Below are 230686 nucleotides of genomic sequence, written 5' to 3' on the forward strand. Positions count from 1 at the left end.
TACCGCCGACCAGCAGCTTGGCAATCGGCTCATTGCCCAATTGGACGAGAGCGGCTTGCTGACCAGCGGCAGCCATACCGTCCAAGTGAACGGGGAGCGTTTTTTGGTCAATATTGTCCGTTCAGAAACGATAGGCTGGGATTTGATTGATTATATCCCGTTATCGGATGTGCTTCAGCCCATCAACCAAACGAACCGTTTATTTTATTATTCGGTTGGTTTGCTGCTATTGATGAGCTGTTTAATCGCCTATATGCTTTATGCGCAGGTGCAGGTTCCCATAAAGCAGCTCGTAATCAGCTTTCAGAAGCTGAAAAACGGCGATTACGGCGTCCGGCTTACGCCGAAGGGGCGCGGCAACAATGAATTTAAGTTCGTGTTTATCCGTTTCAACCGGATGGTTCAGCAAATTCAAGAGCTGTTTGAAAATGTTTATTTGGAAAAAATCCATGTGCGAGAAGCGAAGCTCAAGCAGCTGCAATCGCAAATCAATCCGCATTTTTTCTATAACTGCTTTTCCTTTATATCGAGCATGGCGAAGCTGGAAAACTATCAGTCGGTCATTGCGATGAGCCAGAACCTGTCAAACTACTACCGCTATACGACACGGCAGGAGCGGGATTTGGTCGATGCGCGGGAGGAAATTGAATTTGTTCGCAACTACTTGGATATTCAACAGATGCGGATGAGCCGGCTGTCCTATGAGCTGGACATCCCGGAGCATCTGCTGCGTTTTCAAATACCGCCGCTCGTTATTCAGCCGTTGGTGGAAAATGCGGTCATCCATGGCATTGAGCAATCTCCGAATGCAGGACGCATTCGCATATCGGGTGAATTTGACGGCGAGTTTGCTTCTATTACGGTGGAGGATGATGGCGTTGGGCTCGATCCAGAGCGGCTTTTTGCATTGCAATACCAATTGACGCGTCCTATGGAGCAGGAGATGGGCTGCGGTCTTTGGAACGTTCATCAGCGCTTGCATTTGCGTTTTGGGGCATGCTCAGGCATCGTGCTGTCGCCATCGCCGCTAGGCGGCTTAAAGGTGCAAATTCGCTGGCATGTGACCCGCGAGAAACAGATCGAACAGACAACGACAGGAAAGGGGCATCCTAATGATTGAACTGCTGCTTGTAGATGATGAGGCCTATGTGACGCTGAGCTTGGAGAAGACCATTCCGTGGGATGAGCTTGGCGTCAGCAAAGTATACCGGGCCGAGTCCGCTGCCGAGGCGCTCGCTATTATGGAGGCGGGCGACATTGATATTTTGGTCACCGACATTCGTATGCCGGGGATGGACGGCTTGCAGCTGATCGAGCAGGCGAAGAAGCTCTGGCCGGATTTGCGCTGCATTTTAATGACTGGCTACTCCGATTTCCAATATGCGAAAAAAGCGCTGCAATTGCAGGCGTCCGATTATATTTTGAAGCCGGTGGACGATAAGGAATTTGTGCGCAGCCTGATGAATACGATCGAGGAGCTGAAGGTGGAGTGGGAGCAGGCGGAGCAATACCATCAGCTCGTTTACAATATGAAGTCGGAATATGGGCTGCTGCGGCGCAATCTGCTGCATGATCTGCTGCTCGGCCGCCAGCTGTCGGACACGACGATTGGCGCCAAGCTGGTGCAATATGAAATTCCGCTGCGGCTTGATGCTCCTTCCGTCATTTTGCTGATTCAATACAGCAATCCTTATGACGAGAGCAACCGCAGCAGCATGGAGCTGATGGAATATGCGGTCGGCAATATAGGCGAGGAAGTGTTCGCCGAGCATATGAACGTATGGTATGGCAAAGCGCCGCATAATTGCCTCATCTTCGTTGCGCAGCCAAATGAGGAGCGGCAGCGGCAGCTGGAGTTTTCGCCGGATTACAAAGGACAGCGGCGGGCGATGCTGGAGCAGGCGGTGGACGTCTTTAGACGGCAAATCTCCCATTTTCTCCGTTCGGAAATATCGCTTATCATTTCCGACTGGTTCTCCTTCCCGAGCGGCATGGCGAATGCATACCGCACGGGAATGAGCGTCTATTTGTCGAGCGCGATTCATGAATCGGGCATTGCGGTCTATTTGGAAAGTCACCAGGCGGAGCCGGAGACGCGAGTGAATCTAATGGAGGCCTTGTATAAGCCGCCTACGCTTATTCATTTGCTAGAGTCCAAGCAGTGGGACACAGCGCTGCTCAAAATCGATGAGGTGTTCGGCAATTTGGAGCAGGTGAAGTTTTCGCGGGAGCATCTGTATGAGGTTTTTCTCTCGATTACGAATGCCTTTATGTATACGGCCCATAAACAGGGACAATTTATTTATGAAATTGATCATGCGGGCTTCGACATGCTGCTCGACCACACCGTTATTCATTCGCTGGACAAGCTGCGGAATTGGTCGACGGATATGCTGGAGCGGCTGCGCACGGAGCTGTCGAGTACGGAGGAATACGCCAAGAGCAGTCTGGTCAAGCAGGTGCAGGAGCTTGTGTCTGCAAGTCTTGGCCATGATACGTCGGTGAAGACGATTGCGGACAAGGTATTTTTGCATCCCGTCTATTTGTCCAAAATTTACAAAGCCCAGACTGGCGAGAGCATCAGTGACTATATTACCCGGATGCGAATGGAGCGGGCGCATTATTTGCTGAAGCAGACCAATAAGAAAATTTATGAAATTACCTCGGAGCTGGGCTATCAGAATCCGCAATATTTCAGCAAAATCTTCCGCAAGCATTACGGGATGACGCCGCAGGAGTTCCGCGACCAATAGCAAAAAGCGAACAGGTTGCCAAAGGTGCAGAAATGTTCGGTTATTGTCATATGACTTCCCCAGCAATGCTCCTATAATAAAGTCATAAACAATTGCAACACACAGTTGGAGGGGGAAAAACAAAAATGATTAGCGCTTACAAAAAGCAGCTGCTGCTCGTACTAAGCCTCATTCTCGTTGTCGGCCTGCTCGCAGCATGCGGCAAGGATAACACAGGAACGGGCGAAAGCACGAACACAGGAGCTTCAACAGGAAATGAATATAAAGAGAAATATGATCCGCCTGTCACATTGACGACCGTATGGGGTGTAGCTCCTGAGGTGAAATATAAAAATGGTGAAACGATTGAGAACAACGTAGCGACAAAATGGGCCAAGGAGCAGCTCGGCATCGAGATTAAATCGCTCTGGTCTGTGACCGATACGAATAATGCTTTAGCTACAAAGCTGCGCCTGGCCATGTCCTCGGGACAGGATATGCCTGACGTGCTGGTTGTCGGCAATAATGATCCGCAGCTGGTTGCTGATCTGGTCGATTCCGGCTATTTCCGTGAAGCTGGCGACCTGTTTGATCAATACGCAAATGACACATGGAAAAAAGCGATGGAGCTTGATCCTAACGTATGGAATCCCTATATTCGCGACGGCAAAAAAATGGGTATTCCCGTACTGGATTATGCTTATAACAATGACTACTTGCTTTGGATCCGTCAGGATTGGCTGGACAAGCTGAATATGAAGGCCCCAACTACGATTGCCGAGCTGGAAACCGTGATGGAAGCTTTCAAAAACAACAACCCGGACGGTTTGACTCCGGATAAAGTAACGCCGCTTAGCATTGGCTTCAAAACGAAGCTGAGCAGTTGGATGGGTGACCCATCATGGATTTTTGGAGCTTATGGCGCGATGCCAGAGCAATGGAATGTTGGAACGGACGGAAATCTTGAATATGGCTCTATTAATACAGGCATGAAGCAGGGTCTGGAGAAGCTTTCGGAATGGAGCAAAAAAGGCTTTATCCCTAAAGAAGCGGCTCTATGGGATGAGAACAAGACGGCTGAGCCAGCAGTTGCAGGAACAGCGGGCATTATTCCTGGACCGTACTGGATGAGTGGCTGGCCGCTTGTCGATACGGCGAAAAACGTGCCAACCGCAAAATGGACGCCGATTGCACTGCCAAAAGGTCCTGACGGCAAAGCGACAAGCCATGGTACGCCATTTTCCAGCGCTGTTATTTTGATCAACAAAGATATTAAACATCCTGAGGCTTTGTTCACTTATGAGAACTGGATGTTTGACAACTTCGCAAACCCTGCGAAGGGCAGTCCGCTTGAGGTTGGTATGTTCAAGGGCTATGACTATGATGTTGATGCCAATGGCAACACGCTTTATCAGGATGATATCCCTGGAGGCTATATCAACATTGTTCGTTATTTCCTCGTTCGCGATGGCGCTCGTATTCCAGACGCGCAAATGACAGCTCTGCTGGCTTTGGCAGATGGCAAGGAGCCAGAGACGAAGCTGGAAAAAGATATTGCCAACAGCTTCGGCAAGCAAACGCCAGAGGCGGCGAAGGTGCTCATGTCCCAGAAGGATGTTGCGCTTATGAATATGTTTACGGGCCCTACAACGCCGACGATGAAGTCGAAAATGGATTATCTGAAAAAAATCGAGCTTCAAACGTTTAACGAAATTATTTACGGCACGAAGCCGATTGATGCCTTCGATACATTCGTTGCCAGCTGGAATAAATCCGGCGGCGAGCAAATTACGAAGGAAGTAAATGAATGGTATGCATCTGTAAAATAGTGCAAGTCAGCAAAGCAGTCTGCCCTCGGCAGGCTGCTTTTGTTTTTATGAGAGTCTCCTGTGAAAAGTAGTTGCAATAGTGCCATCAATGTTGGTTCCGTCATGTGTTCAGGCGGTTTGGGGCGTTGCTATAATTGAGGTAATTCATACAAATGCGTTCAGGAGGATACTACAATATGAGGCAGCTAAAGCGCCACTGGCCGTTCCATCTCATGATTTTGCCATCCCTTGTTTTTCTGATTTTGTTCAGCTATTTGCCAATGGCGGGCATTGTTATGGCCTTCCAGGACTTTAAGCCCCGGCTGGGCATTACAGGCTCGGAATGGATCGGTCTCGATAATTTTCGCTATATGTTTGAGCGGGAGGACAGCCTGGAGGTTATTTGGAACACGCTGGTTATTGCGGTTTTGAAAATTATTTTCAACCTAGCAGCTCCATTCATCTTTGCTCTTTTCTTAAATGAGGTGCGCAAGGAGCTTTTCAAGCGTTATGTGCAAACGATGGTTTATTTGCCCCATTTCCTGTCATGGGTCATTTTGGGTGGTATTTTGATCGACATATTGTCCAGCGATGGCGGTTTTGTAAACCGGATTCTGGGCATGGTCGGGATCGGGCCGATCTTCTTCCTTGGAGAGGGCAACTGGTTCCGCTTTACGGTTATTGTTTCCGAGGTGTGGAAGGAGTTCGGATACGGAACGATCGTCTTTCTGGCAGCTCTCTCGAACATTAACCCCTCGCTGTACGAGGCAGCCGAAGTGGATGGCGCAAGCCGCTGGAAGCAGACGCTTCACATTACGATGCCTTCGATGGTACCGATGGCGATTGTCGTAGGTACGCTGGCACTCGGCAACATTTTGAATGCGGGCTTTGACCAAATTTTCAACCTGTATAATCCGCTAGTCTACGATAAAGGCGACATTATTGATACGTTCGTTTATCGCACAGCGATAATAAGCGGGGAAATGGGCTTTGGAACAGCGGTCGGATTATTCAAATCCATTATCAGCATGATCTTGATTTTCGTCTCATACCGCATGGCCTATAAATGGGCAAACTATCGAATTTTCTAAGAATGGAGCGAGCCTAGAATGTACCACAAAACACTGTCATACCGCCTATTTTCTATACTCAATAATACAGGGCTGCTGTTTATCTCGCTCCTGTGCATTATCCCGCTTGTTCATGTGCTGGCGATTTCGTTCAGCGCGAAGTCGGCAGCCGATGCCAATATCGTTAATTTGTGGCCGGTAGATTTCACTTTGGAGGCTTATCGCAAAACGATCGACAACCCGATCTTTCTAAACTCGATCTGGATATCGATCATGCGGACGTCCATTGGCACAGCCCTTACGCTGCTGCTGGCGTTTATGGCAGCTTACCCGCTTTCCAGAGAAAGCACGAGCTTCAAGGCACGTTCTTACTACTCCTGGATTTTCGTTTTCGCGATGGTCTTTAACGGCGGGCTTGTTCCCTTCTATATGATGATCCAGAATTTGAACCTGATGGGCTCTTTCTGGGCACTGGTGCTTCCCGGGGCGGTTAATATTTATTTAACGATTCTGATGATGAACTTCTTCCGGGGCATTCCGAAGGAGCTGGAGGAGGCAGCGATGATTGATGGAGCGGGCCACTTCCGGGTGCTGTTCACGATCTTCCTGCCCGTATCGAAGCCAGCGATTGCAACGCTCAGCCTGTTCAGCATCGTGTTCCATTGGAATTCGTGGTTTGACGGCCTGCTGTATACAGAAGGCGTTCACCAATATCCGCTGGCGACCTTTCTGCAAACGGTCATTATTTCGCGCGACATGAGCTCCATGAGCCTTGATCCCGTATCGCTTGCCTTGATCTCGCAGAAGACGGTTAGTGCGGCGCAAATTTTTATCGGTGCCCTTCCTGTCCTCATTATTTATCCGTTTTTGCAAAAGTTTTTCGTAAAAGGCCTCGTTGTAGGCTCGGTTAAAGAATAGCGTGACAAAGGTAAACGCGTGGGTTTTAGAGGATGTACAGAAGGCTGTTTTCCGGAAACGGAGAGCAGCCTTTTTTTTGCGGCAACGCGGAATTTCTTCGTTTCGGATTAAGAACTTTCGTCAGGCCAAGCAGGCCGGGTTAGCGACTTAATTCTAATAATGACGCATTCCCGTCCATTCGCCTCTATTTTTACTGGGCTGTTAAAATTAGCGGTCCGTCCGAGGTGACTGCAATCGTATGCTCATATTGCGCCGACAACTTGCCGTCGGCCGTTCTCGCCGTCCACCGATCGTCGTCGATCTTGATACGGAACGTACCTTCGTTGATCATCGGTTCAATCGTAAACACCATGCCTTCCTTTAACCGAATGCCTTTGCCGGCTACGCCGATATGCTCGTAGCTCGGCTCCTCGTGCAGGCTCCGTCCGATCCCGTGCGCCAGCAGATCGCGTACGACCGAAAACCCGTTTGCTTCCGCATGCTGTTGAATCGCCGACGTGATGTCGCCGAGCCGCCCCCCGGGGATTGCCCTGGCGATTCCCAGGTCCAAGCATTCCTTTGTCACCTTCATTAATTTTTGCGCCTCCGGCCGGATATTGCCCACCGCATAGCACCAGCACGAATCGCCGAACCATCCGCCGTATTCCACGACGATGTCGAGCTTCAGCAAGTCGCCGTCCATAATCACCTGATTCGAAGGAATGCCGTGGGCGACCACATCGTTGACCGAAATGCAGGTTTCGGCGGGGTAACCGTTGTACCCTTTCGTAAATTGATTGCCGCCCAGCCTGATGATGTGTCTGGCAACAAAGTCATTGATTTCCTGAGTGGTGATCCCAGGCTCAATCAGTTTGGACACCTCGCGATAGCAGTCCACAACGATTTGGCTCGCCGGCTTCATCTCTTCTATTTCTCTAGGTGATTTTAGTATGATCATCTGTCATTACTCGCTCCTTATCCATTCTATAATTTTAAAAACCGGGCGATATCGCCGGCCTCCTCGTGCAGCTTTCCGCGGCGAAGCGAAATCGAGGCGCAGCCGACCAAGGCGGCCAGCAGCATTTCCGCGCGCTGCAGCTGATACGGCGGCTCCGCCGCGTTTCCGCAGGAAGCGGCAGCCCCGTCCACGGCACGCTCGGTATCCAGCAGCGAGGCAAGCGGAGCCAGCACCTCACGACGAAAGGAGGCTGAAAGCGTGACCGAGCGCGCTTCTGGCAGCGAGGCAAAGTCCTCTCCGGCCATCTTAAACAACAGGTAAAGGGCGTGGTCCTCCGCCCATAGCTGCAGCAGCCGGAAGCCTGCGGCGCCGACAGGGCCAAGCTCTGCGGCAGCGGCGGCTTCGCTGCTTCCGTTTCGGGAATCCACGGAAGCTGAGTTCCCGGTGTCCGCCGCAGCAGCCAAGCCAAAATGCTCATCCGCCGCCGGTGCCTTCCCCGAGGCCGAAGCGCCGGAGACCTCCAGCGGAGCCTCTAGCGTTGCCTCTAGCGTTGCCTCTAGCGGGGCTGCCAGCCATTCCCCGGCCCGCTCGAACGCGTCCCATAGCAGATCTTGAAGCAAATCGCCCTTATTGCTGTAATAATGGTATACCGTGCCATAGCCGAGACCTGCTTGCGCGGCCACATCGCGGATTTCCAGTAAAGGCCCTTTATTCAAAAAAACATCGGCAGCGGCTTTTCGGATTTGTGCCAGACGCCGCAGCCGGATCTCATCGTTTTGTTCCTTCGTGCGTGGAGTCATCTCGTCCGTTCCCCTCTTTATTTTTGACCTACTATTATGTCAATATAAAACATCGGCTTGCGAATAACAAGAGAATATCTGAAATTCCCGTTAATCCCCGGGCTGGGGCTTAAGCACATTATTTCAGGATCTTTCAACCAGGTAGTTTTTAAGGCGTCTGTTTGCGCAGGTTTTGCTTATGAAAACCCTATGAATGATAGCGCTACCAATATTCGGAATGTGCGGCGTCAAACAGGTTGCATAAAATGCTGGAATGTTGCTTTTGGTATGTATATCGCTTTTCATAAAATCGCTTACAATTAGATGAAGCATGGAGAAACAATATAATCAAGGGAGAGGTTTACATGAAAAAGGGGAAAGGGTACATCAGCCTTGTGCTGGTCGTAGCGTTATTTATGACACAGATGGCCTGGCCGCAAGCGGCGGTAAAAGCAGCTGCAGCAAATTTGGCGCTTGGCAAAATCGTTTCAGCAAGCCAAGAATATATAGATCCGCAGTGGGGCCAGCCGAAGGAATACGCGGTCGATGGCAATCCGGATACGGCATGGAGCGCAGCAAGCGCTGTAAGTCCGACTCACTGGCTTAAAGTGGATTTGGGCAGCGAATATGATCTTTCTGGTGTGGAAATCACTTGGAAGGAAGATGAAATCGTCAAGTATATCGTAGAGGTGTCGCCGGACGATGTGAACTGGACGGTCGCTGCCGATAAATCGGCTAATGCGGCAAAGCAGCAGACGGCAAGCCTTGCATTCGAGGCGGACAGCATGCGTTATGTGCGCGTCACGATCTCTTTTTATGCGGGCGGCGGCTGGTGGCCGGGCATTAAAGAATTAAAGGTAATAGAAAAGGAAATTGTGAAAAGTCCAGCGGACATTACCGGCTATGACGCGGTGAATATAGAAACCTACAGCGGCACGGCTCCGAGCCTTCCGGCACAGGTGAATGCCGCATATGCGGACGGCAGCTTTGGGCTCGTCAATGTAGCATGGGACGCTGTTGATCCACAGAAATATACAGGTGGGGGCAGCTTTGAAGTAGCGGGAACGGTAACGGGAGCGAGCGTGCAGCCGAAAGCGTCGGTCACGGTGCTTGGCTATCGCGACGATTTTATTCGCGGGGTGGATATTTCGACACTGACCGCAATTGAGGACAACGGCGGAAAATATTATGACAGCAATGGCGTGGAGCGCGATTTGCTGGACATTTTGAAGGACCGGGGCGTGAACTACGTCCGGCTGCGGGTGTGGAATGATCCGCAAAACTCGGGCGGCTACAATGATAAGGAAGATGTACTTAGACTCGCTAAGCGAGTGAAGGCGAAGGGGCTCAAGCTGCTCGTCGATTTCCACTATTCGGATGACTGGGCGCATCCAGGCCAGCAGGTTCGACCTGCGGCGTGGAAAAACCTGACGATGCCTGAGCTGGGCCAAGCGGTATACGACTACACGTACGAGGTTATTTCTGAATTGCAGGCAGTAAATGCAATGCCTGACATGGTGCAGATCGGCAATGAAATCAACAGCGGCGTGCTCACGGGCAAAGGCGGCTCGGTTAACTTTGACGATCAAGCGCTGCTGCTGAACAGCGGCTCGTCGGCGGTTCGCGCCCTGCCTGGCGGCGATGAGGTTCAAATTATGATTCATCTTGCAGAAGGCGGCAAAAATGCGACCTTCCGTTATTTCTTTGACGGCATCAATGGCAGAGTCGATTACGATATTATCGGATTATCTTATTATCCGTTCTGGCACGGTACGCTGGAAGCGGTGAAAATCAATATGGACGATATGGCGCTGCGTTACGGCAAGGAAGTGGTCATTGCTGAGACGTCGTATCCTTTTTCGTACAAAAATGGCGATGCCCATGAAAATATTATTAACTCCGACCAAAAGCTGAAAACGGGCGGAGCGAAATGGGACGCGACCGTTCAAGGCCAATACGACGCAATTCAAACGATTATGGATTTGATCTCCAATGTGGAAAATAACAAGGGAGCCGGATTTTTCTATTGGGAGCCGGCATGGATTCCATCGAATGTAGGCTGGATTGCGTCTGAGGGCGACGCATGGGAAAATCATGCGATGTTTGATTATGATGAATATCCGGCAAACGGCGGATACGCCTATAAGGGCTATGCGCTGGATTCCTTGAACGTCTATAAGCATGGATTGACGGCAGTACCGGCAGATCGCCAGCATTTGGCGGCCGCGATTGCTGAAGCGAAGTCGCTCATCGAGGCAGATTTTACGCCGCAGAGCTGGCCGCAGCTTGCACCTGCTATCGCTCAGGCGCAGCTCGTTCACGATCAGGCGTATACGCCTCAAGGGGTAACGCAAGCTGAAGTGGATACGGCACAGGCACAGCTTGCCTCCGTTGTAGCTGGGCTTGAAGTGGTGCCGGCGGACAAGGCGGTGCTGACGGGACTCATTACCGATGCAGAAGCAAAGCAAGAGGCGGACTGGTCGGCCAAAAGCTGGCAGGCGCTGCAAAGTGCGCTTGCTGTTGCACGAACGGCTTATGGTGATGCAAGAGCTACGCAAACGGTCGTCAATCATGCGGTTGCCGGATTGCAGGCCGCGCTGAATGGTTTGTCGAACGTGGATAAAGGCACGCTTGTGACCACTATTGTATCGGCAGAGCAGCTCGACGGTGCGGAATATTATGCGGCCGGATGGGCTGTACTGCAAGCTGCATTAGCGAATGCGAAGACGGTCAACAATGATGGTCAGGCTGTTCAAACGGCGGTTGTGGCTGCGACGGAAGCACTTGCCTCCGCGATTCAAGCGCTTAAGCCTTTGCAGGATATTGCAGCGTTTAAAGCAGCAACTTCTTCCAGCAACGCTGGCAGCGGCGGCGGCAAGACCAACGCTCCAGAAGGGGCAGTCGATCAAAATGATGGCACTTCATGGGGAACAGATAAAGGGGCTGGCAGCTGGTGGATGGTCGATCTGGGCCAAGCTTCGCTAGTGAAAAAAGTGGTGCTCAACAAATGGGCGGGAGTCGTCCATTACAAGGTGGAAATTTCCGATGATGGCGCAATATTCCGTACAGCAGCGGATACGCAAACGCTGGCGATGCCTTCGGACAGCCATAAGCTGACGGACAATAATACGGGCCGTTATCTCAAGGTGACGATTACCGAAGGCCAAGGCTGGGTCGGCATGATGGACTTCAAGGCATTCGGGCTGGCTCTGGCTGACAAGGCCGAGCTGAATGCCGCAATGGCTGAAGCAGCTGGCTTGACGCAAAGCCAGTACACGGCAGCAAGCTGGTCCGTGCTTGCCGAAGCGCTGGCTGCAGCGCAGCGGGCAAGCGCTGATCAGGAGGCTGATCAGGCGCAGGTAGCTGCGAGCGCAGCAGCAGTGACAGCTGCGATTGCAGGGCTAGAGGAGGCGACGGAGCCAGAGGGGCCGACGCCAACGCCAACACCGACGCCAACACCAGAGGAGCCGACACCGACAGTGCCTCCGGTGACACCAACGCCAGAGGTACCGACACCGACAGTATCTCCGGCGACGCCATCACCAGCAACGCCAGCGCCGGGAACGTCGACGCCGGCTACTCCGACGGCGAGCCCGCAGCCAACAGCAGCGCCATCGGCTGCTGCTGTGATTACAATCGCGAACGGCGTGCCGGATGCTTCCGGCAAGCTGGTCGCGACAGTCGCTGCCAGCGAGCTGAGCAAGGCGGCGACGCAGGCAAGCGGGAACGACGTCACGATTCGCGTCGTTCCAGCAGCTGCACCGCAGCAGGCAGTCGTACAGCTGCCCGCGGCTGCTATTAAAGCGCTCACCGATCACAACGTTCCGGTGCTGCATGTATGGCTGGACGGCGTACGAATTAGCGTCGCCGTCGAAGCCCTTGCCAGCGCAGCGGCGCAAAACACCGCCGCAATGCTGGCCTTCACCGCCGAGAAAGTAGACTCGGCTGCCCTTACAGCGGAGGATCGCGCGAAGGTTGGCGCGCATCAAGTTTATGATTTGTTGCTTGTCCATGATGGCAAGCAAATAACATGGAACGAAGGGCAAGTGGAAGTAGCCTTGCCGTACACGCTGAAAGCAGGCGAGCAGCCGCATCAGGCGGTCGTTTATTATTTGAATAGCAATGGCGGTTTGGAAGCTGTCCATAGCAGTGTGTATCGCGAAAAGGATCAAGTAATCGTATTCCAGGCGGCGCATTTCAGCCGTTATGCAGCGGCTTACGCAGACGTTTCGTTTGATGATATCGCGCAGTATCCATGGGCAAAGATCGCAATTGAAGGTCTTGCTGCCAAAGGCATCGTTCAAGGCACGGCAGCAGGCAAATTCCAACCAGCGGGCAGCGTTACCCGTGCACAGTTTGTGCACATGCTCGTTCAGGCGTTCGGTCTTGCGAGCAAAGACGGCGCTTCAACGAAGCTGAGCGACATCAAGGCTGGAAGCTGGTATGAGCAGTCTGTTCTTGCCGCAGAGCAGAATGGCATTATTAAAGGCAGAGCGGATGGCTCCTTCGGCATCAACGCTTCCATTACAAGAGAAGAGATGGCGGTTATGCTGTACCGCGCTGCGAAGCAAAGCGGATTCGCAGCAGATGCAGGGGCGGCGCAACCTACGGGCGCAGCAGCTTCCTTCACGGATGCCGGGCAAATCTCGGATTATGCGCAGGAAGCAGTAGCTGCCATCAAGCAGCTGGGGCTGATTTCCGGCATGGGCAATGGCGCTTTCGCGCCGCAGGCAACGGCAACCCGGGCTCAATCCGCAGTCGTTATTGCTAAAGTACTTTCAGTATTATACGAATAGTAACAATGGTTGCCAGGCGGTAAAAATGAAGACGGTGTTCCAGGTCGATAGCGACTGGAACATCGTCTTTTAGCATCCGAACGCAAACGAAGTCCGTTCGAACAATCTTTTTCCCTCCCAAGGACAAGCCGGCCTTTAAAAAAGGGAACAGCTTTATTGCAATTGAATCCTATTCTGCGGGAAGCGGTTAGAAAGGTACTTAGAAAGGCAATTGCTGCCGCTGGGCAAAGAAGCCTGACCTATCGCACATACCAAAAAGACCGAGCCGCTTGCGAAACAAGCGGCTCGGTCTTTAAGCTTTTACAAAAGAAAGCTATTTTGCAGTTGCCATTCGATTAGTCAAGAACCGCTGTAATATGCTCGGACGTGATTGCCCAGTGCGTAGCGCTCCAAACCTTCTCTTGATTTTGGATAAAAATAATTTGTGGCGACTCGTGCTTAACCGACGTATCTTCAGCGATTTTGTTCGAAACCGGACGGGATTCGATAACCTTAACAAGGACATAATCAGTATCCTGACGCGGGTTAGCGTCCAGGTAGGCTGTGAACTCGCGGTGCGCATTCGCGCTCACCGGGCAAGTTGTACTATGCTTGAAAACAACCAGGGCACGGTCTTTCGAGCCTTCCAAAGCGGCGTCCCATTGCTCAGCTGAATCTATTTCACGATATTGTGTCATTTGTAACACTCCTTTTGTCTGTTAATCAATAATAGATATTAGCTTACTTCCCTTTATTGTACCCTTCTCCGAGCAAAAAGTCATCTTGCCATTTAATTGGGCAGGGCGCAAAGAGAAGGATTGACGAGGCTGAGGGGTTAAGCTATATTATAAGCATTAAATGATGTATACAACATTTATCATTAAAGGTTATCAAGCGTTAAACGGCAAAACCACCAAACAGAAAAAAAGAATGACCGAATGCAAATCGGTATTAAATGGAGCCGCCATTTGCGGTGATTTTAGCGATGAGGCGATTTTTAGAATCCTCCAGATGCTCACGAATGACCGCGCGCATTTGTTTTGCATCGCCAAGCTTTAGGACGGCAATGATGTTTTGATGCTGCTTAATGGCGGCAGCTACCATTTCTTTGCTGATGAGCGAGCTGCTTGCAGCGATGAAACGATAGTTCATCAGGCTTTTATAGATGGCTGCATTATGGCTGTTCCCGCCAAGCTGCATGAATTCCAAATGGAACAGCAGATTATAGTCTTTCTGTAAATACTGATCGAGCGGAAGGGCTTCAAGCTCGCTTAGTGACAGCTCGACAATGCTTTCCAGCCTGCTGATTTCTTCATGAAGCTGTTGTTTCGTGCAGGAGCTGAGCTTGTCTACCACCCAAAATTCCAGCATCATCCGCGTATCGGTTACATTCATTACGTCTTGTATTTCAATGGCATTGACGAAGGTGCCGACCTTGGATACCGTCTTCACAAGGCCGTCCATTTCCAGACGATTCAAGGCGTCGCGAATCGGCGTTCGGCTAACGCCAAGCTGGGCAGCCAGCTCAGGAATGAGCAGCTTCTGATTGCCGAGAAATTCACGGCGGATGATTTTTTCCTTTAATAGATTGTAGGTTTTGTCCCACAGGTTAGAATTATCAATTTTCGGCAAATCCATTTTTCAGCACCACGCTTTCAACAGTTTCTTCTTAAATCTTATATACATTATATTTGAGGGGGTGTCCAGCTTGGCATCGTAGTGTAGGCGAGAAAGCGGCATATGGCGCGTAATGAAATGTAAGGGCTTACTTTGAAGAGGAGGACTAGCGATGGAATTGGCGAAAGGTATTATTCCGGCAATGGTTACACCGTTCAATGAGCAGGAGGTGCTGAACGAGCAGGCGCTTTGTCTAATGGTGGAGCGGTTCATCTCTGCTGGCGTTCATGGCTTGTTCTGTCTGGGCACGAATGGCGAGTTTTTCTCGCTTTCCTTCGAGGAGAAGGTGCGGATAGCAGAAATCATTGTACGGGAAGCGAAGGGGCGCGTGCCGGTCTATGCTGGAGCAGGCTGTGCAAGCACGCTGGAAACGGTTCGGCTGGCTAAGCGGCTGCAGGAAGTTGGCGTCGATGCGCTCTCGGTCATTACTCCCTATTTCCTTGCGTTTACCCAGCAGGAGCTGATTTATCATTTTGAGCAGGTAGCAGCAGCGGTTGCGATTCCCGTCGTATTGTACAACATTCCCGCCCGTACAGGGAATGCGCTGCAGCCCAAAACGGTAGCCGAGCTTGCGAAAATCCCGAATATTGTCGGCATTAAGGACAGCAGCGGCAGCTTTGATACGATTTTGCAATATATCGACCAGACGCCGGATTCCTTCTCGGTGATGGCGGGTACGGACTCGCTTATCTTGCCGACACTTATGGCGGGCGGCAGCGGAGCGATTGCGGCAACGGCTAATGTGTTCCCGGCGCAGGTGGCGGCAATTTATGAGCATTTTCAGGCGGAGCGTTATAGGGAGGCAGAGGAGGCGCAGCGGGTGCTGCGGGATTTGCGGAGTGCCTTTTCCTTGGGCACGCTGCCTTCCGTGCTGAAGGCGGTGCTGAATGAGATCGGCGTGCCCGCCGGTCCATCGCGCCGTCCGGTAGCGCCGTTGACACCGGCAGCGTATGGCGAATTGAAGAAAATGGTTGAGAAGTACCGGCAGCAGGGACTTTTATGAAAAAATAAGCCTTGCTTGGTTGCTCGTTTGCACGCTTGCAGGCCGCTTTACTTATGCTTACCGCGAAACGGGCCTTTGCCTTCGCTTCACCGCAAATAGCGCGTTTACGCCAGCTCAAGGGGGATGACGAGATGAGTCGATACATGAAGCCAGTGAAACCACAGCAGCTGCAGCATATTGAAATTTACCGCAGAGACAATGAGTTTTGCTCTTGGCCTTTTAATGGTGGTTTGTGGAAAATAAGTGAAGGGAACATTTTGCTCGCGTTTATGAACATTGACTGTGACTATCAGATTCCTGGAAACCTGAATCATGACCGGGTCGAAACCTTCGGGCGCATCGCTGCTGTCCGTACGCTTGATGGCGGCCGCAGCTGGCAGGAGGCTGCGCAAATCGCCGACAATTACAAGCTGCTGGATCAGCTCCCGTATGGCAAGCCGCATACGTTCGAGGAGGGCTTCGACTTCTCCGACCCCAATACGCTGCTCGAATGCTGGTGTACACCGAACTCCGCGGTTGATCACGCCCAGGCTTGGGTGAAAATGTCGCGTGACGCAGGAGCGACCTGGAGCGAGCCAGTGATGCTTCCAGACTGTGGCATTCCCCGCTATCAAGGAAGGCCGTCGTATATTGTACGGCCAGACGGCGTTGTGCTGCTGTTTCTGACGGCAAGGCCGCGGAATAATCCGCATGACCGCCCCGTCGTCTTCGCTTCCTTCGATGATGGCTGCAATTGGTCGCTTGTGTCGTTAATGCCACATAGCGAGGAGTATCGGATGATTTGCCCATCCCCCGTTCTGATGAAGGATGGCGTCATTATGGTTGCAGTCAGATGCAAGCCAGCGATGGTGGCGGCATGGTGCGAGCTTTACGCCTCGGACGATGGCGGGCTGACGTGGCGCTTCGTCTCGCGGATCAACGACCATGGCGATACGGTGCATTTGACGCTGATGGAGGATGGCAGGCTGTTTGCCGTCTATGGCTTCAGGAGGCCGCCATTTGGCATTCGGGGAAGGGTCAGCGAGGATAACGGGCTGAGCTGGGGGCCTGAGCTGATTTTGCGTGACGATGGCGGCAGCAATGATCTTGGCTATCCGCGTGCTGTCGAGACGACCGCCGGAGAAATTTTGGCGACTTATTATTTCAATGATGCGAAGGATACGATTCAGCAAAGAGGCGGCGTCCGCTATATTGGCGGCACGATACTCAGACCGTAACATGGGATGAATTCGTTTATAAAGGAGCGGACTAGGATGATCATTAGCGATTTGCGCAGCTGGGAGCAGGAGCCGGGCTGGCTTCCGCCATTTCGGCAGGCACTTGCTTGGCTGGAGCGGGAAGTAACGGAGGATACACCGGCTGGGAAATACGAAATCGATGGCGAGCGCTTATTTGTGCTCGTCCAGCATGTGGAGACCCGTCCGGCGGAAGAGCAGCTGGCGGAGTCTCACAAGCAATATATCGACATTCAGCTGCTGCTGAAAGGTCGGGAGCTCATTCGCGTCGCTCGCGATAATGGGGAGGCAGTCGTTACAGCAGACGAACTGGACAGCCGCGACCGCTTGTCTTATAAGGAAGTAAGCGATGAATCGGACATTGTGCTTACGCCCGGGATGTTTGCCGTCTTTTTCCCGCATGATATCCACCGTCCATGCTGCAGCGTTGAAGCAGAAATGACAATACGCAAGGCGGTCGTGAAGCTGCATGTTTCGCTGTTCGAGAATTCGGCAGTTTCTTAACGAAGAAGAGAGTAGGAAATAAACAGCATCATAAGTAGTGTGATAAGCACCATCATCAGCGGCACCTACGATCCGAACGCTCAGATCACAGGTGCCTTTTTGCATTTTGCATGAAAATAAAAAGGCTGATTCCTGCAGCATGCAGGAATCAGCCTTTATTTGTTACCTAAAATAGGAATGTCTCGTAGCAATTAATGCCCCATCATCATCGCAGGGTCTGGTGCATTTTCCTCCTGCTCGTGATCATCCTCTAGCTTCGGCTTGCGCAGGATGATGCTTAATAATACTCCTGCTACTGCAATGCCTGCTGATAGGAAGAAGGTATCGCCAAAGGCGAGTGACATATTTTCCAACATGTTGCTGCTAGCGCCTGTCTCGGTCATATGGACCGTGATCTGTGATGAGAAATAGCCCGTCAGACCAGCAATAGCAAAGGATGTAACAACCTGCTGGCTAGCTGATGTCAAAGGCGTCACACGGCTGACGAGTCTGCGCGGTGCAGAGTTCAGCACATGGGTGTTAAGAGGCATCATGGATAAGCCCATTCCCGCTCCCATCATGCCAATCGGGATCATGACGAGACCGATCGGGGTGTTCGCCCCTATCTGGGACAGGGAGAACAAAGCGATTGTAATGATGGATAGTCCCGTTAAAGCTAACGGGCGAGCACCCAATTTGTCGAACAGCTTACCGCTAATCGGCATAAAGATCATCGAGCAGATGGCCATCGGCAAGGTGGTCAGTCCGCTTTCAAGCGCAGTGAACCCGCGAACATTTTGCAGGTACAAAGGAATCATCAGCATCGATCCGAACAAGGCAATTTGAGAGATCCATGATAAAATAATACTGCGAGTAAAATCGGAGGAGCGGAATACCCGCAGCTCCAGCAGCGGTTGTTTTTGTAATAGCTCAACGATAATAAACAAAATGAGAGCGACTCCGCCTACGATTAATCCGGTTAAAGTTCGAGTGGAGCTCCAGTCTGTTCCCCCCTCGCTGACGCCGAATGCCAGCATAGCGAATGCGATAGGAGCAAGAATCATCCCCAAAATATCGAGTGCAGGCGCTTTTTGACGTTCAAGATTCGGTAGAAATTTATTACCGACAATCAAGGCGGCAATACCGATTGGTAGATTGATTAGAAAAATCCAGTGCCAGGAAGCAAATCCGATTAGCCAACCGGATAAAATCGGGCCAATGGCCGGGGCGAGCAGCATTGGAATGCCGAGCATGCCCATAACAGCGCCGCGTTTGTTGGGCGGCGCCATTTTAAAGATCATGGCCATACCGATAGGGGAGACCATGCCGCCGCCAACGCCTTGAATGATTCGAAACAAAACAAGCTGCTCAGGCGTTTGTGCCAATGCGCATAGGATGGAGCCTAGTGTAAACAGGGCGATGGTAATTAGAAAAATTCGCTTGGCGCCAAATTTATCGGTCATCCACCCGGCAAGCGGGATAACAGCGGATAGAGCCAGCGTATAGCCCGTGATCGTCCACTGGATCGTTTTGAGTGAGCTGTCGAAATACTCTTGCAGGTTAGGAACGGCAACATTGACGACGGTACTGTCCAAAATGACCATCATCATCCCAATAATGACGGCCAGCAGCGGCGCCAATATCGATTTGATGGAAAATTCCGGATCTGAGGCTAACTGTGAAGCGTTTGGTGTAGACATGTGTAGGCTCCTCGCCCTCTCTTGGGTTTTGTATGCCGATCTGAGCTCAAAGAAATATGTAGCCTAGTCAGCCGCTCCTTGACGAAGAAGGAGTAGATTTTGTAAACTTGACTCATAGTTTCTTTGTAAAACTGATCGGTCACGCTAGGCTCTATTTTATCGATTTTTTGTTGAAAGTCAAATGATTTTGAGAGAAGGGATTTTATTGGGCCTGATTAGAGACAGAATTATTGAGTCTGCCATCCGCCATTTTATGGAGAAGGGCTATGCGGCAACATCGATTCAGGATATTTCCGATGATTGCGGAATCGCCAAAGGCTCCTTATATAAATATTTTCCGTCGAAGGAAGAACTATTCAAGGAAGTTCATAAAAGTCGGCAGCAGCTGCTGGATGATCAGCTTGCAGGGATTCTTAAGGAAGAGGGGCTCACGCCTCGTGAAGTTTTTGTGCGGGAAACGGAAGTGACGCTGGAGTTTTTTATGATCAATAAGTTTATTATGCAGGAAATTAAGGAATTAATTAAAACGAAAAAGGAGCTGGCCCCCTTTTTCATCCAAATGAGAACGATGATGTACGACCTTCATAAAAACAGCCTGATTCGTCTGCTTGGTGAACAAATAACGCCTCATATTTGGGACATGGTAACGGTATATGGCGGGATCATTAAAGAGTTTAACTTCCTGATGATTTTTGAAAATAGACCGATCCGCATCCGGGATATCACCCTTTTTGTTTTAGAGCGGATGGAGGAAATGGCTGCAAATATTTTGGCCAAGCAGGAGAAACCGATTTTAACGGACGTATTGATGTTCGATATGATCAGCCAAAAAATGAAGAGCAAACAGATATCGATGGAAGAGAAGCGCAGCCAATTGCTGTGCGCCTTGCTCGCTGTTATTAAGGAGCTGGCCATTACGGGCTCCAGACGAACCCAACTCATCGATGCGACCGAGGCGCTTGCTGAGGAATTTGCACGTGAACATCCAAAAGCGGTCATTATTCAAGCGCTGCTTGGATTGCTCCAGCAGGAGCATGAGCTTAGGAGCTTCACCTTCCAGCTGGAGAAATATGTGATGAAGCTTAAGAAGGATCATATGGACCCTGGGCCATGCTAATTCCGATGTTGCCATACTGCTCACCGCGTTTCATACGTTCAAAGGCTTCTTTGATCTGAGGAAGCTTGTACATGCGGTCAATGACAGGGCGCAGTCTCCCTGCTGCCGAAATCCGCAATCGCCAAGGCGGCAAAGGAAGGGATAGTCTCCTTTCATCAACTGCCGGAAGCGTATAGGGACCTGCCTGTCGAATTTATTTTTCGCTCAGACATGTTGGGTTCAAGCGCCTTATTAAGCCTGCTGACGATGATTGGAGATAGGGGAAGCGAGTTATGGAGCTAAGAGAAATAGAGGAGCGGGACAATGCTCAGGTGGAGTTGTTGATTCGGACCTGCTTGATTGATTGAGTTTGGATCGAACAAGCCCGGTACAGCCTGTGCAGACCCCACGCTCGGCGACTTTTACCATCTGTATCAGCAGGAAGGCGTGAAATATTGAGTTGTGGAGGAAAATAACAAGATTACTGCCGGCTGCGGCATCGGCCCGGTTAAGGGTTACCCAGCCATCTGCGAACTGTAAAAAATGTATGCTCTGCCAGAGTCGTGTAGCACAGGTGCCGCTCTTCAGCTGCTGGACGTAACATTCAAGCCTAGTGTGCAGATGATTTTCACCTGAGACAGATGCACGAATAAGCCTCCCTCGTTTGAGTGGAGGCTTATTCGTGTGAAGTTTGTCAAGACAAGGAAGAATCAATTTTTCCATTATTTTAATTAATTAGTCAGTATATTTCCTTGTATCCTATTTAGGAAAATACTATAAAATTAGTATTTACAATATTATGCATTTATCCTTATGATAGAAAATGTAAGTGTTTCAAGGTGCTTTTTAGCTCCGTTGATAAGCTGACCAGCTATCATAGAAAACAAACTTTTAGGGGGATTTTGACGTGAAAAAGTTACTTCTTTCGACTATGGTTGCTGTAAGTGCTTTATCAGGATTTGCATCTAATGCATTTGCATTTGAGAAGGCTTACGACAATGTTACTGCAGGAAAGACTTTTTCTCAGTCATGGCAATTGGGTGACCAGCAAGTCGGTGTGTGGGAAGTCAAATATGGTTTTAACACAAGCTGGATTAATGAAGATTATACACATGCTTATCATAACTCATTGTCAGTAACAGCTATTGTAAGAAATGATACTAACACATTTCAAAATGAGACAAGCGCTCAAAATTGGGCTAAAATTGAAGTAGTTCATAATGGTGCTAAAGTATTCTAAAAAATTAAATTCTAAATTTTAAAATTGATAGGGCTGCCGTTCAACTTCCTTGTTGGGGGCTGAACGGTGGCAATAACAGCACGGAGGTTAGTGGCTTGAAGACGATCAAGTATGTTATCAGCTTTTGTATTTTGTTTGTCGGAATGCTTATTATAGGAGAAAGCCACAACTTTCGACTCAATAACTTTTATACCCCCTTTATAAATACAACTTTATACATTCAAGAAAATACTACAGAAAATGAAATGATTCGTGATATTTTGGACTCTGCAACACGTAATGAGGTCGAAGTATTTGCTTTTACCAAATCGTTTAGTAGTATGCAGTCAACTGATATTGAAATCTACGGCACATCGGGTGTCGAACAATATATAAATGAACAATTGGATATTTTTGCACAGGAGTATCCAAGTCTCTTTCTGGAGGACTTTCGATTTACATTTAAAGGGATGGAAAGTCTGCAAAATATTAAAGATATCAATGACTACTATGTCATTGGAAACAGCGATAAAGCTAAGCAGTTTAAAATAGGATTAATTGACAAATACGCTGGTAATCATCCTAAAGAGGGCTATAACAGTAGTGAATTAAAAAACAATATTATTATGATCTGGGCTTTGATGGTGTTTGTCATTTTGCTCTTCACTTATTATGATGCTATTTATCAAAAAAAGGAAAGCTTGATCCGAGTTTCACTGGGAGAGCCAATAAGCAGAATTATTCTGAAAAATATAGCCATAGATACATTCGTATTTTCATTGTTATTCGTAATCATCATTTATATTTTAGCTCCATATACTTACGTTTATTTCGAATTTAAGCTTTCACTCATCTGCTTAATTGTTATGATTGCTTTAAACGCCTCTCTTTACTTGAGTCTGTTTTTTTATAATTTGAAGGAAGCTTTTTCAAATGCCAAGGGTAGCTCTATCAAATTGTTATCCATCAATTACAGCTTAAAACTGGTGACAGTAGTCATTACAATAGTTGTGATCTCAAGCAACATTATTCTTATTTCCGAATCGTATCAGCTATACAAGCAGAAGCCATTTTTCGAGAAGCATAAGGAATATTCCTATGTGAAAATGGAGTATAACATTAAATTTTATAGTGATGGAACCTATGATGATCGTAGCAAGGAATCGGAGCTTGTTCAGTCTGCGTTTTATAAGCAATTTTTTGGGAAAACAAATGCCAGTATGCTTGTGACGACGCATGGACTATTGTATGAAAAAGGAATATACACAAATCGGAATGTCCTTAATTATTTGACTGAGCACATCAAGGAGTTACAAGGACTGAAGCTTGATAAGGATATTTACTTTTTAATGCCACAAACGATGAAAGGTAAGCCGGAAGTCATTGAAGACTTCAAGGATACGGTTAACCAATTTGAAGAGGAAGGTTTCCAATACTCTTATGAAGCCATTTATTATGAGGGGCCAATTGAATTGCTGCGTATTGATGAGGATTCAGTTTATGGGAGTGAACTGGTAAGTAACCCGTTAGTTATTTTCAATAGGATGGATGCTGGCCAATTTGAAATTAAGCCGCGTAATACTGGTCATCCTGCTGAAGTAATGTATAACATTACAGATGAACAATTTAACTCCTTTATACAAGATAACCAATTGATCGGTCATATTTCCACAAAAACGAATGTTTTTGATAAATTTACACAAAGCTGGAATATTGCGAAGCGAATTTTAATCATGAATTTTATTTTTAGTATGTTGGTTTTGTTTTTGGAATTTATTATAATTAGTTCAATTATTAAATTGGAGTATGATGTGAATGCGGTTGAGCTTTCTGTTAAGAAGGTGCTGGGGCATAGTATCTGGGAGAAAAACAGGAAAATTATGCTTATGACCTTGATAACAACGGTAGTTAGCATAGCTTTGGCAGCGGCAACGGCGATTCTAATTGGTGTAGAGAAGGTTTATTATTTAACCTTCGGAGGGGTTGCCATTCTCGCCTTAGAATTGATTGTAATCTTTTTATTTATACGTCGCTTAGAAAATGCTAAAATTCAAAAAATACTAAGAGGCGGAAGCTTATGATCGAACTGAAAGGGTTGACCAAAAGGTTTGAAGAGAAGGTTTTGTTTTCCGATTTTAATTTAGTTATTCAAGATGGAGAATTTGTCATTTTCTCGGGGCCTAGCGGTTGTGGCAAAACGACACTGCTTAACATGATTGGAGCAATTGAAAAGATAGAACAGGGAAGCATTGTTGTTGATGGAATGGACATTAAGGTTAAAAAGAACCATCTGAACTATTTTAGGACAAAAATCGGATTTTTATTTCAAAACTTTGCTCTGGTAGATAATAAAACGGTCAAAGAAAATTTGAAAATGATTCGTAAAGACTGTCAAACGAATCTTACTATGGAGCAAGCATTGGAAACAGTAGGTTTGCAGGATAAACTAAACAAGAAAGTTTATACGCTGTCAGGCGGGGAGCAGCAGAGGGTTGCTTTGGCAAGACTAATACTGAAGAAATGCGACATTATTTTGGCGGATGAGCCAACAGGCTCACTCGATAAACAGAATGCTGAAATGGTTCTACGTATCCTCAAGCAACTTAATAAAGAAGGGAAAACGATTGTGCTCGTTACTCATGATGAGGAAATTAAGAAACAAGGAAGCAAGGTGGTCAACTTATGCGAAAATTGTTGAAAAATAAACCCCTGGTGTTGGTTCTACTGGCACTCCTGCTATTTGGGATTTATAATTTGATATGGCTGTTGCTCATACAAATTCGTTACCATGATTTTATCGAGGCAACTCCTAAATCCATAGCAGGTTCGTATATTACGACCAAGGACGGGGATGTATACAATCTGAAAATTCCGGATTATTTGCATTTTACAGGGAACTTAGGGATTGTTAGTGAAGGTAGAGAAGAGTCTTTGATTGTTTGGCCTAAAATTTTTGGCGGTTATGATTATGGAATTATTTTAAATAAAGATGGACAAACCTATGAAATTTATGTGAATGAAAAAATGGAGTTGATTGATAAAGAAGATGAAAATTCACAAAAACTTTTAAAGGATAACAAGGCCGCAGTTGATGAGTTAATATCCAAGGCAGATGATATGTGGAACATAAAATAATTCATTTTTTGCGGAAATATTATATTTGATATTTGTAATCCTAACCAGGATCAGGCGAGTCGTAGCAAAAAGAAACCGTCTCTTAGTAAAATGGAGGTACCACCCAACCATTTAATAGGAGACGGTTTATTTGTACATTTAATTAAGTCATAGCATATTCAATAGGAATTTTTTCTGTATTAAGCCTAAGGCTGTGTTTCCAAGTGGCCCTTACTTCGGCGTTTATTCCATCGGGAAGTTGTCCCAGGGCCATTTATTTTTGTGGGCACCCCGTACCCAGTCCTCGGAGAAGCTGACATATTTAATATGCGTTCGGTTCCCGTATGCAAAGCAGGCATGGATCATGCCGTCCTTTGATTGAATGAGAGACGGGTATTCATAACGCCGATTGTATTGGGTGTTCAGTTCCCCGCAATAATGATCGCCCGTTTCGATATGCCGCATATAGGGCCAAGTAACGCCTTCATCCTCGGAAATCGCAATCGTTACAGGCACGCGCTCATAAGGCCAGACAACGACATCCGGATCTTCGTTAGCACGGCAATGGTTGAAAATAATCGCGATGCCGCCGCTTTGCAGCCGGATGGCACGAATTGACGCGTTATTGTTCGGCAGAATAGTACGCTCTGGCACGGACCAGCTTTCTCCGCTATCCTCGGAGCGGCTCATATAGATATAATCGGCATTGCGGCTGCGGAAAAAAACGACAAGCCGACCCTCATCCAATTCTACGATGGACGGATGAACGCGGCCCTTACTGCCTGGTATTTCAACCTCGCGCCAGCTCTCGCCCTGATCGTCCGAAACATGCACAGAACTGTAGTCATAGCCGAACTGCCTCGTCTCATCCAGGCTGCTGTACCAGACAGGATACAGCCAGCGGCCGCTCGCGAGCACTGTAACAGGATGACGGCTGAATGTACCTGGCCTCTCGAATAAGGGAGCACCCTCGCCCCAAGTGTAGCCGTTATCAAAGGAAATACGGCGCTGTACGGTAGATGTATGCTGCATGGCAAAAGGGCCGGTCACTTCCCCGCTCCGCAGCTTGGCCTGCCACTCCTCAAGCGCACAGCCGCGCGTATCCATTGAAGTATGAATGGCCCATAACCCTCCATTAGGCGCTTGGAAAAGCGAAGGGTTCTGATCCGATTTATTGAAGTCCTCCGATAGCCGCAGCGGCACGCTCCACTTCGATTCCTTCGCATTCAAGCGTGAGAGGAACACCTTAATATCTCCAGCCCCTTCATCCGATCCGCCGAACCAAATGCACAGCAAATCGCCATTAGCCAGCTCAATTAAAGCGGGAGCATGATTGGAAGGCTGATCAGTGGGCAGCATTGCCTCAATCATATCCGATTCATGATGCAAATAACATTGTCCCTCGCCCAGTTGTTTTTTGAGGTTAACAATTTGTGTGTGGTCCATCCTAAAAAACCTTCTTTCGTTCATAATGGCAATACTGTTGCTAAATGAAACGAAACAACGGAGAATCTATGCGGAATTACTAATTGAGTGCTTTAATTTCATGCTACAGCCTTTATTTTTTAAAGTCAATGCTCTAATTTTATTATAAAATGGGGTATTGGAAGCGATGAAGCTTCAACTAAAGGAAAGGAAATCGCAACCGATTGTTGCAAATGCCAAAAGGTAAACTTCACCATAAGGGTATGTTCAGAAAAAATGATTGCAATTTGCTCTATTTTGCGATAATTTAGATACAAGAAAGCGATTACATTTCTTGAAAGGTCAATTCGTTCGTTGATTGGTGTTGTAATAAGCAACATTTAGTGAAGTGGAGATGTTCGAATTGTTAGTGCTTACTTTTGCAAGCCAAATGACAATTGGGGGAGAATGCTCAAATGAACAACAAATGGAATTGGAAATCCGTTACAACGATGTCGATGGTACTGCTTCTTGCATTGACTGCTTGCTCCAATGGTGGGAATAAGGCGGCTCCTTCAGCTCCAACGGGTACAGATGAAGGATCGGCCGGAGGAACGACAACCTTTTCCTATATGATGGCGGGAAAATATACGAATTGGCTTCAGGATTTGAATTGGTACCCTGTGCTTGAGGAAAAGACGAATACGAAGGTTGAACTGGTTAATGGCGGTGAAGATGATGATGCTTACAAGAAAAATTTGGAGCTCAAAATCGGCTCCGGCCAGTTCCCGGATTCCGGCATCGTCTCGCTGGCCCAATCTGAGGTATACGGCGGACAGGGGCTGTTCATTGATCTAAAGCCTTATATCGATAAATTCGCGCCAAACATTAAGGCTTATCTGGATGCGAATCCGGATTACGCCAAGCTGATGACGACAAAGGATGGCGAAATTTTTGGCTTGGCGCAGGAATATCCGACGATATCGAATGTAACCTTTTACCGCGCGGATATGTTTGAGAAGGCAGGCATTACGTCGAATCCAACGACGATTCAGGAGTTTACAGATGTACTGAAAAAGCTGAAGGAAGCGTACAAGGGCGCAGCCAATTTTTACCCATTCACAGGGCGGGACGGCTTTTTGAAGTTCCAGGAAGCTTTTGCGGCTAATGACAAAATCGTCGATGGCAAAGTGCAAGGCATTTATGAGAATGGCAAAGGATCTGATATTTATTCGCCAGGCTTTAAATCGCTCATCGAGTGGTATGCGCAAATGTACCAAGATAAGCTCATTGATCCAGAATGGGTAGCAGGTACCGCGACCGAGGAATCGTGGCAGACGAAAATGCTAACGGGCCAAGGCGCAATCAGCAGCGACTTTTTCACACGTCCATCGTGGTTCATGAACAACGGCGGACCGGAAAATGATCCGAAATACAGCATTAAAGTAATGGAACCGTTCAAGGACGCTGACGGCAATCAGACGATGCTGCCTCCTACGGAGGAGAAATACAGAATGGACCGGGTTTTTGTCATTAATGAGAAGGCGGAGGGCAAAGCGGAAGGCATTATCAAATTTATGGATTACATGTTCTCGGATGAGGGCAGAACGCTGATGGACTACGGTGTAGAAGGCAAGTCCTACAAGGAGGAAGGCGGCAAGAAGGCATTTACCGTCAAATTCGAGGAGCAGGGCAATAAGCCCATTGGCACCCCGGTATGGAACTTCCTTCAGGATCGCCTGACGTTCCCGGTACCTGTCAACAATGAAGCGTATTACCAGTGGATGGATGATTTGACGAAGTCCTTTGCAACAACGTTTTTCGATAAATACACATCCAAGGAATTCAGCTCGCTGAAATATTCAACGGATCAATTGAAAGAAAGAACGACGCTTCTCGCGAATGTGAAGCAGGCGCTGAATGCGGCGCTTGTGAAATTCATCAGCGGCCAGCGCAGCCTGTCGGAGTGGGATGCTTTCCTCGGCGAAATGGAGCAGGCAGGCTACAAAAAGCTGACCGAAATCGACCAGGCCGCCTACGACGCAATGTCTAAATAAGCTTTAGGCGGCTTCTTTCGCTCCGGCGTACGGGGAGGAGGGGCTGCCCTTCAATTTGAATCCAGAGGTGGGCTGAGATGAGCTCAATCGTAAAACGGGCAACATCCAAAAACAGCGGACTGCTTAAACGGATGTGGGACGCCAAAATTTTATATTTGATTTTGCTGCCGGGCTTGATTCATTTAATTCTATTCAAGCTGCTGCCGCTGTTCGGGCTGGTCATTGCGTTTCAGGACTACAGCATATTCAAAGGTATAATGGGCAGCAAATGGATTGGCTTCGAGCATTTCAGCAAGTTCATGAGCGACCCTTATTTCTGGAAGCTGGTCAGAAATACATTGCTGCTTGCTTTTTTCAATCTGCTGTTTGTGTTTCCGATTCCGATTATTTTCGCCTTGTTCGTTAACGAGGTGCGGCTGTCGGCGGTGAAGCGTTTCGTGCAGACGCTCAGCTTCTTCCCTTATTTTATATCATCAGCGGTTATCGTTTCGATTTTGTACAAAGTGCTGTCGCCGCAGGGTGGACTGGTGAACCAAATGCTGAATTTCGCAGGCTTTGAAAGCATATTCTTTATGGCTGATCCCGGCTGGTTCCGCCCGCTGTATGTCATGCTTAACGTATGGCAGCTATTCGGCTACAGCGCCATTATTTATATGGCGGCGATGACGAGCATCGACCCGCATTTGTATGAAGCAGCGGACATTGATGGCGCGAACCGATTTAAGAAAATTATTAATGTGACGCTGCCGTCGATTTCCAGCACGATTGTCGTCATGTTCATTTTGGCTATCGGCCAAATTTTGACCGTCGATTTGGATAAAATTTTGCTTATGTACAATCCGAGCATTTACGATACGGCGGATGTCATTCAAAGCTACGTGTATCGCCAAGCGTTCGCAAGCGACGGCTTCCCGAATTACAGCTTCGGCGCAGCGGTTGGCCTGATGCAGTCTGTTATCGCTTTCGTGCTCGTGATGATGGCGAATAAAGTATCGAAAAAATATTCCGAGTCCCGGTTGTTCTAGGAGGCGGCAAGATGAAGAAGTTTAGCTGGTTTGATCTGATCAACAACACTTTGCTTGTCCTTGTCGCCTTGCTGTGCGTCTACCCGTTCGTGCTCATTATGGCGACTTCCTTAAGCGACGGCAAAGCGGTCGTGGCGGGCTCGGTGTATTTGCTGCCGAAGGGCATCAATCTCGAAGCATACAAATATATTCTCGGCAATGAACGGCTTGGGGTGACGGCGGGGCTGCTGAATTCTTTCTTTTATACGGTCGTTGGCGGCTTTGTAGCGGTGCTCGTGACGTTCATGACGGCCTACCCGCTGTCGCGCAAAAGACTGGTTGGGCGCTACACGATTATGCTCCTGTTTCTATTCACCTGGGTGTTCGAGGCGGGGATCATTCCGAACTATATCGTCTATAACGGGCTGGGGCTGGTCAATTCCTGGCTGGTCATGATTTTGCCGATGGCGGTCAACACCTTCCTGCTCATTATTACAAAATCCTTCCTCGATGAGCTGCCGTATGAGCTGGAGGAGGCGGCCGTTATCGATGGCGCGAACGATTGGCAAATCATGTGGCGGGTGTTTTTCCCGCTCAGCAAGCCGATTATTGCAACGATCAGCGTATTTAATGCGGTCTACATTTGGAACCAGTTCCTCATTCCGATGATTTATTTGCAGGACCGCAGCATGCAGCCGATTACGGTCATCCTTTACAATATGATTATTAACTCAAGCAAGGGCGGTACTTCGCTTGAAAATATTACCGTTAACGGCGTGCAGCTGCTGCCGCAAAACCTGCAAGCGGCTTCGATTTTTCTTGCGGTTGTGCCGATTTTGCTTATCTATCCGTTTACGCAAAGGTTTTTCACGAAAGGGATGCTGCTTGGTTCGGTCAAAGGCTGATCTTGAACGCGGGGTGATGACTTGAAAATTGCAATAATCGCAGATGATTTTACAGGCGCTAACGACTCTGGCGTTCAGTTCGCAAGAAGCGGCCTCAAAGCTTCGGTCCTGCTTAATTTTGCGGAAGATGCGCCTGCCGCCTTCGATGACGACGTCGTCATTATAGATACGGATAGCCGCTCGCTTGGCGCTCAAGAGGCTTATGACCGCGTGCGGACGGCGGCCGAATTTGTGAAGGCGAAGCCATTTGATGTGATTTTCAAAAAGGTGGATTCGACGCTCAGAGGCAACTTTGGCGCAGAATTCGATGCGCTGCAGGACGTGCTTCAGCCGGATTTTATCGTTTGTACGCCTGCTTATCCGGAATACAATCGTACGGTGAGGGACGGTTCCTTATATTTAAATGGACAATTGCTGCATGAGACGGAATTTGCGCTTGATCCGAAGACGCCGATTACCGTCTCCAGCATCCCAGAGCTCATTCACAGGCAATCCAAGCGTGCATCGGCTCTGATTTCGAGCGCTGATATGGCGCTTGGTCACGCGCATTTGAAGCAAAGGCTTGCTGAACTGGCTGCTGAAAAATGCCATTACCTCGTATTTGATGCGCAAAGCGAGCAGGAGCTGCGCGGCATCGTTGCGCTTTTCGAAGGGCTTGAATATCGCATCGTATGGGCAGGCTCGGCTGGATTGGCAGGGTGTCTGACAGAAGCTGGCGAAGCGGTTCAGGAAAATGTGCTCGAGCTGGCGACGAGCGCTGCTCCAGTGCTGGCAGTTATCGGGAGTGTCAACTTCAAGACGCGTCAGCAGCTTGCTTTGCTGCTCGCTGAGCCACAGATTGCTGGCGTCCGGCTGAAGGCGCATGTAATGGTTGCACCTGATGCGGCTTGCAACACGGAGCTGAAGCGCGTATACGCTGCGGCTGCACTTGCCCTGGAGCAGGGGAGGCCAGTCGTGCTCTATTCCTCCGGCGAACCAGAAGAGATCAGGCTTGCAATGGAAGCCGGAAGCAGGCTGGGCATGGGTCAGACGGAAGTCAGCGACCGGATTGCTGAAGCGCTTGGCTGCACGGCCGCAACGCTGGTCGAGGCGTATGGATTGAATCGCCTCATCTTGACGGGAGGCGATACGGCGAAGCAATTTTGCAGCTTCGCCGGAATGGAGAAGTTCCGCCTACTGGGCGAAGTGGAGACGGGCGTGCCGATTGGGTTATTTTCAGGAGCAAAAGAAGTTTATGGGGTAACCAAGGCGGGTGGCTTCGGCTCCGAGGATGTATTCGTCCGCACGCTGCACCTGCTGCAAGGAGGAGGGGGTGGCAGCACGCCTTACCCTGCCGGACACAATACTGTTCATTCGGATCGTGTTTAGCTATAATGAGTGTATTAAACTGCAACGGTGATGATGAGGATGAAAATAAAAATAGTCGTAGTTGCCCCTTACCCGGGGCTCGTGGAGCTGACAACAAGCCTGCGGGAAGAGCTGAAGGAATTCGAAATCAAGGTGCTGCAGGGCGATTTGTCAGAAGTGCTGCCGCTTATGAACCGCATCCATCTGGACGGATACGATGTCATTATTAGCCGAGGCGGAACGGCTCGCCTGCTGCGCAAACATTCGTATTTGCCCGTCATTGACATTCAGGTGTCCGGCTTTGATATTATGCGGATTTTAATGGTTGTGAAGGGCTATCAGGCGAAGATCAAGATGATCGGCTTTCCTAATATTATAGAGGGTTTTATTTCGGTATCCGGTTTAATGGAGGTTGATATTCCTTATGCCTCGGTTCAGCAGGAGAGCGAGGTGGACGAGGCGCTGCGGCTTGCGAAGGCTGAGGGCGTCAAAGTCATAGTAGGCGATAACATTACGGTGCGAAAAGCGAATGAGCATGGCATGCAGGGCGTGCTTATTACGTCGGGGCGCGAGTCGGTGCTTGAAGCATTCGCTCAGGCGAAGCAAATTTATAAAGTATCGGAAAGCTACAAGCAGAAGAAGCTCGCTTTCGAGCGGCTGCTGGACACGATGGATACCGGCTATGCTATTGTGAATGACAAAGGCATTATCCAATTTTCTAACGAGGCTTTTAATGCGTGGTTCCATTTGCCTGAAAATCAAACCGGGCTGTACACCGATTATCCCGTATTCAGCCGTTATATGGCTGATTTGGACAAGGGCGCTGCTTTGGAGCTGCTCGTGCAGCTGGATGGGCAGCGCCAGGTCGCAGTATCTGGCGGCAAAATGAATGATGATGCTGGCGAGGGCATGTTTTATTTGAAGGTTCGCCCTGTAGAGCAGCCGGGCTCTGGCATAACGATGATGTACACAAGCAAGCAGGATATTGCCTTCCCGCCACTCGTAATGACCGATCATGAATTTGCTGGGCAGTCTCCTTCCGAGCGTGCTTATCCGCTTGCTGTGTTTGGCGAGACGGGAGCAGGCAAGCGGCTGTTTGCGATTAAGCGCTGGAGCTCCATGCCGCAAAGCGGCAGTGGAATGATTGAACTGTCCATCACGAAGCGTTATGATGCAGCTGCGCTCGCTGCGTTAAGGAAGCTGCTGTCAACGGACGATGAGGAGCTGATTATTTATATTCGCGGTGTCGACCAGCTGTCGCTGGCCGATCAGCGTGAGCTGGTGCCTGTGCTTGCCGCAGCGCCGGGCAAAATCATATTATCGTTTGACCACAGCCCGCTTGAGCTGAAAAGCAGCAATGCACTTGACGGCAAGCTCTATGATACGTTTGCCGGGCGAATTGTCAGCATGCCTCCACTGCGGGAGCGGCTGGATGATCTGGACGAATACATCCGTACGTTCCTCATTATGTACAACGAGCGATATGGCAAGCAAATTGTCGGTCTGCGCCCGGAAGTAATGAAGGCGCTGCGCTCGCATGAGTGGCGCGGCAATTTGTTCGAGCTGCGCAACGTTATTGATCAATTCGTCAGAAGCTCCGACGGCGAATATGTGGAAGCAGAGCGAGTGGAGCTGCTGAAGCAGGCAGGCTCCGGCTTTGGTCCCGGGGGGCATGATGGCTCCGAGCATTCTTCTGTCGCAGGCGGGCTTGATCTGAGCAAGACGCTTGATGAGATTGAATATGATATTATTCGCACAGTGCTGGAGCAGGAGGATATGAACCAATCCGCTGCTGCCAAGCGTCTCGGAATTAACCGCTCGACACTGTGGCGCAAAATGAAGCCTTCCGGCTCATAAATGCTTGAAGCCTCCGGCTCAGCGTGGGCTGGGTACATTGGATATTTCATGTAAGTTGCATGCAAGCAAGAATAAGAATAAGCCTTTCCCTACCGTATGAATAACGGCAGGGAAAGGCTTATTCCATATGCGAGCAGCATCGCTAGGTATGATACAAATACGTCGTTGCTTATTTATTTAACGCGTTAGACCACTTAGTAGGTTGCCGATAGCCTATTCGCTAGCTGGCTTTCTTATGAATAACTAAGCGATATAAGGCTGTACAATAGCCTTCACCCGCTCTAACCCCTCCCACATATCTCCCGGACCATCATAGACGAGCACGTATGCGCCATCAAAACCGGAAGCTTGTACCTGATCAAGGCAGCGGCGAAGCTCGTCCTGATCGGGATACCCATGTTCATTATTTATCGCTTTCACATGAATGGACACGCTGCGCACAGCTGTGCGGCCAATATCCTCATATTTGGCTGGTCCGCTGAAATTGCCGAAATCCGTAATGAGATCAAGCGAATCCCCCGCCTGTTCCAGCAGCTCCATACAGCTGTCGCCGATACTCGTTAGCCTTTTAAAGTTTTCGGTTACGATCTTCACCCCGCGCGCGGCGCCGTAATCCACCAGCTTGACCAAAGCTTCGGCTGACTGGCGAATGGCCGCGTGATCAGTTGGCTCCGCTTCGCCGGCAATAATTCGGACCTGCTTGGCCCCACAAGCCGCCGCTACGTCGATCCATTGCTGCATGAGCTGATAGTCAGCTTCTCGGCGTGCCGCCTCGGGTGAGGTGAGATCGCCATAATCGACGAGCAGTGTGTCAAAGGATAGACATGCAGCCGAAAAAGAATCCCTTAGCTGCTGCAAATAAGCGGCTTCCGTAGATGGGAAATGGAAATGGCATACCTCGATGGCTTGATAGCCTTTGGCTGCTGCGACGGCCGGCAGCTCCAGCAGTGTCAGCTCCAAGGGCTGCTCATGATCAGTCGTTTGGTGGGTTTGCGTTTCGGCATCCCAGGACGTCCAATGAAGCGGGCCAAGCAGTCTATGCAGGCTCCAACTGTTCAGCGATAAATATGACATACAACATCCCGCCTTATCTTTTCATGTGGATTAGGAGCTGCGAGGAAATTAGCGGTACATTATTTCGTCGCAGTCACTTACATTATAAGGTTATTGTACCATGTGCAAAATTTGCCGCAAGAGACTTTCCTTTTTTCACAAAGCCTTGCTGTGGGCTGAAAGGAGCTAGGACAATGGGGGCCAAATGCAATAGGTGGCAAGAATAATGTCGAATTCGATCGAATGGGGGCTGAATGCGGACAAAACCCGATTTTGAATATAAGAGTCGAGGCCCTTGCTGCTGCTTCTCATTTAAGCGATGATTTTAGGAAAAGCACGGTTTCCATTTTGCTTGCTGCTGGCTAAGCCATCTGGGAGCAGGGGAGCCGGGCGAGGAATGGAGTGGACGACTATCCAATGAAAACAATTAAAATTAAATCCGTTATGTTTATCGGCCTTATGCTTTGCATGCTTCTGCCTTATGCGGCCTCAGCGCAAGGCGATTCCAGTTCCAATAAAGCGATTGTTGCAAAGCCGCTGCCCGTCAGCCTGGCCTTTGATGGACAGAAGCTGGAATTGCCAAGCGGTCAATACGTATTTGAATATCAGAGCCGGACCTATGTTCCGGTTAGATTCGTCTCTTATGCGCTTCAAAAGACGGTAAAATGGAACAGCGAGACGGCGACGGTAACGGTAGCTGAGCCAACGGCGGAAGAAGCGGCGGCATTGAAAGAGCAGCTTGCTGGCGCGATTGCGGTTGAAGAGGATGCCGCTGCGGCGACTGCTTCAATTAGACTGACAGAGGTGCAGGCTTCCTTCGTGTTTGAAGGAAAGGAGCAGGCTTTGCCTGCAAATCAGTCCGCTTTTTATTACAAAGGGTCGATTTATGTGCCGATCCGCTTTATGGCGGAAGCATCCGGCGCTGCAATTAAATGGGATAGCAAGACGGGCGCTGTAACTGGCGAAACGGCCGCTTATCAACAGGAGCAGGCTGAAGCAGGCGGCAGTGGAGGGAGCGGCCAAGGCTCGGCGGGCAGCGGCGGCACGCAGCCTGGAACCGGGGGAGCCAGCCAGCCAGGTACCGGAGGAGGCAGCCAGCCGGGTACCGGAGGAAGCGGCCAGCCTGGCACAGGCGGCGGAGCAGTCGACAATACGCCGAAGGTGGCGTATGAGGTTATTACAAGCGAGGCGGAGGGCAAGCTTGATACACTCAAAACCGAAGCGACCTCGACGCTGACGAATTTGTATATGTCGTTTGTGGCAGCGAGAGATGAAGCTACGAAGGAGCAGCTCAAGCTGCAGGCCCAGACGGAGGTTGCCCGGACCAAAAGCGATTTCGAAGCGATATTAGCGGATACGGCAGCCAAGCTGACGGCTAACGGCCACAGCACAGCTGTTATTGCGGAGTACCGCACCGCATTTGAGAAGGATTTGGCGACTGTGCTTTCCTATGCTGAATCGCTGGCGTAATGCCCTGATTGCCAAAAGAAGCTCCTTCTATAGCGGGCAGGTCGCTTAGACCGATTTATAGCCAGTCGATGAAAGGTCCCCGGGTCCAAAGTCGGGGGCTTTTCGTTTATTTTTGACAGGTAATGCGTGCGCAAGTTGGAGGTTGGAAAGAAAATTTGATACAATTAGGATCAATGATGAAACGATTTGTTTCAAACGAGCGGAATGAAGGGATAGGAGCTGATTTAGGTGGAAACTAGGAGCAACCGTTATATAATAAGGATATGGCTTGTTATTTTGGCAGCTTGGATTTTGTTTGTGTTTCATCTCTCCTCGCAGTCCTTCGACCAGCAGACGATTAGGCCAAAGCTGCAAGCATGGATCGGGCAGGAGCAGCTAATCCGGCTGCTGCCTGATTTGTCGATCACGTATTTAGGCAAGACGATTGAGGCCAAAACGAATCCGTATCATTTTGTCGAATTTGTTTTTCGCAAGAGCGCCCATCTGTTCGTTTATGCTATGCTGGGAGCAATCTGGTTTATGCTGCTGCGCGTCGTCATGAAGGGACGTATGCTTGCGCCAGCGATGCTGTCGCTTCTAGCGGCGGTGACCTTGGCAGCGCTCGATGAGCGAAACCAATTAACCAGCCTGAACCGGACGGGCAATCGTATGGATGTGGTCGTTGATTTTACAGGAGCGTGCATTGGAATTGCGGTGTGCCTGCTTCTGCTGGCAATGGTAAAGCTGTTATACAGAAAAGGAAGGTCGCGTTAATTTGAAATATAGGGAAAGGATATGATCTTCCCATCCTTTCCCTATATTTCTCGGACTGTAACGCGCTGCGCCGCCTGAGAACGGCTACAGCCGTTTCACCTTGGAAGCGCCGCCGTTCATCAGGCATGGACAATCCTTCTCCGCAGCCCCTGTCAGACATCATTTAGAACGGAGTGACTTGTGTCTGTGAATAGCGCAAACTTAACGCTGCATACGGATAAATACCAAATCAACATGATGTATGCGCACTGGAAAAATGGAACGGCAGATACGCCAGCGGTATTCGAGGCGTATTTCCGCAAGCTGCCTTTTGGCAATGGATATGCTGTATTTGCGGGACTTGAACGCATTGTAAATTATATAGAAGAGCTGTGCTTCGGGGAAGAGGAGCTCGCGTATTTGGCTGAGCAGGAGGAGCAGTACGAGCCCGCTTTTCTCGAACGGCTGCGGCAGTTCCGCTTCAAGGGCAGCATGTACGCGATGGAGGAAGGCACGGTCGTTTTTGCGGGTGTGCCGCTCATTCGCGTGGAGGGCACCATATTTGAATCGCAGCTTATTGAGACGGCGCTGCTGAACTTCATGAATTACCAGACGCTGATTGCGACGAAAGCGTCGCGTATTGTGCAGGTTGCGGACGGCGATACGCTGCTGGAGTTTGGGACAAGACGGGCGCAGGAGGCGGATGCTGCCGTATGGGGCGCGCGTGCTGCTTATATTGCCGGCTTTCACGCTTCGTCCAATATGCGGGCGGGGATGCTGTTCGGCATCCCGGCTAAAGGGACGCATGCCCACTCCTGGGTGCAGGGACATGATACGGAGGAAGAGGCTTTCATGAAATATGCCGAGGCGCTGCCGGATCAAGTGACGCTGCTCGTCGATACGTACGATACGCTTGAAAGCGGCGTGCCGAATGCGATTAAGACGGCTCGCTGGCTGGAGAGCCAAGGCAAGCAGCTCAGCGCGATTCGCCTCGATAGCGGCGACCTTGCGCTATTGTCCAAGAAGGCGCGCAAGCAGCTGGATGCTGCGGGGCTGCCGCATGTGAAGATCGTCGCATCGAATGATCTCGATGAGACGCTGATCTTTAACCTCAAGGCGCAAGGGGCGCGCATTGATACATGGGGTGTAGGCACGCAGCTGATTACCGCTGCGGACCAGCCTTCGCTTGGCGGCGTGTACAAGCTGACCGCACGCTGGAAGGACGGGCGTTACGTGCCCGTCATCAAGCTGTCTGCGAATCCCGAGAAGGTGACGACGCCAGGCCGCAAGGATGTGTTCCGTATCCGCGACCTGAATACGGGACTGGCGCGGGCTGATTATATTTCGTTATGCGGCGAGGAAGAGAAGCCGGACGGCAGCAGGCTTAAGCTATTTGATCCGCTGCACCCGTATATATACAAATACGTGAACAACTACGAAGCAGTCCCGCTGCTGAAATGTATTTTTAACAAGGGCAGTCTCGTTTATGTGCTGCCGTCCCTTTCGCAGGTTAGGCAGTTCCATCAGGAGCAGCTAAGCAGCTTCCTGCCGGAAGTGAAGCGCAAGCTGAATCCGGAATTTTATCCGATTCATTTAAGCGAGAAAACGTGGCAGATGAAGATGGATCTGATTCAGCAGCATCAAGAGTAGCTGCGCGATTAGCTGGGTAATGAGAATAGAACAGGCAGCAGAAAGAAGGTTGTTACGATGCTGATGAATGAGAAAATCAAAGCTTCTGAGGTGGAGCTGACGGGCTTGAACGGCGAACCGCTTGGTGTCGTATCCCGTGCAGAGGCGCTCGCGCTGGCGAAGCAGCACAAGGCTGATCTCGTATGCCTGTCCATTATGAGCAGTCCGCCGCCCTGCAAGCTGATGGGGCGCGGTACCGCGAAGCAGGAGGCCAGCCAGGCCAAGCGGCAGGAGAAGGCACAAGGCCAGCCAGTGAAGGTAAAGGAGCTGCGTCTCGGAATTGACATTGAGCAGCATGATTATGACACCAAGCAGCGCCAGGCTGCGAAGCTGCTGGAGTCGGGCCATGCGGTGCAACTCGTTGTGCGCGTTCAAGGAGGCAAACAGGGGGCTGCTGGCAAGTCATTGTTAGAGCGCCTGCTCGCCGATCTGGCAGAGCAAGGCAAGCCGCAGACAGGCATTCAAGTAAGCGGCAAGCAGGTAATGGTACAGGTCAATCCGTCTTGAATAGGCGCATTATTGCCGATTTAGTATATTTTGGGATGCCCGAAGCATAAAAATCGGTTATAGTAAATATACAGAGGTAAATACTAACGCTGAGGTGAAGCTAATGCCATTTAAAACACGCATTCAAGAGCTTAAAGCTCAACTTCCGAAGGAACATCAGGAATTATCTCATTATGTAGAGCATGCCCTGCAAGCGTTGGAAAACTTTGAGTCGGAGCATCGCCGTTTCGCTGCCGCACAGGCAGTAGCCGGAGTGAAAATTTCGGGCGCGGAGGAAGTTGTCTTTTACGAAACGATTTCCAAAATCAAGGAAGAGCTTGTGAACACCTTGCATAAGACAGTGGAGGATTACGTTCACAAAGGCGATAAAAATTGGAACAAAAACTTTAAAGACGGCATCGACTAGGGCGCCAAGCTAAATGACCAAGCTATAAAAAAAGCAAGCCTGCCTTGACCCGCGAATAAAACATTCGTCGGCTGAGGCAGGCTTGTTAAATTTTTAGGCTGCAAAGGCAGACCCGTCGTTTAATTGGAAACGTCCGGCTCTTTGATGGGTGCTTTGTCTTTAGACTTCTTGTGGTCAAAGCGGAATACTTTGTTCATGCCGTTGTAAATGAGCTTGGATTCCTTGGTGAGCAATGGCCCCAAAATCGCAAGCAGCAGCACATACAAGGCAGCAAATGGCTGAAGCAATTCCATTAATCCTCCGGCTTTGCCGAGATTCGCCATAATAATTGAAAACTCGCCACGCGAAACGATCGTCAGACCGATATTCGCGGACGCTTTAGGCGGAAGCCCTGCGCTTTTCCCTGCCAGCATGCCTGCAAGCACGTTACCGAACAGCGTAATGGCAACAGCGCCTAGCGATAGCCACACTGCGCCTCCAAGCGCCGTCGGATCAATCGTCAGACCGAAGCTGAAGAAGAAAATCGCCCCAAAGAAATCACGGAAAGGTAAAATCAGATGCTCAATCCGTTTCATATGAGCGGTTTCAGCAAGCACTAGTCCAACTAGAAGGGCGCCGATCGCCTCAGCGACGTGAATCGTTTCGGAGAAGCCAGCGACGAGGAATAAGGCACCGAAGATCAGCAGAAGAAACAATTCGTTCGAGCGGATGTTTAATATTTTGTTCAACAGAGGAACAGCCTTGCGTCCAACTACGAGTACAAGGAGCATAAATCCAAGCGCATAGGATGCGGAGAGGAGTACGCCGCCAAGCGAGCTGGAGCCGCTGAGTACAAGCCCGGAGAGGATGGAAATATACACAGCGAGGAAAACATCCTCGAACATAATAATGCCGAGAATCATCTCGGTTTCCCGATTCGCGGTTCGCTTCAAGTCCACGAGTACCTTCGCAACGATGGCGCTTGAAGATATCGTTGTAATACCAGCCATAATGAGCGTTTCCTCAAGCGGGAAGCCTAGGGAGAAGCCATAGACAAGTCCAAGCGTGAAATTGATAATAATATAAATCGTACCGCCGACGGCGATGTTTTTTCCCGATTTCATCAGGCGTCCGACCGAAAATTCCAGACCGAGATAAAAGAGCAGGAACAGCACGCCTAATCGGCCGAGAAATTCAATGAAGGGGGCGCTTTCGATAAAACGGAAATCGAAAACGCCGAATTTGGGCGCATGCGGCCCCACAGCCATCCCGATCAAAATATAAAACGGAATGACTGAAAATTTTACTTTATTTGCTATTAAGCCGACTAGGGCAATCAAAGTGACGGCGAGACCAATCTCCAGCACCAGATGATCCATAATTAACGGCTCCCATTCACGAGCAACTGCTTAAGCGTCTTAAGATGTGGGCGTTCACCTGCAACTATTAGTGTAGAGTCGGCTTTGAAAATATAATCCGGACCCGGATTAATATGCTTGCCATCTTTGTCAATCGCGGCGATAATCGTCGTCCCCGTCCGCTTGCGGATATCCGAATCTCCGATCGTTTTGCCTACGCAGCTTGCACCGGCTTCGACTTTATACCATTCAATGGTCAAATCGTCGAGCGCGACTTCAATCGTCTCAAGCGCCTTCGGCGTATAGGTCATTCCTCCAATAATGGCAGCAACCTGACGGGCCTCCTCGTCGTCCATGGAAACCATGGAAATGCTGTCATCTGGATCATCATATTCAAAATGGTACATTTCTCTTCTTCCGTCATCATGGATGACGACAACGAGCTTGTCGCCGCCTCTCGTCTCCATTTGATACTTACGTCCAATGCCTGGTAAATCCGATTCTCTAATATTCATATTCGCCAGCTCCTATATCGTGAGTTTGTGTGGGCATCGTGATAGGACGGATACGTATAATGCTGGCGATAGATTATATAAAGCTTCCGGTGAATTTAACAGGCATCAAAAATAAATCCTTTATTTGCTGCGGTATAAAGGCACGGCGAATGGATAGTGGAATCAGCCGCTGCTTTCGGCAGACGAGCATCCCTAAAACGATGGTGATGCCTATAAGCGTCATCTGGAAAAGCTGCTTCAAAATGCCGGATTGATATCGGATCGCCACACCATGATGGTCCCCTGCTGCAATCGTCAGTTGATCGGAGGGGGATTTCAGCTCGGGCAAGTCCTCCGCTTGGTAGGCAAAAAGTATGGCTGTACACAGCAATGCTAATATGATCAGGCCTTTCACTAACCGGCTTTGCCTTGCCAGCTGCTGCAAAACGTTGTTGTTCATCTATTCACCCCCTGTCTCTTATTACTATTATAAAGGATTGTAGGCCCGATGTCACAAGGCTGCTGCGAAAGGTATTGACGTTGCCCCAAGGGTTGGATACACTGGGGGAATTAAATGAAATAAGCATTTTTTCCAGCTGGAAGGAGATCGAATGATGAGTGAAGTGAATAAGGCGATTTCGCCGTTAGTTGAAGCATTGGGCTTAAAACCGCATGTAGAGGGCGGTTGGTATAAAGAATTGTGGAAGGCTTCCTTCCAAATTCCGCAGGAGCTGCTAGGTGAGGCTTATTCCGGACCACGTGCCGCTGCGTCCTCGATTTATTTTTTATTGCATCCGCATGAGCTGTCGGATTGGCATAAAGTACTATCTGATGAGCTGTGGATTTGGCACTCAGGCGGCCCAATTACCCTTTCCCTGGGCGGCACTGCAGACGATCCAACACTCAGAAAGGAAATTATTGTTGGAGGCGATGTGCTGAACGGCCAGCAGCCGCAAGCGGTAGTGCCAGCAGGCGAATGGCAAATGTCACAGCCGATTGGCGATGAGCCATCGCTGTTTTCCTGTATTGTTTCCCCGGGCTTCCATTATGATGATTTCCAATTAATTAAACGTTAATCTAAACATTCAAACGATTTTATAGAAAAATCCGCCTGCTTAAGGCGGGTTTTTCTATTATAAGATGTCTAAGCTGGATGCCCTGCATCGAGCTGTCCAACGCTTATCATTTGTTTCATAGACAGGCTCATCACTTCGAGTGGAAAATGAATTTTCTGAAGACAACCTCTTCTAGTTATCACACTTGCCGAAGACCGCAATAGAAAATTGAAGCCTGTCGTTTTCATCGTAGACAGGGTAATCAAACTGCTATATGATGAACGAATCGTAAGGGGATCGGAACGTCTCATACATAGAATGAAATCATAAAGGAGTGAGAAAAATGCGCGAGGCGCTGTGGTCGAAAAATTTCATTTTATTAATGGGCTCTAATCTGCTGCTGTTTATGGCGCTTGAGATGCTGCTGCCGACACTTCCCGTGTTTGCCGCGGAGCAGGGAGGCAGCCAAACACAAATTGGCCTGATTATGGGCTTATTTACGTTTACGGCCGTCATTTCCCGGCTTGGAACAGGCTATGGCATTAAGCGGCTGGGCCAGAAGAAGCTGCTGCTTCTCGGAGTAGCCATCAGTCTTATCGCGCTTACTGGCTATTATTTAGCTGCGACCCTTGCCATACTGCTGGTGCTGCGCGTCGTGCACGGCGTTGGCTTCGGTATTGCAACGACACTGTTCGGTACAGCGGCATCCGATTTAGTGCCAGCCTCTCGAAGAGGGGAAGGCATGGGCTTTTTTGCCACAGGGAATTCGATCTCATTCGCTCTAGGTCCCTTTTTTGGCATTTGGATCATGACGGAATATGGCTTTAAGGCGCTGTTTTTAATTGGGGCAGTTGTTATGCTCCTTAGCTTGATCAGTACCTGCTTTGTGCGTTTTCCGCGTGTGGAGAAAAAGGAGAATAAGGTGCCAGCGGCAGCTCCTGTTATAGAAACGGGGAACTGGATGGACAGCATCGTGGAGCGCAAGGCGTTTATGCCTTCGCTGCTTGGCCTGCTTATCGGCATCCCCTTCGGCACGGTGCTCAGCTTTATCGCTTTGTTTGGCAAAGAGCAGGGCCTAGGCAGTGTCGGCATTTTCTTCCTTGTCGTGGCCATCAGCGAGTTTCTGATCCGCTTTATTAGCGGCCCATTATTTGATCGCAAAGGGCGCATGTGGGTGCTGCTGCCTGCTGCTATTTTATGCATTATCGCTAGCGTCATGCTTTATTTTACGCATTCTACCGCGATGCTGCTGCTGTCGGGCCTGTTTTATGGATTTGGCTTTGGCGCCCTGTTCCCAGCGCTTCAGGCTTGGGTTATCGATCTCGTAGAGCCAGAGCGCAGAGGTGTAGCGACGGCGACCTATTACAATGCTTTTGACATCGGCATCGGAAGCGGTTCGATATTGCTCGGAGCAGTAGCGGCTGTGACTGATTATTCGACAATGTATTTGCTGTCAGGCGGATTTTTCGTTCTGTACATTGTGCTGTATGTAGGCTTTGAACGCAGGCTGCGCCGCAAGGCCAGCAGAAAGTCGATACAGACCTAGCGAGGATATTTTGAGAGATATAATAGAAACAGCCCCTCACCATTTAAAAATGGCGGAGGGGCTGTTATGCTGCTATACCGGAATTTTAAGCTGCTGTCCGATGTAAATGCGATCGGGATTTTTAATTTGGTTTACGTCGCGAATCGCTTGCCACGTCGTATTATAGCGTTTCGCAATCGACCAGAGCGTATCGCCTTTTTTCACCGTGTAGTTGGCATAGTAGGCAGCCTTCGCTGGCTCCGCCTGAGTGGTGCCTGCCGGAGACGACGGGACAGGCTGTATAACTTCCGGCTTAGGCTTCGTTCCGGTAGACGGGGAAGGTGAAGCGGAGCTAGGTGTTGCTCCCTCCGTAATACGTCCCTCAACAGCTGGATTTGCCGCTGTCCCAAGCTCCCGCAAATAGCTCGTGAGCGCTTCGTCCAGTGCGCCAAACATGCCGGCCTGCGGATAGCTGGCGAACATCGTATATTCATCGCCGCCGGCTGCTATAAAATCATTCGTCGCGAGCGAATATTGTTTTTTCGCATCGAGCGCTGCGCCGCCTACCGTTACGGAATGGACACGCGAGCCTTTTGCCTTGGCGGTATCGATCTTGAAGGCGATGCCGGATACTTGCGGAAAAGCGCCCTTCGGATTCGGATAATCCGAAACGCCATTTTCCAAAGCGGCTTTAATATCGGCGCCTGTGACGTTAAGCGTCACGATTTGATTGCCGAAAGGCAGCACCGTAATGATCTCGCCCTGCGTAATGATTCCTTTATCAATTGAAGCACGAATACCGCCGCCATTCGTTAGGGCGATGTCGGCCTTCGTAATAGAACGCAGGCTGTCGGCAATCAGATTGCCTAAATTCGTTTCTCCCGCGCGAACCTGCTCGCGCTCGCCATCAAGCTTCACAGCCGTTTCGCCAATCTCGTTTGAGAGAATTTCCTGCTGCTCCGCGACGATGGAATCGACTAGCTCAGCCACTTTCTGATCAGGGGCAATTGCCGCAGCAGCTTTATAATCAATCAGCTTTGCTTCTTTGCTGATTACTTTGCCTTGATCGATCCATAAATCGACAACGCCAAGGTATTTGGTATATTCGCCAGCGCTTGCAATAAGTGTGCCATGGCCTGCTTCAAGCCCTTTTTGCAGCACCGTATGGCTGTGCCCATCAATAAAAACATCAATGCCGGCGACTTCCTTGGCAATGCCAATACTTGTATCGGTGCTGGATTCATCCTGTCCGATATGGCCGAGTGCCACAATGACGTCTACCTGATCCTTGAGCTCGGCAACAATAGCTTTGGCTTCCTCGGCTGGGTTGGTGAACACAAGCCCATCGACATTTTTTGGATGCGTCTTGTAGGCGGTTTCCGGTGTGGTCAGGCCAAAGATACCGATTTTTACGCCGTCCACCTCTTTAATAACATAAGGATGAAACAACGGCGAATCGTCATTCTTTACTCTAATGTTGGCGCTCAGAAGCGGATATTCCATTTGGGGTTCCAACTCGACGAGGCGGTTGTAGCCATAATTAAATTCATGATTTCCGGGGACGGCCGCATCGTAGCCCATTGCGTTCATGACGCGCACGACGCTTTCGCCTTCTGCAAGGGTTGCGAAGGTAGTGCCGTGAATGGCATCGCCGCCATCAAGCAGGAGCGTATTCGGATTGCTGGCCCTGTAGCTGTCGATGATTCCGGCCAGCCATGCAAAGCCGAGTTCACCATTGCTTTCGGATCGGGCTGCTCTGGCATGCATATCATTCGTATGCAGCAGCGTAATATGCTTGCCGGCCTTCTCTGGGGTGGATGCAGCCGCCGAGACGCTTGCAGCGCTTATAAGCAGGGCCGCGGTCAGAAGAATAGATGTGAACCACTTAAACTTGTTCAACATAGCAGGTGATACCTCCCATCAGAATGTCGTTTATGGTCGCGCCTTATACGTATTCCACATGCTGCGTTGAAAATCCTGTCCAAAAGCTGTAGTTGTTGTTTTGCTTTTTTCCTTATATAATGAAACTGAAATATTGCTTACAATTCTTTGAACATATTCTCAAGATAGATAAATGTGGAAGAGCGACTCACCAAAGGAGATGCCCGATGGAGGAACTCAGCGACAAAAAGATGAAAATGATTGAAGCAGCGCGCATGTACTATGAGCTTGATTACAATCAGCAGGAAATAGCCAAGAAGCTCGGCGTGTCACGTCCAACGGTTTCGCGTTTTTTGCAGCAGGCGAAGGTTGACGGTATCGTACAGATCAAGATTATGGACCCGGCAGCAGACAATGCGGATCGCGAGCGGCAATTGCAGGAGCGCTTCGGCTTGAAACGTGCAATTGTAGCCACGGTACCTAAGTATGAGGATGCGATGGCCAAGCGGGTAATTGGTGAAGCTGCTGCTGCGTTTCTCAATGAAACGGTGCAGGATGGCGATACGATAGCCGTTACCTGGGGCACGACGCTGTATGAAGTAGCGACCCGTCTGCCGAACAAGCATGCGAAGAAGGTCAAGGTGGTGCAGCTCAACGGAGGTGTCAGCCATTCCGAGACCGATACGTATGCCCACGAGATTGCGCAGCTGTTCGCTAAAGCTTATCAAACGTCGCCTTATTTGATTCCGCTTCCAGCTATTGTTGACCATGCAGTTGTGAAGCATGCGATTGAAGCGGATCGTCATATACGCAAAATTCTTGATATGGGCAAAAAAGCGAATATCGCTGTTGTAACCGTAGGAGCGCCAACCGAGGATTCGGTGCTGATGCGGGCGAATTATTTTTCCGATGAGGATTTGGGCATTATTTTCTCGCGCGGCGTAGGGGATATTTGCTCAAGATTCATAGATATCAACGGGCAGTTGGTTAGCGAAGAGCTGGACCTGCGCACGATTGGCATTGATTTGGGCGAGCTGAAACGCAAGGAATGGTCAGTACTAGTGGCTGGCGGCCCAAGCAAGGTCGAAGCGGTGTATGGCGCGCTTGCTGGACAATATGCGAATACGTTGATTACCGATCATATTACGGCGAAGCATCTGCTGGATTACAAGCCGGAAGCGTGAACGGGATAGGCTAGAGAGATGATAGGTGGAGGGATTTGTTAATGGGCAGTACGAATGCAGCGAATGTAGCTGGAGTTATTGATCACACAATGCTAAAGGCTGACGCAACAAAAGAGGAAATCATTCAGCTTTGTGCCGAGGCGAAAACGTATCATTTTGCCACCGTTTGCGTGAATGCAGGCTGGGTTGCGCTTGCGGCTGCTCAGCTGGCAGGCTCTGGCGTAGGCATTACGACGGTAGCGGGGTTCCCGCTTGGCGCAACGACTTCAAAGGCGAAGGCAGCGGAAGCGGAAGATGCGATTGCCTGCGGCGCCACTGAGGTGGATATGGTGCTGAACATCGGGCTGCTGAAATCAGGGGACGAAGCAGGCGTGAAGCGCGATGTTGAAGCGGTTGTGGCTGCTTGCAAGGGCAAGGCGATCGTTAAGGTTATTTTGGAAACCGGCTTGCTGACGGATGCGGAAAAGGTGCGGGCTTGCGAAATTTGCCAGGAGTCTGGCGCAGATTTCGTCAAAACGTCAACGGGCTTTGGCAAGGGCGGCGCCACGGAGGAAGATATCGCGCTAATGCGCCGTACAGTTGGTCCGGACATGGGTGTCAAAGCTTCCGGAGGCGTTCGTGATTTGGAAACTGCACTCAAAATGCTAGCTGCTGGTGCCACTCGCATCGGTGCAAGTGCAAGCGTCGCCATCGCGAATGGCGGCAAGGGTGAAGGGTATTAAAGGTGTATTGACCGTATAACAGGTACAGGTTATGATGAACAGAAGTAGCAGCCGGCTTGGTGAGCCGGCTTATTTTTATTTGAAAATGGAGGTGAAAGTTATATGAGCGGTTTATCTTGGAAACGGCAGTGGATGACGGATGTGCGGGTGAATGTGCTGGCGGGCATGACCGCTACGCTCGCACTGGTGCCGGATTCGCTTGCATTTTCTTTTATGGCGGGGGTGCCGCCAGTCGTCGGGATTTATGCTTCAATCTGTATTTTGCTCGTTACGACGTTTCTTGGCGGACGTCCCGGCATGATTTCCGCAGCAGCGGGCTCCATGGCAGTGCTGATGCTGACGCTCGTCAAGGAGCATGGCATTGAGTATTTATTTGCAGCAACGATTTTGACGGGGATTTTGCAATATTTAATGGGCGTTTTTAAGCTGGGCAAGCTGATGAGATATGTTCCACAGGGCGTATTGACTGGTTTTATTAATGCGCTGGCGATACTCATCCTTATTTCGCAGCTGCGGTATTTTCAGGGAGAGTCGTGGATGATGTATGCGTTAGTGGCTGCGACGCTGGCGATTATTTATTTTCTTCCGCGTTATTTCAAGGCGATTCCTTCGCCGCTTGTAGCAGTCGTTGTGCTTACGTTCGCCGTATGGGTATTCGGTCTGGACGGGGTCACGAGGGTTGGAGCAATTGACGCTTCGTTGCCCGCGTTTCTACTGCCGAATATTCCGCTTAATTGGGAGACCTTAGCGATCATATTCCCTTACTCCTTGTCGCTGGCGGTCGTTGGATATACGGAGACGATGCTGACGCATAATTTGCTCGATGAAATGACCGGGGAGCGTACGGACAAAAATAAGGAAATGCGCGGACAAGGTGTTGCGAATGTCGTCGCGGGATTTTTCGGCGGCATGGCGGGCTGTGCGCTCGTAGCGGAATCGGTGCTTAATGTGAAAATGGGCGGGAAGCATCGGCTGTCTACGCTCGTTTCTGCCGTATTCCTCTTGCTGCTCGCCGTATTGTTCGGCGATGTGCTGGCTCAGGTGCCGATGGCGGCGCTGGTGGGCATTATGATCATGGTCTGTATCGCTATTTTTGATTGGCGCTCCGTGTTCAAGCCGCGCAGCGTGCCGCTTGCCGAAACGGTCGTGATGGTAGCGACAGTAGCTGCCGTATTATTCACGCATGATTTGGCTGCTGGCGTGCTGGTTGGCGTGCTGATCAGCTTTGTATGGTTCGTTGTGTCGGTGTCGCGCAAGCTGCACATTCATAGCGAATGGGAAGGCAGCAAGCGGACTTATCGGGTGTATGGACAGTTGTTTTTTGCTTCGTCCTCTGGACTTGAAGAACTAATCGAGCTGGACTGCAAAGCTGCCGAAATTCATATCGACCTTAGCCAGTCGCGCATTTGGGATCATACGGCGCAGCTGGCACTCAATAAAGTGGTAGAGCGGCTGAAGGCTAGCGGCAAAGAAGTGACTGTCAGCAAAGGGGCTGCTTTGCAAAGCTAGGCTATTCCTGACGCTATCCCTTAGTGAGTAGAGCGTACTAAATTAATAAACTTTCTAAGTCCTTCCGAGATTTGTTCTTCATTAGCATAGGAAAAGCTTAACCTAAGCCATGAGGATGGCTCATTTAAGGGGTCACATATTTGGCCGGGAACAAAGGAAATTGATTGTTCCAGACTCTTGAACAATAAGTCTTCTGTTAACAGGCTGCCTGGGAGCTGCACCCATAAATTCAAGCCGCCATTTGGGCTGGTCCATTGCCAATCGGTTACGGACAGTTCTTTCTCCATGATTTCCTTTCGTATTTGCAGCGCAATTCGCAGTTTCTCAACATGTTGCTGTAGCCTTGGAGATGAAAGGTAATGCAGGAAAATCTTTTGATTTAAAAGCGGTGATCCATTATCGGCCAATGATTTTACTGACAGCAGTGATTTCACCATGTAAGACTGACAGTTCATCATGACAGCTATTCGCAACCCCGGTGATACATATTTGGAAAAGCTTTTAATATAAATCACCATGCCGGAGGTATCATAGGTATACATGGGCGGCGGAGGTTCTTGATCAAAAAAAATATCGTTGTAAACATCGTCTTCTATTAACAGACAACGGTAGTCCTCGGCTAACTGGACTAATTGTTTTCTTTGAGCCGATGGGACCGTGTATCCGGTTGGATTATGGAAGGTTGGATTCAGATAAAACAGACGAGGCTTGTGTTTTTTCATGATGAGTTCAATCTGCTCTATATCAAATCCGTAAGGATGAATATCGACGGTTACAATATTGGCTCCTTGTGCTCGAAAAATATCAATGGCAGAACTATAGCACGGCCGCTCCAAAAGGATAGTGTCTTTTGATTTTACAAATGCCTGGGCAATCAGATGAATGGCTTGCTGGGAACCGGTCGTAATTAATAGCTGATCTGGATGTGTGATTGTTTTATATTGTTGGTTAAAATAGTCAGAAAGTGATTGACGCAGTTCATAATCGCCTTGTACGGTCGAGTATGTGGAGAGAACCTTTGGGTAGAGATCAAAAACTTTTTTTACATAGTCCGATATGAAGCGATTTGGCAAAAGATTAGGGTCAATTATTGCCTGCGAAAATTGATAGGAAACAGGTGCCTGATGGATTTCCGATAAATGATTTTTTTGTACATATGCAGAAACGATCGGATTTTCCAGGCTTTCAAATTTATTAATTTCACGGGATTGGACATAATAGCCAGATTTATCTTTGACATAGACTTTATTTTCCTGTTTAAGTAGCTGGTAAGCCTTTAATGCGGTTAAGCGATGAACCTTCATCTTAGCAGCTAAATTTCTAATTGAAGGGAGCTTTTCATTCTCCTTCCATTCATTGAGCTCGATTCGATGTAATACATAATCGTATACTTGTTTAAATAAGTAATCTCCATTCATTTTTTTCCCTCCCAACCCTTTTGATTTTAGCATATTCCTTCTTAATCTGGTCTATTGGCTTTCATCTGTTCTATTACTCTTCGCCTATAATAGAGCAAAAGGGAGGAATTGATATGGATTTTTATATCGTAGATGTCTTTGCTGAAGAAAAATATCAGGGAAATCAGCTTGCTGTTCTAGTGCCAGACAGTAATCTCACAACGAAGGAGATGCTGCAGATTGCCAAAGAAATTCATTTTTCGGAAACGAGCTTCATCATGTCCAATAAACAGGAAAATGGCGGGTATGATGTTCGAATCTTCACCCCAGATGAGGAGTTGCCCTTCGCGGGTCACCCTACCTTGGGCACAGCGTATATCATCAACCGGATTATTGAAAACGGAAAGGCCTCCAAAGTCGTCTTGAACCTGCCTGTTGGACAGATTCCAGTTGTGTTCAACGGTGAGACTCTCACCATGAGCCAAAACGAGCCTTCCTTCGGCATGAAGATAGACCAGCTCGAATTTGTCGCAAGCGTGCTCAATATCCAAGTGGAGGACATACGGACTGATTTTCCAATCCAGCTGGTTTCCACAGGACTGCCCTGCATCATTGTCCCACTGAAAGCGCTCGACGTGGTACAACGATGCAGCATCGACCATGTACAGTTCAAACGCTTTCTGGAAACTTATTATAACTGTAACCTGCTTGTTTTTTCTGAGGAGGACAGCAAGGACCCAAACTGCCTTCGTGTGCGGGTATTCATGAACAACACAGGCTTTTATGAGGATCCTGCGACAGGTAGCGCAAATGGCAATTTGGCGGGCTACCTTCTGAAATATCGGTTCTTCGATAAAGAAAAGATCGATGTTCGTGTCAATCAGGGCTACGAGATGGGACGTCCCTCAAATGTGAATATTGCCGCCAAATTAAAAAATGGAACATATGATATCCAAATTGCCGGGAAGGTGCAAATGGTTGCAAAGGGAGACTGGTTAATTGTTCACTCAAGTGAAGTCCATTTTTAGAATCCCTGTTGCTTACGAAAGATGAGAAACGCAAGCCAATCCGGAGCAGTCGGCACAATGCCAGCTGCTGTCAAAAAAAATCGCTGCCGCCAAAGGCTATTATGCCTGGCGGACAGCGATTTTTTGTTATTGTTATTCGGCTGGGCTTATTGTGCTGCGCTTGCTTCTGGAGAAGCAGCTGCATCCGGATTAGCGCTTGCATTTGTATCCGTTTCTTCTGCTGCTTTCTCTTCAAGCGTGTTGGTAATTGTTGCTTTGTCGCGAATTTCTTGAATCCAAGTAGCGGATTTCTCTTGAATTTGCTGATTCAAAAGCTGCTTGCGAATTTCTTCCTTCTTCTCTTCAAAAGTAGGGGAAGTTGCCGCTTTAAAGCCGGTTTTCTTAATAATATGGAAACCGAAGCTCGATTTGACGACGTCGCTGATTTGATCAACTTCCAGTGCGAAGGCTGCTTCCTCGAAAGCAGGGTCCATGACGCCTTTGCCGAAGAAGCCAAGATCGCCGCCATTGTCTTTCGTGCCTGTATCGGTTGATTTCTCTTTCGCCAACGTTGCGAAGTCAGCGCCATCTTTCAATTCTTTCAAAATAGCGTCTGCTTCCTCTTGCGTAGCTACCAGAATATGCGAAGCTTTAATTTCTTCGCCTGTGCCATAGGAAGCTTTGTTTTGCTCATAAGTTTCTTTAATTTGTTCATCGGTAATGGTAATGGATGGCTCAAGCAGCTTGCGGATTTTCACTTGCGTCTCGGCATCTTTACGCAGGCTTTCCAGCGTTACACCGTATTGTGCCAGTGCGGCGTTGAATTGCTCGTCCGTGCCGAAGCTTGCTTTCAGCGTATTAATTTCTTCATCGATATCAGCTTCTGTAACCGTAACATTGGAAGCTTTAGCTTCTTGCGTAATCAACTGCTGCGTAATCAGATTGTCGAGCGTCGTTTTGCCGCCTGATTTCAGCATTTCTTCGTAAAGGTCCTCTTTCGTAATGTCGACTTTGTTAACCGTTGCAACGGCTGCGTTGTTGCCACCGCCGAATACCGGTTTTATAGCGACGATGACTAGCAAAATAGCTAAAACTGCCGAAAGCGCAATCCATGCTGTGCTGCCGCTTTTACGAGCTGGCGGGGGAGTGGATCCACCCGAAGTTGCTCCTGCTGCATAGGATGAAGCTGGTGTTGATTCAGTCGTATGTTGATTGTCCTCGTGTGTGTTGGTTTCTTGCTCCGCAGCATTTTTTAACTCTTCTTCTTTACGCTGCGATTCTTGGTTATCCATTCTTCAAACTCCCTTCATTATCTTACACGCTTTTTATAATGGTTTCGCGAAACGTTGCGGTGATCAAGGCCAAGTCACCGTAACCGTTTACGCTTGTCTAACCTACTATAACAAAACTTAGGTTAAAAAACCTTAATCTTAAATAAAAATAAAGGGATTTCAGCAGGAGCAGCTTTTTTGCGCCATGCGTCTTAGCGGTGTACAATGAAGGAGGCAAGCGCTTTATATGGGGTCTGAAATATAAAATGAAGGTTTCCAACTTTTAATTTTAATAGTAGAGAGGATGTTAATCGATGACGTATTTGCCTGCAAATTCCCGCTATGACGGGATGAAATACAATCGTACTGGCCGCAGCGGACTGCTACTTCCAGCAGTATCACTAGGCCTCTGGCACAACTTTGGCGGTATGGATCGTCTGGAAAATGGACGGGCAATGGTTCGCCGCGCTTTCGATTTGGGCATTACCCATTTTGACCTTGCTAACAATTACGGACCACCTGCTGGCTCCGCTGAAGAGACATTCGGCCAACTGCTCAAGCAGGATTTGGCTGCTTACCGCGATGAGCTTATTATTTCCACAAAAGCCGGATATTATATGTGGAAAGGCCCTTATGGCGAGTGGGGCTCGCGCAAATATTTGGTGGCGAGCCTCGATCAGAGTCTTAAGCGTATGGGTCTGGAATACGTAGATATTTTTTATCATCATCGTCCAGATCCGAACACGCCGCTTGAAGAAACGATGGCTGCGCTAGACCATATCGTTCGACAAGGCAAAGCGCTCTATGTGGGCTTGTCCAACTACAGTGCGGAGCAGACGGCTGAAGCTTCCCTTATTTTGCAGCGGCTTGGCACGCCTTGCCTCATTCACCAGCCTTCTTATTCGATGTTCAATCGCTGGATTGAAGATGGCCTGCAGGATGTTCTTGATACGGAAGGCATCGGCTCCATCGTGTTCTCGCCGCTCGCTGGCGGCCTCTTGACGAACCGTTATTTGAACGGCATCCCGCAGGATTCCCGCGCGGCAGGGCCAAGCGTATTTCTGCAATCCGATCAAATTACGGAAGGGAAGCTTGAGAAAATCAAGCTGCTTAACGCTCATGCTTCCGAGCGCGGGCAGACGCTTGCACAGATGGCGCTCGCATGGGTATTGCGCGGCGGCCGTGTAACATCGGCGCTGATCGGCGCAAGCCGCGTGGAGCAAATCGATGATAACGTTGCGGCACTCAGCTCTCTTGACTTCTCTAGCGATGAGCTGGCACGTATTGAATCGATTTTAAAGGATTAAGACTAGCGAATTCAGTGATGATGAATCATCTAAAATAACAATTGTCTTTTTTGAACGCCAAGGCCCCTCCGCCTTGGCGTTTTTGCTTCTCCCGCTTTAGCAAAGGCTGTATAATAAACGGGACAACTGACAAACTTTGTCGGATAGGAAGTGAGCCGCTTGAGCAACATGTCTCTAAGGGTCAAGGGACTTCTGGTTATTGTATTAATTACCTTCATTCCACTGCTGTTTGCCGGCATTATAAACTATATGGGTTTAAGACAGGGAATGATTGATTCCGCAACAGAGAAAACATTAAGCCAATTAAACAGCAGTGCGAATAACCTGGCTGCATGGCTTGCAATCAGGCGGGCGGAAGTATTGGTCATTAGCCGAACCGATGTCGTACGTTATGGAAAAGACGAAGAGAAGCTCAGCTATTTCAACCGCGAGCTAGTGCGGGCTGGCTTTGCTTTTCGCTCCCTTGGCTTTGTGGGCAAGGACGGCATGGCCATACGTACGGATGGCACACCGTTTGATTTAAGCCAGCAGCCCTTCTTCCAGACGTCAATTAAGGGGAAGGTGCTGATTAGCGATCCTTTCAAAACCAGCTTTTCGCCTGAAGAACAATTTGTCATAGCCGTTCCGGTTTACAATGAGGAAAATCAAATTACAGGAATCGTGTATGCGGCCATTGATATGGATATGATTATTCCTTATTTGCAAATGGACAAGCCGGATGCAGCCACCTTCTGGCTGTATAACGAGGAAGGCGTTGTATTGTTCTGTTCGGATGATGGGGTATTGCCGCAGACTGCCATGATGAACGGGAATTTACAGGAAATTCAGGTAAATGAAAAGCTGCTGTCCAAAAAGGATGGCATGGAGATCATTTCCTCAAATATGAATGAATATGCCGTATTTCACTCCAAGGTGGATGGTGTAGCTGCCTGGCATTTTATGCTTGAAATGCCGATGTCGGATTTGGAGATCGGGACGCTGCCCGTTCTGCTGAGCATTCTGCTGACGCTTGTTGGCTCAGAGCTTGTCATTGTGCTGCTGTGCTATCTCTTTTTTGCCAATATGGTAAACCGGTTGAAAAATATATTGATCGTCACCGAGCAGGCTGCCGCTGGCCAGTTTAATGCTGAGCATCTGTCAGAAATGCCAGGAGACGAGGTAGGCAAGCTGTCGCGATCTGTGAACGGCATGGTCGTGCGTTTAAGAGGAATGTTTGAGCGGCTGGAGGCGGTTATTAATCAAAATCAATATTCCTTTGTCGTCCTCGACGAGCATTACCGTATTTCCTATCTCAATAAGAAGGCCGAGGAAATGATCGGCTATAAGACAGAAGAAGTATCGGGGCATGCGACGCCGCTGCTGTTCATGGACATGGAGGAAATCCGCATAGCGGCAGAAGAGCTTGGGGAGAAATTGGGCCGTGAGGTGATACCGGGGCTGGACGTGCTCAAGGAGCTTCGCAATGACCAGTTTTCCTTCGAGCGGGAATGGACCTTTATTTCGAAAAATGGCAAACGCATTCCCGTCCTGCTCAGCACGAATGGCCTGCGGGATGCAAATGGCAAATTTACCGGAGCTGTCGGCATGGTTTTGGATATAACCGATAAGCTGCAAGTGGAGAAATCGCGCAATCGGCTGCTTGATATCGTTGGTTCTGCGAAGGATTTAATCGCTTCGGTCGATTCCCAGGGCGAAATGATCTACATTAATCAAGCGGGCAAGGAGATGCTTGGAATCCATGAGGAGGAAATGGATCTTTCTTCGCTGAGCGGGCATCTGAGCAGTGAAATGTTCTTTTATCTCATGAATGGCTCAGAGCTGGCTAAGCAGTACGGGTATTGGGAGGGCAATGTCGAAATTTTGACGAAGAAAAAGCAATTGAAGCATGTATCGCTCGTGCTCGTATCCCATCATAATCGCAGAACAGGAGAGGATTATTTCTCCTGTATTGCGCGGGACATATCGGAGCAAAAAATCATTCAAGAGGAGCTGCTTCAGGCGTCGCAGGATGCGGCGGAGGCGAATGCGGCCAAAGGCAGATTCCTTGCTCTCATGAGCCATGAAATTCGGACGCCGCTCAACGGCATCATCGGGCTGACCCAGCTGCTCAAGCGCACGGGATTATCCTATTCGCAGAAAGACTATGTGGACAAAATCAGCACGTCATCCGAGTCACTGCTGCGCATCATTAATGATATTCTCGATTTCTCCAAAGTAGAGGCGGAGAAAATCGAGGTTGAACTGCTAGCTTTCCATCCGGAGGAGCTGCTTGGCCGGGTAGCGGATCAGCTCAGCGTCTTTATGGGCGGCAAGGAGCAGTTCGAATTTTTGATCCATACGGCTTATAATCTGCCCAGCACGCTGCTTGGAGATTTGCTGCGGCTGGAGCAGGTGCTGTTGAATCTATGCATTAATGCGATTAAATTTACGAAGAAAGGCCATGTCAGCCTTCGACTAGAAGTAGTAGAGCTTCGTGAAGCGGAAGTACAGCTGCGTTTTGTCGTTGAAGATACAGGCATCGGCATGAGCGAGGAGCAGTTGGGTAGGCTGTTCCAGCCCTTCAGCCAAGCGGATGGATCTACGACGAGGAAATATGGGGGCACAGGGCTTGGTCTTGTTATTTCCCAAAAGCTCGTCACGTTGATGGGCGGCAATCTCGTCGCGGAAAGCAAGGTTGGCCGCGGCAGTAAATTCAGCTTCGTCATTACGTTCCCTATGCTTGAAGAAGAGCCGCCCTACAGCATGGAGCTAGGCGAGGAGATGATTGGACAGCCGGTGTGGATCGTCGAGGATAGCCAAATGATGCGCCACCATTGGTGCGAAAGGCTGGAATCGTTCGAAATGGCCCCGGTTCCCTTCGCTTCATGGAAGACGGCACGGGAGCGGCTGCGCCGAATCGGTGCCGGAGCGATGCCGAAGCTGATTTTGCTCGATATGGAAATGCCTGATATGTACGGAGCGGAAACTTGGCTCGAATTCCATCAGGAGGCCGAGGCGGCTGGCGTGAAGACAGCTGTGCTGACTACTTCATTCGGGCGGGACGAAATGCTGCAAATGCCAGAAAAGGATCGTCCGCTTGCCTTGCTTACTAAGCCGATAACCCGTTTAGCTATGCTTAACGGGTTGAGAGGAGTTTTGACGGAACGTACCTTTATTCCGCCTTGGAATCGGGCAATGAGCGAAGTGGCAGTTGAACAGCGGGAAGAGCGCAATGCCAAAATTTTGCTTGCCGAAGATAATAAAATTAATCAAATCGTCGCTTTGGAAATGTTAAAGGAACGGGGCTACGAGGTTGGTCTGGCTGAAAATGGGCATGAGGTGCTAGAAATGCTGGAGCAGGAGAAATGGCATCTCGTACTTATGGATATTCATATGCCGGAAATGGATGGCATGGAAGCGACGCGGTTTATTCGGGCCGATCCCAAATATGACGGGCTTCCGATTATTGCGGTTACCGCCAATGTGCTGCGTGCCGATCATGAGCAGTACAGGCAGCTTGGCATGGATGATATCATAACGAAGCCAATCAGCGCTGGCTTCCTCTATTCCGTACTCTCGCACTGGTTGAATCAGACGGGTATACTGCCTGTACCAACGTTATGGGAGGATGAGCCCCATGTGCAGCCGCAATATGAACAGGCTGCGTATTCCTCGCTGCCGGTCATTCCGGGCGTAGATTTGCCGGAGGCGCTCGCCAGAGTGAATGGCAAGCTTCCGATATTGATGCACATGTTAGAACAATTTCAGGCCGATTATCCTTCATTTATCGACAGATTAATCGCTTCAATGACAGAGAGGGATCTCGTTACCGCCAAGCGTCTCGTGCATACCCTTAGGGGAGCAGCGAGTCATTTATCCGCTTATCAATTGGCGAATGCGGCGACAGAGCTGGAACTGCTGTTCAATCAGGAGGAGATAGACGAAGAGGAATGGAATCAGAAGCTTACAAAATTGGAAGAAGAATTAATACATTTGCTCAAATGTTTGCAAAAAGACAAGTGACAAAAGTTCGACAAAAACCCCTAACAATTCTCTAACAAATTATTGTAGTCTGTCACAGCTATATTGTATAGTAAGGAGACAGACTAAATTCGACAGAAATCTTCAATCCCAATAAGGGGTGACGCCAATGTATAAAGTTATAGTTATAGAAGATGACGTCATGATGAGTGATATGCTGTCTATGTATTTGTCAGAGGAAGGCTATTCTGTCAAACAAGCGGGATTGGCAAATGACGGCTTGCGTATTATTTCAGAATTCGAACCTGATTTGGTTTTGCTGGATCTTATGCTCCCGGATATGGATGGGATGGAGATATGTGCATTGATTCGCGAGCGTTCGAATGTGCCTATTATGATTTTATCCATGAAAAATGAAGTGTCAGAGCGAGTGCTGGCGTTGAAGTCTGGTGCAGACGATTATATGTGCAAGCCATTTAGCATGCACGAGATGACGGCGAGAGTTGAGGCATTGATTCGCAGAGCTAACATTAAGCCGGTCGGAGCAGAGGTCGAGCAAGAGTCAGGCGAAGAGGAGCGGGATCCGATCCAGCTTGATTTTGAACGGAGATTGCTGCTTGTCAGAGGCATGCTGGTAGAAACAACATTTTCGGAATATGAAATTATGAAGCTATTTTTGGCGTATCCTGGCAAGGTATTCAGCAGGGAAGAGCTAATCAATGCCATTCGCGGCTTTGATTCCTTTGTCACCGACCGTGCTATTGATGTACACATTGTGAATCTGCGGAAAAAAATCGAGCAAAATCCAAAGGAGCCTCGTTTGATTCGAACCGTTTGGGGCTTCGGCTACAAGTACACAGCCCAGAATACCTCAGTCAGCCAGGAGAAATAATAGCATGCATTTTTAGGGACCGTCTGGCTTATTCAGACGGTTTTTTGTATGGAAAAAGACATTCTAACAACTATCTAAAGGTAATTGCTGAAATTTCCTAATTATTGTATGAGAACATAGATTTAACTTACTATTGGATCGAAGGATGGGAAATATGAAGGAACAAGTCATCGCATTATGGCCTGCAAAGCTGAATGCCTGCCGTGAGCTAGGCCATATGCTGCTGCGAGTGCAAAATGCAAACCATAAGCTTGCTGCGGTGCTGGTGCAGCTTGACCATTTTTACCGCATCATCGGAGCTCGCGGAATGGACTATGGCAGCGAGGTGATGCAGCAGATTGAAGAGCGGCTGGTGGCGGCTGGAGCGGACCGGGCTGCAATTTGGCAAATGAGCGACAGAACTTTTCTGGTTGCTGTGGTGCTGGATGCTAGTCAAGCGGATGGATACAGCCTCCTAGAGCGTTTCAAACGAACGGTGCAGCAGCCCGTAGGCTTTGGCTCCGATTGCTATCATTTAACTGCCAGCATTGGCGTGAGCCTGTTCCCGCAGGATGGTACGTCAAGCGAGCAGCTCATTTGCCATGCGGAAACAGCGCTGTATAGCGGCGTTTTAAAGGAAGAAGGCCAGATTTCCTATTATTCGCGGGCGGAAACAGAGCAAATTAATCGGCATTTTGAGATGGAGGCTGCCATTCGAACGGCACTGTACAAAGGGCAGTTCCACTTGAACTACCAGCCCATCTATCATGTGGAAACGGGCAAGCTGCGAGGCTTCGAGGTGCTGCTGCGCTGGCATCATCCGGAGCTTGGCAACATTCGACCAGCTGAATTTATCCCATTTGCAGAAAAAAACGGCATGATATTGCCAATTGGCGCCTGGGTGATCAAGCAAGCTTGCCGCATGCTGGCCAGCCTGCCGGATCAAGCTGCACTGATCATGTCCGTCAATATTTCGCCGACAGAGCTGGCAGACTGCGCCTATGCTGACATGGTGCTAAATACGCTGGAGGAAACCGGAATACCGCCACATGGCTTACAGCTGGAAATTAAAGAGGGCTATAATTATGCAAATTGCGAGCGATCCATTAAAGCCTTGACTAGATTGCATGCAAGCGGTGTGCTGATTGCGCTGGATGATTTCGGTTCCATGCACTCGTCGCTGGCCAATTTGCAGTTGCTGCCGATCCATGCCTTGAAGCTGGATCGCTCCTTTGTTCGAGAGATCGATAAGGAGGGCGCCGAGCATCATATCGTGGAGGCGATGATTGGGCTGTTGCATAAGCTGGGCATTAGCGTTATAGCTGAAGGAGTGGAATATGTGAAGCAGTATGAGCTGCTGCGAGGCTGGGGCTGTGATTACATGCAGGGATATTTGCTGGGCCAGCCCGCACAGCCAGATATGCTGGATTTATCCATGATTCGCAAGCCTGAACGAACAGGCGGCGCAACAAAGCCTCCGAATCCACTATCGCAGCGGTAGGAGGCTTTTCTAAACGATTGGAATATATGAGTGATGTAATCCGTATATGCTTCGGTTCCATCGCGTACCGTTTTCATCGATAAAAAGCGAAAAAATCGTTTACGCTTGTTTAGGTTGGGGATGATGTTCCTTTTAGTCCAGTGGGGGCTAGAGGGTGTTTAGCTAACTTCCAGATAAAGTTTAGTACCATCGCTGTATTGAAAAATAGCAACCTCACGTACGACTTCAACTTTAGAGATCCGTTTCCATTTTTTTCGAAAGTCGAAATTGAGTTCCATTTCACGCAGTTTATGATGAAGCTGCTCAACTGACGCGGCTTGTTCGTTAGTATAATAAACAGGTACAGAACGACTTTTGAAGGTAATGATTTTCATCATGACCTTGTCCACCTCCGATCGTTTTTTCCTATTCTATCCTAAACGTTTTAGCCGCTTATGAAACAGCCGTAAGAATATTGTTTAATTTGCTTATATATTTCTAACACATTGTGTCAGCTGGAAAACACTACTTTCCAGCTAGGATTACATATTGTAGTGCTGCAATAATGGCAAGATGCAACGGGTAAAAACTGCGCCAAAGGCTGCGAGGAATTTTAATTGCATCGGCTGCTTGCAGCATGCTTGGCGAGTAGGCAAGCAGCAAGGTTGCGACAACGCTGAACATCTGAATGCTCCAGCCCATATAGAATAAATAAAAGATGTTGAGCAGCAGGTGGGCCGGAGCCATACCGTGTTTTGGGACATAGCGGTAGATGAGGACGAGCACTAGCAAATAAGCGCCGTAGCTGCATGGAATGACTTCAAGAAGCAGCAGCAGGAAGGCAGCCAGTGACACTTGAAGGGCAGGACTCGACCTCAATTGGTCCAGCAGCTTGAGGGAGACGAGACAGACGAGCAGAGTACCTACCGTGTTAATTTCCCAAGTGCCGAAGGCCAGTGAATATGGGATTTGCGACAAAGCCGCAATGGCGGTCATACGCCATAAGTATTGGTTTATGTTTTTGGTACGGAAATATCCAATGACAAGCGCATAAGCATAAAGCGGCATAGCAAGCCTGCCAATAATTCGCCATGTATCATCTTCGGGAAACCAAATCAATCCAATATGATCAAGCAGCATCGTAACCATTGCGATAATTTGCATATTCATCCCCCTAAGCTGTGATTATTATAGCATGGGGGTATGAACGGGAGAAGAACAGCGTTTTAGGTGTAAAGCAGGGTAATGACAAGCAGCTCGTAGAGAACGAGTGGAAGAATGGCATTTTGTGGAGGAATGAAGGCGCGCGGGTCCTGCACGGTACAATGCAAATACAGCAGGCAGCGGTCCACATGTGCAATATAGCCCTCGTATACATGGCCATCCATCGTATGCACGCGCACAGGCCTATGCATATGTCCGTGGCACAGACGATGAATCTGCTCTTGCACCTGTTGCACCATAGCTGTATGTGCAGGCTCTGCCTGGTACAGCACAGCTGCTGCTTGCTCCGCTGCCTTTGATTGCTCTGACATATGAACATCGCTCCTTTGCCCCGCAGCATGCCAGCAGGGAGTCTCATCCTAAATTAAGCTATATGCAAAAGGCGCGGGGATAATGCTGAAAATAATGATGCCTTCCACAATGGAATATAAGTCCTGAAAAAAATTCCGTGGCCTAGGTCGCGTTTAATACGATGAAAAGCTAATATAACTTTAACTAAATTGGAGTGTATTCAGTTTAGCGGAAATAAAAAGGCGCGGTGCTCCGAAAACCCAAAGCCCGCGCTTTTTTCATATGGTTAGAGCATCCTTTTATCGCTATTTAATTACACCACATGCGATGCGAGCGCCGGAATTACCGGATGGATCAGTAACGTAATCATCCGCTTTCTCGTGAATAACCAGAGCAGCGCCGCCTGATTTTATAAGCGAGTTAGGTACGCCCTTGGCGAGTGTCACATTTTTCGAAATGATTTCGGCTTCTACTTTTCCAGACGCGTCAACTTGAATATTCGGCAAATCGCCAGAATGGAAGCCTTTGGGGTTGCTGAACCCGTGCTGCTTGCTTAGCGGATTGAAATGCGCCCCAGCGGTCGTAAATTCGGGAGCCTCGCATTTCCCCGTTTCGTGAAAATGAATGCCGTGCATGCCCGGTGCGAGCTGCTCCACCGCAAGACGGATATGTACTCCGTCAGCTTGCTCCTGCAGGCTTGCTTTGCCGATGACGGCTCCTTTGCTATTAATGAGGTCGAGCTTGATTTCCTCAGAGGGTGCCGTATTTCCAGCGGCATGGGATACAGGAAGGGATGCGCCCCCTAGCGCCAGGCAGAGCGTCGTGATGCAGATCGTTTTTTGAATAAACACAAGTTTTCCTCCATTTCCAGTGATGCATTTAATATGTCCCGCTTATCGCCGGCCTATACGGAAAATAAGGAATAGCAGTTGTGTGTTTATCAGGGAATACATGTCCATACCTCTCTACTCTATTTGAATATGATATAGCAGAAACCATGAGAGAGGTGGCATTTAATATGTCAGTTAAATCGAAACTCCAAGTGAAAAACATTAAATCAGCATCGCGCCAATCGAAACGGGCTCGCACTTCTTCTTGTTCCTGTCAACGCCAAGAGTCGGCAAATGATAACAGAAGCAATGGTTGTCATCGAAGAGATCCAGCAGTTGAAGGAATTCAGGATGCAGGAAAAGAACTAAGCAAAATTTTCAAAAGACTGGAAAATGAAGAGGTTGCTGAGAAGCTGGTTAGAGCAATCCGCTGCCATGATGCGCGGGCGGTTCAGAACATTATCGGCTGCGATTGCCGAGTCGTTCACTTCTTCTGCACAGATCGTTCCGATTGCGTTAGAATCTGCTGTTCGTTTGGTAGAGACCACGCGGTAACAATCTCGTTTGACATTTGTATCAGAAGAGAAAACCGCAACCGCTACTAGCCACAGGCAGATGCTAAAAATAGGTAAAAACCGCCAAGCACCGGAGGGGGCTTGGCGGTTTTTGCTATGCTCTATGGCTCAAACGTGTATCCATTGCCTTATAATCTGTCACCGCGCTTCGCGAATCGGCATACGATAGGACAGCAAGGTCAGGCCGACAAAACAAGTATGGACAACGACTATCTATGGAGGGGACGAACGATGCCGCTAATTCCGAATTTCCCCGCACCGCTGCTTCAGGAGCATGCCGTCTGGCATCATACGCATCATGTAATACCCGGCACCATCCCACCTCGCGGGTTCGGTGATCAATTTATGCGTTTTCACCGTGACTACATTAACCGTGTGTACAGCTGGTATAACAGTCAAGGCTATGACACCAGGCTAATTGCGGCATGGCCGGAAATTCCGGAAGCTATACGCCGCGCTCCTTGCTATAATCCGGCTGCGGAAAATCGCATTCGAAATAATCCGCGCTCCTTTGCTACGCTGGATGAGCTGGGCAGCTATATCGAATCCAGCGGCATTCATGGCTGTATGCATATGATTTCAGCCCAGCTGATGAACGAGCCGGAAATCAATGACTTTGACTTGGCGCCGCGCCATACGACATTTTATCAAATTCACGGGCTAATCGATCAGTGGTATCGCAATTGGGAAAATGCCTGGGGCCAACGCGCTGACGCAAAAGGCCACAGGCAAAGTCAAGTCCAGAGCCAGATTCAAAGCCGCTCTGTGCGGCAGCAGCGCTCCACGGGCGTAGCTGCTTCAGCGGCTACGTGCAATCGCGCAAGGCGCGCATTACGCTTGCGTAATATTCCGCTTTGCGCGGAACGAACTGCTCCACCCGCACGCTCCTTACGGAAGGCAGCTGCCCGCCGTCCTGGCTTACAGCTACCCCTGATACCACCAGCTCCGACCGCTCATGCTCGAACAGCTGGAGCAGCTCCTCCAGGTCGGCCTCGTACACGCCGGCCACCTCTTCGGCTTGCAGCTGTAATTCCATCAGCGGCAAGGAGCAGACGAAGCCGAACACATCGCTGACCTCACGGTCGATGAAACTGGCGCCGCCAGCCGTTCCTACGGTATCCTCACGCAGCTGCCCAAGCGGGATCAGGTCGTCGAAGCTGGCGGTTACGCCAATCTCCTCCTGCAGCTCGCGTGCGGCGTCGCGCATCGTCTCGCCTGCCGATAGATGCCCGGCGACGGTAATGTCATAGCAGCCTGGACAAGTATCCTTGCTGGACTGCCGCAGCTGAAACCGGACATAGCGGCGGTCTTCTTCCCTGCGTGTGAGCCAGCAATGAAAGGAGCGGTGCCAATATCCCTTGGCATGCGTCTCCGAGCGTGTGGCTGTACCGATTGGATTCATCTGCTCGTCATAAATATCAAAATATTCTTCTGCCATTGCACGAACTCCTTTGTACTAATTTCCTCGCAGCTCCTTAGTGAGAGCGTCCCGTATCGACAGCTTCAAGCTGGGACGTGCAGTGCTTGCAGCGAGTAGCTTTCAGCGGAATGCTGGACAAGCAATAAGGGCAGTCCTTTTCCGTAGGAGCAGCTTCGGCAGGAGCCTCCTCGGTTTTGCTGCGGCGCAGCATATTAATGCCTTTAACGAGGAAGAAAATACAGACGGCTACGATAAAGAAATCCAGCATCACATTAATAAACTGACCATAGGCGATAACGGCAATGCCATTTTTAGCTGCATCGTCGAGGGAGCGGATTATTGTCCCCTTTGCAGCTAAATCATCGGTAAGGGTAGGATTAAGGTTAATGAATAAGTCCTTGAAATTGGCACCGCCCAAAACCCGTCCAATCGGCGGCATAATAATGTCGTTCACAAGCGAGGTTACAATTTTGCCGAAAGCTCCACCAATAATGACACCGACCGCCAGGTCGATGACGTTGCCTTTAATCGCAAATTCCTTAAATTCCTGTACAATTTTCATCCTAAATCTCTCCTTTATAAAATAAGCTTGCCCGGAAAAATCGCATTAGCGAGCGCAGCAAAACGCAGCCATGCAAAAGCTCTGATTGCTCTTTATTGTATATAAAACAAGCCAGAAACACCATTCCTAAAGCAGCGGCATAAAAAGATAATACTAAAATTACATAAAATAACAATTTTCCTAACCATTCCGAATACAGGTATTGCCGTAGGCGAGACGTGCTTTTTTGAAAAAGGTCATGACTTCCCAGTCTGGGAGCGACTCTTATTCGTCATTTTGCATCATTTTCTGCTTTTTTTGTGAAAAAAGATATGTAAAAAGAGAGGATTTTATTGGATATTGTCGAATTTCAGTATTGTGAGTAAATTAATGGATATTTGAGGAGTTTTATGAATCACCAATTCGTTATAGGGAATCCCTTTTTTACACTGTTTTCATTTATGATTGTTTGCTTTGCCTGTTTTACGCTGTTCAGCATGATTGGCTACCCGCCGTCAGGCAAAAAAATAATAGCGTTTAGCCGCAAGTTTGGCAGCTCTTTCGTATTTGGGCTGGGGGTTTGGGCCATGCACGTGCTAGCTATATTCGGTTCGACTTATCCATTAGTTTTGGACTGGACTATGCTTTATGCTTTATTGTGCTGCATGGCTCTTACCTATGCTTCGATATCGGTATACGAATCTGTCTGGCCCGGGCCGGTTAGAAGGGCGTTAAGCAGTCTGCTGCTTGCTGTTGGCTCAGCGATGCTGCATTATTTGAGCCTGCTGGGGAGTCAGGTGAAAAGCTATGAGCTGGATCGCTATTTGTTCATGGTGTCGATCATGGTTGCTTTTTTCGGAGCGCTGGTCGCCTTTAATTTGTATGAAAGCAGGGGCAAGGATGGCAAGCTGATCAGCAGCCTCATTCTCGGGCTGTCGATGATCATTATGCACACGATTGGCATGCAGGCGATGAAGGTGGAGTATTTGAACATCTATACGACCGATAGCATGAACGACTCGATGATGCTCATGTCGTTTCTGCTCGGCATTGCAACGATGCTCATATTGAGCTTCTGCTTATCCACCTGGATGATCAGCCGCAAATACAGTATGGTCGATTCGAATTACAAGCTGCTGGTTGAAAACTCCCTGGATACAATTGCGATTATTAAAGCGGGGAAGTGGCAATATTTCAATCCTTCCGGACTGCGGATGTTTGAGGCAGATAGCGAGCATGAAATAATTGGCGAGTCGATCTACGAATTTCTTCATGAGAAGCATCATGAGGAAATTCGCCAGTTGCTTGGCGAGGAGGAAAATGAGGATTTGCTGCGCCAAAAGCCGGTCGAGCTGGACTGGAGAACGGTGCGTGGCAAGCTGCTGCATACGGAATTGGTTCGAACAAGCACAAGCCATACGGGCAGCCTTGCTTATCAAGTCATCATCCGCGATATTTCGGAGCGAAAAAAAAACGAGGAGATGCTGATCAATTCTGAGAAGCTGTATATTGCAGGCCAGCTGGCTGCGGGAATTGCCCATGAAATTCGCAATCCGCTCACCTCGCTGAAAGGTTTTCTTCAGCTCATTGCCTCTGGGCGCAGCAATCATAATTATTATGACATTATGAAATCCGAGCTGGTACGGATTGAATCCATCGTAAGTGAGCTGCTGATGCTGTCCAAGCCGCAGGTTTATCAGCTGTGTTACCGGGATGTGCGCCAGATTATGGCGGAATCGGTGACGCTGCTGGAGACGCAGGCCATTATGCACAATATTGAAATTCGGGTGAATATGGCTGCGGAGCCGCTTTACGTCTTCGGTGTAGAAAATCAAATCAAGCAGGTGTTTATCAATGTCATCAAAAATGCAATCGAGGCGATGGCAGGCGGCGGCCTCATTCGCATTACGCTTGAGCTTGCGCAGAAGGCGCGAATCATTATCCGCATTCAAGATGAGGGCCCTGGCATTGCGAAGGAGCAGCTGTCCAAGATTGGCCAGCCATTTTATACGACGAAGGACAGAGGGACGGGGCTTGGCCTGATGGTCACCTACAAAATCGTCGACAACCATCTAGGCAGCATCAAGGCGGACAGTATTATGGGGCAAGGCACGACCTTTATTATTCAGCTTCCCTATCGCAAAGACCCGGAAGAAAATACAGTCATATGAAACCGCACATTTTTTGCAACGCAAGGAGACGGCTCGACGTACAACCGAATAGCTACAAAAAAATGATTCGGTGAGGTGTCCTTATGTTTAATCGATTATTAGCAAGCATTGGCATTGGCTCAGCAAAAATTGATACATTGCTTGAAAAATCCCGCTATTCGCCAGGTGAAGAAGTACGAGGCGTCGTACAAATTCGCGGTGGAAGCGTGGAGCAGCGCATTGAGAAGATCGAGCTGTCCGTAATGACCGAATACATCCGCGAGAGCAATGACCAGAAGCACAGACATCACTGCGTTATTGGAAAATATCCGGTCAGCCAGCCGTTTGAGCTGAAAGCCGGAGAAAACCGTGAAGTGGCATTTTCCTTTCAGCTGCCATTTCAAACTCCGCTCACACTGGGGAAAACGCCAATATGGGTGAAAACCGAGCTGGACATTCGCGGCGCCATCGATCCCGGCGATAACGATCGCATAGAGGTCGTGCCGAATGCAGCAATGGGCAACGTACTGGAAGCGGTCCAGCAGCTAGGCTTCCGTCTGCGTGAAGCAGATTGCGAGTACGCTTCGCGTCTGGGACGCTCGCTGCCTTTCGTGCAGGAGCTGGAATTTGTCCCAACCGCAGGACAGTTTCGCGGCAAGCTTGATGAGCTTGAGGTTATTCTTTATCCGCAGGCTCAGCAAATAGAGCTGCTGCTGCAAATCGACCGCAAAGCGCGTGGCCTGGGCGGCTTCTTCGCTGAAGCGATGAATACGGATGAAACGTTCGTCCGCGTCGCTTTTACGCAGGAGCATCTGCAAGCTGGGACGCAAGCGATTGCGAGCCAGCTCGAAAAAATAATCGCCCGGCACGCTTAACCGACAAGCGCCGAACTGGAAGGCCGAAACAAATGTGCCGAAGTAAAGGTGCCAAGCCCAGAGGCGCCATAGCAAATGGCAGCAGCCTGTCCGCCGCGAGATAATGATGCGGCGGGCAGGCTTTTTTTTATAGATAGACAGGCAAGGCGGTTTGATTTGTTGCTATTACTTCCGGTTGCGGGTTATGGCATAATAGATGGAGCATGAATGATTATACTGGAGGAGCTTACGATGGCAGAACCGCTAAAAGCCTTATACGATGGCTTATTCATAGAAGATTTTGGAGTGCTGGTGCGTTCGGTTTTACCGACTTTTGATTTGGCAGGTTTTACGGCGGCAGTAAGGGCTGGAGAATGGGAGGAGCTGGCGCTCAAGGCGCGCTCACGGCGGATTACCGAAGCCCTTGGCGATTTCTTGCCGAGCGGTTACGAGGCCGCGCTTGATGTGCTGATGCAGATCGACTCGCAGTGCCGCGGCCTGCCCTATATTTTCTTCCCGGATTTTGTGGAAGTGTACGGAATGTCACCGGCGCATTTTGACCGGTCGATGCAGGCGCTGGCGCGGTTCACCCGTTATTCGACGGGGGAGTTTGCCGTGCGCCCATTTCTGCTTGCTGAGCCAGAGCGCATGATGCAGCAAATGCTGATATGGGCGGACGATGAGGATGAGCATGTACGCCGGCTGGCTAGCGAGGGAACACGCCCGCGTCTGCCTTGGGCACAGGCGCTGCCGATGTTCAAGCGCGATCCACAGCCGATTCTTCCGCTGCTGGACAAGCTGAAAGCCGATCCTTCGCTGTACGTCCGCAAAAGCGTGGCCAACAATCTCAATGATATCGCTAAAGACCATCCCGATGTGGTCGTTGAGCTGGCCCAGCGGTGGTCTGGCCATAATCCGCTGACAGACTGGATTATTAGGCGTGGCTGCCGCACGTTGGTGAAGCAGGCTAATCCGGCGCTGATGGAGCTGTTCGGCTATGCAGCCGGAGTGGGCGAAGAGGGCGGGGAGCACGCGTCATTGACGGTGCATGCCGAGCTTCGGGCATGGCCTGCGGTCGTCCATATTGGCGACGAGGCACGGATTAGCTGCGAGATGAAGCTGCGGGATGGAGACGCACTCAAGCTGCGGATCGAATACGGCATTGATTTTATTAAAGCTTCAGGCAAGCCTTCCCAGAAGCGTTTCCTGCTGTCTGACCGCGAGTATGGGGGTGGAGCGAAAGTTGCGCTGTCGCGTGTGCACCGCTTCGCCGACTTGACGACGCGCAAGCATTACCCTGGACTTCACCGCATTACGCTATGGGTGAATGGCGTGCAGGCAGCGGAGACGGAGCTGCAACTGGAGGAGGCGGACAGCAAATGAATATTGGAGCTCGCGTGCTGAAGACCGGATTGTCCGTTACGCTGGCGATTTTTCTGAGCCAGTTTTTCGGCTTTCCGTCCAGCCTCATTACGGCAGTGGCCGCTATATTAACGATTCAGCCTTCCATCTACCGTTCCTGGCAGCAAATTCTGGATCAGGTTCAGACCAACCTGCTTGGTGCAGGAATTGCGCTTGCTGCGATGAAAGTATTCGGCCATACGCCGATTGCGGTGGGGCTCGTCTGTATCGCCGTTATCCTCATTTGTATCCGGCTGAAAATGGAAGCGACCATCGGAGTGACCCTCGTCATGGTCATCGCTATTATGGAAGCCCACGGACAAGGATTAGACGTGGCGCTGCAGCGATTTTTAATGGTCCTTACCGGTATGGGGGCCGCTTTTACGATTAATGTGCTCGTATTTCCCCCGCGCCCGCGCAAGCAATTTACCGAGCAGGTGCATCTTGCTTATGGGCAAATGTCTTTACTGCTGCGAACCGCCGTTTCGAATGAAATGAAGGAAAGCGTGTTCCGGCAGGAGAAGGAAACGCTGCATGTGTCGGTGCGCAAGCTGGAGGATCGCTACACCTTGTTTGAGGAAGAGCGCAAGGTGCTCGCCCATGCCAAAAAAAGCCATGCCAGACAGCTGCTCGTCTCCAAGCAGACGATCAAGGCGCTGCAAAAGGGCGTTGATCTGCTTGAGGTTGTAGAGGAGCATTATTTTGCCGCCGCCGGTGCAGGGAAATGGGCGCAGCGCTTCGATAACCAGATTGAGGAGCTGACGAAATACCACGAATCGATTTTGCTGAAAATCGAAGGCAAGATGAAGCCGAATCTGAGCTTCGAGCCGGAGGAAGAACGTGAAGCGCGCCTGATTACTGACCTGACGGATTATTTCCGTGAGGGGCGGGACGAGCATAAGCGCCTTGTGTTCGTCGCGTCGGCTATTTTCGAATATGCCTACCATCTGCGGAGGCTGGAGAAGCTCGTGGATCAGGTCCAGCAGCGCGGCATGTCGCCCGAGGAATGGACGGCAGAAACGAATGCCAGCGGCAGAGAGGCTAAGGTTAGCACTCAGGAGTAACAAAAAAACCGTCTCTTTTTCAAATGATCGATCATTTGACGAAGAGGCGGTTTCTTGTGCATGGTTATTTTTCACAGAGCAGTTGTAAGTCAATCCATGGGCTATTGGGTCTTATTGCTGCCCTCATGGCGTCTTGGATGCTGCATATGAGCTTCGGGATCATTGTCATCGTCTTTGGGGATGAGCCGCGGATCGGTCCGTCCTTCATGATGGTTGTCGAAGTCCAGTTCCACCAGCCGCCAAGTTGCCGTCCCCATCTGGGGATCGGCTGGGAACACCTCGCCGCGCTCCAGTTTCTCTTCACGATTCCAATCGTTGCGGTATACTCCCGCCACTTCAACAGGCTCGCCCGACATCGGCTTCATCTCATTGTATTGATGCTGCTGCTCTTGGTCCAATTGCTGTTCGTTCATCGTATCTCCCTTTCCAGCCCTGCATAGTCCGTCCAACATGACGGCGGGTCATTCTGCTATAGCATGCCTCAAAAGGGAATATGTATGAGTGCTAATGAATATAACGTTTTTCCAGCCGCTTGCCGCCGAACCACATCAGCACAATGACGATGCAGGCAACAACGATGCGCCAAGGCTCATGGGCGAAGTTTCCAATATCAAAGCTGAGCAGCGATACGCATAAAATCATGACCGCCTTGCCGAGAAGGGTTGCGATGATGAACGTGCGGAAGGGCACGGCGCTTAAGCCCGACACAATGTTAATGAGCGAGGACGGCGAAAATGGAAAGCAGGCGAGCAGGAACAGCGGCGTAAAGCCGCGATGCTCGATCCATTCGAAGAACCGCCCGGATTTCGGAAAACGCCGCTCGACTTTTGCTTTGACATTTTTTCCGAGCTTGCGCACGACCCAGAAGACGCCGATGGCTCCAGCAGAAACGCCAATCCAGGAAAATAAGAAGCCGAACCATAAGCCGAAAATATTGGCATTGGCCGCGACAATCGCCAGCAAAGGCAGAAAGGGCAGGAAGGCTTCCAGCAAGGGTAAAAGGATGCCAAGCAGCGGTCCGAATTCCCGATAGCTTTCCAGCGTGCGCTGCAGATGCTCTAAATCCATATGCTTTATTTGTTCAATCCAATTTTGCAGCAACGCCATACGTCAACACCCTCACTCATTTGATCAAAATATCAGCCGTTATAAAAAGACGTCGTATGGCTTAAACAATACCAGAAAATAGTGGTAGATGCCAAGCTCTCGCATATGGAGCTAGCCGGTCCTGTCAGCTTGTTACCCCTGCTCTAAAATAGACGCCTCGCGGTTGCGGATAAACTGCCGCAGCTTATTGGCAAGGTCCCGATTGATTTCGCCGCGTTCATACAAGCTTTGCACCTCGACCCGCTCTGCCTGAATGGCAATCCAATGCAAATCGCGCTGTACGTCGGCGTCGCCTCCGTTCATTTTCGCCGATATCGGCTTTTGAAGCTTTTCCTTTATAAAATGGTAATGGCTGATCAGCTCGCTCCGCTCCTCCGAGCCGGGCTCGTCCAGCTCTTTATCGAAGGTGTCGATAACCGCATCGCAGGCTCGCAGCTTCATCCTTCTCAGCGCCTCGCGATCGGCGTGCCCTATCTTGGCGGGGGCTGGCGATTTCGTTTTTTTGAGGGAGAGCATCTCAAGCAGTAGCCTCATCAGCTTTCTCATAATAATCGGCCAAAAGCTTCGGCGTCCCGCCAGCATCTGCTCAAGCCGCTCCAGGCTTCGCTCGAACAGTTCAAACTGCTGCTCGCTGATTTCCCCTTGTGCCAGCATACGCCTCGCAGCTTCCCGCTCCATGCGGAACGCCTCAAAGCGCAGATCGATGATTCCCTCAGCCGCTTGCTTGGTTGTTAGCTTGGGCTTCTGAAGCTCCAGCATGCGGAACCAACGCTCATATTCGGCAAGGACGGCTGCCGTTTCCGCCTCATTTTCCTTGCGCGCCGTTTGGTGTATAGCCTCAATGGCGGCATTCATCATTTTGAGCTGCCCTTGGCGCTCTTTTTCTGTCCGTTTTGATTCATTGCCCATATCGCTGCTGGTTGCAAGCAGCGGAAGCACAGTGCTCGCAGCCAGCAATGACAACAGAATAACCGCAGTTGCGAGAAAAATAATGATATTCCGCTCAGGAAACGGATTTCCGTCGTTTAGAAACAGCGGTATGGAGAACGCCCCGGCAAGAGTGATGGCACCGCGCACGCCAGAAAGCGAGGTCATGACTAATATTTTGAATGACAGCTTCTCGCGCTGCTGCTCAGAGCCAAATAAGCGGCTCCCTCTTGAAAAGGCGTATGTCCACAAAAACCGTAGAAGCAGTAGCAGAACGAAAATGATGCACGCATAGCCTATCATCTGAAGCGAGTTAATCGCAGGATTATCGAATACGGTGCTGAAGACAAGAGGTATTTGCAGTCCCAATATGACAAAAACGAGTCCGTTCAGTATGTACAAAATAACCGGCCATGTATGGTCAGGCACCTCATCGTTCCGGGCCCGAGCCTTCTCGTATTCATCACGTTCAACGGCATGGATGACGCCTCCGGCTACAGCGGCCAAAATACCGGATACGCCAAGATGCTCGCCAGTCAAATAAAGAGCAAATGGCGTGAGTATATGGATAAGCATATGCAGCGTTGGATCTTCCAGACCAGACCGACGCAAAGCAGCGCGAAGTCCTGTAATTAGGAAGGCCAGCACGCACCCGACCGCAAGGCCGCCCGACGCAATAACGACAAAGCTGATGCTTGCTTTCGGAAAGGAAAACGTGCCGGTTAGCGCAGCGGCCATCGCAAATTTAAAGGCGACGAGCCCGGAGGCGTCGTTCATCAGCGCTTCCCCTTCCAGCAAATGCCGCAGGCTCTTGGGCAGATGAACCCGCCCCGCTAATGCATTGACCGCAACAGCATCCGTCGGAGACAGCAGGGCAGCTAGTCCAAACGCTGCGGGCTGCGGAATGGAGGGAAGCATAAAGTGGATCGCATAGCCGATAAGAAATACGGTGACGAACACAAGGCCGACCGCAAGCAGGAAAATGGGGGCGCGAAGCCTCCATAATTCATTGCGCGGTGTATGCTTGCCATCGTTATACAGCAGCGGAGCTACGAACAATATAAAAAATAGCTCAGGCTCCAGCGTCATATGAACGCCGGATGGTATAAGCGTAATCCCAATGCCAAGTGCAATTTGGATAAGTGGAACCGGAACAACCGGAAGATGCCGATTAATAATATTGGACAACCCAATCAGAGCAAGCAAAATTAATATGGAAGAAAATACGGCCATTCCATCACCCTCTCTTGTAAACGCTGCTTCAGCTGTTGTCGCTCATGACGGGCTTATTTTCGCCAGTGCAACTAAATTTTACCCATAATCAGCCTGATTGCTTTCTACGAGGAACAGCGGGTTATGCATGCCCTTGCAGGTTGGTTCTGGACTATCGGTAATGTATAATAGGAAGGGAATGGCAATCAAAAAAATATTGAAGGAGTGACTTTCTTTTATGCAGTACACTTATTTGGGTCAGTCAGGTTTGCGCGTTAGCCGCTTATGCCTCGGTACCATGAATTTTGGTGTGGATACAGATGAGAAGGAAGCGTTCCGGATTTTGGATGCCGCTTTAGATGCGGGCATTAATTTTATTGATACGGCAAATATTTATGGCTGGGGTGAAAACGCCGGACGTACAGAGGAAATTATCGGAAAATGGTTCAGTCAAGGTGGCGGACGCCGTGAGCGTACCATACTTGCGACCAAAGTATATGGCGATATGTTTGATGAACATGACGGCCCGAACCGGGAAGCCGGCTTGTCCGCTTATAAAATTCGCCGCCATCTGGTAGGCTCGCTGCGCCGTCTGCAGACGGATCATATTGAGCTGTATCAAATGCACCATGTGGATCGCAACGTCCATTGGAATGAATTGTGGAGCGCATTTGAGACGGCTGTCTCGCAAGGGAAAATCGGGTATGTAGGCTCAAGCAACTTTGCGGGCTGGGATATTGCTGTGGCGCAGGGCGAAGCAAAAGCGAGAGGGATTTTGGGGCTCGTATCCGAGCAGCACAAATATAATTTGCTGTGCCGTCTGCCGGAGCTGGAGGTGCTTCCTGCATCGAAGGCGCTCGGTCTAGGCGTTATTCCGTGGAGTCCGCTGGATGGCGGGCTGCTTGCAGGCAATCATCGCCGGGATAGTGGCGGACGCCGCAGTGGCGACACCAAGCGTCTGGACAAGCATCGCGCGCAGCTAGACGAATATGGCAAGCTTTGCGATGAGCTGGGTGAGCCTGAGGATCTGGTATCGCTCGCATGGCTGCTGGCGAATCCGGCGGTTACGGCCCCGATTATTGGGGTGCGCACGCTGGAGCAATTCGAGCGCTCGCTTCGTGCGGTAGAGCTGGAGCTGGATAGCGCGACGCTCGCCCTTATCGATGAGATTTTCCCAGGACCGGGCGGCGATGCGCCTAAAGCATACGCTTGGTAAACGGTGATAGAAAGCCGTTCGTCAAATTAATAAATTGAACAGTACAGGGTCTTTGTTCAGTTCTATGAAAGAATAGCCTTTCAGCTGCATGCGGCTGATCAAGGGCTCATAGTCCTCGCGGTGCTTCAGCTCAATGCCGACGAGTGACGGGCCATTGTCCTTATTGTGCTTTTTCGTATACTCGAAGCGGGTGATGTCATCGGTCGGACCGAGCACATCATCGAGAAATTCTCGCAGCGCACCCGCGCGCTGCGGGAAATTTAACATGAAATAATGCTTGTATCCTTCATAAATGAGCGAACGCTCTTTAATTTCCTGCATGCGGTCAATATCGTTATTTCCTCCGCTAATGACGCATACGACTGTTTTTCCGGCGATTTGATCCCTGAACATATCAAGCGCAGCAATGGGCAGCGCGCCTGCTGGCTCCGCTACAATCGCATTTTCATTGTAGAGATCGAGCATGGTCGTACAAATTTTCCCCTCGGGAACAGGCACCGTATCATCGAGCAATTCGCGGCAGATCGCGAACGTAAGCTTGCCGATCCGCTTCACAGCAGCACCATCGACGAATTTGTCGATATGCTCAAGCGTAACGACTTCCCCGGCATCGAGCGATTCGCGCAGCGACTGTGCGCCTTCCGGCTCAACGCCAATCACTTTCGTTTCCGGCGAAATGGCTTTTACATAAGAAGCTACGCCAGCCGCCAGGCCGCCGCCTCCAACGGTCACAAACACAAAATCCGGTACCGTATCCGACGCTTCCATCAGCTCTTGTCCAACGGTGCCATTGCCGGCAATGATTTTCAAATCATCAAAAGGATGAACGAAAGCAGTACCGCTGCGCTCGCTCTCCTTGATGGCCTCTGCGTAAGCATCATCAAAGGTGTCGCCGGTTAGAATAACTTCAACACTATCCCCGCCGAAGAAGGACACTTGGTTCACTTTCTGGCGCGGCGTTGTGCTAGGCATATAGATTTTGCCCGGGATGCCGAGCGCATGGCAGGAATAGGCAACACCCTGCGCATGATTACCCGCGCTTGCGCAGACGACGCCAGCGGCAAGCCGCTCTGGCGGCAGCGAACGCATAAGATGGTAGGCTCCGCGAATTTTAAAGGAGCGCACAATTTGCAGGTCCTCGCGTTTCAGCAGGACGTTGCAGCCGTAGCGCTCGGAGAGCACGCGGTTATATTGCAGGGGCGTGCGGAGAATGACGTCTTTCAAATGCATTTGGGCGTGAACAATGTCTTCAAGCCCAACTCTAGGCGAATGTGATGATAAATATTCCATGTGCAGCCACCTTCCGGGATTAACATTTTGCGAAAGCTTCCAAACGCGCTTTCATGCGTATTCTTGAAATATAGGAAAGGTTATGATGGTTCAATCCTTTCATTATATTTCTCGGACTGAAACGCGCTGCGCGGCCAAAGGATGGCGAAAGCCGTTTCACCTTGAAATATAGGAAAGGTTATGATGGTTCAATCCTTTCACTATATTTCTCGGACTGAAACGCGCTGCGCCGCCAAAGGATGGCGGCAGCCGTTTCACCTTGCTTGTTGTTGCTCATTATAGCATTATCACAAGCATTGCATAACCATGGAATTACAGGGGGAGGGCCAGGCAGTATGGCAAAAGAATGAACAACGGGCATAAGCTGCCCACGGCTAGGCCCATTTTCCAATTCCGATAGATAATGATTGACATTAGGTATGAGAGTAGTTATCATAAACTACGAAAGTGATAATCATTATCAGTTTGTCTACCTAACAATGATGAAAAATAATATACGATAGTATATATTGATGGAGCTGGTTTAATCGTGGCAGAGTTTAATCGCAAGGAGCATCAACTAAATGATGCTCCAGCCGAAACGGGCAGGCCGTGGAATTGGCAGCTGTTCCCGTTCTCATCAGTGAAGGCGGGCGAGGATGCGCTGTACGTGGCATCGGTAGGTTATGGCGTCTATCAGATTAATGGCGAAGAGCAATGGATGAAGCTTAGTGCAGGGATGCCGCAATCGGCAATGGTTAATCGACTGCAGCTGCAAAGCAGCGTGCTTCATGCCTGCACGAGTGAAGGACTTTATCAATATACAAACGGGCAATGGGTGAATGATGGTCTCGCCATTTCTTGCTATCAATACCGGATGCTTGGCGGCACGGGCTATGCGGCAACCGATTATGGGCTGTGGTCAAATTCGGGAAGCCGCTGGGAAAAGTCAGCCTGCGCCGACAAGCGGGTCTACGATTTTATGAACCTGCCGCAATATCTCGTAGTTGGCCATGAAAGCGGAGTCGCGCTGTACGACCGTTTTATGGATGAATGGGCCGAGTTTGAGCTGGACCGTGGGGTTACAAGCCTTGCTGTATACCGGGGACATCTTATTGGCGTCAGTGATCGCGGCGAGCTGATGATTGGCGACAAGAAGGGGCGGTTCGACCGCATCCGCTTTAGCAAGCAGTTTATTTTCTCCATTGTTGCGAAGGGGAAAGATATTTATGTATGTACGGATAAAGGCCTGTTCCAGCTTGCTTATATCCGTAATCAAGTCACGCTGCTGTCTGTGAAGCTGGGTATTCCGGTGACGGATGTGGATCTGCAGGGAGACAGTTTGTATATGGCAACGTTGTTTCAAGGTATTCAAATGATGGATGCCTAGTTCATAAAATCAGCCATCGGCACACGGAGGAGAGGCTGCTCTCCTCCAACTGGTGGGAAACAAAGCAGCCGATTGTCCAAAATGGCGACGGCTATTTACACTTGGGAGGAATGTAATGGTGTCAAAGGTAATTGTGGTATACGCGAGCATGACGGGAAATACAGAGGAAATGGCTGAGGCGATTGTTGCTGGAGCACAGGAAGCGGGCGTTGAAGTGGTATCGAAGGAAGCCTTCGATGCAAATGCAGCTGATTTGCTGGAGTACGATGGCATCATTATCGGCGCATATACTTGGGGAGACGGCGAGCTTCCAGACGAAATTCTTGATTTTTACGAAGAGCTTGAAGGACTTGACCTCAGCGGCCGCAAAGCAGCCGTATTCGGATCGGGCGATTCCTCCTATCCCGTATTTTGCGGGGCAGTCGATACCATCGAAGCGAAGCTGCGCGAGCTGGGGGCAGAAATTGTCTCCGAAAGCCTGAAGGTTGAATACAACCCTTCCGATGACGAGAAGGAACAATGCAAAAACCTAGGCAAGCAAGTAGCTGGCCTTGTAACTGTAGCGGGCTAATAAGCAGGGCGGCTGTTGCTGCTATATTTCTAAGCGATCCGCATGAAAGATGAGGTGGCCGATTATGGAGCAATCCGCAGCAGTTAAGCTGATTGAGGATTACAAGTTGGAAGAGCTGCTGCGCTGCCCCTATCGGTTCATTAAACGGCAGACGGCGAAGAAGCGGGCAGGCGAAGTGAATGGTCGCCAGCTTATGCAATTCGCCGTCAGCCATATTGTAAATGATTTTTATGAGCAGCCGCCCTATGCCCGTACAGCTGATTTAGTGAAGCAGCTGGCAGAGCGCTGGTGGACAGCGCGAGTAGCTAAATTCAATAATGCCGAGCATTATTGGGATTCGAAGCTTCAAGCGGTTGCACATTTGACAGCATTTTTAATGGAGGAGCAAGAGGCGGCGCCGATTATCCGTTTCGAGCAGCATCGCACCTTTGTGGAGCCGCTCGATATGGAGCTGACGCAAATTTTTCAAATTGTCGCCGAAGATCCGGACGGGACGAGTACCGACTATATTGTGCAAAAGTTTGTCGTGGACGAGGATGAGGATGTCATCCTGACGTTCCAGCATATGACCGCCGTCTTTTGTAATAGTGCCTTCGGCAAGCTGCCGAGCCGGATCGACGTCTTGTCGGTGATGAGCGGCCAGCGGATTTCTTATTATCCAAGCGATACGGATATACCGCAGTCTTTGGATTTTATGAGGCTTGTGCAGACTATGCTGCCCGAAGCCGAGTGGCTGCGCAAAAGCAACAATGCGGCGGAATGCCGGAGCTGCCCGCTGCACAGCGAATGCTTCAGCAAGAAGGCGGAAGCAACGGCCGAGGCCGTTCTGCAAAAGTCTGCCAGCCTTACTATATAAGCAAGAGCATCATTTGATAGAGCATCATTCGATGGTTCATCGAACGGTGCTCTTTTTCATGCCGCAATTGATACGACGCATCCGGCGGCAAAGGTAGACAAACGATTATTAGTTATGTAACATGGGGCAATACATAAATACTATCTTACATCGTTGCACAAGGAGAGATTGTCGTGTCAGAGGAACTGCTGCTAACGTTTCGTTCGCCGCCGCTGCCCTTTTTTATAGAATCAAACCGTAGGACGTATCAAGCGGGTGAGGAACATCCGAACCGGACCAATATTGGCGTATTCGATATGCTGTTCGTGCATGAAGGCGCTTTGCATCTTTCGGAAGGGGAGTATAAATGGCTGCTTGGCCCAGGGGATGTGCTTATTTTACGGCCGGACAGCTATCATTATTCGTATCAGCCCTGTCAGGAGACGACCGTGTTTGACTGGGTGCATTTTCAAACGGTGGGTGCGTGGGAAGAAACAGAGGGGAGTCAATCGGGCTCCTTGAGGGGCGACTATTATACATATGCCATTCGGCTGCCGAAAAAAATTCATCTCTCCTATCCAGACGAAGCGAAGCTCATCTTCGGACAACTGCATGATGCAGCGCAAAGCTCATCGCATGGTGCATTTTGGGAGCGCCAGCAGCGTTTTCTGCATTTGCTGCAAATGCTCGATGAAGGCTGGCGTTCGGATGCTGCAAGGGCAGGCGTGTCAGTGGCGGAACGTGCTGCTGCCTACTTGAAAATGAATTATCGCAGCCCGATCAGCAATGGCATGCTCAGCGAAGTGCTGCAGCTGCATACCAATTATATTACGCGCTGTATGACCGAGGTGTTTGGCTGTACGCCGCAGCAATATTTGCTCTACTATAGGTTGGATCAGGCGAAGCTGCTGCTTATTAAGACAGATTGGACGATAGCCCGAATCGCGGAGGAAACGGGCTTCCGTCAAACACCGCATTTCTCGCGGCTGTTTGCCTCACATACCGGAATGCCGCCGCTTAAATTCCGCAAGCGTTTTACGACAAATTAAGTCAAGAAGCGAATAAAAAACCTCCTCTTATGCAAATAATGGGCAAGACGATATTTTGAGCGTTGCGGAATGCTTGCCCGCACAGCTTCGAGGGGGATACACAGATGATTGAACGTTATTCGGTAAAGGCAAATGTCGATGATTTGGTTCGCTCGTTTCAGGTTGGAAATGTAATTGATTGCGATGTGACAAGGTTTAACATAGCGCCGACCCAATCGGTGTCGATTGTGATGAATGACCGCCTAGGCGAGCGTACGCTTCAGGATGCCAGATGGGGCTTGTTTCCGTTTTGGGCGAAGGATTCCGTAAATGCGGATTGCGAGCGGCTGTCGGAAAAGCCGTTTTTCGAGCGGATGCTGCGCAGGCAGCGCTGTGTTGTACCATGCAGCGGCTTCTTTGGCTGGCAGCAATATGGCCAGGAGCGCGAGCCGCGGGCGATGCATATTGTTGTGCCGAGCCAGCGATTATTTGGAGTAGCGGGCTTCTTTGATGCCTGGAAAAATTATCAGGGGCAGGAAGTGCGCGCTTTTACGATGATTACGGCTAGTTCTTCAGGGACTTTATCCGGCTGGCAGCCGCGTGTGCCTATCGTGCTCGACGAGGAAGGGCTGGAGGATTGGCTCAATCCGCGTATTCATGATTTCCGTTCGCTGCGCAAGCACCTCGACCCGCTGGAATCGTATCAGCTCAGAGCTTATCCGGTAACGAATGCGGTAGGTAATGAAGCCTATGAGTCGCCGGATTGCATTCAAGAGATTATGCCGGATTTTGCATAGCTGCGGCAAATAAGCTTCGGCAGCTGCTTAAGTCCTATAGGTTGCTTGAGGCCGAGCCTTCATTCCAAGGAAAGTGTGGAAGCGGAGGTCTTTTCGGTCAAACAAAAGAAAGGGCTTACATTATGGTTTGGCTTGGCAATCTCGTTCCTAGGACAGTTGTAGCTGGGCTGGATATTCGATATAATGTAACCTATATTTGGAAATATCTGCAGCTTGAAAATAAGCCGCTTTTTGCCGATATTTAAGAATATAAGATTGTATAAGTTTCACCTTGAAATATAGGAAAGGATATCCCTAACGCGATCCTTTCTCTATATTTCTCGGACTGAAACGCGCCGCGCGGCCATAGGCAAGCGAAAGCCGTTTCACCTTGAAATATAGGAAAGGATATCCTAACGTAATCCTTTCTCTATATTTCTCGGACTGAAACGCGCCGCGCGGCCATAGGCAAGCGAAAGCCGTTTCACCTTGAAATATAGGAAAGGATATCCCTAACGCGATCCTTTCTCTATATTTCTCGGACTGAAACGCGCCGCGCAGCCATAGGCAAGCGAAAGCCGTTTCACCTTGTCAGAGAGGAGTGGGGATAATGGTTCAGGGCTGGGTCACTGCGCTGGTGCTGTCATTCGGTATTGCGGTCGCTATTTTCGGAGTTGTCGCCTATTTACGAATGTTTCATAAAGACCGGAGCGCAGCTTCTGTCCGTTCATCCATAGAGCGTCATGCTAGTGCTGACGAGGCTTCCGCTGGTGAGGAGGAGCGTGATTCACGTCTGGACAGGATGCCGGACTAGCGCGGATTTCGCATAGATTATACGCTTGGTGGACGAGACCGTCAAATGCATGCTTTCCCAAGTGTGGCATAAATGTTATAATAGTAAGAAAAGTTCAAACATTTTGAATCATCAAACCATGGTGACGCTTGACCGATGGGAGTCCGGCGGTGTTTTAGCCGAATGTGTTCTCGGAATTTGTTGTTTAGGACGACCATCCAACGTTAAGGGAGGAGATTTCATGGCGAAGCACAGCCAGAATGAAGTCAAGGAAAGCCTGAAAGAACTAACGAGAATTTTCCAACCCAAGGATTCACGCAAATTTGTTAGGGATTACATTCGAAAGTACCGGATTACCGGCGGCTACGAGGAAGAATTAACATTGCTGGTGGAAGATGAAATGGGCAAGCTCAACTCCTCAGTCGGCTAATCGCATGGTTATACGGGCTCTATTCCCTTCGAAGGGGAATGGAGCCCTTTTGTTTTGAAGGGAAAGCGAGAAAACACCATAATACAACAATTGTTCACATTCGTGAGAATGTCCGCTTTGCTTCTCGAATATGGTGAATAGAGGAGGGAGGTTTGGATATGCTGACGAAGCTTGCGCTTGGCATGGAAGAGCAGTATGTACAGCATGCAGGGAGCATTATAGCTGCATGCCACAAGGAGCTGTCAAAGCGAATTACCTGCGGGGTAACGACGCTTGAGATCGAGCGTTTTACGGAGCGATTCATGCTGGAAAGAGGGGCGTTTCCCGCCTACAAGGGGCGCAAAGGTTATCCGTTCGCCATTTATGCCTCGGTAAACGGGATGCTGCGCGGCGGGTTTCCCGGCACGGCTCCGCTGTCGAGCGGTGATATAGTCAAAATCGAGATGATTGCCGGGGTGGACGGAGGAGCAGCCGAATTCGCCTGGACGTATGCGATAGGTGAGCCGTCCCCGCTTGCCCGCAGGCTGCTGCGTACGGCGCAGCACACGCTGAATCGCGGCATTGCCGAGGCGAGAGTAGGCAAAAGCGCCGGAGATATTATCGTGGCTATCCATACTTCAGCGGCCAAGTCGGGCTGTCTGGTCATGAACAGCATGCCGGATATTGCGGTGCAAGGCATTCTCCAGCGGCTTCAGCAAGGAGAGATGCGCCCCGTGGAGCAGCCGGAGGAGCTATTGGCAGAAGGCATGATTTTGACGATTGATTTGATTGTGGGATCAGGTGCGCTGGCGGGTGACGATGCCCGTGTCGAGCCGGATCTTGCGACAGCGCATGTCAAGCATACCGTTGCGGTTACTCGCTCAGGCCCGATAGTACTGACAAAATGAAGCGGATGACGCTGTACGCTTAATGCTTAAGCAGACGAAAAGAAGATCACACCTCACGGAAGGCGAGGGTGATCTTTTTTGCTTTTTCATCGCCTTTATCTCAGCCCATCCTCCTGAAAAATGGAGTGCTGCCGGATACTATATGATAGTATCATTGAGCAAGCCGGCAAGATATTTCAACAGTTCACCAAAGTTAAAATAGTTCAGTCTTAAAACGCCATATTGTTCACTAGGCTTGTAATGTTGCTCTTTCGGGCTGTGCGAGCATTGGGCTAAGTTCAATACAGACCGGATGGATACTGTGATGTGCTTAGGAACGAAAAATCTTTTCAGTCATTAAATGTAAGCGCTTACCAATCATCTGGGCTGTAGAGTCAATGCGAAATAAATGTGGGGAGGGTTGCAATTGAAAAAATCCATAGCTGCACTATCCAAGCTTATGCTGGCACTGCTGATCGTTTTGCCAGGAATTATGCCTGTCTATACGGCAACGGCATCAGCAGAATCTGCGCTGGTCTCAGAGGAAACGGGAACTACAGCAGAGGAAGATCAGCAAACGCAGCAGCAAAATGTAACAGGGGAGTCGCAAGAGGGACAAGGAGGAGCGGAAGAGCAGCAATTGCTCGTCGCTCAGGAGGCGGCAGCTGTTGCGAATGAACCGCTGTTTAAGGATGATTTTCAGGATGGCGATTTGCAAGGATGGACGGTCAATAACAGCAATATTATCAAAGCAGCAGTTGATCCAGCTTCGGCTAGCAATCAGGTGCTTTATGTAAGCGCTGGGGATGAGGCTATTGCCTCGGTCAATCAGGATATCGGCAGCGATTACGTGTATGAGGCCAAGGTGAAAAAAGTGGCTGCGGGAGCATTTCCCGGCATTTTGGCGCGCTATAGCGATGTGAACCATTTTTATTTGTTCCAGCTGGGGGATAATCGGTTCTCCCTATCCAAACGAGTAGGCGGTACTACAACAACACTCGGGGAATATCCGATTACAATTAATGTGAACCAATGGTACACGATGCGTATCATCGTCGAAGGCAGTAAAATAAAAGGCTATGTGGATGACAAGCTTATTTTTAATGTGACAGATACTTCCCTTGTGTCAGGGAAAGCGGGCTTTCGCTCCCGCTGGGAAAAAAGCTCGCTAGATGATGTTGGCATCTGGCAAATTCCAAATCCGAAGCCGGAGGCTCCGGGTGATTTGCAGGCAACAGGCATCACTTCGTCTACAGCTACGATTAGCTGGGACAGCACCGTAACGGGAGCTACCTACCGCGTATATCGTTCAACCGATGCTGCCGCGGGCTTCTCTCCGGTGTATGTCGGAACAGACAAGCACTATGAGGACACGGGACTGGCTTCCGGTGTGACTTATTACTATCAGGTTGCAGCGGAGGTCAACAAATATGAGGTTGTTTCTTCCTCTATCTCGCTGACGACGGTGCTGGTGCTGCCGGAATCGCCGGATTTGCTGCCGGGCATTGTAGCGGCCTACCCGTTTAATGAAACGTCAGGGACGCAGGTGTCACCGCTTGGCGCCAGCAGCAACCAAGGCAAAGCCACGCTTACCGGCGGGGCATCATGGACAGCCGGCCGATCAGGCGGGGCAGTCGATCTCAATGGATCAAATGGCTATGTCTCGCTTCCAGCAGGCATGCTGAAGGATTTGAATGAGGTCAGCTTTGCCTTCTGGGCGAAGCAGGATACGCTCAAGCAGTGGACCCGTGTGTTCGATATTGGGCTCGGCACGAACAATTATATTTTCTTTACGCCAGCCACGGGAGCTAATGAGTCGCGCTTCGTCTTGAAAAATGGCGGCAGCGAGCAAGTGGTCGGCGTTAGTCCTGCGCAGCAGGCAACCGATCGCTGGGTTCATTATGCGATGACGCTTTCGGGCTCTACAGGCGTGCTTTATGTGGATGGCGTAGAGGTGGGGCGCAATGCCAATATGACGCTGAAGCCTAAGGATTTGGGCCAAACGACGCTGAACTATATCGGCCGCTCGATGTTTAGCGCCGATCCGTATTATGACGGCAAAATTGATGATTTTTATGTGTTCAATCGGGCGTTAGGTCCGAAGGAGGTGGCCTTGTTCACCTATCCGGAGGATCAGGCTAAAGTGGCGGCAGATAAGGCGGCTGTGACGCTGCCTGGCGATTTGTCCAAGGTGATGGCTAATATTTCACTTCCAGCGAAAGGTGCTAACGGCTCGACCTTGACATGGGAATCCGACCAGCCGGCTGTTGTTGATAGCGCAGGCAAGGTCACGCGTCCTGCCTTTGGACAGCCGGATGTGGACGTAACGTTGACCGTGACGATCAAACGCGGCAATGCGGTGGACACGAAGCTGTTCCAGCTCAAGGTGCTGGCAGATTTGTCAGACGAGGCAGCGGTCGACAACGACAAGGACGCGCTTGCGGTCGCGCATGCCGATGGGGCGACAGCGAAGCTCAGCCTGCCGGATGCAGGGGCGAACCGCACGAAAATTTCGTGGCAGTCGGACCATCCGGTTAACCTGCGCCCAGACGGCATGGTTAGCCGTCCTGCTATTGGCGAAGGAGATTTGCGCGTTTTGCTAACGGCGACCATTACGCGCGGCAGCGTATCGAAAACGCGAGTGTTCGATGTGCTGATTTTGGAGCAGGATGCAAATACCGCTTATTTATTTGCTTATAACAAGCTGGTCAGCGGCACGGAAACGCTGCATTATGCGGTGAGCCGCAACGGGAAAAGCTGGACGGAGCTGGGCACGAACGCCGCATTCGTCTCGCCTATCGCGGATGGAGCCGATACGTTCAAGCTGAATTCCGAGGATAAATGGCTGAAATATACGTATGCAGGCGGCGCATGGACGCTTGCCAGCGCTACAGACGTTGCGGGTGTGTGGACACAGGAGGCAGCCAGCTCCTTTACGCTCCCAACCGGGGCGCTGGCAGGCAGCTTCAAACGCATCAATGAAGCGGATTGGAGCCGGCTTGTACATGGCCTTTCCGTACCAAGAACACTTGATCCGATCATGACGATCTATACGGAAAAGGGCATCGCGCCAAGGCTCCCGGATCGGGTGAAAATCGATTATACGAACAATCAGTATACGACTATTCCTGTACAGTGGGATGCCTTAGCTCCTTCTGCTTATGCATCTGTGGGCAGTTTCAAAGCCGAGGGAACGGTAACGGGCACGTCTACCCGCATCAAGGCAGAGATTAAGGTGCAGGACAATACGGGCAAAGCGGACGTGATTCGCAATGGCGAATACTGGTTCGATGACGAAGGCGGCATGATTCAGGCTCATGGCGGCTATATCCTCAAAGTAGCGGACACGTATTATTGGTTCGGCGAGGATAAAGGGCATAATTCGGCGGTGCTCAAAGGCGTCTCCGTGTATGCATCGAAGGATCTCAAGCACTGGCAGTTCCGCAACAATGTGCTGACGACAGCCTCCCATCCGGAGCTGGCATCAGCGAAGATCGAGCGGCCTAAAGTGCTGTACAACGAAAAAACGGGCAAATATGTGCTATGGGGCCATTGGGAGGAAGCGGGCAACTACAATCAGGCGAATATGATCGTTGCCGTATCCGATACGGTAGACGGCGATTACACCTACGTGAATCGTTTCCAGCCAGGGGCGATGCAGGCTCGTGACTTTACGTTGTTCCAGGATGACGATGGCAGCGCCTATTTATTCGCATCCTCCAACAATAACGCCGACCTGAACGTGTTCAGACTGACGGACGATTATTTGTACACCGAGCAGTATATGTATACGCTGTTCCCGGGTGTTAGAAGGGAAGCGCCAGCGGTTGTGAAGAAGGACGGCTATTACTACTTGTTCACATCGGGACAGTCCGGCTGGTATCCGAATCAAGGCTACTATTCAAGTGCCAAGTCGATAAAAAGCCTTAGCGATTGGTCCGAGCTCAAACGGTTCGGCGATCCGGCGACGTATTACACGCAGCCGTCTTTTATTCTCAGCGTCTACGGCAGCGAAACGACCTCCTATGTATATGTAGGCGACCGCTGGAATCCGTCGGCACTGATGAACTCGCAATATATTTGGCTGCCGCTTGAGATGGATAAAGGTGTGGCATCCATTACGAACAGTGGAGATTTGGATTTGAATGCGGCGACGGGGCATTTTGAAACGGCGACCGATTTGCTTGTATCACAGGGCAAGCCTGTAGTGGCGAGCTCGCAGGCGCAGAGCAATCCGGCATCGATGGCGAATGACGGGATGTATTTTCAGGATACGAACAATGATGGCGGCAATGACAATTTCTTCGATTCGGGCAGCACCTCGTTTCCGACAACGCTGCGCTTCGATTTGGAACGGGAATATGATTTGAGCCGCATTGATCTGAGCTGGCGAGAGTGGAACGGCTCGGAGGTTTATTACACGTATAAGGTGGAAGGCAGCGTCGATGACCAGCAGTATGATCTGCTTATCGACCAAAGCGGCAATAAGACGCCTTCCTTCAACAGCGACAAGCTTGCAGGGAAATACAGATATGTAAAGCTGACGATTTTGGGGCAGTATGGACATACAAACAATGCCGATAGACCGGTCACCTGGTACAGAGGCCTGCATGAGGTGAAAATTTATTCGTCCGACATGCAGCTGGATGTGCCGCAAGGCTTACTGGCGACTGCTGTGAAAACATCGTCTGCTGCCGAGGTCACGACCATCAGTCTTAACTGGCAAAGCGTGCCGGGTGCAACGGCATACACGCTTTACCGTTCGGAAAGCGAGAATGGCACGTATGAGCAGGTGTATAACGGAAGAGCGATGGCGTATGACGACAACGGTCTTGCGGTCAACAAAACGTATTATTACAAGGTGAAGGCGACCCATCCGGGTGGCGGCTCGGAGCTTTCGCAGTCCGCACATGCGAGAACGTTCATCGCATCGTCTGATCTGGCTGTGTACGACAATACGAGGGAAAACGTGTGGCTTGATGATGCGGGCAATGTGACGCATACGCCAACGATTACGCATGACGGCTTTTTGAAGCTTGGGAATCTGTATTACTATTATGAATATGTGTCGGATTCAGAGGGTTTTAAGCAGGTGAACTTGCACCAATCGGCAGACGGGATCAACTGGACGTTTGTGGATACGGTGCTGACCCGCGATTCACACTCAGAGCTTGCGGCTAGCAAATTCGAGGCGTGGAATTTCACGTACAACGAATCCACGGGCAAAATCGTCATTTGGCTGCACTATGAAAATAACAAGGATTACTCGCTCGGCAGAGCGGCGGTGCTGTCAGGCGATCCGGGCGGGGCGCTGACGTTCCATGGCAGTGTTCGTCCAGCAGGCAACGATTCAAGGGATATCACCTTCTTCAAGGATGATGACGGCAAAGGGTATATCGTTTCGTCGGGCAATACGAATGCAGACTTGTTTATTTATGAGCTGTCTGCGGACTATTTGACGGTGGAGCGCGTTGTGCTCAAGGTGTATGAGGGCAAGCATCGGGAGGCGCCTTCGCTTATTAAGAAAGACGGCTACTATTACCTGTTCACCTCTGAGGCGGCAGGCTGGTACCCGAGCAAGGGCATGTATTCTTCCGCCACTTCGCTTGCAGGGCCCTGGACGGACCTGCGCAGAATCGGCAATAATTCAAACTTCTCGGCGCAATCGGGTTTTGTTTGGAAAATGGAAGGCTCCGCGGGCATCAGCTTTGTGAATATGGCGAACCGCTGGGTAGCAGGGGAGGGTGAGGCGAAGCAGCACTGGCTGCCAATTACACTGGGAAATGGCTATGCGAAATATGATTATTATGAAAAAGTGTACTATAACCAAGCAACGGGCGAAGTCGTTCCCGAGCAAAACGGCGAGCTGCTGTCGCAGGGCAAGCCAGCCATAGCGAAAAGCGAGCTGGAAAACAGTCCGGCCACCTACGCCAACGATGGCGATTACACGACAAGCTGGATCGCAGCGAATAACAGCTGGCCATCATGGTGGCAGGTTGATCTTGGCGATGTGTACAGCCTGACGAACATTCAGCTTGCGTGGTATTTGCATAATGGCTCGGAGGGCTATCACAGATACAAAATCGAAACGAGCTTGGACGGCGTTGCCTTTACGACGGCGCTGGATAAGACGGACAATAAAACCTATGGCTTTACCTCTGATAAGCTGAGCGGCAAAGCAAGGTACGTAAGGGTACAAATGGTTGATGCCGTTCTGCGCAACAATCCAGGCAACTGGTATACGCCGCAGTTTGGCGAGGTGAAGGTGTACGGGACAACGGTTCAGGTGGAACCGGCGAAGGAGACGCCGGTTGGCCTGAAAGTGAACGCGGCAACGGGCACAACGATTGAGCTGGCATGGACAGCGCTGGCTGGCGTGAGCGGCTACAACGTTTATCGTGCGACAGATGAAAATGGGCCCTACGTGCTGGCAAATGTCCAGCCAATCAGCACAGCAACGTATACGGACAGCGGCCTGAGCACCAATACGGAATATTTTTATCAGGTATCCGCCGTTTATGCGGCGGGCGAATCGGATAGATCGGCCGTACTGGCGGCGAAGACGCTGAATGAACCGGGTACACCGGGTGGCGGAGATCCAGGTCCGGGTACGCCGGGCGGCGGAGATCCAGGTCCGGGTACGCCGGGCGGTGGAACAGATCCGGGAACACCGGGTGGAGGAACAGACCCGGGAACGCCGGGTGGCGGAACGGGTGGCAGCACGGGCGGCGGTACGTCGAGCGGATCAGGTGCAGGATCGACGGGCAGCGGCACGAGCGTTGAAGCTGGCGCAAACGGGCTAACCGTGAAGGTGACAGCAGATGCGAGCGGCATGCTGCAAGCGCAACTGAGCGCAAGCGATATGGAAAAAGCGCTTGCTAGCCTGCAATCGGCTAATGCGCTGCATATTCAGCTTGAGCCAAGCAAGGCGGGAGCCGTGGCAGGAGCGAAAGTGGAGATTCCAATGGAATTGCTGCTGGCAGGGGATCAGCCAAAAGTACGGTTCATCGTCGTACAGGCGGGGGCTGTGCAAATTACAGTGGATATTACGAAGGCCGGAGGAATTGTGGCGGCAGGCGCCAAGAAATTAACGCTGGAAGCCGTTCAAGTGGCAGCTTCGGAGCTACCTGCTGATGTGCAGACGAAATTAGGCGATCACCCCGTTTATGATTTCAAGCTGAGTGTAGACGGCAAGGAAATTCATGCCTTTGGACAGAAGCAAAATGCGCCAGTAACGGTGGAGCTTGCATATACGCTAAAAGCAGGCGAAAAAGCGCATAAAGTAGTCGTCTATTATGTAGGAGAGGGCGGCGCACTGGAAGTCGTGCGCAGCGTGAAGGTTGATGAGGTGGCTGGAGTCGTTCGCTTCCAGCCGGAGCATTTCAGCCGCTATGCGATCGCTTATGCGGATGTAGCTTTTGCAGATTTGGGCCAAGCGAAGTGGGCCCAAACGATGATTGAAGCGCTGGCAGCGCGCGAAATCGTGAGCGGAACGGGCGGCGGCAGCTTTGAGCCGGCGCGGGCCGTTACGCGAGCGGAGTTCGTTCAGCTGCTGCTAGGCGCACTTGGGTTGATTGACGAGCAGGCGACCAGCAGCCTGCGGGATGTAAAGCAGGGCGCTTGGTATGAAGCGGCCGTTGCTTCGGCAGAGAAGCTGGGCCTTGTGAAAGGGCGCCAAGATGGGACGTTTGGCATTCATGACGCGATTACGCGCGAGGAAATGGCTGTTATTTTGGCTCGCGCGACAGCGCAAATCGCATGGGAAAGCACAGCAAGCACAAAGCCTTTCCCTTCCTTTGCAGATAAGCAGTCGATTAGCGGATTCGCACAGGAGGCCGTCAGCGCAATGCAGCAGGCGGGCCTAGTAAACGGATTCGAAGACGGCAGCTACCGTCCGCAAGGGCAGACGACTAGGGCGCAGGCAGCAGCTGTGATTTTCAAGCTGCTGAAGCTCTAGGAGCAGGAGAATGCGGCGATAGACGGCATGCTTGGAACAGAACTAGGCAAGAATGCGGTGATAGGCCGCATGCTTGGAACAGAACTAGGCAAGCATGAGCCCATAGGCTGCATGCTTCAAGGATAATCGGCAAAGCAGGTCATTCTCGCAGCCAATAGGCTCGAAAATCCCGCTCGCTTCCTCGCATGATGGGGAGCGCGCGGGATTTATTTTTTCCCAGCAGAGGTCGTTGGTTAACTTCAATAGGTTCGCCAATATTCGAGGGCAATCTCTTCCTCCGATTCAAGGCTGGTGAACCGTAACTTGTGATTGTTTTGTTGTTGCTGTTGCTGTTGCTGATTCCCGGCAGCTCGAGACACTTAATGCTTTGGCGGACTGAGGTTCCGCTATTCTGGCTTTTGAACCGATTTCTGGCCGTAAGCGGACAGGAGATCCGTTATTGCCCTCATTATCCCAGCAAAATGGGCATTTGCAGCGAAATAGCTGCTCCTGAGTCCGCGGAATGTGGTTTGACCCTGTTTCTGTTGAAATAGCGGCTGCTGTGTCCGCCAAATTAATATTTGTGCAAGCAGCAATATAAAACCCTTGAAACGAAGAATATAATGCTGTCTCTTGGTACGTAAATCTACAAATATGAGGTGTGACATTCCCAGTAGAGGCGTGGTAGAGAGGCGGTACGTTTGACGCCGGCTTCTATTAGTTAGGATATACATACGTTTTCATGCATGCGCTAGCTTGAGCGGCTTTTTCCTGAAGCGGATAAAAAGATATAATAGGCTTAAAGAGAATGAGGCGGAGGTGAGCAGGCTGCAGTTGTTTGTGATGCAAGCGGATGTAGGCGGAATAAGCCGGAGCAAGGCGTTTTTGGAGGATAACTTCGTTTGCTTGTATGGCCCGGGGCTTGGAAATTTGGAGCCATTCGACGAGGAAGCGTGCAAGGCAAAATTAATTGAGGTTTATAATTTGGAGGGTGCGGCGCTTGCTAGCCGTATCGAGGAGCTTCGTTTGTTCGTAGAAGTGATGGCTGACGGCGATTATGTGCTTTTAGTGGATGGGGACAAGGTGCATTTTGGCGATTTGGGCGACTATTATTATGTGCTTGCTGCGGATAACGGGGAGGACGGCAGCTGCCATCGGCGCGGTGTGACTTGGCTCAAAAGCTTGCCGCAGGCCATGGCCGCCCCGGAGCTAGAGTCATTTTTAGCCGAAGGACAAATTCCTGCTATGTACGAGCATCCCGTAACCACTTGGCAGATGGAGCTCTGGTTGAGCGGGGCTGCGGAAAGCGGTGGACAGGGTGAGCAGCTATTTGCCATAGATCATACGACAATCAGGGAAGCGGTGGACATTTTAAGACTGGCGATGCAAAGCGATGATGTAGAGCGCCGCGAACGGGCAGCCGCCGCTATTTTGCAATATGCGTCCCGTTCGCGCTCTTTGTGAGCTGTAAAGGTGCTGAATGAGGAACTCTTTTGTTTGCCTAAAAGTTGCATGTCGTCTTTTCATAGAATGCCCGGAGACCAATAAAAGTCCCACTAAAAGTTCCTTTAAAAGCCCTTTTAACAAAAGCAAGGTACAGCTCTTCTCCATTTCTTGAGGGGGCTGTACCTTGCTTCTATATAATGAAGGGTATTTTATTTCCCTAAATAATCATCCATAAAGCGATCTACCCTTTGAAAATATTCAGTGGGGTAATGGTTAATGGCATCGATGTGCTCCGTATTTTGCGGGTACCATACTTCTGCACTTGGATTATTTTTTAGGGACTCGAAAATCACTTCCGTATTTTTATAACTAATTTGCTGATCTCCTGTACCATGAATGAGCATAACGGGCTTGTTTTGCATCTTTTTTACCGCATCCATCGGAGATATGGAGTCTAGATCAACGTTAAAGGCCCAATTTGCCATCCATGTCGATGTATAACTGAATGGAAACGCAGGCAAGCCTGAAAAGAAGGGCAAACCCTCTCTCAAAAATAGACCAGCATTACGAAAAGGGCTATCGGCAATGACGGCTTTAATGTCATCACTTTCACTTGCGGCCAGCAAGGAAGTTGCAGCACCCATTGAGAAGCCGATAACGCCAATGCTGTCACCGGCATGGTCTCTGGATTTTAAATAGCTTACAGCTCCTAGCAAATCGTATTTCTCATTGAGGCCCAGTGTAATCAAATCACCATCGGAATTGCCTTGCGAGCTGAGGTCAAATGCCAATACATTGTAGCCTTTCGGAACGAAATGCTCCACTAGCTTTGGAGTCCGTCCTTTAACTAAACGGTTGCTCGTATAGCCATGGACGACAATAATCGTCTTATTGCTTGCTTCACCAGAAAGATTATTTGCAGGAAAAAAGGAGCCTCTAATCGTATTATCATTTTTCAAGCTTGGGAACTCGACCTCTTCGAAGGGAGTTTTCTCGATATTCAATTCGTAGCTGACATTAGTGTCTCTAGGATGGTGCAGCAAAGTGTCTACTACTTTATAAGAGATAAAAAATACAAGAGCCGCCACAAGCAAAAGCGCAATGCCCAGGCTCCATAAAATTTTCTTCCGTTTTTTCACACGCACGTTCAATGTCTGCTCCGGTTGTAAGGATAGTTGGCTCATTCAGACTCCTCCAGTTATTCTCTAGGTTGTATGGGGGCGAACAAATAATAGGCATGCCCCTTCAGATTTTCCCACTCGGGATGATGGATAATACTTTCTCCAAGAGTTAAGCCCACGCCATTTAAGAAAGAGATGTAGCTGCGAGAGATCATGGCTGGAGAAAAGCTTTTGTCGAACTCTCCCATTAGCTGCCCTTTGGCATAGACGGATTCGATCGCATCGGTCATGACCTTTATGCTTTCAAGGACCTTCTGCGTAAGTTCAGGGAATCTTGTTCGTTGTCCTAAAACAGATTGGGCAAGCCGCAATTCATTGGTATAGAAGTAGATATCGTTGAATTGTTCTTTCACCATGTTCTTAATCAATGCGCCCGGTGTCCCCTCTTGTTGCAGACATGCAAGCGACTTCATTTGAATATCAGCAAGCGGCTCAAGGACGGCAGCGTAATATAAAGCTTCTTTGCTAGGGAAATATTGAAAAATAGTTCCAGGAGTCACGCCCACCTTCTCCGCAATGATGGCCGTTGTGGTATTAGAATAGCCGCCTTCTGCAAACAGGATAACCGCTTCTTTTAGGATGTGTTTGCGCCGCTCGAGTCTTTTTTCTTCATTGACAGGCCTAGCCAAATGGATTCCCCTCTCTTTAAACGAAACTTTTATTAATTAAATAACTGATCAATTAATTAATAATGTATCTTAAATTGCGGCATATAGCAAGAGGGAATTTATTTTATTTAAGAACAGGCTCAAGCTAAAAACAGCGGTTGATATTTTTGTAAGCACTTCGTTGCTGGCTGTTTAGCGCTGTTTGCTATGCTTGGCCCATCGTTTCGTAATGTTGTGCGTCAGGCGTTATAATAGAATTAAGAAGGCTGGGACGACCGAGAATGAGAATGGGAATGGGAATGAAAAACCGCACATTTTAGTTATAGATATGTGCTTAGGAAGGGGACGTTTCAAAAATGAGTTCATTCATTGAGCGTTTGCGCAAGGGCTATGGGAAAAAGCTGATATCGCTTCATGCGTGGAATGGCTGGATCGTTGTCATTTTGGCTTTGACGGGACTGATGCTGCTGGGCGGTTTTTGGCGCGGTTTTCTGGGCGAAGGCCGTGTCTGGCTAAAAGGGCTCCACATCGTCGTTGGCATCGCTTCGCTGCTGCCCGTCGTTTATTACTTATTTCTTGCCGCGAAGCACTGGAAGCAAATAAAGGAAAAGCCGTGGCAGAAATTCAATGTAATTGTCGTGCTGGCGCTGCTCGCGGGATGGTTTTTGTCTGGTGTATTGCTGTGGCAGTTTAGACTAGTGGGGCCCGGAATATCGAACGCAGCGCTTCTCGTGCATGATTTGCTCACCTGGATCGGTCTGCCTTATATTATTTACCATTCCATTACGCGGACAAAATGGCTCAAGCAGCCCCATCGTCGTACGATAAAGCCGGTTCATGAGGAAGTAATTCACCCCGCGGCAGGGCCGCAGGCCGTATATTCACGGCGACAGGTAATAAAATGGACGCTGGGCGCGGGGATCGCGATTGCGATAGGGCCTTCTTTTCTCAAGTGGCTTGGCGGGGCGCTTGGGACAGGCTTTGGCGGAACGAAGTCGCTGGACGAAATCGTTGCGGAGGATGACAATCAGCTGCTGCCTGCGCCGCAGCCGCTTCCGGCGTCTCTGCCACCAACGGGCGGCGGGGCAAAAGGGAATTTCCGCGTATACACGGTGACGCCGATTCCGAAATTCGACAATAGCAACTGGTCGTTTACGATTGATGGCTTGGTCGATCAGCGCCTGCAGTGGAATTGGGAGCAATTTGTCGCTTTGAAGCGGACGGTGCAGGTGAGCGATTTTCATTGTGTGACGGGCTGGTCCGTGTACAACAATACGTGGGAAGGCATTCCGCTTAAGGAATTGCTAAAAGCCGCAGGCGTTCAGACGAAAGCGCGGACGGTGAAGTTTTATTCCGGCGACGGCGTGTACACCGATACGCTGACGCTGGAGCAGGCGGATATGGACGATGTGATGATCGCGGTCATGCACGACGGCAAGCCGATTCCAAGCGATCTCGGCGGCCCGGTTAAGCTCATTGTGCCGAAAATGTACGCCTACAAGTCGGTCAAATGGCTGAACCGCATTGAGCTGATCGAAGGGGAGCATGTCGGGTATTGGGAGCAGCGCGGATATGCGAATGATGCGTGGGTTTGAGGGATGAAGAACGACTGAATAGATAGAGTGAATGGGCGTCTCATGGAGCGGATAAGCGTTATGCGCCGTGGCAGGCGCTCAGGGTTATTTTCAGCTTGAAAATTATACTAAATCCTCAAAATGGTCGCTATCTACCTATCGTTGCAGTCCAAAGCTTGCAGCTCCGCCATTTCTCATACCGGAAGGGGAAAATCATGAAAATCAAAGAGAACCACAAGCTCAGAAAACCTAGCGGCGCTTATGCCGTAGGCTGTTCTAGCTTTTATTATGAGTATGAACGGGATGAACAACAGGATGAAAAACGTTTGATTCCTTGTCTATGCTTCTATCCGGCAGCAGAGGCTCGGGGAGGGCGTTTGAAAAAATATATAAGCAAAGAAATTCTGCCCGGCACGAGCGGCATTGAAACGAATTCCTATATGAATGTGCCCGTTGCTGACGGCAAGCATCCGCTGCTTCTTTTTAGCCATGGCTACTGCCTTTCTTGTGAAGCTAACACCGTTCAGTTCGAGGAACTTGCGTCCCACGGTTATATTGTGCTCAGCATCGGGCATTTGGGGGATGGGTCTTATGAGCTGCCTGATGGGAGCATATCGAAGTTTGATGTGAGCGGGCTGCCGGAGGCTGTGGTCGCGGACGCGACAAAAGGCGTGGAGATATTCCGGACATACGCAGCATGGCTCGGTGGAGAAGGGAAAGAAGCGAGCATCGAGGAGCATCATGACTACTATGAGCGAATCATCGATAGCCAGCCCAATATGATCGCTCGCAATGATCTGTGGGTGACGGATAGCCTTACGGCTCTTGAGCATTTTTTGGCGGATGCCGAGCGGGAGAATGATGCGTTTTACAGCCATATTGATGCTGAAAGGATTGGCGCCGTCGGCATGTCCTTCGGAGGAAGCGCGGCTTTAAATTTAGCGTTCGTATCTGAGCGGGTCAAAGCCATTGCGAATTTGGATGGTTTTTGCTATAGCTCCATGTGGCATAGGCCGATGAATAAGCCCGTGCTTTTGCTGCAAAATGACAGCCCGCTAGCAGGGCATTATCTCCGCTTTCCTTTTCAAAATGCGGCCAGCGAAGCGTATTTGGCAACGATTTTAAACAGCACTCACAGCAATTTTACCGATTACAGCGAGATTATGGCGGAAAACCTGATTTCGAAAAGCGAAATTGGCGATGAAGAGGTCGAGATTGCACTGCTGGGCACCATTAATCCGGAGCGGATGGAGAGCGTGATGAATGCGCTGCTGGTTGATTTTTTCGATAAATATCTTAAAGGCAAGGCTGCCAGGGTAATAGACATAGAGGGCTCGCTGGAAGATGTGATTTTGCAAAGGAAATAGTGGGCAAATGGTTGCTCCTCATGGGATTTATCGGGTACGATGGCGGTATATAGCTGGGATAAGCCAGACAATAGGTTGGAGGAGCTGAGCGGAATGACATATTTTAAAAAGGTAGATTGGCTGCTTGAGCGTTTGGGTGCTGAAAATACAGTAATTGTCGATACACGTTATTTGCTCACTGAGCCTGAAACAGGTCGAAAATCGTATGAGGAGGCTCACATTCCGGGTGCCTATTATGCCGATCTAAGCCATGATCTGTCGGGGCCGAAGCGCCCGGACGGAGAAGGCGGACGCCATCCTTTGCCAGAGCCGGAAGTATTGGCCGCTTTTCTGGGGCGGATTGGAATCGGCAATCATACGACAGTAATCGCTTACGATAACCAAGGTGGAGCCATGGCCTCGCGCCTTCGCTGGCTGCTTGAGTGGATGGGGCATGAGGGGCAAGTGTATGTGCTGGAAGGCGGATTCACTGCTTGGCAAGCAGTAGATTATCCCGTTAGCTCAGAGGAGCCGGTTGCGGTGGAAGGAGTTATTTTTGAACCAGCTTTGCGGGATGAGATTCTAGTAAGCCGCTCTTATGTGAAGGAGAGCATTGGCAAGGACGGAATTGTCATTATTGATTCGCGCGAAGCGCCTCGCTACCTTGGGGAAGTTGAGCCGATGGACCCGGCGGCCGGACATATTCCGGGGGCGATTAATCATTTTTGGGTGGAAAGCCGCCATGTGGATGGCGTGTGGAAGTCGCCTGAGGAGCAGGCGGAGCGCTTTGCCGCGCTTTCGAAGGACGATGAGATTATCGTGTACTGCGGATCAGGTGTGACCGCTACGCCTAACTTTTTTGCGCTGCAGGAGGCAGGGTTTAAGAATGTGAAGCTGTATGCGGGGAGCTGGAGCGATTGGAGCTCGGATAGCGGGAATCCGGTTGCGGTGGGGGAAGAGTAAGGGCGGAGAGGCCGCGTCGAACACGGGTTTGAGGGCTGTGGCAGGTCAGGAGCAAGTGACCTATTGCAGCCCTTTTTTGCTTTTTGTTCAACAGCTTGCAAATAAGAACTCAAGGTAAACAGTTGTAGGTAAAGTTTAAAATTCGACATGCATTATAGTACATAAGTGGTATTGTATATAAGTCCTAAAAAGGAAATATTTTAATTGAATTATCTTTTGGATTGAATCATTTTATTGGAAATGTTGAAAATGATAAAATTATTATTATTTGAAATAAATAACAGTTCTATTTTTAAAAAAGTCTAAATAATCATAGTTGGCAGGACGTGCAAGCTCCTGAGCTTCTTTCAATGAAGAAACTAAATAATTCCATTCAATAACCGATTCTAAAACCTCAAAAACGTCTAATTTTTCCTGTTTTGCTTTGATAAAAGCTTGTCCGATGTGCGTATAACCTTCTCATTCAGCTTTTTACCGTTTTGTTTCTGAATGTCCTTATGAGCTTTACGGCCTTTTGATAGCAGACTGAGTATTTGTCTGTCATGAATTTCAAACGCTTTATCCGTTAACTCTTGAGTAAGATGTAATAAATAGATGGTTAATATTGAATATCATTTATTTTCTCGAAAGTCACGGAACGCATAAGGCTCATATCTTGAACCTAGGCGATAGTTTACAAAATGTTGAATATGTTAAAAAATCAATATTCAAACTTAATAGCTAACCCCCTTACCATCAAGGGGTTAGCTATTTTTAGTGTACCCGACATGGGCTGGCTATACCTTGGTGGTGAAAATCGACTTGCATTATCCACTTTCATTTTTAATTAATAATATATCAATTAAATTAAAAATGATGTCACAAACCAGCTCTTTGAACTGTTATAAGGGTACAGTCGACTGATAAATAAAAGGAGGTGAGCTTATGGAGGGAATAGACATTGGAAAAAGGTTTGTTAATGGCGGAGAAGATGAACTGGAAGAGATAATCAATTTCTATGGTGAAAAACTCCTTCGCTATGCAACGGCGATTCTATGTGATTATCATGAAGCAGAAAATATTGTTCAAGAAGTCTTTCTTTCAGCCTATCAAAATCGGAATATTTTTGATGGCAATAACCTATCTGCATGGTTGTACAAAATTACATATAATCGCTGTTTAAATCAACTAAAAAAGCGTAAGCTCCATTATTTTCATGATATTCGTAGTGAAGTAGTTTTACCAGAGAAAGATAAAGGTTTGAGTGATGAGATGCTCCGTGCGTTACAGAAGCTTAAACCTATGGAACGTGCCTTGTTATATGGGCGAATTATGGATGGGCAGAGTTACGAGGAACTATCTCAGCTTACAGGAGGTTCTCCAACTGCATCACGCAAACAATATCAACGGGCCAAAGATAAAATAGTTAAATATCTTAATATTGCATATGGCAGAAAGGAGTCTAACTATGGGCAAATTTAATATGGACGAAAAACATATACATGAAATGTTCTCCCAAATTACGGTTGATTCAAGAAAACTTGCAGAACAGGTTAAAAGCCGATTGAATGAAGGTAGTGCTGACATGCCTGCTAGACACCGCAAACGGTGGACAAGGTCAACAATTGCAGCTATTGCGATATCGCTCGTATTAGTTACTAGTGCAGCTGCTTCATCTTTAGGGAGTTTTGATTGGTTCATAGAGAAATTTAATCCTGATTTTGGTAAGATTGTTGAACCAGTAGGAGTCTATAGTGAGGACGAAGGAATTCGCATGGAGGTGATCGGTGCACAGAAATATGATAATAGGGCGATTATATACCTATCTCTTCAGGATAGAACAGGTCAAAACCGATTGACGGAACAAACTGATTTTAAAGGCGGATTCAGTGTAAAAATGCATTCAGCAACAAACGAGGGAGGCAAAAGTGGAGACCCAGTTGTATCATCCAGCATGTCATGGAAGCAAAAAATGATTAATTTTAATAAAGATACGAATACCATTTATTATGAGTTTAATATAACGGCTGATCCTAACACACCATTAACAGATCCGTTGGAGCTTGGCAGTTTCCTTATTTATTTTAACGAAAAAGCTTATAAAGACGAACCCATTTCCGTATCCCTTACAGGAATTGCAGATGTAGAAACGATTCCTATTAAAAAAGCACAGATTTGGGGGGGCAGTAATGTACCAAGTGACCTCAGTTCATTAACAGAGGCACTTATGCCAGGGGATTATGCTTCCATGCCCCATGGTGAAAAGGATCAATGGGTTTCAAATATCGGTATTATAGATGGAAAATTGCATGTGCAGATAGGAAACATTTTTAATAAAGAGTTTGGTTCTAGTGATGCCATGCTTTCTCTAAAGGGTCCAGACGGTAATTTAATCTCCAAAGATTATAGTTTGGTATTTCTCAGTGATAAGAAAAATAACCTTCTTGATCTTGAAAATAACGATTATGATGACGCTAAATATAAATATGAAGAATTTGTATTTCCTGTAGGTAGCGAAAATATTAGTAAATATACTCTTTATTATACTGGTTCCGTTTATTCTGGGGTTGAAGGTAACTGGAAAGTTGTGGTAAATTCAAGTGATACAACTGCCAATTTACGTACTTGGAAAAATGATATTTCAGTTGAAGGTCATCTTTTTGAATATATAACCCTCAGTCCTTTAGGATTACAAGTAATCGGTACCTATAAAGGTGAGAATTTGATGGTCAGTGATATGCTACTTGAAATTGAAACAGTAGACGGTATTATCCCATTGGAAGGTGGTGGAGGAAGCCAAAACCCTGATAAACATACCTTCAATTCAAGTTGGGACACGAAAGCTCCTTTAGATATTACCAAAGTTAAAGCAATAATTATAAATGGCACTCGAATACCGGTTAAACAACAAGAAAATTAAAATAAAAATTTCAACACACTTGTTTAACAAAAGCTCCATTTTGCTAAACAGGAAACCCTTGATCTTGGATGGATCAAGGGTATTTAATATTGTAATTTCCTTAACGTTGTAAATCCGCATTTTCCTGACGCTACCCCATTATTGTTGAGCCACGGAACGGTATCTTCCTGATCCTAGAGTAGTCTGGTATTAGCAGCTGTAGGAATCTAAAAAGCAAGGACAATATCCATCCGTGGCTCGGAAAACAATAGGTTGGAATTGCAAACAACAATCAACAGGTTGCCAACACGAGTGTAGAAGGAAATGTTTACATAACCAAGGTGGGGCTATGGCCTCGCGCCTGCGCTGGCTGCTTGAGTGGATGGGGCATGAGGGGCAAGTGTATGTGCTGGAGGGCGGATTCACCGCTTGGCAGGCAGCAGATTATCCCGTTAGCTCAGAAGAGCCGAGTGCGGTGGCAGGGGTTATTTTTGAACCAGCTTTGCAAGGCGAGATTCTGGTAAGCCGCTCTTATGTGTTAGAGAGCATTGGCAAGGACGGGATCGTTATTATTGATTCGCGTGAAGCGCCTCGCTACCTTGGGGAAGTCGAGCCGATGGACCCGGCGGCCGGACATATTCCGGGGGCGATTAATCATTTTTGGGTGGAAAGCCGCCATGTGGATGGCGTGTGGAAGTCGCCGGAGGAGCAGGCGGAACGCTTTGCCGCGCTTTCGAAGGACGATGAGATTATCGTGTACTGCGGATCTGGGGTTACCGCTACGCCTAACTTTTTTGCACTGCAGGAGGCAGGGTTTAAGAATGTGAAGCTTTATGCGGGGAGTTGGAGTGATTGGAGCTCGGATAGCGGGAATCCGGTTGCGACGGGGGAAGAGTAAGGGCGGAGAGGCCGCGTCGAACACGGGTTTGGGGGCTGTGGCAGGTGGTGAGTAAGCGACCTGTCGCGGCCTTCTTGGCTTTTCTGTCAACAGCTTGCAAACAAGTACCCCGACGAAAGCAGTTGCAGGAACCCCGGAACCCGCCCTAATCTCAGGTAGCGGAGAAATGTTCATTCTTGTCTACTCCTAAGTTATTGTATTATACTTTTATTCTGAAAATTGAGCTAATGGAGGAACAAACAATGTTGGACGAAATAACTTCGTACCAGGAAAGTGATCACGATATATTAGTTGATATTTGGTATCGAGCCGTATGTCTTACCCATACATTTTTGAAGGAATCGGACATCCATTTTTACCGCGATATCGTTCAAAACGGGGCATTAAGAGAAGTTGAGATCCAGGTAAGCAGAAACGAAAATAAAGAACCGACAGGGTTTATAGGGCTCGTTGGAACCAAGATCGAAATGTTATTCGTAGATCCGGAATACCACGGAAAGGGGATAGGCAGCCGTTTAATAAAACACGCCCAAAAATTAATAGGAAACACTCTCCAAGTCGATGTCAATGAGCAAAACGATGGAGCATGCGCATTCTACAAACGATTTGGTTTTTTACAGATTGGGCGGTCGGAATTGGACAGTTCGGGCAAACCATTTCCCTTACTTCACCTCGAGTATCGAAGTTAAGTTAACGATGAACGAGAGTTCACATAGGCGCTGACTTATCCTCTGAGGCATTCCCGCCGCGCTGATCGGAGCCCCCATTTTTTTGTCGTGGAACTATTCGAACATAGGGATTAGTGGGGGGGATAAGAAGCTGGAGCGATTGGAGACGATCTTGGCTCTATAAAGCAAGTGAACCAATTTGTCATCAAGCACGCAGCCGAAGGAGGGGAAACTCACTCCTACAACACGAAGGCTTATCAAATCCTGGTCAGTACTGATGGTATAAATTGGACTAGAGTAGTGAACGTAACTAATAATACGAGCGGCATTACCGTGGACAAAATTACTGTAGTACCAGCTCGATATATTAAGTTGGTCGTTACGACGCCTACCCAAACCCAAAACGCTGCGGCAAGAATTTATGATTTTGAGGTATACGAAGCCATATCCTCAACATAGTGAAGGTAGCATGGATGCCTGAGGAAGAATCATTAGCTGGAGCGATTGGAGTTCGGATTCTAGTAACCCGGTTGCGGTGGGGGAAGATGAGTAACCTCTAGAAGTATAGCAGGTGCTGCTCACTCGCCTTCAAGTAGAGGATTAAGGTTTTATACGGTACAACAATTTTATTTTGAAATATGATCATAAATGTAATGTTATAATTGGATATGCCATAATCGGTACTATGTGGTGTGTTCATATGCTGACTGCGGTTTGCAAAATGACCCTGCCCGTTTCATTTATAGAAGGCTGAATGACCTATTCTGCTGTAACGATCTTATCCTTCATTTTTAAAATGATGTAATACGAAGGTGGCTATAACCTATGTCTGACAGCAAGGTGAAGGTAGGAGGTTCCAAGGAACGCATAGCTGTCCAGATCGACCAGCTGGAACGGCATTATTTGGTAGGGCGGGATATTGAAATTCAGTATTTCTTGCACCAATTGATAGACGGCGAGCAACAGGGACGGATATTGAATCTCTATGGCACCGGCGGTATAGGAAAGAGTTATTTAATCGATGAGTTCCGTCGTCTGGCGGTGAATGCGAATGCCGTCTTTCTGTTGCTGGACAGCCGTGGGTTCTCTCATACACCGCAGGACTTCTGCACGCAATTGCTGCGAATACTCGGCTATCCGATGGAGAAGCTGCAGCAGATTGCCGAGCCGCAGGCCCTTCTAGAGCTATGCCATGACATCCTGAGGGAAAAGGCGGTGAATCAGAAGCTTGTCCTCGCATTAGACACATTCGAGGATATGGGTGATATGGAGTACTGGCTGAGAGAGGCATTCCTCCCACAATTGTACCCGGAAATCCTGCTTATCATTGCGGGAAGATTTCCCTTGCAAGGTATATGGCTCAGTTCTCCGGCATGGCGCCACTGGATACACCGAATGCCCATTGGCGATCTGGATTATATCTCCGTTAAGCAATATCTGGAGCGCTCGGGCATTTCTCAGGAGCCGATGATCAAACAGATTTGGATGAAAACAAGAGGACATCCGCTCTCATTGTCCTTGATCGTCTCGACGACGATGCTTCAGAACATTCAGGGATTGGCTCAGGGATTGGCATTGGTGGACGAAATCGAAGTATTCGAGCATATTCTGAGCATTTGGTTAAAAGAGGTTCCGGACGACAATCTTAGGGATCTCGTAGAAGCTGTAGCTGTGCTACGACATTTTAACCAGGAGCTGCTCTCCGATGTATTGGAACGGAAGATAAAGACGGATGTATTCCAAAGGCTGGTCGGACTTTCCTTCATTCGGAGAGTGGATAGGGGTTGGATCCTCCATGATTTGATGCGGGATGCCATCAGCAATGGACTGCGTATGCGCCAGCCTGATCATTACGACTGGTTATGGAAGCGATGCATCATGTATTACTACAGCAGGATGACTAACCCGTCCAAGAGAAAGACGATCACATGGGAAGCCGTCGAATGGTACTATTATATCGGCGACCATGTCGTCCGTAGTCTCTGTTTTCAGAAATTGACTCCGCTTCTGATGGAGCCGCTCAGTCCATCCAATTGGTCGGAGGCAGAGCAGTATTTGGACAATCGTCGCATCAATGTGAAGGAAGTTTGCCTTCCTCTCCAGAACCAGGACACGGGAGAGAGGTTCGAGTATATGCTTTCTAAAGAAGAAGGTCTTTACCCGATTAAGCATATTCATCTTCAAGAGCTTTACGAGCTCGATCCTGGCATTGTTAAGCTGATGAGAGATCAGCATGGGGCAATACGCGGTCTGACGGCAATCATTCCGATTCATACAGGAACGCTTGACTACTTGCTAACTCATCCGCTGTCATCCACTTATTTCCAAAGTTTGCCGGACCATAAGCTAAAGGAACTCCGGGTGCCGAATGAACATCTTGCGGGCTATTTTGTGAAATCGATCGATGTGTCGGATTTTGAGGACGAGGCGGTACGTACAACTGCGGGGCTAGCGTTCGTCTCACTGCTTATATCTTCCGGTTATGTCGTGACGACAGGTCCTACAGTGCTCCCCTTCTTAAAGGAATTCCACCTTAGCTTAGGGTGCGAGCAGGTGAAAAACGTTGCACATTATGATTATGAGATTAACACGCCTACGCCCTATTACGTACTCGATACGAGAGGTGATAAGCTGCAGGATTATTTGAACAAAATGATCACGTCCTTAGGTATCTTTGATCATGCCAAGCAGCAGGATGATGGTATGGGGATGCTGTCCGAGCGGGAGAAAGAAGTAGTGGTTCTGCTGGTAAAAGGTTATACGAATCAAGAAATAGCGGCGGATTTATATATTACAGAAGTAACGGTCAAGAAGCATTTGACAGCGGTATTTCGGAAGTTGAATGTCAGGAATCGAACACAGCTGGTAAACAGCTACTTGAAATAAACATAATGATCGTAATCAGACAAGTTTTCTCTTAGGAGAGGGCTTGTCTTCTTTTTTTGTCTGTGAGGAGAACGAAAGTATACCCGAATTCGACTATTTTGCTACGTTCGGATAATAGAATGCGCGAAAGCAAGAGGATAAAATTAAGAATCAAAGTATTTTAAAGTGGAGGAAATTGGATGGTATGTCGTAGCTTAGATACTGAAGGGATAGAGGAGGAGAATTAGTAATGGCATTTCGTTATTGGAATAAACGGGTAATTGTGTGTATGGCTGCGTTAGCCATGGTGTTTGGATATTTTCCGAGTTGGGCAAACTCTGAAGGGGTCCACCTTCAAGCGGCAGTAGGTTTTAATGGAGGGGATGGAACGGATCAAGATCCCTATCAAATTGCGACAGCATATCAATTAAATGAAGTGCGGAATTATCTGGATAGTCATTTTGTTTTGATAAATGATATTGATTTAAGTGCTTATGATAAGAACCATTCATGGCAACCGATCGGTTCGGATGCAGTAGGGTTTTCAGGACATCTTGATGGAGGGGAATTTAAGATATCAAATTTGTATGTAGATAATACTGATTCTGTTGAAATCGGAGGGCTGTTTGGGGCAGCTACTGATTCAAGCAGTATACGAGATCTATTGTTGGAAAATGTAGATGTAAAGGGTGTTGATGATGTAGGCGCCCTAGTAGGCTATTATTCAGGGGATGGAATTATTGAAAATGTTACGGTTACAGGATTAGTAACGGGGTCAGGGAATTGGATTGGCGGGGTAATAGGCTACAATGATGGCGATACGACCATTAGTAATGTTAGCTTTGATGGGACGGTAAAGGGCAACGGAACAGTAGGTGGAATAATAGGCTTTAATTATCTTTCTACCATCACTAATGCTACCTCTGATGGAATTGTAGAGGGTGGGGGAGCAATAGGTGGCTTAGTCGGTTTTCATTTTTTAAGTGATATGAGTAATGGCATTTCACGAGCATCAGTGACTGGTATTGTTGATGTAGGTGGCTTGGTTGGAAGGAGTCAGGAGGGAAATATTGAATCTTCTTATGCAACAGGTAATGTAACGGGCATAGAGGACACATTTACTGGTGAAGACCATGCCACAGAGAACACAGGCGGCTTAGTAGGCAATAATATAGAAGGGACTGTCTCTAATAGCTATGCAACAGGACATGTAGATGGAAATGAATCTGTTGGTGGTCTAGTAGGTTATAATCTTCTTTATGGAATCGTTAAAAGCAGCTATTCGAGAGGGCATGTAACCGGAAATGTAGAAGTTGGCGGGTTAGTCGGTACCAATGAAGAGAGCGATATTATCGATAGTTATTATGATATCAATACATCTGGACAATCCGATATAAACGGTATAGGACTGCCTTCTCTATCCATGAAAACTAACGATACGTACGTAGGCTGGGATTTTGCAGGAATATGGGAACAGAATGAGCATAACAGTGGATATCCTTACTTTAGAGCTTATCAAAACTTTTTAACTTATGTAAGTAATGATCCGATTCAAGAAGATGAACCATCACTTAGTGTTTCCTATACGCCAAACAAGTCGGTGACGGTCGATGGAAACACAGGTAAATGGACCAAGCTAGGCTTCGTCTTGGGCGGCTGGAATACGGCAAGAGACGGTAGAGGGACTGCATATAGCAAGGGTGACACTATAGTATCTAGTAGCAATATCCTGTTATATGCAAATTGGGTAGTAAATAATGAAAACCTTAGCGGAATGAATCTATCTTCTGGGGCAACGCTAAGTCAGCCTTTTGATGAAAATGGTTTCAGCTACAATGCTAATGTGGCGAATAGTGTCAGCAGTATTCATGTAACACCCGTAACTGCTAAACAGACATCAACAGTAACTGTAGCGATTAACGGTGGTATAGCGGAACTGGTTGCTAGTGGCTCAGCGAGCAGCGAACTTCCGCTGAAGGTAGGCGTGAACACGATAAATGTGGTGGTTATCGCATCGGATGGAGTTGCGACTAAGACATATACGGTAACTGTGACACGAGAGAATAGTCCAATCGTAGTGCCACCAACACCGACACCGACACCAACACCAACACCGACACCAACACCGACACCAAAGTCATTTTACATTGATGAGGTTAGTATTGAGGTAATTAAGAAAATGGTAGCAAAATCGAACGCTGCGCCTGTAGTATCATATAAGGATGTACCTGCAAATGCCCCAAATGCTAAAGCGATTGTACTTGGGACTAAGCTTGGGATCATCAAGGGATATGAGGATGGTTCATTTCGAGCTAACGCTACAATAACTAGAGCAGAGTTTGCATCTATATTAGTAAGAGCCGTTGGATTAGCGTCAGAAGGTGATTCCGACTTTATAGATACCAAAGGCCATTGGGCAGCGGATGCCATTGCTACATTAAAAACAATAGGAATTGCTAAGGGTTACTTAGACGGAACGTTCAAACCGAATCAGACGATAACCAGAGCGGAAATCGTAGCTATGCTTTCAAAAGTAATGAACACGAACTTTGTGAAGAATACGAAGTTCAGGGATGTAAGAGGTCACTGGGCAGAAGCTGAAATTGATACATTATCCGATATGGGAATTGTAAAGGGAACAGCGAATCGTATCTTTAAACCTAATGCAAATGCTACGAGATCGGAGTCGTTAGTTATGGTTCTACGGATGTTGAACGTAAGTCTTGGTCATTCATTAGACGTAGAGTAGTAAACACTGCCGTTGAAAGTTGAATGTCAGGAATCGAACGCAGCTGGTAAACAGCCATTTGAAATAAACATAATAATCGTAATCAGACAAGTTTTCTCTAAGGAGAGAGCTTGTCTTCTTTTTTTTGTCTGTGAGGAGAATGAAAGTATACCCGACTTCGACTATTTTGCTACGTTCGGATAATAGAATGCGCGAAAGCGAGATGGTATTCTTGATAATGTTAACAAACTTGTTAATGAGATCAAAAAAACAACTATTAAGCATACCGAGAGCGTGGTGAGAAAGGTTGTTAGCTCATTTAATTAAGAAATCGCTTACATCAAAAGGACCCAACACGCTAGCGATCAGGCCCTATCATTCTTACGCGGCAGCCGTACTCAAGCCGGGTAATCCCGACAAGTATTTCGAACATTTGCACAAGACGGGATTTATTGATGGGGATCCTAACGTATTGAAAATTGCGACATTGCCTGAGTTTTCCTTTAACGGGGACACCAACCTGTTGACTCCAATCAACCGATTCGACTATGAGCAAATAAGAAGCGAGTTTGTGAAGCAAGCGCAAAGCTTTCCGAGGGGTGTTTTGTTTTGCCTAGGCACCGTGGCGGTAAACACGGGGCAAGTGAACGAGTCCGGTCAAAAAATTGGCGTGAATAGAGGTTGCATGATTGCGACTGGCACCGGCGAATCCATCGAGTGGGACAAGATGTCCGTAAGCACTCTGGATAATTGGCCCAGTGACTTTAAGGTGCAGATCGGTACGAAAGAAGAGGCCATTTTGGTCAAGCGATTGATGGATAGCGGAAGAGATGTCGTTATTTCGTTCCGTACTTGCCTGGATATTAAAGCACCTCCCGGCTTCGATATTCATCCCGATTTGATTATCTCTCCGGCGTTTGGCTCACCGCTGAATTCAGATCCCGTTCGTGCTCCTTATCGGGACGGTGTAGTGATTTTATGCGATAACGGCGGTGGTGATTTGAAAAATTTGATTGAAAATCAACGGGAAATTATTGTTGATTACAAAGATGGGAGCGAAACCTACATCAAATCTGGCTTATGGGACGTTGTGTCAAAAGATATCGGCAAATATAGGCTCCTGAGACCAACCAACCCTTTGGGCAACATGTTATCAACTTGGCTGCACAGTCTCGTCCCAAGCTTGAATAAATACCGGGAAATCGCGGACATCTATTCCAAAACCCATGCATTCGGTAAGTTTTATCCCGATTACGGCATAGCGATAACGAAGGTCAGACCGCTTGCTGATTTGACTAGGGAGCAATACGCAGCAAGGCGTCTGTTGGTGGACTTTACCGTGTTTTACGAAAGCAAACAGCAGGATAAAATGGCGGAACAACTGAAGGAACTGTCCAAAGCGATTCAGTGGGAAAGGTTGGAGAGCGAAACAAATGCGTTCATAAAGGACTATGTGGACAAACAGCTTAACCAGAAAGACGCATTGTCCAGACGTGCGCAGGATTGGATAGCTGAAATGAACGGCAATGCGTTTCAATGCGAACTGCTCGACCACATCAATTTGAAAGTGTTGGAATTGCTCATCAGCACCGGTGATGAACGGCACAACGAGCTTGCCAAAGAGTACCCGGACAAGCTGGTTCAACTTGTGCAGGAAACCATCAGCAGCGATATTTTTAAGCGGATTACGGAGGGTACGGTCGAAGCCTCCTATCTCGGTGAACTCCTTCATAGCCGCGTGTTGGCTGCGCAAGCTCACACGTTATCTGAAAGAATCAGTGAAACGCAACGGGAACTGGTTGCAGATACGAGCCGAATCGAAACGACAAAGCAGGAATTACAGAAAAAATACGAAGACGCGCAGCAAATTCGACAGGAGCTCGAACGAAGGGCGGACGACCGCGAGTTGCTTGACCGGAAGGAACGGCTGGAAAAAGAAATTTCCGAGTTAAAGCGGAAAACCAGGGACCTGGAGAAGAAGAGCGAGGACAAGAAACGAGAAGAACGTGACCGCCAAAAGGATCTTAAAGAAAAGCAAAAAGAACGTAAAGAGGCAGAAAAGAGAGCAAAAGAAAAAAGAGCTAAAATAGTTGAACTGAAATAGCGTGAACGGCTGCGAGAGTGAGGATTGCCAATGAGTGACGATAGACACTTGCAACAAAACCATGCAGATTACGTATTGCTGTCGCAAATTCAAAAGGAAAATCAAGTATTGATCCAGGATGATGCGATGATTTACTTGAGCACCGAGGTCAATCTTTCAATCGGCGAGGGCACCGAATTTGGCGGCAGCCATAACAAAGTGTACCTGTACGCCGAGCAGGTTACCTTAAGCAGGGCGTTTAAGCTGTCACACGGTATTCTTTCGGCCAACCAGATGTCGACGCTTGAGGAAGCGACGTTCGATTTGCAGGGCAAGCCTGGCTCGACGACAATCGAAGGTGCCAACGGAACGGACGGAGAAAACGGTGGCGATTTCAGTTTGTTTATTGAGAATGCAGCCGCCGATGCGCCCCATTTTATGGTGAATGCCAGCGGCGGCAAAGGAGGAGATGGGCTATCTTCGAACCCGAAAGGAAGGGATGGAGGCAACGGCGGCCGCGGTGGAAAGGTCAGGCTTCTCTATGGTCATCCGTATTTAAAACTGGTGGCTGAACTAAGGAGTATTTACCAGAATGAGGATGAAGAGGACAAAATCGAAAAACTGAACGGCTTTTTGGAGAGAAATCGGGACGCCGCGCCGCTGGAACCTTTCCGACAGAAGCTAAAGGACGCCGCCTCGGCGGAAACGGCCAATGCTGTTATAAAGGAGATGGCCTCCCGTCTGATCGTGCTTGTAGACGGATGGAAGAGCCAAGCGCTGGCAAGCACGGACATATCCGGAGGGATGTACGGTGCCTATGGAGAAGGCCTTGTCAACGGGAAAAACGGAAAAAACGGAGAGCGCGGAATGGTTCACATCATGCCTGTCGGCAGCGCAGCGCAATTGGAAAACATGCAAGAGGAATTCTTTTTTCCCTGGATACATCCCGTTCAATGTCAAATGCTGTTTGAGAAAGCCCGCTTGCGTTATTTCTGCCTAGAGCCATCGGACCGTGAGGCCATTGCGGAAACGATGATCTACTTCAGAAGATTGCAGCAAAAAACGTCGCCGTTTGAACAGGTAAAAGCGGGCAGCACGCTAGAAAAGCTGTGGTCGAGGTACGAGCAGCACGTAGGCGCAGCAGATAGTGTTCATATTTTCAAAGATTTGCATGACAAAACCGTGCTGTATTTGAACAGATTGTCACAGGGGCTTGATTATTATGGATACAAGTACAATTATGTGCCAGTCGTTTCATTCGATTTTTGCCGAGAGCAGCTTGATGCGCTAATTGCCAATTTTAAAACGATTCAAAAAGAATATGTGTTGCAGCTGGAATCGCTCCAAGACGTCACTCGGGCAAAATCTGCACTGGCTGCCGCCAGACGTCAGGCGGAGTTTACGGTAAGAAGTCATAGGTCTAAAAGAAATAGGCTGGTTGCCATGCTCGGAGATACCGCCAGGACGATTGAAAATTATAAGCCCTATATTGCCCGCAAGAAAGCAATGGTCGAGGAGAAAATAGAAGGCTTCAGAGCGGGTCTAGAAGAACACTTTGACTGGAACTGGGACAATATTTTTTCCTCGCTTGGTTCGATCGCATTTGCACCGAAGTCTTCCCTGATGTGGATGGTGCACGGCTCCAAAATCGCTTTTGATGGAAAAACGAAAGTAACGGGGAGCGACGACGATTCCATCAATAAAGCTTATCTCGTCAATCGGATTAGAACGATCACAAAGGAGTTTCAGAGCTTGAAGGAAGGTTACAGCACCATGCCTGGCGGCTCTCTGCAGCCAGATGATCCCGGCGCTGTGAAGCTGATTGGTGACACGGAAGCGATTGAAGGGTTGCTGCGCCAAGTGTCTGAGCAAATTGACAGCACTGCGTTAAGTGAGGCGCTGCACGACTATGTACAGACGGTTATTGATAGAAACGGCCACATCATGACCTATAATGCAAGCGCCTTACTCTTGCTTCAGACGATCAACGAGCAGCAGGAGCTGGAGAGTACTATTAGACGGTTTAATCAGATCATGATCGAGAAGATGACGGAGGTTTCTCCCGCATATACGAGTTTTGTCTCCCGCATGTATTTCGATGCGATCGCCCAAATATTCGAAATGCTGTATTTGACGACCCGCGCCTATAACTTTTGGGCACTCGAGCATACACAATTAAGCGATGTGCTAGGCGGGAGCGTCAAGGAGGTCACTTATGCCGGATTGTTGGGTGCACAAAATAAAATTCTTGGACTTTACAAAGACGCAATCGGTCTTTTCGGAACGAATTGCTCCCATTTTCCTGCCAATCAGCAAAAGGGTATTTCGTTCAAGCTTACTCCGCATCAACTGGATTTCATGAAAAAGAACTATGAAGCAATGGTGAGCATACCGCTCCAAAAACATGAGGCGGATACGAAAAGCCCGTTCGCTGGCTTGGCTGACGTGCGAATTACCAAGGTGCGCTGTTTTCTAAACGGCGCCAAAGCCAAGCCAGGCGCGCCTAATAGCGAGGTATTGCTGAATATTACGCATTCCGGACAGGAACAACTGATTTCAAGAGACAATGCCATCTACAATTTTCACCACGATAAAAGGGAAGTCCCTTTCCAGTACGATCTGAACGATACTGCCAGCGTCGTCATTGATGGTAACTTCGGCGAGTCCTTTCACGGAGAGAAAACGCCTTATGCGTTGTACGGTCCATATACGACATGGAAAATAGAAGTCGACAAATCCTTTCGAAGCCGCATTGATTTAAGCGAGTTGAAGGAAGTTACGCTTGAATTTCATGGCACCTGCTATTCGTTCCATACCTAATCCCCGAAATGGAGGCTGTTTGCCTATGACAACGAATTATTTGGAACTGAACGATCTAGTTGAGAAAATGGAAGGCAAGCCGTCCACCCACGGCTGGGACATCGTTTGTTCATACGACGTCCGTCAGTTGAACGTGTTTTTGAAATCACAGTATGAAGCGGGGAGACTCGCCAAAGAAGTCATGCTGAAAACGGAGCGGGAACATCCGATTGACGGAAAGAAGTATACCATCCAATACGACATCAAATTTGCTTCGCCCGTTATCAGCTTCATTGCCGGGCGTTCCGGTTTTGCGACGCTGACAATGCCCATCGATAAAGGCAGCACCGTTTGGATAATTAATGAGGAAGTCGTGACTAGAACGATTCCGATTCCGGGAGGCACTTACAGCGTGCAAGCCATCGTTCCACTCGTGGCGATCAAGGGAGACACCGGCGAAGTCATCGAGCATGACGATGTCGTGACGTTCAGTGACGGTAATGCACACGACAATCATATTATTGTGCATTTCAATTCGGAGAGGGGAACCTTGTATCAAATCGTTCCGCCGCCGGATCCGAAGGACCACGATATTTTGATCACTTACTTCTTGCCTTCATTGAAAGACTACTTTCAAACGAATATTCAGGGGATCGATTATGCGTTGTCTTCGATTAACAACAAGCAACCGGCATCCGGCAAAACCATTCTGACGCCAAAGTCGTTCGTGTTTACTTCGACGGGAGACAAGAATGATGGGGTTCTGAGCTTGTACATTCAGACGAATGAAAGCGGCTGCCCGCCAGGCAATCCATCGCCTACGTTTCTAGCAGGTGATAAGGCCATACATCCGATTCCGAAAGGTTATACGGCCAGCATCATTTTGTCCAACAAGTTAGTTACGCAATCGTTTTTAAAACCTCAACTGAAGGCTTCCGGTTTTTCGGCCGAACTATCCAATCCGATTAGCGGAGGCGGGATATTTGCTGTACTGCGGAAAAACCAAAATATAATTTCCGTTGGAAAAAGTGGGGAAAGCTTCTTTGAAAGTCACAGCTATGACGGGCTGCAAATTAGCATGCACGACAATCCCATCAATTTGACGTTGCAGAAAGGCGGAATTACGCTTGAGTTTGAGGGGAATGCGCTTTCGAAGTGGAGCCAACATTCAAAGTTTTCGTCATCATACTCCCCCCATGGCAGCGTTAATATTAAGATCTGGCTACATAAAGGGCCCGTGCCGTTGACGCTAAGTGCGGAGGACGTAATCGGGTCGCACATTTCCGTCGATCCGAACGAATTTACGGTTGATTTGCATGGTGAAGCTTGTAATATTATAGACTTTGGTTGTACGGACACCTATCCTAGGTTTTACGAATACTTGAGAGGACGAATTCAGTTCCCCGATTTCGATCTTCATTTGCCAGGCTTGGACTTCTTCAATACGACGAACTTGCTGGCACCCGGTCAGAACGTCATCGGACTGGACACGTCCAAAGGCGTGCAAACGCCGCACGATTTTCTAGTCGTCGGCAACGTAACGAATCTGAAGCAGTTGCGGGAGCTACGCACCGAAGCGGCTGAGGGGTTTAATCGAACAACTTAATCTGCGAGGGGTATAGCTCTGACCTGCGGTATAACCGTTGTAAGATGCGATAAGGTATACCGAATGCAGGTGGCTGTCGAAACGAAGCGAAGTAGAAAGAAGGGATCGGCACTTAGTCCAGCATGCCATAATTATTTCGCTGAATCTGCTCCTTCAGTAGCATCCAGGAATGGTTAACCTATATTGCGTCATGAAGACGGACCTGTTCGTTGACAGACGTTTTGTATATTTTGCTAATGCACTCCGTCCGTCGTATTAGGAGGTCAGCCCATTTTTACGGGTTGACCTCTTTTCGTTAAGTAGTGAAATGATCAGGTTACTTGGATAAACGAAAAAGAGCCGCGCAGCATGCGGCTCTCAATCTGATTTTAGCGCCCGCCTGTATTTGAAGCCCAGACAGGAATCCAACTATTAGGATAATAGCTGTTTGTTAGGGTTGTGTTATAGAGAACTAAATTTCCATCACTTTGCATGACCAGCGTGTCACCAGTTGTGTCAGCCGGCAGCCCGCTCCCGTGATGGGTTGGAATCCAAGAGGCTGTGTTGGCAAACCAAGCGGCTTGCAGTATAGAAGTATTAATCACCCAAACCTTATCATATCCCCAACCAGTGTAATATTCGTATTTGCCTGTGGCAGGGTTGAATCCGTAGCGATATCCATATTGGAATACATCTTGATAGCTTCCGCCATATTTGTATATGACCGGTTTCCCAAATGCTTCAAATTTGAACGAAACGGCCCCACTGTTACTGGTGCCACTACTCCAAAGAGAGGAACCATTCTGATAGATGACAAAATTACCGTCATTCTGCCAAATAGCTGAAAATCTACCATCTTGGGAGGTGAGATAGTCGCCTTTCGCCATGCTGCCGCCTATAGTAAGCTTATCTCCAAGATAGCTGGCGGAAGCCGTCGCTGGTACGGCAAATGCCAAAAGCAGCAAGCAAGCCATAAGGATTCGAAAAGATTTGGGAAAAAGTTGTTTGTTCATTTGACACGCTCCTATGTTCCTTATAATGGTTAAAGCTAAATGCATAGAACAATAAACTCTTACAGTTATTGCATGTTTCTGCGTAGCATTCAGTCAGGAGCGGTGAAGGAGAAATTAACACATCCCCATCTGGTGGAACACGGGAAATAAGATTTAAATTGCTCTCAGGGTCACCTCCTTTGATAGATAATATAAATGCTTTGTAGGAATAGAGGCTCAAAAATGGTACTTGTCAGCAGCCAGTTCACATCATCATATGACATATACTTTATTTACCATTATAGCAACCTAAAAATAGAAAATCCATAATTTTCTATTTGGAGCCTCGAAGTTTAATGCAATCGAGGTACACACGTTTCTTGCAGTCCTAGCAGAGAAGTCAGATGGAAATCAAACGATGCTTCGAAAGTGAAGAAAGAGCTACAATATACAGCAGCTGATGCGTTATTTAGTAAGGAAAACATACCTGGAGCCACGTAAGATGAGATGATCGAGGTCGCAGATGAAAAGGCGCCCGCTTTCCTGAGCGAAGCTGAGGTGCGGGCGGTAAAGGAGCGAGAAAGCGAATACATTCTCGCGCATGACCTTGCCTCATCGGCTCATGCGGCTGGTGCTGGTGGAGCAGATATATGCTCCCTAATATTTTGTAGAGGCACTCGCGTGATATGCCCTAGCCGCTAGCACAAAAAAGCCACCAAAACTGCGGCGGCAAATCAGTCGGATGTTTGAGGAAATCCCGCCCATTTTTTGACGTCCATACGCACGACACGACAATCGAACGTGGAATTGCAGCAGATTTTTGGGACGATGTGTTATTTGAAGACACGCCGCAGGAGCTTCAGTTCCTGTACGCGGTACTTGCTTAATTTCCGTTCGTGGGACAGCGTTCCGGCTTCCGTCATCGCGGGGGCTTTATAGTCATACACTAAAAATCCCTAGTCTTTAAGCGTGAGGTTATCCAATTTCTGTTTCCTCATTGCGCCAAGGGAGCAATTTCTTTCTCGTTTGTTCGAACCAGTCTACCAGCTTATCGGTCAAGCCGATCCGCAGCTCGTTAGTAAATAAATGATCCATTTTATGATAGTGCTTCTCCGCTTCTTTGTGCCTTCCGCTTGCCGTATACAGCTTCATCAGCGCAAGTCCGTCTTCTTCGTTATAAGGGTCCGTATCCTGAATCCGTTCGTACATCGCCAGCGCTTCCTCCAGCATCATGGTTTTCTCATAGTACCGGGCTAACGATCGGGCATTCTGATTCCATAGCTTCCGTAGTCTTTCGCGTTCGTCCTCTACCCACCCATAACCGATCTCTGGTAAATAGTCCCCTTCATAAAGTGAAAGCAACCGCTGCAGCTCGGAGTGACTTTCGGACAAATTTAAGCCGCTCACCTGGCGCAAACCGTTTTCCCATTCATCCACGTCAATCCGAATTCGGCTTGTGTCGAGTATGTAGCCTTCTTGAATAGTCCTATTTTGGATGGGGGCATCAATGTCCATTTGCTTCAAGCACTGTCTAATGTGATATATCGATGTGTACAATTGATTCGCCGCCTGTTTCACATCAAGCTCTGGCCACAGCAGTTCCAAAAGTGTCTCCTTGAGGACGATATTGCCGCGTTGGTGTAGCAGGTAAGCAAACAGAGTCTGCGTTTTTGCCGTACGCCATTTCGGTATTTCCGGAGACCCTCCGCTGCTCTGAAAACGGAGAGACCGAAAACATAGAATGCGAGAAGGTGATATTGAGCGCATATCTTCTTTATGCATTCTTTTTTGCATCAGCCGCTTCATCGTTTGATCCAGGCGTGCTTGATACAACGGTTTAAGCAAATAATCGACCGCATTCAGCTCAAAAGCCTGGACAGCATATTCGCTATATGCCGTTATAAATATAATATCGACTCCCGGACAAGCCTCCTTTGCCAGCTCCACCGCTTGGATACCCGATATTTCCGGCAAGTGAATATCGAAAAATACGACGTCTGGCTGAAGTTCCGGCATTCGCATAATAGCCTCTCTCGCATTTCCAAACGAGCCGACCACCGAAATACCGGGATATCCCGACAGCATTCGTCGAATCTGGTTTAACACCAGCGCTTCGTCATCCACCAGCAAGATCTTCATGTATTTCACGCTCCATAACATGTATGCATTGTTTTTTTGCAAGATTCGACTTGTTATATCAATACTATCGGAATTTTGGCAATGGATGATTAGAACTGCCCGAGCAGACGTGTTCAAATAGAGGTGGTCTCAGTTGGTTGAATTGCCTTGATAATACGAGGTTAATTTCAAGCATTTCATTCCTACGTGAGCGAAAACAGCAAGTAAAGCAGGTGTAGAGATCCTGTAAAGCTCCTTTTGTTACGATCACCCCTGTCGAAAGTAAGTGAATTGTATCAAGATATAGGATCAAGGGGGCTGGAATCCATATGGGACAGGGGAAGATAAAAGCGGAATAGAAAAAGAACGATTGTTTGACATCAGCGTGAGCAAACGTGCCTGAGTTTAGAAGAGATATACAAATTTTTCCAATAAGAAAGGAGAACCCTGCTTAACTGAAAGAAATGCGCAAATATAGAATTTCTATATGCTTTCGTTAGCAGGTATACACAAAATATGAAATTAAAAAATCGAAGAATGTTATCTGCTCTAATAGCAATTATTATGGTACTGACGATGATGCCGCTCCATCCGTTAGAAGTGAAGGCCGCTGCAACATCTACAATTGATCTTGGTACCCCTGTTAGCGTAACCGAAACCACCTATCAGCTATCCAATGCTGCATTTGGAAGCACAGGTGTCGTGAATGGAGCGGGCGGATACTTTACTGTGGCAGTAAATAATGGCTCTATTGCAGTTGGAGCTCTTCCAAGCGGCATCACCGAGTTGATTAATGGCATACAAATCAGTGGCATTGTGACTGATCAATCTACATCGGTAAATAGAGTATTCAATTTTTCAAATGGTACTACTTATGAAGATATTCTGGTTGTTATTCAAAATTTAACATTTGCCAAAGCTGTGGGGCAAACCCAAAGTGTAACAGTAAATGTAACGCCAGGGGCGCCATTGACTGATGGGAAAACATCTGTGCGTACCTATAATGGGCGCCATTTTGTATATGTGCAAAGACAGGCTGCTACCATGACTTTTAAAGATGCCGTGACGGTTGCAACGAACAATAGCGGTCATCTTTTAGAGCCAAAAGCAAACAATCCTCAAGAAATTTTTGCGATTGCTAGTATGTTTAAAGAATTTAAAAGTGTCTTTAGGGGAAATTGGAGCTTTTTAACCTTTATAAGCGCTTCTAAAACTACAGCACCTAATTGGGACACTTCTAGTTATAGCGATACAAGGTATGTATCTAACGGTCAGTCAACAGGTCTTGATACATCAAATGAGTTTGTGGCTAATGGAGCGTATGACCATCTTACACTTCTGCTAGACACGACTAGTAATAAAATAGGTTACTTAGCTGTAAATAATACACACGGCAGCAGCAGCGGATATTTTGATCCGGGAGTTATTGTCGAGTATAATTCAGGTGTCATTAGCAACAATATCACAGCCACAAAATATATTGGGGTTTCAGAGATGGGAGGCAGCGTGGGAATCAGCGGTGTTGCCAAAGTTGGTGAAACACTGACTGCGGACTTATCGGGAATCACTTATTCGCCTGACACGCCTTACAATGTGCCGACTTACCAATGGTACCGGAACGGAGTCGCCATCACGAATGCGACAGGTTCAAGCTACATGTTAACCACAGACGACTTCGGTTCAGACATAACCGTGATGGTAACCGCTGACGATACGCATGCGACAGGGAGCGTGAAAAGCTCGGCAGCGAACGGCGCCGAGGCACCGGCAGCACCAGTAGAAGTGAGCAAAACAGCAACGAGCATTACGCTGCAAGCCATCACCGGTCAGGAGTACAGCATAGACGGCGGCGTGACGTGGCAAGATAGTTCGACGTTTGCTGGACTGATCCCAGGGACGGACTATACAATTGTAACCCGTGTGAAAGCGACAGCGACGCAGTGGCCGTCTGCTATCAGCACAGGAGCAGTAATTCGTACGGTGTCTAACAACGCGGGCTTGGCAGATTTGACGCTGTCGAACGTCACGTTAAGCCCGACATTTGCGACAGACACCACATCCTATACGACAAGTGTGCCGAACAGTGTGAGCGACACGACAGTGACGGCAGCAGTATATGATGCTGTTTATTTTACGGTGACAGCGAGCGTGTACAATAGCGAAGGCATGTTGGTACAAGGTCCGATTAACTTGGCAAGTGGCGTCGCTTCCGACTCCTTGCCGCTGAGCGTAGGCATCAATACGATCAAGGTGGTCATGACGGCGCAGGACGGCACGACGAAAACGTACATCGTAGCTTTGACGCGCGCTGCTCGTAATGACTCCAGCACAAGTCCTGCACCCGCACCTACATCTGTACCTGCTCCGGCATCGGGTGTGAAAACAACTGTAAACAATGAGGACAGTGGCTTCGCTACTGGTACAACGACAAACAAAGTGACGACTGTTGTGGTTGATCAAAATAAACTCTCGGATCATCTCTCCAAGGGTAGCGGACAGCAATTAAATGTACTTGTGCCTGACGACGGTGACATCAAGGTTGTAGGTTTGACCGCAGCAACCCTGAAGCAGTTGTCCGATACCGGCTCCACGCTGAACATCGAGAACCTGCTTGCTATTTATCCGGTTCCAAGCACACAACTGGATTTGGGTTCGATCACCAAACAATGGAACGGCGCGCCGCTTGGCGAAATTGCAGTCGATATTGCTATCAAGAGATCGTCTGACGCATTAAAAGCCGCAGCAAAAGATCAGGCGACCAAAGGTGGTTACGATCTGCTCGTCAATCCGGTCGATCTATCACTTAACTTCACGTACCACAACCAAACCATTAAGCCGGATCAATTAAAGAACTACGCACCGCGCTATATCGCATTGCCTGAAGGTATTGATCCGAACAAAATTACGACCGGCGTCATTGTTAATTCGGACGGTACCTTGTTCCATGTACCGACAGTCGTAACGAAAATCAATAACCGTTACTTTGCAATGATCAATGACCTGCGCAGCCAGGGCAGTTACTCGGTCATCTGGAATCCACAAAATTTCGATGACGTGAAGAGCCACTGGGCACAGGCGAGCATCAACAATATTGCAGCCAGACTGCAGCTTGCAGGTACAGGCAACAATACCTTCTCCCCGAGTCGCAGTATTGACCGTTCGGAATTTGCCACGATTGTGGCAAGCGGACTTGGCTTAATGCGCCAAGGTGTATCCGCCACGCCGTACAGCGACGTAGCACCATCGAGTTGGTACCACGATGCCGTTACGATCGCCAGTGAATTTGGCGTGATTAAAGGCTTTGATGACGGTGCTTTCCACGGCAGCGAACGGATTACAAGAGAGCAAGGCATCGCTATGATCGCCCGCTCCCTTCATATTGTTCAGCCGCAAGAGGCGCTGAGCACATCGGAAATCAATCAGATTCTGGCTCCTTATAGCGATGTGGAGCAAATCTCCGGGTATGCCCGGGAGTCTGCAGCCCAACTGATTAAGGCTGGCATTCTGCAAGGGATCGGCAAACAGCAGTTAAATCCAAAAATGGAGATGACGCGCGCGGAAACAGCGGTTATGGTTGAAAGATTGCTGAAAGCTACGAAGTTGATCGACTAGTATTAATGATTAAGAGGGGGCTAACGGCCTCCTCTTTTTGTGTCCCGCGTGCCCAAAGGCATGCATCGCCTTGCTGGTGAAAATCCAACCGCAGGAGGTGCCAAGCCACCTTCGGTTGGTGAGTGCGTAGAAGCGCATCGGCAAAAATACCTGTCGGAGACGGGCAAGCAATCTGTCAGGTTGGAACATGAATTGAATCCTGCTGGGGATCGACGTCGACATTGAAGGTTGCTTTGATGCCTAATCACCCGATTTATGGAACAAGGGATTCCCGCTGTTCTTGTCGAAGTATGAAAGCTGTCGGACTGAGCCCTAGCATTTTCAAGCACTTGGCAGAACGGAACGGCGAATCGTTGGGAGTGAGCTCTATATGATTGGGATAAAAAACAAAACCGCTCTGAAATATACTGTGACGTTTATCCTGTTTCTCTTTATACTTCTCGGCATCCGGTGGCTTTGGTCCGGGTTTTTCCTTACGCCTGAACATCCTCGTGCGGTTCAAGGCGTGCTCGATCTGCGCGGCTGGGACTTCGCCAACTCCCGTTCCATCACGCTGGACGGTGAGTGGGATTTTTATCCAGGAGCATTCGTCACACATATAAACAAGGATTGGAAATCCCTGAACAAGCGTAATATCATGGTTCCGGGAGATTGGCGAAGCGCTTTACCTGCAGATTCAAAGTCATCGTTTGGATACGGTACGTACCGGCTGCGCATTCTGGTCGACCCTTTACCGCAACAGTCCTTCGAATTCTGGATTCAGGAAATTCAAGCCTCTTCAGTTGTTGAATTCAACGGACAGATAGCAGGAGTCGGCCAACCGATGGAGCAAGCGGATACATATAAGCCCCGCCGGATATCTTATACCCCGCTTTATAAGGCAAACGGAGTGAATGAGATCGAGCTGCTTGTACGCGTGGCCAATTTTGATAATCCGCTTAATGGCGGTATTGTCAGAGACATTCGCTTTGGGTCGGATACGGCCATCAATACCGAACGATGGATCTCCATTGGCTTTCAGATTATGACCTTCGTGGTACTGATGTTTCTTGGCTTGTACGCCGTGATGTTATACTTTCTCAGTCGGCAAAAAGGGTTGCTTGCCTTTTTTATGCTGCTTTTGACCGCTGGGATTACGATTGTGTCTGATAACGACAGTCTGCTGCTGGTATGTATGCCTTTTATCAACTATGCATGGGCACTGAAAATTAAATTACTCTCGTACTCGTGGCTCCCCTTCTTTTTCCTGCAGATTACCGGAATATTTGCGAAGCTCCGAACTAACACGGTTTTATTCCGTACGTACGCAATTGTTCTGGCTTTGTATTCAGGATTTGTGTTGGTCATGCCTCCACCGATCATTTACTATCTAATCGAATTTAAAATATTCAGACTGCTTTATTGGTTTCCAATGGCCTGGGTTATTTATCTGATTGGCAAACTTATAGCCAGAAATCAGCCCGGTGCCATCTTCCTGCTGCTTGCTACCATGAGCATATTATCCAGCTCCGCATGGGGACTGATTAATGCTCACTTGAAAGTGATAAACGTTTACTTCCCATTTGACGTTCTAGTGGCTATTATTAGTTTTTCCGCTTACTGGATTAATCAGTACTTCCGCAATTCCCAAGAAAAAGCCAAACTAAACGAGCAATTAAGAATGGCAGACAAGCAGAAGGACGATTTTCTGGCAAACACATCCCATGAATTGCGAAATCCCCTGCACGGGATGCTGAATATGGCGCAAACCGTCCTTGAAAGAGAAAAACATTCATTGAGCGGCGAGAGTGCCCAAAATATGGAGTTAATGATGAAGATCGGTCGGCGCATGTCATTTATGTTAAATGACCTGCTTGATTTAACTCGTCTCAAGGAGTGTAGCATCCGCCTGCACGTCCAGACTATTCAGGTGCAGGCGATCACTTCTGGCGTATTCGACATGCTTCGCTTCATGACCGTTAGTAAACCGATCCGGCTGGTCAATGAGATTCCGAATGAGTTTCCTCCTGTGATGGCTGACGAAAACCGACTCATTCAAATTTTGTTTAATCTCGTTCACAATGCAATCAAATTTACCAATGAAGGAACTGTCGCCATCCGGGTGGTCGCACAAGACGGGAAGGCGTACATTAGCGTTGCGGATACGGGCATCGGCATGGACGAGGAAACGCTGCAAAGAATCTTTAACCCTTACGAGCAAGGCGACTCCAGTATGACGGCGATGCCCGGGGGTGGCATCGGACTGGGCCTCAGCATTTGCAAGCAGTTAGTGGAGCTGCACGGCGAAACGTTGGAGGTGAAATCTGTCTCGGGCCAAGGTTCGACGTTCACCTTTGCTTTGGCGCTGTCCGATTCGCCTGTTCAACGGGAAGCGGATTTTGCAGCATTCCTGCCACCTGTCTTTGCAGAAACCGCCGCCGCTGCCGACTCGAACATCCGTTACGGTACGGATGACGATTCTGCCGTTGTGGAGAGCTCGGTGCGCCCTTCGGTATTGGCTGTGGACGATGATCCGCTTAACTTGAAAATACTGGAGAACATTCTGGCTGGGGAATCTTTCGACATCGCTACGGTTACGAGCGGCAATGATGCTTTGTCTCATCTGAACAAGAGAGTATGGGATCTTGTTATTGTTGACGTCATGATGCCTCATATGTCGGGGTATGAGCTAACAAGAGCTATTCGTGAGCGCTATTCGAGCTTGGAACTGCCCGTTCTGCTTCTGACTGCGCGCAACAACCCTGAGGATATTGCTGCTGGTTTTTTGGCTGGGGCTAACGATTACATTGTGAAGCCTGCGGATGCGATGGAGTTAAAGGTTCGGGTGCGGGCATTAACGGATTTGAACCGTTCCGTACGCGAACGCCTGCGTATGGAAGCGGCATGGCTGCAAGCACAAATAAAACCGCACTTTTTATTCAATACCCTCAATGCGATAGCTGCGCTTAGCGACGTTAATTTGAACAGAATGCGCCTACTGCTCGACGAATTCGGCAATTATCTACGTGCCAGTTTCAACTTTCAAAATTCCGAGCTGCTTGTTCCGCTGGGACAGGAGCTTGCTCTCGTACGTTCTTATTTATATATCGAGAATGAACGTTTCGAAGGCAGGCTGAGCACGGTTTGGGAAGTCGAAGCGAACATGGAGCTAAGGCTTCCCCCGCTTTCCATTCAACCGCTTGTCGAAAACGCAGTGCGGCACGGCATCATGAGCCGTTCGTCGGGCGGAATGATTCATATTCATATCGCCGAATATGAGGATCGTACTGAAGTAACCGTTTCCGATAACGGCGTGGGGATGGATACTAAAACGCGGCAACATATATTCGATACACGTTCGGATCAAAGGCAGGGAGTCGGTTTGTTCAATATTAATCAACGGTTGAAACAATTATATGGGAAGGGCCTGCACATTCAGAGTGATCCGGGTCAAGGGACAGTTGTCGTCTTTGCCGTTCCGAATAATGCGGTGAACCGCCTGATTTAGCGGCTTGCCGCTGGGCATCGGCCAAAAGACAGCAGCAAAATCACTCGGCTGTACGCCCACTGCTGCAATTGAGTGGGTATATAGATATTGTCGCATCAAAATTTTGACCACCCGAACACAGGCTTCAAAACCTTGCGCCCCCAATAAGCGATTACCGTCCCCGGAGTCCACGAACCGGGATTCTGCAAGTATTGCTTGTATTGATCGGTGATGATATAAGTCCAAGTGGAAGCAGGGCTCTTCAGTCCGAACTTTTCCCAGATCGCCGGATCATTCGAACCTCCGAGCTTCTCGAGCATATTCGCCGACTCTCTATTTATTTTAGCCGGAATTTGCTCGTAGGCTTGGATGATTAGCGCATGAAATTCATCGAGCGGATTACGGCTCACAAGACTCGTCAGATGAATGCCTTCGCGAATGTATGAAGCATATGCCAGATGGTCAGCCCAGAGCTTGTCGATATAATAAAGCCGTACCCGCTGTTCCGCAGGGCTCATCGGAGTCGCGCCCTTCAAAATTCCGAGCCGCTCCTCGTATAGCATGCGCCTCTGATCCTCCACCATATCCGAATAACCGTTCAGCTCCTGACGGATATGGAAGTTTTGACCCATAATAACTCGCTGAATATGATCAATTTTGCTGTGGAGCACCGACTCTTCGAGAGACTCATCCTGCCTAAGACCGCGTATCGCTTTATCGATGCCGAACCTAAGCAGCAACTCGTCTTCCAAGCTTACGAAAAATACAGAAGCTCCCGGGTCGCCCTGGCGTCCGGATCGCCCACGCAGCTGGCTGTCGATCCGCACGCTTTGGTGCATATGCGTACCAATCACGTACAAACCGCCCAGCTTGGCGACAGCCACTGCTTGCGTGGGGTTGCCGCCGCCGAGCCGAATGTCGACGCCGCGTCCCGCCATATTTGTAGACACCGTCACGGCACCGATCACTCCCGCTTTGGCGATGAGCTCGGCTTCTTTTGCGTCGTTTTTCGCATTCAGAACATGGCAAGGTACGCCGGCTGCCGCTAGCGCCTCCGCCAGCATGTCAGACTCCTCAACGCTTGACGTACCAATGAGAATCGGACGTCCCGCCCTATGGACGGACGAGATTTCTTGCACAAGCGCCTTAAATTTAGCTTCTTTATGGGTATAAATCCGGTGCGGATGGTCGATCCGTATGTTTGGCCGGTTCGGCGGAATATGCACGACTTGCAGCGCATAAATAACTTCGAATTCCATCGCGGAAGCTTGCGCGGTAGCCGTCATTCCGCAAATTTTTGGATATAGGCTAAGGAAGTGTTGAAGGGTGATCGTACCGAGAATGTTCCCGCCTGCTTTCGACTCAAGCCCCTCTTTAGCCGAAAGCGCGGCTTGCAGCCCGTCCGGCAAATGCCTGTTCTCCGCCACGCGGCCGGTATATTCGTCGATCAGCTCGATTTTACCGTCCCGTACGATGTAATCGACGTCTTTTTTCAATAACAATTCCGCATGCAGTGCGCAATTTAACGACATTAACAAATGACTATTATGCTCTTCGTACAAATTGCCGCATCCGAGCAGCGACTCTGCTTTCGCAGACCCTGCTTCATTCAAGTAAACGTTCCGCTGGAACTCGTCGAAATCGTAATCCCCATCTTGCGTGAGCTGCCTGGCTACTTCTGCAAAAAGAATGCCGTTCTTGCCGGAAGAGCCCGGCTCGCCAGCGATGACTAGCGGCACCCGCGCCTCGTCAAGAAGCAGGGAATCCGCTTCGTCGACGATGACGTAGTGAAAGGGACGATGCACGGTATCGGCTTCGTCTAAAGCAATCGTGTCGCGCAAATAATCGAATCCCGCCTCTTTGGCCGTAACATAGGTTATATCGGCGGCGTACGCTTCCCGTTTCTCGGACAAGCTCATGCCCGCTTGAACCGCGCTTACCGTTAACCCGAGGAAACGATAGATCGGGCCCATCCATTCCGCATCCCGCTTTGCCAAATAATTGTTGAAAGTCAGCACATGAACACCTTCACCGGTTAGCGCATGCAGATAAGCAGGCATAACAGCAGAGAGCGTTTTTCCTTCGCCGGTATGCTGCTCGATCAAAAATCCCTCGTGCAGAGCAATAGCAGCCATGATCTGGACATCGTAGGGCTGCAATCCGAGCGTTCTCTTCGCTGCCTCGCAGACTAGCGCATAGGCATCGACAAGCAGCCCGTCCCAAGGCGTCCCCGATTTTGCAGCCTTTTTCAGCCGGAGAGATTCCGCTTGCAGCCGCTGATCGTCCCAAGCTCCAAAATTCCGTTTCCTGATGAGGTCCACTTTGTCCCGATAGCTTTTCAGCTTATGCCGGGTACCCTGGTCTTCGAATTTTTGTCTAAGCCTGGCGGCTAAATTCATAGGAATTTGATCCCTCCTCGGTAGAAATACACGATTGTAGTGGCTAACGGCATCGACGAATCTATAAGACCGTGTGGCATTCTTTTGTCATTTTTCCCTACTCATCCTTTAACCGTCGTTGATACAAAATAACAGATACAATCGTTAATCCAACTGCCCATGCCAAAATAATAAGGAGGGGTTTTAATAACTCTCCCGTCGTAAAGCCCGTATGGGGTATGCCCAGCAAATGCACAATCTGACTGCTTGGCATGTAATCCAGCACTTTGAAGATCGGATAATTATCCACTAGAAACGCTCCCCATGGTGCCCCAGAGAATACGATCGTCACAGGAATTATAGATAATGACGCATCAAGCAACGTCTTGGAGAATAGACCACATATCGTCCCGACTGCTGTGTATAGAATAATCGAAAGAATGATTGCTGCCACAAACGCCCATATACGAGCTGGCTCATAGCCAAATAGATACGTAGCAATAGCCAGAGCAACAGCAGACATGACAAAGACTAAAGTACTTTTACCGATTAAAACATCCATGGTCGTGGCCGGAGTCATCATTAATGATCGTAAAGTGTTCCGCTCCTTTTCTTCCGCTATCAAGCATGCTTGTGCGAAACATGTTAGTAACACAAACGAAAGATTAAGAACTGTAGCGAAAGAACCAGGCAAAGACGAGGTGGCGCCAGCAGCTCGAAGAAGAAGGGCGAGGATAATTGGGAAAATCAACATAATGGAGAGGGCATAATTGCGTGAAAACTCTTTGTAATCCTTCACAAATATCGCTTGCGCACGTTTCAATGAGATACTCATAGCAGCTCACTTCCTGTCATTTTAATAAAGATATCACCTAGACTGGGCTCTTTCGTTTCTAATCGATCAATTAACCCTTGTTTCATCCAATCGGCTATTTGATCGGCCGTTCTCTCGCCTATCGGGAGCTCGTATGCTTCTCCATTTATTAAGTCAACACTAACTATGTTTTCTCGATGCTGTTTTTTAAGCTCCTTTGGTGAGCCGATGGTTTGGATTTGTCCTTGATACAAAATCGCTACACGGTTACATATCAATTCAGCCTCAGCCATATCATGCGTAGTTAAAAAAATCGTTGTCCCTTTCTCATTTAAGTAGCGTAAGCCTTTATAAATATGTGCGGTGTTTACTGGATCTAAAGCCGAAGTAGGTTCATCTAAAAATAATAACTCTGGCTCATGGATAATCGCGCATGCCAACAGGACACGCTGACGCATCCCTTTCGACAAGAGATTGACTTTCTTTTTGCGCTCTCCGCTTAAGTTTACAAACTGCAGCACCTTATCGATTGAAGACCGGGGAAGATTATACAACTTACGATACAGCTCCAGATTTTCCTCTATCGATAATCGCTCATATAGACCGCTGTTATCCGTCAAAATGCCAAAGCGCATTTTCTGTGCAGACTGATTCATCATCTTCGCTGGCTCGTTAAACACACTTGCCTGTCCACTTGTCGGATTTAATTGCGCAGTTAAAATCTTTATCAATGTTGTTTTTCCTGAACCACTCGGACCTAGGAACCCAAAAATTTCTCCTTTCGGAATGGAAAAGGACACATCTGCCAATGCATCCTTATTTCCAAATCTCTTTCGAATATGTTCGACTTGGATAACAGCCACTCACACCACTTCCTTAGAGTTGATGGCTTAAGTGTATAAAGATTGCATCCCTATAGCCATCAAAACCCGCCGAAATGTAGCTGTTATCGCCTGAATGGTACCACCCAGTGCTTGATTGGTTCGACATTCCCCCGGAATTAGAGGTTAAGAAGTGCTTTTAATTCCTGCAATTTTGAACGAGATAATGGAACCACGGCATCTTTACCTGTATTTAACCGTAAGCTGTAGCTATTTTTCGTCCATGTAATAATCTCTCTTACTTTTTGCAGATTAACGATGTAGGAGCGATGACACCTGAAAAATCCGAAATTTAACAATCTCTGCTCGAGCTCTGTTAGCGTCAAGGCACAGTCGTAATTTTCTCCACCGACATGAACAAGGATTGAACCATCTATACTTTCTATAAAATCGATTTCCGGCGGATTAAATAAAATCACTTTGCCCTTTCTTTTCGTATAAATTTTCTGCAGGGTTATATTGTCTCGATCCTGTTCGTACACTTCCTGCTTATCTTCTTCTGAGTCCCGAATATCCAATGGATGAAATCCGAGCTCGTTCAATCGATAAATTTCATCACAGGAAATAATAGCATCCTCTAAATTCGAAGTTAAAATTAAAATCTGCTTTTCTTTCGAAAGGTCATCTAAAATTCGTTTGAAATGATGACGGTCTTGTTCTTCCAAGTAAAAATAGGGTTCCTCCAGCACAAGTGTAGACTGATGCGCAAAAAAGACACGCAGCAAGGTCACATACATCCTTTTCGATGAGCTTAGATCCTTGATTTTTACCTTCCGTTCTTCTTTTAAAGCAAAATAATCCATTAACGAAGCGACACGGTCATTCCTCTCCGTTATTTGGATTAGAAAAGTGATTAGCTCTTCCACCGTTAAACGCATATACTCGTTTTGCCCAGTCCGAAATAAATAATATTGGGAATGATTCACTAATTGATTCAATAAAAGCTGCTTTCGCTTCAAGTCCGTTATAATGCCAATCGATTGGTTCGATGTCATATTTAATTCAATCTTCGGTAGAAATAAATCCCCATCCTCATACACTGGTTGAAATTGCATGCCGTCCTCCTGATCATTGCCACTATAGAATATATTAAACCATTATAAGGTTGGGATACCTTTTTGTCAGTTTCTATTGAAACATATAAAGGCATGTATACTCTAAGCCATATAAGTATATAAAAATGATTTTCAAATCCAAAGAGAAGCGATCAGGTATAGAAGGGAAGGATTAAGCTTCGCTTGAGATAACCGCGGCAGCAGTATAAACCGAGAGTCCGGTTGCGAAGGGAGAAGAGTAAGAACTGAAAAGCCATGTCGGACACGGGTTTGAGGGCTGTGAAAGGTTGCCGGGGGGCGGGGCGGGCTGTTGCCGTCCTACCGGGCTTTCCGCTCAACAGCTTGCAAACAAACCCTTAATGCCATGCAACTCGCGTCCTTCATCTGCATGTCGGTTAACCTGTATGATTTTTCGTATAGAAATGTCGATTTAGGTGCTAAATGATGAATTCTATCTGATTTTTCATACAGATTCATCGACTAGGTCATCTAAAGGCAAAATATATATGATTTTTCATACACAATCGTGCGCCTTAAAGGGTTAAACCAAATCCGGACTTTGGATGGACCCAACATATTCGTAGTAAATGACGCGCCCAGACACTCCCCTCGCTACGGCTCGAAACTTTCCCTTGTCCACCAATAGGCGACAGTACTTAATGACAGTCATCTTATGCAGCTCCAGCTCCCTGGCAACCTCGGTCGGACGGATAGTCCGATTGTGGCGAATGGCCGCACGCATCAAGTCCCGTTCGATTTTCGAAAAAGTTCTTCCAGCCGTCCTTTTAGTCCCGCCATCAGCTGCTAGATAGGAGGACAGAATGTTCCGCAATGCGGAGAGGATGAACGAGGAATTTTCCTTTAGCTCATCCAGAGAGATATAGTGGATCGCACAGTCCTGCGCCTGAAGAAAAAGCCCGCGGTTCAAATCCATTCGATACTTGGTACGGTCCGTACCGTGGGACCCAAAGTCCATGATTTCAATTCCAATGCGCACGGCTCCGACAATCCACATGAAATCTACAAAGTAGGATCTTCCCCGCCAGTCCTTTACTTCATATTCCGGATGCAATCTGTGGAAATGTCCCACAAGAGGCCACCAAACCCGCTCGACGAATAATCGATTTCCGTAGCCATGGCCGCGTTTGAGGGCATCGAGGCGCTCGCCTCTTCTTCGTTTCAGATGATCATTTATCCATTTATCATGCTCCATTCGGAAGCCCATTTCCTGTCCCTCGCCTTCTCGTATTTGATGGAAAACGCATAAAAGCCCCGTCTCCTCTCCGGTTGAGAAAGGAAGCGGGGCATGCTTTGCCGCTTGATTGATACGCGATATTCACAGTGTGCCACAACATTTTGTAGATTGCAACAGGAGAAAGGACAAGCAAACCATTGCCAACTGCCTGCAAACAAACCTCATCCGTCCACAGCCCAGCCCAGCCCAACCCAGCCCAACCCAGCCCAGCAGCACAGTCCAGCCATGCACAACCCAGCACAGCCCCATCCATTCATGTGCAACAAAGGGAGATCGCTGCACATGGGTGCTGGCTGGGTAATCTTGCGGGGTATTCCTGCCTCGCTGGTCGGGACCCCCGCCTTTGGACGTTGGAGCCTTGCAAAAATATTTACGAATTGCACCCAAAATAATTCCATTCATCAAAAGGGTGCTCTTCGCTATAATCTAGTCTGACCGTTAATACCAGTTCGTTAATACCAGTTAGGCTAATAGGCAAGTTTGTAATAAGAAACCTTATGAGCTGTTCGATGAAAGCCGCAGTATTCTGTACATGCAAAGGTGGGCTTAATTTGCTCGATAACGAAATTATAATAGGGCTCGATATTGGTACAACAAGTACGAAGGCTGTCGCCTTCATCCCCAAGGACGCATACGCGGTATTCATTCAGTGGATTACCCGCTCATTTATCCGCGTTCTTTATGGGTAGAGCAAGATCCTGAAAGCTTGTTTCAAGCGTCTATCACAGCGATTAGAGAAGTAATGCGCAGATTGGGAGCAGCCGCGAATGAGCTGATTGGCATTGGCATTAGCATTAGCATTGGCATTAGCTCGCCAAATCACCGATGTGGAGACAAATGCTGTCCGACATGCTGGGACGGGAGCTGCTTGTTCCAGAAAGTCACGAGGCTACTGCATTGGGGGCAGCTATCGTAGCTATGCAAGCACTAGGACACATCTCATCCATGGATGAGGCTAGAAATTGGATTCATATTACGGGTCGCCATGAACCATGCCTTGCTCGCCACGCTATTTAGAGTGAACTGTTCGCTATCTACACGCGGCTGTACGAGCGGCTTGAACCAGAGTTTAACCATATTTCACGTTTTCAGGAGAGGAACAGAATTTAATGACTAAGCTTACTAAGCAGTTTCAATTGGGAGTATGTTACTATCCGGAGCATTGGGCGGAGGAGTTAGGGGAGGACGACTATAGACGTATGCGGGAATGCGGCTTTACGATTATTCGCGTTGCCGAATTCGCGTGGTCGATCTTTGAGCCGTCGGAAGGAGAGTTTCACTTTGACCTGTTCGACAGGGCTATTGCGGCTGCGCACAAGCACGGGCTTAAGGTCATTTTGGGCACGCCTACCGCAACGCCACCTGCTTGGCTGACTACCAAGTATCCTGAGACGCTTAACGCTGCTCAAAATGGCATGGTATACCAGCATGGCCAACGAAGGCATTTCACATATAACTCTCCTGTTTATAGAAAGCTGGCAGCTCGTATCGCTCGGCAAATGGCAGAGTATTACAAGGATCACCCTGCTGTTATCGGCTGGCAGATTGATAATGAGCTGAATTGTGAAATGAACGTGTTTTATTCGCAAGCCGATCATATTGCATTCCGAAGCTGGCTGCAGGAAAAGTACGGCACCTTGGAACAATTGAATCATGCTTGGGGAGCGGTGTTCTGGAATCAGACCTACAGCGATTGGGAGCAGGTGTACCTGACTCGTCCGACGGTGTCTAATGCCCCTAACCCGCATCAATCACTAGATGAAAAGCGTTTTTTCTCAGATAGCGCCATCTGTTCAAGCAGAATTGCGAGTTCCTCTTGCGGCCAGCAGGGGGGAGCTTGAGGAAAGGGGGGCGTCTCAGTTATGAAGAAGCTATTGTATCAAGTTCTAATTGTAGATGATGAGTATTATTTCCGTCAGCTGCTTATACAATTAATCGATTGGGAAGCACTGGGCTCGAGCTATTTGAGTCATATTTTCAAAAAAGAGAAGGGCCAATCCTTTACCGAATATTTGACCAATATTCGTCTGGATAAAGCCATTGAGCTGCTGAATGGTGTATCCTCCGACGGGTTGATGTCATTGAAGGTTGTTGATGTGTCCATGAAGGTGGGATATACCGATCCCTACTATTTCAGCAAATGCTTCAAGAAGAAGTTCGGTATTGTGCCTAGCAAAACGATAAGGGGCTAGAGTTTTATGTATAGGTGTATATAGCCTGTAACTATAATGTATATAGATTTAATATATTTAACTTATAAATGACTCTATGCCATACTATCCCTAACCTAAAAGTTGGGAGATGATTTCATGAGTTCCAATCAAGTTTGGCAATCTGATCATTATGACCGCAATCTTGGATTTGTATCTGAATTGGGCAAGGACGTTGTTCGGCTTTTGAATCCGATTAAGGATGAACGAATCTTTGATTTGGGCTGCGGAACCGGAGATTTGGCGCATGAAATTAGTCAAGCTGGGGCACATGTTACAGGGATGGATTTATCAGAGGCAATGATCGAGCAGGCCAAGCGCAAATACCCCCAAATCCATTTTTTTGTCGGTAATGGCGAACATATCACCGTAAGTTCTACGTTCGATGCCGTCTTTTCCAACGCGGCGCTGCATTGGATGAAGAACCCGAGTTCGGTACTGGCTGGAGTATGGAAAAGTTTAAATCCTGGTGGCAGGTTTGTTGCAGAGTTTGGTGGAAAAGGAAATGTGGAAACGATTGTTCAGGCTATTGGCGAGGTGCTGCATGAGGACTTCGGCATGGATGCGGGCAAGCTGAATCCTTGGTATTTTCCAAGCATCGCTGAATACAGCACATTGTTAGAACAGCAGGGCTTTCGCGTCACCTACGCGGTTCACTTTGATCGACCAACAAAGATCAACGACAATGAGCAAGGCTTGGATCATTGGCTGAGGGGCTTCGCTGACAATTTCTTCAAGGCACTTTCTGAAGAGGAGCGGACTGCTGTTTGTTCGAAAATAGCTGTTAAAGCCCGCAACGAATTGTTTCATGACGGTTCATGGTACGCGGATTATAAGCGCTTAAGAGTGATGGCAATCAAGCAGCGATAGATGTCTTATATTGTATATTGTATATTGATGTCTTTTGGATAGCCGATGAATACAGAAACAAAGGATATGGACAAATCATGATGACCGAAGCAGAGAGGCTTGGAAAAGAATTTGGGTGTATATTTGCCCATACTTGCACATTTTCGTATCAATCGCTGGAATTTTATAAGCGCATGGGCTATGAGGTGTTTGCTATTAATGATGAATACCCGGAAGATATCAAACAATTTTTCCTAAAGAAAAAATTATAGTTTGTGCCTGAATTATATCACTCGTGTAGCCGGATTGCCTCTTCACCTTTAGCAGAGGCGCTTGCTGTTTGACGTGCGAATGAAGCCCGATATTTTATTCAAGTTAGAGCAAAGGTCATTCAGGCTTACGTCATTTATGGTAATATATCAGATGTGGATTACCTTTTCTATTTCAATTTTAATTACTATATTAAATAATGGAGGCGCTTACTTTATGGACCAACAAATGCAGCAAGAGGGGTACTTTGGAGAGTTTGGGGGCAGCTTCGTCCCGCCGGAATTGCAGGAAGTATTGCGTTATTTGAGTGAGCAATTTTACAAGTTTAAAGACGACCCGGAATATAAGGAAGAGCTTCGTTATTACCTGCGCGAATATGTGGGACGCGAGAATCCGCTGACGTATGCGGAGCGGCTGACCAAAGCTTGGGGAGGCGCAAAAATTTACTTGAAGCGAGAGGACCTGAATCATACCGGAGCGCATAAGATCAACAACGCTATCGGTCAGATTCTGCTCGCTAAGCGGATGGGGGCCAAGCGGATTATTGCCGAGACTGGTGCTGGACAGCATGGTGTTGCTACGGCAACGGCCTGTGCCATGTTTAATATGGAATGTATCATCTACATGGGAGCTGAAGATACGCGTCGGCAGGCGCTTAACGTGTTCCGAATGGAGCTTCTCGGCGCGACTGTTATTCCGGTTCATAAAGGCCAAGGACGATTGAAGGATGCTGTGGATGAAGCGCTGGATGATCTTGTTCGCAATTATAAAAATACGTTTTATTTGCTCGGTTCCGCAGTTGGTCCGCATCCGTTTCCGACGATGGTCAAGCACTTTCAGGCCATTATTAGCGAAGAATCAAGAAGGCAAATTGTGGAGAAGGAAGGCCGTTTGCCGGATGCGGTAGTGGCCTGCACTGGCGGCGGCAGCAATGCGATTGGCGCATTCGCCCACTACATCGACGAGCCGGCTGTTCGTTTAATTGGCGTTGAGCCCGATCAAGCGCCATCCTTGACTCAGGGTGTCCCAAGCATCATTCATGGCTTTAAGTGCTTAGTGCTGCTGGACGAGGAAGGTCAGCCCAAGAAAACTTATTCGATCGCTGCGGGGCTTGACTATCCGGGCATTGGACCGGAGCATAGCCACCTGAAGGTGACGGGCCGAGCTGAATATGCAACGGTCACCAATGAGGAAGTGCTGGAAGCTTTCCAAGAGCTGTCCCGCACGGAGGGAATCATTCCTGCGCTAGAGAGCTCGCACGCGCTTGCTTACGCGAAGAAGCTTGCCCTGACGATGGATCAGAATCAAATTATTATCGTCAATCTGTCTGGGCGTGGGGATAAGGACGTCGAACAAGTGTATCAAATGCTTAAATAAAACAACGGATACATCATTTATTTCCATTCAGCATAAACAGATGTGCAAAATGGAAGGGCGTCCTATGGGACACCCTTCCATTTTTTTCATAGAGCATTATAAATGCTATGCTGAACCAATTCAGATTCAGGGAAATTAATCCTATTGTCACACTTCCAGATCATTCACTCCTCAGGCAGCTTTTTAACGACATGATGCCGACGAACAAAGCGATGCCAATTCCCCCTGCAATTTGTTGGAGCGTAATGTAGATGGTTGTCGTCAACTGGAGGAGTTCCCGTATGCAGGAATAAGGTTCATTTTGCTAGTTTTGTTTTCTCGTATCGTATCGTATTGTAATAAAATAGGATGTATGCGTTAGCTACTGAAATAAATAAGTATAGCGGCTTAGTCCGTCAAATAGGAAAGAAAGGGAGTATAGGAATGAAAACCTATCTTGTGTTTGGCGCCAGCAAGGGGCTCGGAGATGCATTCGTAAGAGGAGTGCCTGAGCAAGGAGATAAAGTATGGGTCGTTTCTCGAAGCAAGCCTGAAAGTCTGGACCTGAATGATGGTATAAAGCGAATATGGATACAAGCAGATCTGTCCGAGCTGAATGCTGCCGCACGGGTCACCGATATGTTGAATAACGAAACAGTGGACGTTCTCATTTACAATGTGGGAATTTGGGAAAAGGAAGGTTTTGAAGAGCATTATACATTTGATAAAGATGAGCCTGCTGATATAAGCCAGCTGATTCATGTAAATATTACTTCGGCCATTGTATGCATTCAGGCAGTCTTACCCCATATCCGGCAGTCGGCCGCTGGCAAAATCATTCTTATTGGCTCAACAGCCGGTCTGAACAATTCAAATAGCACGCAGGTCTCTTTCGTCGCCTCCAAATTCGCCATTCGTGGAATGACAGAGGCACTGAGAGAACACACAAGAAGGGATGGCATTGCCGTTACTTGTATCAACCCGGGTGAACTGGCAGCCGAAATACCTTATGAAGAAGGAAGCGAGCGGGCCCTTGCCGCCTACAATGGGACACGAATTCCACTTCAGGATATTGTGGCTCTAGTGAAATGCGTAGTCAGTCTGTCCAAAGCAGCGTGTGTGAAAGAAATCAACATTCCGGCATTAACGGATTTGAACACCTGACTCAAGTAGCAGCTCCCGCAAGTTGAAAAAATAACGTTTAAATATTCGTCTCCTCATATGGGGTGGAAAAGCGCAGGTTTCGGGCTAATTGTGCCCAGGAGCCTGCGCTTTTTTTATAAAATGATTTTTGTCTTGCTCGATAAGGATGTTCTCTGTAGTGGAGCCTGCTTATGGAACGGCACCTTCCCAATGAGCATCCGATATAATTTAATAAACACTATTTCCCTGCTGCCTCAGCCGGAGCAGGGAAAGGCACTAGAGCGGGCTCGGTAACGAGCGGATGAATTTCACTAGCCGCCTCAGACGGATCGATGGAAGGAACCGGAGCGGGCTCGGTAACGACCGGATAAATTTCACTAGCCGCCTCAATTGGATCGGTAGAAGGCAGCGGTTCAACTGATGAGCTGGCCGTTTGTTTTTCAGCACTGGCTGTTTTTTGCTCGGCTACCTTAGGCGTATTGCCTGATGCCCATACCGCAGCGGATGTGCTAATCGCAGCTACCGCAAATACAGCTGTAACAGATATAAAAATCGTTTTCTTGCTCAGGTTCTTAACATTTAGCATCAAAGATAGTCTCCTTTTTAATTGTTTGCCGTCACCGGATAAAGAGGCGCCAAGCTGTACGGGAATATTTTTTGATCCTGCTATTACGTTTAAAATGGTTTGCCCGTAACGTATGCGCTCGGCATGGGACATGCCCTTGACCACTTCTTCATCACAGGACAGCTCACTCCATGTATGAAGGTCCTTACGAAGAAAATGAACCAAAGGATTAAACCAATGCAAGGCGCTGGCTGCTAGCGTAAACATTTTAACCCATAAATCTTTGCGTTTCAGATGAATCAGCTCATGGCGGATGATCATGCTCATATCTACGTTTGCGCTGCTCCCCATAGGAAGATAAATGACCGGTTTCCAAAGGCCAACAAGAATGGGACTCTGTATGGAGGAGCTATACGCAAGCCTGACTCTGCTTTTAAGTCCAAGAGCCTGCTTAATCAGGTAAAGCTGTTTAACCGCCTCGCTGTTTAATGGAACAGTGGTACTCGTATTGGACAGCTGCTTTAAAAATCTACGGTAAGAGTACGCCTGCCAAGCTGCAAAAGCTGCAGCTCCAATTACCCATATGGCTATTAGAAAAAGGGCTGTATTTGTTGAAATGGTCCATTCCGGGAAAATCGGCTTTGGCTTGAAGCTCGATAATGGCCCGGGCTGAACATGCGGTACCATTGAAGCAGATTCATTCATGCTGGGATCGTTTGGCGTATGAAATGGAACCATTCGCGAAATCCACTGGATGATTACAACGACGGGGAAAAGATACAAGCCTACCGCCATTTTGTTAATGATGTACCGCCACTTTGTAGGCCAAATCTCGGTGGATAGGTGCTGTGACAACCAAATACAAGCGACAACGGCATTTCCAGCTACGGTCAAAGTAAACATCAATGTGAAAATGGTATTCATATGCAGCACCTACTTTTCCGACAGCCATTTTTTCAGTTCCGCAATATCCTCGTCTGATAGCTTGTCACCATCGTACAAAGCCGAAACCATGTTCTTGACGGAGCCTTGATATAAGCCGTCCAAGACGTGCTGCGTCCCAATTAGCTTGTAATCTTCGGCTGAAATAAGCGGTTCGTATTTATTGATCCTTCCGTGTCTTGCAGTAGTTAGCGCCCCTTTATCGACTAGACGTGAGAGGAAAGTGGAGATGGTCTGTGCTTTCCATTCCTTACCCCTTAGGGCGAACATACTCAGAAGCTCAGTCGATGTGACAGGTGGCGTGCACGCCCAAATCACCTCCATTAGCTCTAATTCAGTTTCCGATAACTTTTGAATCTGGTTCACTGTGAACACCTCTTTACTTCGTTATGCGTCCATAACGAGCTTTGTTACTACATGATGTAGTAAATAAAACCTACTACAAATCGTAGTAGGTTGTCAAGTTAGAGGATGGGATTGACGCCCTTAAGCTATCTTGCTTATTGGTCAGAGAGTGAAATAAAAATAACCTCCATTCGTTATGTATAACGTAAGGAGGTTATTTTTATTCTTTATATTACTGATCCTTCATATTTTCTTGTACTTCGTCCAATTGGTGCTCCAGAAGCTCTAACTGCTCTTTATTTTGCTGGACGGTGTCCATGTGCCCGTAATGCTGCTCTGCATTATCTAGCGCATTTTCTGCATGTGATATTGAATCGCATGCTTGCTGAGCTGTTTGTTCTTCCGGATGAGACATCGCTTGCTTAACCGCATGGTTTGCCTTTTGGACAGAGTTGCTGAGCAAAGTGCTTGGATGATCCTCTTTCCAACTTGTGTCTGTGTGCTTAGCCAAGTGTACTTTTTCCCCTCTCGATTAGATCATGTTGTCCACACTATAGTTTTGTGAAATATCCAGTAAAATATGCATGGATTGCTGCTAACGAATAGACATATGAGCTATAAGCATGATGAAGCAGGAAATTAAATTATCAGTTTTGGGAGAGAAATCTATAATGGTTTAATCGGAACGCATATTTCGCAGTAATCATTGATAAGCATTTCACCAATGTATCTTTCTAAAATCGGTTTATCGTCCAATTGATATCCGTTGTTTTGCAAGTATGGAAAAATCTCATTCCATGCTCTTTGTATAGCTTCCGCTGTATGTTTGATTTTGCAAATAACATACGTTCCACCATCAAGCTGGCCTTCGCAAATGGAGTCATTTTCTGGATAATCCTTTGCAATGACAATACATGCATCATATCTGCAGTTTTCCGGTAGTGTTGTTTCAGGGTTATCTTGTGGTACTCCGAGCAGGATCGTCGATTCGGTAAGTAGATCTTCCCCCTTAGCCCATTGTTTCAGCTTCTCCATTGCTTGACTATTGGCAGGACCATATGGACCTACTTGTCGCACATAGGCAATACGGTATTTCGGCAAAGTTTCAATTGTGATATTCATTATTTTATTTCCTTTCTTCATTAGAATTGACTACATTTGGAATGCTATCATGCTATAAAATAATATTCATTATTTTTTTGGGAAATGTATCGATTCAGGTGAGCTGGCAGCTGAAATCCCGTATGAAGAGGGAATTCACTTCTTAGCGCAGTCTGAATACGTTCCTGGCTGTTTTTTTAAATTCATTGACGAGTACCATTGTCCTAGTGTACTATTTAAATAGAACGGTTGTTATGTGTCATTTTATATTCAATTTATATATTGAATCGTGGGGGGATTAGAATGAATTCGATCAAAAATGGGGCAAAAATAAACGAGGTGTCATTGCTGCGTCTTTATTTGTTGAGGGCGCTGTACCTTCTCGTTGTTGTAGGACTCGGTATCGTGCAATGGCCAGTAGTCATTGAGCAGATTATTCATCAGGAGAAGTCGTGGGAGCTAATGGATGGAGTAGTTGCCTGCATGCTGACCTCCTTTTCGATTTTATCCATACTAGGGCTGCGCTATCCGCTGCAGATGCTGCCTTTACTTCTGTGGGAATTGGGGTGGAAGTCCATTTGGTTAATCGTTGTTGCACTGCCTTTATGGACAGCCGGTCAAATGGATGAGTCAACATGGGAGACGGCCTCAGCCTGTTTATTGGTCGTGATTTTTCCTTTCATTATTCCTTGGCGATATGTGTTTGCGAACTATGTGAAGAAGCGCGGGGAGCGGTGGCGCTAGGAGAAGAATCAAGTTGGAAAACGCTCTGGAAATAGCCGAAAATGGTCTAGGTGAGGATTAGAACGAAAAGGCATCCAATCGGGTGCTTTTTTTATTTTGTCCTTTAGATACAGTACTCTACACGATTTAATAGCAAGATCAAGGTAGGAGGGCAGCGATGTCATACGAATGTCCTTATTCTATCTCTTTTAATGGAACGGATATTTTAATGGAAATCATTAAATGCTAAAAAAAATAAGCCGCAATGAAAAATATTAGGACTCTCAGTTGTATTAAAAGTGAAAGGGGGTGCTGAGGTGTACAATTCATATGAGCTCAATGAATCTGTACGGCGGGCCTTGGATCTATATTCACAAAGCATGATCAAAATTGCCTTTGCTTATTTGAAAAATATAGCTGATGCGGAAGAAGTGACCCAAGAGGTATTTCTCACCTATTTGCAAAAGCGCCCTGTATTTGAAAACAATGAACACGAAAAAGCATGGTTGATTCGAACAACCATTAATAAAAGTAAAAATATGCTGAAAACAGGATGGTTCAAAAGCAGAAATCCTGTTCCTGAAGATCTCAGCTATCTCCCACCGGAAGAAAATGGGGTCTTGCAGGCTGTACTAGCCTTGGACAAGAAGTATCGGATTCCGATTCATCTGCACTATTATGAGGGTTACTCCATTAAGGAAATTGCAGATATTTTGCAGACCAAGTCGGCAACAGTAGGAACATGGCTCGCAAGAGGACGCCTTATCTTAAAAGAGAAGATTGGAGGCCTTGAGGATGAAGAAATCTGTTTATAAATCCGCGATGTCCCGTGTGAAAACAAGCGAGAATTTTCAAGAGGCAACCTATCAGAAGTTGATGTCAGAAATGGAAAAGGCAACACCATCAAATGGGATAAATCAAAAGGAGTCGATTAAAATGGAAAAAGCCAAAAAAAGAACGTTAACAGGTTGGACAGTCGGCATTGCAGCATGTGCAGTATTATCGGTCGGTATCTTTGCGATGAATCAGGATGCGCCAAGTACAACAAATGTGCCAAATACAACACCTGAGTCTGCTGCTGTTGCAACGAAGCCTCCTACGAGTGGCAAAGCGGTCGTCAATATCGAGGGCGAGATTACGGAAGTAAGCGAAGATGGAACGAGCTTCAAGGTTGGCGACTTGTGGGTAAACATAACCGCAGAAACCGCAATGGGTATCGATGGGCCAACGGCTGCCAAGCCGTCTGAAGAGCTGCTGCAAAAGGAATTTAAAGTCGGCAATATCGTATCCGGTTTTACAACAGACGATGTGAGCACAGGAAAAGTGAATGCAACGCGCATCTACAATAATATGGCCCAGCAGAAATAAAATAAATATATCAATGATTAGCATGGAGAATGAAAAACGGCAAAGCACGCAGAGAGTTATCTAACTGCGTGCTTTGCCGTTTATTTAGCGTATAATAGAATAAACGGAACCATACATCATCGTTAGTTGGAGGTGCCTGAATAGAATATGGCGATCCTTACTTTTCTCATTATCGGTTGGATTCTCAGCTGGTTCAAATTCGATCGTGTGGGGAGCTTGTAGAAGAATTCATAACAGTTTAATCAGAGATCGAAGAGGCAAGGGATGATGGTTTCAAAAATGGAAGATTATTTGGGATTTGGACAGGAAGAGATGACTTAATCAGAAAAATGAAATCATTAAATCTAGATCCCAAACTTATAGAAGAAATAACAGGAGTTCCTGCAGAACGGATTATTAGAAGCTACTAGTTATAATTGAATTAAAACGATGGCTTGTGACATGGGGAACTCATGAAGCTATAATCGTAAAAAAGTTGAATATCAACAGTCTGGAGCCTTATGCCCAGACTGTTTTTGCTTACGATTACAGCAGAAATAGCTTCTTTATCCTCGACGTATAATTTTCAAGCTATATCAGGAGGTAAGCGTATTTGAATGAAACAGAACAATCCAATCCTAACCAATGGCTCGCAAAGTGGGAGTCAACCCAGCCATTAACCGATAAATGGGTGACAGCTGGCGAAGTTCACTATATTCCCCTGCACACTTTCATTCTCGTGACAGATGGACAAGCGATCTGGAATATGAATGGGGAGAAGGTCCATGTTGCATTTGGCCATTTGATTGCGATAGAAGAAAATTCACTAATCGAGATTGTAGACGGTGGCAATCGGGATCTATCCGGCTGGAAGATTCAATTCCATACCTATTCCCTGTACCATAAAAAACGAGAGATCTTGAAATTTGAATGGCATGTGCCAGCAGGGAACACCTATCAAATTACGCAATTAACGGGTGGGGCATTAGCGAGCATCTGCTATCATTTAAGCGAGGATGCTTCTCGTGATGGGAATGAAGCATGGGTCGGCAACCAGCATTTTATATACGGATTATTGAAGCATCTCTATCAGAAGCAGCCGAGTGACAGTCAGACGACCGAACAGGGGATGCAGCGTTCTATCGTTTACATGCAGGAGCATTATGATGAGATAATTACGCGCAAGCAATTAGCGGAAATGGCCGGAATAAGCCAGTGGCATTACTCTCGAAAATTCAGCGAACGATATGGCAAGCCTCCGCTCGAGTATTTGGCGAATTATCGGGTGTATCGGGCACAGGAAGAGCTGTTATTGACTTCAGCGAAGGCCCACGAAATTGCCAAAAAAGTAGGCTTCGAGGATGCCCATTATTTTAGCCGCCGCTTCAAGCAGCTTGCAGGGGTACCGCCAAGATATTACGCGCAGACGGTAAAGCAGCGAAAAATCGTATCCCTTTCACCGCTTTATGCGGAGGTTCTAGTTGCATTAGGGGTCATCCCCCATGCTGTGGTAGTAACTCCTTTGCTTTTGCCGCAGCATCAACGACAGCTATTTGCCGCCCATCAGGTGAAGCTGTTGGAAGTTCCGCAGAATGGATTTGATTTGGAAATCATTCAACAGGCGCAGCCAGAATTAATGGTGGGCCGTTATTTAACAGAGGATATGAAGCAGCAGCTGCGCACAATCGCACCTGTTATTACAGGCCTTACAGTGGATATAGGTATTCTGATAGATCAGTTCGCAGCTATTTTTAATAAACAAACAGAAGCAGCAATATGCCATAATCAAATGAACAATGAGGTTGTCGCGGCACGGAATCAGCTGCAATCCATCATCCAATCCGGGGCGACTGTCATGGTTTTGCGAGTAGAAGCTTTTGGCTATCGCTATTTGGGAGGAAGCTCAACCGGAGCATCCCAATTACTCTATGAAAAATTAGGCTTGTCCATTCCAGAGCTGCTAAAATCAGGGAAAGCATGGTTTAACCCGTGCACTCTTGATGAGTTGCATAGTGCCAACCCCGATTTTCTTTTTGTGGAGAAACGTGTGATGGAGCATTATAGCGCAGATGAAAATATGTCGAAATTAATAGAGAGCAGCCGCTGGTCAACGATGAAGGCGGTAAAAAATAACCGGGTTTGTTATGTGGATACGAATCTCTGGGTGGATGGATTCGGATACACTGGACAAACGCTAGTGTTAAAGCAAATCGTGGGCCACTTATTGGATGAACGGAATGTTAGAGCACAATAATCCACCACTATGCGCACCTTCTGCTATGGAAGGATAGCCTCTTATTTGATAATCTTTGATAGTGATAATTATTATCAATATAAGGGGGAGAGTTATGATGTCGAAACGATTGATAAAGGTATTTGGAGTTGGGCTGCTAGCACTCAGTTTAATGCTAGCCGCCTGTTCCAATTCATCGGATAAGAGCGAAGCTTCTTTAGTAGAAAATAAAACAGCTAATGAGTCTACTATTGAGTCTGCAAATGAAACTAAAGTAGTCCAGGATATGTTTGGCGAGGTGACTATTCCGACTGATTCGAAAAATATGATCGTAACGAGCTCCATCTATGCCGAATATTTGATCGAGATGGGAATTACGCCGCAAATGGTTGTCGTTGTTCCTGAGATTGAGCCAGCGTATCGGGCATCCTATTTTGAAGAGCACGGTGTCAAAATGATCGAAGGCGTGCAGTATCAGTATAATTATGAACAGCTGCTCAGCTTAGCACCGGATTTGATCCTTGCACGGGGATCAGGCATGGAGCAGAAGGAATACGATGCATTGTCTAAGGTAGCTCCAACCATTGCCGTGGATTCAAATAGTGAAATGGGAGATGCGATGCCTAAATTGGCACAGCTGTTCAATAAAAAAGCAGAAACCGAAAAAATATTAAAGGAATTTGATGAAAAAGCTCAAAAGGCCAAACTAAAAATCAAACAGGCGCTCGGTGACAAAACCGTGCTCGTCCTTCGTGTAGAGCATAACCGCTATCGGTATTTGGGCTCACAAGCTGGCGACAGCAGCGAGTTTTTCTATCAAACCCTCGGATTGAATATACCCGAAATTTTAAAAGATTCAAAGGACTGGTTCACGCCTTTTTCATTAGAAATTTTGCCTGATATTCACCCAGATTTCGTCTTTCTTGAGCAAAGAATTTTGAAAGACTATGACACGACGGACTCGATGAAAAACTTGGAAGCAAGCAGTCTGTGGAACAACCTGGATGCTGTTAAAAATAATCATGTGTTTCCCATCAACACGAATGATTTTGTGCAGGGCACGGGACCCATTGGCTCAAGCCTGCTCATTGATTATATCGTAGAAAAGCTGGTGCCTTAGATGAATACAAGGGAACAGGATATCTATGATATTACGATCATTGGCGGCGGCCCTGCGGGCATGTACGCAGCTTTTTACAGCGGCATGAGGGCGATGCGTACAAAAATCATCGAGGCCAAAGAGCAGCTGGGCGGATTTATGCGCACCTATCCCGAGAAGCTGGTTTGGGATGTTGGCGGAGTCGAGCCGGTACACTGTGAAAGACTGATTGAATCTTTAGAGAAGCAAGCGAAAACCTTTGATCCCACCCTTGTATTTGGCCAGGAAATCGCTTTGCTGGAGCGCCGGGAGGACCAGACTTTTGTCCTGACATCTAAAACAGGAGAGCGCCATTATACACGCACGGTATTATTATGTGCAGGCAGAGGGATGACGCAGGTTCAAAAGCTGAATATAGAAGGCGCGAATCGCTACGAACTGACGAATCTTCATTATACGGTGACCGATTTGTCGAGATTTGCCGATAAGCGTGTTCTGATTTCAGGTGGAGGTGATTCTGCGATTGACTGGGCAAATGAAATTTCAAAATTGGCCAAGCAGGTCATCGTCGTTCATCGAAGAGATGAGTTCACAGCACATGAACTGCCTGTAGCGCAGATGAGAGCAGCATGCCAGGTGAAAACGCCTTATAGCCTTTCACGTTTATATGGAGCGGGTGATCGAATTGAGCATGTCGCGCTCATCCATGCAGATACGGGTGCAATCGAGCAAATGGAAGTCGATGAAATTGTCGTGAGCCATGGATATGATCGCGATTTTGGAAATTTGTCGAACTGGGGATTAGAGAGGGAGGACTACGGGGTATCAGTGGATGCGCGAATGCGGACGAGCGTTTCTGGCATTTTTGGAGCTGGCGATTTTATTACCTACAGCAGCAAAGTACGATTAATCGCAGGCGCCTTTAACGATGCCGTGTTAGCCGTCAATAGCGCAAAGCTTTATCTTGAGCCGGGAGCTTCTGATATGGCTGGAGTTTCTTCGCATAATGCCCGTTTTTTTGATAAAAATAAAGCGCTTCTGCAGCAGTAGTTTGGAGGAAGCGTGCAGCAGCAGGCTGACGCCGGTCATTAACCGTCGCCAGCCTTGTTTAACATTCCCAGCCAACATGGACGCTGCGGCACAGAAACTGTCCGCCAAAGCCTTCTTGTGAGTCGATGACAACGCGTATTGCTTCCTCTTGATAAGTAAATTCCAATTGAAAAATAGTATTGGGATCCTCGACCGAAGAAAGATTCTCTTCATGCACACCTTGAAAACGGAAGATGATATTTTTCGCTGCCTCTTCAACTAAGGAGGGCTTAATAGCAATGGTCAAGCTTTTCTCCTCGCTCGAACCTTCATTTTCTGCCTCCCACCCTACATCTATTATTTCATCGTAGTGAAAGGGAGGGAAATAACCATAATAGGCAATGAACTGCTCCGCACCTTGAATCGAATGGAGTGGGGAGAAAATCCGCTTGATCTTATGCGCTTCCTTTAACTGCTCCTGATACATGGGGGCTGTGAAGAGCAGCATCGATTCCGGGTTAATCTCCATCACAATTGCTGTGAAAGCGGCCCAAGATGAAGTGCCAGCTGTACCCGTGGCCACTTGAATGTGATCATAGCAAAGCAGCTCTATTTTTGGCGAATGTTTGAGCTTTAACCGATATCCTAATGTATCCTGACGCGCGTGGGGAAAATGCAGCCGTTCTGGCTCTACGGACAGCACACGGATGCTCCACTCTGCTGCTCTATTCATGCTTTTTCCTCAGGTGCATCCATGTAGTCCAGCGGATTTTTTTTCATAACAACCTCACCTTTACGGAATAAAATATTAGCTGCTGTTCGAAAATTATAAATGGCCCAACATTGGGGAATTATTCTAAGGGCGGAATAAGGCGGCTGATCCGCTTTCCTATGAATAGGCCAAACATAGCAGGAGGAGATAAAATGAAATTTGAACTTGGGCGCTGCTTGCTGCTTGAGCGATTAGCGGAAGCCGACATGACCATCGGTCAATTAACAGAAGCGCTGCATTATAAACATGAGCGGATGAGTGATTTTATAGAAAATAAGAGAATGATGCCCTTGAAAACCGCTATTTCAATCGCTGATACGATTGGCTGCTCGGTAAATGACCTATATGAATTAATCGCGCTAGAAGCCGAAGCCCCTCCTAGAGTCGAATAGAAGGCTCATCTAAGGCATATGCCGCCAAGCCGAAATTCCGCCCTCCGAATCCAACTGTAAAAATAGCCGCGCCTCTTCATGGTACAAATCGGGACAGAAGCCCTCCTCTACAGCTTCCTGTGCCCCGTCATTCCTGTTCCATATGGTCATATTCAGCCCCCTCCCCCATAAGAACAAGCGATCACCATCTACTGCTAATTGTCCCTGTGGATGGGGAAAAACATTCTCTATTGGTGAAGTGGTCACATAGGCGGGTGCCTCTCTTAATAAGATGGAGCGTTCACCCGTCACCACATTGAACACAATAACGACAGGCAATGCGCCTTCATCCGGCAAGTCCTCCTCATCGAAAAAATCGCCATCCACTTGTCCCCAGATCGCAATGGTCTGTGAATCTAGCCAAGCGGCGGGCAAATCCCAGTCCACAAGCATTTCCCAAGGTGAGGATACGGAAACCCCGTCTTCCGACTCTCGAGCGTTGTTAAGCCAAGCTCGAACATTCCAGGAACGAATAATACCAACAGGCTGCCATACCCAGCCCATATCGACAACCCACTGCTGATCCGGCGATATATAAAGTTTGGCGTGAAAATAATTAAGATAGCCGTCGTCTTCATATTCGGCCTGCGGACGGCTGCTTAGAAGCTCGCCTGACAACACATCGGTTAAGTCCACACGGTTCCACAGTGTTCCATGGATGAGCAGAGATTGCCCGTCGATCTCGGCAAAGGCTAACGGAAAGGTACATACTTCTGAATGATAGTCGTCTCGAGACAGCTTCATCATTTGTTGACGGGCGAGCAAATCATAAACCGCGGCGTGACGGCCAAAACGGTTCGAAATCGCTGCATATTGACCATCTTTACTGATTACGACTTGCACGGGATGTTGAATATTGAACTCAGGGATATCCACTTGAAGCAGTTTTTCGGCAAGTCCTGTATCAAGATTCAGCTTCCACAATTCACATGCATGATTTAAGGCAAGCACCGACCTATTTTGCTCATTAGGCAAAGGATGCATAACAGCGATAGGACCTGGGGAGGCGCTAAGTGCCGGCAAAGTAATATGATGCAATGGCATATTTCCACCCCTTTTCATTAATAGCTCTATTTTAATCTATTCCTATGTATCTTCCAAATACTAGGGCGTATTAGCAAATCGGAGTCGGTCTACTTCGTCTTGCTTAGCGCTTATTCGAAGCAAATTTCATAGCAAGTCTCAAAGCAGATCTCAAAGCAAGCCTCATCTGACGATTCAAGGCTTAAGGAGCCGCAGCGTGAGATTGTCGCAAAGACCATTGTTGCTAAGACGATTGTTGCTGAGGCGATGCGGCTCGGAAAGCTCGCTCCTTTTTTTTCGAGGACTGAGGCGACGCTATTCTGGCTTTTTCAACGATTTTAGGCTTTAAGCGGACAGGAGATCCGTTATCTACCTAATAATTCCAGAAAAATGGCTATTGGAAGTGCATTAGCGTCTGCTGTATCCGCCAAAACTATCTTTGTGCAGGGAGTAAAACGATGAAACCAAGCGCATAGAGCTGCCTTAAGGTACGCTTGTATATATTCATAAAGAGTAATATTTCCGGTAGAAGAGGCAATACGTTTGACACTAAATTCAATCAGGGTCTGGCTCGCTTACGTTTGCATACGTGCCTTAGTCGGTCGGCTGTTTTTGAGGGCTGGAGGCTTTTTTGCTAAAATAATTTCCAATTCACCACAATAGGTTCAAAAACTTTTAAAATCAAGTGAGAGAATTAGCGAGGATGGGGAGTCTTAGCAGTGAGATAAACAAAAGTCGCACCGTAAGAGGAGGGAAGCAAGTGGAGCTGAGAGACGATCATATGATAATCGAGGCCGTGTTGAACGGAAATAAACAAGCGTACGCAGATATCGTCCGGCGCTATCAAAATAAGCTTTATGGATTGTTCCGCAAAATGGGAGCTTCCGAGGCTGACGCGGAGGACTTGACGCAGGAGACGCTGCTCAAGGCGTACCGCAAGCTGGCATCGCATAATCCAGTACAGAGCTTCGCTGGCTGGCTTTACACAATCGCTGTAAATTTGCAGAAGGACGGCTGGCGACGGAAAAAACCAGAATCCTCCGTACAGGATGAAGGCTGCGAACGCGAGACACCGGAATCCAAGCTGCTGCAAAAAGAGCTGCGCTCTGAGCTGGACCATCTGCTGGAGAAGCTGCCTGAGCATTATCGGCTGGTGCTGGTACTCCGTTACACAAACCAGCTGAGCCACGAGGAAATCGCCAGCATAACGGGCATGTCGGTACGGCAGGTCACCAACATCGTTCACCGCGCTAAAATTAGACTGCGGAAAATGGTAGAAGCCAAGGAGGGACAACGTTATGACATTTTGGAATCGTACAAAAGCTGAAACAGCCGATCTTAAAGCGGGGGCTGGAGCAGCGACACCGACACCGACACCGGAAGATAAAAAAATAGAAAGCGTCTTGTTCGAGGACAGGCTCCAGGACGATTTTACCGATCGGGTGATGCTGGAGCTGGAGGGCATCGACATAGAGCCAGCGGGAAATAGTGATCCGCTTGATCTTGAGCCGGGCGCCTCATCTATTGCCCATCAAGTCAAACGTCAACATGCGGTCAGAAAATCTTCGAGACGCAAAGTCTGGGGGCTTACAGCCGCTGCCGTCGTGCTCGCGGGAAGCACGCTGCTATACGCACAACCGACACTTGCGGATATGGTGCGGTCGCTTTTTGCCCAAAACAGTTATGTGGATAACGGCATGAAGCAGGCGCAGGAAGCAGGACTTGTGCAGCATCCGGACGCCAGCGCCGAGGATCAAGGCTATACGCTGAAGGTCAACGAAGTGATAGCTGATTCAACCCGTCTCATTGTAGGAATTGACATTTATGATGCGAAAGGAAATCCGGTAGCTGGAGAAATTCAATCTACTAATGGGAATTTCAATCTTTTTGATGTAGATAGAGGGCATATTGGAGATATCCCTTATGGAATTATGACGGGAGGCAATACGACTACGAGCCGATTCGAATTTGTTTTTAGACGGCCAGTATTGAAAGACAAGCTGCAGCTCGACGCTTACATTAACCAGATTGCCTTGCATCAAGGAACACCGGGTTCGGATGACTTTTCGTCTAAGACGGTCAAGGGTCAATGGATGCTGCGGTTCGATGTCGATTTGAGCAAGGCGAAAGCCCAGACGCTGCTCACCCCTATCGGCATTTCTTATGAGACGCCAAGCGGCATTCGGATTCAGATGCAAGGAGCAACCCGAACGCCGAGCGGAGGCTCGCTTGAATTTACGACGTCGCTGACGCCGGAGGCGGCGAGCAGGGCATTAAACGGTCAAAGCGGGTTTAATCTGTTAAACTACCATCTGGAGGATGAACAAGGCAATGTGCTTGAGAAGAGCCCGAGCATGACGGAAATGGAATTTTCAAGCCGTCGCTATGAGCTCGACCGATGGAGCGGTCTGACGAAATGGTTTTACCAATTCAGCAATTTTGCTTATGACAAGCAGCAGATTCGGTTTGTGCTGGACAGCTATATGATTCGGGAAAAAAGCGAGGCCTCGGTCGTCTTTGATCCGTCTCAAGCTTCTGCCGAAAAACCTGTCCTATTCGAAGACGCTGGCGATTCATTGCTGCTTAAAGGATTGACGATCGATTCAGATGGCTACGGAAGAATTCCAATTGGCGGCACGTTCAGCAACCCCAACTTCGCGTCGGATACCTGGGTCGCTGTTGACGAAAACGGTAAGGAATACCGGATGTATGCCGGTGGGGGATATAGCGAAGAAAATCCGAATTTGGATGATGGGGCTGATCTCGCATTCATGATGTATGACATGGAACGCATGCCGAAAATGCTGACGATCAAACGCACCGTCATCAATCGCGAGTACAAGGATGCCGACTGGTCGTTCATCATTCCGTCGGAGGGAACGAGCGGTGTCATTCCGCAATAAGCCAGCGGGGACAGCGGATGGGCGTTGTTCCCTATGAAGCTGTCATTTGGGGTATGATGGCTATTGCAGCTACATGGATTTACGGATTTCTCCTTTCAATCACGAGGATGGGGTGAGAAAAAATGAAAGAAATGATATTCGTGCTGGCACCAGATTCATTCAAGGAAAGCATGACAGCAAAAGAAGTCTGTATCGCAATGGAAAAAGGGCTGCGGAAAATCTATCCGGCAGCAGGTTATATTCACGTACCGATGGCTGACGGAGGAGAAGGAACGGTGCAATCCCTTGTGGATGCTACAGGAGGGACTATACACCATAAAGAAGTAAGCGGACCGCTTGGCCAGACCGTAACGGCAGCATATGGCATTCTTGGCGACGGTACAACGGCGGTCATCGAGATGGCATCGGCCAGTGGCATTCATCTGGTGACCAAGCAGACGAGAAATCCACTTTGCACCACAACCTATGGGACGGGCGAAGTGATTCGCGCTTGCTTGGATCAGGGAATCCGCAAAATCATTATTGGGATCGGCGGCAGCGCCACCAATGATGGAGGAACGGGCATGGCTGAAGCGCTTGGTGTGAAATTCCTAGATGCACAGGGAAATGCGCTTGCGCGTGGAGGCGGAGCTCTTGACCGCTTGGCACGCATCGATGTGTCGAAGCTGGATGAGCGTTTGCAGGAAGTGCAGTTTATTGTCGCCTGCGATGTGACGAATCCGTTATGCGGGGAGCATGGCGCTTCGCAGGTATTTGGTCCGCAGAAGGGAGCGACGCCGGAAATGGTTCAGCGGCTGGATGCGAATCTGTCGCATTATGCAGATGTCGTTAAGCAGCAATTGCATAAGGATGTTCGAGACATGCCAGGCGCGGGCGCAGCTGGGGGATTGGGCGCAGGCCTATTGATTTTCACGCAGGCGGTTTTGCGCAAGGGTATTGAAATTGTAATGGAATATACAGAACTTCGAGACAAGCTGGCTGAGGCTGATGTCGTGTTTACAGGTGAAGGCGGCATCGATTTTCAAACGAAATTTGGCAAAACCCCCTACGGTGTAGCTCGCGCTGCCAAGGAAGCGGGCAAGCCGGTCATAGCTATCGCTGGATACATTGGGGAGGGGATCGAAACGTTATACGCCGAAGGCATTGATGCTGTATTCGGAATTGTTCCTGGAGCCTCCGATTTGGAGAAGCTTCTGAAGGAAGGTCCAGGCAACGTAGAACGTACTGCCGAGAACATTGCGAGGGTGCTGAAATTAACGAACGTATAAGCGAGCTGCGGGGCTAATTCAAGACAGGTCAATGGAGACGAGCGTGCCTTCTTTATCCTTTGCCATACTTCTACCCTGTTCAGGAGTACCGTGCTCACACATAATTCAGTTATTGAATACCGACGGTGCTTTTGATGATAACGAAGGGGAGGAATGGATATGTTTGATAAAACGGTAACGCTGCAGCCTTATGCGGATATGTCTGTGCATATGGAGGGCTTTGAGGTGGTTTCGGCCCAGCTCGGCGGGGATGAATGCGTGTATGTACTGCTGGTTAACCGCATCCCGAAACGGAAACGAGGCGTGCACGTCCCATCAGCACTGAAGGAAACGAATACCTACAAGGTGCTCGTCATAGAAGATAACTATATGGAAGCAGTGGTGATTGAGCGGCAGCATTTCAATTATCATTATGTACAGCCCCTTCGGAATAAACTGCTGTTGGTCGGTGCGCGCTGCACTTATTATGGCTTAGACAGATATGATTTGAACGCCAAAGTATGTGACTATAAGGGCGAGACCGTTCGCGAATTTATGCTGGGGGATGGCATTCAGAGCGTGCAGGTAACAGAGAAGGGCACCATTTGGACCAGTTATTTCGACGAAGGCGTTTTTGGAAACAACGGGTGGAATCATCCCATTGGGGCACAAGGTCTCCTGGCTTGGGATGAGCATGGCAACAAAATATATGAAGACCATATGTCGAATATCGCGGATTGTTATGCGCTGAATGTCGTGAATGAACAGGAGATCTGGTTCTATTTTTACACGGACTTTCTGTTAGGCCGTATTTCAGGCGGACCCGAGCAAGCTAAGGTTACCTATATGAATCCGAATATTTCCGGCTCCGCCGGGTTTTGTACGGATGGGTACCACTTTTTGTTCGACGGCGGCTACGGCAAACACGAGACCTTTATTTTGAAGAAAAATGAAAAACGAGACAGCTTGAGTGCGGGGCACAAAATCCATTTTTTGAATGAGCAGGCGGAGCCGCTCAAACCGCTTACTCAAGATTTTCGAGAAAATCGTGTGCTGTTCAGTAAAGGCAGCTATTTGTACAAAGTGGCGATTGAAGAATTAATTTAGTTCATATAGACTTAGGAGAAAGAATCCACAGTAGAATTAAAAGAACAGACAACCTTCATCTCACGTTTTGAATGAGTGCAGGCTGCCTGTTCTTTTTTTTAGCTCGTTAGTTTTAGTCGAGTCCTGCCTGTGCCTTGGATAGCAGCTTTCCTTTATTAAAAGAGAGCACCGCATTTGCCCCTGTATCCCCAGCGCCGTAATAGGAGTAGACGACCATATCTGCGGTTTCACTCAAAGCTCGGCCGTTGCCGCCAACAATTTCAGTTACTTCCTTATAGGTCATGCCAATTTCGATGAGCTCGTATGCATCGATGGGAGACGGAGCATGTCGATTTTTATAAGCGCTCCGACCTGTTCCAGCAAGCCATTCATCGTCAATATCCAGCGATGAAGCTCATCGGCTCAGCCGGCCCGGATATTTCCTCGAAAAACTATGAAAATGCGTGGAACTACTATAAAGACAGAGCGGCGAAAAATCCGGATTTCGTGTACGCGGTAGATGAGCATTATTATGTAAAGCCGGAATGGCTGTGCGAAAACGTCCATTTCTACGACAAGTACCCAAGAAACATTAAAGTATTTGCTGGCGAATATGCCGCTCACCATGGCAATGGCATGAACGCGCCCCATTTTAACAACTGGAGTGCCGCTTTGGGGGAGGCAGCCTTTATGACAGGGCTTGAGCGGAATGCCGATGTTGTCGTCCTTGCTTCACCGCAAAAACACGAAATCAAAGTGAGCAGCACGATGGAATATGAGGTCCATGCGAAGTCATTTCATGTCATTAAGATGTTTTGCAAGGATGGGGAATAGGGAAAGTTTTAACGGTGCATTAGGAGTTATGGCGGTGAGTCGAACAGGAACAGGATCAGTTGGGGCTGGTCTTTTTTTGGTGAGGGGAAATGGGCTTAATTTCTAGCATCGCTTCGAATCAGCTATACGTTGGTCCAGCAGCATGCTATATTAAAATTTAAGCAGCAGGGGAATTATCCCATTTTCAATAGCGGATTTAGCATTCTTGAACCGACCAAGGAGATGGTTTTCATGGAGCATGATGATATCAACATAAGAATGGAAAGACAAAGGGACATTTTAGTAGAGGAACACAGAGATCCTTTCGTCATAACCTTTTTTACCTGCGCCAATCAGGATATTTATGGTTTTGTAGCCAAGGGCAGCACGGGATTTTCCAAATATGGGTTAGACATTATTGCCGCAGCCGTGTCCACGCTTACAATTAATGCCGTTAATTCCATCCATGAATTTACAGATGACAGTCCAGAGGTAGACACGGGCAGGAACTATATGAAATGCATCATTCATGAAAAAGTCAGCCGGGATTCGCAAATTTTGTTGCGATCACTCCGGCTAGGCATGGAAGACATTCAGCGTTCATATGGCGAGCAATATTTGATTATTGAGGAAATAAGGGTGGAGAAGAATTGAAGTGAAACCAGGGGGAACCGGGATGAAACAAGCATTAATCGTTATCGATGTGCAGGAGGTTTTTTTTAACTTGCCGGAAAATTACTTATATCAAAAAGAGGACTTGGTGCTCCGCATTAACCAATGGATTGCGGCTGCACGAAGGGCAGAGGTTCCGGTGATTTTTATCCAGCATACGGATTATAACAATAAAAATGGAGAATTTTATGTCGATTCACCAGATTGGCAGTTGCATCACGGACTGGATATTAGGCCAGGGGATGCAGTCATCCGAAAAACGACATGGGATTCGTTCCACAACACCGAATTGCCTGTTTTATTGGAGGGTAAATCGATTGAACAGCTTATTTTTGCCGGAGCACAAACCGAATTTTGTTTGGATACAACGATTCGAGCCGCGTACAGCCGGGGCTATAAGTCTAATATTTTGGCGAAAAATAGCCATAGCACCCTTGCGAACGCTGTGCTGACCGCTCCTCAAATTATTGAGCATCACGAGCACATATGGAATGGAAGGTTTGTCAAGATTCGCGAATTAGATGAGCAAGTATTTTAACCCTGTATTTTAACCATGTAAGACCCTTTGCACTTGAAAAATGCCGTCAACGTTTCTCAACGAGCTATCGCCACTTTTTTTGATTTATTTTAAGCAGGCATGGAAGTTAATTCCTTTTTTTGGAGGACTGGGGTTCCGCTATTCTGGCTTTTTCTACGATTTCAGACCGTAAGCGGACAGGAAAGCCGTTATCGCACTCATTATCCCATCAAAATGGGCATTTACAGCGCATTAGCGGCTCCTGAGCCCGCAGATAGTGCCTAAACCCGTGGTTCGGTTAAATAGCGGCTTCTGAGTCCGCCAAGTTAGTCTTTGTGCAGGGAGTATCCTCTGCTTCTGGCTCGTTTACGTTTGCATGCACGCACTAGCTTGTATTCGCTCTATTTCATATCCCATTTCCTTCATAGCGGCCAGCCCGTCCTCGATGACAAGCATTTTCGCCCCGTTCCACCCGCAGTTTAATCCATATAAGAGCCACTCTCGAACCCGTTTGGGATGATTGAGATTGTAATCCTCTTCAGGCATGTTGTTACTATCATTAGCCAATATAAATCCCGAATTTAGTGGACACCCTGCGATAGGATCATCCCATGTGCGTATACGAATGTGTAAAGGGTGGATTTTGGAATTCTGTAAATAAATTTTCAGTTCGTGCATACAGGTCTGGCTCTCCACCCGTATAGACAGCGTATATTTATAGTCTACTCCGTCGATTGATATACTGCGCAGCTTGTTCTTCAACTTGATCACCTGTTCATATGAATTTGCTGGCGTGGGAAAGGGGGAGCAGAGATCAGGCCTTCTACAAATTGCCGCAAATCACAATTTCATCAGCCTGCTCCAGCACCTCGCGAACCCAGGCGGTGAACGAATGGATGAAGGCAAGCTGACCAGGGTCTTCTACAGACAGGGCATCAAGCTCCTGCACAACCTGTTCCCAGACCGCATTCGGAATCGGATTATCCCAGCAAGGATCGAAGGCTGCATAAATCTCGCCTGTGCGTATATCGGCAAGCGGGTATTTTTTCTGAATATAGGGCAGCATATCGCTGAAATCTTCCTCATAAATAAAAATCCGATTATTGGTTGGTTCTGCATCCTCATAACGAACGGGGCTAAAGGAATAGCCGATGCCGTTTTTAGGCCCGCTGTAACGATATTTCATGATGCGGATCGTTTCCGCCTGCTTTTTGTCCATGGCTCCTTCGGCCCCCAAATCCTAGTTTTATAGATTTCCCGCTTACTTGCCACTCATTTCATTTAAAGCATCCGGATAAATAATCGTTTCAAAAATGGTCCCCGTACCCTCGTCCTGAATGTTAATGGTGACCTTGAGCTCTTCGGGAGATACGCCAGCAATTGCTTGATAAGACATTGCCGCCGCTCCAATGCCAAAATTCGCAATTGCATCGAAGCTGTTTTTGTAAGCTTTTTGATCCACGATAAATGTAAACTCTGAGAAAGCTTTGTTATGCTTGACATCCTTAATAAATGCCAAATAGTTCCCACTTTTTAGATCCTCTATCGCTTGCAGCATGCCTTTTCCTGCTTTTTTCATTAATTCCTTATGAGCAGCTTTCGGCATTCTAAAAGTGACGGAACCGTCCGTATTTGTAGTAATTTCGTCAATCCCAATCTTCTTCGCATCAGCCGTTATACTGTCCATATCCTGGTCTTTGAGTATGGAAGCTGGCATCGTAAATTCGGTATGAAGCAGCCTGTTATCGACCTCAATCGATTGTGATTGCTCGTTTGTGTCCGCAGCTTTTTCAACTTCCGCAGCTTGAGCTTGTTGTTGATTTGTAGATGCTTGGGAACATCCGACAAGTGACAAGCATACGATTAATGCAGCCGCTCCCCATATATGTATTTTCTTCAAAAAAGGTACCCCCAATTTTATTTGGTAAATGTAAATCATTGGTAGTATACCACAAAGCTGAGGTAGAGAAGAGTTCTACTAGATTTATGCAGGCTGAGTGGAGCTGATGAAAGGCTAGAAAATCAGCTGAATGCCGCACCATTCCAACGAGTTCACGTCGTTGTCGGAGATTAGCTTGGGATATCATTAGGGAAGGGAACGGTATACAAGAATTTCGCAACAATCCGGATGTGGAAGCAGCATGTAGTGTAGCCATCGAGCTAATTGAAGGCGGAGTCATGATGAGTAAATTATTTGATGATGCTAAATATATTCGGTATTGTGTGGAGCAAGCAAAGGCTTATTTAAAGGAACAAATAGTTGCTTTAATGTCGTCTTAACCTGTCTTCTTAACTTTCCACCCTCTTGCCCTGTGTAGGCTAATCGCAACGAATAGGGATAGGATACTATTTTTTTGAAAAAAGAGCCAATGCCGCGATAGTTCGCGAGCATTGGCTTTTGTTCTATTGTGCTTTTATCATGCTTCTATCATCTCACATTTAATATTTAATGAGGTTGATAAATCTGATAAGCAAAGTGGTAAAGCGTCGTTTCATTAGAACTCAATACGGCATTATTGGAGCTGAACTGGATCGGAATAATATCAAAGTAGTGGTAGGAAACCCAGTTATCATAGCCATAAAGCCCAACACCAGGCTGGATGCTGGAGATGGAGGCAGTGAATCCTCCGCTGGAATTAGTAGTGGTAGTAGCCGTATAAAGCAGATTGTTTAGAACCGTTCTGATGCTCACGGTAATAGGGACATTAGCCGCTGCATTTCCGCTTGAATCTCTAGCCGATCCCGTCACGGTTATATAGTTTTGAATGCGATATTTATTGCCATATCCATAGGTCATATAACCTGAAACGTTAGGGTCGGAGGTAATATTCGATACCGTGACTGCCGCGGCCGCATTGCTCACGCTGAAGGTGTAAGGCTGCGAAGCATTAAACGAAGATGTGCTTAATACTCTAAAATAATAAGTGCCGGCACTCATGTTGTAGGTTCCACTTGTATTTTGGTTAATGGTGGCCAGTTGATTTAGGTTCTGGTTGTAAATGTTAACCTGATAGTTTGTGCCAGCAGCTGGATTGTTAAAAGATATCGTGTACTGCTTAGCTGCACTGACCGTGAATTTGATCCAGTCCTCGTCAAAAGCATTGTCGATAGTCTGGCTGACGGTAAAGGCGCTTGTTTTTGCCTTGGCATACACATAGTTGTCATCAGGCTCGGCACTGTCATAAACAGAGGATTGAACGACTGTAAAGTAGAACGGATTGCTTGCATCATAGCCAGCTACCGTATTTACGGCCAAATAATAAATGCCCGCTGGAGCAATCCGGCTTACTTGCTCGTCCATTTGCGGACCATAAACCGAATAATATTCCTCTACCAATTGCAAAGTATCTAAATCTAAGCGGAATAAGTGCAAATCATAATCGACAGATGCGGATTGCACCGTTTGTAAAAAAGCGGTCAGCTTGCTAGGCGCAGTCGTTTGAAAGTTAAACCACTTCTGCCCGCCAGCTTGGTCAATATAATCAAAATAGACTTGGCCTGTATTGATCGTATAGGCGTTGCCAGGATCGGTATTGTATACCGCCTGAGTCACGGAGTCGAGGGAGCGCTGTTGCAGGCTTTGTGTCGAACTAGAGATGTCTGAAGGTGCAGGCAACGCTTGTGTAAGGTCAAGCCTGCTGCTTTCCGGAATGTCGAAAGATGGCAATTGTGTGCTGCTGGTTGTCAGACTTACCTCGGGAATGGCCTGGGCATTCGCGCTAGGTGTGAAGGAAAACCCGCCAAATACTGCCGTGACTAGTAGAGAAACCGCCAATAAAAGCCGCTTGAACATGGTAAACTCTCCTTTTTCTTCTAGTAGACTACGAGTACAATCATTACATATTTATCTATTTTTGACAATTGTATTTTTGTGAACTTTTTGTCAAAATTTATATAAATGATAAATAAGAATAGCGAAAACAGGCATAAAAAATAGCCCCGACATCCACGTTGTAATGGAGGTGGGGGCTATTTGTGCATGAAGTAATCGTTTGGAGTTGGCTCGAAAACTACTCGTTCACGATGTCAGCGATCAGCTCGCTTGCAACCTCAATGACTTTAGGAATGACCACATCGTTCGTGCCGGAAACGTAAATATCGCCATCATAATGCCGGAAGGGGATCGAAGCTTCTCCGCAGCTCCACATAAAGAAATCGCCTTCTATGGACATCGTGGTAGCGCCTTTTACGGTAAACACCGATGTATACGAAAAATCAGGCTTCGACGCAAAATATTGTTTGCATTCTTCCAAAGAAATTGTCAGCGCCGACGAGTCGTTATTTTGCAAGACTCTTGTAATGCGATAGCGTTTGCTCATTGTAAACCCTCCAATTTAAGGTGTAGATTAACTTTTTTTATTTGATTATCTTTATAATTTGATTGTCTTGCGTTCTGACATATAGGTTGCAAGCCCCAGCATTAGCGCCATTCCCACAAGCACAGCTCCAACCCATGGGAGTGCGTTTAAGGACAGATGAGTGATGACCCAGCCGCCAATAAAAGCGCCCACCGCATTGCCGAGATTGCCGGCGGAGTGGCTGGAGGTAGAGGCGAGAGCAGGAGCGGCTTTGGCAAGGCTCATAATGCGAACCTGCAGCCCCGGCATAACCGCAAAGGAACCGGCTCCCCAGAGGAAAATCGTCACTACGGCCGCAGCTGGACTATGAATCGTAAAGGTTAGGATAGCCAAAATAACAGATATGGCCACATAAAGCCCTAAAATGGCGGGCATCAGCTTCCAGTCGGCAAGCTTCCCGCCGACAATGTTGCCGAGCGTTACGCCGCAGCCGAAAAGAACTAAAATCCACGTTACACTGTGCTCAGCAAAGCCCGTAACCTGTGTAAGCAGCGGCGTAATATAAGTGAAGACGGCGAATAGTCCGGAATTGCCGAGCGCGCATATTAGCAGGAATACAAGGAGCTTTGGTCTTGCAAGAGCGGCAAGCTGTTGAACGATGCTTGCTGTTTGTTCCTGCTTGATTTTTGGAATGAAAACCAGTATGCCTGCCAAGGCGATGGCGCCCATGATGGCAATAGCTCCGAATGAAGCTCGCCAGCCCATATTTTGTCCGATAAAGGTACCGAGAGGAACGCCAATGATATTGGCAATCGTGAGTCCAGCCATCATAATCGATACGGCCCCGGCCCGTTTGTTCGGCGGTACAAGATTGGAAGCGATCACGGCTCCGACCCCGAAAAAAGTACCGTGCGTCAACGCGGTAATGACCCGTGCGCCCATCAGGACGGCATAGCTAGGGGCAAAGACCGAAATGACATTGCCGACAATAAATAAAATCATCAGCAGACATAACAGCCGCTTTTGCGGAATTTGTTGGGTGAGCATGGTCAATATCGGGGCCCCGATGGCTACCCCAAGGGCATACATCGTAATGAGCTGTCCGGCAGCCGAGATGCTGACATGCAAATCTGTAGCGACATTAGGCAGAAGCCCCATGATGACAAACTCCGTCATGCCGATGGCAAAAGCGCCAACCGTAAGAGAGAGAATGGAGACCGGGAACGGTTCCTTGGCGGCCCGTTTCTGGCTTAAACGTTGAGATAGTTCCATGATGTAAAAGACAACCTTTCTGCTGTGCAAAATAAATCGCTAAACGCTACGATATGTATCCAAGCAATTAGACCTATTCCATCATTATTTAGGTTTTTGGGCGCAATATCAAGCTATTTATTAATGGCATTACATAAAATTTATATTGTAGTTGAGAATTATTCTCGATAAAATAGAGAGGCAGATAGATCAGGGCTTTTGCGGAAGGTGAAACGATGGATATAGAGCAGCATGTTAGGCTGTGGAATCAGGCTTCTATAAAAATATTAGACATACGTCATCAGGTTATGCGCACCGGGGAGCAAGTGAAGGGCTACCGGCTGCCAGCCAGCGGTTTTATATATACAACAAGAGGCGGCGCACGGGTTGCTCTGGACGGAAAATTCTATGAGGTGAACAAGCTGCAGGTGCTGCATGGCGGCAAGGGCATAGGTCTGGATATTTCCGGCGTCGAGGACTGCTTTGAATATTATATGATTTATTATCGGGCCAGCCTTCCGCTGCCCAGCAGCAGAGAGCTTCAAGCCTTGCTGGAGCAGCAGCTCCCTTTTCACCTTCAATACGCCTTCATTCCCCATTATCCGATTGCTTTATACAACTATGTTACAAGCCTTGATCAAATGTGGAGGCAAGCGGACGCACTTTCAAAATTTCAAGTCAAAACCTTATTTTATCAATTCGTCCACGAGCTGCTGCGGCAGCTGGAGGTACAGGGCATTCCCACAATTAAACCTAATATAGTGGCACAAGCTATCCATTACCTTAACGAGCGCTATGCAGAGCCGATCATGGTGGATGGTTTGGCGGAACTGCTGGATTGCAGTGCAGGACATCTATCAAGAATGTTTAAAAAAGAGACGGGAAGCAGCCTCATTGAATATTTGACGCGCCTTCGAATCCATAAAGCGAGAGAGCTCCTGCTGCATACCGATGCGTCTCTACAGGCGATTGCGGAAAGCGTGGGTATCCCAGACGCGATGTACTTCAATCGTATTTTCAAAAAATATGTGGGCATTTCTCCGGGACGCTTCAAAACGAACTACGTTCATTTGCCATCCGATCAGTATAATGCTACGGGCAGGTCAGAATCCTCCATTGTCAGGCGTTCCTTTCGCCGTTATATTCATAATGGTGATAATCATTATCAATATAAACAAAAAGGGGATTCACGCATACCAATGAAACCGAAACAGTCGATTACGCTTCTGCTTATGCTTAGCCTTACACTCATACTTTCAGCATGTTCTGGTTCAACCAACACGACGGCTGCGAGTGGCAATGGAAACGGCAGCAATGCAGCACAACAAGTGAACAGCGAGCAGGCAACCCAGCAGCCCGCCGCGCAGGATAAAGTCATTCAGCATGCGTGGGGAGAAACGGTTATTAAAGGGGAGCCTCAAAATATTATTTCTTTATTTCCGGCCGCTACTGATTATTTGCTGGCGCTTGGCATCGTGCCGCAGGCGGCATCAAGCAATGAAGAAGGCAGCGATCAATTTCCAACCTATCTTGCCGACCGCCTGCAAGGACAGAAAAATTTAGGCTGGCAGGTGGAGCCGAATTTTGAGAGCATTTTAGCCTTGGAGCCAGATCTGATTATTGGCCAAGACTTTATGGGTGAATCCTTTGCCAGCTTAAATAAAATTGCCCCTACCTTGTTTGCGGAGAAAGTAAAGGATGAGCAGGGCATTATTCGAATGAAGACGAGTCTGTTGAAGCTGGGAGACATGCTCGGAAGAACGGAGCAGGCGAAGCAGGTCATTGCAGAATACGAGAAGCTGGCCGCAGAGGGCAAAGAGAAAATCAAGCAAGCCATCGGTGATGGAACGGTTATGTTTTTGCGCCTGTCCGATAAGGAAGTGCGCTATTATAGCAAACGGAACTATGAAGTTCTTTATGACGATTTAGGCTTGCAAGCGCCAGCTTCTATACCGAATCCAGCGGATTCGATGCAGATAATCTCGCTAGAGAAGCTGCCGTCCATTGACCCTGACTACATCTTCTTATTGTCATCCGATCCTGCGGAAACGACGGAGATGCAGAAGACTGAAGTGTGGAAAAGCTTGAAGGCTGTTCAAAATAACCATGTCCATTTGGTGGACTATGGTCTATGGTTTCAAGGTCCTGGCGGTCCAATCGGCCAAACGAAAATTATTGAAGAAACGGTTCAATTTCTTACCCAATAAAGAGCGGCGAGCAGAGGAGGATGGTGTGAGATGGCAATATCAGCAATTGAGCAGCTCATTCGCGAAAGAAGAACAATACGTCAATTTAACGAACGGACATTGGCGAAGGAAACGGTCATTGCTCTGTTGGATGCGGCTGTATGGGCTCCGGTTCATTCGCGCAAGGAGCCTTGGCGATTCATTTTGTTTATGGGAGCCGGAAGGCAGCAGTTTTCAGATGCGGTGCTGCATACGTTCTCGGAAGACGAGCGGGAAAAATGGGGACAGAAGCTGCAGCTTGATTATTGCGAACGCATGCAAGCCCATTTGCTCATCGTCATAGAGGCTGACGCTAGGCAGCGGGAATGGGAGGATGCTGTTGGAGCGGGCTCTGCGCTTATACAGAATATCCAGCTGCTGGCGTGGGAGCAAGGAATCGGCGTCGTATGGAAGACGAATGAATATAATTTCGACCCGGATTTTTGCAGGCTTACGGGCGTAAAGCCAGGCGAACGAATTATCGGCACGCTGCATCTTGGTTATTTTGATCCCGATAAGAAGCCTAAGCCTCGACCTCGCACACCAGTGGGGGAACTGCTAACCTGTGTTACTGGGGAATAAAAGATCATTTCGTTCCGTTTATGAAAAAAGGGATCCCGACTTCTTCCGGGATCCCTTCTATGCCGTGCGGAACGAGCTTGCCGCGGCTATGCTGTTCTGACAGCCCACATATGAATTCAGATATCCATGGTACACCAATTCCAGCTTGGGCGTATGCTGGAGATCGCCAGGCGTTACGAGCAGCGGCGACTTGTCGATCAGGATCATCCCGCTTTGCTGAAACATCGTCGCCACGAATTGCGAGCAGAAGTATGAATTTTTGCGCTCCCATTCGATATTAAACAGAATGCCTAACATGCCAACCAAATTGTAGCTATACAAATCTTGATTTTGCTCAAAATGCTGAACCTGATTTCTCAGATTAGCATAAACTGCCGGGCTCACTGTGCATCGATAAAGGGCGCACATCGACTCGCCGAAAAACTCGCTGCTCACGTCTTCCCGGACGAATCCTCCCAAGAACGGATTGTTCGGATTTTTCCTGCCGAAGCTGTACACTTCGCGCAGGTCCGAATCAAAAGCGATTGAAGCATGATTCAGCGGATCCTTCGTGAACGATCGGATAATCTTTGTGAAGACGGTTCCCGTGTCCGTTAGAAGCACGTAAATTTCTTTTTCTATACTCATTCCATATGACCTCCACATTAAAGAACGTACATCTACTCTTAACTTTAATACAGGACAGTATGCTGTGGAACCTTCTAAGGTAATAGTTGCTCCCCGACCATGGTCTAGTTTATTCTTGCCCCGCGTGCGAACCCTTCTTTGCCATAGCTGTTATAGCCGATTGCCCGTCCGTAATGAAGCCTGATGCCGTGCAGCTCACCCCAGAAATCGTTAATATGGTCATGTCCAACGAACACGCCCCGTACATCACTCATTTCAAGAAAAGCAGCGAAAAGGCCCGAATTTACGTTTGGACACCCCATTCCCTCGTAATTATGTCCGTAGCAGCTGTGATAATTCCACACTTCATTGTATTCAGGCAAAGGAAGATGGAAAAAGGCGAGTGACGGCAGTGGAAGCCCATTATTTCGCCCGGTTAGTCGCTGGGATTGCTGCTCTGGGCAGCTCAATGGGATAGTCACCAAAGCCGGGTATAAGATATTTCTTATCGTGGCTTATTCCTATAAAATGATAAGCATAAGGCGATAAGAAGAAGGTGGCGAGCAAAATGTCCGATCATGAATACGCTTCGCAAGCGGGCGAATATGAGCGGCTGGACAACATGTGGTTCAAGCTTAGAGCGGTCGAAAAAAACGATAGCGACTCGGGGAGCTGGTCGTGTCGGCTGCAATTCATTGAATCGCATATGCTGCTGCTAATCGCATCCGGCAAGGGCTGGATTACCGTAGACGGGCGGTATTCGGAGCTAAGGGCAGGCAGTGCCTTTGTTTGTATGCCTGGTCAACTAATCGAGGCATCTCTGGATGTTTCGGGCGAGCGTGGACTTTATGTTGTGCACTTTGATGTGTTTGAGCAGCCCGAAACGTCGGAGCGGCGAACACAGAACGAGCCGCAGCCCCAAAATCTGCGGTTTCCCGTCGAAGGAGAAGTCGTGGCAGCCTCCATGATCGAATGGAGTGCACTTTGCGAGGCTATGGGCCATACGATGAAAAGCGAGGATCGCTTGCGGCGAATGCGCGGTCAAATTCAATTTTATGAGCTGCTGTACAGCCTGCTGCGAGATGGCAAGCGCGTATTGGACACGGAGTCCGAGGCTGCAATGGAGCGTGCCAAATTATATATCGAGCAGCATTACCGCGAGGAACTGACCATTGAGCTATTGGCGAGGGAGGCTGGCATTAGCTCGCGGCATTTTATCCGGCTGTTTAAGCAAACCTATGGCTGGAGTGCCATCGAATATTTGGCAAGATATCGCATTAGGCAGGCCCAGGAGCTGATGAAGCCCGACTCGGAATACCAGCTTAAAGATATCGCAAGCTACGTCGGTTATCAGGATGAGCTGTATTTTCGGCGCAAATTCAAAAAAATAACGGGCACGCCGCCGGCTGCATTTATGAAAAATGCTAAAAAAAGAATCGTAGCCTTTCATGCCAACATGATCGGACATTTGCTGGCGCTGCATATTACGCCTCATGCGGCTCCAGCCGAGCATCCATGGACTGAATATTACCGTCGAAAATACGATACCCATTCGGTTCTGCCCTTAGCGCACAATGATGATGTGAAAATAGAGCAGATACGCAGTACGAACCCGGATTACATTATCGGGATTAAAGAATTTACGAGTGCGGAAACAGAGAAGAAGCTTGAGGAGCTGGCGTTCACTTATTTGATGCCATGGCTGGAGCATGATTGGCGAATGCAGCTAAGATTGCTTGCCCAGTGGCTGGACAAGTCCTCAGAAGCGGAAGCTTGGCTCGATCAGTACGAACGAAAAACACGTGCTGTGCGGGAGCAAGTGAAGAAGGTATGGGGCAACGATTCTCTGCTCATTGCCCGAATATCGGGGCATGCGATTCACATTTTGGACAGCAGAAGCCTGGGTGAGGTGTTTTATGACGATCTCCAAATTGCGCCAGCGGCAGGTAATATGCTGGATCAGCCCGAGCAGCAATGGACACGGGATGAGCTGATGCATACGGATGCGGATAGGCTGTTGCTCATTGTAGATGATGATGCATCGGCGCAAGCAGCCTGGCAGGAGCTGCGGCAATCGGAGGCGTGGGGGCAGCTGAAGGCAGTCAGAAATAGGCGAATCGACCAGCTTCCTTCTTATCCATGGACCGAATATACAGCGTTCACGCAAGATTTGGTTTTGGACGAGGTGTTAAAGCTTTGGCGTAATCGTGCATAAAATGTTGGCGAGATCGTCGATAGGCGAGGAGGAAAGTATCCGTTATACTCCTAACAGTGATATTGATTCTCATTTTTAAAAATATAGGAAAGGATATGATTTTTTCATCCTTTCCTATATTTCAACGCGAAACGCTAGCTTTGCCGTCACAGGACAGCGACAGCCGTTTACGCTTGATGAGAAATGAGATATATCGACCGCTCAGGAGGGTACAGAAAAATGAAACAATCGAAGACAGCATTATCGCTAATCATGATCGCGCTGGTGGCGCTTGTGATGGCAGCATGCTCGGGGAACAATGGACAAGGAAATACGACTGCAACAGCATCAACATCGCCAGAGGCGAGCAATTCATCCAGCGAGCCAAGTGCCACGGCAGCGGATAGCGTCCGTACGGTAGCCAGCGAGAAGGGCGAAATTACAATTCCGGCAAATCCCAGCCGAGTGATTGGGCTTTCCATTGTGTATCCGGAATTTCTGCAAGCTTTGGACATTACGCCAATTGCCGTGCAAAATTATCATCCGGAGTTCCCGTCTTATTTGGAGGAAGCATTCAAAAATACAATTAAAATGGGTATCGCCACGACGCCTGATTTTGAAAAAATATTAGCCGCTGCGCCTGATCTGATTATTTCACCGATATGGTGGTCAGACAAAGACTACGATCAGCTTTCGAAAATTGCGCCAACTGTATTGCTGCCGCAGCGCGATGACTGGCGTGATGAGCTGAAGGATATTGCCAGCGTATTAGGCAAGCCAGAGGCTGCGGATAAGGTCATTCAGGATTTAGTTGATCAGGAACTGGCAGCCAAAGAGAAGCTCGATACGCTCGTTGGCGACGAAACGGTCATGTATATGATGATTATGCCAGATGGCATCGTTCTTTATGGTGAAAATATTGATCGCGGCAGCTTTATTCATAAGACGCTGGGGCTTAAAGCGGTTGAGAATTTCCCGCAGAGTGAGCTTTCCATTACCATATCGCTGGAGAAATTGCCGGAATACAATCCGGATCATATCATCTTGCAGATGAATGATGATAGCAATGAAACCATCCAGCAATATTACAAAGAGATCCAAAGCAGCTCATTATGGAAAAACATGACGGCTGTGAAGAAAAATCAGGTGTATCTGGTAGGCGGAGAGGAATGGTTTAATCTGGGCATGTCACCGCTGGCGAACCGTTTTGCGATAGATGCCGTTCTTCAGATTTTTGAAAATAATGGCCAATAGAGGGATGTCTTTATTGGAGAAGTTTTTTGTTACTTCGGTGTCAGCAGAAAACCCGGTATTGAGCTTTACCCTGGTGGAGCTGAGCGAGCCGCAAAATGCCGAGCTGCTGCTCCGAACATACGCCCCGATGATTGGGACCGAGGACATGCGTGTAGCAGCAGCCTTTTTTTGCAGCTGGTATGCTGGCGTCTGTGGAGCCATGCACAGCATGCTGGCCGCCGCAGATCGTAGAGCCGCAGCTTTGCGGATGACGAATATGTCAGTGCAGCTCAGCCGAATGGATGGAATGCCGCTCTTTTCCTTTCGCATTTATGAGGGGTGGAGTGAGACGATTCCCGCCGAGAATTCTACTGCGGAGCCTGCTGAAAATGCACAAGCCGCGCTATCTATTTTTTACCGGGATGAAGTGAGCCCGATTATTGCTGCGCTTTCGCAGGCATCACAGACCCCTGCTGCCTTGCTGTGGAAGCAGATTTATACTTCACTCTATGGCTATATGGAAGATGAAGCGATGGAGTCGGTGGACGAGGAAATCCAGTCAGCAGTCCGCGAGCGTTTCAGGCGCTGGGCCTGGGACATGGAGCCGGAAATTTTCGGGCTGCGCCGCAATCCTTTTCGCATGATGCCGAAATTTATGGAGCATCCGACTGCTCCCGGTCAGATAATGTTTGTGAAGGCGACCTGCTGCCTGGCCTATCGGCTTGAAGCGTTTCGTGGCTATTGCTGCAACTGTCCGATTACCCAGAGATAGAGAGCCCGACTATTTTGCTTAAATAGAGTGGAATGATAAACAGAAGTATGAAAATGATAACTATATCAATTGTAGCGCTTTCATGAGTAGTAGCGGTGATTTGTTTAGCTGTTTTTCACCGATTTTATTAGGACTTTGAGACTATTCAAATTTTACCAATAATTACTATAATTAGAATGTAATCTACTACAATATGGAAGGAGCATTTTGAGATGAATGATTTTATAAAGCGGCATTTGGTCTTTGTATTATGTTTAACGCTTGTTTTGTCAGCTGGGACAATCGGCTTTGTTTATCCGGCAAGCGCAGCGACGTTATTGGAGGACAGCTTTGATGGAGGAGCAGGCAATTGGACATCCTCTAGCGGAAGCTGGTCCGTCGTTCAAGACAGCGGCAATGCGGTTTATTCCCAATCGGGCACAAGCGAAGGCCGAACTTCTGCTGGCAGCCAGACATGGACCGATTATGCGGTGGAGGCCGATGTAAAGATCGTTGATTTTAATGGATCGACTAGAACGTATGTTGCAGGCAGATACGTGGATGGCAATAATTTTTATGCAGCGTCCTTGTATAACAGCAGTGGAGGCACACTTGAAATTAGGAAAAAAGTAAGCGGTTCCACAACGACTATAGCGAGCAAAACGAACTTTGGCCTGGCGACGGGTGTGTGGTACAAGGTGAAGCTTGAATTGAGTGGAACGTCCATCAAGCTTTATGTAAACGGCCAGCTTGAGCTTTCGGCTGCGGATTCCAGCTTAGCTGCGGGTGCAGCGGGTTTGGTTACTTTTAAATCTATTGCTAAGTTCGATAATGTAAGCGTTACCAATTCGAATTCGGTGCCAACGACACCAACACCTTCGCCGACAGTGGCTCCAACCCCGACTCCGACGGTGCAGCCAACGACTGCTCCATCCACCAGCCCGACTACTGCTCCAACACCGACACCAACGCCTTCTCCTACATCTGGACCTACCAGCGAATATCAACTAACTGGTTTTTCCGCAGGCAACACAGGGGGAGGCAGCATCGCCGAAACCGATTCCAAATATATAAAAGTATATAATGCAACGGATCTTGCCGCTGCGCTAAAGAAAGGCTCAGGCTATAAGGTTGTCGAAATCATGAACGATCTTGATCTAGGCTGGAACGAAATTCCGGCGGCAGCGAAGGTCTCGCCGTTCGCCTCTCACAACAGCGCATTAACGCACCCGGTTCTACTGAATACGGGCGTTAGCAAAATTACAGTGGACGGCTTCACGGGCCTGACGATTTTCTCCGCCAATGGCGCGAAGATCAAGCATGCTGCTTTTACCTTCAAGAGAAGTACGAATGTCATCATTCGCAATCTCGAATTTGATGAGCTGTGGGAGTGGGATGAAGCGACTAAGGGCGATTACGACAAAAACGACTGGGACTATATCACAATCGAAGAAAGCAGCAAGTTTTGGATCGATCACTGCACGTTCCACAAGGCATATGACGGACTGGTCGATGTGAAAAAAGGAAGCAATGGCGTCACCATTTCATGGTCCTCCTTCTTAGGTGATGACGGCAGCGCAGGCAGCTGGGTCACCCAGCAAATCAATGCGATGGAAGCGAATCAGTCGGCTTATCCGATGTACGCTTTTTTAAGAAGCAGTGCGGTGGGGCTGAGCAAGGCTGATATTATTGCGGTTGCTGCCAGCCAGAAGAAAGGACATCTGGTGGGCTCAACCGAATTTGCCAGCGATAATGCTGCGCTTGAAGTGACGCTGCATCACAACTATTATCAGGATCAGCAGGACCGGATGCCTCGCCTGCGGGCTGGAAACGTCCATGCCTACAATATCGTTATGGACAGTGCAGGCGCTTGGAGCGCCAGATCACGGATTACTTCGGCGATGGAGACAGCCATTTCCGGCAATAGCTATCATTTTGGCGTAACGAGCAATGGAGCGATTTCCACAGAAAATGGCGCTGTGCTGGTGGAGAAATCAGTCATTATTGATGTTTATTACCCGCTTCGCAATAATCAAAAGGATGCCAGTCTCCCTGACTATACGGGGAAAATCGCGGCTATAGACACGATCTATTCGCTGAACGGAACAACCTTTAGAGGAAATAGCGACACAGCGGGAAGCCCGCTTTCTCCAGTTCCAGCAGCGATCAAGCCTTTTTCCTGGAACGGATTCACAACACTTCCTTATAGCTATACAGCTGATGATCCTGCGACATTGAAAGCAAGGCTCGTGGCTGCGAATGGCGCGGGTGCGGGCAAGCTGTCGTGGGCTAAAGTGAACTGGCTGCAAACGAGCTAGTCGTCCTAATTTGGCAGCAGCTGATACAATAGGCTTGGGGGAAAGAGCAAAGGTGATTAGAATCGAAAGATGATCACCTTTGCTCTTTTCTATATCTTTTTTAAAGTTTTAGCGTATTCAAAATGAGGAGAAAGCTGAAAAAACTTGCGCTTAATGGTGCTTATAAAATCATTATTTACCGATCGTTCTAGATATGTTATATTGTTGGAGCGGGAGGAATAGACGGATAAGAAGCCGAGAGTTAGGAGAAGTGGCGCGAGACCTTGCCGCGGAGTGCTTATAGCAATATTAGAATGATCATTCTAGTTATAGCAGATGGAGAAGGGAAGGATTGCATATGGAATATCGCTTATTAGGAAATACAGGTCTTAAAGTAAGCAGTTATGTATTAGGTACAGGCACTTTTGGTTTTTGGGGGAATAATACGGAGAAAGAAGCGGCAGTCATTTTGGATGAGGCTTTGGCTGGAGGCATTAACGTGATCGACACGGCAGATGTCTATTCAAGCGGTCAATCCGAAGAAATTCTGGGCAACCTCTTAACGGGACGCAGGCAGGATGTGATTCTGGCTACGAAAGGCGGTATGCCTATGGGCAGCGGGCTCAATCAATCCGGCAACTCGAAATATTGGATTAAGCGTGCTGTAGAGGGCAGCTTGAGAAGGCTGCAAACGGATTATATCGATTTGTACCAACTACATCAGCCGGATCTCCATACGGATATTGAAGAGAGCCTTGATGCACTTACGGACCTGGTTCGTGAAGGGAAGATTCGCTACATTGGTACATCGAATTTTCAAGCATGGCAGGTAACCGAAGCACAATGGACTAGCGAACGCAAAAATACTGCGCGCTTTGTATCCGAGCAAGCCCCGTATTCGATTGTCAATCGGAGTATCGAATTCGATTTGCTTGCTGCAACCGCAAAATACGGAATGGGCGTAATGGTTTGGAGCCCGCTTTCGGGTGGCCTGCTAACGGGAAAATACCGCTCGGGAGAAGCTGTTGCCCCGGATTCAAGAGCAGCCGGTTCTCTAGGGAAGCTTTCAACTGTTGTAGACCCAAATCGAGAAGAAAATCGCACCAAGTTCGAAGCTGTTGCTAAGCTCCAAACCCTAGCAAATGAAGCAGGATTAACGTTGCCTCATCTTGCCATGGCATTTACACAAGCTCACTCGTCGGTTACTTCTGCTATAGTGGGAGCAAGAACAATTGAGCAGCTGCGTGAAACGTTAAAGGGCAGCGACATCCGATTAAGCACGGATATTCTGGATGCAATAGATGCCATCGTTCCGCCGGGAGTAACCCTGGATGCCCTTGAAAAAGGCTGGATGCCTGATTGGTTGCAAGCAGACAAACGAAGAATCTTGGGTTAAATATATAAGCTAGGCCTCATATCTTCAATGTATTTACGCTTTTATTTTCAGTTTGCCAATCGTTCACTTAAATGTATAATGATTATTCGAGGTGATCACGATGGCAAGATCCAAAGAATTTGAAATCAATGAAGTATTAGATAAAGCCATACAGCTATTCTGGGCACAAGGGTATGAGAAAACTTCAATGAATGAATTAGTAAACTTTATGGGCATTCACCGTAGAAGTATTTATGATACGTTTGGGGATAAGCATGCCTTGTTTATAAAAGCTCTAGAACGATATGAAGCTAAGCAGGCCAATAAAATGAAATTTTTGGTTGAAAAGCGAACGCCGGTAAAGGAAATCATTCGGGAGCTGTTTGAAGCGACAATAAAAAATGAAGGTGAACCTCTTGGATGTTTTCTCGTGAATTCAGGTGTGGAACTGGGCGTGTTGGATCCAGAAGTAGCATCCCTTGTGGATGAGAGTTATTCACGGACAGAGGAATTGTTGACTAACCTTGTTCTGGAGGGCCAGCAATCGGGTGAGATCAAGGCTGACCTTGAGCCTGAAATGATTTCTCATTATTTAATGAATGCGTGGTTGGGACTGCGTACGCTGGTCAAGACAACAACGGACCAACAAAAATTTAACAATATTATTGCTATGACACTGTCCGTTTTAGATTAAAAGTGTCATTCCAACATGACGGGCAAAAGAAGTCACCTAAAAGGAGGCTTGTTTGTTTCTGTGATACAAGTTCCCTCTTGTTTCTAGTGCAAGAAAGAACTTGTATCTTATGCCTTAAACATCAAACAAGCCAAGGAATGCCGCTCCAAAAGCGAAATTTTTAGCCGTAAAAAAATTCTTTACTGTTCGTTCTAAAATAGCTATACTAATAGCAAGTTAGATCTAACTGTTTTTTTTGCTCAAATAAGAATGATCGTTCTAAAATTGTGTTTAAAACTTATTTACACTAATCTGCATGCTATGAAGGAGAGAATAGGATGAAGTATACCGTTATTACAGGAGCAAGCTCAGGGATTGGATATGAGACGGCATTGGCGTTTGCTGCACGCGGCAAAAACCTGATTTTGGTAGCTAGAAGATTGGATAAATTAGAAGAGCTTAAATCAACCATTCAGGAAATAGATCCTAGTGTAACGGTTATTGTTCAAACAAGTGACCTGTCTGTTGCAGAACAGGCCTACACCTTGTATAGCAAGCTAAAGGAATACCAAATTGAAGCTTGGATTAACAATGCGGGGCTCGGAGAAGCTGCTTTTGTAGCCGACCAGAATTTGGATACAGCCCAAACGATGCTGCGTGTTAATATCGAATCCTTGACGATCCTTTCTACCCTATATGTGCGTGATTATGCAGATGTTGAAGGAACTCAATTAATTAACGTTTCATCCGCGCTCGGTTATGCCATTGCTGTTGGGAATGTTGCTTATTCTGCATCTAAATATTACGTTAGTGCCTTCACAGAAGGGCTTGCGAAAGAACTGGAACTGAAAGGTGCGCAACTAAAGGCAAAGGTTTTAGCGCCAGCTATAACAGAAACGGAATTCCTGAAGAAATCATTAGGTGCTGAAGAATTTGATTTCAAAGCCAACATGCCTAAGTACCACACTGCCAAGCAAATGGCGGGGTTCATGGTGAAGCTTTATGATAGCAACGAAGTGGTAGGGATCGTAGACCAGAACTATGATTTCAACCTGAGAGGCCAAATCTATCCGGTCATTTCAGAATTTTAAAATCCATTCACATATCCGTGGAACAATAGAAATAGGAGGGTATTCGATTGAAAAAGTTATGGAGCAAAACAAACATTGGAACAATGAAACTGCCTCACCGTTTAGCAATGGCACCAATGACACGTAGCCGATCGCAAGAAGATGGTACACCAGGAGAGCTAACTTCCCTTTATTATGCTCAGCGTGCATCAATGGGACTCCTTATTACGGAAGGTACACAGCCTTCTGATGATGGGCAAGGTTACTTATGGTCTCCTGGAATCTATACGGATAAACATATTGAAGGATGGAAAAAGGTTACAGATGCCGTGCATGAAGCAGGAGGATATCTGTATATCCAATTAATGCATGCCGGTCGCATGTCGCATCCTGATAATACACCACATCATCGCCAAGCTGTTGCGCCATCTGCAATCGCGCCCGGTGTAGAAATGTTTACCGCTAAAGGCATGCAGGACATTCCCGTTCCTCGTGAGTTAAGTGAAGAGGACATTCAAACGACCATAGCGGATTTTCGGAAAGCAGCAGCGGCGGCTATTAAAGCAGGTGCGGATGGCGTTGAAATTCATGGAGCCAATGGTTATCTGATTAATCAATTTATCGGAGAAAATTCGAATACACGGACGGATGGATACGGGGGATCTATAGAAAATCGTGCCCGCTTCGCGATCGAAGTAACGAAAGCTATCGTCGAAGAAATTGGTGCCGAAAGAACAGGCTTCCGTATTTCCCCAGGGACACCTCTTGGCGGGATCCAGGATGGTGAACAAGGTCCTGAGCTTTATCGCTACCTTGTAAAGGAATTAGCTAAATTGGATTTAGCTTACCTTCATGTCATGCATCTTGGAAATGAACAGCTGCTCCAAGACATTCGCTCCATCTGGACGAATCCATTGTTAGTCAATCGGGCTGGCAGAGCTCTGGAGGATCTCAGCTTGGATATAGATAGCGGCCTTGCTGATCTGGTGCCGGTTGGTGTATGGTCACTAGCCAATCCGGATTTAGTGGAACGGCTACAAAAAGGTACGCAACTAAATGAAGCAGATCCGACAACGTTTTTTGGTTTAGGAAGTAAAGGTTACACCGATTATCCTACGATGGAAGAATTAGAAGCGAAACAGGGGTTACAATAGCATAAAGACTGAAATATGGCGTGCAACTGAAAATTGTGCGCCATATTTTTAGTCTAAAGGAAGAGGATGAAACATGAAAGCAGCACAAATCCAGAAATATTCTAAAGAAATCCGAGTAGAATTGAATGATATTGACTTACCGCAGATCAATAGCCATGAGGTACTTGTCAAAGTAAAAGCGGCAGGCGTAAATCCGTTGGACATCCTTAATCTGAATGGCAGTGTGCGGTTGATTGCTGGCTATAAGCTGCCATTAACTTTAGGAAATGAACTATCTGGCGTTATTGAAGCCGTTGGTGATGAAGTGTTGAAATTTAAGGTTGGTGATCCTGTATATACGAGACTGCCGCTTCATAAAATCGGTGCTTTTGCTGAATATGCAGCCGTGAATGAAGCTGCTTTATCCATCATGCCTGACAATCTGTCCTTTAATGAAGCTGCTGCGGTACCCCTTACTGCCTTGACTGCATATCAAGCGTTGCATGATGTACTACATGCCCAGCCGAATAAAAAGCTTTTCATTCCCGGAGGAACCGGAGGATTTGGCGCTATGGCAATCCCCATGGCCAAGTCAATGGGATTATATGTGATTACAAGTGGCAGTGAAAGAGGCAAATCACGTACACTGTCGATTGGGGCTGATCAATTCATCAATTATAAGACAGAGAATTACGCCGACATCCTGTCCAATATTGATTATGTAATCGACACCTTGGGCAGCAAAGAGATCAAGGCTGAACTGGGCATTTTAAAGCCACAGGGGAAATTGGTATCATTGAAAGCCGGGCCAAATTATCGCTTTGCAGTTGACAATCATTTTCCAATGTGGAAAAAAGCATTGTTTGGTTTAGCGGGTGCCCGCTTTGATTCTTTAGCCCGTAAAAATCAAAATGAATACCGTTTTTTATTTGTTCAAGCCAATGGCAGTCAATTGCAAGAAATCACTAAGCTTGTTGAAAAAGAAAATATCAAGCCCTCTATAGATGCAACGTATTCGTTTAATGACATGAACAAGGCGTTGTTAAAAGTGTCGACGGGTCACTCTCAGGGCAAAGTAATTGTAACCTTCTAAATAATAAACAACTTCAGTGATGCTGCTCGTGTTTCTTGACAGGGGGAATCCAAATGGCCAGAAGCAAAGAGTTCGAAGAGTCCGTTGTATTAGATAAAGCGATGAGACTATTTTGGGAACAGGGCTATGAGAAGACATCCATGACCGACCTGGTCAATCATATGGGAATCCATCGTAGAAGCTTGTATGACACATTTGGCGACAAACATACGCTGTTTCTAAAGGCAGTAGAGCTTTATGAAAATAAAATTAGCACCGCACTTGCAGCAGGGGTGAAGCGATCCAAAACTGCAACGGAAGCCCTTCAGTCTATAGTCGGGTTCATGATCTGCGGAGAAGAGAATCCAGCTTCTGGCTGCTTAATCGTGAATTCGACGGTGGAATTGGCGGCTCGTGATGCAGATATGAATAACAAATCCATTGAGATGTTTTCGGCCGAAGAGCAGCTATTCAAGGACATTATTCTGTGGGGGCAGCAAGACGGTGAATTCACATCTGAGTACGACGCTGGGGAAATGGCGGAATATCTGCATAATGTAGGGGTTGGCTTAAGAGTGATGGCCAGAACGTCGATTTCAAAAGAAAAGCTTATCCGTATAGCTAATCTATCCATGAGGTTTATAGTGCAATGATATTTTTTTCACCATAAAAGAATGATCGTTCTAATTTTAATTACTATGCCGTTCAATCTAGCGAGCTAAGAAAGGTATTATTAAGGATTAAACTCTAGGAAGGGTATGCAAACGGAAGCCCTGCACAGTCACAGAGACCACTATGGCTGAGAACACGCGGTTTTGGAAACCCATTCCTTTTTTGAAGGACTGAGTTTCCACTATTCTGGATTATACTCCCATTTTAGGCCTTGATAACCCATGATTCGGTTGAAATAGCGGCTGCTGTGTCCTCAAAGTCTATCTTTGTGTCTTTGTGCAGGAACAGAGCTCTGAAAAGAGCAGCATGAAGCTGCCTTTTGGTAAGTACGCTCACATTTATGAGCTGTGCCATTCCCGGTAGTTGAGGGAAGACGTTTGTACGCTGGCTTCTTTCGGGGTCTAGCTCGCTTGTGTTCGCATACATGCCCTAAAATAAAAATGAGGTGGACTCAAAATGAAAAAGACAGTTCTGATCACCGGAGTATCCGGTGGGATCGGTAAAGAGTTAGCAGACCGTTTTGCCAAGGATGGACATAATATGGTGCTGGTCGCTCGCAGCGAGGATAAAATATTGGAGCTTGCACAGGAGTATCAGAATAAATATGGCATTCAGGCGACGGTCATTGCCAAGGATGTTGCGGCACCTGGGGTGCCGGAGGAGATTTTCAACGAGCTTAAGGAGAAGGAGATCGACGTTGACTATCTTGTCAACAATGCTGGCTTCGGTTTGTTTGGGACTTTTATGGAGACGGATATGGAGCAGGAGATAAATATGATTGACGTTAATATTAAGGCTCTAACGGTTATGACAAAGCTTTTCCTGCCGGATATGATTAAACGTGGACATGGGGGAGTGATGAATGTGGCTTCGCTTGTGGGCTTCTTCCCTGGGCCTATGATGTCGGTTTATTACGCGACGAAGGCATACGTGCTATCGTTCACCGAGGCATTGGAAAACGAAGTAAGCGGCACAGGGGTTACGGTGACGGCATTGTGCCCAGGGCTGACATCAACTGGCTTTGTTGATCGTTCGGGCATGGGTGCCTCGAAGATGGTAAAAGGCGCGATCATGGAAGCCGGACAGGTGGCTGAAGAAGGATATCGAGGCTTCTTGCGTGGCAAGACGTTAATTATGCCAGGTGCTCGAAACCGACTCATCGCATTTATGCCGCGGTTGTTGCCACGTAAGCTAATGACCCGCATCATTAGATTCTCACAGGATAGAACAGGACATTAACCCGAACGAGAAGCGGAATACACTGAACAAGTGAAGCGGTCTCGGTTCTTCGTTGTAACAAACCACCAAGATGGCTCAATCTAAAAATTAGCGGTTGAAAAAATAAACATAAACCCTCTAAAAAACACTTTGAAAATCCACCAATTTTGCCGATAGATTACTTGATAGCTAAAATACAGAGATACTCGAAGGGAGAGCGGTTTGTTTATGAAATTAGTAAAGTTAAGCTTGTTAATTTGCTTGCTTTTAAGTCTAGCGAGCACGACTTTGTTCGCCGCGACTACGAAATCAACAGCTGATTTCACGGATTTGAAGGATCTGGATGCCGCAACGAAAGCCAAGTTCGATGCACTGATTAATGCGGGAGTTTTCGAGGGTGTTTCGGAAGGCACATTTGGGCTGAAGGAAGAGATGAATCGCGCTCAATTTGCAAAGGTAGCTGCTTTAATTTTTGGTCTGAAAGTGGATTCTGAGCTTAAAACATCGAGCTTTAATGATGTAGGTGCTGATAGTGCATCCTACGGTTATGCTTTGCCTTATATCGAAGCTCTTAAAACAGCAGGAATTACAGATGGAACCGGGGAAGGTACTTATAACCCAGCTGGTAAAGTTACGAAAGAGCAGCTGGCAACCTTCCTGATCAAAGGATTGGGAAAACAGGAAGATGCAAAGCAAACACCGGGTGTTACCGACAATTCGGTATCCGAATGGGCTAAGGGTTATGTCGCCTATGCGCTTGACAACAAGCTTGTGAGCAATAATCCTGATGGAACGTTCGGGGGGAAAAGCAATGCGACAAGAGAAATGCTTGCTATCACTTCATATGAAGTAGCTGTACAGACAGGTGTTGTGGACGATGTTGTTCCTTCGCCAACGCCTACACCTACACCTACTCCAACGCCAACATCAACATCGGTTTCATCATCGACCTATAGCCCAGCGGCAACGCCGACACCGGAGCCAACGGCAACACCAACACCAGAGCCAACGGCAACACCAACACCAGAGCAATCGGCAACGCCGACACCGGAGCAATCGGCAACGCCGACACTGGAGCCAACAGCAATGCCGACGCCAGAACCGACGGCAACGTCGACACTCCCGCCGATGGAGACGCCATACAACCCAATGCCAACACCGTACAACCCGCCAACACCGTACAACCCGATGCCAACACCATACAACCCGATACCACCAACCCCAACGGAAATACCGTAAAGGGAGTCAGGGACGGCATTATTATCGACAGCATTCATGATATTAATAGTTAAGAGCAATAAAGAGAAAAAGCAAGGGCAGTTAAAGCTGCCTTTGCTTTTTTTTATTACTTTTAATTGTACATCTCTAATCGTACCACCCATTGCATAAATCCCTTTCATTGCTTGGTATGTCATAGCAAGGTAAAATCTAGTATAGTGGGAGTTGCTTTTATCAGGCTGGCAACAGGGCAGGGGGAGTAGCGGTGTACAAGGTTCTCTTGGTTGATGATGAATGGCTCATTCTTGACGGCATTTCTTCCGTGATGGATTGGGCGCGGCTAGGTACGGAATTGGCAGGAACAGCGCAAAACGGTTTGGAAGCGTTATCAATGGTGGGGGACAATCCGCCGGATATTGTCATTACCGACATTCGCATGCCGGGGATGGATGGCTTGCAGCTTGTAGCTACCGTAGCGGCGCAATATCCCTCGATTTCTTTTATTATGTTAACCGGATTCTCGGAATTCGATTATGCCAAAACAGCTATGCAGTATGGGGTGAAGCATTATTTGCTGAAGCCTTGCAGTGAGGAAAGCCTGGTGGAGGCGATCACAGAGATTGTGCAGGAGAAGCAGGAACGGGCAAGTCAGGAGAGCTTCGTGCAATCAATCAAGTATGATCTGGAGCGCGTGCTTCCGCATGCCAAGGAGCATTTTCTAAAGGAGTTCGTAACGAATAAAACCTATGGGGTAAGAGAATGGCAGTATTTTGGCGACCTGTTCGGGCTGTATTTCCAAACGCAGAGCGTACGTCTGCTGCTGGTGGAAATCGAGGGCGAGCATGAGTATGAGCATCTGTTTGCCGTCAAAAATATTGCCGAGGACATCTTTCCAAATCCCATACTCAGCTCTACCGTAGGCCGACATGTCCTGCTGCTCATGGAGGACGAGCTGTCAGAGGAGCAGTTTTTTGAGAAAATCGACAGCATTCGCGCTACCTTCATGAAATATTATCATTTTGACCTGACCGCTGCCCTCAGCGAGCCGGGAGAGCTGGCGCAGGCGCGGCGTTTATATACGCAGACGCTCGTCTGCTTGAACCACAGGTTTTATCTCGGTGAGGGCAGTCTTATTATGGAGCGCGACATTTCCTTATCTGGTGAAAGGGATAGCTCTGAATGGGAGTATGACCAAGAACGTTTAGTGACAGCGATTAAAGCAGGGCATTGGGAGGAAGCGGAAAAAGAGCTGCGGCAAATGTTTCAGCAGCTATCCGATCTGCGCTATGATATATCCAAAACGAAATCATATTTGATTCAGATGTTTATGGAATTGATCCGGCTTTGTGGGGCTTCCGAGATGAAAACGTATATGGACAAGCTCCCTGGTTTAATCGAAACGAGCACCCTGCAGTCCTTTCAACAATATGTAATGGGGATAGCCCAAGAGATTGCCCTCCACAATTATGAGCGAAATCGATGCAGACAATCGCAGATGGTGCTTCACATGAAAAATATTGTCCAAAGCCGCTTCAAGGATGAATCGCTGACTCTGCAATCCATTGCCGGGGAGATTTATATGAATCCGGATTATATAAGCAAAATGTTCAAGAAGGAGACAGGGGAAAAGTTTACGAACTACATGATGAGCTTTCGGATTCAAAAGGCGCTGGAGCTTATCGGCCAAAGCGAGGAGTTTACGATAGCGGCGCTGGCCGAGGAAACGGGCTTCGGCGGCAATTCATCTTATTTTAGCAAAATGTTTAAGAAATATACGGGATTTTCTCCTTCGGAGTATAAAAAAACGCCATAGAGGCTTGTCATTTATATCATTGCTATCCATTTACACCCTGAAGTCGTCGAGATACGACCGCAGGGTGTTTTTTGCAAATATAAGCATTAATAACGGTTTTGAACATAAAACCATCGGAAATGAACATGTGAAAACCGAAGCCGTCCTTGTATATTTATAAACATAAATATTAACCGATTAACATTTAGGGTGGAGGCAGAACAATGGAGTTGAAGCTGGAGGAAGAGCAGCGTCAGGCGCTCAAGGGCAGCGGAGCTAAAACAAGCCCACTCGTTTTCCTCAAAAAGGAATGGCAGCGCAATAAATATGTATACCTGATGCTGATTCCTGTCCTCGCGTATTATTTCATTTTCCACTATGGACCGATGTATGGCTTGCTGATGGCTTTTCAGAAATCTTATAGCCCAATCAAAGGAATTTTGGAAGGAAAATGGATCGGCATTGACAATTTTACGATGTTTTTTAACAGCTATTATTTTTGGCGAATTATTAAAAATACGTTGATCCTCAGCTTTTACAGCATTTTGTTTGGCTTTCCGGCACCGATTATTTTGGCACTGCTGCTTAATGAGGTCCGCAAAAAGTGGTTCAAAAGCACGGTACAGACGATCAGCTATATGCCTCACTTCATTTCGGTCGTCGTGGTTGTCGGGATGCTGAAAACGTTCTCCTCGCTCGATGGCGGCTTGTTTAATGTCATTCGCAGCTTTTTCGACCTGCAGCCGATTATGTTTCTAGCGGAGAAGGATATGTTTCGACCGATGTACATTCTTTCGAACATTTGGCAGGGGGCGGGCTGGGCCTCGATTATTTTTCTGGCAGCGCTCAGCAATATTGATCCCCAGCTCTATGAAGCGGCGAAGATGGATGGGGCCGGCAGGTGGAAGCAGTTGCTGCATATTACGCTCCCGGGCATTATGCCGACGGTAGTCATTATGCTGATTTTGCGATTAGGTGCGGTTATGAACGCCGACTTTCAGAAAATTTTGCTCATGCAGACGGCACCGACCTATGAAACGTCAGACGTTATTTCTACCTTCATTTACCGTTCCGGCATTTTAGAAGGGAACTATACGTATTCGACCGCTATCGGTTTAATTAACGGCATTATTAATTTCTCGCTGCTGTTAATGGCCAATGCGATTAGTAAAAAAGTGAATTCGACCAGTCTCTGGTAAACGGGAGGTGACCTATGAAACGCTCGTCAGGGGAACATATTTTTGACTTTTTCAACGTGATTATGCTGTGCTGCATCATAGCTGTATCTTTTTATCCGATGCTGTATGTGCTGAATTCTTCAATAAGCGATCCAGATCAATTGCTGCGCTCAAGGTCGCTCATGCTGCTGCCCGAAGGCTTCCAGCTTGAGGCTTATAAATATGTGTTTCAAAATCCGAAAATTTATAACGGTTACTTGAACACGCTATTTTATGTCGTAGTTGGAACGCTGGTCAATTTGCTGATGACGGCTTTAGCTGCCTATGCGTTGTCCAGAATGGATTTATTCGGCCGAAAAACGTTTATGCAGCTCATTACCTTTACGATGTTTTTTGGCGGCGGCATGATTCCGAGCTTCCTGCTTATTCAGAATTTGGGGCTGGTGGATACTCGTCTGGCGATGATCATCCCGGGTGCCATCAGCACCTTCTACTTCTTGATTATGAAAACGAGCTTCGAGAGCATTCCAATCAGCTTGATCGAGTCCGCCAAGCTGGATGGAGCTAATGATTTTCTAATCTTGTTTCGCATCGTTCTGCCATTATCCAAATCGATCCTGGCGGTCATGTCGCTGTATTATGCTGTAGACCATTGGAATGACTATGTGGGCCCGATGCTCTACTTGCGAAGCCAGGAGCTGTATCCGATTCAGATTGTCATGCGGGATATATTGATTAGCAGCAGTACAGAATCGATGGGGGCAGGCGTGGACACGGGCTTTGCCATCGGAGAAAACATTAAATACGCCACGATTATTATTTCTACGCTGCCGATTATGCTGGTGTATCCGTTTATTCAAAGGTTTTTTGTTCAAGGCGCTTTAATCGGTGCCGTGAAACAATAAAAAACAATTATTTTGTGGAGGCGATTTGGGTGAAAAGAAAAATGGGGTTGGTCATTTTGTCCTCGGCGCTGCTTGTCGGCCTGATGTCAGCATGCTCGCAAAACAATGCACCAAATGAAGGAGCAGCAGCAGGCAGTCCGGCCAATGCAGGGTCGTCCAGTCCAGCAGCTGGGGAAGAGAAGCTGACGGAAATTCCGCTGCCGATTACGAATGAAGCATTCACGATTAATTATTGGCGTGCGAATGATGCGAAGCTGACCGCCTCAATGGACAACTTTGGAGAAATGGCCTCGTATAAGAAAAAGGAAGAGCTGACGGGAATCAAGGTGAAATTTACCCACCCGCCGCTGGGACAGCAAAAGGATCAGTTCAATTTGCTCATCGCCACGAAGGAGCTTCCGGACGTCATTTACTACAACTGGGCGGACGCAGTAGGCGGCCCTGAGAAAATGATTGAGGATGGCCGAATTATCCGCTTGAACGAGCTGATCGACCAATATGCGCCAAATCTGAAGAATATCATTGAATCCGACCCGGATGTGAAGAAGCAAATTGCGCTCGATGACGGCACGATCTATATGTTCCCGCTCCTGAAGCTGGATGCGCTCAAGCTGAATGCGACATCGGGCCCCATTGTGCGCAAGGACTGGCTTGATAAGCTTGGATTGAAAGCGCCTACAACGATTGAAGAGTGGCATACGGTGCTTAAGGCGTTCAAGGAACAGGACCCGAACGGCAATGGCAAGGCGGATGAGCTCCCGTTTACTGGCAACTGGGGACCGGGCAATTTGACGAAGCTGCATGATTTTTCTCCAGCCTTCGGAGTCATAGGCGGCTTTGAAATGAAGGGCGGAAAGGTGGCTTTCGGTCCAATTGAGCCCGAATATAAGAATTTCCTAGAAACGATGGCCGTGTGGTATAAAGAAGGGCTGATCGATCCGGAAATTATGACGAACGATGGCAAAGCTTTTGACTATAAAATAACGAATCATTTAGCCGGTTCTTACTTGGGCGGTGTGTTCAGCGGTATGGGCAAATATTTTAATCTAATGAGAGAAACCGACCCAAGCTTTAATTTGACAGGTGTTCCATGGCCGCAATCGCCGGATGGCAATGCCTATGCGACCTTCAACATGAACAATAAAGTGTTGACCTATGGCGAAGCGATCACATCAAGCGCCGATAAAGACCAACTGAAATATATTGTGCAATGGATGGATTTTAATTACAGTCCGCAAGGCAGCGACTTGTTCAACTTCGGCATCGAGGGCGAGAGCTATGAGAAGGATGGCGACGCCATCAAGTTTACGGGTATCATCACGGATAATCCGAACGGCTTGACCTATGATCAGGCACTGGCTTCTTATGCACTTTCGATTATGGATGGCCCGATCAATCAGGACAGCAAATATTTGGATGCCCTCCTGTTCGATCAAGGGCAGCGGGATGCCAACACGGAGTGGATGAAAGCGAGCTCCGAGCTGACACTTCCTCCTATCCGCCTGACGATGGACGAGGCGAGCACGGTTACTTCCATTATGAGCCAAGTCAATACGTACTTGAACGAGACGATGACAGCGATTATTAACGGGCAGAAGCCGATTTCCGAGTTTGACAAAATGGTAGAGACGATTAAGAGCATGGGCATCGATCAAGCTGTCGATATGCACCAAGCGGCTTACGAAAGATACCAAACGAAATAAGCGGCAGTGTGAAAAATGCATAGATGAATGAAGGCTGCTGTATGGGGCGTAATACGCCCCAAAGTAGCCTTTTCTTTATGAAAATAGGGCTCCGGTTTCCCCTAGAGTATCTGGTTTTTGCCGAGTATGTTATATCTAGTGTATGACCTATGCAAAGGAGCGCTCTATATAATGGCGGTATATCGGAATCTGAGCATCAAGCGAAAAATGTTTCTCATGATCTTTCTGATCATGACCCTTATTATTGCGATTGCTTACAGCTCCTTATATTATGCCTATTCGATTTATGACAGACAGCTGTATGACAAATCCTATCGGCTCTTGAATTTATCGTCCACCACGATAGATATGGAGCTGAAGAAGCTGGAGTCCATGTCACTCACCATTATTTCAGACTCTCTCATTCAGCAGGGATTAAAGGATTTGCTTCAGGACGATGCGGAATATACCGGCTATATAACCCGCAAGAAAGTAACCGATCAATTGTGGGCGCATATTAGCAATGCTGAACGTTATGTGCAATCTGTTCATCTTATCGACTCCAGACAGCGGGTCAGCAAGTATGGGGAATCCCCGTCCTTCTCGGAGGAAAAATATGCCCGCATGATAAAAGAAGCTGCAGCGGGAAAAGGCGAAGTCCGCTGGCTGTACCCGGATGCTTCCGACCCTATGCTAATCATGGTCAGGGAGGTGCGGGCGTATGAGCCCTTGACGCTTGCGCCCATTGGCATATTATTTTTGCGGATTAATATGGAGAGACTGGTGGAGGACTATGCGGGTACGGCAAGTCACAGTAGTGATATTCTGCTTAAAGCAGGGGAGGAGGTCGTCTATCCGTACGGGCAAATGCCCGAAGGTGTAGCTGCAGCACTTCAGCCGCTGCAGGCGGGAGACGGCTACGAGATTAAGAAGGTGAACAAGGAGACGACCTTCCTGTCGCAGAAAAAATCCTCCTATACGGGCTGGATGTATTACAATATCGTCCCTTACAATCATATTTTCGAAACGGTCGTGTGGCTGAAAAATGTGCTGGTTATCGTCTATGGCTTAACCTTTGTTGTCGTTGTTGCTCTTGGGATGGCCTTCGCCCGCAGCTTGACGAGGCCCATTCGCCAGTTAATCGGCCAGATGAAAGAGGTGCAGTATGGCGATCTGGACAGCATGGATGCAAGCATGGCCGCGCCATCGTTTCAGCAAATGGATGAAGTGGGGCTGCTGCAGCGAACATATCGAATGATGATTACTCGCATCAATACGCTGATTAAAGAAAATTACGCCAGCCAGCTGATCATTAAGGAAACGGAGTTCAAGGCGCTGCAGGCGCAAATCAATCCTCATTTTTTGTATAATGCACTCGATTCCATCCATTGGCTGGCCAAGAAAAATGCGCAGCAGCAAATATCCAGCATGGTCGTCTCGCTTGGTTATTTGCTGCGTTCCTCGATCAGCCTAAAGCAAAATGTCATAACGGTTGCGGAGGAGCTTGAAACGGTGAAGCATTATATTACGATTCAAAAATACCGATTTCAAAATCGGTTGGATTTTCATATGGATGTGCCTGCTTCCTGTCATGCAGCTGCCATTCCTAAGCTTACCCTGCAGCCTCTATTGGAAAATGCCGTTCAATACGGTTTGGAGCCTATGATTGAGCCTTGCACAATTCGGCTTTATGCGGAATGGGCCGAAGGAAAGCTTGTGCTCATTGTCGAGGACTGCGGGCCGGGCATGGAGGAAGCGTATGCGCAGCGTGTACTGAGTGGAGAGGCGGAAGTGCGAGGCAACGGGATAGGCATTTTGAATATTAAAAATCGAATCAAGCTCGCTTTCGGCGAGAGCTATGGGCTGCGAATTGACAGTCGGGCGGGGGGCGGAACGAAGGTCAGCGTCCTTATTCCGCTTTTGCAGGGGGATGAAGCAGAAGATGCGAACGACGATTCGAATTAGCGTAATGCTGTGCTTGTTAGCCGCTCTCTGGGGCTGTGTCCCCGGGCAGTCCGACCCGCTGAACCAGCTGAAGGAGGAGCCGATTACGCTTCGCATCGCTTGGTGGGGCAATGAATTTCGCAACCATGCAACCATTGAGGTTATCCATATGTATGAAGAGCTAAATCCGCATATTAACATTGAGTTTGAATACAGCGCTTTCAATGAGTATTGGAGGAAGCTTGCACCATACGCGGCGGGCAATGCGCTGCCGGATATCATTCAGATGGATATTTCGTATTTGTCCCAGTACAGCTCCCTTGATTTGCTGGAGGATTTGGAGCCTTATATTCAAAGCGGCTTGCTGGACGCCTCCAGCATCAACGAAAGCAATCTTTCCAGCGGGAAATGGGGAGGTAAATTATATGGCATGAATCTAGGCGTTAACGCGCTATTTGCCGTATATGACCCAGAGGTTTTCAAGGCCAACGGTATAGTGCCGCCAACGGCATCGTGGACTTGGGAGGATTTTGACCAAATGGGGGAGCAGCTCAAGGGCAAAGGCATTTATTTAGGAACGGTACTGACGCCGGAGCAATTTTTTGCCTATTTTCTTAGACAGCATGGCTTCACCTTGTTTGCAGAAGATGGCACTAGTCTAGGTTACGAGGATGACCAGCTGTTTATCGACTACTTTGGCCGAATGCAGAGGCTGGCGTTGGATAAGCTGATCTTTTTGCCAGATATTTGGACGACCGAAACGAATAAATCCGACGCAGACCCCTTTTATAGAGGAGAGGCTTTATTAGGCTGGGGCTACTCCAATCAGTATATCAACATCGTTGAGCGTTACAGCAAACAGCTGGCTATTGTCCCGCTGCCTGGGCCAAACAGCAAGCAAGGGTTATTTTTGAAGCCGGGCATGTTCTTCTCAATCACAAAAAATTCGAAACAGAAAGAGGAGGCGGCTAAATTTATCAGCTTCTTCGTCAACGATCTGGAGGCCAACAAGCTATTAAAGGGAGAGAGAGGCGTGCCCGTATCCTCCAGATTAAAGGAAGAGCTGAAGCCGTTTGTTGAGCCGGAGCTTGCGCAGATTTTTGAATATCTCGATTGGGTGGAGAAAAATAGCAGCCCCATGGACCCGCCGGACCCGGTCGGGACGGCAGAGGTGACCGTAGTGCTGCGTGATCTTCACGATCTGCTGTTATTTGGCAAAATATCGCCGGAGGCGGCGGCCGCTGAGTTTCGGGCAAAGGCTGATGAAATATTGGCGCGCAATAAAAAATAAAGAACATCTAGTGTTATAATGACTAGTAGATTGACGGAGCTAGAAGGGTGATAGCATGAGTGTAATTCGACTGGAAAATGTGACGAAGAAATATGAAGAGGCTATGATTTTTCGCGATATTTATTTTCGCGTGAGCCAAGGGGAGCGAATTGGCCTGATTGGGCGGAATGGAGCCGGCAAGTCGACGGTTTTCAAGCTCATTATGGGCAAAGAAGAGCCGACAAGCGGCAAAGTGGAAATAGATCCGAAGGTCAAAATCGGGTATTTCTCGCAATTTTCAGAAATGCGCGGAGGCCTGTCTGTCCAGCAAGAGCTGGAAATGTGCTTCGAGCAGGTTGCCAGCATTGAACGGGAGCTGCAAGCGGTCGGAGAAAAGCTGGGCTTCGTTTCGGATGATGCCGAAATGAATGAGCTGCTGGCGAGACAAGCGGAGCTTTTTGAACAAATGGACCATTTGGATGGCTGGAACGTGTCCGTCGAGATTAACACGGTTCTGACAAAGCTGGGCTTTAACGAGCGTTCGCGCCATCAGCCCATTGACGAATTGTCGGGCGGCTGGAGAAACCGGGCGGCTTTAGCGAAAATGCTCATTGAGCTGCCCGATGTTGTATTGCTTGATGAGCCGACCAACTACTTGGATATGGATGGCATCGCGTGGCTGGAGCAGTGGCTCTACCGTTTTAATGGCGCTATGATCTTGATCTCGCATGATCGGCAGTTTATCGACAAGGTCGTCACGCAAATCATCGAGATTGAAAACTATCATTTTCAGGAATACGAGGGCAATTATACGGACTACATTCGCAAGAAGAAGCTGCGCAAAAAGGAGCTGGACCGCCAGTTTGAGTGGGAGGAAGAGCTGCTGCTGATGGAGTCGGAGGCCATTGACAGCCGCGCCAGCAAAAAATCGTCCAAAGATCGGTTATCCCGCAAATTGGCGGATAATAAGAAGCGGATTGCGCCGAATCCGGTGAACGTGCTGATTACGGATATTTATGAGAAGCTGCGTTTCCCGGACAAGCTGTGCGAGGTGAAGCAGATCGGGCAAGCCTATGAGGAGCGCTCGATTTTTCAGAACGTTAGCTTTGATATTCAGAAGGAGGATCGCCTCGTCATCGTTGGCCCGAACGGAAGCGGAAAGTCTACGCTAATCAAGGTGCTGACGGGGCAGGAGAAGCCCGAATCCGGCGAGGTCACTTGGGAAAAAGGGGTCAGCTATGCGTATTTCAACCGGATGTGGGAGGAGCTTGATCCTAAGGATACGGTGAGCCATGCCGTCAATACGTACGGTCTAGGACTCGATGCTCCGCGGAAAAAGGTGAATAAATTTCTGTCGATGCTGCAATTTTCCGAGATGGATTTAAGCAAAGTCATTGGCAGCCTTTCCGGCGGTCAGATGGCCCGGGTTGCTTTGGCTAAATGTCTGCTCTCCGGTGCAGCCGTTATCATACTGGATGAACCGACCAACCATCTGGATTTAACGAGCATTCAGGTGATGGAGCAGGCGCTGATCCATTTTCCTGGCGCTGTCGTTACCGTAAGCCATGATCGGTTTTTCATTGATAAAATTGGAACGAAGATGCTGGTGTTCGACCCGGAATCGGGCATTACTCAGCAGAATCTATAGGGTCGCATGATTATTATTTCATGAGCAGAAACGGGAGGCGCTTAAACAGGCGTTTTCCGTTTCTTTTTTTAAGCTGCTTGTGACGACGCATTAGGAAAAAATTCGCAGTGATCCGTTGTTGACCGGGCATCCTATTAGAGTTAAGTTTAACTTACTTTTTATAGAAAATGAAAATTAAAGGGGACCTCATTATGTATTCCATCAGCGAAGTTCAGCATTTATTGGGGTTAAGCGCCTCAACCCTTCGTTATTATGAAAAAGAAGGCCTTATTCCTGATATTAAACGGACAGAAGGCGGAAAAAGAATTTATACAGAGGATCAAATCGGCTGGCTGAGGTTTATTATTGCATTAAAAGAGACGGGCATGACCATTGATAAAATTAAAGCATATTTGGATATGAATGTCCGCGGGGAAGAAACCTTAGCAGAACGAAGAGAGTTTCTGGCGCAGCATAAGGCGCGAATTGAAAATAACCTAGCCCAGACGCTCCTCCATTTGGAGCGGATCAACCAGAAAATTAGTTATTATGATGCCGTTGTGCTTGGCAAAAGCTTTTTTTAAATTTGATTTGACTTAAAGTTAACTTCAAGTAGTAACCTTGTCTTATTACCGATAAGGAGTGATCAAGTTGACTGCTGCGAATAAAGTTTGGTTTATTACGGGATGCTCGACGGGCTTTGGATATGAAATGGCTGATTTTGCAATTAAGGCAGGCTATAACGTTGTTGTAACAGCGAGGAATAAGGATACGCTTAAAGGATTCGAAGAAGGCAATGAAACGAGCGTGCTCGCTTTGGAGCTGGATGTTACGAAGCCAGAACAGATTAAAGCGGCTGTTCAGCACGCTATTGATAAATTCGGAACGATAGATGTCCTTGTGAATAATGCGGGAATCGGATATTTCAGCGCCGTTGAGGATAGCGTGGAAGAAGAAACGCGCAAAATGTTTGAAATCAATTTCTGGGGCCTTATGAATATGACAAATGCCGTTCTACCTACGATGAGAGGTCAGAAATCGGGCCATATTATTAATTTTTCATCAATCGGCGGACTGGCCTCCTTTCCCTCACTTGGCTACTATCATGCTACTAAATATGCGGTCGAGGGCATTTCAGAAAGTCTCTCTCAAGAGCTTGCACCGTTCCATATCCATGTTACGTTAATAGAGCCAAGCAGCTTCCGTACGGATTGGTCGGGACGTTCCTCAGTCAAAACCGAGCCATCGATTCCGGAATATAAGCAGGTAATGGGTGCCATACTTGAAGGCGTAGGAAAAGGAAATGAAGCAGGAGACCCGAAAAAAGCGGCAGAAGCCGTTATTACAGTCGTGGAGAGTGAGCAGCCGCCGCTTCGTTTGCTTTTAGGAAATGCGGCTTACCAAGTGGCGAGCTATAAACTTACTAATCTGCTGAAAAGTATAGAAGAATGGAAAGAAACAACGATTAACGCTGATTTTCCGCAATAAAGACGGAGAAGCACAATAAAAAACGGTACTTCATCGAGAGATGGAGTGCCGTTTTTCTTATATTTCACCCTCGAAACGGAAGCTTTGCCGCCAGAGGACAGCGACAGCCGTTAACCTTGTGCGAGAGCTTCTTCTGTTATTTTACGAATGTCAATGGGGGAGAGGGTGCCTTCTTGGATAATGTCCGGCAGAATATGCTCGAGGAAATACTTCACGCAGTGGAGATCGATGTTTTTGATTTTAATGATGGCGTAGCGGTACATGACGATAAATTCCTTCTCGGTATTTCCGCGCTGGAGCTCAGCGAAAGCTTCATATACCTGATCCATTTTATCGGCGACTTCCAAAATGAGACCTTCTACGGAATGGTCTTTGCCTTCGCGCAGCTGTCTGCGGAAAATAGCCTGAAACTCCTCGGGAATGTTCTCCTGAATAAAATGCTCGACCATGCCATCCTCAACCTGCTGCAGCATCGAACGCAGTTCAAGTGAATAATGCTTGACGGGCGTCTTAATGTCTCCGATAAAAATTTCCCCATAATCATGGCTGCTTGTAATTTCATAAAGCTTCTTCCAATCAATTGTGACGCCGTGCTGTTCCTCGATATCGGCAAGCGTCTTGGCGTACTGGACGACCTTCCATGAGTGAGCCGACACGCTGTGCTCCTCGAACTTGAATTTGCCTGGTGTGCGGATAATGCGTTCCAAATCGTTAAGGGATCTAAAGTACGTATGAATGCCCATGTGTGTCATCATCCTTTATTTAGTTGAATATGGTTCGACTATACTCCGGCAATGTCATCTCAGCATTAACGCTATGTGAGAACTAGATAAAATTTAAAAATCGAATGGTGGCAGTATGTTTAGTATCGTTTAAAATGTAATACTAGAATGACAAATTAAATTAAATATCGACAAAATAATACTTTGTCCTTATAATACATTTATAAATGGAGAATATTAATAAGGGAGAGATTGTATTATGCGTGTTAATTTAGTTAATGGCGCGGGTGCCATTAAAGAAGTAAAAGTTGGGTTTAGCTGGACAACTTTATTTTTTGGTTTTTTTCCAGCTCTATTTAGAGGCGATTTGAAATGGGCGGCAATTATGCTTGTAGCGGCAATCGCAGTAGGTATTTTTACTCTAGGCTTTGGAGCATGGCTTCCAGGGATCATCTTTTCTTTCATTTATAATAAAATGTACATTAAAGAGCTGTTGGAAAAAGGTTATCGCCCGGCAGATGCACAAGCTCAAGCTGCTCTTCAAAATAATGGAATCATGGCAGCTTAAGCTGCCATTTCGAATGACATATTAATGAAACTAGTCAAAGAGCCTGCTTAACCATAAATGGTTGAGCAGGCTCTTTTTGCGTTTGCGGCAAGCATTAGTAGGAAATGTCATTGCTGACCCGAAAAATGAGCCCCAAATGCGAAATTTGAAGCCTTACCGGAACGGAGGCTGCCGTCTACAATGAATAAAGAAGGCATTTCATTTTGCAGAGCAAGATTCCAACGTAGTATGGGGGATTTATACGGTGAAAATACGGCACGAAGCACAATCGGCGGCAGCACTTGCAGCAAGCACGAGAGCGGCCAAGCGCAGCAGATGGTTCAGGAAGCTGTACGGCCAGAGGCATGTGCAGGTGATGGCGCTGCTTGGCATTTTATGGATGATTATTTTCAATTATGTTCCGATGTACGGCATTATCATAGCGTTCAAAGAATTTAATATCGTTAAGCCCATCAGCGCGGCGCCTTGGGTGGGCTGGTCGCATTTTCAAGAATTTTTCCAAGATGAGAGCTTCGTCAATGTGATGCGCAATACGCTGGGCATCAGCTTGATCAAGCTGGCAATCGGCTTTCCGCTGCCGATTATATTCGCTTTATTTTTGAACGAGGTACGGTCGGTGCTGTTCAAAAGATCGGTGCAGACGATATCCTATTTGCCGCATTTTCTATCGTGGGTGATTCTTGGCGGCATCCTGACGACTTGGCTGTCAGATGTCGGTATCGTCAATCATGTGCTGCTGGCGCTTAACGTCATTAAGGAGCCGATTTCGTACCTGGCAGAGCCCGGTTATTTCTGGGGCATCATTATTACCTCGGATATATGGAAGGAGCTTGGCTGGTCCGCCATTATTTATTTGGCTGCGATTTCGAGCGTATCGCCCGAAATGTATGAGGCCGCTACGATTGACGGGGCAGGACGCTTTCAGAAAATGTGGTACGTCACACTGCCGAGCATCAAAGCAACGATTTCGATTTTGTTCATTCTGGCGGTCAGTGGCGTCTTGAACTCCAACTTTGATCAAATTTTGGTGCTGAGAAACGCTTTAAATGAAAGCGCAAGCAATGTGATTGATATGTTCGTCTACCAGACGGGCATGCAGCAGGGACGGTATTCCTATGCAACCGCGGTCGGCTTGTTCAAATCCGTTATCGCCCTTATTTTGCTGCTCATCGCCAATCGGGTAACGAAAAAAATCAATAACACATCGTTGTTTTAGGAAGGAGGCGACTAGCCTTGCTCAGCTTGAAACGAAAAACAAAGGGAGAAGCGGTATTCGACTTCTTCAACGGCTTCGGCATGCTGCTCGTGTGCTTTGCGACCCTGTACCCCATCTGGTACGTTCTCGTGAATGCATTCAATGAAGGGCAGGACGGGATGCGCGGTGGCATTTATTGGTGGCCGCGGGTGTTCAGCGTAGAAAGCTTCGAGGCGGTATTCCAAAGCGCGGGCATTATGACGGCAATGGGCATTACGGTAGCGAAAACGCTGCTTGGCGTGCTGCTGCATGTTTTTTTCACCGCGATGGTAGCCTATGCGTTTTCCCGCAGGGGACTTATTGGCGGCAAAATTTACATTTTAATTGGTACGGTTACGTTGTTTTTCGGCGGCGGTTTGATTCCTACTTATTTGCTCATTAGAGATTTGCATTTGCTGGACCATTTTCTCGTGTATATTATTCCGGCGATGTTCAGCTTCTTCGATCTCATTATATTCATGACCTTCTTCCGGGAAATTCCTGATGGACTGGAGGAAGCGGCGAAAATCGACGGAGCGAATGACTGGGGCATTTTCCTCAAGGTGGTGCTGCCGGTATCGCTGCCGGTTATTGCGACGATTGCGCTGTTCCATGGGGTGTATCAGTGGAATGACTATTTTGCCGGCGTCATCTATATGAACAACATGGATTTACAGCCGATCCAAACGTATTTGTACCGGGTAGTCGCACAGTCCAGCTCGAATCAGATGGTAGCCGCCATTCCGGGAGGCGTTGGCAAAACGGTTACGTCGCAGTCGATCAAGCTGGCAACGATGGTCGTCACGACGCTGCCGATTGTGCTGGTCTATCCTTTCTTGCAAAAGTATTTTGTCAAAGGCATGATGATCGGTTCTATTAAGGGCTAGTCTTCAGTCTATTCAAAAAGAAAAGGGGAAAATAAACATGGTTAAACAACCGGCATTAAAGCAGCTGCTATTGCTGCCGCTTGCGGCTGTCCTTGTATTTACGGCAGCCTGCTCATCAAACAGCAACACGAACGAGGGGGCTGCGAATGAAGGCAAGCCTGCAGCTTCCAGTGAGGTGAAGCTGACGCAGGAGGATAAAGGCTGGGAAGTGGATAAAAGCCCAATTACGTTCGATTGGTATATTAATTTTGCGTGGTTTCCTAATAAGTGGGGCGTAGATGACACCTCCAAGTATATTACGGAGAAAACAGGCGTAGATATTAACTTCATCGTCCCTGCCGGCAATGAGGCGGAGAAGATGAACACGATGATCGCATCGGGCAGCCTGCCTGATTTCATTACGCTTGGCTGGTACGAGGATGCCGTCAAGAAGATGATAGAAGGCGACATGGTGCTTCCGCTTAATGAGCTGGCAGACCAGTATGATCCTTATTTCTACAAGGTGACCGACCCGGCGAAGCTCGCCTGGTACAAGCAAGAGGACGGCCATATCTATGGGTATCCGAACGCCTCCTCCTCACCGAAGGATTACGAGAAGTTCGGCGACAGCATCACCTCTACACAGACATTCCTCGTACGCAAGGACATGTATGAGGCCATCGGCAGCCCGGATATGCGGACAACGGAAGGGTTCCTTCAAGCATTGGATGCTGCAAAAGCGAAATTTCCCGACATTAACGGCCAGCCGTTAATTCCGCTGGGCATGTATGATTTTAATGAGAAGGGCAACAGCTCGCTGCAAGCTTACATTCAAAACTTCTTAGCTATTCCTTATGAAAAGGATGGACATCTTTATGATCGCGATACAGATGCTGAATATGTAACATGGCTCAAGACGATGCGCCAAGCGAATGAAAACGGCCTGCTCTCGAAGGACATATTTATCGATAAACGCCCGCAAATGGAGGAGAAAATCGCTCAAGGCCGTTACTTTGCGATGCTGTATTCGAGGTCTGATCTGGCTAACCAGCAAAATGCGCTATTTGCAAACGATCCTAATTCCATTTATATTGCGGTGGATGGGCCGGCTAATGCTGCGCAGGCTCAAGCAACGCTTGCAGGGCCATCGATTTCCGGCTGGACCGTTACCCTCATCTCCAAAAATGTGAAGGATAAAGCGCGGGCGATCCGCTTCCTGGACTACCTTATTTCAGAAGAGGGCCAGCGGGATATGTTTTTCGGCAAGCAGGGCGTAACCTGGGATACAATAGACGGGAAAGACCAATTTCTTCCTGATGTATTGGAGCTGCTTAATTCCGATCGTGGGGCCTTCGATAAAAAATATGGCGCCTCCCATACGTTCTGGATGCTGATGGATACGAATTTAACGCCGGAATGGTCGCCGCCAGCCGTTGAGCCATTCAAGCAGATGGAAGACTGGACGCGCGGAAAGGCGCTCAGCCTGTCGCAATTTGATCAGCTTGACCCGACGGGTGCATCCGAGGAAGGCATTATGAAGACGAAGCTGGATCATGAATTTGGCAAGGTTCTTCCGAGGCTACTGCTTGCGAAGTCAGATGCCGAATTCGACAGCTTGTGGCAGGAGTATTTGAGCAAGCGCGATGCTCTTGGCTTTGGCACCGTTCAGGCCTACAAGCAGAAAAAATATGAAGAGAACGTTGCGAAGCTGGCAGAATTCATTAACTAATACAGGCCAGACCCGGGCATACATCCCGGCATTAGGTGCGCCCAATCCATTATGGACGGGCGCGCTTTTTGCCGCCTGCAAGCAAGGTCAAGGGGCTGAGCCGCGAAGATGGAAGTGAGCCTAACGTGGGAAGGCAAATTCGGAGCTATTTTCAAACGACGGCTTATTGGCTGGGCAGAAGATCGATGCAAAGCCGTCTGGTCGCCGCTTATATTTTTATTTTACTGTTTCCAAGTATTGTAGTATCCAATTATTTGTTTGGCGAAATTAGAGACAGCCACATTAATGACACGCTTAGGCAGGGGCAGTATTTGGTGGAGCTGGAGAAGGTTAATATACTTAATCAAATTGAAGCGATGGAGCTGGCAGCCCAGCTTACGATATTAAGCGCGGACATTACCGAGTATATATCTACACACAAGGAATTTACGACGGAGGAGCTGCTGGATTTATATCGGGGGCCGCTGACCGATGTTATCCATATTCAAACGAACAATCCGAACATCGCCCATTTGCGCCTGTTTGCAGACAATGACTATATATCGGAAATGTGGCCGATTGTTTTTCATGAGCGGCGTATTCAGAAGGAGCCATGGTATTCAGAGCTTGCGGAGCTGGATGGCAAGGAGCTGTGGGTGTTTAAGGAGGAGGACGCCGATATTTTGCACCGGAATGTGACGGATGTGCATAATCAGATGCCCAAGGTTTCTCTTATGCGGGTCGTCCGGGCAGGGAGTGAGCGAACTGGCGTCATTCAGGTGGAAATGCTGCTGAAGCATTTTGCGCCCAAGGCCTTTGCAAGCTTGCAGGATGAGGGCTCGCAGATGATGCTGGCTGACAGCAAGGGAAGCATTGTGCTTGATGAGCTCCAAGCCTTCGCGGGTACAGGGAGCAATCCGAAGCTGCGCACAGCCATTAAGGCGCAGTTCGCCGCAATGAAGGAGCTTGGGCAGCATGAAATACGTTTTACCGTGGACGATCATCCGTATTTGCTCATTCGTACGCCCGTAGAACAAGCGGATGCAGAGCTGCTCAATATCATTTCCTTGGAGTCGGTATATGAGCGCGTATCGAAGGGGCAATTTCAAATTATGGCGGTTAATGTGGGGCTCATTGGCCTGCTGTCTATTATCACGTATATGATGAATGCTATTATTCTCAAAAATTTGCGGCGCTTAACCGATGCGATGAAGAAGGTCAGGCGGGGCGAGACGCCGGCTGGACTTCCCCTCAGCGGGGGCGGGGAAATCGGCGAGCTGGCATTCCATTTTAATAAAATGATGCAAACGATTAATGAACTGATTGCTCAAGGCGTAAGGAAGAAGGCGCTGACGAAGGAAGCCGAGCTGCGGACGCTGCACAGCCAGATTGATTCACACTTCTTGTACAATACGCTGGAAAATATTAAAATGCTGGCCGAAATTGAAAACCAGCGCACCATCTCTGACTCGCTTACGTCGCTGGGCGGCATGATGCGCTACAACTTCAAGTGGTCAGGCGAATATGTGCGCCTGCAGGATGAGGTTCGCCATATTCAAAACTATATCGATGTCATGAATATTCGCTTTGACGAGCCCGTCGTCCTTGAACGGAGCATTGAGCCGGGCTTGCTGGAAGTCGAGATGCTTAAAATGTCCTTGCAGCCGATTGTAGAAAATGCACTTAAGCACGCCTGGCCAGAGCTAGGGGAGCAGCGGCGCCTCATCCAGATTGCTGCCTTCGAGCAAGCGGATAGCGGGATTGTCATAACGCTGCGCGATAATGGTGCAGGAATCTCTCCTGAGCCGCTTGCGCTGCTGAATGAACGCATCCATCTGGAACGGGCGGACGAGCGCCTGATGGATGAATATGAACGAAGCGCAAAGCCATTGTACGGCATAGGGCTGCGCAATGTGCATCAACGCATTCGCATTTATTACGGCAGGCCTTATGGCTTGCAGGTGCACAGCGAGAAAGGCCATTTTACTGAAGTCATCATCACGCTGCCCAAGGTGCTGATTGCTGGAGGAGGGGATGACCATTAAAAGGCTGCTGATCGTGGATGACGAGAAAAATATAAGAATCGGCCTGAAAACGATGATCGAGCGTGAGTTTCCAGATTTCTACCATATTCGGTTAGCCATTCATGGAGAGGATGCGTTGGCGCAATATGGGAGCGAGCACGCGGATATCGTCATTACGGACATTCGCATGCCGGTGATGGATGGCATTGAGCTGATCAAGCGAGTGATGCAGCAGCCGGAGGAGGAGCGCAAGCCTGTTTTTATTATTTTGAGCGGCTATGATGAGTTTACGTATGCGAAGGCAGCGATTGAGTACCAGGTCAGAGATTATATATTGAAGCCGATTCGCCGGGATGAGCTCTTCGAAGCGCTGCGCAAAAGTGAAAGCATTTTGCAGGCACAGGCAGAGCTTGTACGCAAAACAGCAGAGGGCGACAAATACCGCGAGCAGGTTCGACTGAGCCGCTTGAAAGAGTGGCTCAGTCAAGGAGAACTGCTGCATGGGCAGGAGGAGGAGCTGCACCCTGATAATGAAATACCCTTCGAATCAATCACCTTGCCATGCTATGTAGCAGTTCTCAGCTACAAAGCCGAGAATGGAGAAGCGATGAACCGCAATGAACTGGGGCAGCTCATTGAGAGTATGCTGGAGCAGCTTGGAGGGACGGTCGATGCTTCTTTTGTGGATGCCGGAGGAAGGCTTGTCCTAATTGGGGGGAAGGCGGCGCAGTTCCACGAGCTGCTGCGGCTAACTGGCGGCAAGGAGCTGGAAGGGCTGCGTTTGGGACTAAGCTCAGAGGCGGCTAAGCTTGAGGATTTGCGCAGCTGCTATAAGCAGGCAGAGGAAGCGCTGCACTATTCCTTTCTATATCCGGGCAGCCGACTGCTCCAGTATCAGGATGTTCGGACGTCGCAGCGCCGCATGCATCCGATGCCGGATAATGACATACGCAAGCTTGGCAATATGCTGGGTACCGAGCGGGAGAAGGAAATACAGGCGCTGCTTAAAGCTATTTTTCGAATTGATGAAATGGCTGATGTAGAGATCGGTTATCTGCGCCAGGTGGGCAAGCGAATAAATGAGCAGGTGCTCGATGAAGTGTTCCGCCTATACGGGGAGGCATCTATTGACGTGCTGAAGCTGTACCGCAGAGTCGGCAGCATGGACAATTTTCGCAGCTTTCACGACTATTACCGCAGTCTGGAGCATTTGTTATACAGTGTAAATGAGTATGTGAGAGACATACGTTCTGCCTATAACGAGCATGCGGAAATTAACGCGGCTATATCGTATATGGAAGCGAACTATGCCCGGCCACTCAATATGGCGGTTGTCAGTAATTACGTCGGCCTTAATTATTCTTATTTCAGCGAGGCGTTTAAATCACATACAGGAGAAAGCTTCGTCCTGTTTTTGAAAAAGCTGCGTATCCGCAAAGGAAAGGAGCTGCTGGAAAACACGGGCGATAAAATGCAGGATATCGGGAGTGCTTTAGGCTTCGAGAGCAGCAAGCAATTTACCCGCGTGTTCAAGGAGCTGGAGGGAGTTTCCCCGCAGGAATATCGGCTTAAGGTTAAAGCAGCAGCCAGCTTGGGGGAATGAACGGCCTGGGCAAATACAGGCATCTGCATTGACAGCAGCCCGCCAATTGGCGATGATGAAGGTATTCGTACTTGAAGGAGCATCATTCAAGTGGCGAATATTGAATGGAAGGGGCTGACACATATGCAATTAATCGTTGAGCAGCCAGCGGCGAGCTGGTATAAGCAGCAGTTGGAACTGGAAAATGGAGAGTCGGTCAGAATATTTATAAAGCTTGGCGGCTGCAGCACTGTAGTGCCGGGCTTGTCTCTAGGCGTTAATAAGGAACTGCCAATAAATCCGGGGCTTACCGCTACCGTAGAAGGAATTACCTTCTTCATGGAGGAATCCAATTTGTGGTATCTCGACAATAAAGGGCTGCGCATTACGTTCGACGAGCAGCATGAGGAAATTGACATGATCGTGGAATAAAAAAGAGAAAGGCAGGGGCCGTTCAAGGCTCCTGCCTTTCTCTCTCTTTAGTCTTACCATTCTCCATTAACGCCTGCAAACAGTGAGGTTATAACTTTCACCTATCCAAATCAATGCCCGTCTTAATTCTTTCATCTGATGTGAATGAGCAGAAGGCCTGTTTTGTCCATTGTACTAGATGGCAGTATCCAGTATATTGATAATGATTATCACATAATAAAAAGAGGGGTTCTCACATGTCTACGAAACAAGTCAAAATATTCATTGCCGCTGTACTATTATTAACCTTCGGTTTATTAGCAGCCTGTGGCTCTGGCGGTGTACAGGCCACGGAGTCGGCACCAACTGCAATCGGGTCTACCGAGTCTGATCCGGCTGAATCAGCTGCAACAACTGCGACAGAGGCAGCAACACGGCTCTACAAGGACTTTAGCGGACATGAGGTTGCGATTCCAACCCATCCGCAGAAAATCGTATTGCTCGGCGACATACCAGGTGATTTGTTGGCACTGGGCATTACACCTGCGGGGAACGATTGGGTGAATGAGCCTTACGTCTATAAAGAGGATTTGGCGGGAGTTGTCGATATTGGCTATCCGCATAATATGGAAAAGGTGCTGGAGCTTGCGCCTGACTTGATTTTACAGGCTGGATATGGCGGTCCCGATGACACCGAAATTTTCGAGAAAATGTCCAAAATCGCGCCGACTGTCATTTTCAATAGAGATGCGGCAACGTTTGATCGCTTGCGAGAGGTTGCTGACATCGTCAATAAGAAGCAGGAGGCGGAGGCTTGGATTGCCAGCTATGAGATTAAGGCGAAGGTGATGTGGGATAAAATCGGCTTGAAGCCAGGCGAGTCGGCAACGGTCTACCTAAGCTTAGCTGGTGATTTCTATGTCATGGGCAATTTCAGCTTAACGATGTCTCTTTACCAGCCGGGCGGCTTTAGCCCGAGCGCGAAGGTGCAGGAGCTCATCGACAAGAAGGAGGTGTTCTCGCTCATTTCAATGGAGGTGCTGCCTGATTATGCGGGGGACCATGTATTTTTACTCAGTTCACCCGGAACAGATGATGAAGCGGAAGCGAAAAAGCTGATGGAAGGCCCGCTTTGGAAATCGACCCCTGCTGTTAAAAACAATCATGCTTATACGGCTGATATTAGCTGGAACGCAAGTGACCCGATTACAATGGAACGTTTTCTGGATGAACTTCCGAAAATTATGGGCATGAAGTAGGCAATCGTTTACAATAAAAGAAGGGTCTACTATATTGTCCATGAGGAGCTTGATTTTATGCCATTAACAAAACCAAATCAGGAAAAATTGGAACACTTGCTGCAAGAACAGGAGTATACCCACGCCTTGGACTATTTAATGAAACACGCCCGCGAAGGCGTGCGTTTGGCGAAGCGGAATATAGCGGATTATTCTAAAACCTGCGTATCGCGAATTGGCGGAGATCCCGATCTTCCTGATGAAATAGAATGGCCGCTTGATCAAGAGGGTACACCGATGACTTTTTTGGCGCAGCTGCGTCTGGAGGAATTGGCACCGCATGATGCGGCCTCGCGGTTATCGCATGGCGGCATGCTTTATTTTTTCTTAGGAGTGGATGAGCCCGCTTATCATATTGACCATTTCGTCCTGCATTTGAAAGACGAGCAGCTTGCAGGTGCCAAGCGCCGCCTTGCTCCTGAGGAAACGTCGCTGGAGGATGCCGACTATATCGGCTATGAGGTGGTGGGCCGCGCCTCGATTGAGCTTCCCGGCTATGGTTATGTCGATAGTGAGCTAGTAGAAGATGAAGAGCATGATTATGAGGAATACGAGGATTTAACCCATGAATTGAGCGGCAGCGAGGATGGCGATCTAGCTGTCATATTCGGCTATCCGGCAACGCAGCATGGCGACTGCGAGATAGAGGCGGCGCTGATGCTGATGACGGGCAAGCATTATGAATACAGCCCGGACAAAGCGATGAAGCAGCTGGCGGACCACTTCGGAGGCGACGTTGGACAAGCTGAGCAGGAGGTTGCGGATACGCTCGTGCTGCTAACTCTTGATTCGGATAAAGATGTAGGTTTCTGCTGGTGGGATGCCGGGGAATTGCAATTTTATATTCGCAAAGAAGATTTGCTGGCAGGGAATTTCACGCGTACGTATTGTTCGCTGTATTCCAGCTAAAGGAAGCTAACGGCATTTAATTGTGAAGCGAAATGAGAAAAGCATGTTCACCGGCATCAAGCTGCTGGCGAACATGCTTTATTATATGGATACATATTTTCAACGTAAATAAGCAGGGGCAGAAAGAAGGGGGAAATTTGAAATGGTGTTGCGGCGGGTTTTGTGGTAGTATTTACTCTTATATTGAATGAGGACGTGAGCTGCGCGTGATTAAGATTACGATACCAACACCGGATGTAACGATTGAGAAGCAAATTTCTCCTGAGCTTAGCAATATTTATGGCTTTACTGATTTTCACCTGATTCCCCGCGACAAGGGCGGCATCTTTATGTTTTACAACAAGAGCAAGGAGCTGCTGTTTGTCGGCAAGGCAAGAAAGCTCAGACCACGAATCAAGAAGCACTTTGAAGATTCGGTATCCCCAATGAAGCCGCATCGTGACGAAGTGACGACGATCGAGGTTTGCATCATTGAAGAGCCGGTGGATAGAGAAATCTACGAGACGTATATCGTGAATAAGCTAAGAGCGAAATACAATGTGGACAAGGTGTTTTTCAAGTAAGAGAGGGTAACAATTGTTCAGGATGAAAAGAAGCCATGAGCATCGTCAGAGAAGACGGGGCTCATGGCTTCTTTTTTGTGTCTGTTATACCGCTTGAATGGTGGCAGCGGGGCTTCTTCTAATGCGCAGCGCCATCAACGCTGCGAAGAAGCATACAAATCCAGCGATGACGAACGCCTGCGAATAGCTGCCGAACCAATCGCGCATGACCCCTGCGCCATAGGCTGCGGTAGAAGCGCCGAGCTGGTGGGCAACGACAATCCAGCCGAAAATCATGCCGGATTTTTCCTTGCCGAACGTTTCGCCAGCTAGTTTAGCGGTAGGGGGAACCGTAGCGATCCAGTCGAGACCGTAGAAAACGGAGAATACGACGAGCATGGCTGGCGTCGCTGTAAGCGCATAAGGCAGAAACAGCAGCGACAGCCCGCGCAGTCCATAATACCAGAACAGCAGCTTGCGGCTGTCAAAATGGTCGGATAGCCAGCCGGAAATGGTCGTTCCGAACAAATCGAACAGTCCCATCATGGCGAGCAGGCTAGCCGCAGCAACCTCCACCATGCCATGGTCTCCGCAAGCAGCAATTAGATGGGTGCCGATCAAGCCGTTGGTAGAGAAGCCGCAAAAAAAGAAGGTGCCCGCCAGCAGCCAAAACGTGGAATTTTTCATAGCCAGCCTGAGATTACGCAGTGGAGTCAGCAGCAGGCTCCCCGTGAAGGCAGTTGGTTTTACAATCTCACTTGAGCCGTAGGCAGCGGCTCCAACATCATAAGGGTGGTTGCGCATCCAGATGGCTACCGCAGCGAGAACGAGCAGAACGCCCGCTATAGCTGTAAAAATAGCATAGCGCCACCCGAAATCAGCCGTCATTTTTGCAAATAAAGGAAGAAACAGCAGTTGGCCAGTAGCGGCGCTTGCTGTCAGCAAACCAATGACAAGTCCTTTTCGCTTCACAAACCACATATTGCTTACCGTCACGCCAAGCACGTTTGCCATCATGCCCGTTGCAAGTCCGGACACCAGCCCCCACAACAGGTTGAACTGCCATAAGGCGTGGATGAACGGCGTTGCTGCAAGACTAACGGCGAGCAGCGCAAGCGAGCTTATGACGACCTTGCGCACACCGAAGCGCAGCAGCATGGAGGCGGAGAATGGCCCGACTAGGCCGTATAGTAAAATGCCCATGGAGATGACGCTGGATATGCTGCCGCGGCTCCAATGGAACTCATTTTGAAATGGGACAAGCAATATGCTTGGCAGCGAGCGGATACCCGCCGACACGAGCAGTGTGGCGAAGGTTAGCAGCACAATGATCCAGCCATAATAAAAACGGGGTTTTGGCTGCAGCCCGGCTTGCGATTGAGGAAGACTCATGGATTTAGATCGCCCTTTCAATTTTCGTTGTACATACAAAATTAAAAACGATGCTCAATAAGAGCAAAATAATAAAATGAATGAGGGTGTTCAAAAGAATGGGGATTAGCCGGATCCACACATGAAGTGGCTTTTATAACCGGCACGCACATTCTAGCGCTCTAGCTGCTCACTCGCTATTTCATGATCATGGGTTAGCTGGTCAGCAAGCTCCTTGCCGAGTATGGCTTCATAGGTCGCCTTCAGCTTGAGCGAAGCCTCACGAAGTGACGGTACCAGCTCCTTGCCCTTGTTGGTCGGGTAGACGAGCACGGTCTTTCCTTGAACCTGACGCTCCACCAGCTGCTTTGCTTCAAGCTTATCAATGAAACGCGTTAGCGTGGAGGGGGTAATATACAGCTTCTCCGAAAGCTCCTTCTGCGCAATGCCGGGTTTGCCAACGACCAGGCGAATCAAATAGCCATAGGCAGGCGCAAGTCCCGTCGTCGCAAAGGCCTCATCCGCCATCCGCGTTATTGCGCGGCTCAGACGGTTCGTTGTGAAATACATACAGCTATGCAAAAAGGCATCATCCAGCGGCTTGGTATCGGTTTGAGGCTGCTTGGTCATAATTGCTTCTCCTGTTCTTTATTTTGTATGTACAACAAAAATAAATGATTTGAGTGCTGTTGTCAATCCATATAAAATTTTTTTAACTATCGGTAGTTAAATTATTGACGAACCATCTTCCTATCGCCTATAATCATTTCCAGCAGAGTGAAATAAGGAGTGGAGCAGGTTGAAGAAAAAAGAGCTTACTACGAATCAAATTATTGAGGCGGCATTTGAGCTTTTTGCCGAGCATGGGATCGAACGAACGAGCTTAAGCATGATTGCGGGCAAAGTCGGCATTACGAAGCCGTCGATTTACTATCATTTTTCGACGAAGGAAGAGCTGGTCAGCCGGACGTATGAATTTATTTTTCAAAATCATCATTTCGGTAAATATTTTCAAGAGGAGCCTGTTACGAGCACAAGCTTTAGGGAAACGTTGTATCAGGGCGGACTACATATGCTTCCGGATGGCAGCAAGGAGCATTTAGCCTCGCTCAGGGTGTTGAGCGAATTTATGATGCTTGCTGAGCGAGATGAGCTGTACCGAGCGCGCCTGACCGATATGCAGCAGGAGTTTTTGAACGGCTTTCATGATCTGCTGGTGAAGGGCGTGGAATTAGGGGCGGTAGCTCCGCGAAACATAGCGTATAAAGCCCATATGCTCGCCTTGGTCATCGATAATTTATCCCGCTGCATGATGATGAAGGTAGTCATGGACTATCAGGGAGTCTGGAAGGAAACGGTCGATAGCGTCCTGCTGGAAGCGGCGAAAGAGGAGCATTAGAAAAGTGAAATAGGGAGGAAAGGCTAAATGAAAATCTTTTTTATTACAGGCACATCTAGAGGGATTGGAGAAGCATTGGCGGAGCAATTGCTGGCAGAGGATCATCATTTATTTTGCCTATCACGGGCGGAAAATGAACAGCTGATTGAGCGGGCGATTCGCAGCAAGACGAGTATGACTTATTATCCCTTCGATTTGAATCAGCTGCTGAAAATGGAGTCTATGTTCACGGCGTTATTCAGCATGATTCCGCAGGACACAGAAATAACAGGCTTCTATTTAATTAATAATGCGGGGATGCTGGCTCCAGTGGCACCTATCGAACAAAACCCAGCTCAAAGCATCATTGAAAATGTAAATATTAATTTGCTGGCTCCGATGATTATTACTGCGAATTTCCTCAAGCATACAAGGGACTTTGAAGGGGATAAGCGGATTATGAATATTTCATCCGGATCTGCCCGCTATTTGCTGCCTTCGCAAAGCTGTTACAGCACCTCGAAAGCGGGCTTGGACTCTTTTTCCAAAAGCGTGAGCCTGGAGCAGTTGAACCAGCCGTATCCGGCCAAGGTGGTATCCGTCTATCCGGGTATGATTGATACTCAAATGCAAGCTGAGATGCGTTCGGTGCCCAAAGCGGATTTCCCCTATGTTGATCAATTTATTCAGTTCGCAGAAGAGGGCAAGCTGCAGACACCTGAATATACGGCGGCAAAAATAATTGAGCTGCTGTTTAGCGAAGATTTTGGCAGCAACGTCGTGGTTGAAAACTTATAATCTATGAGAGAGAATCATTATCATTTATAATAGAGGGAGTTGTTGCGACAGTTATCTCATAGCGCGATCCAGCATACGGGAAACTGAGGAGAGGAATTGAAACGGTGCGATGCGTATAGAAGATCATATCTTGTTATGGAACCACGCGTTAGTTCGAATGATGGATGTTCGCCATATCATGACGGTGTTTAATGAGAAGCTGCCGGCTTATGACTTGCCCGCTAGTGCATTCTTGTTCACGGCGCGAGGCAGTGCAAAGGTTTCGCTGGATGGCCATGTGAGCATGGTTCGGCGGTTTCATGTGCTGCATGGCGGTAAAGGAACCCGGCTGGAGATCGAAGCAGAGGATGTATTCGAATTTTATTTAATTTTGTATAAAGCGTCATTAGGGTCACCATTCCGGCGCGAGCTGCAGCTTCTTGTGGAACGGGAAAATCCGTTTCAACAGCAATATGATTTTACACCGCAATATCCGATTGAATTGCTGGACAAGGTGAAGCGGATGCATCATGAATGGAGCAGGCGGAATACGCTGGAGAAGCTGCATGCCAAATCGCTGTTTTATCAATTTGTGTATGAATTGCTGTGGCAAATACAACAGCAGGGGTTTGAGACGGACAGCCCAGATTTATCGGAGCAAGCCATTCGTTATATGACGGAAAACTTTCAGCACAATATTACGATTGAGTCGCTGGCGCAGCTGCTAAATTATAGTCCGCAATATATATCCAGAAAGTTCAAGGAGCAGACGGGAAACAGTCCAATCAACTTTCTTATTATGCTAAGAATGGACAAGGCGCAGGAGCTGCTGCTGACGTCGGATGCTACCTTGCAGGAGGTTGCCGCTTCCGTGGGCTATCCCGATATGTTTTATTTCAATCGTATGTTTAAAAAGCATGTGGGCGTAGCTCCCGGCCAGTACAAAAAACGCAAGCTTGTAGGGGGCAAGATACAATATTCTGCAAAAAAATCGTTAACATCCTCCATTGTGAAACGGGTCGCCCAACGATATATTGTTGATGAAGATGAAAATCATTATCAATATAAACCAGAGGGGGATTTTACGTTGTACAGAGGTACGAAAACATCTATGACAGCAACTTTATTGCTTTGTTTCATGCTGCTGCTAAGCGCTTGCGGCACAAAAGGCGCGAATGCCACGACGGCAGCAAACGCAGGAAGCCAATCTGCGAACGTTCAGCCAGCGGATGCTGCTCAAGGAGGAGTCGCTGCCAGTCAGCAAGGCAGCACCAATCAAGCGAGCTCAGCACCAGCTGAAACTACTAAAACGGTATCCACCGTGTTCGGGGATGTTACGATACCAGTAAACCCCAAACGAATCGTAGCGATAGATTATCTGGGTTCTCTCGTCGCTTTAGGTGCGAACCCTATCGGTTCATCAGAGTGGCTGATGCAAAACCCGTATTTAAAGGATAAGATCGATGGCGTTGAAATTGTGGGGGATTCCATTGAAAAGGTCATGGAAATGGAGCCCGATCTGATTATCACATTGACAAGTGATCAAGAGAAATATGAATTGCTTAGTAAAATAGCCCCGACAGTGAGTGTTCCCTTTAATAAATTCAAAAATGTTCATGAGGAAATAAACTATTTCGGCGAGCTGCTGGGCGTTCAAGATAAAGCAGCCGCATGGCTGACCGATTATGATGCGCGCATAGCTGCTGCTAAAGCGAAGGTGAAGCAGGCGCTTCCTGAGGATGCGACGGTTAGCGTGCTGGAGGATCAGGATAAATCGATTTATGTCTTCGGCATTATCTCTGGCCGGGGCGGACGTGCAATCTATGAGGCACTGGGCCTCAATCCGCCAGCGGGACTTACTGAAGAAATTATGAAGGAGAAATATTATCCGATTTCGCTGGAAAAGCTGGGTGATTTCGCGGGTGATTATGTTGTCCTGACAAGCCCGAAAGCAATGGAAGCATACAAAGCTAATCCGTTATGGAGCCAACTGGATGCGATAAAAAATGATCGTGTGTTTCTCTGGACAGAGGATCAATCATGGTTCCAAGATCCGATCGCGATGCTGTCTCAGGTTGAAGAGCTGGCAAATTGGCTGATCGAGAAATCGAAGTCCTAGATTGGGGGAAGCAGAGTGACACAATCCAAAGAGTTATACGATGTAACGATAATCGGCGGGGGCCCGGCGGGCATGTACGCGGCCTTCTATAGCGGTATGCGAGATATGAAGACGAAGCTGATTGAAGCCAAGGAAGAGCTTGGCGGCACGATGCTGATTTATCCGGAAAAAATGATTTGGGATGTTGGCGGCGTAACGCCGATCCTATGCAGGCAATTAATTGCGCAGCTGGCGCAGCAAGCGAAAACCTTCGAACCGACCCTTGTATTTGAACAGCAGATTGTCGGTTTGGATCGCTTGGAGGACGGAACCTTTCTCCTCACAGCGGAATCGGGAGAGACGCATTGGACGAAAACGGTCATTCTGACAATCGGCTACGGCATTCTGAAAATGTCGAAGCTCGAAATTGAAGGAGCCGATCGTTATGAGGTGAGCAATCTCCATTATACGGTGCAGGAGCTAGAACCGTTTCGCGGCAAGCATGTTCTGATATCTGGCGGCGGGGATTCGGCGGTAGACTGGGCAAATGAGCTGGAGCCGCTGGCAGCCAGCGTTACGATTATACACCGCCGCGAACAATTTGGCGGGCATGAGAAAAATGTTGTACGGATGAGACAGTCCACGATCAAAGTCAAGACGCTATATGCGGTTACTCAGCTGCATAGCAAGGACGGTAAAGCAATCCATCAGGTGACTATCAGTCAGTTGGAGAGCGGCGATACAGAAACACTGGACGTAGATGCCGTAATTGTAAATCATGGCTTGAAGAGTGAGTGCGGAGCTATTCGTGAATGGGGCTTGGATATTGGCGTTCGTAGAGTAAAGGTAAGCAGCAAGCTGGCTACGAATATACCAGGTGTTTTCGCTGCCGGAGATTTTGTGGATTACGAATCAAAGCTTTATCTAATTGCCGGAGCGTTTACCGATGCGGCCTTTGCCGTAAACAGCGCCAAGCTGTATATGGAGCCAAAAGCCGACGAGGTTGCTTATGTATCCTCGCATAATAGCAAGTTCAGAGAAAAAAATCTGGCGCTCGGTGTTCGGGAAGAAGACGCGTAAGAAGCGGGCTCGGTTGGGTACAGTGGGCAAAGCCGAAGCTGAAGCATCGGCTTTGCCTACACAAATGGTCGAGGCTACTGCTTGGCTACCATCGCCTTGAGCTCTGTCAACAACTGGTCTAGCTGATCATACTCCTGCACCATTGTATGTATTTTCACGTCCTGCGTCTCCATGCTAGCATGAACCTCTTCAACGGAAGCCATGTTCTGTTCAGTCGTAGCAGCAATATTGACCATCTCATCAGACATGCTTGCATAACGCTCATGCAGTTCACCCGCAGAACTGCCTACTGTATCAGAGTGCTGCTTCACGAGCTCCATATTTTCGCTGATGCGATCAATAAGGTGCTGAACCTGACGTGAAACATCCCTGCTGGTTGTGACTGCTGCTTCTCCGCTTGTTACCTGGACGTGAACAGCACTGATTTGCGAACGAATACCAGCTAAAATCGTAGTAATTTCGTGTGCCGCAGCTCTTGAGTTATCGGCAAGCTTTCGTACCTCGTCGGATACGACGGCAAAGCCTTTGCCATGCTCGCCTGCTCGTGCTGCTTCAATAGCGGCATTAAGCGACAGCAGATTCGTTTGCTCTGCAATCTCGCTGATTGTTCCGACAATCGAGCTTACGCGATCATTTTGCTCATTAAGCTGGTTCATCATTTCGACTGTATGCATGATGATCGCTCTAACACGCTCAATCTCGCTTGATAATGCAGCCATTTGATCCCGATTCTCCACGGTCAACGCGGCATTGTCCGCCGAATATTGCCGCAGCAATTCCGTTCCCTCAAGCAAGCGCTTGACGGCTACGTCTACCATCTGCGTCGTATCGCTAATATTCAAAATGGTTCCCGTCTGTGTCTCAATGGCAGCCGACATTGCTGAGAAGGTTGTCGTTACCTCTTTGGAGATTTCTCCGGTTGAACGAACAGTCGCCTGCTGGCTGCTGCTGAACTCGGTAAGCACAAGAATTGATGATTTCAGCTTGGTAAGCAGCGCCTCCGCCATATCCTTGGAGGCTACTGCCTCGCGCTGCTTATCGGTTACCTGCTTTTGCAGCCGCTGGGTGAAGCTGGCCGAGAATGCTAGTGCCCCTGTTGCAAACATTAAATATAAATACAGATAGATGAGCGATTCTCCAGGGAATAGCTTAGGCTGAAGCACAGGGTCCATAAATATATAAGTGCTCAGTGCTGCTCCCAGTATGCCTGTGAAAATAATCGGCCGAAAATCCGCGTACAACGTGATGATGGCTAGATTAACGTAAACTAGAAAATAAGTGCTTACGATTGGGTTTGGATCGGAAAGAATAAGGAATGAGACAATGATAGTTAAAATGCACGGAACCATATACTTAATATAGTTTGTAAGGATGCCTCGATAAGTCATAAAAGTGACTATAGCACTCGTTCCGCCTCCAACACAGATAAGAAAAAGAATCATAGACGTATCCAGACCGATGGCAATATCAGTTGCCACTCCTAGAACGAGTGCGCCCCAAAGAATTTTTATTAACAATCGGTTCCGCTTATCAAGCTCCGTTAACACTCTCTTCATACGTAAATCCACCTTTTTTGAATTTTTACTGCTAAACCGGTTCTGTTTAGACACCTGCGTTGCTAGCGTGTGCAGTGAAAGCTGCCTGCTGTGAATAGGAAAGCCAAGCATATTTTTGTTTATTCGAATAAGTTTGCTCCACATTAAATATCATGGGAACGACATAATCCCCTTTATAAAACACCTTCTCTCCCAGCTTCTCAAACGGCAATTTGAAGGTAACCCGCAATGCCCTTAAAAAAACAGGCTCCATCAATGAAACAAAATATTTGATCTTTCGTTCCTCTGCAGTATAGATAAGTGAGGAGAGCAGCTCAGATAGGTACTGCTGCCCGCGATAAGGCTTTAATAAGGCTATTTTGTCAATTTCCGCAATTTCTCCCTGTGCGCGTATGAGCTCCGGGTGCTCCTGAAAGAATCCGGCTTCGTTAATCGTGCTTGCAGCATTATAAGGCTTGATCTCAGCCGTGCCTACATAATGGCCCTCCGCCGTGACAATCATAAGCCGCTCCAATGCTTGAGCGGAAAACTCAAGATCAAATCCTTTTTCCCTCCAGACGGTTGTCCAAACACCATTAAACATCGCCAGCTCTAGCTCATTCTCCACTCGCTTAAACATACGTATGCTCTCCTTTGGTTTTTTTCTTTCTCCTAAGTGAATGATCTGTATAGTATATTTATCGGGATAATTAACTTAATAATGTACATGCGTTAGATAATTATTTATATTTCGTCTAGTTACAATATTCATCAGCTTCACATTCATCACTTCTTTACAAATCGAGGGTTTCAAACTGGATCAGACTTCTAAATTTTTAATTCAAACGGAGCTTCGAATCCATATTAAGTTATTGAAAATCCAGTTGGCAAAAAGAATAGCAATAAGAATAGCAATCAAGGAAAGCAATAAGACTAACGTACTTGCTGCTTGGAGGTTATCCTTTATAATAAAGGATGCAGGTTAATCATTCATTTTCGTTTCGAGGTGTTTTTATGGAATGGCAGCATACGATCCAATTATGGAACCAAAGGCCTGTTCAAGTGCTGGATATTCGCCATCTTACGATGAAGCCGGGAGAGGAGCGGTTAGCCTATCGCCTTCCTGCAAACGCTTTTGTATATGCCAATCAAGGCAAAGCCAGGCTGGAAATGGAGGAGCTAGAAGCTCCTTGCGATAACGGTTATTTGCTGCATGCTGGAAAAGGCGCTAACCTGAACATATGGTGCGGGGATGAGCCGTTTGACTATTATTTAGTTTTATATAAACCACTGGGCGTGATAGGCAATCATGTAAGGCATGGTGATATAGAACAGCAGGATGTGTTCGGGCCACGCTATGCCTTTGAGGTGACACATGCTTTGTCGCTGCTGTCGTTGCTGGAGCAAATGTCTCAGCTGTGGGCAAGCAGCGAGGAGCTGGATCGGCTGCAGGTAACGGGGATTTTCTATCAATTCGTGGTCGAACAGTTTCGTCAACTGCAAATGGTGAAGGCCGATGCAGCAGTATCAGATTTACCCGAGCAAATCGCTGAGTACATTCATGAGTATTTTCATAAAACAGTTACGATGGAAACGATGGCTGGGAAGTTCCATTACAGCACGCATTATTTGGCGAGGGTGTTCAAGCGCAAGTTCGGCTGCAGCAGGACTTGTCGTGTACAATGAGTTGAAGCTGAAGCCAAGCAAGCTGGTGCAGGAGCTCGTGCTCGACAAGGAGGAGAAGGTGGTCAACTTGTCAATGGAGATGATTCCGCAATTGGATGCTGATCATATTTTTCTGACGGTAGATACGGGTGCGGAGGAACAAGCGAAGGAACTGCTCGAAAGCTCGCTGTGGAAAAATCTCCCTGCTGTTAAGAATACCAACGTCCATCAAGTAAATTTCGAGAGGTGGATGAAGAGCGGCCCAATTGCTGACAGCAGCAAAATCGATGATGTGCTCGCGGTATTGGCACCATAAGTTCCTTATTTTAAAAAATGAAGCTGCTTTCAGCGTTGTGCTGGAGGCAGCTTCTTTTATTATGCGGTTATTGTTGAACTCTCTAATAAACACTGTTTCATGCCGATAATTACAATAGTATACGGATATACGGAGGGATAAACAGATGGAGAGAAAGCAAGCAGCTAAAGGCAGCTTATTACTGCTATTAGCTTTAGTATTAATTATGATGTCTATATCATCAGTATCGGCAGCAGCTGTCCCAGTCGAGAAGCCGATAAAATTTTATGTACTGGGTAAAGAAATTAAGCCCGTTAACGCCCCCATTATTCGTGGAGGACGGGTGTATGTTGAGTTTCGCAGCGCCGTGAAGGCTTTAGGCTTTACTTTTAACTATGATAAGTCGAGGAAGATCATTACGGCCAGATCAGAGGATGCCTTTTTCAAAATTGATTTGTATAGTGGAACGGCTTATGTTAACGGAGTGCAGTTTATTTTTAATGGAGAAACACCTACTATTATTGAATCTGGGGCGAACACCTTAGTTCTTGGCCTTTTGTTTCAACCTACAGAGTATTTAGTTGCAAAGTATGATGCAGACAAAAGAATCGTAAACGTACATGAAAGTATGTGGCCAAAACCCAAAAAGTCCGATCTTAGAATCATTCGATTCCTTGTTGAGTCACATTATCAAAAGGTTAATTCCGATATACAGATAACAAGCTTTGAATTGGAATCTTGGGGCACGTATGTCACGATCCTCACGGATATATTCATACCGAAGAAGGGGAATGAGTTGCTCGATCGGATGGAGCATGCGACTATTAGAATGAGTAATGAAGAAGGAAAAGGTTGGGGTGTATATGATGTTGCATCAGAAACCGAATATCTTGATTATGAGTCACTCTCTCAGAAGGAGGCAGCTGTTCCTGCTAAAGATAAATCCGATATCTACGATCTATTGAAGGCAATTGCAAAGGCGCTCGATGATGAAAATTCCACGGCTTTGATTGAAACGATCAATCCCGTTTATTGGACAATGGAAGGTGAATTAACCAGGGAAGAATTGGATGAATATTATACCTCTTATTTTTTAAGTTACGACTATAGGTGGGAGCAAGCGACAATTGTTTCATATGAGCCGAATAAAGCAAAAATATACCTTGTGTCCACGGTGAAAAATAATGAAGAACCTACAGAAGAATTTGCTCGTCTCTATGAATTGCAGAATGTAAGTAAAGCAGCTGATGGCAAGTGGTACTGGGAGCTTGACAGCTCTATTGTGTTTAATTCGGAGATTGTTACATAAAGTGGGGACAGGAACAGGCAGCAACGCACGTTTCACGCCGATGCTGCCTGTCTTTTATAGAGCTAATATTTTACTTCATTATCTAATTGCTAAACGCCATTAAATTATCATTTCGTACTCACAAGCCAATCAGCCAACTCTTCCGTTTGGGTGAGGATGGCGATCGGGTCCCAGTACCAGGAACGCTCTTTGCCCCAAATAAATACCCGATCATTTTTGACGGCGTCGAGCGTGGACCAGATGGGGTCCGCTTTGAGATCGTCAATAGACAGCCTATCGGTCGTGAGCACAATATAATCCCCCGCATATTGAGGCAATACCTCATTCGAAAGGGTTGCCCATCCTGGATCGCTTATCTCAGCAGCTACTTCAGCAGGCGGCTTAAAGCCAAATACATTGTAAATGGGCTGCCCGCCTTTGCCATAGTTGGCGCCAACCGCCGAAACGTCTTTGCCGAGCCATTCCAAGACAGAAAACGTGCTGTCTGCGGAAATGACCTCAAGCACTTTTTCTTTCGCTGCTTCTATGCGCTTATCGTAGTCAGCTAGCCAAACGGTTGCTTCCTGCTCCTTGCCCAGCAGCTCGCCAAAATAAGTAACTTCCTCATGTACCGATTTAAGCGAAGCATAAGGAATAATAATAGTTGGTGCGATTTTGCTGAGCTGATCATTCATTTCAGTATACATGTCATCCATAATGATCAGGTCAGGCTCAATGGAAACAATTTTCTCAAGACTGCCGTTTCCGTCTCCTAAATCCTCTACATCCTTTAAAGCTTCGCTTAAATAAGGATTGGAAAGATGGTGTGTGGAGGTTCCAACCGGAATCACACCGAGTGCTAGGAGGCTTCCTAAGTATTCTCCGGCCACTACGCGCTTCGGATGCAGCGGAACTTCAACCTCGCCCATTATAGTTGATACGGTTTTAGCTCCCTCTAGCTCAGGCGCAGTAGTTGCCGTTGCTTGCGGGGAATTGCTTGGTTCGGTAGAGCTTGCTGCGCCAGTCCCAGCATTATTGCTAGACGCGTGCGTTCCGCAGGCGCTGAGAAGAAGCATAAAGCTGAGTAATAATACCGCCGCCATGGACGGTTTTGATTCACTAAACATGTCAGATTCTCCCTCTTCGCTACGTTGATAATCGTTATCAGCTACATCAGTATAGCGGAGCGTTTTTGAAGGGGCAATGGAGAATCTCATGATTGTAGAAGGACAATCTTCTAGCCTTTGTTTATTGGAATGCTCTGCTCTAAATAGAGTGGGAGAGACGCCTTTATATTTTTTGAACAGTCTGCCTAAATAATAAGGGTCCCGATAGCCCACACCGGCCGCTATTTCGCTTAATGTGGCATTCGTTTCAAGCAGCAGAGCTGCGGCTCTATCGATACGGACTTTGATTAAATAATCAATAGGGCTAACGCCAGTCCGGCTTTTAAAATAGGAGGATAGGTGAGGGACGCTGTAATTCAAGCTTTCTGATAAAGACTCAAGTGTGATTGGCTCAGCGTACTGCTTATGAATGATCGCAATGATTTGTGCCGCCAAATCCCTTTTTTCTGAACGAGAGCCCTGCAGCTTCAGTTGATTTAACAGTTCGTGGACGAACTGGGAAAGCAGGTTTTTGGCACGCAGCTGTCCAAGTGCCTCCGCCTTGTTCCATTCCTTGTGCATGTCCGTCAAGCAGCGATATAAAGCGACGGGGTGAGCAGGTGCAAATTCATATAACGTTTGAAAAGGGCGCAGCCGTTCAGCAAGCTGAATAATGGGCTGCGGCGCAGGCTGGGGGATCGTCGCTTTATAGTAGACGCTATAATATTCAAAGCCGTCCTCGCCAGCCCGAAAATCGTGTGCTGCTCCTTTACCCATATGCAAAATCTTAAAATAGCTTAAAGCATGCCATTCCCCGTTAACCTGTACTTGTGCGTTTCCACGCATACACATAATAAACAGGCTGGCAGGTGCTCTATATGAACGAGTGGATTCAGCAGGTTTCAGGACAACACGGCGAACGTCCAGCAGCCTACAATAGGTGTAATTCCATATCGCGATATGATCATGTACGTCCATCCTCTGAAACCTGCTTTCTGCATAAATGCCGGGCTGCTTCGTGCTTATACGCTTTATTATAAAGGACGGCTCTTATGATCAACAACCGGCGGTGCCGCAAACTGTGGCGTTTGTCTTTTATGATGAAGATGGCTTGCTGAAAAATAGAAGGGGCTGCCCCCCAGCCATATTGGATGAATTGGAGGGCAACCCCTTGTTATATGTCTAATTTTAATTATTGAATCAGGCTTGATTGTTGCAGCAGTCTTTGCATAATGGCTGCGACCTCGGCTCTTGTGATAAAAGCTTTAGGAGCCAGCTCGGTGCTGGTTCTTCCTGATACGATGCCTGCAAGCACGCTGTCGGCAATGCCATTTTTCGCCCATTCAGCAGCATCCGCTGCATCTTTATATGGAAGCAGAGTTTGCTCTGCCGCCTCATTGGCTAGTTGGGCTTTCAAATTCGTAAGCGTCATTGCCTTGGCGATCATGAGCATGGCTTGCTTCCGTGTTATTTTATCATTTGGACGGAACGTTCCATCTTCAAACCCTGTGATTAGCTCATAGGCATTAGCGGTATGAATAGATGAGCTGTACCAGTCCGAGGAGGATACATCTGAAAAGGAAAATGCTCCATTTTCCAGTCGCAAGCCTAGTCCACGGACGATTACAGCCGCAAACTCTGCGCCTGTAATATCGCGATTGGGATTAAAGAGACCACACCCTTGACCGTAAATTCAACGGCAGGAACGACAAGCGTGAGGTCTTCTTTTGCTACTGCATGATTCACCAAATTTTTTGCATCAGCAGTTGGCGTAGCTATTGTTATTTGAATTTTAATATCCTGCAAAGCTATACCATTGCCTAGCTGGGCGGAAATAACGCTGCTATTGATGATTAGAAGAGCTGGAACTTTGTAAGTCGCACGATCGGTTCTGATCTCTAGAATAGCTTGATAATCTTCCATCGTTTTAAGCATTTGCCCATTGATTTCACCAATGATGACATCAGATTGGCTGCTTACCGGAATCGTTACGACGGCAAACTTGCCTTCATCCGTAAGCTTTTGCTCCAGCATTTTTTGATCCACCATAATGGTTGTTGTGGAACGGTTGTTGATGACCGTGGTGGTAGCAGTACCGATATTTTCAACCTTTCCGTTGATCCATACTTCAACACCGTTACGGGTAGTTGTCGAATCTGTCGGCTGGGTAGCAGCCGATGAAGATCCGCCTCCACCACTATTGCTGATTGTCGTAACTGGTGTGATGGTATCTGAGACAGTGGAAGGCTCGCTTTCGCCAGCAGCATTAATGGCTCTGACCGTAAAGGTATAGCTCGTACCATTTGTTAAACCTGTAATGGTAATCGGGCTTGTTGTTCCAGTGACCGTTGCATTCCCTGGAGTAACGGTTACTTGATATCCCGTCACTAAGCTTCCGCCGTTATCTGCTGGGGCAGTGAAAGTAACGGTTGCCTGCCCATCACCAGCTACTGCAGTAATGTTCGTTGGAGCTGCGGCAACGGTAGCTGGAGTTGTGCTGGCTTCATTGGAATCGAGGCTTAAACCTCCTGCATTGCCTGCTTTTACAATGAAGTAATAAGCTGTACCGTTGCTCAGATTTTGCACATTCGTGCTATTGCCTGTCACTGTTGCGACTGGTGTATTACTGTACTGACCGGAAACATTTGCTATATAGACATTGTAATAGCTCGCTCCTGCTGAAGGGCTCCAATTCAAGGAAGCCTGTTGATCACCGCTAAGGGCAACGAGAGTTTGCGGTTGATCAGGCACGATTAGTGCGTTCACGGTAACGGTTGTTACATCGCTGGTAGTCGTAGCGGTTTGATTGCCCGTAGCACTGCTGTCCATATTGGTTACGACAACGTAGTAATAGGTCGTTCCTGCACTAGAGGTAGGCGCTGCATAGGAAGCAGTAGTTGCGCCGCCGATAGGCGAACCGCCAACATTATTATTAATATTTATTTCGCGAAAAGCACGTCAAAAAGCCGCCAAAAGTCTGGCGGCTCAAAAGTGTTTTTGATCAATTGTCTTTCAGCATTAGCCGCGATCCGAAATCAGATCCAGCCAATTCCGCTCTTCCGCTGTCAATGTAATAAGCGAGCCCTCATCGCAGGATCGCAGCTCCTCCAGTGATTGTGCGCCAATTAAGGCGCAGGTCGGGAACGGCTGATTCAGCACGTAAGCGAGTGCGATTTGAATGGCGGTAACCCCTTTGCGGGCAGCAAGCTGCTTGGCACGCTCCAGCCGCTCCCAGTTGCCGTCGCTGTAGAAGACGCGGACCAGATCGGCATTCGACCGATCCTCAGGTGTAAAGCGTTCCGTGAAGAAGCCTCTGGCTTGGGACGACCACGAAAATAACGGCATTTGCGTTGCTTCATGCCAAGCGGATGTCTCTTCATCGGCGGAAACGCAGCCTGCCCAGAACGGTTCGTTTGCTTTTGCCAGGCTGAAGTTAGGGCTATTGAAGGAAAAGCCCACCAAACCTTTGGCTGCCGCATAATCGTTGGCTTCCTTAATGCGCTGCCATGACCAGTTGGACACGCCAATCGTCCGAACGGCGCCTGAAGCGACATGTTCGTTCAAAATTTCAATGACCTCGCCAGCGGGAACGGCTGGATCATCGCGGTGCAGCGCATACATATCAATGTAGCCGGATTGCAGACGCTCGAGGCTGGTATTCAAATCGCTGCGAATCGCTTCACTGCTTACACGAGGGCCATTATGGTCATGATGTGCGCCTTTAGTCAATATGACCCACTGCTCCCGATTGCCTCTTTCCTTCAAATAACGTCCGATAACTTCCTCGCTTTGGCCGCCGCAGTAAATATGGGCCGAGTCAATGGAATTGCCGCCGATGGCGAAAAACGCATCCAAGTTTGCCGCAGCTTTATCATAGCGGTCATGTATAAAATAATCAGAGCCTTTCATTAGCCGGGATACCGGTTTGTCCAAGCCTTGCACCTTTAAATATTCCATCGTTGTCGAGACCTCCTCAATAGGCTAATGTGCTTGAAGCGTTTAAGCTTATAAAATAACTCTTTGACGACAGCGTGCAGACTGCAGACAGGCATCAATCACTTTCATATTGCGGATGCCATCCGCAGCACCGAAGGTTAGAGCTTTACCCTCTGTAATGGCACGTGCCATATGGTCGGCTTGCTCGGTATAGGCATTTACATAAGGGACTTCAACTTCCTTACGTTCGCCGCCAGATGTGACGAATATCGTGCCGCTTTCTGGAGTAGGCGTAACAAATGCGGAAGGAACCTCGATAATGCCATCGCTGCCTAATATCTCAAGCGGATTACGGAAGGCGGACCACATGCCGCAATCGAAGGTGAGCGATACATTGCCCTCGAATTCGATGAGCCCGGACGCCATCATATCCACATCGTCATGCTCGGGGGAAAATTGGGCATTTACCGTTACCGCCTCAGGCTCCTTGCCCAGCAATAGGCGCGCTGCATTAATTGGATAGCAGCCTACATCGTAGAGGGAGCCGCCGCCCCAAGCCTTGCGATAGCGGACGTTCGCTTTATCTCCTGCATTATTGAACGTAAAGGCGCTGCGAATGCCGCGTACCTCACCGATGGCACCGTTTGCAATTAAGTCTTTAATCGTTTCATAGCGGGGATGGTAGCGATACATAAAAGCCTCGGAAAGCAGGACGCCAGCTTGGTCAGCGGCTTCAGCCATTTCTGCTGCTTCATGTGCCGTAAGGGCAAGCGGTTTTTCGCATAAAATATGTTTGCCCGCCGCGGCGGCCTTGATTGCCCATTCCTTATGCAAATGGTTAGGGAGCGGTATATAAATGACGTCGATGGAGCTGTCCGCCAAAAGGGCTTCGTAGCTGTCGTATGCAGTCGGAATTTGGAGTTGCTCGGCGGTTTGCTTAGCCTTGTCTCCGTCGCGGCTGGCGATGGCAGCCACTTCATTTAATTCAGATAAATGCAGCCCTGGAATAACAGCGCGTTTCGCAATTCCAGCACAGCCAATAATGCCCCATTTCAACTTTTTGCTCATAATTCAACCTCGCTTTGTAGGAAAGTTTATGATGATATTGCGATTATAGAGGATGTGAATTAAAATTAAAATGATAATATTTTGCACCCTGTTAAAACAATATTGTCATTGAGGTGTTGAATTTGCATCGTCAAAGCCATTTGCTTACCCTGCCGAATATGCCTTACTTTTGTTTTCCGGAATCGGTTGGGAATTACAATGAACAGCCTGAGCATAGCGTATATCGGGAAGCGGGCGCGCTGAATAATTTTAATATCCATTATGTCGCATCGGGCAGAGGATTTGTCGAATTGGACGGTGTCGTTCATGAGCTGCGGGCGGGGGAGGCGGTACTGTATTTTCCACTGCAAAAGCAGCGTTATTACAGCAGCAAGGATGAGCCATGGGATATCCGCTGGCTTCACTTTTATGGCGGCAGCGGACTCCGCGATTATTTGCTTGAGCAGGGCTTGCACAAAAGCCCTTTATGGAGACTTCGTCAGTCCGCGGTTTGGGAGAAGGCTCATGAGGAGCTGCTGGGCGAAGCGGAGACGTATCGCATGCTGCATCCGGCGCATCTCTCTATGCTTACTTATGCTTTGCTTACAATATTCGTCGAGCAGGCAGTGGCGCTGAAACAGGGCAAGGCGGAAACATCCGCCGACCGAATTATGGAGCTGCTTCCGCAGATGCAGCAGGAGGCGGTGAAGCCGTTTATTTTGGATGAATGGGCGGCTAGGCTCGGAGTTACACCTTATTATTTCTGTAAGCTGTTTCGAGCGGCGACGAGGATGACACCAATGGATTTTATTACGCGCTGTCGCCTGCAAGCGGCCAAGCAGTGGCTTTTGGATCGGAAGGATGACAATATTGGGCAAATTGCCGAGGAAGCTGGTTATCCGAGCGTCAGCTATTTCAATAAGCGTTTTATGCAGCATGAAGGCATGACGCCGACTGCTTACCGCCGACTGTACGGCATGCATGGAAAGGAATAAAGGGTGCCTGGGCTAGGAAGCATGGAGCAGATCATAGGAGCTTTGGCGTTCCAGGGGGGAAATAAAAAAGGTTGGATTTCCTCGGTTAGAGGAGAATCCAACCTTTTTCCAATTGCGGAATACAGGCACTCGTTAGCCGATTGTAGTGTGCGAAGATCTAGGAGGAGTGTTTTTTCAGCTCAGACTTTTTGTAAACCAGCTGCCGGGAGAACTCGGCTTGTTTTTTCGCGCTTTCGGCGATTTCCTCATTTAATTTATTCATGCGGGTCAGTTTGCTGCTTAAATCGCTGGGCAAGCTGCTTTTTTTGCTATCCTTTTGCAATTGCTTCAGCTTCGCTTGCGCTTTAGCGGATTTATTTTTCTCCAATACGCTTTGGGCTTCTAAAGCAGCAATTTCTCTTTTGAGCCGGCTTATAATCGATGTAGTGAAACTAATGGACATTCAGGCACCTCTTCATCTTATCTTAGAGCATTCTCTCATTTTACTATAAAGTGCTTAGTAGCGCGAATGGATGGGAATTTTCCTTTTCCTTGTATTGCGGGAAGATGAAATTTAATAGCATAAAAGGCACACACCAAAATCTATCAACTTCCATACAATAATATCAACTCTATCAATAAGGAGGTGATATTATTGCCAGGAAAAGGAGTCAGTCGCAGCTATAGCAGCAAAAGTTATAGTAACAAAAGCTATGGAAATAAAAGCTATGGGAATAGGAGCAAAGATGATCGAAGCTGCAGCAACAAAAGCGGAGGCAGTAACAGCTGTATTCGGAACATTCTTAAGCGTATTGGCGTAGGTACTACTAATATTCGCATTCATTTTGATGGCACCTCCCATGTAGGCGTGTTCATGGGAGTGGCCGATGGTTGTGCCATTCTTAATGTGAAGGGTGTGGTTACTTATATTAAAGTCATTTCCATAACCGCTGTTGAAATTGGGGTTAAAGTGAGCCCTGTCCGAAAAGGGAAATGGAAATGTAGAAAAGCTTAGCGTTGAGAGAGTAAGGCTGCCTTCTATGCGGATAGAGCGGCCTTATTTTCGTCGCTGGATATGCAGTCGATATTGATGCGGCGTATGTCCCATCTGCTGACGAAACACCTTGCAGAAATAAGAGGGGTTGCCCATGCCGACGCGGGTGGCTATTTCAGGTACGGTAAGCGTTGTTTCGATTAAATAGAGGCAGGCATGGCGGACTCGGGTCGCTTTGGTATAGTCCATAATCGTCGAGCCTGTGGCCTGCTTGAACAAATGCACGACATGATAGCGGGACAGATGCAGTGCTTTGGCCATTTGCTCCAGCCGGAACGGCTCCTGATAGTGCTGTTCGATCCACTCCATCATTTCCTCTACCCTGTGGCTCTGCCGTCTTGTTCGCAAGGCAGCTTGGCTGCCGGGCTTTTGGCGAATGGCTTTCAATTGCCGCAGCAGCTCCAGCAGCAGAAAATGATCGTCCTCCTCTTCCGCTGGCTCATCCGCAGCAAGCTGCTCCCGCGTTTCCTTAAATTGCTTCAAAAGCAGCGCAAGCGGCGACGTTTCAGAAATTCCGTACCAGGGCTCGCCGTAGGATCGAAGCAGCAATTCCTCGAAAAAAGCTTTCAGCAATGGGAAGGAGCTCCAGTATTTTTTGAGTGGCGACGGCTCAAACATGAGTACGGTGCGAACGAACGGCTGCTCCGCCGATACGTCCATCTGTACCCGGTGAAGCTGAAAGGGATGGAAAACCATTAAAGTATGGGGCTCAACCCGGTAACGCCTGCCTTCAACGATGAGATTTCCCCGACCGGCATGGACATAGGCAAATTCCATTTGGGAATGGGCATGAAACACCTCCCAGAAGCTGCTATCGGATGAGATGCGATAGTTGAATGAAAACTGCTCTTCCATTTTGTGCACGGCTGCCCGGACCCCCTTATGTCGCAAATAACTGCAAACGCTTCAAAACCGCAATATAGTTGTATTTTATCACAATTCCCAATCATAAATGAGGTTGATTTTCCTCTAAAATAAAGAAGGAAATATTAACTCATTTGCGGACGGGGGAGTTCGTTTTATGCTGAAGGTAGCGGTTATTGGAGCAGGAGCCATTAGCTCCGCTCATTTGGAAGCGTATAGAACATTTAGCGAGCGCTGCAAGGTTGTAGCGATTTGCGATTCCTACATGGATAAGGCACAGGCGAGACTGGAGCAGTTTCAATTAGAAGGCGTTAAAATTGTAGCTGATTATAAGGAGTTGCTTGGGGAGGATATCGATTTGGTATCGGTATGCACGCCGCCGTATACCCATGCGCCTATCGCGGTCGATCTGTTGAACGCTGGCAAGCATGTACTGGTAGAAAAGCCGATGGCCTCTTCTTTGCAGGAATGCGACCTAATGAACGAAGCGGCCCGCCGCAGCGGGAAAATCCTTTCCGTTGTGGCGCAAAATCGCTTTAAAACGCCGATGATGAAGCTGAAATCGGTAGTAGATAGCGGTTTAATGGGCCCTATCGTCCATGCTCAGGTGGATTCCTTCTGGTGGCGGGGGCATTGCTATTACGATTTGTGGTGGCGCGGCACATGGGAGAAGGAGGGTGGCGGCTGTACGCTGAACCATGCGGTGCACCATATTGATGCGCTGCTGTGGATGATGGGCCAGCCCAGCGAGGTTCAGGCCTTTATGACGAATACATCGCATGATAATGCGGAGGTCGAGGATCTGTCGATGGCCATGCTGCGCTTCCCGCAAGGGGCGCTCGGACTTGTGACTAGCTCGGTCGTGCATCATGGCGAGGAGCAGCAGCTGATTTTTCAAGGCAAGCAGGCCCGTGTATCCGTTCCATGGAAAATGAAAGCTTCTATCTCGCAGCCGAATGGCTTCCCTATAGACAATGAAGAGCTGGAGCAGCAATTGCAGAAGCTGTATGACAGCCTTCCGGAGGTGGCTTATACGGGCCATTTCGGACAGATTGATAACGTTTTGACCGCGATTGAGACGGGCGCGCCCGTACTCATTGACGGGATCAGCGGCCGCAGCACGCTTGAATTTATTACGGGCATTTACAAGTCGGCAAGCACAGGAGAGAAGGTCACTTTCCCATTGGTGCAAAGCGATCCTTTTTATACGCGCGAAGGCTTGATGGCGAATACGCCCCGTTTTTATGAGAAGAGCGCCTCGGTTGAAAATTTTCAGGAAGCCGCCATTACGACAGGCAGCAGCCTGGAAAATAAAGCGTGACGCTGCAAATTAACGATAGCCTAGTCCAAGCATTGGGATGCTTGAGCTAGGCTGCTTTTCATTTTGCTCAACCTGATAAAATGTGTTCTATTGGGATATAGCTTTTTCTGCATTTTAGGTTGATAATACAAGGATGGGACAGGAATTATCTGGGAGAAAGTAGAGGGGGGGAGAAACATGGAGCTTCAAATCATCAATGAATCAAATTCAGCCGATAAGAAAGCTGTGCTAAATAAGCTAATCGCCTTTAATAGGAAGCATTTTCCGAAAGAATTAAGCGCCAGATACCAAGAGATTAATCTGATTTTAAAAAAGGACGATGGCGTCGTATATGGCGGGCTGCTGGGCGAAGTGTGCTGGAACTGGCTGGAGGTGCACATTTTATTTGTAGATGAGGAGCTGCGCAAGCTCGGATATGGATCACAGCTATTAGAAGAAGCGGAAAGGCTTGCCAGGGAGAAAAAATGCGATTTTATTAAGCTGGATACGTTAAGCTTCCAAGCGCTGGATTTTTACAAGAAGCATGGCTATGAGGTGTACGGAACGATAGACAACGCCGGTGGCCATCAGCATTATTATTTGAAAAAGGAGCTTTAATACTCCATAAGTAAGGGCGGAGCGAAAATGGCGGATTTATACGAAATGCTGGAGCAGCGAATCGTAAGCTGGGCTGGTGAAAACGAAGAAATACAGGCGATATATCTTATGGGCTCGCGGGCAAGAACGGAAAAGCCGTTCGATGAATTTTCCGATCTGGATATTGTCATTTATTCGAACAATCCGGACTACTATTTTCAAAATAATGATTGGCTGCTGGACATTGGGGAAGTATGGACGAGCTTCATGTACCGGACGGCAGGAGGAGACCCTGAAAAATTAGTGCTTTTTGGCGAGGGGCTGCAGGTGGATTTCTTGTTTTGTCCTATCGCTGAGCTAGAGCGTTTGGCGGCTAACAGGCAAGTTCCGCAAGGCTTTAAGCGCGGGGTAAAGCTGCTGCTGGATAAGACGGGCGAAGGCGACAAATTGCTTCCCAAAAAATTTGTATCTGACCTGCCGCCATCGGTTACGGAAGCTGCCTTCCAACAGGTCGTTAACCAATATGGGTTTGCCTGCTTGTATGTGGCGAAGCAGATTTTGCGCGGTGAATTATGGGTCGCTGGGGAAAGGGATCATGATTGCAAGAGGCTGCTGCTGCAAATGATGGAGTGGCATGCCAAGGCGATTCATGGACAAGACTATGACACGTGGCATGCAGGGAAATTTATTGCAGACTGGGCAGATGCAAGGGTTATAGCGGACTTAAAACAATCTTTTGGAGGTTTTGATCAGCTTGCTAGCTGGAAAGCCTTGATCGTTTCCTTTGACTTATTCAGTCGTCTGTCCTTGGAAACAGCGCAGGTTTATCATTATGAATACCCGCACAGCTTGTATAGCCATGTTAAAACTTGGCTGCAAGCGAGACAAATGGACAAGGTGACTTAGATTGGTTTAGCTGCGTGCAGCCTGTGCAGGTGAATTAAGGGCGAAATTTCCGTGTTTTCTATAATTGCCAAATATTCCTCTTCATGTTATGCTCGCAATTAGAGATGCTTAAAAAAAGGAGACTTGAACCAGCCATGTGGATAATCCTGTAGCGTTTGCTAGTAGAATAGAATGCCGATTTAGTAAGGGGCTTTAGCTTACTAATGTATTTGGTATTCCATTCGCAAACCTTACAGGATAAGCAGGGCTGGGGATTTCATATACCCCTGTCAGCGGCTGCCTATAGGCAGTCGTTGTTCGTTATGGGGAAGTGCAGCATCTCGGGTGAATGACTAATGTCCTCTTATCCTCCAATATTGAATGGGGGAATTACACATGACTTCTATGAAAACTTCTTTGAAAAATAAAATTGCCATTGTGACGGGCTCAAGTCGCTCAACAGGCATTGGAACCGCGATCTGCCGCGCGCTCGCGGGCAGTGGAATCGATATTTTTTTTACGCATTGGCAAGCGTTTGATGAGGTGGAAGGCAATGGCCTCGAGCAAGCTTGGCCGGAGCAATTGCACGGTGCATTGGAACGTTTAGGCGTAAGGGCAAGCCATATGGAAGCTGATTTTTCCAACCCAGAGATGCCCTCTCTCATTATGGATGAGGTGGAGCGGACGCTGGGCACCCCCTCGATATTAATTAATAATGCGGCTTATTGTGTGCCGACTAATTTTCGGACGCTGGATCTGGCACTGCTTGAGCAGCATTATGTAGTGAACAACCGTACAACGATGCTGCTTAGTACCGAGTTCGCAAAGCGTTTCGAGCAAAACCAACCAGCAGGAACGAACGGAAGAATTGTATTTATGGTGTCTAAAGGTCCGGATGCGGACAATCTCGCCTATACGGCTACGAAAGGCGCTTTAATCGCCCTCATCGAGCCGCTTGCAGTAGGGCTGGCTCCACTGCAAATAACGGTCAATGGCTTCGATCCGGGGCCGACTGATTCGGGTTGGATGGATGACGGGATGAAAGCCCGCTTCCTGCCGCTATTCCCAATGGGGAGAATTGGCCTGCCAGAGGATGCGGCGAAGACGATCCGTTTCCTAGCCAGCGACGATGCGCAGTGGATTACAGGTCAGGTCATTAGATCCGAAGGCGGATTTTTAGGTAAGTAATAGGGAAGCGGCTGCTATCATGCGGCCGCTTTTATTTTTTTTAGGCGTATGCCACAATAAATTGACGATGGATATTGCTGGGAGGGACGGCATATGGCGTTATTGTTTATTCCCGGTCGCGGGAAGGACAAATGTCTGGAGGAGTTTGCGCTGCCGGATTTCGGGTTCAGCTTCCAGCTTTATGGTACACACTGGCGCAGTGCGGAGCAGGGCTGGTCTTACCCGGAGCATGATCACCCGCTGCTGGAAGTTAATCTGGTTGTTGAGGGGTTTCAGAAAATGATCATTAATGGGATTCCTTATGAGCAATTCCCTGGTGATTTGGTCATTATTCCTCCCGGCTATACGCATGAGAGCCAGACGAATGACAAGGAGGGAGTCACCTACTTCTGCCTGCATCTGGATATAGAGGACCGCTCGCTGGCTTACTCGATTTTTCATGATCCTCAGCTGTTTTATGGAGCTGCCTCTAGGGTGGTGGGGCGGCTGCGACCGATTCTTGACCAATTAATCGAAGCCTCTCGCCATTCGGCTGTAATGAGCCAACTGGAACGAATGAAGCTGCGGACTTATGTGCTGCAATTGCTTATTGTGATGATTGAGCACAGGCTGGAGGGGAGAGAGAGCCTTGAATCCGAGGCAGGTCCAAGGGATGAGAGCCGAGGACCCTCGCTCGAAATTATTAAGCTGCGCGAGCAAAATGCGCTGGAATCGCGTGTGCAGGATTTATTTTATGAACAGCAGCAGTCAGGGCTGCCGCTTGATCATGCGCTGTTCCCACCACATCGCTGGATTGGATTGTTCACACTGACGAGCCCCGACCGTGAGTTTTGGACGAAGCCGGAGCGCTTCTGGGCAAAGAGCTTGCTGGAGGACATTTTGGCCAATTATGGAATCTGCGTCATTATTATGGAAGGCTCGCGTATGACGGCGGTTCTATTCTCAACAGATATCGCTGTTCCTGTACTGGAGCCGTACATAGAGGAGGCTAGATTATGCCTGGAGCAAAAGCTGGCTGTGCACTTAGCAGTCGGACTTGGTGGCGTCACTGCTGATTTGGCCTCGATTCGTGCGATGTATGAGCAGAGCATGAGAACGTTCCAAGAAGTTCTCCCCGATTCAACAATCAATCGAACAATGAATGAATTTGTTCATCGTATTATTCGGAATGCGATGTCGCACATTCAATATGAATATGCCAATCGCGAGCTTTCCCTCAGCATGCTGGCGAATCGGCTCGATGTAACCCCCAATTACTTGAGTGCCCTGTTCACTGCCGAGACCGGCCTATCCTTCACCCGGCATTTGACGCAAATTCGGATGGCACGCGCGAAGACGCTATTGCGCGAGACAAATTTGAAAATTTATCAAATTTGCCATAACATCGGCTACTCTGATCAAGCTTATTTCAGCCGCTTGTTTAAATCGCTGGAAGGGGTAAGCCCCTATGATTACCGCATCCGTGCAAGTTCTACCTGAAAAGTGCCCCGATTGTAGAATAGTTCAAAAAATCGTATATCCCCCTTATTCTCCGGCCTAGCCTGCAAGTGGTATAACTAAATTGTAAAGGCTTACATTATGAGGCAGGGGGATATAAAGATGGAAATGAAGCGTCCTTTTACCATGCTGCTGGCCGCCGGCTTATTGGCAGGCTCCTTGGCTGCTTGCAGCTCCTCGAATGACCCATCTTCAAGTGAAACTTCACAAAACACCAACACGCCAGTCAAGCTTACTTACTGGAATACGAACGGCCCTGGACTGGATGGACTGATTAAACAGTATCAGGATGAAAATAAAAACATTACGCTGGATGTGCAAATTGACGAAGCCAACCATAAGCAAAATCTGTTAACCGCCCTTTCCGCGGGCAGCGGGGCGCCGGATATCGTCATTTTGACGGTTGATGATATTCCGCAGTTTAAGAAAGAGGATTATTTCTACAATCTGAAGGACTTTGGAGCGGATGAGCTGCAAAAGGATTATCTCGATTCCCGTTGGAAGCAGGGCACAAGCGCGGATGGCAGCTTTATTTTTGGCATACCAACCGATTCCGGCCCTATGGCGATGATGTATCGTATTGAGCTGTTCGAGCAAGCGGGATTGCCTACTGACCGCGAGGAGGTATCCAAGCTCGCCGCTACATGGGATGGCTATGTCAAGCTGGGAGAGACGATTAAGGAGAAAACAGGCAAGCCGCTGACGACCGACGCTTTCTTTGGCGCGTTTCTGCCTAAAATCCAGCAGGGCGGGGAGTTCACCTTTTTTGACAAGGACGGCCATTTAACGATGGATACGAATCCGGCCGTTAAGGAGGCGTGGGATTTTTCGGTGAAGCTCGCTCAGGCCGGCCTGACCGCGCAGCAGCCTGATTTTTCAAATGACTGGAAGGTCGGGCTGGATACGGGGGATTTTGCAACGATGTTCGCCCCTCCCTGGATGCTTGGCCTCGTGAAGCAAAATGCTCCGAATGCGAAAGGGAAATGGGATGTGGCCATGATGCCGGGCGGCTCGGCGAACTGGGGCGGCTCCTTCCTGCTTATTCCGAAGCAAAGCAAGCACGCGAAGGAAGCTTATGCGTTTATTAAATGGGTTTTGGCGCCGGAGCAGCAGCTTGCGGTTTATGAAACTAATGGAAATTTTCCTTCGACGCCGAGTGTATACAAGGATGAAGCGTTCACCACGAAGAAGGATGATTTTTTCAATGGCGCGCCGGTGGGCGAAATTTATCCGAAAGCTGCGGAGCAAGTAACGTTGATGGATTCCATAAATAATTGGACTACAATTACGAGTGAAATTGAGCAGCAGCTTCCGAATGTGGAGAAGGGTGCTGATCCGGAGAAAACGTGGGCCGAGCTGGTTAGCAAGGTGAAATCGACGCTGGCCCGCTAGGCAATCGACGAAGGACTACAAGGTAGAGCACGGCCTACCGGCTGAGCTCTACCTTTACTTATTCAAGGGTTTGTAAGGCATGTGCTGCTAGGGAGGAGGCTGGAAAGTGGAGAGGGAAATGAGGAATGGGCGAGGCGCTCGCAGATTTAATCAACGAATGAGCGACCATATTTCCGGTTATTTGTACAC

At 48.0% G+C, this 230686-nt stretch carries 197 protein-coding genes and 2 pseudogenes (2 of these 199 cut by a window edge); 137 read left to right on the plus strand and 62 right to left on the minus strand.

Going from position 1 to position 230686, the window contains the following annotated elements; translation table 11 throughout:
- The 5 genes from ABEW34_RS04550 to ABEW34_RS04570 all read left to right on the plus strand — a co-directional run.
- A protein-coding gene (locus tag ABEW34_RS04550; RefSeq protein WP_430155239.1) for a sensor histidine kinase crosses the window boundary here: on the plus strand, positions 1-1120 show its 3' portion. The gene continues 653 nt to the left of window position 1, outside the view; the window shows 1120 of its 1773 coding nt (coding positions 654-1773); its start codon lies off the left edge, out of view; the stop codon is at positions 1118-1120.
- Complete coding sequence (locus ABEW34_RS04555) at positions 1113-2753, plus strand: response regulator transcription factor (RefSeq protein WP_430155241.1); 1641 nt, start codon at positions 1113-1115, stop codon at positions 2751-2753. Before ABEW34_RS04550 ends, ABEW34_RS04555 begins: the two co-directional genes overlap by 8 nt.
- Positions 2754-2878: 125 nt before the next feature.
- The gene (locus ABEW34_RS04560; RefSeq protein WP_430155243.1) at positions 2879-4561 is read left to right on the plus strand and encodes a sugar ABC transporter; all 1683 of its coding nucleotides are present in this window, start codon (positions 2879-2881) and stop codon (positions 4559-4561) included.
- 176 nt (positions 4562-4737) lie between these two features.
- Positions 4738-5631 (plus strand): ABC transporter permease, encoded by an 894-nt coding sequence (locus ABEW34_RS04565; RefSeq protein ID WP_430155245.1) that lies wholly within the window; start codon positions 4738-4740, stop codon positions 5629-5631.
- 18 nt (positions 5632-5649) lie between these two features.
- Entirely contained in the window at positions 5650-6528 is an 879-nt protein-coding gene (locus ABEW34_RS04570) for a carbohydrate ABC transporter permease (protein ID WP_430155247.1), read from the plus strand.
- A gap of 190 nt (positions 6529-6718) precedes the next feature.
- On the opposite strand, the gene map is transcribed toward ABEW34_RS04570, so the two are convergent.
- Positions 6719-7465 carry a type I methionyl aminopeptidase gene (gene map, locus ABEW34_RS04575; RefSeq protein ID WP_430155249.1) on the minus strand — a complete coding sequence of 249 codons (747 nt, stop codon included), beginning with the start codon at positions 7463-7465 and terminating at the stop codon, positions 6719-6721.
- A 26-nt stretch (positions 7466-7491) separates the two neighbouring features.
- On the minus strand, positions 7492-8265 hold the full coding sequence (locus ABEW34_RS04580) for a TetR/AcrR family transcriptional regulator (protein ID WP_430155250.1): 774 nt from the start codon (positions 8263-8265) through the stop codon (positions 7492-7494).
- Between the two features lie 344 nt (positions 8266-8609).
- On the opposite strand from ABEW34_RS04580, the gene ABEW34_RS04585 reads away from it, so the two are divergent.
- Positions 8610-13040, plus strand: coding sequence for a glycosyl hydrolase 53 family protein (locus tag ABEW34_RS04585; protein WP_430155252.1), 4431 nt, complete (start codon positions 8610-8612; stop codon positions 13038-13040).
- A gap of 335 nt (positions 13041-13375) precedes the next feature.
- Here ABEW34_RS04585 and ytxJ read toward each other — a convergent pair whose 3' ends face one another.
- Positions 13376-13717 carry a bacillithiol system redox-active protein YtxJ gene (ytxJ, locus tag ABEW34_RS04590; RefSeq protein ID WP_099517498.1) on the minus strand — a complete coding sequence of 114 codons (342 nt, stop codon included), beginning with the start codon at positions 13715-13717 and terminating at the stop codon, positions 13376-13378.
- A 253-nt stretch (positions 13718-13970) separates the two neighbouring features.
- Complete coding sequence (locus ABEW34_RS04595) at positions 13971-14657, minus strand: GntR family transcriptional regulator (protein WP_430155254.1); 687 nt, start codon at positions 14655-14657, stop codon at positions 13971-13973.
- A 151-nt stretch (positions 14658-14808) separates the two neighbouring features.
- Between ABEW34_RS04595 and dapA the strand changes: the two genes are divergently transcribed.
- The 3 genes from dapA to ABEW34_RS04610 all read left to right on the plus strand — a co-directional run bounded on the left by dapA (position 14809) and on the right by ABEW34_RS04610 (position 17438).
- On the plus strand, positions 14809-15699 hold the full coding sequence (gene dapA / locus ABEW34_RS04600) for a 4-hydroxy-tetrahydrodipicolinate synthase (RefSeq protein ID WP_430155255.1): 891 nt from the start codon (positions 14809-14811) through the stop codon (positions 15697-15699).
- 131 nt (positions 15700-15830) lie between these two features.
- Positions 15831-16916, plus strand: coding sequence for a sialidase family protein (locus ABEW34_RS04605; RefSeq protein ID WP_430155257.1), 1086 nt, complete (start codon positions 15831-15833; stop codon positions 16914-16916).
- Between the two features lie 36 nt (positions 16917-16952).
- Complete coding sequence (locus ABEW34_RS04610; protein WP_430155260.1) at positions 16953-17438, plus strand: YhcH/YjgK/YiaL family protein; 486 nt, start codon at positions 16953-16955, stop codon at positions 17436-17438.
- A gap of 191 nt (positions 17439-17629) precedes the next feature.
- Here ABEW34_RS04610 and ABEW34_RS04615 read toward each other — a convergent pair whose 3' ends face one another.
- A complete protein-coding gene (locus ABEW34_RS04615; RefSeq protein ID WP_430155263.1) occupies positions 17630-19117 on the minus strand; it encodes a DHA2 family efflux MFS transporter permease subunit in 1488 nt (495 codons plus the stop codon).
- Positions 19118-19322: 205 nt separating this feature from the next.
- On the opposite strand from ABEW34_RS04615, the gene ABEW34_RS04620 reads away from it, so the two are divergent.
- Positions 19323-20234, plus strand: a complete 912-nt coding sequence (locus ABEW34_RS04620; protein ID WP_430155266.1) for a TetR/AcrR family transcriptional regulator — start codon at positions 19323-19325, stop codon at positions 20232-20234.
- On the opposite strand, the gene ABEW34_RS04625 is transcribed toward ABEW34_RS04620, so the two are convergent.
- Entirely contained in the window at positions 20200-20307 is a 108-nt protein-coding gene (locus tag ABEW34_RS04625; protein ID WP_430156163.1) for a hypothetical protein, read from the minus strand. The genes ABEW34_RS04620 and ABEW34_RS04625 overlap by 35 nt on opposite strands.
- Positions 20308-21120: 813 nt before the next feature.
- Here ABEW34_RS04625 and ABEW34_RS04630 point away from each other — a divergent pair.
- The 4 genes from ABEW34_RS04630 (at position 21121) to ABEW34_RS04645 (ending at position 24567) form a co-directional block, all read left to right on the plus strand.
- Entirely contained in the window at positions 21121-21453 is a 333-nt protein-coding gene (locus ABEW34_RS04630; RefSeq protein ID WP_430155269.1) for a hypothetical protein, read from the plus strand.
- A gap of 95 nt (positions 21454-21548) precedes the next feature.
- Positions 21549-23513 carry a DUF1430 domain-containing protein gene (locus tag ABEW34_RS04635; RefSeq protein WP_430155272.1) on the plus strand — a complete coding sequence of 655 codons (1965 nt, stop codon included), beginning with the start codon at positions 21549-21551 and terminating at the stop codon, positions 23511-23513.
- Positions 23510-24130 carry an ATP-binding cassette domain-containing protein gene (locus ABEW34_RS04640; protein ID WP_430155275.1) on the plus strand — a complete coding sequence of 207 codons (621 nt, stop codon included), beginning with the start codon at positions 23510-23512 and terminating at the stop codon, positions 24128-24130. The genes ABEW34_RS04635 and ABEW34_RS04640 overlap by 4 nt, the downstream gene beginning before the upstream one ends.
- Entirely contained in the window at positions 24115-24567 is a 453-nt protein-coding gene (locus tag ABEW34_RS04645; protein ID WP_430155278.1) for a hypothetical protein, read from the plus strand. The genes ABEW34_RS04640 and ABEW34_RS04645 overlap by 16 nt, the downstream gene beginning before the upstream one ends.
- A 222-nt stretch (positions 24568-24789) precedes the next feature.
- Here the strand turns inward: ABEW34_RS04645 and ABEW34_RS04650 are convergent, their stop codons facing one another.
- Positions 24790-25992, minus strand: a complete 1203-nt coding sequence (locus ABEW34_RS04650) for a sialidase family protein (RefSeq protein ID WP_430155281.1) — start codon at positions 25990-25992, stop codon at positions 24790-24792.
- 434 nt (positions 25993-26426) lie between these two features.
- Between ABEW34_RS04650 and ABEW34_RS04655 the strand changes: the two genes are divergently transcribed.
- The 5 genes from ABEW34_RS04655 (at position 26427) to ABEW34_RS04675 (ending at position 33120) form a co-directional block, all read left to right on the plus strand.
- The gene (locus ABEW34_RS04655) at positions 26427-28007 is read left to right on the plus strand and encodes a hypothetical protein (protein WP_430155284.1); all 1581 of its coding nucleotides are present in this window, start codon (positions 26427-26429) and stop codon (positions 28005-28007) included.
- Between the two features lie 77 nt (positions 28008-28084).
- Positions 28085-29032 carry an ABC transporter permease gene (locus ABEW34_RS04660; RefSeq protein WP_430155287.1) on the plus strand — a complete coding sequence of 316 codons (948 nt, stop codon included), beginning with the start codon at positions 28085-28087 and terminating at the stop codon, positions 29030-29032.
- Positions 29033-29043: 11 nt separating this feature from the next.
- Positions 29044-29916, plus strand: coding sequence for a carbohydrate ABC transporter permease (locus tag ABEW34_RS04665; RefSeq protein ID WP_099517487.1), 873 nt, complete (start codon positions 29044-29046; stop codon positions 29914-29916).
- A gap of 21 nt (positions 29917-29937) precedes the next feature.
- The gene (locus tag ABEW34_RS04670; RefSeq protein WP_430155290.1) at positions 29938-31284 is read left to right on the plus strand and encodes a four-carbon acid sugar kinase family protein; all 1347 of its coding nucleotides are present in this window, start codon (positions 29938-29940) and stop codon (positions 31282-31284) included.
- 39 nt (positions 31285-31323) lie between these two features.
- The gene (locus ABEW34_RS04675) at positions 31324-33120 is read left to right on the plus strand and encodes a PrpR N-terminal domain-containing protein (protein WP_430155293.1); all 1797 of its coding nucleotides are present in this window, start codon (positions 31324-31326) and stop codon (positions 33118-33120) included.
- Positions 33121-33363: 243 nt separating this feature from the next.
- On the opposite strand, the gene ABEW34_RS04680 is transcribed toward ABEW34_RS04675, so the two are convergent.
- Positions 33364-34194: a sugar phosphate isomerase/epimerase family protein gene (locus ABEW34_RS04680; RefSeq protein ID WP_430155296.1), complete on the minus strand. Its 831-nt coding sequence runs from the start codon at positions 34192-34194 to the stop codon at positions 33364-33366.
- Positions 34195-34590: 396 nt separating this feature from the next.
- Between ABEW34_RS04680 and ABEW34_RS04685 the strand changes: the two genes are divergently transcribed.
- The 5 genes from ABEW34_RS04685 to ABEW34_RS04705 all read left to right on the plus strand — a co-directional run bounded on the left by ABEW34_RS04685 (position 34591) and on the right by ABEW34_RS04705 (position 38977).
- Complete coding sequence (locus ABEW34_RS04685) at positions 34591-35643, plus strand: copper amine oxidase N-terminal domain-containing protein (RefSeq protein ID WP_430155298.1); 1053 nt, start codon at positions 34591-34593, stop codon at positions 35641-35643.
- 228 nt (positions 35644-35871) lie between these two features.
- A complete protein-coding gene (locus ABEW34_RS04690) occupies positions 35872-36396 on the plus strand; it encodes a VanZ family protein (RefSeq protein ID WP_430155301.1) in 525 nt (174 codons plus the stop codon).
- Positions 36397-36582: 186 nt separating this feature from the next.
- Entirely contained in the window at positions 36583-38025 is a 1443-nt protein-coding gene (locus tag ABEW34_RS04695) for a nicotinate phosphoribosyltransferase (protein WP_430155303.1), read from the plus strand.
- A 57-nt stretch (positions 38026-38082) separates the two neighbouring features.
- The gene (gene infC / locus ABEW34_RS04700; protein ID WP_430155306.1) at positions 38083-38571 is read left to right on the plus strand and encodes a translation initiation factor IF-3; all 489 of its coding nucleotides are present in this window, start codon (positions 38083-38085) and stop codon (positions 38569-38571) included.
- Between the two features lie 103 nt (positions 38572-38674).
- Positions 38675-38977: a hypothetical protein gene (locus ABEW34_RS04705; RefSeq protein WP_430155309.1), complete on the plus strand. Its 303-nt coding sequence runs from the start codon at positions 38675-38677 to the stop codon at positions 38975-38977.
- Positions 38978-39096: 119 nt separating this feature from the next.
- Here the strand turns inward: ABEW34_RS04705 and ABEW34_RS04710 are convergent, their stop codons facing one another.
- The 3 genes from ABEW34_RS04710 to ABEW34_RS04720 form a co-directional block, all read right to left on the minus strand.
- Positions 39097-40335 (minus strand): cation:proton antiporter, encoded by a 1239-nt coding sequence (locus ABEW34_RS04710; RefSeq protein WP_430155311.1) that lies wholly within the window; start codon positions 40333-40335, stop codon positions 39097-39099.
- Between the two features lie 2 nt (positions 40336-40337).
- Positions 40338-40829 carry a cation:proton antiporter regulatory subunit gene (locus ABEW34_RS04715; protein WP_056031871.1) on the minus strand — a complete coding sequence of 164 codons (492 nt, stop codon included), beginning with the start codon at positions 40827-40829 and terminating at the stop codon, positions 40338-40340.
- Between the two features lie 73 nt (positions 40830-40902).
- Positions 40903-41268, minus strand: a complete 366-nt coding sequence (locus ABEW34_RS04720; protein ID WP_430155314.1) for a hypothetical protein — start codon at positions 41266-41268, stop codon at positions 40903-40905.
- A 154-nt stretch (positions 41269-41422) separates the two neighbouring features.
- Here ABEW34_RS04720 and ABEW34_RS04725 point away from each other — a divergent pair, with 154 nt between their 5' ends.
- Positions 41423-41884: a cupin domain-containing protein gene (locus ABEW34_RS04725; RefSeq protein WP_430155317.1), complete on the plus strand. Its 462-nt coding sequence runs from the start codon at positions 41423-41425 to the stop codon at positions 41882-41884.
- 322 nt (positions 41885-42206) lie between these two features.
- Positions 42207-43409: an MFS transporter gene (locus ABEW34_RS04730; RefSeq protein ID WP_430155319.1), complete on the plus strand. Its 1203-nt coding sequence runs from the start codon at positions 42207-42209 to the stop codon at positions 43407-43409.
- 72 nt (positions 43410-43481) lie between these two features.
- Here ABEW34_RS04730 and ABEW34_RS04735 read toward each other — a convergent pair whose 3' ends face one another.
- Positions 43482-45287, minus strand: a complete 1806-nt coding sequence (locus ABEW34_RS04735; RefSeq protein WP_430156165.1) for a 5'-nucleotidase C-terminal domain-containing protein — start codon at positions 45285-45287, stop codon at positions 43482-43484.
- 209 nt (positions 45288-45496) lie between these two features.
- Here ABEW34_RS04735 and ABEW34_RS04740 point away from each other — a divergent pair, with 209 nt between their 5' ends.
- The 3 genes from ABEW34_RS04740 to ABEW34_RS04750 all read left to right on the plus strand — a co-directional run bounded on the left by ABEW34_RS04740 (position 45497) and on the right by ABEW34_RS04750 (position 48684).
- A complete protein-coding gene (locus ABEW34_RS04740; RefSeq protein WP_056031859.1) occupies positions 45497-46453 on the plus strand; it encodes a sugar-binding transcriptional regulator in 957 nt (318 codons plus the stop codon).
- A 41-nt stretch (positions 46454-46494) separates the two neighbouring features.
- Complete coding sequence (gene deoC, locus ABEW34_RS04745; RefSeq protein WP_430155322.1) at positions 46495-47175, plus strand: deoxyribose-phosphate aldolase; 681 nt, start codon at positions 46495-46497, stop codon at positions 47173-47175.
- 102 nt (positions 47176-47277) lie between these two features.
- On the plus strand, positions 47278-48684 hold the full coding sequence (locus tag ABEW34_RS04750) for a SulP family inorganic anion transporter (RefSeq protein ID WP_430155325.1): 1407 nt from the start codon (positions 47278-47280) through the stop codon (positions 48682-48684).
- Between the two features lie 20 nt (positions 48685-48704).
- Here the strand turns inward: ABEW34_RS04750 and ABEW34_RS04755 are convergent, their stop codons facing one another.
- On the minus strand, positions 48705-50102 hold the full coding sequence (locus ABEW34_RS04755; protein ID WP_430155328.1) for a PLP-dependent aminotransferase family protein: 1398 nt from the start codon (positions 50100-50102) through the stop codon (positions 48705-48707).
- 113 nt (positions 50103-50215) lie between these two features.
- Here ABEW34_RS04755 and ABEW34_RS04760 point away from each other — a divergent pair, with 113 nt between their 5' ends.
- Positions 50216-51109 carry a PhzF family phenazine biosynthesis protein gene (locus tag ABEW34_RS04760; RefSeq protein WP_430155329.1) on the plus strand — a complete coding sequence of 298 codons (894 nt, stop codon included), beginning with the start codon at positions 50216-50218 and terminating at the stop codon, positions 51107-51109.
- A 146-nt stretch (positions 51110-51255) separates the two neighbouring features.
- Here ABEW34_RS04760 and ABEW34_RS04765 read toward each other — a convergent pair whose 3' ends face one another.
- The gene (locus ABEW34_RS04765) at positions 51256-52380 is read right to left on the minus strand and encodes a foldase protein PrsA (RefSeq protein ID WP_430155331.1); all 1125 of its coding nucleotides are present in this window, start codon (positions 52378-52380) and stop codon (positions 51256-51258) included.
- Positions 52381-52673: 293 nt separating this feature from the next.
- Between ABEW34_RS04765 and mgrA the strand changes: the two genes are divergently transcribed.
- The 4 genes from mgrA to ABEW34_RS04785 all read left to right on the plus strand — a co-directional run bounded on the left by mgrA (position 52674) and on the right by ABEW34_RS04785 (position 59998).
- Positions 52674-53666 carry an L-glyceraldehyde 3-phosphate reductase gene (gene mgrA / locus ABEW34_RS04770; protein ID WP_430155334.1) on the plus strand — a complete coding sequence of 331 codons (993 nt, stop codon included), beginning with the start codon at positions 52674-52676 and terminating at the stop codon, positions 53664-53666.
- Between the two features lie 168 nt (positions 53667-53834).
- Positions 53835-57668 (plus strand): response regulator, encoded by a 3834-nt coding sequence (locus ABEW34_RS04775; protein ID WP_430156167.1) that lies wholly within the window; start codon positions 53835-53837, stop codon positions 57666-57668.
- Positions 57669-57795: 127 nt separating this feature from the next.
- The gene (locus tag ABEW34_RS04780; protein ID WP_430155336.1) at positions 57796-58518 is read left to right on the plus strand and encodes a response regulator transcription factor; all 723 of its coding nucleotides are present in this window, start codon (positions 57796-57798) and stop codon (positions 58516-58518) included.
- 154 nt (positions 58519-58672) lie between these two features.
- Positions 58673-59998 carry a putative bifunctional diguanylate cyclase/phosphodiesterase gene (locus ABEW34_RS04785; protein ID WP_430155339.1) on the plus strand — a complete coding sequence of 442 codons (1326 nt, stop codon included), beginning with the start codon at positions 58673-58675 and terminating at the stop codon, positions 59996-59998.
- A 158-nt stretch (positions 59999-60156) separates the two neighbouring features.
- Here the strand turns inward: ABEW34_RS04785 and ABEW34_RS04790 are convergent, their stop codons facing one another.
- From ABEW34_RS04790 to ABEW34_RS04805, 4 genes are all read right to left on the minus strand, one after another.
- Entirely contained in the window at positions 60157-60375 is a 219-nt protein-coding gene (locus tag ABEW34_RS04790) for a hypothetical protein (RefSeq protein WP_046229519.1), read from the minus strand.
- A gap of 127 nt (positions 60376-60502) precedes the next feature.
- Positions 60503-61141, minus strand: coding sequence for a TraX family protein (locus ABEW34_RS04795; protein ID WP_430155342.1), 639 nt, complete (start codon positions 61139-61141; stop codon positions 60503-60505).
- Between the two features lie 62 nt (positions 61142-61203).
- Positions 61204-61512, minus strand: a complete 309-nt coding sequence (locus tag ABEW34_RS04800; protein WP_056031828.1) for a hypothetical protein — start codon at positions 61510-61512, stop codon at positions 61204-61206.
- 285 nt (positions 61513-61797) lie between these two features.
- A complete protein-coding gene (locus ABEW34_RS04805; protein WP_430155345.1) occupies positions 61798-62343 on the minus strand; it encodes a superoxide dismutase family protein in 546 nt (181 codons plus the stop codon).
- 372 nt (positions 62344-62715) lie between these two features.
- Between ABEW34_RS04805 and ABEW34_RS04810 the strand changes: the two genes are divergently transcribed.
- Positions 62716-62877: a hypothetical protein gene (locus tag ABEW34_RS04810; protein ID WP_430155348.1), complete on the plus strand. Its 162-nt coding sequence runs from the start codon at positions 62716-62718 to the stop codon at positions 62875-62877.
- Positions 62878-63702: 825 nt separating this feature from the next.
- Here the strand turns inward: ABEW34_RS04810 and ABEW34_RS04815 are convergent.
- Positions 63703-64335, minus strand: a complete 633-nt coding sequence (locus ABEW34_RS04815; protein WP_430155350.1) for an NUDIX hydrolase — start codon at positions 64333-64335, stop codon at positions 63703-63705.
- A 37-nt stretch (positions 64336-64372) separates the two neighbouring features.
- The gene (mscL, locus tag ABEW34_RS04820; RefSeq protein ID WP_430155353.1) at positions 64373-64879 is read right to left on the minus strand and encodes a large conductance mechanosensitive channel protein MscL; all 507 of its coding nucleotides are present in this window, start codon (positions 64877-64879) and stop codon (positions 64373-64375) included.
- Between the two features lie 566 nt (positions 64880-65445).
- Here mscL and ABEW34_RS04825 point away from each other — a divergent pair.
- The 4 genes from ABEW34_RS04825 (at position 65446) to ABEW34_RS04840 (ending at position 70327) form a co-directional block, all read left to right on the plus strand.
- The gene (locus tag ABEW34_RS04825) at positions 65446-67029 is read left to right on the plus strand and encodes an ATP-binding protein (protein ID WP_430155355.1); all 1584 of its coding nucleotides are present in this window, start codon (positions 65446-65448) and stop codon (positions 67027-67029) included.
- Between the two features lie 83 nt (positions 67030-67112).
- On the plus strand, positions 67113-67883 hold the full coding sequence (locus ABEW34_RS04830) for a sporulation protein (RefSeq protein WP_430155357.1): 771 nt from the start codon (positions 67113-67115) through the stop codon (positions 67881-67883).
- A 231-nt stretch (positions 67884-68114) separates the two neighbouring features.
- The gene (locus ABEW34_RS04835) at positions 68115-69245 is read left to right on the plus strand and encodes a DNA alkylation repair protein (protein ID WP_430155360.1); all 1131 of its coding nucleotides are present in this window, start codon (positions 68115-68117) and stop codon (positions 69243-69245) included.
- Entirely contained in the window at positions 69242-70327 is a 1086-nt protein-coding gene (locus tag ABEW34_RS04840) for an FUSC family protein (protein ID WP_430155362.1), read from the plus strand. The genes ABEW34_RS04835 and ABEW34_RS04840 overlap by 4 nt, the downstream gene beginning before the upstream one ends.
- Positions 70328-70428: 101 nt before the next feature.
- On the opposite strand, the gene ABEW34_RS04845 is transcribed toward ABEW34_RS04840, so the two are convergent.
- From ABEW34_RS04845 to ABEW34_RS04855, 3 genes are all read right to left on the minus strand, one after another.
- Positions 70429-70740: a transposase gene (locus tag ABEW34_RS04845; protein ID WP_430155363.1), complete on the minus strand. Its 312-nt coding sequence runs from the start codon at positions 70738-70740 to the stop codon at positions 70429-70431.
- A gap of 91 nt (positions 70741-70831) precedes the next feature.
- A complete protein-coding gene (locus ABEW34_RS04850) occupies positions 70832-71434 on the minus strand; it encodes a TVP38/TMEM64 family protein (RefSeq protein WP_056031795.1) in 603 nt (200 codons plus the stop codon).
- A gap of 132 nt (positions 71435-71566) precedes the next feature.
- Positions 71567-73594 carry a Na+/H+ antiporter gene (locus ABEW34_RS04855; protein WP_430155366.1) on the minus strand — a complete coding sequence of 676 codons (2028 nt, stop codon included), beginning with the start codon at positions 73592-73594 and terminating at the stop codon, positions 71567-71569.
- Positions 73595-73811: 217 nt separating this feature from the next.
- Here ABEW34_RS04855 and ABEW34_RS04860 point away from each other — a divergent pair, with 217 nt between their 5' ends.
- Positions 73812-74789 (plus strand): aldo/keto reductase, encoded by a 978-nt coding sequence (locus ABEW34_RS04860; RefSeq protein WP_430155368.1) that lies wholly within the window; start codon positions 73812-73814, stop codon positions 74787-74789.
- A gap of 21 nt (positions 74790-74810) precedes the next feature.
- Here ABEW34_RS04860 and ilvA read toward each other — a convergent pair whose 3' ends face one another.
- Positions 74811-76079, minus strand: a complete 1269-nt coding sequence (ilvA, locus tag ABEW34_RS04865; protein WP_430155371.1) for a threonine ammonia-lyase IlvA — start codon at positions 76077-76079, stop codon at positions 74811-74813.
- 529 nt (positions 76080-76608) lie between these two features.
- Here ilvA and ABEW34_RS04870 point away from each other — a divergent pair.
- From ABEW34_RS04870 to ABEW34_RS04915, 10 genes are all read left to right on the plus strand, one after another.
- Positions 76609-77448 (plus strand): hypothetical protein, encoded by an 840-nt coding sequence (locus tag ABEW34_RS04870; RefSeq protein ID WP_430155374.1) that lies wholly within the window; start codon positions 76609-76611, stop codon positions 77446-77448.
- A gap of 118 nt (positions 77449-77566) precedes the next feature.
- Complete coding sequence (locus tag ABEW34_RS04875; RefSeq protein WP_056031783.1) at positions 77567-78019, plus strand: flavodoxin; 453 nt, start codon at positions 77567-77569, stop codon at positions 78017-78019.
- 64 nt (positions 78020-78083) lie between these two features.
- A complete protein-coding gene (locus ABEW34_RS04880; protein ID WP_430155377.1) occupies positions 78084-78875 on the plus strand; it encodes a hypothetical protein in 792 nt (263 codons plus the stop codon).
- 173 nt (positions 78876-79048) lie between these two features.
- Entirely contained in the window at positions 79049-79903 is an 855-nt protein-coding gene (locus tag ABEW34_RS04885) for a helix-turn-helix domain-containing protein (RefSeq protein ID WP_430155379.1), read from the plus strand.
- Positions 79904-80007: 104 nt separating this feature from the next.
- Positions 80008-80679 carry an SOS response-associated peptidase gene (locus ABEW34_RS04890; RefSeq protein WP_430155382.1) on the plus strand — a complete coding sequence of 224 codons (672 nt, stop codon included), beginning with the start codon at positions 80008-80010 and terminating at the stop codon, positions 80677-80679.
- A 589-nt stretch (positions 80680-81268) separates the two neighbouring features.
- Positions 81269-81472 carry a hypothetical protein gene (locus tag ABEW34_RS04895; RefSeq protein ID WP_430155385.1) on the plus strand — a complete coding sequence of 68 codons (204 nt, stop codon included), beginning with the start codon at positions 81269-81271 and terminating at the stop codon, positions 81470-81472.
- A 220-nt stretch (positions 81473-81692) separates the two neighbouring features.
- Positions 81693-81881 carry a hypothetical protein gene (locus ABEW34_RS04900; protein WP_046229494.1) on the plus strand — a complete coding sequence of 63 codons (189 nt, stop codon included), beginning with the start codon at positions 81693-81695 and terminating at the stop codon, positions 81879-81881.
- Between the two features lie 158 nt (positions 81882-82039).
- Positions 82040-82768, plus strand: coding sequence for a M24 family metallopeptidase (locus tag ABEW34_RS04905; protein ID WP_430155388.1), 729 nt, complete (start codon positions 82040-82042; stop codon positions 82766-82768).
- A gap of 406 nt (positions 82769-83174) precedes the next feature.
- On the plus strand, positions 83175-90704 hold the full coding sequence (locus tag ABEW34_RS04910) for an immunoglobulin-like domain-containing protein (RefSeq protein ID WP_430155391.1): 7530 nt from the start codon (positions 83175-83177) through the stop codon (positions 90702-90704).
- A 798-nt stretch (positions 90705-91502) separates the two neighbouring features.
- Positions 91503-92147: a hypothetical protein gene (locus ABEW34_RS04915; protein ID WP_430155394.1), complete on the plus strand. Its 645-nt coding sequence runs from the start codon at positions 91503-91505 to the stop codon at positions 92145-92147.
- A 191-nt stretch (positions 92148-92338) separates the two neighbouring features.
- On the opposite strand, the gene ABEW34_RS04920 is transcribed toward ABEW34_RS04915, so the two are convergent.
- Both ABEW34_RS04920 and ABEW34_RS04925 read right to left on the minus strand, forming a co-directional pair.
- On the minus strand, positions 92339-93313 hold the full coding sequence (locus tag ABEW34_RS04920) for an alpha/beta hydrolase (protein WP_430155396.1): 975 nt from the start codon (positions 93311-93313) through the stop codon (positions 92339-92341).
- A 14-nt stretch (positions 93314-93327) separates the two neighbouring features.
- Complete coding sequence (locus ABEW34_RS04925) at positions 93328-93939, minus strand: TetR/AcrR family transcriptional regulator (protein ID WP_430155399.1); 612 nt, start codon at positions 93937-93939, stop codon at positions 93328-93330.
- A 335-nt stretch (positions 93940-94274) separates the two neighbouring features.
- On the opposite strand from ABEW34_RS04925, the gene ABEW34_RS04930 reads away from it, so the two are divergent.
- From ABEW34_RS04930 to ABEW34_RS04940, 3 genes are all read left to right on the plus strand, one after another.
- Positions 94275-95513 carry a molybdopterin-dependent oxidoreductase gene (locus tag ABEW34_RS04930; protein ID WP_430155402.1) on the plus strand — a complete coding sequence of 413 codons (1239 nt, stop codon included), beginning with the start codon at positions 94275-94277 and terminating at the stop codon, positions 95511-95513.
- A gap of 194 nt (positions 95514-95707) precedes the next feature.
- On the plus strand, positions 95708-96859 hold the full coding sequence (locus tag ABEW34_RS04935) for an alpha/beta hydrolase family protein (RefSeq protein ID WP_430155405.1): 1152 nt from the start codon (positions 95708-95710) through the stop codon (positions 96857-96859).
- Positions 96860-96952: 93 nt separating this feature from the next.
- Entirely contained in the window at positions 96953-97801 is an 849-nt protein-coding gene (locus tag ABEW34_RS04940) for a sulfurtransferase (RefSeq protein ID WP_430155408.1), read from the plus strand.
- Between the two features lie 285 nt (positions 97802-98086).
- On the opposite strand, the pseudogene ABEW34_RS04945 reads toward ABEW34_RS04940, so the two are convergent.
- Positions 98087-98469 (minus strand): annotated as a pseudogene (locus ABEW34_RS04945) (Tn3 family transposase); the annotation flags it as partial.
- Between the two features lie 256 nt (positions 98470-98725).
- Here ABEW34_RS04945 and ABEW34_RS04950 point away from each other — a divergent pair.
- The 10 genes from ABEW34_RS04950 (at position 98726) to ABEW34_RS04995 (ending at position 114326) form a co-directional block, all read left to right on the plus strand.
- Complete coding sequence (locus ABEW34_RS04950) at positions 98726-99262, plus strand: RNA polymerase sigma factor (protein WP_430155411.1); 537 nt, start codon at positions 98726-98728, stop codon at positions 99260-99262.
- On the plus strand, positions 99249-100700 hold the full coding sequence (locus ABEW34_RS04955) for a hypothetical protein (RefSeq protein WP_430155414.1): 1452 nt from the start codon (positions 99249-99251) through the stop codon (positions 100698-100700). The genes ABEW34_RS04950 and ABEW34_RS04955 overlap by 14 nt, the downstream gene beginning before the upstream one ends.
- Positions 100701-101028: 328 nt before the next feature.
- Positions 101029-101577 carry a sulfurtransferase gene (locus ABEW34_RS04960; protein WP_430155416.1) on the plus strand — a complete coding sequence of 183 codons (549 nt, stop codon included), beginning with the start codon at positions 101029-101031 and terminating at the stop codon, positions 101575-101577.
- Positions 101578-101819: 242 nt separating this feature from the next.
- Entirely contained in the window at positions 101820-102266 is a 447-nt protein-coding gene (locus tag ABEW34_RS04965; RefSeq protein WP_430155418.1) for a GNAT family N-acetyltransferase, read from the plus strand.
- A gap of 159 nt (positions 102267-102425) precedes the next feature.
- Positions 102426-102704, plus strand: a complete 279-nt coding sequence (locus ABEW34_RS04970) for a discoidin domain-containing protein (RefSeq protein ID WP_430156170.1) — start codon at positions 102426-102428, stop codon at positions 102702-102704.
- Between the two features lie 366 nt (positions 102705-103070).
- On the plus strand, positions 103071-105131 hold the full coding sequence (locus ABEW34_RS04975; RefSeq protein ID WP_430155420.1) for a LuxR C-terminal-related transcriptional regulator: 2061 nt from the start codon (positions 103071-103073) through the stop codon (positions 105129-105131).
- A 229-nt stretch (positions 105132-105360) separates the two neighbouring features.
- Positions 105361-107859, plus strand: coding sequence for an S-layer homology domain-containing protein (locus ABEW34_RS04980; protein WP_430155422.1), 2499 nt, complete (start codon positions 105361-105363; stop codon positions 107857-107859).
- Positions 107860-108145: 286 nt separating this feature from the next.
- Positions 108146-109942, plus strand: a complete 1797-nt coding sequence (locus ABEW34_RS04985) for a hypothetical protein (RefSeq protein ID WP_430155424.1) — start codon at positions 108146-108148, stop codon at positions 109940-109942.
- Between the two features lie 30 nt (positions 109943-109972).
- A complete protein-coding gene (locus ABEW34_RS04990; protein WP_430155427.1) occupies positions 109973-112741 on the plus strand; it encodes a hypothetical protein in 2769 nt (922 codons plus the stop codon).
- A 25-nt stretch (positions 112742-112766) separates the two neighbouring features.
- A complete protein-coding gene (locus ABEW34_RS04995) occupies positions 112767-114326 on the plus strand; it encodes a hypothetical protein (RefSeq protein WP_430155429.1) in 1560 nt (519 codons plus the stop codon).
- Positions 114327-114694: 368 nt separating this feature from the next.
- Here ABEW34_RS04995 and ABEW34_RS05000 read toward each other — a convergent pair whose 3' ends face one another.
- On the minus strand, positions 114695-115318 hold the full coding sequence (locus ABEW34_RS05000) for a hypothetical protein (RefSeq protein ID WP_430155431.1): 624 nt from the start codon (positions 115316-115318) through the stop codon (positions 114695-114697).
- 483 nt (positions 115319-115801) lie between these two features.
- Here ABEW34_RS05000 and ABEW34_RS05005 point away from each other — a divergent pair.
- Both ABEW34_RS05005 and ABEW34_RS05010 read left to right on the plus strand, forming a co-directional pair.
- A pseudogene (locus tag ABEW34_RS05005) lies at positions 115802-115921 on the plus strand (23S rRNA (pseudouridine(1915)-N(3))-methyltransferase RlmH); the annotation flags it as partial.
- Entirely contained in the window at positions 115899-115958 is a 60-nt protein-coding gene (locus tag ABEW34_RS05010; protein ID WP_430156171.1) for a hypothetical protein, read from the plus strand. The pseudogene ABEW34_RS05005 and the gene ABEW34_RS05010, both read left to right, overlap by 23 nt.
- A 314-nt stretch (positions 115959-116272) precedes the next feature.
- On the opposite strand, the gene ABEW34_RS05015 is transcribed toward ABEW34_RS05010, so the two are convergent.
- Positions 116273-117436, minus strand: coding sequence for a response regulator (locus ABEW34_RS05015; protein WP_430155434.1), 1164 nt, complete (start codon positions 117434-117436; stop codon positions 116273-116275).
- Positions 117437-117952: 516 nt separating this feature from the next.
- Between ABEW34_RS05015 and ABEW34_RS05020 the strand changes: the two genes are divergently transcribed.
- Together ABEW34_RS05020 and ABEW34_RS05025 are read left to right on the plus strand one after the other, a co-directional pair.
- Positions 117953-121027: an S-layer homology domain-containing protein gene (locus ABEW34_RS05020; RefSeq protein ID WP_430155436.1), complete on the plus strand. Its 3075-nt coding sequence runs from the start codon at positions 117953-117955 to the stop codon at positions 121025-121027.
- A 370-nt stretch (positions 121028-121397) separates the two neighbouring features.
- A complete protein-coding gene (locus ABEW34_RS05025; protein WP_430155439.1) occupies positions 121398-124514 on the plus strand; it encodes a hybrid sensor histidine kinase/response regulator in 3117 nt (1038 codons plus the stop codon).
- Positions 124515-124609: 95 nt separating this feature from the next.
- On the opposite strand, the gene ABEW34_RS05030 is transcribed toward ABEW34_RS05025, so the two are convergent.
- The 5 genes from ABEW34_RS05030 to ABEW34_RS05050 all read right to left on the minus strand — a co-directional run bounded on the left by ABEW34_RS05030 (position 124610) and on the right by ABEW34_RS05050 (position 130834).
- Positions 124610-126892 carry a DEAD/DEAH box helicase gene (locus tag ABEW34_RS05030; protein WP_430155442.1) on the minus strand — a complete coding sequence of 761 codons (2283 nt, stop codon included), beginning with the start codon at positions 126890-126892 and terminating at the stop codon, positions 124610-124612.
- A gap of 97 nt (positions 126893-126989) precedes the next feature.
- Positions 126990-127706, minus strand: coding sequence for an ABC transporter permease (locus tag ABEW34_RS05035; RefSeq protein WP_430155444.1), 717 nt, complete (start codon positions 127704-127706; stop codon positions 126990-126992).
- Entirely contained in the window at positions 127703-128548 is an 846-nt protein-coding gene (locus ABEW34_RS05040; RefSeq protein WP_430155446.1) for an ATP-binding cassette domain-containing protein, read from the minus strand. The genes ABEW34_RS05035 and ABEW34_RS05040 overlap by 4 nt, the downstream gene beginning before the upstream one ends.
- Positions 128549-128685: 137 nt before the next feature.
- Positions 128686-129621 carry a LytTR family transcriptional regulator DNA-binding domain-containing protein gene (locus tag ABEW34_RS05045; protein ID WP_430155449.1) on the minus strand — a complete coding sequence of 312 codons (936 nt, stop codon included), beginning with the start codon at positions 129619-129621 and terminating at the stop codon, positions 128686-128688.
- A gap of 541 nt (positions 129622-130162) precedes the next feature.
- Positions 130163-130834, minus strand: a complete 672-nt coding sequence (locus ABEW34_RS05050; RefSeq protein ID WP_430155451.1) for a hypothetical protein — start codon at positions 130832-130834, stop codon at positions 130163-130165.
- Between the two features lie 673 nt (positions 130835-131507).
- Here ABEW34_RS05050 and ABEW34_RS05055 point away from each other — a divergent pair.
- The 8 genes from ABEW34_RS05055 to ABEW34_RS05090 all read left to right on the plus strand — a co-directional run bounded on the left by ABEW34_RS05055 (position 131508) and on the right by ABEW34_RS05090 (position 136725).
- Positions 131508-131792 (plus strand): FGGY family carbohydrate kinase, encoded by a 285-nt coding sequence (locus ABEW34_RS05055; protein ID WP_430156173.1) that lies wholly within the window; start codon positions 131508-131510, stop codon positions 131790-131792.
- On the plus strand, positions 131702-131893 hold the full coding sequence (locus ABEW34_RS05060; protein ID WP_430155453.1) for an FGGY-family carbohydrate kinase: 192 nt from the start codon (positions 131702-131704) through the stop codon (positions 131891-131893). Before ABEW34_RS05055 ends, ABEW34_RS05060 begins: the two co-directional genes overlap by 91 nt.
- A 92-nt stretch (positions 131894-131985) precedes the next feature.
- On the plus strand, positions 131986-132717 hold the full coding sequence (locus ABEW34_RS05065) for a beta-galactosidase (protein ID WP_430155456.1): 732 nt from the start codon (positions 131986-131988) through the stop codon (positions 132715-132717).
- Between the two features lie 21 nt (positions 132718-132738).
- Entirely contained in the window at positions 132739-133068 is a 330-nt protein-coding gene (locus tag ABEW34_RS05070) for a response regulator transcription factor (RefSeq protein WP_430155459.1), read from the plus strand.
- 117 nt (positions 133069-133185) lie between these two features.
- The gene (locus ABEW34_RS05075) at positions 133186-133956 is read left to right on the plus strand and encodes a class I SAM-dependent methyltransferase (RefSeq protein ID WP_430155461.1); all 771 of its coding nucleotides are present in this window, start codon (positions 133186-133188) and stop codon (positions 133954-133956) included.
- A 17-nt stretch (positions 133957-133973) separates the two neighbouring features.
- Positions 133974-134207, plus strand: coding sequence for a GNAT family N-acetyltransferase (locus ABEW34_RS05080; RefSeq protein ID WP_430155464.1), 234 nt, complete (start codon positions 133974-133976; stop codon positions 134205-134207).
- A 214-nt stretch (positions 134208-134421) separates the two neighbouring features.
- The gene (trpB, locus tag ABEW34_RS05085) at positions 134422-135582 is read left to right on the plus strand and encodes a tryptophan synthase subunit beta (RefSeq protein WP_430155467.1); all 1161 of its coding nucleotides are present in this window, start codon (positions 134422-134424) and stop codon (positions 135580-135582) included.
- Between the two features lie 423 nt (positions 135583-136005).
- A complete protein-coding gene (locus ABEW34_RS05090) occupies positions 136006-136725 on the plus strand; it encodes an SDR family NAD(P)-dependent oxidoreductase (RefSeq protein ID WP_430155470.1) in 720 nt (239 codons plus the stop codon).
- A gap of 217 nt (positions 136726-136942) precedes the next feature.
- Here the strand turns inward: ABEW34_RS05090 and ABEW34_RS05095 are convergent, their stop codons facing one another.
- The 4 genes from ABEW34_RS05095 to ABEW34_RS05110 form a co-directional block, all read right to left on the minus strand.
- The gene (locus tag ABEW34_RS05095) at positions 136943-138193 is read right to left on the minus strand and encodes a M56 family metallopeptidase (RefSeq protein WP_430155473.1); all 1251 of its coding nucleotides are present in this window, start codon (positions 138191-138193) and stop codon (positions 136943-136945) included.
- Positions 138194-138202: 9 nt separating this feature from the next.
- Entirely contained in the window at positions 138203-138577 is a 375-nt protein-coding gene (locus ABEW34_RS05100; RefSeq protein ID WP_430155475.1) for a BlaI/MecI/CopY family transcriptional regulator, read from the minus strand.
- Between the two features lie 211 nt (positions 138578-138788).
- Positions 138789-139067: a hypothetical protein gene (locus tag ABEW34_RS05105; RefSeq protein WP_430155477.1), complete on the minus strand. Its 279-nt coding sequence runs from the start codon at positions 139065-139067 to the stop codon at positions 138789-138791.
- A 155-nt stretch (positions 139068-139222) separates the two neighbouring features.
- Positions 139223-139678 carry an AraC family transcriptional regulator gene (locus tag ABEW34_RS05110; RefSeq protein WP_430155479.1) on the minus strand — a complete coding sequence of 152 codons (456 nt, stop codon included), beginning with the start codon at positions 139676-139678 and terminating at the stop codon, positions 139223-139225.
- Between the two features lie 282 nt (positions 139679-139960).
- Here ABEW34_RS05110 and ABEW34_RS05115 point away from each other — a divergent pair, with 282 nt between their 5' ends.
- From ABEW34_RS05115 to ABEW34_RS05140, 6 genes are all read left to right on the plus strand, one after another.
- Positions 139961-140401 carry a hypothetical protein gene (locus ABEW34_RS05115; RefSeq protein ID WP_430155482.1) on the plus strand — a complete coding sequence of 147 codons (441 nt, stop codon included), beginning with the start codon at positions 139961-139963 and terminating at the stop codon, positions 140399-140401.
- Positions 140402-140697: 296 nt separating this feature from the next.
- Positions 140698-141195, plus strand: a complete 498-nt coding sequence (locus tag ABEW34_RS05120; protein ID WP_056031562.1) for an RNA polymerase sigma factor — start codon at positions 140698-140700, stop codon at positions 141193-141195.
- Positions 141176-141748: a hypothetical protein gene (locus ABEW34_RS05125; RefSeq protein ID WP_430155484.1), complete on the plus strand. Its 573-nt coding sequence runs from the start codon at positions 141176-141178 to the stop codon at positions 141746-141748. Before ABEW34_RS05120 ends, ABEW34_RS05125 begins: the two co-directional genes overlap by 20 nt.
- A 592-nt stretch (positions 141749-142340) precedes the next feature.
- Entirely contained in the window at positions 142341-143981 is a 1641-nt protein-coding gene (locus ABEW34_RS05130) for an AraC family transcriptional regulator (RefSeq protein ID WP_430155487.1), read from the plus strand.
- A gap of 97 nt (positions 143982-144078) precedes the next feature.
- Positions 144079-145080, plus strand: a complete 1002-nt coding sequence (locus tag ABEW34_RS05135; RefSeq protein ID WP_430155490.1) for an ABC transporter substrate-binding protein — start codon at positions 144079-144081, stop codon at positions 145078-145080.
- Positions 145081-146109: an NAD(P)/FAD-dependent oxidoreductase gene (locus ABEW34_RS05140; RefSeq protein WP_430155492.1), complete on the plus strand. Its 1029-nt coding sequence runs from the start codon at positions 145081-145083 to the stop codon at positions 146107-146109.
- Between the two features lie 58 nt (positions 146110-146167).
- Here ABEW34_RS05140 and ABEW34_RS05145 read toward each other — a convergent pair whose 3' ends face one another.
- Complete coding sequence (locus ABEW34_RS05145) at positions 146168-146821, minus strand: Imm50 family immunity protein (protein WP_430155495.1); 654 nt, start codon at positions 146819-146821, stop codon at positions 146168-146170.
- Positions 146822-147012: 191 nt separating this feature from the next.
- On the opposite strand from ABEW34_RS05145, the gene ABEW34_RS05150 reads away from it, so the two are divergent.
- The gene (locus tag ABEW34_RS05150) at positions 147013-147252 is read left to right on the plus strand and encodes a helix-turn-helix domain-containing protein (protein ID WP_430155497.1); all 240 of its coding nucleotides are present in this window, start codon (positions 147013-147015) and stop codon (positions 147250-147252) included.
- Between the two features lie 9 nt (positions 147253-147261).
- Here the strand turns inward: ABEW34_RS05150 and ABEW34_RS05155 are convergent, their stop codons facing one another.
- The gene (locus ABEW34_RS05155; RefSeq protein ID WP_430155500.1) at positions 147262-148335 is read right to left on the minus strand and encodes a hypothetical protein; all 1074 of its coding nucleotides are present in this window, start codon (positions 148333-148335) and stop codon (positions 147262-147264) included.
- 739 nt (positions 148336-149074) lie between these two features.
- On the opposite strand from ABEW34_RS05155, the gene ABEW34_RS05160 reads away from it, so the two are divergent.
- The 4 genes from ABEW34_RS05160 to ABEW34_RS05175 all read left to right on the plus strand — a co-directional run bounded on the left by ABEW34_RS05160 (position 149075) and on the right by ABEW34_RS05175 (position 153571).
- Complete coding sequence (locus tag ABEW34_RS05160; RefSeq protein WP_430155502.1) at positions 149075-149641, plus strand: RNA polymerase sigma factor; 567 nt, start codon at positions 149075-149077, stop codon at positions 149639-149641.
- Positions 149613-151217 carry a DUF4179 domain-containing protein gene (locus ABEW34_RS05165; protein WP_430155505.1) on the plus strand — a complete coding sequence of 535 codons (1605 nt, stop codon included), beginning with the start codon at positions 149613-149615 and terminating at the stop codon, positions 151215-151217. The genes ABEW34_RS05160 and ABEW34_RS05165 overlap by 29 nt, the downstream gene beginning before the upstream one ends.
- Before the next feature lie 122 nt (positions 151218-151339).
- Entirely contained in the window at positions 151340-152485 is a 1146-nt protein-coding gene (locus ABEW34_RS05170; RefSeq protein WP_430155507.1) for a glycerate kinase, read from the plus strand.
- Positions 152486-152644: 159 nt separating this feature from the next.
- Positions 152645-153571: a hypothetical protein gene (locus tag ABEW34_RS05175; RefSeq protein WP_430155510.1), complete on the plus strand. Its 927-nt coding sequence runs from the start codon at positions 152645-152647 to the stop codon at positions 153569-153571.
- 112 nt (positions 153572-153683) lie between these two features.
- Here the strand turns inward: ABEW34_RS05175 and ABEW34_RS05180 are convergent, their stop codons facing one another.
- Positions 153684-153854, minus strand: a complete 171-nt coding sequence (locus ABEW34_RS05180; RefSeq protein WP_430155513.1) for a hypothetical protein — start codon at positions 153852-153854, stop codon at positions 153684-153686.
- A gap of 20 nt (positions 153855-153874) precedes the next feature.
- On the opposite strand from ABEW34_RS05180, the gene ABEW34_RS05185 reads away from it, so the two are divergent.
- From ABEW34_RS05185 to ABEW34_RS05195, 3 genes are all read left to right on the plus strand, one after another.
- Positions 153875-154384 (plus strand): alpha-L-arabinofuranosidase C-terminal domain-containing protein, encoded by a 510-nt coding sequence (locus ABEW34_RS05185; RefSeq protein ID WP_430155516.1) that lies wholly within the window; start codon positions 153875-153877, stop codon positions 154382-154384.
- A 231-nt stretch (positions 154385-154615) separates the two neighbouring features.
- The gene (locus tag ABEW34_RS05190) at positions 154616-155017 is read left to right on the plus strand and encodes a ribosomal-processing cysteine protease Prp (protein WP_430155519.1); all 402 of its coding nucleotides are present in this window, start codon (positions 154616-154618) and stop codon (positions 155015-155017) included.
- Between the two features lie 22 nt (positions 155018-155039).
- Entirely contained in the window at positions 155040-155573 is a 534-nt protein-coding gene (locus tag ABEW34_RS05195; RefSeq protein ID WP_430155521.1) for an isochorismatase family protein, read from the plus strand.
- Between the two features lie 345 nt (positions 155574-155918).
- On the opposite strand, the gene ABEW34_RS05200 is transcribed toward ABEW34_RS05195, so the two are convergent.
- The 6 genes from ABEW34_RS05200 to ABEW34_RS05225 all read right to left on the minus strand — a co-directional run bounded on the left by ABEW34_RS05200 (position 155919) and on the right by ABEW34_RS05225 (position 161122).
- Complete coding sequence (locus ABEW34_RS05200; protein WP_430155524.1) at positions 155919-156314, minus strand: hypothetical protein; 396 nt, start codon at positions 156312-156314, stop codon at positions 155919-155921.
- A gap of 61 nt (positions 156315-156375) precedes the next feature.
- Positions 156376-156771: a hypothetical protein gene (locus ABEW34_RS05205; protein WP_430155527.1), complete on the minus strand. Its 396-nt coding sequence runs from the start codon at positions 156769-156771 to the stop codon at positions 156376-156378.
- A 42-nt stretch (positions 156772-156813) separates the two neighbouring features.
- Positions 156814-157452 (minus strand): hypothetical protein, encoded by a 639-nt coding sequence (locus ABEW34_RS05210; RefSeq protein WP_430155530.1) that lies wholly within the window; start codon positions 157450-157452, stop codon positions 156814-156816.
- Positions 157453-157998: 546 nt separating this feature from the next.
- The gene (locus tag ABEW34_RS05215) at positions 157999-159345 is read right to left on the minus strand and encodes an Ig-like domain-containing protein (RefSeq protein ID WP_430155533.1); all 1347 of its coding nucleotides are present in this window, start codon (positions 159343-159345) and stop codon (positions 157999-158001) included.
- A 217-nt stretch (positions 159346-159562) separates the two neighbouring features.
- Positions 159563-159871 carry a hypothetical protein gene (locus ABEW34_RS05220; RefSeq protein WP_430155536.1) on the minus strand — a complete coding sequence of 103 codons (309 nt, stop codon included), beginning with the start codon at positions 159869-159871 and terminating at the stop codon, positions 159563-159565.
- Positions 159872-159922: 51 nt separating this feature from the next.
- A complete protein-coding gene (locus ABEW34_RS05225) occupies positions 159923-161122 on the minus strand; it encodes an MFS transporter (protein WP_430155539.1) in 1200 nt (399 codons plus the stop codon).
- A gap of 215 nt (positions 161123-161337) precedes the next feature.
- Between ABEW34_RS05225 and ABEW34_RS05230 the strand changes: the two genes are divergently transcribed.
- Both ABEW34_RS05230 and ABEW34_RS05235 read left to right on the plus strand, forming a co-directional pair.
- On the plus strand, positions 161338-163308 hold the full coding sequence (locus ABEW34_RS05230) for an ABC transporter substrate-binding protein (RefSeq protein WP_430155541.1): 1971 nt from the start codon (positions 161338-161340) through the stop codon (positions 163306-163308).
- Between the two features lie 30 nt (positions 163309-163338).
- Positions 163339-163908 (plus strand): nitroreductase family protein, encoded by a 570-nt coding sequence (locus ABEW34_RS05235; RefSeq protein ID WP_430155544.1) that lies wholly within the window; start codon positions 163339-163341, stop codon positions 163906-163908.
- Positions 163909-163965: 57 nt separating this feature from the next.
- On the opposite strand, the gene ABEW34_RS05240 is transcribed toward ABEW34_RS05235, so the two are convergent.
- Both ABEW34_RS05240 and ABEW34_RS05245 read right to left on the minus strand, forming a co-directional pair.
- Entirely contained in the window at positions 163966-164535 is a 570-nt protein-coding gene (locus tag ABEW34_RS05240) for a hypothetical protein (RefSeq protein ID WP_430155546.1), read from the minus strand.
- 104 nt (positions 164536-164639) lie between these two features.
- Positions 164640-164984 carry a hypothetical protein gene (locus ABEW34_RS05245; protein WP_430155549.1) on the minus strand — a complete coding sequence of 115 codons (345 nt, stop codon included), beginning with the start codon at positions 164982-164984 and terminating at the stop codon, positions 164640-164642.
- 98 nt (positions 164985-165082) lie between these two features.
- Here ABEW34_RS05245 and ABEW34_RS05250 point away from each other — a divergent pair, with 98 nt between their 5' ends.
- From ABEW34_RS05250 to ABEW34_RS05350, 21 genes are all read left to right on the plus strand, one after another.
- The gene (locus ABEW34_RS05250) at positions 165083-166729 is read left to right on the plus strand and encodes a helix-turn-helix domain-containing protein (protein WP_430155552.1); all 1647 of its coding nucleotides are present in this window, start codon (positions 165083-165085) and stop codon (positions 166727-166729) included.
- Between the two features lie 219 nt (positions 166730-166948).
- Positions 166949-167962 (plus strand): ABC transporter substrate-binding protein, encoded by a 1014-nt coding sequence (locus ABEW34_RS05255; protein ID WP_430155555.1) that lies wholly within the window; start codon positions 166949-166951, stop codon positions 167960-167962.
- A gap of 13 nt (positions 167963-167975) precedes the next feature.
- Positions 167976-168713 (plus strand): hypothetical protein, encoded by a 738-nt coding sequence (locus tag ABEW34_RS05260; RefSeq protein WP_430155558.1) that lies wholly within the window; start codon positions 167976-167978, stop codon positions 168711-168713.
- A gap of 212 nt (positions 168714-168925) precedes the next feature.
- Positions 168926-171010, plus strand: a complete 2085-nt coding sequence (locus ABEW34_RS05265) for a LamG-like jellyroll fold domain-containing protein (protein ID WP_430155560.1) — start codon at positions 168926-168928, stop codon at positions 171008-171010.
- Positions 171011-171347: 337 nt separating this feature from the next.
- Positions 171348-172385 (plus strand): aldo/keto reductase, encoded by a 1038-nt coding sequence (locus tag ABEW34_RS05270; RefSeq protein ID WP_430155563.1) that lies wholly within the window; start codon positions 171348-171350, stop codon positions 172383-172385.
- Between the two features lie 100 nt (positions 172386-172485).
- Entirely contained in the window at positions 172486-173058 is a 573-nt protein-coding gene (locus ABEW34_RS05275; protein ID WP_430155566.1) for a TetR/AcrR family transcriptional regulator, read from the plus strand.
- 317 nt (positions 173059-173375) lie between these two features.
- Positions 173376-174128: an SDR family NAD(P)-dependent oxidoreductase gene (locus ABEW34_RS05280; protein WP_430155569.1), complete on the plus strand. Its 753-nt coding sequence runs from the start codon at positions 173376-173378 to the stop codon at positions 174126-174128.
- Between the two features lie 47 nt (positions 174129-174175).
- Positions 174176-175261 (plus strand): alkene reductase, encoded by a 1086-nt coding sequence (locus ABEW34_RS05285; RefSeq protein ID WP_430155572.1) that lies wholly within the window; start codon positions 174176-174178, stop codon positions 175259-175261.
- A gap of 73 nt (positions 175262-175334) precedes the next feature.
- Complete coding sequence (locus ABEW34_RS05290) at positions 175335-176333, plus strand: NADP-dependent oxidoreductase (protein WP_430155575.1); 999 nt, start codon at positions 175335-175337, stop codon at positions 176331-176333.
- A gap of 53 nt (positions 176334-176386) precedes the next feature.
- Positions 176387-176965: a TetR/AcrR family transcriptional regulator gene (locus ABEW34_RS05295; RefSeq protein ID WP_430155578.1), complete on the plus strand. Its 579-nt coding sequence runs from the start codon at positions 176387-176389 to the stop codon at positions 176963-176965.
- A 475-nt stretch (positions 176966-177440) separates the two neighbouring features.
- A complete protein-coding gene (locus tag ABEW34_RS05300) occupies positions 177441-178223 on the plus strand; it encodes an SDR family NAD(P)-dependent oxidoreductase (protein WP_430155581.1) in 783 nt (260 codons plus the stop codon).
- 207 nt (positions 178224-178430) lie between these two features.
- Positions 178431-179441, plus strand: coding sequence for an S-layer homology domain-containing protein (locus ABEW34_RS05305; protein ID WP_430155583.1), 1011 nt, complete (start codon positions 178431-178433; stop codon positions 179439-179441).
- A 244-nt stretch (positions 179442-179685) separates the two neighbouring features.
- Positions 179686-181233: a response regulator transcription factor gene (locus tag ABEW34_RS05310; protein ID WP_430155586.1), complete on the plus strand. Its 1548-nt coding sequence runs from the start codon at positions 179686-179688 to the stop codon at positions 181231-181233.
- A gap of 203 nt (positions 181234-181436) precedes the next feature.
- Entirely contained in the window at positions 181437-182411 is a 975-nt protein-coding gene (locus tag ABEW34_RS05315; protein ID WP_430155589.1) for an ABC transporter permease, read from the plus strand.
- Positions 182412-182425: 14 nt separating this feature from the next.
- Positions 182426-183295: a carbohydrate ABC transporter permease gene (locus tag ABEW34_RS05320; protein ID WP_430155593.1), complete on the plus strand. Its 870-nt coding sequence runs from the start codon at positions 182426-182428 to the stop codon at positions 183293-183295.
- A 29-nt stretch (positions 183296-183324) separates the two neighbouring features.
- Positions 183325-184998, plus strand: coding sequence for an ABC transporter substrate-binding protein (locus ABEW34_RS05325; RefSeq protein WP_430155596.1), 1674 nt, complete (start codon positions 183325-183327; stop codon positions 184996-184998).
- 171 nt (positions 184999-185169) lie between these two features.
- Positions 185170-186942 carry a sensor histidine kinase gene (locus tag ABEW34_RS05330; protein WP_430155598.1) on the plus strand — a complete coding sequence of 591 codons (1773 nt, stop codon included), beginning with the start codon at positions 185170-185172 and terminating at the stop codon, positions 186940-186942.
- Entirely contained in the window at positions 186920-188212 is a 1293-nt protein-coding gene (locus ABEW34_RS05335) for an ABC transporter substrate-binding protein (protein WP_430155600.1), read from the plus strand. Before ABEW34_RS05330 ends, ABEW34_RS05335 begins: the two co-directional genes overlap by 23 nt.
- 55 nt (positions 188213-188267) lie before the next feature.
- The gene (locus ABEW34_RS05340; RefSeq protein ID WP_430155602.1) at positions 188268-189839 is read left to right on the plus strand and encodes an ABC-F family ATP-binding cassette domain-containing protein; all 1572 of its coding nucleotides are present in this window, start codon (positions 188268-188270) and stop codon (positions 189837-189839) included.
- Between the two features lie 191 nt (positions 189840-190030).
- Positions 190031-190402 (plus strand): MerR family transcriptional regulator, encoded by a 372-nt coding sequence (locus ABEW34_RS05345; RefSeq protein WP_430155604.1) that lies wholly within the window; start codon positions 190031-190033, stop codon positions 190400-190402.
- A 58-nt stretch (positions 190403-190460) separates the two neighbouring features.
- A complete protein-coding gene (locus ABEW34_RS05350; RefSeq protein WP_430155606.1) occupies positions 190461-191306 on the plus strand; it encodes an oxidoreductase in 846 nt (281 codons plus the stop codon).
- A 110-nt stretch (positions 191307-191416) separates the two neighbouring features.
- Here the strand turns inward: ABEW34_RS05350 and ABEW34_RS05355 are convergent, their stop codons facing one another.
- Positions 191417-192049, minus strand: coding sequence for a YfbR-like 5'-deoxynucleotidase (locus ABEW34_RS05355; protein ID WP_430155609.1), 633 nt, complete (start codon positions 192047-192049; stop codon positions 191417-191419).
- Positions 192050-192287: 238 nt separating this feature from the next.
- On the opposite strand from ABEW34_RS05355, the gene ABEW34_RS05360 reads away from it, so the two are divergent.
- The 10 genes from ABEW34_RS05360 to ABEW34_RS05405 all read left to right on the plus strand — a co-directional run bounded on the left by ABEW34_RS05360 (position 192288) and on the right by ABEW34_RS05405 (position 203191).
- Entirely contained in the window at positions 192288-192596 is a 309-nt protein-coding gene (locus ABEW34_RS05360) for a DUF2628 domain-containing protein (protein WP_430155612.1), read from the plus strand.
- Positions 192597-192840: 244 nt separating this feature from the next.
- Complete coding sequence (locus ABEW34_RS05365) at positions 192841-193812, plus strand: ABC transporter permease (RefSeq protein ID WP_430155615.1); 972 nt, start codon at positions 192841-192843, stop codon at positions 193810-193812.
- A gap of 80 nt (positions 193813-193892) precedes the next feature.
- A complete protein-coding gene (locus ABEW34_RS05370; protein WP_430156174.1) occupies positions 193893-194717 on the plus strand; it encodes a carbohydrate ABC transporter permease in 825 nt (274 codons plus the stop codon).
- Positions 194718-194754: 37 nt separating this feature from the next.
- On the plus strand, positions 194755-196425 hold the full coding sequence (locus ABEW34_RS05375; protein WP_430155617.1) for an extracellular solute-binding protein: 1671 nt from the start codon (positions 194755-194757) through the stop codon (positions 196423-196425).
- 125 nt (positions 196426-196550) lie between these two features.
- On the plus strand, positions 196551-198449 hold the full coding sequence (locus ABEW34_RS05380) for a histidine kinase (RefSeq protein WP_430155620.1): 1899 nt from the start codon (positions 196551-196553) through the stop codon (positions 198447-198449).
- A complete protein-coding gene (locus ABEW34_RS05385) occupies positions 198439-200031 on the plus strand; it encodes a response regulator (RefSeq protein WP_430155623.1) in 1593 nt (530 codons plus the stop codon). The genes ABEW34_RS05380 and ABEW34_RS05385 overlap by 11 nt, the downstream gene beginning before the upstream one ends.
- Before the next feature lie 123 nt (positions 200032-200154).
- Positions 200155-200442 carry a HesB/YadR/YfhF family protein gene (locus ABEW34_RS05390; RefSeq protein WP_430156176.1) on the plus strand — a complete coding sequence of 96 codons (288 nt, stop codon included), beginning with the start codon at positions 200155-200157 and terminating at the stop codon, positions 200440-200442.
- Positions 200443-200678: 236 nt separating this feature from the next.
- The gene (locus tag ABEW34_RS05395) at positions 200679-201680 is read left to right on the plus strand and encodes an ABC transporter substrate-binding protein (RefSeq protein ID WP_430155626.1); all 1002 of its coding nucleotides are present in this window, start codon (positions 200679-200681) and stop codon (positions 201678-201680) included.
- 57 nt (positions 201681-201737) lie between these two features.
- Positions 201738-202628, plus strand: a complete 891-nt coding sequence (locus ABEW34_RS05400) for a DUF1963 domain-containing protein (protein ID WP_430155628.1) — start codon at positions 201738-201740, stop codon at positions 202626-202628.
- A 206-nt stretch (positions 202629-202834) separates the two neighbouring features.
- Positions 202835-203191 carry a nucleotide excision repair endonuclease gene (locus ABEW34_RS05405; protein ID WP_338554318.1) on the plus strand — a complete coding sequence of 119 codons (357 nt, stop codon included), beginning with the start codon at positions 202835-202837 and terminating at the stop codon, positions 203189-203191.
- A gap of 84 nt (positions 203192-203275) precedes the next feature.
- Here ABEW34_RS05405 and ABEW34_RS05410 read toward each other — a convergent pair whose 3' ends face one another.
- Positions 203276-204562, minus strand: coding sequence for an MFS transporter (locus ABEW34_RS05410; RefSeq protein WP_430155632.1), 1287 nt, complete (start codon positions 204560-204562; stop codon positions 203276-203278).
- A gap of 153 nt (positions 204563-204715) precedes the next feature.
- Positions 204716-205171 (minus strand): MarR family winged helix-turn-helix transcriptional regulator, encoded by a 456-nt coding sequence (locus ABEW34_RS05415; RefSeq protein ID WP_430155635.1) that lies wholly within the window; start codon positions 205169-205171, stop codon positions 204716-204718.
- A gap of 169 nt (positions 205172-205340) precedes the next feature.
- Between ABEW34_RS05415 and ABEW34_RS05420 the strand changes: the two genes are divergently transcribed.
- The 4 genes from ABEW34_RS05420 (at position 205341) to ABEW34_RS05435 (ending at position 209874) form a co-directional block, all read left to right on the plus strand.
- The gene (locus tag ABEW34_RS05420; protein WP_430155638.1) at positions 205341-205940 is read left to right on the plus strand and encodes a TetR/AcrR family transcriptional regulator; all 600 of its coding nucleotides are present in this window, start codon (positions 205341-205343) and stop codon (positions 205938-205940) included.
- 27 nt (positions 205941-205967) lie between these two features.
- The gene (locus ABEW34_RS05425; RefSeq protein ID WP_430155641.1) at positions 205968-206717 is read left to right on the plus strand and encodes a (S)-benzoin forming benzil reductase; all 750 of its coding nucleotides are present in this window, start codon (positions 205968-205970) and stop codon (positions 206715-206717) included.
- A 130-nt stretch (positions 206718-206847) separates the two neighbouring features.
- Positions 206848-208815: an AraC family transcriptional regulator gene (locus ABEW34_RS05430; protein WP_430155644.1), complete on the plus strand. Its 1968-nt coding sequence runs from the start codon at positions 206848-206850 to the stop codon at positions 208813-208815.
- A 15-nt stretch (positions 208816-208830) separates the two neighbouring features.
- Positions 208831-209874, plus strand: a complete 1044-nt coding sequence (locus ABEW34_RS05435; RefSeq protein WP_430155646.1) for an NAD(P)/FAD-dependent oxidoreductase — start codon at positions 208831-208833, stop codon at positions 209872-209874.
- Positions 209875-209948: 74 nt separating this feature from the next.
- Here ABEW34_RS05435 and ABEW34_RS05440 read toward each other — a convergent pair whose 3' ends face one another.
- Together ABEW34_RS05440 and ABEW34_RS05445 are read right to left on the minus strand one after the other, a co-directional pair.
- Positions 209949-211430 carry a methyl-accepting chemotaxis protein gene (locus ABEW34_RS05440; RefSeq protein ID WP_430155649.1) on the minus strand — a complete coding sequence of 494 codons (1482 nt, stop codon included), beginning with the start codon at positions 211428-211430 and terminating at the stop codon, positions 209949-209951.
- Between the two features lie 46 nt (positions 211431-211476).
- Positions 211477-212049, minus strand: a complete 573-nt coding sequence (locus ABEW34_RS05445; protein ID WP_430155651.1) for a GNAT family N-acetyltransferase — start codon at positions 212047-212049, stop codon at positions 211477-211479.
- A gap of 374 nt (positions 212050-212423) precedes the next feature.
- On the opposite strand from ABEW34_RS05445, the gene ABEW34_RS05450 reads away from it, so the two are divergent.
- The 3 genes from ABEW34_RS05450 (at position 212424) to ABEW34_RS05460 (ending at position 214678) form a co-directional block, all read left to right on the plus strand.
- The gene (locus ABEW34_RS05450) at positions 212424-213095 is read left to right on the plus strand and encodes a helix-turn-helix transcriptional regulator (protein WP_430155654.1); all 672 of its coding nucleotides are present in this window, start codon (positions 212424-212426) and stop codon (positions 213093-213095) included.
- The gene (locus ABEW34_RS05455; RefSeq protein ID WP_430155657.1) at positions 213085-213390 is read left to right on the plus strand and encodes a hypothetical protein; all 306 of its coding nucleotides are present in this window, start codon (positions 213085-213087) and stop codon (positions 213388-213390) included. The genes ABEW34_RS05450 and ABEW34_RS05455 overlap by 11 nt, the downstream gene beginning before the upstream one ends.
- A 145-nt stretch (positions 213391-213535) precedes the next feature.
- On the plus strand, positions 213536-214678 hold the full coding sequence (locus ABEW34_RS05460) for a stalk domain-containing protein (protein WP_430155659.1): 1143 nt from the start codon (positions 213536-213538) through the stop codon (positions 214676-214678).
- 107 nt (positions 214679-214785) lie between these two features.
- On the opposite strand, the gene ABEW34_RS05465 is transcribed toward ABEW34_RS05460, so the two are convergent.
- The 5 genes from ABEW34_RS05465 to ABEW34_RS05485 form a co-directional block, all read right to left on the minus strand.
- Complete coding sequence (locus ABEW34_RS05465) at positions 214786-216741, minus strand: ABC transporter substrate-binding protein (protein ID WP_430155661.1); 1956 nt, start codon at positions 216739-216741, stop codon at positions 214786-214788.
- A gap of 214 nt (positions 216742-216955) precedes the next feature.
- Entirely contained in the window at positions 216956-217369 is a 414-nt protein-coding gene (locus tag ABEW34_RS05470) for an S-layer homology domain-containing protein (protein ID WP_430155663.1), read from the minus strand.
- A gap of 17 nt (positions 217370-217386) precedes the next feature.
- Positions 217387-218592, minus strand: a complete 1206-nt coding sequence (locus ABEW34_RS05475; protein WP_430155666.1) for a fibronectin type III domain-containing protein — start codon at positions 218590-218592, stop codon at positions 217387-217389.
- A 189-nt stretch (positions 218593-218781) separates the two neighbouring features.
- Positions 218782-219720: an aldo/keto reductase gene (locus ABEW34_RS05480; protein WP_430155668.1), complete on the minus strand. Its 939-nt coding sequence runs from the start codon at positions 219718-219720 to the stop codon at positions 218782-218784.
- 48 nt (positions 219721-219768) lie between these two features.
- On the minus strand, positions 219769-220767 hold the full coding sequence (locus tag ABEW34_RS05485; protein WP_430155670.1) for a Gfo/Idh/MocA family protein: 999 nt from the start codon (positions 220765-220767) through the stop codon (positions 219769-219771).
- A gap of 122 nt (positions 220768-220889) precedes the next feature.
- On the opposite strand from ABEW34_RS05485, the gene ABEW34_RS05490 reads away from it, so the two are divergent.
- Positions 220890-221741 (plus strand): AraC family transcriptional regulator, encoded by an 852-nt coding sequence (locus ABEW34_RS05490; protein ID WP_430155673.1) that lies wholly within the window; start codon positions 220890-220892, stop codon positions 221739-221741.
- Positions 221742-221898: 157 nt separating this feature from the next.
- On the opposite strand, the gene ABEW34_RS05495 is transcribed toward ABEW34_RS05490, so the two are convergent.
- The 3 genes from ABEW34_RS05495 to ABEW34_RS05505 form a co-directional block, all read right to left on the minus strand.
- Entirely contained in the window at positions 221899-222183 is a 285-nt protein-coding gene (locus ABEW34_RS05495) for a hypothetical protein (RefSeq protein ID WP_056031318.1), read from the minus strand.
- A gap of 189 nt (positions 222184-222372) precedes the next feature.
- A complete protein-coding gene (locus ABEW34_RS05500; protein WP_430155677.1) occupies positions 222373-222564 on the minus strand; it encodes a hypothetical protein in 192 nt (63 codons plus the stop codon).
- Between the two features lie 213 nt (positions 222565-222777).
- Positions 222778-223629, minus strand: a complete 852-nt coding sequence (locus tag ABEW34_RS05505) for a helix-turn-helix domain-containing protein (RefSeq protein ID WP_430156179.1) — start codon at positions 223627-223629, stop codon at positions 222778-222780.
- A gap of 166 nt (positions 223630-223795) precedes the next feature.
- Here ABEW34_RS05505 and ABEW34_RS05510 point away from each other — a divergent pair, with 166 nt between their 5' ends.
- From ABEW34_RS05510 to ABEW34_RS05540, 7 genes are all read left to right on the plus strand, one after another.
- Complete coding sequence (locus ABEW34_RS05510; RefSeq protein WP_430155679.1) at positions 223796-224959, plus strand: Gfo/Idh/MocA family protein; 1164 nt, start codon at positions 223796-223798, stop codon at positions 224957-224959.
- A gap of 177 nt (positions 224960-225136) precedes the next feature.
- Positions 225137-225556, plus strand: coding sequence for a GNAT family N-acetyltransferase (locus tag ABEW34_RS05515; RefSeq protein ID WP_430155683.1), 420 nt, complete (start codon positions 225137-225139; stop codon positions 225554-225556).
- A gap of 27 nt (positions 225557-225583) precedes the next feature.
- Complete coding sequence (locus ABEW34_RS05520; RefSeq protein ID WP_430155686.1) at positions 225584-226441, plus strand: aminoglycoside 6-adenylyltransferase; 858 nt, start codon at positions 225584-225586, stop codon at positions 226439-226441.
- A 375-nt stretch (positions 226442-226816) separates the two neighbouring features.
- Positions 226817-227608: an SDR family oxidoreductase gene (locus ABEW34_RS05525; RefSeq protein ID WP_430155689.1), complete on the plus strand. Its 792-nt coding sequence runs from the start codon at positions 226817-226819 to the stop codon at positions 227606-227608.
- A gap of 93 nt (positions 227609-227701) precedes the next feature.
- Positions 227702-229087, plus strand: a complete 1386-nt coding sequence (locus tag ABEW34_RS05530) for an AraC family transcriptional regulator (RefSeq protein ID WP_430155692.1) — start codon at positions 227702-227704, stop codon at positions 229085-229087.
- Positions 229088-229207: 120 nt separating this feature from the next.
- Positions 229208-230497: an ABC transporter substrate-binding protein gene (locus ABEW34_RS05535; RefSeq protein WP_430155695.1), complete on the plus strand. Its 1290-nt coding sequence runs from the start codon at positions 229208-229210 to the stop codon at positions 230495-230497.
- A gap of 106 nt (positions 230498-230603) precedes the next feature.
- Positions 230604-230686 carry the start of a carbohydrate ABC transporter permease gene (locus tag ABEW34_RS05540; protein ID WP_430155697.1) on the plus strand. It continues 862 nt past the right edge of the window, so only the first 83 of its 945 coding nucleotides appear in the window; its start codon is at positions 230604-230606; its stop codon lies beyond the right edge, outside the window.

The sequence above is a fragment of the Paenibacillus algorifonticola genome, assembly GCF_050481745.1.
Taxonomy (GTDB): Bacteria; Bacillota; Bacilli; order Paenibacillales; family Paenibacillaceae; genus Pristimantibacillus; species Pristimantibacillus algorifonticola_A.

Excerpts from the sequence above, each read along its gene's own strand:
- ABEW34_RS04895 (WP_430155385.1), top strand. The coding sequence starts at position 81,269 with ATGGTTCAGGGCTGGGTCACTGCGCTGGTGCTGTCATTCGGTATTGCG.
- ABEW34_RS05355 (WP_430155609.1), bottom strand. The coding sequence starts at position 192,049 with ATGGGCATTCATACGTACTTTAGATCCCTTAACGATTTGGAACGCATT.
- ABEW34_RS05275 (WP_430155566.1), top strand. The coding sequence starts at position 172,486 with ATGGCAAGATCCAAAGAATTTGAAATCAATGAAGTATTAGATAAAGCC.
- ABEW34_RS05450 (WP_430155654.1), top strand. The coding sequence starts at position 212,424 with ATGGAATGGCAGCATACGATCCAATTATGGAACCAAAGGCCTGTTCAA.
- ABEW34_RS04610 (WP_430155260.1), top strand. The coding sequence starts at position 16,953 with ATGATCATTAGCGATTTGCGCAGCTGGGAGCAGGAGCCGGGCTGGCTT.
- ABEW34_RS05255 (WP_430155555.1), top strand. The coding sequence starts at position 166,949 with ATGAAACAATCGAAGACAGCATTATCGCTAATCATGATCGCGCTGGTG.
- ABEW34_RS04780 (WP_430155336.1), top strand. The coding sequence starts at position 57,796 with ATGTATAAAGTTATAGTTATAGAAGATGACGTCATGATGAGTGATATG.
- ABEW34_RS05215 (WP_430155533.1), bottom strand. The coding sequence starts at position 159,345 with ATGTTCAAGCGGCTTTTATTGGCGGTTTCTCTACTAGTCACGGCAGTA.
- dapA (WP_430155255.1), top strand. The coding sequence starts at position 14,809 with ATGGAATTGGCGAAAGGTATTATTCCGGCAATGGTTACACCGTTCAAT.
- ABEW34_RS04800 (WP_056031828.1), bottom strand. The coding sequence starts at position 61,512 with ATGTCAGAGCAATCAAAGGCAGCGGAGCAAGCAGCAGCTGTGCTGTAC.
- ABEW34_RS05230 (WP_430155541.1), top strand. The coding sequence starts at position 161,338 with ATGGATATAGAGCAGCATGTTAGGCTGTGGAATCAGGCTTCTATAAAA.
- ABEW34_RS04815 (WP_430155350.1), bottom strand. The coding sequence starts at position 64,335 with ATGGCAGAAGAATATTTTGATATTTATGACGAGCAGATGAATCCAATC.
- ABEW34_RS05025 (WP_430155439.1), top strand. The coding sequence starts at position 121,398 with ATGATTGGGATAAAAAACAAAACCGCTCTGAAATATACTGTGACGTTT.
- ABEW34_RS05090 (WP_430155470.1), top strand. The coding sequence starts at position 136,006 with ATGAAAACCTATCTTGTGTTTGGCGCCAGCAAGGGGCTCGGAGATGCA.
- ABEW34_RS05360 (WP_430155612.1), top strand. The coding sequence starts at position 192,288 with ATGCGTGTTAATTTAGTTAATGGCGCGGGTGCCATTAAAGAAGTAAAA.
- ABEW34_RS05240 (WP_430155546.1), bottom strand. The coding sequence starts at position 164,535 with ATGAGTATAGAAAAAGAAATTTACGTGCTTCTAACGGACACGGGAACC.
- ABEW34_RS04850 (WP_056031795.1), bottom strand. The coding sequence starts at position 71,434 with ATGGCGTTGCTGCAAAATTGGATTGAACAAATAAAGCATATGGATTTA.
- mscL (WP_430155353.1), bottom strand. The coding sequence starts at position 64,879 with ATGAAAATTGTACAGGAATTTAAGGAATTTGCGATTAAAGGCAACGTC.
- ABEW34_RS05070 (WP_430155459.1), top strand. The coding sequence starts at position 132,739 with ATGAAGAAGCTATTGTATCAAGTTCTAATTGTAGATGATGAGTATTAT.
- ABEW34_RS05075 (WP_430155461.1), top strand. The coding sequence starts at position 133,186 with ATGAGTTCCAATCAAGTTTGGCAATCTGATCATTATGACCGCAATCTT.
- ABEW34_RS04760 (WP_430155329.1), top strand. The coding sequence starts at position 50,216 with ATGGATTTTTATATCGTAGATGTCTTTGCTGAAGAAAAATATCAGGGA.
- ABEW34_RS05375 (WP_430155617.1), top strand. The coding sequence starts at position 194,755 with ATGGTTAAACAACCGGCATTAAAGCAGCTGCTATTGCTGCCGCTTGCG.
- ABEW34_RS04795 (WP_430155342.1), bottom strand. The coding sequence starts at position 61,141 with ATGCAAATTATCGCAATGGTTACGATGCTGCTTGATCATATTGGATTG.
- ABEW34_RS04965 (WP_430155418.1), top strand. The coding sequence starts at position 101,820 with ATGTTGGACGAAATAACTTCGTACCAGGAAAGTGATCACGATATATTA.
- ABEW34_RS05220 (WP_430155536.1), bottom strand. The coding sequence starts at position 159,871 with ATGAGCAAACGCTATCGCATTACAAGAGTCTTGCAAAATAACGACTCG.
- ABEW34_RS05050 (WP_430155451.1), bottom strand. The coding sequence starts at position 130,834 with ATGGAGCATGATAAATGGATAAATGATCATCTGAAACGAAGAAGAGGC.
- ABEW34_RS05330 (WP_430155598.1), top strand. The coding sequence starts at position 185,170 with ATGGCGGTATATCGGAATCTGAGCATCAAGCGAAAAATGTTTCTCATG.
- ABEW34_RS04730 (WP_430155319.1), top strand. The coding sequence starts at position 42,207 with ATGCGCGAGGCGCTGTGGTCGAAAAATTTCATTTTATTAATGGGCTCT.
- ABEW34_RS04995 (WP_430155429.1), top strand. The coding sequence starts at position 112,767 with ATGACAACGAATTATTTGGAACTGAACGATCTAGTTGAGAAAATGGAA.
- ABEW34_RS04725 (WP_430155317.1), top strand. The coding sequence starts at position 41,423 with ATGAGTGAAGTGAATAAGGCGATTTCGCCGTTAGTTGAAGCATTGGGC.
- ABEW34_RS05525 (WP_430155689.1), top strand. The coding sequence starts at position 226,817 with ATGACTTCTATGAAAACTTCTTTGAAAAATAAAATTGCCATTGTGACG.
- ABEW34_RS05290 (WP_430155575.1), top strand. The coding sequence starts at position 175,335 with ATGAAAGCAGCACAAATCCAGAAATATTCTAAAGAAATCCGAGTAGAA.
- ABEW34_RS04935 (WP_430155405.1), top strand. The coding sequence starts at position 95,708 with ATGAAAATCAAAGAGAACCACAAGCTCAGAAAACCTAGCGGCGCTTAT.
- ABEW34_RS05300 (WP_430155581.1), top strand. The coding sequence starts at position 177,441 with ATGAAAAAGACAGTTCTGATCACCGGAGTATCCGGTGGGATCGGTAAA.
- ABEW34_RS05500 (WP_430155677.1), bottom strand. The coding sequence starts at position 222,564 with ATGAATGCGAATATTAGTAGTACCTACGCCAATACGCTTAAGAATGTT.
- ABEW34_RS05340 (WP_430155602.1), top strand. The coding sequence starts at position 188,268 with ATGAGTGTAATTCGACTGGAAAATGTGACGAAGAAATATGAAGAGGCT.
- ABEW34_RS05315 (WP_430155589.1), top strand. The coding sequence starts at position 181,437 with ATGGAGTTGAAGCTGGAGGAAGAGCAGCGTCAGGCGCTCAAGGGCAGC.
- ABEW34_RS05445 (WP_430155651.1), bottom strand. The coding sequence starts at position 212,049 with ATGTTTAAGCGAGTGGAGAATGAGCTAGAGCTGGCGATGTTTAATGGT.
- ABEW34_RS05390 (WP_430156176.1), top strand. The coding sequence starts at position 200,155 with ATGCAATTAATCGTTGAGCAGCCAGCGGCGAGCTGGTATAAGCAGCAG.
- ABEW34_RS04960 (WP_430155416.1), top strand. The coding sequence starts at position 101,029 with ATGGCCTCGCGCCTGCGCTGGCTGCTTGAGTGGATGGGGCATGAGGGG.
- ABEW34_RS05480 (WP_430155668.1), bottom strand. The coding sequence starts at position 219,720 with ATGGAATATTTAAAGGTGCAAGGCTTGGACAAACCGGTATCCCGGCTA.
- ABEW34_RS04605 (WP_430155257.1), top strand. The coding sequence starts at position 15,831 with ATGAGTCGATACATGAAGCCAGTGAAACCACAGCAGCTGCAGCATATT.
- ABEW34_RS05485 (WP_430155670.1), bottom strand. The coding sequence starts at position 220,767 with ATGAGCAAAAAGTTGAAATGGGGCATTATTGGCTGTGCTGGAATTGCG.
- ABEW34_RS05165 (WP_430155505.1), top strand. The coding sequence starts at position 149,613 with ATGACATTTTGGAATCGTACAAAAGCTGAAACAGCCGATCTTAAAGCG.
- ABEW34_RS04855 (WP_430155366.1), bottom strand. The coding sequence starts at position 73,594 with ATGGCCGTATTTTCTTCCATATTAATTTTGCTTGCTCTGATTGGGTTG.
- ABEW34_RS04660 (WP_430155287.1), top strand. The coding sequence starts at position 28,085 with ATGAGCTCAATCGTAAAACGGGCAACATCCAAAAACAGCGGACTGCTT.
- ABEW34_RS05045 (WP_430155449.1), bottom strand. The coding sequence starts at position 129,621 with ATGCAATTTCAACCAGTGTATGAGGATGGGGATTTATTTCTACCGAAG.
- ABEW34_RS05370 (WP_430156174.1), top strand. The coding sequence starts at position 193,893 with ATGCTGCTCGTGTGCTTTGCGACCCTGTACCCCATCTGGTACGTTCTC.
- ABEW34_RS04685 (WP_430155298.1), top strand. The coding sequence starts at position 34,591 with ATGAAAACAATTAAAATTAAATCCGTTATGTTTATCGGCCTTATGCTT.
- ABEW34_RS04640 (WP_430155275.1), top strand. The coding sequence starts at position 23,510 with ATGATCGAACTGAAAGGGTTGACCAAAAGGTTTGAAGAGAAGGTTTTG.
- ABEW34_RS04825 (WP_430155355.1), top strand. The coding sequence starts at position 65,446 with ATGCACGTGCTAGCTATATTCGGTTCGACTTATCCATTAGTTTTGGAC.
- ABEW34_RS04750 (WP_430155325.1), top strand. The coding sequence starts at position 47,278 with ATGAGCGGTTTATCTTGGAAACGGCAGTGGATGACGGATGTGCGGGTG.
- ABEW34_RS04900 (WP_046229494.1), top strand. The coding sequence starts at position 81,693 with ATGGCGAAGCACAGCCAGAATGAAGTCAAGGAAAGCCTGAAAGAACTA.
- ABEW34_RS04775 (WP_430156167.1), top strand. The coding sequence starts at position 53,835 with ATGTCTCTAAGGGTCAAGGGACTTCTGGTTATTGTATTAATTACCTTC.
- ABEW34_RS05015 (WP_430155434.1), bottom strand. The coding sequence starts at position 117,436 with ATGAAGATCTTGCTGGTGGATGACGAAGCGCTGGTGTTAAACCAGATT.
- ABEW34_RS04840 (WP_430155362.1), top strand. The coding sequence starts at position 69,242 with ATGAATATTGGAGCTCGCGTGCTGAAGACCGGATTGTCCGTTACGCTG.
- ABEW34_RS05000 (WP_430155431.1), bottom strand. The coding sequence starts at position 115,318 with ATGAACAAACAACTTTTTCCCAAATCTTTTCGAATCCTTATGGCTTGC.
- ABEW34_RS04680 (WP_430155296.1), bottom strand. The coding sequence starts at position 34,194 with ATGTCATATTTATCGCTGAACAGTTGGAGCCTGCATAGACTGCTTGGC.
- ABEW34_RS04560 (WP_430155243.1), top strand. The coding sequence starts at position 2,879 with ATGATTAGCGCTTACAAAAAGCAGCTGCTGCTCGTACTAAGCCTCATT.
- ABEW34_RS05425 (WP_430155641.1), top strand. The coding sequence starts at position 205,968 with ATGAAAATCTTTTTTATTACAGGCACATCTAGAGGGATTGGAGAAGCA.
- ABEW34_RS05305 (WP_430155583.1), top strand. The coding sequence starts at position 178,431 with ATGAAATTAGTAAAGTTAAGCTTGTTAATTTGCTTGCTTTTAAGTCTA.
- ABEW34_RS04785 (WP_430155339.1), top strand. The coding sequence starts at position 58,673 with ATGAAGGAACAAGTCATCGCATTATGGCCTGCAAAGCTGAATGCCTGC.
- ABEW34_RS05460 (WP_430155659.1), top strand. The coding sequence starts at position 213,536 with ATGGAGAGAAAGCAAGCAGCTAAAGGCAGCTTATTACTGCTATTAGCT.
- ABEW34_RS04595 (WP_430155254.1), bottom strand. The coding sequence starts at position 14,657 with ATGGATTTGCCGAAAATTGATAATTCTAACCTGTGGGACAAAACCTAC.
- ABEW34_RS05250 (WP_430155552.1), top strand. The coding sequence starts at position 165,083 with ATGTCCGATCATGAATACGCTTCGCAAGCGGGCGAATATGAGCGGCTG.
- ABEW34_RS05320 (WP_430155593.1), top strand. The coding sequence starts at position 182,426 with ATGAAACGCTCGTCAGGGGAACATATTTTTGACTTTTTCAACGTGATT.
- ABEW34_RS05495 (WP_056031318.1), bottom strand. The coding sequence starts at position 222,183 with ATGTCCATTAGTTTCACTACATCGATTATAAGCCGGCTCAAAAGAGAA.
- ABEW34_RS05020 (WP_430155436.1), top strand. The coding sequence starts at position 117,953 with ATGTTATCTGCTCTAATAGCAATTATTATGGTACTGACGATGATGCCG.
- ABEW34_RS04650 (WP_430155281.1), bottom strand. The coding sequence starts at position 25,992 with ATGGACCACACACAAATTGTTAACCTCAAAAAACAACTGGGCGAGGGA.
- ABEW34_RS04555 (WP_430155241.1), top strand. The coding sequence starts at position 1,113 with ATGATTGAACTGCTGCTTGTAGATGATGAGGCCTATGTGACGCTGAGC.
- ABEW34_RS05135 (WP_430155490.1), top strand. The coding sequence starts at position 144,079 with ATGTCGAAACGATTGATAAAGGTATTTGGAGTTGGGCTGCTAGCACTC.
- ABEW34_RS05095 (WP_430155473.1), bottom strand. The coding sequence starts at position 138,193 with ATGAATACCATTTTCACATTGATGTTTACTTTGACCGTAGCTGGAAAT.
- ABEW34_RS04715 (WP_056031871.1), bottom strand. The coding sequence starts at position 40,829 with ATGAATATTAGAGAATCGGATTTACCAGGCATTGGACGTAAGTATCAA.
- ABEW34_RS04860 (WP_430155368.1), top strand. The coding sequence starts at position 73,812 with ATGCAGTACACTTATTTGGGTCAGTCAGGTTTGCGCGTTAGCCGCTTA.
- ABEW34_RS05225 (WP_430155539.1), bottom strand. The coding sequence starts at position 161,122 with ATGGAACTATCTCAACGTTTAAGCCAGAAACGGGCCGCCAAGGAACCG.
- deoC (WP_430155322.1), top strand. The coding sequence starts at position 46,495 with ATGGGCAGTACGAATGCAGCGAATGTAGCTGGAGTTATTGATCACACA.
- ABEW34_RS05345 (WP_430155604.1), top strand. The coding sequence starts at position 190,031 with ATGTATTCCATCAGCGAAGTTCAGCATTTATTGGGGTTAAGCGCCTCA.
- ABEW34_RS04655 (WP_430155284.1), top strand. The coding sequence starts at position 26,427 with ATGAACAACAAATGGAATTGGAAATCCGTTACAACGATGTCGATGGTA.
- infC (WP_430155306.1), top strand. The coding sequence starts at position 38,083 with ATGCTGATGAATGAGAAAATCAAAGCTTCTGAGGTGGAGCTGACGGGC.
- ABEW34_RS05410 (WP_430155632.1), bottom strand. The coding sequence starts at position 204,562 with ATGAGTCTTCCTCAATCGCAAGCCGGGCTGCAGCCAAAACCCCGTTTT.
- ABEW34_RS04905 (WP_430155388.1), top strand. The coding sequence starts at position 82,040 with ATGCTGACGAAGCTTGCGCTTGGCATGGAAGAGCAGTATGTACAGCAT.
- ABEW34_RS05385 (WP_430155623.1), top strand. The coding sequence starts at position 198,439 with ATGACCATTAAAAGGCTGCTGATCGTGGATGACGAGAAAAATATAAGA.
- ABEW34_RS05265 (WP_430155560.1), top strand. The coding sequence starts at position 168,926 with ATGAATGATTTTATAAAGCGGCATTTGGTCTTTGTATTATGTTTAACG.
- ABEW34_RS04810 (WP_430155348.1), top strand. The coding sequence starts at position 62,716 with ATGAAGAGGTTGCTGAGAAGCTGGTTAGAGCAATCCGCTGCCATGATG.
- ABEW34_RS04570 (WP_430155247.1), top strand. The coding sequence starts at position 5,650 with ATGTACCACAAAACACTGTCATACCGCCTATTTTCTATACTCAATAAT.
- ABEW34_RS04835 (WP_430155360.1), top strand. The coding sequence starts at position 68,115 with ATGGCAGAACCGCTAAAAGCCTTATACGATGGCTTATTCATAGAAGAT.
- ABEW34_RS05400 (WP_430155628.1), top strand. The coding sequence starts at position 201,738 with ATGCCATTAACAAAACCAAATCAGGAAAAATTGGAACACTTGCTGCAA.
- ABEW34_RS05530 (WP_430155692.1), top strand. The coding sequence starts at position 227,702 with ATGGCGTTATTGTTTATTCCCGGTCGCGGGAAGGACAAATGTCTGGAG.
- ABEW34_RS05140 (WP_430155492.1), top strand. The coding sequence starts at position 145,081 with ATGAATACAAGGGAACAGGATATCTATGATATTACGATCATTGGCGGC.
- ABEW34_RS04740 (WP_056031859.1), top strand. The coding sequence starts at position 45,497 with ATGGAGGAACTCAGCGACAAAAAGATGAAAATGATTGAAGCAGCGCGC.
- ABEW34_RS04980 (WP_430155422.1), top strand. The coding sequence starts at position 105,361 with ATGGCATTTCGTTATTGGAATAAACGGGTAATTGTGTGTATGGCTGCG.
- ABEW34_RS04625 (WP_430156163.1), bottom strand. The coding sequence starts at position 20,307 with ATGTACAAGCTTCCTCAGATCAAAGAAGCCTTTGAACGTATGAAACGC.
- ABEW34_RS05155 (WP_430155500.1), bottom strand. The coding sequence starts at position 148,335 with ATGCCATTGCATCATATTACTTTGCCGGCACTTAGCGCCTCCCCAGGT.
- ABEW34_RS04890 (WP_430155382.1), top strand. The coding sequence starts at position 80,008 with ATGATTGAACGTTATTCGGTAAAGGCAAATGTCGATGATTTGGTTCGC.
- ilvA (WP_430155371.1), bottom strand. The coding sequence starts at position 76,079 with ATGGAATATTTATCATCACATTCGCCTAGAGTTGGGCTTGAAGACATT.
- ABEW34_RS05505 (WP_430156179.1), bottom strand. The coding sequence starts at position 223,629 with ATGGAAGAGCAGTTTTCATTCAACTATCGCATCTCATCCGATAGCAGC.
- ABEW34_RS04765 (WP_430155331.1), bottom strand. The coding sequence starts at position 52,380 with ATGGATAACCAAGAATCGCAGCGTAAAGAAGAAGAGTTAAAAAATGCT.
- ABEW34_RS04565 (WP_430155245.1), top strand. The coding sequence starts at position 4,738 with ATGAGGCAGCTAAAGCGCCACTGGCCGTTCCATCTCATGATTTTGCCA.
- ABEW34_RS05295 (WP_430155578.1), top strand. The coding sequence starts at position 176,387 with ATGGCCAGAAGCAAAGAGTTCGAAGAGTCCGTTGTATTAGATAAAGCG.
- ABEW34_RS05060 (WP_430155453.1), top strand. The coding sequence starts at position 131,702 with ATGTGGAGACAAATGCTGTCCGACATGCTGGGACGGGAGCTGCTTGTT.
- map (WP_430155249.1), bottom strand. The coding sequence starts at position 7,465 with ATGATCATACTAAAATCACCTAGAGAAATAGAAGAGATGAAGCCGGCG.
- ABEW34_RS04990 (WP_430155427.1), top strand. The coding sequence starts at position 109,973 with ATGAGTGACGATAGACACTTGCAACAAAACCATGCAGATTACGTATTG.
- mgrA (WP_430155334.1), top strand. The coding sequence starts at position 52,674 with ATGACGTATTTGCCTGCAAATTCCCGCTATGACGGGATGAAATACAAT.
- ABEW34_RS04930 (WP_430155402.1), top strand. The coding sequence starts at position 94,275 with ATGAGTTCATTCATTGAGCGTTTGCGCAAGGGCTATGGGAAAAAGCTG.
- ABEW34_RS04675 (WP_430155293.1), top strand. The coding sequence starts at position 31,324 with ATGAAAATAAAAATAGTCGTAGTTGCCCCTTACCCGGGGCTCGTGGAG.
- ABEW34_RS04585 (WP_430155252.1), top strand. The coding sequence starts at position 8,610 with ATGAAAAAGGGGAAAGGGTACATCAGCCTTGTGCTGGTCGTAGCGTTA.
- ABEW34_RS05110 (WP_430155479.1), bottom strand. The coding sequence starts at position 139,678 with ATGAATATCACAATTGAAACTTTGCCGAAATACCGTATTGCCTATGTG.
- ABEW34_RS05195 (WP_430155521.1), top strand. The coding sequence starts at position 155,040 with ATGAAACAAGCATTAATCGTTATCGATGTGCAGGAGGTTTTTTTTAAC.
- trpB (WP_430155467.1), top strand. The coding sequence starts at position 134,422 with ATGGACCAACAAATGCAGCAAGAGGGGTACTTTGGAGAGTTTGGGGGC.
- ABEW34_RS04940 (WP_430155408.1), top strand. The coding sequence starts at position 96,953 with ATGACATATTTTAAAAAGGTAGATTGGCTGCTTGAGCGTTTGGGTGCT.
- ABEW34_RS04615 (WP_430155263.1), bottom strand. The coding sequence starts at position 19,117 with ATGTCTACACCAAACGCTTCACAGTTAGCCTCAGATCCGGAATTTTCC.
- ABEW34_RS04975 (WP_430155420.1), top strand. The coding sequence starts at position 103,071 with ATGTCTGACAGCAAGGTGAAGGTAGGAGGTTCCAAGGAACGCATAGCT.
- ABEW34_RS04755 (WP_430155328.1), bottom strand. The coding sequence starts at position 50,102 with ATGAATGGAGATTACTTATTTAAACAAGTATACGATTATGTATTACAT.
- ABEW34_RS04720 (WP_430155314.1), bottom strand. The coding sequence starts at position 41,268 with ATGAACAACAACGTTTTGCAGCAGCTGGCAAGGCAAAGCCGGTTAGTG.
- ABEW34_RS05145 (WP_430155495.1), bottom strand. The coding sequence starts at position 146,821 with ATGAATAGAGCAGCAGAGTGGAGCATCCGTGTGCTGTCCGTAGAGCCA.
- ABEW34_RS05150 (WP_430155497.1), top strand. The coding sequence starts at position 147,013 with ATGAAATTTGAACTTGGGCGCTGCTTGCTGCTTGAGCGATTAGCGGAA.
- ABEW34_RS04920 (WP_430155396.1), bottom strand. The coding sequence starts at position 93,313 with ATGAGCCAACTATCCTTACAACCGGAGCAGACATTGAACGTGCGTGTG.
- ABEW34_RS05535 (WP_430155695.1), top strand. The coding sequence starts at position 229,208 with ATGGAAATGAAGCGTCCTTTTACCATGCTGCTGGCCGCCGGCTTATTG.
- ABEW34_RS05395 (WP_430155626.1), top strand. The coding sequence starts at position 200,679 with ATGTCTACGAAACAAGTCAAAATATTCATTGCCGCTGTACTATTATTA.
- ABEW34_RS05030 (WP_430155442.1), bottom strand. The coding sequence starts at position 126,892 with ATGAATTTAGCCGCCAGGCTTAGACAAAAATTCGAAGACCAGGGTACC.
- ABEW34_RS05170 (WP_430155507.1), top strand. The coding sequence starts at position 151,340 with ATGAAAGAAATGATATTCGTGCTGGCACCAGATTCATTCAAGGAAAGC.
- ABEW34_RS05465 (WP_430155661.1), bottom strand. The coding sequence starts at position 216,741 with ATGGACGTACATGATCATATCGCGATATGGAATTACACCTATTGTAGG.
- ABEW34_RS05270 (WP_430155563.1), top strand. The coding sequence starts at position 171,348 with ATGGAATATCGCTTATTAGGAAATACAGGTCTTAAAGTAAGCAGTTAT.
- ABEW34_RS05520 (WP_430155686.1), top strand. The coding sequence starts at position 225,584 with ATGGCGGATTTATACGAAATGCTGGAGCAGCGAATCGTAAGCTGGGCT.
- ABEW34_RS04880 (WP_430155377.1), top strand. The coding sequence starts at position 78,084 with ATGGAGCAATCCGCAGCAGTTAAGCTGATTGAGGATTACAAGTTGGAA.
- ABEW34_RS05205 (WP_430155527.1), bottom strand. The coding sequence starts at position 156,771 with ATGGACAAAAAGCAGGCGGAAACGATCCGCATCATGAAATATCGTTAC.
- ABEW34_RS04705 (WP_430155309.1), top strand. The coding sequence starts at position 38,675 with ATGCCATTTAAAACACGCATTCAAGAGCTTAAAGCTCAACTTCCGAAG.
- ABEW34_RS04790 (WP_046229519.1), bottom strand. The coding sequence starts at position 60,375 with ATGATGAAAATCATTACCTTCAAAAGTCGTTCTGTACCTGTTTATTAT.
- ABEW34_RS04665 (WP_099517487.1), top strand. The coding sequence starts at position 29,044 with ATGAAGAAGTTTAGCTGGTTTGATCTGATCAACAACACTTTGCTTGTC.
- ABEW34_RS04580 (WP_430155250.1), bottom strand. The coding sequence starts at position 8,265 with ATGACTCCACGCACGAAGGAACAAAACGATGAGATCCGGCTGCGGCGT.
- ABEW34_RS05235 (WP_430155544.1), top strand. The coding sequence starts at position 163,339 with ATGGCAATATCAGCAATTGAGCAGCTCATTCGCGAAAGAAGAACAATA.
- ABEW34_RS05280 (WP_430155569.1), top strand. The coding sequence starts at position 173,376 with ATGAAGTATACCGTTATTACAGGAGCAAGCTCAGGGATTGGATATGAG.
- ABEW34_RS05115 (WP_430155482.1), top strand. The coding sequence starts at position 139,961 with ATGAATTCGATCAAAAATGGGGCAAAAATAAACGAGGTGTCATTGCTG.
- ABEW34_RS05035 (WP_430155444.1), bottom strand. The coding sequence starts at position 127,706 with ATGAGTATCTCATTGAAACGTGCGCAAGCGATATTTGTGAAGGATTAC.
- ABEW34_RS05065 (WP_430155456.1), top strand. The coding sequence starts at position 131,986 with ATGACTAAGCTTACTAAGCAGTTTCAATTGGGAGTATGTTACTATCCG.
- ABEW34_RS05440 (WP_430155649.1), bottom strand. The coding sequence starts at position 211,430 with ATGAAGAGAGTGTTAACGGAGCTTGATAAGCGGAACCGATTGTTAATA.
- ABEW34_RS04645 (WP_430155278.1), top strand. The coding sequence starts at position 24,115 with ATGCGAAAATTGTTGAAAAATAAACCCCTGGTGTTGGTTCTACTGGCA.
- ABEW34_RS05175 (WP_430155510.1), top strand. The coding sequence starts at position 152,645 with ATGTTTGATAAAACGGTAACGCTGCAGCCTTATGCGGATATGTCTGTG.
- ABEW34_RS05415 (WP_430155635.1), bottom strand. The coding sequence starts at position 205,171 with ATGACCAAGCAGCCTCAAACCGATACCAAGCCGCTGGATGATGCCTTT.
- ABEW34_RS04710 (WP_430155311.1), bottom strand. The coding sequence starts at position 40,335 with ATGGATCATCTGGTGCTGGAGATTGGTCTCGCCGTCACTTTGATTGCC.
- ABEW34_RS04845 (WP_430155363.1), bottom strand. The coding sequence starts at position 70,740 with ATGAACGAACAGCAATTGGACCAAGAGCAGCAGCATCAATACAATGAG.
- ABEW34_RS04955 (WP_430155414.1), top strand. The coding sequence starts at position 99,249 with ATGGGCAAATTTAATATGGACGAAAAACATATACATGAAATGTTCTCC.
- ABEW34_RS05335 (WP_430155600.1), top strand. The coding sequence starts at position 186,920 with ATGCGAACGACGATTCGAATTAGCGTAATGCTGTGCTTGTTAGCCGCT.
- ABEW34_RS05125 (WP_430155484.1), top strand. The coding sequence starts at position 141,176 with ATGAAGAAATCTGTTTATAAATCCGCGATGTCCCGTGTGAAAACAAGC.
- ABEW34_RS05515 (WP_430155683.1), top strand. The coding sequence starts at position 225,137 with ATGGAGCTTCAAATCATCAATGAATCAAATTCAGCCGATAAGAAAGCT.
- ABEW34_RS05185 (WP_430155516.1), top strand. The coding sequence starts at position 153,875 with ATGCATCGATGGGAGACGGAGCATGTCGATTTTTATAAGCGCTCCGAC.
- ABEW34_RS05475 (WP_430155666.1), bottom strand. The coding sequence starts at position 218,592 with ATGGACAGCAGTGCTACGGGCAATCAAACCGCTACGACTACCAGCGAT.
- ABEW34_RS04830 (WP_430155357.1), top strand. The coding sequence starts at position 67,113 with ATGTTTAATCGATTATTAGCAAGCATTGGCATTGGCTCAGCAAAAATT.
- ABEW34_RS04950 (WP_430155411.1), top strand. The coding sequence starts at position 98,726 with ATGGAGGGAATAGACATTGGAAAAAGGTTTGTTAATGGCGGAGAAGAT.
- ytxJ (WP_099517498.1), bottom strand. The coding sequence starts at position 13,717 with ATGACACAATATCGTGAAATAGATTCAGCTGAGCAATGGGACGCCGCT.
- ABEW34_RS05190 (WP_430155519.1), top strand. The coding sequence starts at position 154,616 with ATGGAGCATGATGATATCAACATAAGAATGGAAAGACAAAGGGACATT.
- ABEW34_RS05180 (WP_430155513.1), bottom strand. The coding sequence starts at position 153,854 with ATGACCTATAAGGAAGTAACTGAAATTGTTGGCGGCAACGGCCGAGCT.
- ABEW34_RS05510 (WP_430155679.1), top strand. The coding sequence starts at position 223,796 with ATGCTGAAGGTAGCGGTTATTGGAGCAGGAGCCATTAGCTCCGCTCAT.